Annotated in this window: 220 protein-coding genes, 1 tRNA gene, 1 pseudogene and 1 riboswitch (1 of these 223 running past the window's edge); of the genes and pseudogenes, 113 read left to right on the top strand and 109 right to left on the bottom strand. The window is 64.7% G+C overall.

Features of this window, described 5'->3' with window-relative positions; all coding sequences use genetic code 11:
- The 5 genes from rsmD to ABE093_RS07765 form a co-directional block, all read left to right on the top strand.
- Positions 1-236, top strand: partial view of a 16S rRNA (guanine(966)-N(2))-methyltransferase RsmD gene (rsmD, locus tag ABE093_RS07785; protein ID WP_430760317.1) — the 3' portion only. 352 nt of this gene lie to the left of the window's left edge; 236 of the gene's 588 nt are visible here — the last part of the coding sequence; its start codon lies beyond the left edge, outside the window; the stop codon is at positions 234-236.
- Positions 237-301: 65 nt separating this feature from the next.
- A complete protein-coding gene (gene coaD, locus ABE093_RS07780) occupies positions 302-814 on the top strand; it encodes a pantetheine-phosphate adenylyltransferase (RefSeq protein WP_430760316.1) in 513 nt (170 codons plus the stop codon).
- A gap of 7 nt (positions 815-821) precedes the next feature.
- Entirely contained in the window at positions 822-1,076 is a 255-nt protein-coding gene (locus ABE093_RS07775) for a YfhL family 4Fe-4S dicluster ferredoxin (protein WP_430760315.1), read from the top strand.
- Positions 1,073-2,827 carry a gamma-glutamyltransferase gene (gene ggt, locus ABE093_RS07770; RefSeq protein WP_430760314.1) on the top strand — a complete coding sequence of 585 codons (1,755 nt, stop codon included), beginning with the start codon at positions 1,073-1,075 and terminating at the stop codon, positions 2,825-2,827. The genes ABE093_RS07775 and ggt overlap by 4 nt, the downstream gene beginning before the upstream one ends.
- 15 nt (positions 2,828-2,842) lie before the next feature.
- Complete coding sequence (locus ABE093_RS07765; RefSeq protein ID WP_430760313.1) at positions 2,843-3,733, top strand: MBL fold metallo-hydrolase; 891 nt, start codon at positions 2,843-2,845, stop codon at positions 3,731-3,733.
- A gap of 17 nt (positions 3,734-3,750) precedes the next feature.
- On the opposite strand, the gene upp is transcribed toward ABE093_RS07765, so the two are convergent.
- Both upp and ABE093_RS07755 read right to left on the bottom strand, forming a co-directional pair.
- Positions 3,751-4,383, bottom strand: coding sequence for a uracil phosphoribosyltransferase (upp, locus tag ABE093_RS07760; protein ID WP_430760312.1), 633 nt, complete (start codon positions 4,381-4,383; stop codon positions 3,751-3,753).
- Between the two features lie 12 nt (positions 4,384-4,395).
- On the bottom strand, positions 4,396-5,886 hold the full coding sequence (locus ABE093_RS07755) for an aminotransferase class III-fold pyridoxal phosphate-dependent enzyme (RefSeq protein WP_430760311.1): 1,491 nt from the start codon (positions 5,884-5,886) through the stop codon (positions 4,396-4,398).
- A gap of 144 nt (positions 5,887-6,030) precedes the next feature.
- Here ABE093_RS07755 and ABE093_RS07750 point away from each other — a divergent pair, with 144 nt between their 5' ends.
- Complete coding sequence (locus tag ABE093_RS07750; RefSeq protein ID WP_430760310.1) at positions 6,031-6,462, top strand: Lrp/AsnC family transcriptional regulator; 432 nt, start codon at positions 6,031-6,033, stop codon at positions 6,460-6,462.
- Positions 6,463-6,829: 367 nt separating this feature from the next.
- Complete coding sequence (gene queA, locus ABE093_RS07745; RefSeq protein WP_430760309.1) at positions 6,830-7,894, top strand: tRNA preQ1(34) S-adenosylmethionine ribosyltransferase-isomerase QueA; 1,065 nt, start codon at positions 6,830-6,832, stop codon at positions 7,892-7,894.
- Here the strand turns inward: queA and ABE093_RS07740 are convergent.
- On the bottom strand, positions 7,881-8,924 hold the full coding sequence (locus ABE093_RS07740) for a lysozyme inhibitor LprI family protein (RefSeq protein WP_430760308.1): 1,044 nt from the start codon (positions 8,922-8,924) through the stop codon (positions 7,881-7,883). The genes queA and ABE093_RS07740 overlap by 14 nt on opposite strands.
- A 44-nt stretch (positions 8,925-8,968) precedes the next feature.
- Between ABE093_RS07740 and tgt the strand changes: the two genes are divergently transcribed.
- The 6 genes from tgt to ABE093_RS07710 all read left to right on the top strand — a co-directional run bounded on the left by tgt (position 8,969) and on the right by ABE093_RS07710 (position 16,684).
- Positions 8,969-10,111: a tRNA guanosine(34) transglycosylase Tgt gene (gene tgt / locus ABE093_RS07735; protein WP_430760307.1), complete on the top strand. Its 1,143-nt coding sequence runs from the start codon at positions 8,969-8,971 to the stop codon at positions 10,109-10,111.
- Between the two features lie 58 nt (positions 10,112-10,169).
- Entirely contained in the window at positions 10,170-10,514 is a 345-nt protein-coding gene (gene yajC, locus ABE093_RS07730; RefSeq protein WP_430760306.1) for a preprotein translocase subunit YajC, read from the top strand.
- Between the two features lie 50 nt (positions 10,515-10,564).
- Positions 10,565-12,445, top strand: coding sequence for a protein translocase subunit SecD (gene secD, locus ABE093_RS07725; protein ID WP_430760305.1), 1,881 nt, complete (start codon positions 10,565-10,567; stop codon positions 12,443-12,445).
- Positions 12,446-12,467: 22 nt separating this feature from the next.
- Positions 12,468-13,436: a protein translocase subunit SecF gene (gene secF / locus ABE093_RS07720; protein WP_430760304.1), complete on the top strand. Its 969-nt coding sequence runs from the start codon at positions 12,468-12,470 to the stop codon at positions 13,434-13,436.
- A 198-nt stretch (positions 13,437-13,634) separates the two neighbouring features.
- Positions 13,635-14,087: a hypothetical protein gene (locus ABE093_RS07715; RefSeq protein ID WP_430760303.1), complete on the top strand. Its 453-nt coding sequence runs from the start codon at positions 13,635-13,637 to the stop codon at positions 14,085-14,087.
- Positions 14,084-16,684 (top strand): hypothetical protein, encoded by a 2,601-nt coding sequence (locus ABE093_RS07710; RefSeq protein ID WP_430760302.1) that lies wholly within the window; start codon positions 14,084-14,086, stop codon positions 16,682-16,684. Before ABE093_RS07715 ends, ABE093_RS07710 begins: the two co-directional genes overlap by 4 nt.
- A 71-nt stretch (positions 16,685-16,755) precedes the next feature.
- Here the strand turns inward: ABE093_RS07710 and ABE093_RS07705 are convergent, their stop codons facing one another.
- Entirely contained in the window at positions 16,756-17,583 is an 828-nt protein-coding gene (locus ABE093_RS07705) for an inositol monophosphatase family protein (RefSeq protein ID WP_430760301.1), read from the bottom strand.
- Between the two features lie 75 nt (positions 17,584-17,658).
- Between ABE093_RS07705 and ABE093_RS07700 the strand changes: the two genes are divergently transcribed.
- Positions 17,659-18,453, top strand: a complete 795-nt coding sequence (locus ABE093_RS07700) for an RNA methyltransferase (protein WP_430760300.1) — start codon at positions 17,659-17,661, stop codon at positions 18,451-18,453.
- Here ABE093_RS07700 and ABE093_RS07695 read toward each other — a convergent pair.
- Both ABE093_RS07695 and ABE093_RS07690 read right to left on the bottom strand, forming a co-directional pair.
- Positions 18,442-19,098, bottom strand: coding sequence for an exopolysaccharide biosynthesis protein (locus ABE093_RS07695; protein WP_430760299.1), 657 nt, complete (start codon positions 19,096-19,098; stop codon positions 18,442-18,444). The two genes, ABE093_RS07700 and ABE093_RS07695, sit on opposite strands and share 12 nt — an antisense overlap.
- Positions 19,091-20,398, bottom strand: a complete 1,308-nt coding sequence (locus ABE093_RS07690; protein WP_430760298.1) for a hemolysin family protein — start codon at positions 20,396-20,398, stop codon at positions 19,091-19,093. The genes ABE093_RS07695 and ABE093_RS07690 overlap by 8 nt, the downstream gene beginning before the upstream one ends.
- Positions 20,399-20,463: 65 nt before the next feature.
- Here ABE093_RS07690 and ABE093_RS07685 point away from each other — a divergent pair, with 65 nt between their 5' ends.
- Entirely contained in the window at positions 20,464-20,790 is a 327-nt protein-coding gene (locus tag ABE093_RS07685) for an MGMT family protein (protein WP_430760297.1), read from the top strand.
- A gap of 6 nt (positions 20,791-20,796) precedes the next feature.
- On the opposite strand, the gene ABE093_RS07680 is transcribed toward ABE093_RS07685, so the two are convergent.
- Positions 20,797-21,375, bottom strand: a complete 579-nt coding sequence (locus ABE093_RS07680) for a 2OG-Fe(II) oxygenase (RefSeq protein WP_430760296.1) — start codon at positions 21,373-21,375, stop codon at positions 20,797-20,799.
- Positions 21,376-21,450: 75 nt separating this feature from the next.
- Here ABE093_RS07680 and ABE093_RS07675 point away from each other — a divergent pair, with 75 nt between their 5' ends.
- Complete coding sequence (locus ABE093_RS07675; RefSeq protein ID WP_430760295.1) at positions 21,451-22,089, top strand: rhomboid family intramembrane serine protease; 639 nt, start codon at positions 21,451-21,453, stop codon at positions 22,087-22,089.
- A gap of 3 nt (positions 22,090-22,092) precedes the next feature.
- Here ABE093_RS07675 and ABE093_RS07670 read toward each other — a convergent pair whose 3' ends face one another.
- Both ABE093_RS07670 and ABE093_RS07665 read right to left on the bottom strand, forming a co-directional pair.
- A complete protein-coding gene (locus ABE093_RS07670) occupies positions 22,093-24,102 on the bottom strand; it encodes a M13-type metalloendopeptidase (protein WP_430760294.1) in 2,010 nt (669 codons plus the stop codon).
- Between the two features lie 137 nt (positions 24,103-24,239).
- Entirely contained in the window at positions 24,240-26,270 is a 2,031-nt protein-coding gene (locus ABE093_RS07665) for a M13 family metallopeptidase (RefSeq protein ID WP_430760293.1), read from the bottom strand.
- A 167-nt stretch (positions 26,271-26,437) separates the two neighbouring features.
- Here ABE093_RS07665 and ABE093_RS07660 point away from each other — a divergent pair, with 167 nt between their 5' ends.
- Entirely contained in the window at positions 26,438-27,811 is a 1,374-nt protein-coding gene (locus tag ABE093_RS07660) for an MBL fold metallo-hydrolase RNA specificity domain-containing protein (protein WP_430760292.1), read from the top strand.
- 35 nt (positions 27,812-27,846) lie between these two features.
- On the opposite strand, the gene phoU is transcribed toward ABE093_RS07660, so the two are convergent.
- The 6 genes from phoU to pstS (ABE093_RS07630) all read right to left on the bottom strand — a co-directional run bounded on the left by phoU (position 27,847) and on the right by pstS (ABE093_RS07630) (position 33,533).
- Positions 27,847-28,560 carry a phosphate signaling complex protein PhoU gene (gene phoU / locus ABE093_RS07655; protein WP_430760291.1) on the bottom strand — a complete coding sequence of 238 codons (714 nt, stop codon included), beginning with the start codon at positions 28,558-28,560 and terminating at the stop codon, positions 27,847-27,849.
- A 16-nt stretch (positions 28,561-28,576) separates the two neighbouring features.
- Positions 28,577-29,395, bottom strand: coding sequence for a phosphate ABC transporter ATP-binding protein PstB (pstB, locus tag ABE093_RS07650; RefSeq protein WP_430760290.1), 819 nt, complete (start codon positions 29,393-29,395; stop codon positions 28,577-28,579).
- A 19-nt stretch (positions 29,396-29,414) separates the two neighbouring features.
- On the bottom strand, positions 29,415-30,302 hold the full coding sequence (gene pstA / locus ABE093_RS07645; RefSeq protein ID WP_430760289.1) for a phosphate ABC transporter permease PstA: 888 nt from the start codon (positions 30,300-30,302) through the stop codon (positions 29,415-29,417).
- Positions 30,302-31,285, bottom strand: a complete 984-nt coding sequence (gene pstC, locus ABE093_RS07640; RefSeq protein WP_430760288.1) for a phosphate ABC transporter permease subunit PstC — start codon at positions 31,283-31,285, stop codon at positions 30,302-30,304. The genes pstA and pstC overlap by 1 nt, the downstream gene beginning before the upstream one ends.
- 6 nt (positions 31,286-31,291) lie before the next feature.
- Complete coding sequence (gene pstS / locus ABE093_RS07635) at positions 31,292-32,368, bottom strand: phosphate ABC transporter substrate-binding protein PstS (protein WP_430760287.1); 1,077 nt, start codon at positions 32,366-32,368, stop codon at positions 31,292-31,294.
- Positions 32,369-32,516: 148 nt separating this feature from the next.
- Entirely contained in the window at positions 32,517-33,533 is a 1,017-nt protein-coding gene (gene pstS, locus ABE093_RS07630; RefSeq protein WP_430760286.1) for a phosphate ABC transporter substrate-binding protein PstS, read from the bottom strand.
- A 284-nt stretch (positions 33,534-33,817) separates the two neighbouring features.
- Between pstS (ABE093_RS07630) and ABE093_RS07625 the strand changes: the two genes are divergently transcribed.
- On the top strand, positions 33,818-35,197 hold the full coding sequence (locus ABE093_RS07625) for a porin (protein WP_430760285.1): 1,380 nt from the start codon (positions 33,818-33,820) through the stop codon (positions 35,195-35,197).
- Between the two features lie 61 nt (positions 35,198-35,258).
- On the opposite strand, the gene nth is transcribed toward ABE093_RS07625, so the two are convergent.
- From nth to ABE093_RS07610, 3 genes are read right to left on the bottom strand one after another with little or no spacing between them, the layout of a single operon-like run.
- Complete coding sequence (nth, locus tag ABE093_RS07620; protein WP_430760628.1) at positions 35,259-35,894, bottom strand: endonuclease III; 636 nt, start codon at positions 35,892-35,894, stop codon at positions 35,259-35,261.
- Positions 35,895-35,907: 13 nt separating this feature from the next.
- On the bottom strand, positions 35,908-36,252 hold the full coding sequence (locus tag ABE093_RS07615) for a hypothetical protein (RefSeq protein WP_430760284.1): 345 nt from the start codon (positions 36,250-36,252) through the stop codon (positions 35,908-35,910).
- Between the two features lie 4 nt (positions 36,253-36,256).
- Entirely contained in the window at positions 36,257-37,039 is a 783-nt protein-coding gene (locus ABE093_RS07610; protein WP_430760283.1) for an enoyl-CoA hydratase/isomerase family protein, read from the bottom strand.
- A gap of 146 nt (positions 37,040-37,185) precedes the next feature.
- On the opposite strand from ABE093_RS07610, the gene ABE093_RS07605 reads away from it, so the two are divergent.
- The 3 genes and pseudogenes from ABE093_RS07605 to ABE093_RS07595 all read left to right on the top strand — a co-directional run bounded on the left by ABE093_RS07605 (position 37,186) and on the right by ABE093_RS07595 (position 39,640).
- On the top strand, positions 37,186-37,893 hold the full coding sequence (locus ABE093_RS07605; protein ID WP_430760282.1) for an FKBP-type peptidyl-prolyl cis-trans isomerase N-terminal domain-containing protein: 708 nt from the start codon (positions 37,186-37,188) through the stop codon (positions 37,891-37,893).
- A gap of 78 nt (positions 37,894-37,971) precedes the next feature.
- Positions 37,972-38,786, top strand: a pseudogene (locus ABE093_RS07600) (NUDIX hydrolase).
- 5 nt (positions 38,787-38,791) lie between these two features.
- Positions 38,792-39,640: a sulfurtransferase gene (locus ABE093_RS07595; protein ID WP_430760627.1), complete on the top strand. Its 849-nt coding sequence runs from the start codon at positions 38,792-38,794 to the stop codon at positions 39,638-39,640.
- Between the two features lie 21 nt (positions 39,641-39,661).
- Here ABE093_RS07595 and ABE093_RS07590 read toward each other — a convergent pair whose 3' ends face one another.
- Positions 39,662-40,414 carry an enoyl-CoA hydratase/isomerase family protein gene (locus tag ABE093_RS07590; protein ID WP_430760281.1) on the bottom strand — a complete coding sequence of 251 codons (753 nt, stop codon included), beginning with the start codon at positions 40,412-40,414 and terminating at the stop codon, positions 39,662-39,664.
- A gap of 39 nt (positions 40,415-40,453) precedes the next feature.
- Between ABE093_RS07590 and ABE093_RS07585 the strand changes: the two genes are divergently transcribed.
- The gene (locus ABE093_RS07585) at positions 40,454-40,900 is read left to right on the top strand and encodes a copper chaperone PCu(A)C (RefSeq protein ID WP_430760280.1); all 447 of its coding nucleotides are present in this window, start codon (positions 40,454-40,456) and stop codon (positions 40,898-40,900) included.
- Between the two features lie 15 nt (positions 40,901-40,915).
- On the opposite strand, the gene ABE093_RS07580 is transcribed toward ABE093_RS07585, so the two are convergent.
- Entirely contained in the window at positions 40,916-41,305 is a 390-nt protein-coding gene (locus tag ABE093_RS07580; RefSeq protein ID WP_430760279.1) for a DUF3224 domain-containing protein, read from the bottom strand.
- Positions 41,306-41,378: 73 nt separating this feature from the next.
- Between ABE093_RS07580 and folC the strand changes: the two genes are divergently transcribed.
- From folC to ABE093_RS07560, 4 genes are read left to right on the top strand one after another with little or no spacing between them, the layout of a single operon-like run.
- A complete protein-coding gene (gene folC, locus ABE093_RS07575; RefSeq protein WP_430760278.1) occupies positions 41,379-42,674 on the top strand; it encodes a bifunctional tetrahydrofolate synthase/dihydrofolate synthase in 1,296 nt (431 codons plus the stop codon).
- A gap of 33 nt (positions 42,675-42,707) precedes the next feature.
- On the top strand, positions 42,708-43,829 hold the full coding sequence (locus tag ABE093_RS07570; RefSeq protein WP_430760277.1) for an SPOR domain-containing protein: 1,122 nt from the start codon (positions 42,708-42,710) through the stop codon (positions 43,827-43,829).
- 12 nt (positions 43,830-43,841) lie between these two features.
- The gene (gene purF / locus ABE093_RS07565; protein ID WP_430760276.1) at positions 43,842-45,308 is read left to right on the top strand and encodes an amidophosphoribosyltransferase; all 1,467 of its coding nucleotides are present in this window, start codon (positions 43,842-43,844) and stop codon (positions 45,306-45,308) included.
- A gap of 10 nt (positions 45,309-45,318) precedes the next feature.
- Positions 45,319-46,122: a ferritin-like domain-containing protein gene (locus tag ABE093_RS07560; protein WP_430760275.1), complete on the top strand. Its 804-nt coding sequence runs from the start codon at positions 45,319-45,321 to the stop codon at positions 46,120-46,122.
- A 3-nt stretch (positions 46,123-46,125) separates the two neighbouring features.
- Here the strand turns inward: ABE093_RS07560 and lpxH are convergent, their stop codons facing one another.
- The gene (gene lpxH, locus ABE093_RS07555) at positions 46,126-46,857 is read right to left on the bottom strand and encodes a UDP-2,3-diacylglucosamine diphosphatase (RefSeq protein ID WP_430760274.1); all 732 of its coding nucleotides are present in this window, start codon (positions 46,855-46,857) and stop codon (positions 46,126-46,128) included.
- Here lpxH and ABE093_RS07550 point away from each other — a divergent pair.
- From ABE093_RS07550 to ABE093_RS07525, 6 genes are read left to right on the top strand one after another with little or no spacing between them, the layout of a single operon-like run.
- On the top strand, positions 46,841-48,451 hold the full coding sequence (locus ABE093_RS07550) for a serine hydrolase domain-containing protein (protein WP_430760273.1): 1,611 nt from the start codon (positions 46,841-46,843) through the stop codon (positions 48,449-48,451). The two genes, lpxH and ABE093_RS07550, sit on opposite strands and share 17 nt — an antisense overlap.
- A gap of 57 nt (positions 48,452-48,508) precedes the next feature.
- Positions 48,509-48,880: a DUF6249 domain-containing protein gene (locus ABE093_RS07545; protein WP_430760272.1), complete on the top strand. Its 372-nt coding sequence runs from the start codon at positions 48,509-48,511 to the stop codon at positions 48,878-48,880.
- On the top strand, positions 48,873-49,448 hold the full coding sequence (locus ABE093_RS07540) for an RNA polymerase sigma factor (protein ID WP_430760271.1): 576 nt from the start codon (positions 48,873-48,875) through the stop codon (positions 49,446-49,448). The genes ABE093_RS07545 and ABE093_RS07540 overlap by 8 nt, the downstream gene beginning before the upstream one ends.
- Positions 49,445-49,798 (top strand): hypothetical protein, encoded by a 354-nt coding sequence (locus tag ABE093_RS07535; RefSeq protein WP_430760270.1) that lies wholly within the window; start codon positions 49,445-49,447, stop codon positions 49,796-49,798. The genes ABE093_RS07540 and ABE093_RS07535 overlap by 4 nt, the downstream gene beginning before the upstream one ends.
- Positions 49,799-49,828: 30 nt before the next feature.
- A complete protein-coding gene (gene gltX, locus ABE093_RS07530) occupies positions 49,829-51,232 on the top strand; it encodes a glutamate--tRNA ligase (protein ID WP_430760269.1) in 1,404 nt (467 codons plus the stop codon).
- A 46-nt stretch (positions 51,233-51,278) separates the two neighbouring features.
- Positions 51,279-51,776 (top strand): transcriptional repressor, encoded by a 498-nt coding sequence (locus ABE093_RS07525; RefSeq protein WP_430760268.1) that lies wholly within the window; start codon positions 51,279-51,281, stop codon positions 51,774-51,776.
- Here the strand turns inward: ABE093_RS07525 and ABE093_RS07520 are convergent.
- A complete protein-coding gene (locus tag ABE093_RS07520; protein WP_430760626.1) occupies positions 51,767-53,815 on the bottom strand; it encodes a TonB-dependent receptor in 2,049 nt (682 codons plus the stop codon). The two genes, ABE093_RS07525 and ABE093_RS07520, sit on opposite strands and share 10 nt — an antisense overlap.
- A 69-nt stretch (positions 53,816-53,884) precedes the next feature.
- Here ABE093_RS07520 and ABE093_RS07515 point away from each other — a divergent pair, with 69 nt between their 5' ends.
- Positions 53,885-54,322, top strand: coding sequence for a MerC domain-containing protein (locus ABE093_RS07515; RefSeq protein ID WP_430760267.1), 438 nt, complete (start codon positions 53,885-53,887; stop codon positions 54,320-54,322).
- 70 nt (positions 54,323-54,392) lie between these two features.
- Positions 54,393-54,560, top strand: coding sequence for a 30S ribosomal protein THX (locus ABE093_RS07510; RefSeq protein ID WP_430760266.1), 168 nt, complete (start codon positions 54,393-54,395; stop codon positions 54,558-54,560).
- Between the two features lie 336 nt (positions 54,561-54,896).
- Here the strand turns inward: ABE093_RS07510 and ABE093_RS07505 are convergent, their stop codons facing one another.
- Together ABE093_RS07505 and hutI are read right to left on the bottom strand one after the other, a co-directional pair.
- Positions 54,897-56,093 carry a dipeptidase gene (locus ABE093_RS07505; RefSeq protein WP_430760265.1) on the bottom strand — a complete coding sequence of 399 codons (1,197 nt, stop codon included), beginning with the start codon at positions 56,091-56,093 and terminating at the stop codon, positions 54,897-54,899.
- 36 nt (positions 56,094-56,129) lie between these two features.
- Positions 56,130-57,362 (bottom strand): imidazolonepropionase, encoded by a 1,233-nt coding sequence (gene hutI, locus ABE093_RS07500; RefSeq protein WP_430760264.1) that lies wholly within the window; start codon positions 57,360-57,362, stop codon positions 56,130-56,132.
- A 74-nt stretch (positions 57,363-57,436) separates the two neighbouring features.
- On the opposite strand from hutI, the gene ABE093_RS07495 reads away from it, so the two are divergent.
- The 7 genes from ABE093_RS07495 to argH all read left to right on the top strand — a co-directional run bounded on the left by ABE093_RS07495 (position 57,437) and on the right by argH (position 65,907).
- The gene (locus ABE093_RS07495) at positions 57,437-58,675 is read left to right on the top strand and encodes a formimidoylglutamate deiminase (protein WP_430760263.1); all 1,239 of its coding nucleotides are present in this window, start codon (positions 57,437-57,439) and stop codon (positions 58,673-58,675) included.
- A 250-nt stretch (positions 58,676-58,925) separates the two neighbouring features.
- Complete coding sequence (locus tag ABE093_RS07490) at positions 58,926-59,930, top strand: N-acetylornithine carbamoyltransferase (protein WP_430760262.1); 1,005 nt, start codon at positions 58,926-58,928, stop codon at positions 59,928-59,930.
- Positions 59,931-59,956: 26 nt separating this feature from the next.
- Complete coding sequence (locus ABE093_RS07485; protein WP_430760261.1) at positions 59,957-61,186, top strand: argininosuccinate synthase; 1,230 nt, start codon at positions 59,957-59,959, stop codon at positions 61,184-61,186.
- Positions 61,179-62,270 carry an acetylornithine deacetylase gene (locus ABE093_RS07480; protein WP_430760260.1) on the top strand — a complete coding sequence of 364 codons (1,092 nt, stop codon included), beginning with the start codon at positions 61,179-61,181 and terminating at the stop codon, positions 62,268-62,270. The genes ABE093_RS07485 and ABE093_RS07480 overlap by 8 nt, the downstream gene beginning before the upstream one ends.
- Positions 62,271-62,357: 87 nt before the next feature.
- The gene (locus tag ABE093_RS07475) at positions 62,358-63,671 is read left to right on the top strand and encodes an acetylglutamate kinase (protein WP_430760258.1); all 1,314 of its coding nucleotides are present in this window, start codon (positions 62,358-62,360) and stop codon (positions 63,669-63,671) included.
- Positions 63,668-64,621 (top strand): N-acetyl-gamma-glutamyl-phosphate reductase, encoded by a 954-nt coding sequence (argC, locus tag ABE093_RS07470; RefSeq protein ID WP_430760257.1) that lies wholly within the window; start codon positions 63,668-63,670, stop codon positions 64,619-64,621. Before ABE093_RS07475 ends, argC begins: the two co-directional genes overlap by 4 nt.
- On the top strand, positions 64,618-65,907 hold the full coding sequence (argH, locus tag ABE093_RS07465) for an argininosuccinate lyase (protein ID WP_430760256.1): 1,290 nt from the start codon (positions 64,618-64,620) through the stop codon (positions 65,905-65,907). The genes argC and argH overlap by 4 nt, the downstream gene beginning before the upstream one ends.
- Positions 65,908-65,917: 10 nt before the next feature.
- On the opposite strand, the gene ABE093_RS07460 is transcribed toward argH, so the two are convergent.
- Both ABE093_RS07460 and ABE093_RS07455 read right to left on the bottom strand, forming a co-directional pair.
- Complete coding sequence (locus tag ABE093_RS07460) at positions 65,918-66,424, bottom strand: methylated-DNA--[protein]-cysteine S-methyltransferase (RefSeq protein ID WP_430760255.1); 507 nt, start codon at positions 66,422-66,424, stop codon at positions 65,918-65,920.
- Entirely contained in the window at positions 66,421-67,677 is a 1,257-nt protein-coding gene (locus ABE093_RS07455) for an ectonucleotide pyrophosphatase/phosphodiesterase (RefSeq protein ID WP_430760254.1), read from the bottom strand. The genes ABE093_RS07460 and ABE093_RS07455 overlap by 4 nt, the downstream gene beginning before the upstream one ends.
- Before the next feature lie 52 nt (positions 67,678-67,729).
- Here ABE093_RS07455 and ABE093_RS07450 point away from each other — a divergent pair, with 52 nt between their 5' ends.
- Together ABE093_RS07450 and ABE093_RS07445 are read left to right on the top strand one after the other, a co-directional pair.
- Complete coding sequence (locus tag ABE093_RS07450) at positions 67,730-68,236, top strand: YybH family protein (RefSeq protein WP_430760253.1); 507 nt, start codon at positions 67,730-67,732, stop codon at positions 68,234-68,236.
- Between the two features lie 11 nt (positions 68,237-68,247).
- Positions 68,248-71,259: a glycoside hydrolase domain-containing protein gene (locus ABE093_RS07445; protein WP_430760252.1), complete on the top strand. Its 3,012-nt coding sequence runs from the start codon at positions 68,248-68,250 to the stop codon at positions 71,257-71,259.
- A gap of 49 nt (positions 71,260-71,308) precedes the next feature.
- On the opposite strand, the gene ABE093_RS07440 is transcribed toward ABE093_RS07445, so the two are convergent.
- Complete coding sequence (locus ABE093_RS07440) at positions 71,309-72,067, bottom strand: class I SAM-dependent methyltransferase (protein WP_430760251.1); 759 nt, start codon at positions 72,065-72,067, stop codon at positions 71,309-71,311.
- A 114-nt stretch (positions 72,068-72,181) separates the two neighbouring features.
- Between ABE093_RS07440 and hutU the strand changes: the two genes are divergently transcribed.
- From hutU to ABE093_RS07425, 3 genes are all read left to right on the top strand, one after another.
- Positions 72,182-73,894: a urocanate hydratase gene (hutU, locus tag ABE093_RS07435; RefSeq protein ID WP_430760250.1), complete on the top strand. Its 1,713-nt coding sequence runs from the start codon at positions 72,182-72,184 to the stop codon at positions 73,892-73,894.
- A gap of 66 nt (positions 73,895-73,960) precedes the next feature.
- The gene (locus tag ABE093_RS07430) at positions 73,961-74,836 is read left to right on the top strand and encodes a CPBP family intramembrane glutamic endopeptidase (protein ID WP_430760249.1); all 876 of its coding nucleotides are present in this window, start codon (positions 73,961-73,963) and stop codon (positions 74,834-74,836) included.
- 708 nt (positions 74,837-75,544) lie between these two features.
- The gene (locus ABE093_RS07425; protein WP_430760248.1) at positions 75,545-86,533 is read left to right on the top strand and encodes an autotransporter-associated beta strand repeat-containing protein; all 10,989 of its coding nucleotides are present in this window, start codon (positions 75,545-75,547) and stop codon (positions 86,531-86,533) included.
- A gap of 134 nt (positions 86,534-86,667) precedes the next feature.
- On the opposite strand, the gene ABE093_RS07420 is transcribed toward ABE093_RS07425, so the two are convergent.
- From ABE093_RS07420 to dbpA, 3 genes are read right to left on the bottom strand one after another with little or no spacing between them, the layout of a single operon-like run.
- Complete coding sequence (locus ABE093_RS07420) at positions 86,668-87,429, bottom strand: ABC transporter permease (RefSeq protein ID WP_430760247.1); 762 nt, start codon at positions 87,427-87,429, stop codon at positions 86,668-86,670.
- Positions 87,426-88,385 carry an ABC transporter ATP-binding protein gene (locus ABE093_RS07415; protein WP_430760625.1) on the bottom strand — a complete coding sequence of 320 codons (960 nt, stop codon included), beginning with the start codon at positions 88,383-88,385 and terminating at the stop codon, positions 87,426-87,428. Before ABE093_RS07415 ends, ABE093_RS07420 begins: the two co-directional genes overlap by 4 nt.
- Before the next feature lie 53 nt (positions 88,386-88,438).
- Positions 88,439-89,821, bottom strand: coding sequence for an ATP-dependent RNA helicase DbpA (gene dbpA / locus ABE093_RS07410; RefSeq protein ID WP_430760246.1), 1,383 nt, complete (start codon positions 89,819-89,821; stop codon positions 88,439-88,441).
- A gap of 92 nt (positions 89,822-89,913) precedes the next feature.
- Between dbpA and ABE093_RS07405 the strand changes: the two genes are divergently transcribed.
- Together ABE093_RS07405 and ABE093_RS07400 are read left to right on the top strand one after the other, a co-directional pair.
- Positions 89,914-91,344, top strand: a complete 1,431-nt coding sequence (locus ABE093_RS07405; protein WP_430760245.1) for an MATE family efflux transporter — start codon at positions 89,914-89,916, stop codon at positions 91,342-91,344.
- 20 nt (positions 91,345-91,364) lie between these two features.
- A complete protein-coding gene (locus ABE093_RS07400; protein WP_430760244.1) occupies positions 91,365-92,045 on the top strand; it encodes a GNAT family N-acetyltransferase in 681 nt (226 codons plus the stop codon).
- 13 nt (positions 92,046-92,058) lie between these two features.
- Here ABE093_RS07400 and ABE093_RS07395 read toward each other — a convergent pair whose 3' ends face one another.
- The 3 genes from ABE093_RS07395 to ABE093_RS07385 all read right to left on the bottom strand — a co-directional run bounded on the left by ABE093_RS07395 (position 92,059) and on the right by ABE093_RS07385 (position 94,155).
- A complete protein-coding gene (locus ABE093_RS07395; RefSeq protein ID WP_430760243.1) occupies positions 92,059-92,718 on the bottom strand; it encodes a hypothetical protein in 660 nt (219 codons plus the stop codon).
- 29 nt (positions 92,719-92,747) lie between these two features.
- Entirely contained in the window at positions 92,748-93,266 is a 519-nt protein-coding gene (locus ABE093_RS07390; RefSeq protein ID WP_430760242.1) for a sigma-70 family RNA polymerase sigma factor, read from the bottom strand.
- 70 nt (positions 93,267-93,336) lie between these two features.
- The gene (locus ABE093_RS07385; RefSeq protein ID WP_430760241.1) at positions 93,337-94,155 is read right to left on the bottom strand and encodes a DUF72 domain-containing protein; all 819 of its coding nucleotides are present in this window, start codon (positions 94,153-94,155) and stop codon (positions 93,337-93,339) included.
- Between the two features lie 102 nt (positions 94,156-94,257).
- Here ABE093_RS07385 and ABE093_RS07380 point away from each other — a divergent pair, with 102 nt between their 5' ends.
- From ABE093_RS07380 to ABE093_RS07365, 4 genes are all read left to right on the top strand, one after another.
- Complete coding sequence (locus ABE093_RS07380; protein WP_430760240.1) at positions 94,258-95,871, top strand: serine hydrolase; 1,614 nt, start codon at positions 94,258-94,260, stop codon at positions 95,869-95,871.
- An 18-nt stretch (positions 95,872-95,889) separates the two neighbouring features.
- Complete coding sequence (locus ABE093_RS07375; RefSeq protein ID WP_430760239.1) at positions 95,890-97,116, top strand: HD-GYP domain-containing protein; 1,227 nt, start codon at positions 95,890-95,892, stop codon at positions 97,114-97,116.
- Positions 97,113-98,351 (top strand): putative bifunctional diguanylate cyclase/phosphodiesterase, encoded by a 1,239-nt coding sequence (locus tag ABE093_RS07370; RefSeq protein ID WP_430760238.1) that lies wholly within the window; start codon positions 97,113-97,115, stop codon positions 98,349-98,351. The genes ABE093_RS07375 and ABE093_RS07370 overlap by 4 nt, the downstream gene beginning before the upstream one ends.
- A 301-nt stretch (positions 98,352-98,652) precedes the next feature.
- Positions 98,653-100,494, top strand: a complete 1,842-nt coding sequence (locus ABE093_RS07365; RefSeq protein WP_430760624.1) for an ABC transporter ATP-binding protein — start codon at positions 98,653-98,655, stop codon at positions 100,492-100,494.
- On the opposite strand, the gene ABE093_RS07360 is transcribed toward ABE093_RS07365, so the two are convergent.
- The 5 genes from ABE093_RS07360 to ABE093_RS07340 all read right to left on the bottom strand — a co-directional run bounded on the left by ABE093_RS07360 (position 100,491) and on the right by ABE093_RS07340 (position 105,639).
- Positions 100,491-101,048: a response regulator gene (locus tag ABE093_RS07360; RefSeq protein ID WP_430760237.1), complete on the bottom strand. Its 558-nt coding sequence runs from the start codon at positions 101,046-101,048 to the stop codon at positions 100,491-100,493. The two genes, ABE093_RS07365 and ABE093_RS07360, sit on opposite strands and share 4 nt — an antisense overlap.
- 68 nt (positions 101,049-101,116) lie before the next feature.
- Positions 101,117-101,983: a hypothetical protein gene (locus ABE093_RS07355; protein WP_430760236.1), complete on the bottom strand. Its 867-nt coding sequence runs from the start codon at positions 101,981-101,983 to the stop codon at positions 101,117-101,119.
- Positions 101,980-104,187: a M1 family metallopeptidase gene (locus tag ABE093_RS07350; RefSeq protein WP_430760235.1), complete on the bottom strand. Its 2,208-nt coding sequence runs from the start codon at positions 104,185-104,187 to the stop codon at positions 101,980-101,982. The genes ABE093_RS07355 and ABE093_RS07350 overlap by 4 nt, the downstream gene beginning before the upstream one ends.
- Before the next feature lie 168 nt (positions 104,188-104,355).
- Positions 104,356-104,652 carry a hypothetical protein gene (locus ABE093_RS07345; protein ID WP_430760234.1) on the bottom strand — a complete coding sequence of 99 codons (297 nt, stop codon included), beginning with the start codon at positions 104,650-104,652 and terminating at the stop codon, positions 104,356-104,358.
- Positions 104,653-104,715: 63 nt separating this feature from the next.
- Positions 104,716-105,639: a peptidylprolyl isomerase gene (locus ABE093_RS07340; protein ID WP_430760233.1), complete on the bottom strand. Its 924-nt coding sequence runs from the start codon at positions 105,637-105,639 to the stop codon at positions 104,716-104,718.
- 124 nt (positions 105,640-105,763) lie between these two features.
- Here ABE093_RS07340 and ABE093_RS07335 point away from each other — a divergent pair, with 124 nt between their 5' ends.
- The 5 genes from ABE093_RS07335 (at position 105,764) to copD (ending at position 109,286) form a co-directional block, all read left to right on the top strand.
- A complete protein-coding gene (locus ABE093_RS07335; protein WP_430760232.1) occupies positions 105,764-106,120 on the top strand; it encodes a PadR family transcriptional regulator in 357 nt (118 codons plus the stop codon).
- Positions 106,117-107,043: a sensor domain-containing protein gene (locus ABE093_RS07330; RefSeq protein WP_430760231.1), complete on the top strand. Its 927-nt coding sequence runs from the start codon at positions 106,117-106,119 to the stop codon at positions 107,041-107,043. The genes ABE093_RS07335 and ABE093_RS07330 overlap by 4 nt, the downstream gene beginning before the upstream one ends.
- A gap of 139 nt (positions 107,044-107,182) precedes the next feature.
- Positions 107,183-107,818, top strand: a complete 636-nt coding sequence (locus ABE093_RS07325) for an OmpA family protein (protein ID WP_430760623.1) — start codon at positions 107,183-107,185, stop codon at positions 107,816-107,818.
- 159 nt (positions 107,819-107,977) lie between these two features.
- A complete protein-coding gene (copC, locus tag ABE093_RS07320) occupies positions 107,978-108,355 on the top strand; it encodes a copper homeostasis periplasmic binding protein CopC (RefSeq protein WP_430760230.1) in 378 nt (125 codons plus the stop codon).
- 10 nt (positions 108,356-108,365) lie between these two features.
- Positions 108,366-109,286, top strand: coding sequence for a copper homeostasis membrane protein CopD (copD, locus tag ABE093_RS07315; protein WP_430760229.1), 921 nt, complete (start codon positions 108,366-108,368; stop codon positions 109,284-109,286).
- A gap of 30 nt (positions 109,287-109,316) precedes the next feature.
- Here copD and ABE093_RS07310 read toward each other — a convergent pair whose 3' ends face one another.
- The 8 genes from ABE093_RS07310 to ABE093_RS07275 form a co-directional block, all read right to left on the bottom strand.
- Positions 109,317-110,210 carry a cation diffusion facilitator family transporter gene (locus tag ABE093_RS07310; RefSeq protein ID WP_430760228.1) on the bottom strand — a complete coding sequence of 298 codons (894 nt, stop codon included), beginning with the start codon at positions 110,208-110,210 and terminating at the stop codon, positions 109,317-109,319.
- A 14-nt stretch (positions 110,211-110,224) separates the two neighbouring features.
- Entirely contained in the window at positions 110,225-110,545 is a 321-nt protein-coding gene (locus tag ABE093_RS07305) for a P-II family nitrogen regulator (RefSeq protein WP_430760227.1), read from the bottom strand.
- Positions 110,542-113,658: an efflux RND transporter permease subunit gene (locus ABE093_RS07300; RefSeq protein ID WP_430760226.1), complete on the bottom strand. Its 3,117-nt coding sequence runs from the start codon at positions 113,656-113,658 to the stop codon at positions 110,542-110,544. Before ABE093_RS07300 ends, ABE093_RS07305 begins: the two co-directional genes overlap by 4 nt.
- 37 nt (positions 113,659-113,695) lie before the next feature.
- Complete coding sequence (locus tag ABE093_RS07295) at positions 113,696-114,820, bottom strand: efflux RND transporter periplasmic adaptor subunit (protein ID WP_430760225.1); 1,125 nt, start codon at positions 114,818-114,820, stop codon at positions 113,696-113,698.
- Positions 114,821-114,831: 11 nt separating this feature from the next.
- A complete protein-coding gene (locus tag ABE093_RS07290; RefSeq protein WP_430760224.1) occupies positions 114,832-116,109 on the bottom strand; it encodes a TolC family protein in 1,278 nt (425 codons plus the stop codon).
- A gap of 65 nt (positions 116,110-116,174) precedes the next feature.
- Positions 116,175-116,573 carry a hypothetical protein gene (locus ABE093_RS07285; protein ID WP_430760223.1) on the bottom strand — a complete coding sequence of 133 codons (399 nt, stop codon included), beginning with the start codon at positions 116,571-116,573 and terminating at the stop codon, positions 116,175-116,177.
- Between the two features lie 38 nt (positions 116,574-116,611).
- Positions 116,612-117,907 (bottom strand): polyhydroxyalkanoate depolymerase, encoded by a 1,296-nt coding sequence (locus ABE093_RS07280; protein WP_430760222.1) that lies wholly within the window; start codon positions 117,905-117,907, stop codon positions 116,612-116,614.
- A 74-nt stretch (positions 117,908-117,981) separates the two neighbouring features.
- Positions 117,982-118,599: a class I SAM-dependent DNA methyltransferase gene (locus ABE093_RS07275; RefSeq protein ID WP_430760221.1), complete on the bottom strand. Its 618-nt coding sequence runs from the start codon at positions 118,597-118,599 to the stop codon at positions 117,982-117,984.
- 78 nt (positions 118,600-118,677) lie between these two features.
- On the opposite strand from ABE093_RS07275, the gene ABE093_RS07270 reads away from it, so the two are divergent.
- Positions 118,678-119,136 carry a CopD family protein gene (locus tag ABE093_RS07270; RefSeq protein WP_430760220.1) on the top strand — a complete coding sequence of 153 codons (459 nt, stop codon included), beginning with the start codon at positions 118,678-118,680 and terminating at the stop codon, positions 119,134-119,136.
- Between the two features lie 3 nt (positions 119,137-119,139).
- Here the strand turns inward: ABE093_RS07270 and ABE093_RS07265 are convergent, their stop codons facing one another.
- The 4 genes from ABE093_RS07265 to ABE093_RS07250 form a co-directional block, all read right to left on the bottom strand.
- Positions 119,140-120,336 carry a patatin-like phospholipase family protein gene (locus tag ABE093_RS07265; RefSeq protein WP_430760219.1) on the bottom strand — a complete coding sequence of 399 codons (1,197 nt, stop codon included), beginning with the start codon at positions 120,334-120,336 and terminating at the stop codon, positions 119,140-119,142.
- A 14-nt stretch (positions 120,337-120,350) separates the two neighbouring features.
- Positions 120,351-121,094, bottom strand: a complete 744-nt coding sequence (locus ABE093_RS07260) for an acetoacetate decarboxylase (RefSeq protein WP_430760218.1) — start codon at positions 121,092-121,094, stop codon at positions 120,351-120,353.
- A 9-nt stretch (positions 121,095-121,103) separates the two neighbouring features.
- Positions 121,104-121,892: a 3-hydroxybutyrate dehydrogenase gene (locus ABE093_RS07255; RefSeq protein ID WP_430760217.1), complete on the bottom strand. Its 789-nt coding sequence runs from the start codon at positions 121,890-121,892 to the stop codon at positions 121,104-121,106.
- Positions 121,893-121,973: 81 nt separating this feature from the next.
- Positions 121,974-123,671: an alkaline phosphatase gene (locus ABE093_RS07250; RefSeq protein WP_430760216.1), complete on the bottom strand. Its 1,698-nt coding sequence runs from the start codon at positions 123,669-123,671 to the stop codon at positions 121,974-121,976.
- A 131-nt stretch (positions 123,672-123,802) separates the two neighbouring features.
- Between ABE093_RS07250 and ABE093_RS07245 the strand changes: the two genes are divergently transcribed.
- The 4 genes from ABE093_RS07245 to ABE093_RS07230 are packed head-to-tail and all read left to right on the top strand — an operon-like array spanning position 123,803 to position 126,360.
- A complete protein-coding gene (locus ABE093_RS07245) occupies positions 123,803-125,119 on the top strand; it encodes a dicarboxylate/amino acid:cation symporter (protein ID WP_430760215.1) in 1,317 nt (438 codons plus the stop codon).
- 4 nt (positions 125,120-125,123) lie between these two features.
- Positions 125,124-125,561 (top strand): GNAT family N-acetyltransferase, encoded by a 438-nt coding sequence (locus ABE093_RS07240; RefSeq protein ID WP_430760214.1) that lies wholly within the window; start codon positions 125,124-125,126, stop codon positions 125,559-125,561.
- A 60-nt stretch (positions 125,562-125,621) separates the two neighbouring features.
- The gene (locus ABE093_RS07235; protein WP_430760213.1) at positions 125,622-126,092 is read left to right on the top strand and encodes a ferritin-like domain-containing protein; all 471 of its coding nucleotides are present in this window, start codon (positions 125,622-125,624) and stop codon (positions 126,090-126,092) included.
- 1 nt (position 126,093) lies between these two features.
- A complete protein-coding gene (locus ABE093_RS07230; RefSeq protein ID WP_430760212.1) occupies positions 126,094-126,360 on the top strand; it encodes a DksA/TraR family C4-type zinc finger protein in 267 nt (88 codons plus the stop codon).
- Between the two features lie 10 nt (positions 126,361-126,370).
- On the opposite strand, the gene ABE093_RS07225 is transcribed toward ABE093_RS07230, so the two are convergent.
- The gene (locus tag ABE093_RS07225) at positions 126,371-126,859 is read right to left on the bottom strand and encodes an NUDIX hydrolase (protein WP_430760211.1); all 489 of its coding nucleotides are present in this window, start codon (positions 126,857-126,859) and stop codon (positions 126,371-126,373) included.
- 29 nt (positions 126,860-126,888) lie between these two features.
- On the opposite strand from ABE093_RS07225, the gene ABE093_RS07220 reads away from it, so the two are divergent.
- The gene (locus tag ABE093_RS07220) at positions 126,889-127,425 is read left to right on the top strand and encodes an acyl-CoA thioesterase (RefSeq protein ID WP_430760210.1); all 537 of its coding nucleotides are present in this window, start codon (positions 126,889-126,891) and stop codon (positions 127,423-127,425) included.
- Between the two features lie 32 nt (positions 127,426-127,457).
- Here the strand turns inward: ABE093_RS07220 and ABE093_RS07215 are convergent, their stop codons facing one another.
- The gene (locus ABE093_RS07215) at positions 127,458-128,075 is read right to left on the bottom strand and encodes a C40 family peptidase (RefSeq protein ID WP_430760209.1); all 618 of its coding nucleotides are present in this window, start codon (positions 128,073-128,075) and stop codon (positions 127,458-127,460) included.
- A gap of 148 nt (positions 128,076-128,223) precedes the next feature.
- Positions 128,224-128,772: a C40 family peptidase gene (locus tag ABE093_RS07210; protein WP_430760208.1), complete on the bottom strand. Its 549-nt coding sequence runs from the start codon at positions 128,770-128,772 to the stop codon at positions 128,224-128,226.
- Between the two features lie 111 nt (positions 128,773-128,883).
- Here ABE093_RS07210 and ABE093_RS07205 point away from each other — a divergent pair, with 111 nt between their 5' ends.
- Genes ABE093_RS07205 through hutG form a run of 3 tightly spaced genes read left to right on the top strand, consistent with a single transcriptional unit; the run spans position 128,884 to position 131,425 of the window.
- On the top strand, positions 128,884-129,366 hold the full coding sequence (locus ABE093_RS07205; RefSeq protein WP_430760207.1) for an FKBP-type peptidyl-prolyl cis-trans isomerase: 483 nt from the start codon (positions 128,884-128,886) through the stop codon (positions 129,364-129,366).
- Positions 129,367-129,374: 8 nt separating this feature from the next.
- Positions 129,375-130,643: an NAD(P)/FAD-dependent oxidoreductase gene (locus ABE093_RS07200; protein ID WP_430760206.1), complete on the top strand. Its 1,269-nt coding sequence runs from the start codon at positions 129,375-129,377 to the stop codon at positions 130,641-130,643.
- Positions 130,640-131,425: an N-formylglutamate deformylase gene (hutG, locus tag ABE093_RS07195; protein WP_430760205.1), complete on the top strand. Its 786-nt coding sequence runs from the start codon at positions 130,640-130,642 to the stop codon at positions 131,423-131,425. The genes ABE093_RS07200 and hutG overlap by 4 nt, the downstream gene beginning before the upstream one ends.
- A gap of 3 nt (positions 131,426-131,428) precedes the next feature.
- On the opposite strand, the gene ABE093_RS07190 is transcribed toward hutG, so the two are convergent.
- The 3 genes from ABE093_RS07190 to parE all read right to left on the bottom strand — a co-directional run bounded on the left by ABE093_RS07190 (position 131,429) and on the right by parE (position 136,015).
- The gene (locus ABE093_RS07190; RefSeq protein ID WP_430760204.1) at positions 131,429-133,378 is read right to left on the bottom strand and encodes an alpha/beta hydrolase family protein; all 1,950 of its coding nucleotides are present in this window, start codon (positions 133,376-133,378) and stop codon (positions 131,429-131,431) included.
- Positions 133,379-133,454: 76 nt separating this feature from the next.
- Positions 133,455-134,126 carry a methyltransferase domain-containing protein gene (locus ABE093_RS07185; RefSeq protein ID WP_430760203.1) on the bottom strand — a complete coding sequence of 224 codons (672 nt, stop codon included), beginning with the start codon at positions 134,124-134,126 and terminating at the stop codon, positions 133,455-133,457.
- A complete protein-coding gene (gene parE, locus ABE093_RS07180) occupies positions 134,126-136,015 on the bottom strand; it encodes a DNA topoisomerase IV subunit B (protein WP_430760202.1) in 1,890 nt (629 codons plus the stop codon). The genes ABE093_RS07185 and parE overlap by 1 nt, the downstream gene beginning before the upstream one ends.
- 86 nt (positions 136,016-136,101) lie before the next feature.
- On the opposite strand from parE, the gene ABE093_RS07175 reads away from it, so the two are divergent.
- Positions 136,102-136,353 carry a hypothetical protein gene (locus ABE093_RS07175; RefSeq protein WP_430760201.1) on the top strand — a complete coding sequence of 84 codons (252 nt, stop codon included), beginning with the start codon at positions 136,102-136,104 and terminating at the stop codon, positions 136,351-136,353.
- A gap of 69 nt (positions 136,354-136,422) precedes the next feature.
- Here the strand turns inward: ABE093_RS07175 and ABE093_RS07170 are convergent, their stop codons facing one another.
- On the bottom strand, positions 136,423-136,674 hold the full coding sequence (locus tag ABE093_RS07170; RefSeq protein WP_430760200.1) for an NF038104 family lipoprotein: 252 nt from the start codon (positions 136,672-136,674) through the stop codon (positions 136,423-136,425).
- A gap of 191 nt (positions 136,675-136,865) precedes the next feature.
- Here ABE093_RS07170 and ABE093_RS07165 point away from each other — a divergent pair, with 191 nt between their 5' ends.
- From ABE093_RS07165 to truD, 8 genes are all read left to right on the top strand, one after another.
- Positions 136,866-137,381 (top strand): hypothetical protein, encoded by a 516-nt coding sequence (locus ABE093_RS07165; RefSeq protein ID WP_430760199.1) that lies wholly within the window; start codon positions 136,866-136,868, stop codon positions 137,379-137,381.
- 152 nt (positions 137,382-137,533) lie between these two features.
- A complete protein-coding gene (locus ABE093_RS07160; RefSeq protein WP_430760198.1) occupies positions 137,534-139,213 on the top strand; it encodes a CTP synthase in 1,680 nt (559 codons plus the stop codon).
- Positions 139,210-140,049 carry a 3-deoxy-8-phosphooctulonate synthase gene (kdsA, locus tag ABE093_RS07155; RefSeq protein ID WP_430760197.1) on the top strand — a complete coding sequence of 280 codons (840 nt, stop codon included), beginning with the start codon at positions 139,210-139,212 and terminating at the stop codon, positions 140,047-140,049. Before ABE093_RS07160 ends, kdsA begins: the two co-directional genes overlap by 4 nt.
- Before the next feature lie 28 nt (positions 140,050-140,077).
- Positions 140,078-141,382 (top strand): phosphopyruvate hydratase, encoded by a 1,305-nt coding sequence (gene eno, locus ABE093_RS07150; protein ID WP_430760196.1) that lies wholly within the window; start codon positions 140,078-140,080, stop codon positions 141,380-141,382.
- Between the two features lie 2 nt (positions 141,383-141,384).
- The gene (gene ftsB, locus ABE093_RS07145; protein ID WP_430760195.1) at positions 141,385-141,741 is read left to right on the top strand and encodes a cell division protein FtsB; all 357 of its coding nucleotides are present in this window, start codon (positions 141,385-141,387) and stop codon (positions 141,739-141,741) included.
- 2 nt (positions 141,742-141,743) lie between these two features.
- Entirely contained in the window at positions 141,744-142,439 is a 696-nt protein-coding gene (ispD, locus tag ABE093_RS07140) for a 2-C-methyl-D-erythritol 4-phosphate cytidylyltransferase (RefSeq protein WP_430760194.1), read from the top strand.
- Positions 142,436-142,915, top strand: a complete 480-nt coding sequence (ispF, locus tag ABE093_RS07135; RefSeq protein WP_430760193.1) for a 2-C-methyl-D-erythritol 2,4-cyclodiphosphate synthase — start codon at positions 142,436-142,438, stop codon at positions 142,913-142,915. The genes ispD and ispF overlap by 4 nt, the downstream gene beginning before the upstream one ends.
- Positions 142,912-143,940, top strand: coding sequence for a tRNA pseudouridine(13) synthase TruD (gene truD / locus ABE093_RS07130; protein ID WP_430760192.1), 1,029 nt, complete (start codon positions 142,912-142,914; stop codon positions 143,938-143,940). The genes ispF and truD overlap by 4 nt, the downstream gene beginning before the upstream one ends.
- A gap of 4 nt (positions 143,941-143,944) precedes the next feature.
- Here the strand turns inward: truD and ABE093_RS07125 are convergent, their stop codons facing one another.
- On the bottom strand, positions 143,945-144,469 hold the full coding sequence (locus ABE093_RS07125) for a Smr/MutS family protein (RefSeq protein ID WP_430760191.1): 525 nt from the start codon (positions 144,467-144,469) through the stop codon (positions 143,945-143,947).
- A gap of 75 nt (positions 144,470-144,544) precedes the next feature.
- On the opposite strand from ABE093_RS07125, the gene surE reads away from it, so the two are divergent.
- The 4 genes from surE to ABE093_RS07105 are packed head-to-tail and all read left to right on the top strand — an operon-like array spanning position 144,545 to position 147,475.
- Positions 144,545-145,333: a 5'/3'-nucleotidase SurE gene (surE, locus tag ABE093_RS07120; RefSeq protein ID WP_430760190.1), complete on the top strand. Its 789-nt coding sequence runs from the start codon at positions 144,545-144,547 to the stop codon at positions 145,331-145,333.
- Positions 145,330-146,004 (top strand): protein-L-isoaspartate(D-aspartate) O-methyltransferase, encoded by a 675-nt coding sequence (locus ABE093_RS07115; RefSeq protein ID WP_430760189.1) that lies wholly within the window; start codon positions 145,330-145,332, stop codon positions 146,002-146,004. Before surE ends, ABE093_RS07115 begins: the two co-directional genes overlap by 4 nt.
- Positions 146,005-146,006: 2 nt before the next feature.
- Positions 146,007-146,621 (top strand): YqaA family protein, encoded by a 615-nt coding sequence (locus ABE093_RS07110; RefSeq protein ID WP_430760622.1) that lies wholly within the window; start codon positions 146,007-146,009, stop codon positions 146,619-146,621.
- Complete coding sequence (locus ABE093_RS07105) at positions 146,621-147,475, top strand: peptidoglycan DD-metalloendopeptidase family protein (RefSeq protein WP_430760188.1); 855 nt, start codon at positions 146,621-146,623, stop codon at positions 147,473-147,475. Before ABE093_RS07110 ends, ABE093_RS07105 begins: the two co-directional genes overlap by 1 nt.
- Before the next feature lies 1 nt (position 147,476).
- On the opposite strand, the gene ABE093_RS07100 is transcribed toward ABE093_RS07105, so the two are convergent.
- Together ABE093_RS07100 and yhbY are read right to left on the bottom strand one after the other, a co-directional pair.
- Complete coding sequence (locus ABE093_RS07100) at positions 147,477-147,851, bottom strand: Mth938-like domain-containing protein (protein ID WP_430760187.1); 375 nt, start codon at positions 147,849-147,851, stop codon at positions 147,477-147,479.
- Between the two features lie 16 nt (positions 147,852-147,867).
- Positions 147,868-148,173, bottom strand: coding sequence for a ribosome assembly RNA-binding protein YhbY (gene yhbY / locus ABE093_RS07095; RefSeq protein ID WP_430760186.1), 306 nt, complete (start codon positions 148,171-148,173; stop codon positions 147,868-147,870).
- 79 nt (positions 148,174-148,252) lie between these two features.
- Between yhbY and rlmE the strand changes: the two genes are divergently transcribed.
- The 13 genes from rlmE to ABE093_RS07030 all read left to right on the top strand — a co-directional run bounded on the left by rlmE (position 148,253) and on the right by ABE093_RS07030 (position 166,724).
- Entirely contained in the window at positions 148,253-148,888 is a 636-nt protein-coding gene (gene rlmE / locus ABE093_RS07090) for a 23S rRNA (uridine(2552)-2'-O)-methyltransferase RlmE (RefSeq protein WP_430760185.1), read from the top strand.
- 44 nt (positions 148,889-148,932) lie between these two features.
- Complete coding sequence (gene ftsH, locus ABE093_RS07085) at positions 148,933-150,828, top strand: ATP-dependent zinc metalloprotease FtsH (RefSeq protein ID WP_430760184.1); 1,896 nt, start codon at positions 148,933-148,935, stop codon at positions 150,826-150,828.
- Between the two features lie 70 nt (positions 150,829-150,898).
- A complete protein-coding gene (gene folP / locus ABE093_RS07080) occupies positions 150,899-151,798 on the top strand; it encodes a dihydropteroate synthase (RefSeq protein WP_430760183.1) in 900 nt (299 codons plus the stop codon).
- Positions 151,799-151,878: 80 nt separating this feature from the next.
- On the top strand, positions 151,879-153,933 hold the full coding sequence (locus ABE093_RS07075; protein ID WP_430760182.1) for a tetratricopeptide repeat-containing sulfotransferase family protein: 2,055 nt from the start codon (positions 151,879-151,881) through the stop codon (positions 153,931-153,933).
- The gene (locus ABE093_RS07070; RefSeq protein ID WP_430760181.1) at positions 153,930-156,392 is read left to right on the top strand and encodes a TonB-dependent receptor; all 2,463 of its coding nucleotides are present in this window, start codon (positions 153,930-153,932) and stop codon (positions 156,390-156,392) included. Before ABE093_RS07075 ends, ABE093_RS07070 begins: the two co-directional genes overlap by 4 nt.
- Positions 156,393-156,500: 108 nt before the next feature.
- Positions 156,501-157,934, top strand: coding sequence for an amino acid permease (locus ABE093_RS07065; protein WP_430760180.1), 1,434 nt, complete (start codon positions 156,501-156,503; stop codon positions 157,932-157,934).
- A 20-nt stretch (positions 157,935-157,954) separates the two neighbouring features.
- Positions 157,955-158,944, top strand: coding sequence for a tRNA (adenosine(37)-N6)-dimethylallyltransferase MiaA (miaA, locus tag ABE093_RS07060; protein WP_430760179.1), 990 nt, complete (start codon positions 157,955-157,957; stop codon positions 158,942-158,944).
- Between the two features lie 61 nt (positions 158,945-159,005).
- Positions 159,006-159,371, top strand: a complete 366-nt coding sequence (gene hfq / locus ABE093_RS07055) for an RNA chaperone Hfq (protein WP_430760178.1) — start codon at positions 159,006-159,008, stop codon at positions 159,369-159,371.
- A gap of 11 nt (positions 159,372-159,382) precedes the next feature.
- Positions 159,383-160,684 (top strand): ribosome rescue GTPase HflX, encoded by a 1,302-nt coding sequence (hflX, locus tag ABE093_RS07050; protein WP_430760177.1) that lies wholly within the window; start codon positions 159,383-159,385, stop codon positions 160,682-160,684.
- 36 nt (positions 160,685-160,720) lie between these two features.
- A complete protein-coding gene (locus tag ABE093_RS07045) occupies positions 160,721-161,740 on the top strand; it encodes an SPFH domain-containing protein (protein ID WP_430760176.1) in 1,020 nt (339 codons plus the stop codon).
- Positions 161,737-162,582: an SPFH domain-containing protein gene (locus ABE093_RS07040; RefSeq protein ID WP_430760175.1), complete on the top strand. Its 846-nt coding sequence runs from the start codon at positions 161,737-161,739 to the stop codon at positions 162,580-162,582. Before ABE093_RS07045 ends, ABE093_RS07040 begins: the two co-directional genes overlap by 4 nt.
- Positions 162,583-162,672: 90 nt before the next feature.
- A complete protein-coding gene (locus tag ABE093_RS07035; RefSeq protein WP_430760174.1) occupies positions 162,673-163,965 on the top strand; it encodes an adenylosuccinate synthase in 1,293 nt (430 codons plus the stop codon).
- Between the two features lie 110 nt (positions 163,966-164,075).
- Positions 164,076-166,724, top strand: coding sequence for a M1 family metallopeptidase (locus ABE093_RS07030; RefSeq protein ID WP_430760173.1), 2,649 nt, complete (start codon positions 164,076-164,078; stop codon positions 166,722-166,724).
- Between the two features lie 65 nt (positions 166,725-166,789).
- Here the strand turns inward: ABE093_RS07030 and ABE093_RS07025 are convergent, their stop codons facing one another.
- From ABE093_RS07025 to bufA2, 4 genes are all read right to left on the bottom strand, one after another.
- Positions 166,790-167,293, bottom strand: a complete 504-nt coding sequence (locus ABE093_RS07025; protein WP_430760172.1) for a DoxX family protein — start codon at positions 167,291-167,293, stop codon at positions 166,790-166,792.
- 28 nt (positions 167,294-167,321) lie between these two features.
- Positions 167,322-168,092, bottom strand: a complete 771-nt coding sequence (locus tag ABE093_RS07020; protein ID WP_430760171.1) for a DNA-binding domain-containing protein — start codon at positions 168,090-168,092, stop codon at positions 167,322-167,324.
- A complete protein-coding gene (gene bufB, locus ABE093_RS07015) occupies positions 168,089-168,934 on the bottom strand; it encodes an MNIO family bufferin maturase (protein WP_430760170.1) in 846 nt (281 codons plus the stop codon). The genes ABE093_RS07020 and bufB overlap by 4 nt, the downstream gene beginning before the upstream one ends.
- Positions 168,935-169,005: 71 nt before the next feature.
- Positions 169,006-169,305 (bottom strand): BufA2 family periplasmic bufferin-type metallophore, encoded by a 300-nt coding sequence (gene bufA2, locus ABE093_RS07010; protein WP_430760169.1) that lies wholly within the window; start codon positions 169,303-169,305, stop codon positions 169,006-169,008.
- Between the two features lie 216 nt (positions 169,306-169,521).
- On the opposite strand from bufA2, the gene ABE093_RS07005 reads away from it, so the two are divergent.
- On the top strand, positions 169,522-170,433 hold the full coding sequence (locus tag ABE093_RS07005; protein ID WP_430760168.1) for an AraC family transcriptional regulator: 912 nt from the start codon (positions 169,522-169,524) through the stop codon (positions 170,431-170,433).
- Between the two features lie 60 nt (positions 170,434-170,493).
- Here ABE093_RS07005 and ABE093_RS07000 read toward each other — a convergent pair whose 3' ends face one another.
- A complete protein-coding gene (locus ABE093_RS07000; protein ID WP_430760167.1) occupies positions 170,494-173,379 on the bottom strand; it encodes a TonB-dependent receptor in 2,886 nt (961 codons plus the stop codon).
- Positions 173,380-173,570: 191 nt separating this feature from the next.
- On the opposite strand from ABE093_RS07000, the gene ABE093_RS06995 reads away from it, so the two are divergent.
- Positions 173,571-174,581 carry a sterol desaturase family protein gene (locus tag ABE093_RS06995; protein ID WP_430760166.1) on the top strand — a complete coding sequence of 337 codons (1,011 nt, stop codon included), beginning with the start codon at positions 173,571-173,573 and terminating at the stop codon, positions 174,579-174,581.
- Here the strand turns inward: ABE093_RS06995 and ABE093_RS06990 are convergent.
- Complete coding sequence (locus ABE093_RS06990) at positions 174,536-176,542, bottom strand: amidohydrolase family protein (RefSeq protein ID WP_430760165.1); 2,007 nt, start codon at positions 176,540-176,542, stop codon at positions 174,536-174,538. The genes ABE093_RS06995 and ABE093_RS06990 overlap by 46 nt on opposite strands.
- A 111-nt stretch (positions 176,543-176,653) precedes the next feature.
- Positions 176,654-179,605, bottom strand: coding sequence for an aminomethyl-transferring glycine dehydrogenase (gcvP, locus tag ABE093_RS06985; RefSeq protein WP_430760164.1), 2,952 nt, complete (start codon positions 179,603-179,605; stop codon positions 176,654-176,656).
- Positions 179,606-179,633: 28 nt separating this feature from the next.
- Positions 179,634-179,728: riboswitch (glycine riboswitch) on the bottom strand.
- A gap of 141 nt (positions 179,729-179,869) precedes the next feature.
- Here gcvP and ABE093_RS06980 point away from each other — a divergent pair.
- Together ABE093_RS06980 and ABE093_RS06975 are read left to right on the top strand one after the other, a co-directional pair.
- Positions 179,870-180,634 (top strand): hypothetical protein, encoded by a 765-nt coding sequence (locus ABE093_RS06980; protein WP_430760163.1) that lies wholly within the window; start codon positions 179,870-179,872, stop codon positions 180,632-180,634.
- A 2-nt stretch (positions 180,635-180,636) separates the two neighbouring features.
- Positions 180,637-181,893, top strand: coding sequence for a multidrug effflux MFS transporter (locus ABE093_RS06975; RefSeq protein ID WP_430760162.1), 1,257 nt, complete (start codon positions 180,637-180,639; stop codon positions 181,891-181,893).
- A gap of 31 nt (positions 181,894-181,924) precedes the next feature.
- Here the strand turns inward: ABE093_RS06975 and ABE093_RS06970 are convergent, their stop codons facing one another.
- From ABE093_RS06970 to ABE093_RS06935, 8 genes are all read right to left on the bottom strand, one after another.
- The gene (locus ABE093_RS06970) at positions 181,925-183,187 is read right to left on the bottom strand and encodes an amino acid permease (protein WP_430760161.1); all 1,263 of its coding nucleotides are present in this window, start codon (positions 183,185-183,187) and stop codon (positions 181,925-181,927) included.
- Entirely contained in the window at positions 183,184-184,248 is a 1,065-nt protein-coding gene (locus tag ABE093_RS06965; protein ID WP_430760160.1) for an aromatic ring-hydroxylating oxygenase subunit alpha, read from the bottom strand. Before ABE093_RS06965 ends, ABE093_RS06970 begins: the two co-directional genes overlap by 4 nt.
- Positions 184,249-184,457: 209 nt before the next feature.
- Positions 184,458-184,916, bottom strand: coding sequence for a hypothetical protein (locus tag ABE093_RS06960; RefSeq protein ID WP_430760621.1), 459 nt, complete (start codon positions 184,914-184,916; stop codon positions 184,458-184,460).
- A gap of 29 nt (positions 184,917-184,945) precedes the next feature.
- Positions 184,946-185,743, bottom strand: a complete 798-nt coding sequence (locus tag ABE093_RS06955; RefSeq protein WP_430760159.1) for a tetratricopeptide repeat protein — start codon at positions 185,741-185,743, stop codon at positions 184,946-184,948.
- 3 nt (positions 185,744-185,746) lie between these two features.
- The gene (minE, locus tag ABE093_RS06950) at positions 185,747-186,013 is read right to left on the bottom strand and encodes a cell division topological specificity factor MinE (RefSeq protein ID WP_430760158.1); all 267 of its coding nucleotides are present in this window, start codon (positions 186,011-186,013) and stop codon (positions 185,747-185,749) included.
- Positions 186,014-186,015: 2 nt separating this feature from the next.
- Positions 186,016-186,825 carry a septum site-determining protein MinD gene (gene minD / locus ABE093_RS06945; RefSeq protein ID WP_430760157.1) on the bottom strand — a complete coding sequence of 270 codons (810 nt, stop codon included), beginning with the start codon at positions 186,823-186,825 and terminating at the stop codon, positions 186,016-186,018.
- Between the two features lie 26 nt (positions 186,826-186,851).
- On the bottom strand, positions 186,852-187,628 hold the full coding sequence (gene minC / locus ABE093_RS06940) for a septum site-determining protein MinC (RefSeq protein WP_430760156.1): 777 nt from the start codon (positions 187,626-187,628) through the stop codon (positions 186,852-186,854).
- Entirely contained in the window at positions 187,625-188,224 is a 600-nt protein-coding gene (locus ABE093_RS06935; protein WP_430760155.1) for a GNAT family N-acetyltransferase, read from the bottom strand. The genes minC and ABE093_RS06935 overlap by 4 nt, the downstream gene beginning before the upstream one ends.
- A 156-nt stretch (positions 188,225-188,380) precedes the next feature.
- On the opposite strand from ABE093_RS06935, the gene ABE093_RS06930 reads away from it, so the two are divergent.
- The 5 genes from ABE093_RS06930 (at position 188,381) to ABE093_RS06910 (ending at position 192,481) form a co-directional block, all read left to right on the top strand.
- Complete coding sequence (locus ABE093_RS06930) at positions 188,381-189,574, top strand: sensor histidine kinase (RefSeq protein WP_430760154.1); 1,194 nt, start codon at positions 188,381-188,383, stop codon at positions 189,572-189,574.
- The gene (locus ABE093_RS06925; protein ID WP_430760153.1) at positions 189,571-190,218 is read left to right on the top strand and encodes a response regulator; all 648 of its coding nucleotides are present in this window, start codon (positions 189,571-189,573) and stop codon (positions 190,216-190,218) included. Before ABE093_RS06930 ends, ABE093_RS06925 begins: the two co-directional genes overlap by 4 nt.
- 89 nt (positions 190,219-190,307) lie before the next feature.
- A complete protein-coding gene (locus ABE093_RS06920; protein WP_430760152.1) occupies positions 190,308-191,378 on the top strand; it encodes an SRPBCC family protein in 1,071 nt (356 codons plus the stop codon).
- A gap of 65 nt (positions 191,379-191,443) precedes the next feature.
- Positions 191,444-191,806: a DUF423 domain-containing protein gene (locus ABE093_RS06915; protein ID WP_430760151.1), complete on the top strand. Its 363-nt coding sequence runs from the start codon at positions 191,444-191,446 to the stop codon at positions 191,804-191,806.
- 3 nt (positions 191,807-191,809) lie between these two features.
- Positions 191,810-192,481: a DNA-3-methyladenine glycosylase family protein gene (locus ABE093_RS06910; protein WP_430760150.1), complete on the top strand. Its 672-nt coding sequence runs from the start codon at positions 191,810-191,812 to the stop codon at positions 192,479-192,481.
- Between the two features lie 22 nt (positions 192,482-192,503).
- Here the strand turns inward: ABE093_RS06910 and ABE093_RS06905 are convergent, their stop codons facing one another.
- Genes ABE093_RS06905 through ABE093_RS06880 form a run of 6 tightly spaced genes read right to left on the bottom strand, consistent with a single transcriptional unit; the run spans position 192,504 to position 196,407 of the window.
- Positions 192,504-193,289 carry a M15 family metallopeptidase gene (locus ABE093_RS06905; RefSeq protein WP_430760149.1) on the bottom strand — a complete coding sequence of 262 codons (786 nt, stop codon included), beginning with the start codon at positions 193,287-193,289 and terminating at the stop codon, positions 192,504-192,506.
- 9 nt (positions 193,290-193,298) lie between these two features.
- A complete protein-coding gene (locus ABE093_RS06900) occupies positions 193,299-193,844 on the bottom strand; it encodes a PH domain-containing protein (RefSeq protein ID WP_430760148.1) in 546 nt (181 codons plus the stop codon).
- 1 nt (position 193,845) lies between these two features.
- Complete coding sequence (locus ABE093_RS06895) at positions 193,846-195,147, bottom strand: alpha/beta fold hydrolase (RefSeq protein WP_430760147.1); 1,302 nt, start codon at positions 195,145-195,147, stop codon at positions 193,846-193,848.
- 1 nt (position 195,148) lies between these two features.
- The gene (locus ABE093_RS06890; RefSeq protein WP_430760146.1) at positions 195,149-195,328 is read right to left on the bottom strand and encodes a DUF4177 domain-containing protein; all 180 of its coding nucleotides are present in this window, start codon (positions 195,326-195,328) and stop codon (positions 195,149-195,151) included.
- Complete coding sequence (locus ABE093_RS06885; RefSeq protein ID WP_430760145.1) at positions 195,325-195,513, bottom strand: Arc family DNA binding domain-containing protein; 189 nt, start codon at positions 195,511-195,513, stop codon at positions 195,325-195,327. Before ABE093_RS06885 ends, ABE093_RS06890 begins: the two co-directional genes overlap by 4 nt.
- A gap of 9 nt (positions 195,514-195,522) precedes the next feature.
- Positions 195,523-196,407, bottom strand: a complete 885-nt coding sequence (locus tag ABE093_RS06880; RefSeq protein ID WP_430760144.1) for an SPFH domain-containing protein — start codon at positions 196,405-196,407, stop codon at positions 195,523-195,525.
- A 103-nt stretch (positions 196,408-196,510) separates the two neighbouring features.
- Between ABE093_RS06880 and purT the strand changes: the two genes are divergently transcribed.
- On the top strand, positions 196,511-197,707 hold the full coding sequence (purT, locus tag ABE093_RS06875) for a formate-dependent phosphoribosylglycinamide formyltransferase (protein WP_430760143.1): 1,197 nt from the start codon (positions 196,511-196,513) through the stop codon (positions 197,705-197,707).
- A gap of 27 nt (positions 197,708-197,734) precedes the next feature.
- The gene (locus ABE093_RS06870; protein ID WP_430760142.1) at positions 197,735-198,037 is read left to right on the top strand and encodes a hypothetical protein; all 303 of its coding nucleotides are present in this window, start codon (positions 197,735-197,737) and stop codon (positions 198,035-198,037) included.
- Positions 198,038-198,040: 3 nt separating this feature from the next.
- Here ABE093_RS06870 and ABE093_RS06865 read toward each other — a convergent pair whose 3' ends face one another.
- Positions 198,041-198,763, bottom strand: a complete 723-nt coding sequence (locus ABE093_RS06865) for an arginyltransferase (RefSeq protein ID WP_430760141.1) — start codon at positions 198,761-198,763, stop codon at positions 198,041-198,043.
- Positions 198,764-198,863: 100 nt separating this feature from the next.
- On the opposite strand from ABE093_RS06865, the gene ABE093_RS06860 reads away from it, so the two are divergent.
- Entirely contained in the window at positions 198,864-199,451 is a 588-nt protein-coding gene (locus ABE093_RS06860) for an EF-hand domain-containing protein (protein WP_430760140.1), read from the top strand.
- Positions 199,452-199,499: 48 nt separating this feature from the next.
- Here the strand turns inward: ABE093_RS06860 and ABE093_RS06855 are convergent, their stop codons facing one another.
- The 3 genes from ABE093_RS06855 to ABE093_RS06845 are packed head-to-tail and all read right to left on the bottom strand — an operon-like array spanning position 199,500 to position 201,391.
- Positions 199,500-199,898, bottom strand: a complete 399-nt coding sequence (locus ABE093_RS06855; RefSeq protein ID WP_430760139.1) for a pathogenicity-like protein — start codon at positions 199,896-199,898, stop codon at positions 199,500-199,502.
- Between the two features lies 1 nt (position 199,899).
- Positions 199,900-200,775 (bottom strand): acyl-CoA thioesterase II, encoded by an 876-nt coding sequence (gene tesB / locus ABE093_RS06850; RefSeq protein ID WP_430760138.1) that lies wholly within the window; start codon positions 200,773-200,775, stop codon positions 199,900-199,902.
- Positions 200,776-200,803: 28 nt separating this feature from the next.
- Positions 200,804-201,391 (bottom strand): N-acetylmuramoyl-L-alanine amidase, encoded by a 588-nt coding sequence (locus ABE093_RS06845; RefSeq protein WP_430760137.1) that lies wholly within the window; start codon positions 201,389-201,391, stop codon positions 200,804-200,806.
- A 48-nt stretch (positions 201,392-201,439) separates the two neighbouring features.
- Between ABE093_RS06845 and ABE093_RS06840 the strand changes: the two genes are divergently transcribed.
- Both ABE093_RS06840 and rlmKL read left to right on the top strand, forming a co-directional pair.
- Complete coding sequence (locus ABE093_RS06840; RefSeq protein WP_430760136.1) at positions 201,440-201,961, top strand: hypothetical protein; 522 nt, start codon at positions 201,440-201,442, stop codon at positions 201,959-201,961.
- On the top strand, positions 201,958-204,087 hold the full coding sequence (rlmKL, locus tag ABE093_RS06835; protein ID WP_430760135.1) for a bifunctional 23S rRNA (guanine(2069)-N(7))-methyltransferase RlmK/23S rRNA (guanine(2445)-N(2))-methyltransferase RlmL: 2,130 nt from the start codon (positions 201,958-201,960) through the stop codon (positions 204,085-204,087). Before ABE093_RS06840 ends, rlmKL begins: the two co-directional genes overlap by 4 nt.
- 18 nt (positions 204,088-204,105) lie before the next feature.
- On the opposite strand, the gene ABE093_RS06830 is transcribed toward rlmKL, so the two are convergent.
- The 3 genes from ABE093_RS06830 to nfi form a co-directional block, all read right to left on the bottom strand.
- Positions 204,106-204,549 (bottom strand): hypothetical protein, encoded by a 444-nt coding sequence (locus ABE093_RS06830; RefSeq protein ID WP_430760134.1) that lies wholly within the window; start codon positions 204,547-204,549, stop codon positions 204,106-204,108.
- Between the two features lie 75 nt (positions 204,550-204,624).
- Positions 204,625-205,020 (bottom strand): hypothetical protein, encoded by a 396-nt coding sequence (locus ABE093_RS06825; RefSeq protein WP_430760133.1) that lies wholly within the window; start codon positions 205,018-205,020, stop codon positions 204,625-204,627.
- Between the two features lie 3 nt (positions 205,021-205,023).
- Positions 205,024-205,698 (bottom strand): deoxyribonuclease V, encoded by a 675-nt coding sequence (gene nfi, locus ABE093_RS06820; protein WP_430760132.1) that lies wholly within the window; start codon positions 205,696-205,698, stop codon positions 205,024-205,026.
- A 65-nt stretch (positions 205,699-205,763) separates the two neighbouring features.
- Between nfi and ABE093_RS06815 the strand changes: the two genes are divergently transcribed.
- The 6 genes from ABE093_RS06815 (at position 205,764) to ABE093_RS06790 (ending at position 212,326) form a co-directional block, all read left to right on the top strand.
- The gene (locus ABE093_RS06815; RefSeq protein ID WP_430760131.1) at positions 205,764-206,540 is read left to right on the top strand and encodes a L,D-transpeptidase family protein; all 777 of its coding nucleotides are present in this window, start codon (positions 205,764-205,766) and stop codon (positions 206,538-206,540) included.
- On the top strand, positions 206,537-207,781 hold the full coding sequence (locus ABE093_RS06810) for a dicarboxylate/amino acid:cation symporter (RefSeq protein ID WP_430760130.1): 1,245 nt from the start codon (positions 206,537-206,539) through the stop codon (positions 207,779-207,781). The genes ABE093_RS06815 and ABE093_RS06810 overlap by 4 nt, the downstream gene beginning before the upstream one ends.
- A gap of 45 nt (positions 207,782-207,826) precedes the next feature.
- A tRNA-Ala gene (locus tag ABE093_RS06805) sits at positions 207,827-207,902 on the top strand.
- Between the two features lie 186 nt (positions 207,903-208,088).
- Complete coding sequence (locus ABE093_RS06800) at positions 208,089-208,850, top strand: lysostaphin resistance A-like protein (RefSeq protein WP_430760129.1); 762 nt, start codon at positions 208,089-208,091, stop codon at positions 208,848-208,850.
- 118 nt (positions 208,851-208,968) lie between these two features.
- The gene (locus ABE093_RS06795; protein ID WP_430760128.1) at positions 208,969-210,651 is read left to right on the top strand and encodes a type IV secretory system conjugative DNA transfer family protein; all 1,683 of its coding nucleotides are present in this window, start codon (positions 208,969-208,971) and stop codon (positions 210,649-210,651) included.
- A 58-nt stretch (positions 210,652-210,709) separates the two neighbouring features.
- Positions 210,710-212,326 carry a serine hydrolase gene (locus tag ABE093_RS06790; RefSeq protein WP_430760620.1) on the top strand — a complete coding sequence of 539 codons (1,617 nt, stop codon included), beginning with the start codon at positions 210,710-210,712 and terminating at the stop codon, positions 212,324-212,326.
- Here ABE093_RS06790 and ABE093_RS06785 read toward each other — a convergent pair.
- The 3 genes from ABE093_RS06785 to ABE093_RS06775 form a co-directional block, all read right to left on the bottom strand.
- Entirely contained in the window at positions 212,293-213,351 is a 1,059-nt protein-coding gene (locus tag ABE093_RS06785; protein WP_430760619.1) for a DUF1615 domain-containing protein, read from the bottom strand. The genes ABE093_RS06790 and ABE093_RS06785 overlap by 34 nt on opposite strands.
- 184 nt (positions 213,352-213,535) lie before the next feature.
- On the bottom strand, positions 213,536-213,844 hold the full coding sequence (locus tag ABE093_RS06780) for an Mpo1-like protein (protein WP_430760127.1): 309 nt from the start codon (positions 213,842-213,844) through the stop codon (positions 213,536-213,538).
- A gap of 3 nt (positions 213,845-213,847) precedes the next feature.
- Positions 213,848-214,027, bottom strand: a complete 180-nt coding sequence (locus ABE093_RS06775; RefSeq protein WP_430760126.1) for a hypothetical protein — start codon at positions 214,025-214,027, stop codon at positions 213,848-213,850.
- On the opposite strand from ABE093_RS06775, the gene ABE093_RS06770 reads away from it, so the two are divergent.
- Positions 214,026-214,181, top strand: coding sequence for a hypothetical protein (locus ABE093_RS06770; RefSeq protein ID WP_430760125.1), 156 nt, complete (start codon positions 214,026-214,028; stop codon positions 214,179-214,181). The two genes, ABE093_RS06775 and ABE093_RS06770, sit on opposite strands and share 2 nt — an antisense overlap.
- A 48-nt stretch (positions 214,182-214,229) precedes the next feature.
- Here ABE093_RS06770 and ABE093_RS06765 read toward each other — a convergent pair whose 3' ends face one another.
- The 18 genes from ABE093_RS06765 to ABE093_RS06680 all read right to left on the bottom strand — a co-directional run bounded on the left by ABE093_RS06765 (position 214,230) and on the right by ABE093_RS06680 (position 225,197).
- Entirely contained in the window at positions 214,230-214,745 is a 516-nt protein-coding gene (locus ABE093_RS06765) for a DUF1993 domain-containing protein (RefSeq protein WP_430760124.1), read from the bottom strand.
- Between the two features lie 39 nt (positions 214,746-214,784).
- A complete protein-coding gene (locus ABE093_RS06760; protein ID WP_430760123.1) occupies positions 214,785-215,213 on the bottom strand; it encodes a hypothetical protein in 429 nt (142 codons plus the stop codon).
- Between the two features lie 32 nt (positions 215,214-215,245).
- Complete coding sequence (locus ABE093_RS06755) at positions 215,246-216,133, bottom strand: retropepsin-like aspartic protease (protein ID WP_430760122.1); 888 nt, start codon at positions 216,131-216,133, stop codon at positions 215,246-215,248.
- A gap of 90 nt (positions 216,134-216,223) precedes the next feature.
- A complete protein-coding gene (locus ABE093_RS06750) occupies positions 216,224-216,496 on the bottom strand; it encodes a DUF4242 domain-containing protein (protein ID WP_430760121.1) in 273 nt (90 codons plus the stop codon).
- Between the two features lie 146 nt (positions 216,497-216,642).
- Positions 216,643-217,023, bottom strand: coding sequence for a VOC family protein (locus ABE093_RS06745; protein WP_430760120.1), 381 nt, complete (start codon positions 217,021-217,023; stop codon positions 216,643-216,645).
- Between the two features lie 19 nt (positions 217,024-217,042).
- Entirely contained in the window at positions 217,043-217,504 is a 462-nt protein-coding gene (locus ABE093_RS06740; RefSeq protein WP_430760119.1) for a hypothetical protein, read from the bottom strand.
- Positions 217,505-217,509: 5 nt separating this feature from the next.
- The gene (locus ABE093_RS06735; protein ID WP_430760118.1) at positions 217,510-217,860 is read right to left on the bottom strand and encodes a cupin domain-containing protein; all 351 of its coding nucleotides are present in this window, start codon (positions 217,858-217,860) and stop codon (positions 217,510-217,512) included.
- A gap of 26 nt (positions 217,861-217,886) precedes the next feature.
- Positions 217,887-218,306, bottom strand: coding sequence for a hypothetical protein (locus ABE093_RS06730; protein ID WP_430760117.1), 420 nt, complete (start codon positions 218,304-218,306; stop codon positions 217,887-217,889).
- Between the two features lie 104 nt (positions 218,307-218,410).
- Complete coding sequence (locus tag ABE093_RS06725; protein WP_430760116.1) at positions 218,411-218,791, bottom strand: rhodanese-like domain-containing protein; 381 nt, start codon at positions 218,789-218,791, stop codon at positions 218,411-218,413.
- A 78-nt stretch (positions 218,792-218,869) separates the two neighbouring features.
- Positions 218,870-219,421 carry a GNAT family N-acetyltransferase gene (locus ABE093_RS06720; protein ID WP_430760115.1) on the bottom strand — a complete coding sequence of 184 codons (552 nt, stop codon included), beginning with the start codon at positions 219,419-219,421 and terminating at the stop codon, positions 218,870-218,872.
- Positions 219,422-219,438: 17 nt separating this feature from the next.
- Positions 219,439-219,840, bottom strand: a complete 402-nt coding sequence (locus ABE093_RS06715; protein WP_430760114.1) for an MAPEG family protein — start codon at positions 219,838-219,840, stop codon at positions 219,439-219,441.
- A gap of 74 nt (positions 219,841-219,914) precedes the next feature.
- Complete coding sequence (locus ABE093_RS06710; RefSeq protein ID WP_430760113.1) at positions 219,915-220,220, bottom strand: hypothetical protein; 306 nt, start codon at positions 220,218-220,220, stop codon at positions 219,915-219,917.
- A 152-nt stretch (positions 220,221-220,372) separates the two neighbouring features.
- Complete coding sequence (locus ABE093_RS06705) at positions 220,373-221,434, bottom strand: serine hydrolase domain-containing protein (protein WP_430760112.1); 1,062 nt, start codon at positions 221,432-221,434, stop codon at positions 220,373-220,375.
- 44 nt (positions 221,435-221,478) lie between these two features.
- Positions 221,479-221,925: a BLUF domain-containing protein gene (locus tag ABE093_RS06700; protein WP_430760111.1), complete on the bottom strand. Its 447-nt coding sequence runs from the start codon at positions 221,923-221,925 to the stop codon at positions 221,479-221,481.
- A 129-nt stretch (positions 221,926-222,054) separates the two neighbouring features.
- Positions 222,055-222,483 carry a pyrimidine dimer DNA glycosylase/endonuclease V gene (locus tag ABE093_RS06695; RefSeq protein WP_430760110.1) on the bottom strand — a complete coding sequence of 143 codons (429 nt, stop codon included), beginning with the start codon at positions 222,481-222,483 and terminating at the stop codon, positions 222,055-222,057.
- A gap of 141 nt (positions 222,484-222,624) precedes the next feature.
- The gene (locus ABE093_RS06690; RefSeq protein WP_430760109.1) at positions 222,625-223,110 is read right to left on the bottom strand and encodes a glutathione peroxidase; all 486 of its coding nucleotides are present in this window, start codon (positions 223,108-223,110) and stop codon (positions 222,625-222,627) included.
- Positions 223,111-223,244: 134 nt separating this feature from the next.
- Entirely contained in the window at positions 223,245-223,598 is a 354-nt protein-coding gene (locus tag ABE093_RS06685; protein WP_430760108.1) for a GNAT family N-acetyltransferase, read from the bottom strand.
- Positions 223,599-224,660: 1,062 nt separating this feature from the next.
- On the bottom strand, positions 224,661-225,197 hold the full coding sequence (locus ABE093_RS06680; RefSeq protein WP_430760107.1) for a hypothetical protein: 537 nt from the start codon (positions 225,195-225,197) through the stop codon (positions 224,661-224,663).
- Between the last annotated feature and the right edge of the window lie 60 nt (positions 225,198-225,257).

Genomic DNA, 225,257 nt, shown 5'->3' with positions numbered 1-225,257 from the left:
GGCTGAACGGAATGACGGAAGGACCGTTCGACATCGTCTTCGTCGATCCGCCCTTCGCCGATGACCTGTGGGCGCGAGTGATGGCCGGACTGGCGCCGCATGTCGCCGCGGACGCATGGCTGTACGTGGAGTCCGCGCATGGCGTTCAGGCGGATCCCGGGCCGGGTTGGGCCCTGCATCGCGAAGGCGCGACCCGCGAGGTGGATTACCGGCTGTATCGCCGCGATTCGACATGATTCACGGGCGGTCGCTGATACACTGATTCCCCATACAGGCGCGCTCCCGAAGCCTCCGATCCCGCATGGCCAGCCCCAATCCACGCATCGCGATCTACCCAGGCACCTTCGATCCCATCACCAATGGTCATGTCGACCTGGTGCATCGCGCCGCGCCGCTGTTCGAGCGGTTGGTGGTCGGTGTCGCAGTGAGTCCGGGCAAGGGGCCGGGGCTGGCGCACGAGCAGCGCATCGAGTTGGCGCGCGAAAGCCTGCGGGAACTGTCGAATGTCGAGGTGCGTGGTTTCGACACGCTGCTGGCGCATTTCGTCGATGAAGTCGGCGCCGGCGTGTTGCTGCGCGGTCTGCGCGCGGTCTCCGATTTCGAATACGAATTCCAGCTGGCGAGCATGAATCGCCACCTGATTCCCGGCGTCGAGACGCTGTTCCTGACGCCCGCCGAGAAATACAGCTTCATTTCCTCGACGCTGGTACGCGAGATCTCGCGCCTTGGTGGCGACGTCCGCAAGTTCGTGCCGCCGGTGGTGGACGCCGCGTTGCAGGAAGCATTCCGCCGCAACGGTGGCGCGAAGGCCTGAGCCGACGATGGCGCTGAAAATCCTCGATACCTGCATCAACTGCGACGTCTGCGAACCGGCTTGCCCGAACCAGGCGATCACGCAGGGTGCGGAGATCTACATCATCCACCCCGATCTCTGCACCGAATGCGTCGGCCATTTCGACGAGCCGCAATGCGTGGTGGTGTGCCCGGTGGAGTGCATCGAGAACGATCCGGAACACGTGGAATCCAACGATCAATTGCTCGCCAAGCTGGCGGGCCTGCAGGAGAAAGCCGCATGAAGACGTCCTGGCGTTCGCTGTTGCTCGCCGGTTTGTTGCTGTCGTTCGGAGGGGTGGATGCCGCTTCGGCACGCAACGCAGCGAAACCGGCGCATGCACATCCGCCAGGCGCCGCCATCGCCTCCGCGCACAAGCTCGCGACCGATGCCGGCTTCGAGATCATCGCCAAGGGCGGCAATGCCTTCGACGCGGCGGTGGCGGTTTCCGCGGCCTTGAGCGTGGTCGAGCCGGTGAGCTCGGGACTCGGCGGCGGTGGCATGTTCCTGCTGCACGACGCGAAGACTGGCAAGGATGTCTTCGTCGATGCGCGCGAGATGTCCCCGGCATCGGCGACGCCCGACAAGTTCCTTGATGCGAAGGGAAACCTCGATCCCGAGAAATCGCAGAACGGCCCGTGGTCGGCCGGTATTCCCGGCCTGCCTGCCGCGCTGGTGCACGTCTCGCAGAAATACGGCCGACTGCCGTTGAAGGTGTCGTTGCAACCGGCGATCCGCATCGCCCGCGAAGGCTTCCCGATGTACGGACGGCTGGTGCGTGCCTACGGCGAACGCCGCGAGGTGATGACGCGCTATCCCGGTACGCGCGCGACCTTCGAGCCGAATGGCGTGCCGCTGAAGGAAGGCGAACTGCTGAAGCAGCCCGATCTCGCGCGCACGCTGCAACTGCTCGCCGACAAGGGCTTCGACGGTTTCTACAAGGGCGACATCGCCCAGAAGATCCTGAAGGCGGTCGACGACAACGGCGGCCATTGGACCGCGCAGGAACTGGCGGCCTATCGGGTCAAGGAACGCGCGCCGATCACGCTCGACTGGCATGGCTGGAAAATCGTCACCGCGCCGCCGCCGTCCTCGGGCGGGATCGTTGTCGCCGAGATCCTGCAGATCCTGCAACTCTATGACCTGCGCAAGATGGATGAAGCCAAGCGCATCCACATGGTGGTCGAGGCAATGCGCCGCGCCTACCACGATCGCACCTTCTATCTGGGCGATCCCGATTTCGTCCACGTGCCGCAGAAGACGCTGCTCGATCCCGATTACGCCGCCGGCTTGCGCACCACCATCAACCCGGACAAGGCGACGCCGAGCGACCTGTTCCCGAATTCGCCGACGCCGCTGCGCGAGCACGACGAAACCACGCATTTCTCGATCATCGACGACCAGGGCAATCGCGTCGCGACCACGCAGACGGTGAACCTGCTGTACGGCTCGGGCCTGATCCCGGTGGGCGCCGGTTTCCTGCTCAACGACGAGATGGACGATTTCGCGCTCAAGCCGGGCACGCCGAACGCCTTCGGCGTGATGGGTTACGAGGCCAACGCGCCCAAGCCGGGCAAGCGCATGTTGAGCTCGATGACGCCGACCTTCATGGAATCGAAGGATCGCGTCGCGGTGCTCGGCACGCCGGGCGGCAGTCGCATCATCACCATGGTGCTGCTCGGCATCCTCGGCTACGACGATGGCTTGTCCGCGCAGCAGGTTGCCGCGTTGCCGCGCTACCACCATCAATGGCTGCCCGACGTGGTCGAAACCGAAAAGGGTTCGCTGTCGGCCGAGACCGTGCAGAAACTGCGTGCGATGGGCCACACGGTGATCGTGCCGGGCGAGGTGAAGGGCCAGCGCTCCAGCGATGCCTGGGGGAACCTGCAGACGGTCGAATGGAACAAGGCGACCGACACCATGGAAGGCGGCAGCGATCCGCGCAATCCGGTCGGCAAGGCCGAGGTTCGTCTCGACAAGGCCAGGGCGCACTAGGAGTAGGGTGGGCGCATGAAACTGTGGTCGATCCTCGGCAATTCCCAGAAACTCGACGGTGGCGCGATGTTCGGCAACGCGCCGCGCGCGATGTGGCAGCAATGGATCGCGCCCGACGAACTCAATCGCATTCCACTTGCTTGCCGGGCGTTGCTGGCTTCGCCGCTCAATGGCAAGACGGTGCTGTTCGAAACCGGCATCGGCGCGTTCTTCGAGCCCAAGTTGCGCGAACGCTACGGCATCCAGGAAGACCGGCACGTGCTGCTCGATTCATTGAAGCAGGCCGGTTTCAGTCATGAAGATATCGACGTGGTGGTGCTTTCGCATCTCCACTTCGACCATGCCGGCGGATTGCTCTCGGAATGGCAGGAAGGCGTTGCGCCTTCGTTGCTCTTCCCGAAGGCGACCTATCTTGTCAGCCGCGCTTGCTGGGAACGCGCGAAGGATCCGCATCCGCGCGATCGCGCCAGCTTCATTGCGGAGTTGCCGGGGTTGCTCGAGGCGAGTGGTCGCCTGGAGATCGTCGATGGCCTGCACTCGCGCGCGCTTGGCGATACCGTGCGCTTCCACTACAGCCAGGGCCATACGCCTGGCCTGATGCTCGCGGAAATCCTCGGACCGGAACGCATCGGCAATGAGGCGCATGGCGGCTTGCTGTTCTGCGCCGACCTGATTCCCGGGCGGCCGTGGGTGCACGTGCCGATCACCATGGGTTACGACCGCTGCGCCGAAGTACTGATCGACGAGAAGCAGGAATTGCTCACCGACCTGGTGGCGCGCAACGTCCATCTCTATTTCACGCACGATCCGGAATGTGCACTGGCGCAGATCACCCGCGATGCCAAGGGCCGCTTCGGCACCGCGCACGAAGTCGCGGAACTGCAGGCGCGTCCGCTCGCGGCTTGACTAGCAACTAGAGGGAGTCAGCCGACGCGCGTGCCGAAGATGCGGTCGCCGGCGTCGCCGAGGCCGGGCAGGATGTAGCCGTGTTCGTTGAGGCGTTCGTCGATCGCCGCGGTGTAGACCTGCATGTCGGGATGTGCGGCTTCCAGCGCCTTCAATCCTTCGGGGGCGGCGACCAGGAAGATGCCCTTGATGCGCTTGGCGCCGGCACGCTTGAGCATGTCGATGGTCGCGATCAGGGTGCCGCCGGTGGCCAGCATCGGATCGAGGATCAGCGCATCGCGTTCGTCGAGGCGCCCGGTCAGGCGTTCGAAGTAGGGCACCGGTTGCAGGGTTTCTTCGTCGCGCTGCAGGCCGACCACGCTGACCTTGGCGGCGGGGATCAGCGCCAGCACGCCGGGCAACATGCCGAGACCCGCGCGCAGGATCGGCACCAGGGTGATCTTGGCGCCGGCGATGCGTCGCACCTGCACTTCGCCGGCCCAGCCGGGTTGCGTCGACGGTTCGGTTTCGAGGTCAGCCGTCGCCTCGTAGGCGAGCAGGGTACCGAGCTCGGTGACGAGTTCGCGGAAACCCTTGGTGCTGAGTTCGGCGTCGCGCAGCAGGCCGATCTTGTGCTGCACCAGCGGGTGGCGGACTTCGACGATCTTCATGGTGCGACGATATCAGGCCGCCTTGTCCTGCGCCTCGCGCGGGCCTTCCAGCAGCGAACGCTTGACCATTGCGACGACGAGGTCGAGTTCGTCTTCCTGCATCGCGAAGCGCGGAGTGAAGCGCAACGAGTTGGCGCCGCCGTGGATCACGCCGATGCCCCGTTCGCGCAGCCACTCCTCGGTGGAACCGGTGCCGTAGCCCTTGAAGCCCGGCGCGAGTTCGCAGGAGAACAGCAGGCCGGTGCCCTGGACCTTGGTGATCAGCCCGGTTTCCTGCTTCACCGCTTCGAGTTTGGCCAGCGCCTGCTTGCCGCGTTCGCGGATGTTGGCGCGCAGCTCCGGGGTGAGGCTCTTCAACACCACGCAGGCGACGTCGAGCGCGCGCGGATTCGCGGTCATCGTGTTGCCGTAGAGGCCACGCTTGTAGGCGTTGGTCGCGCGTTCGCCGGCGGCGAGCACCGACAGCGGGAACTGGCCGGCATTGAGCGCCTTGGAATAGGTTTCCATGTCGGGCGCGTCGGCGTCTTCGAAGCCGGGATAGTCGACGATTGAGAGATAACCGGTGGCGCGCAGGCCGGCCTGGATCGAATCGATCAGCATCAGGCTGCCGTGGTCGCGGGTCAGCGTGCGCACGGCATCGTAGAACGCACGCGGCAGCGAGCGGCCGGGATCGCCTTCGCCCATCACCGGTTCGAGGTAGACCGCTTCGATGAACCAGCCGTTCTTTTCGGCGTCCGCAAAAACTTGCTTCAACGCGTTGACGTCATACGGTTCGATGGTGATGACGCTGTGTTCGCCGCGATAACTGGCGAGGTATTGCACATAGGTCTTGCGCGAGGAATCGGAATACAGCGCCGGCTTGTCGGTGCGGCCATGGAAGCTGCCCTTGACCACGACACGGCGGATTTCCTTGCCGGCGTGGCGCGCGCCCGGGTCGGTCATCGTTTTCGCATTGGCATCGACGATGCGCGAAGCCAGCGAGACCGATTCCGAACCGGAGTTGAGGCACATGAAGCTGGTGTAGGGACAGCCGCCACGAGTCTGCCCGATCTCCTTGCGCATCGCGATGTCGAAACGCAGCTGGGCGACGTTCGGCGTCATGATGTTGGCGAGCGCCTGCGGCTTGGCCATCGCGTCGAGCACGCCCTGCGGGGCATGGCCGAGGCCGAGCATGCCATAACCGCCACTGTCGTTCAGCACTGCGCCCTTGAGGGTGACGACCCACGGGCCGCGTGCGACCAGCGCCACGTACGGGTTCACCGCATCGGCGGCGTAGAAATTGAGGAAGCCGGACTGCACGTGCTGGATCTGCGCGTTTTCCTCGAGGTCGAGCAGCTCGGGGAAGTCGGCCTTGATGTCGAGGTAGGCCGACGCAGCGGCGGCGATCGCCTCGCCGAGTTCGGGGTGGCGCGAGGCGAAGTCGAGGATGGTGGCGTCGTCGAGGCCGGTGGTGCGCTGGCCGCCGTGTGAGCGGAGCAGGGCGAGGGTATCGATCAGGCTCATGTCGTGGTCTCCCGGTCTGGCGCCCGCATCCTTGGGCCGGATACGCGGCAATCTCCCATTATCGCGGGATTCGCGCCGATCGACAGGTGCATTTCGACCAAACGCCGGGTTATTCTGGTCGAAACGACTTATCAATCCGACGATATGAGTATTTCTGCCGCCGACGAATTGCTGCTGTCCGTACTCCGCGAGAACGCGCGTGCATCCACCGCCGAGATCGCTCGCAAGCTCGGGCTGTCGCGGACGACGGTGCAGAACCGCATTGCACGGCTGGAACAGTCCGGCGTGATCGGCGGTTACACGGTGCGGGTCGATGACGAATACGAGCGCAGCCGCATTCGCGCACACATCATGATCACGGTGCGGCCGAAGCAGATGGCGACGGTGGTGAAGGCGTTGCAGGCGATGCGCGAGGTGCGGGTGCTGTACTCGATCAGCGGCGGTTACGACCTGATCGCGCAGGCGACGACGGCGACGGTTGGCGAGATGGACGTGCTGACCGATCGCATCGGCGCAATCGATGGGGTGGAGCGCACGACGTCGTCGATCATTCTCTCCACCAAATTCGAGCGGTAGGCGGCAGAGCATCGCACGCGCTGGCTACGCGGGAGGCCAGCTCCGGTGCGTGGGCCGCCGCAAGTACGTCCATGTAGGCTCGTGCGCCGCATCCATGCGGCGCAACGCCCACGCTCCGGACTGGCGCACCCGCGGCCGCGCGCGTGTTGTTGCTTCCTGAGAGAGAAGCGAAAAGCCCGTCACCGGCAGCGCCTATGCGGTTCGTCCGTATGGCCGACCATTCCGCCGCATGGATGCGGCGGATGAGCCTACATGGACGTATTCACGGCGTGTCGGCCATATGGATAACCGCGATAGGCGCTCAGCCGGGCGATACGCTTCACGAGAACACGGCGCGCGTCTGCACTCCACAGCTAAAATAGGTGGCGTGAAAACCTCCGACTTCCGCTTCGACCTGCCACCCGAACTGATCGCCCAGCAACCGCTTGCCGAACGATCCGCCAGTCGCCTGCTGGTCGTGCCGCCGGGCGACGAGGCGTTTGCCGATCGCAGCATCCGCGATTTGCCGCAGCTGCTGTGCGCAGGCGACCTGCTGGTCTTCAACGATACCCGGGTGATTCCGGCGCGACTGTTCGGGCGCAAGGCCACCGGCGGGCACGTCGAGATCCTGATCGAACGCCTGCTTGGCGACGACGTGGTGAAGGCCCAGGTCGGCGCGAGCAAGACGCCGAAGCCGGGTTCATTGATCGAACTCGACGGCGGCGGCAACGCCGAAGTGATCGATCGCGACGAACGCGGATTCTTCACTTTGCGCTTCCACGTCGAAGGCGAGTTGACTGAATGGCTGCAGCGTGTCGGCCAGCTGCCGTTGCCGCCTTACATCGAGCGCACGCCGGACGCCGCCGACGCCGAGCGCTACCAGACGGTGTTCGCCGAACGTGCCGGTGCGGTGGCGGCGCCGACCGCTGGCCTGCACTTCGACGAAGCCTTGCTGCAGGCCTTGCGCGATCGCGGCGTCGACTATGCGCGGATCACCTTGCACGTTGGTGCAGGCACGTTCCAGCCGGTGCGCGTCGACAACCTCGACGACCATCGCATGCATTCGGAATGGATCGACGTGCCGCAGGCATTGGTCGACAAGGTGCGGGCGACGCGTGCCGCCGGCGGTCGCGTGATCGCGGTCGGCACCACGGTGCTGCGCGCACTGGAAAGCGCCTGGGTCAAGAGTCGTGCGATGACATCCGATGACCTGCAGCCGTTCTCGGGCGAGACCGACATCTTCATTTATCCCGGCATCCCGGTGCGCAGCGTCGATGGTCTTGTCACCAATTTCCACTTGCCGGAAAGCACGCTGCTGATGCTGGTCAGCGCCTTCGCCGGGCGCGAACGCATTCTCGCCGCCTACGAACACGCCGTGCGCGAGCGCTATCGTTTCTTCAGCTATGGCGACGCGATGTTGCTGTGGCCGCAGGACGACGTCAGTCGGAAATGATGTCGATCAGCGCGCCGTTGCGGTCGCGTGTCAGCCACGCGCGCCAGGCGTCGGCGGTGACAGCCGGATAGCGGGCGGCAGCGAATCGAACCCAGGCATCGCGATAGCCCAGCCACAGGCGCTGGGTCGTGCGCACGCCTTCCGCAGTCACCGTTCCGTATGGGCCGGAATCGGGGTTGGCGTTCAATCGCGCCAGCACTTTCTTGTAGGTCGCGTTCAAGCCGCGATCGGCGGCGATGAAATCCTGCGCGCGCATTTTCGGAAACTTGCCGCGTTCGAAATTCGCGACATCCGTGAGCAGGGCCTTGTCGAGGTTGTCGTAGGCGGCTTCGGCAATCGCGCCGCGTGCAGTGCCGCTCATGTCGTTTTCTTCGGTAGACACGCTCTCGAAGTAGGCTTCCGCGGCCTTGCGCAGTTCCGTGAGCGCGGTGCGTTGCGTCGGCGACCACGAAGATTGCAATGACGCCCACTGCGTTTCGCGTTGCGTCCGTGCGGAATCGCCATCGCGTGCCGCGCATTGGCCTTCCATCATGCCGCTGGTGATGTCGTCGCAGATGTCCAGGGGCTTGCGGTCCTTGCCGCTGGCGATGGCATCGAGATGCTCCAGCCGCCCGCTCACTTCCATCGGGGCGCCGTCGTATTCGCAGGCGAAACGCTTGGCGAGGGGAATGTTGCGGGCCACGCCTTCGCCATTGGCGTAGATCATCATCAACAGGCCGCTACCGCCGAAGACCGTCCCCTGATCCTGGATCGACTTGCCGTCGCCGCGTTCAAGGTAGGCGCATTGGCGTGCAGCCGCGACATCGCGCCCGGCGCCCTTGCCATCCTTGCCGTAATAGAGCGCCTGCGCATCGCATTGTTGCGGGGCATTGCCGATATCGCGTGTCGGAACCGGAATATCGGCCCACTTTCTGCATTCGGCCTGATAGGGCCACTCCGATTCTCCGGGCGCTGCCGCCAGCAGCGGACTCGACAGCAGCAGGCCGATGGCGACGATCGCGGAATGGCGCATGGAATTGGGTCGGGTCATGGCGAAAACGATGGATGGCGATGGCATCGCCCATAATAGACAGGATGTCCCGGATGAATTTCGAACTCCTCGCCACCGATGGCGCCGCCCGCCGTGGCCGCCTGACCTTCCCGCGCGGCACGGTGGAAACGCCGGCCTTCATGCCCGTCGGCACCTACGGTTCGGTCAAGGGCGTGCTTCCGCAGCAGGTCCGCGACCTCGGCGCGGAAATCATCCTCGGCAACACCTTCCATCTCTATCTGCGTCCCGGCCTCGATGTCATCGGCGCGCATGGCGGCCTGCATGGCTTCACTCGCTGGAACGGCCCGATCCTCACCGACTCCGGCGGCTTCCAGGTGTTCTCGCTGGCGCATCGCCGCAAGATCACCGAAGAGGGCGTGACCTTCGCCGCGCCGACTGACGGCAGCAAGGTCTTCCTCGGCCCCGAGGAATCGATGCACATCCAGAAGGTGCTGGATTCAGACATCGTGATGATCTTCGACGAGTGTCCGCCGGTGCATGTCGATGGCAAGCCGGTCGATCCGCGCATCGTCGAACGCTCGATGGAGCTGTCGCTGCGCTGGGCCGCGCGCAGCAAGCGCGCCCACGAAGGCAATGACGCCGCGTTGTTCGGTATCGTCCAGGGCGGCGTCCATCGCGACCTGCGCACCCGCTCGGCGGAAGGGCTGAAGGAGATCGGCTTCGACGGCTATGCGGTCGGCGGCCTCGCCGTCGGCGAAACCGAGGACGAGCGCAACGCCATGCTCGAACACACGGTGCCGCAGCTGCCGGTGGATCGTCCGCACTACCTGATGGGCGTCGGCCGTCCCGAGGACCTGGTCGAAGGCGTGGCGCGCGGCATCGACATGTTCGACTGCGTGATGCCGACCCGCAACGCCCGCAACGGCCACTTCTTCACCGCCACCGGCACCATCCGCATCCGCAATTCGAAATACGAGAAGGATCTGCGACCGATCGAGGAGGGCTGCGATTGCGAGGCCTGCGCCGGCGGCTACAGCCGCGCCTACCTGCGCCACCTCGACCGCTGCAACGAGATGCTGGCCCCGATGCTCGGCACCCTCCACAACCTGCGCTACTACCAGCGCCTGATGGCCCAGATGCGCGATGCGATCGCCATGGGCCGTTTCAGTGATTTCCGTCAGGCTTTCTACGCTGCCAGGGCAGGGAACCCGGCCGCCGAGGCTTGAAAGCCGGGCTGTGGGCCCGCATGGCATAATCTCCCGTTACGTTTTCGTGAGACTGCCGATGTCCCCGCTCGACTTCCTGATCGCGCCCGCCGCGGCCCAGACCGCCCAAGCCGCGCCGCCGCCGGGTGGTGGCCTGTCCATGCTCGTCATGGTGCCGGTGTTCATCCTGCTGATGTACTTCATGGTGATCCGCCCGCAGTCCAAGCGCGCCAAGGAACACAAGGCGTTGATGGACAAGCTGTCCAAGGGCGACGAAGTGCTGACCAACAGCGGCATCGCCGGCGTCGTCACCGATATCGGCGAGAACTTCGTCACCGTCGAAGTGGCCGACAACGTGCGCATGCGCGTCCAGCGCGGCGCCATCGCCAACGTGTTGCCGAAAGGCACGCTGAAGAACGCCTGACCTCCGATTGACCCTCGATGCGCCCGCGGATGCGGGCGCAGGTGCCGCCCATGCTTGAGTTCGCCCGCTGGAAATACCTCGTCATCGTCCTCGTGCTCGCTTTCTGCACGATCTATGCGATGCCCAATCTCTATCCGCAGGATCCTTCGGTGCAGGTCACCGCAGCCAATGGCGCGGTGGTCGATGCCGTGCTCAAGGGCAAGGTGAATGCCGCGCTGGCTTCGGCGAAGATCACGCCGAAGGCCGAGGAAACCGACGCCAAGGGGCGCCTGCTGATCCGCCTGAACAACCAGGGCGACCAGACCAAGGCCAGCGACGCGATCAAGCCGGTGTTGGGCGAGGGTGAAACCACCGCGCTCAACCTGTTGCCGACCGTGCCGAAGTGGCTGAGTTCGATGGGCGCCAAGCCGATGTCGCTCGGCCTCGACTTGCAGGGCGGCGTGCACTTCCTGATGCAGGTGGACGAGAAGGCCGCGCTCGAGAAGAAGCTCGAAGGCACCGCCGACACCGTGCGCGCGCTGTTGCGCGACAAGTCGGTGACCTTCGGATCGGTCGACCGCATGCCCGACCAGACCGTGGTCGCGACGCTGCCGGCGGCTGCCGATGCCGACAAGGCCAAGCAGGTGATCGATGCCGGCCTGCGCGCCAACGCTGCCGGCGGCACGAATCCCTACACCACTGCAGTGCGTGGCAACCAGGTGGTGTTGAGCCTGACGACGCAGGATTCCGCCAAGGTCGCGGTCGACGCGATCGACCAGAACCGCGCGGTGATCGCCGACCGCATCAGCGGACTTGGCGTGGCCGAGCCGGTGCTGCAGCGCCAGGGCAACGATCGCCTGGTGGTTGAACTGCCGGGCCTGCAGGACACCGCCGAAGCCAAGCGCCAGATCGGCGCGACCGCGACGCTGGAGTTCCGCGCCGTGACCGGTGACGAGCTGACCGCTGCGGAAGCGCAGCGCAGCGGCAACGTGCCGCCGGATTCCAAGCTCTACCACTTCGAGGACGGTCGCCCGATCCTGCTGTCCAAGCGCATCCTGGTCAGCGGTGACGAACTGTTGAACGCGCAAGCGGTCCCGGATCAAAAGACCGGCCTGCCGTCGGTGACGGTGACGCTGACCGCGGCTGCCGGCAAGCGCATGTTCGACCACACCGTCAACAACGTGCACAAGCGCCTGGCGACGGTTTACATCGATCGCATCCCGACCGTCACCAAGGATGCCGACGGCAAGGAAGTGCGCGGCTCGCGCGTGCAGGAACGCGTGATCGCCGCGCCGGACATCAATGAACCGTTCGGCGCCAACTTCCTCACCACCGGCCTCACCCAGCAGCAGGCGACCGACCTGGTCCGCCAGCTGAAGTCGGGTGCGCTGGCGGCGCCGATGGACTTCGTCGAGGAATACGTGATCGGCCCGAGCCTCGGCGCCGAGAACGTCAGCCGCGGCATCAGGGCCGTGGTGTTCTCGTTCCTGTTCACCCTCGGCTTCTTCACCATTTACTACCGCATGTTCGGCGTGATCACCTCGGTGGCGCTGCTGTTCAACCTGCTGATCGTGGTGGCGGTGATGTCGCTGTTCGGCGCGACGATGACGCTGCCCGGTTTCGCCGGCCTGGCGCTGTCGGTCGGTCTGTCGGTCGACGCCAACGTGCTGATCAACGAACGTATCCGCGAAGAGTTGCGACACGGCATGCCGCCCAAGGCGGCGATCGCGACCGGTTACGAGAAGGCCAGCCACACCATCTTCGACGCCAACCTGACCGGCCTGATCGTTGGCGTGGCGCTGTATGCCTTCGGCAGCGGACCGCTGAAGGGCTTCGCGTTGACGATGATCATCGGCATCTTCGCCTCGATGTTCACCGCGATCACGGTGTCGCGCGCACTGGCCACGCTGATCTACGGCCGTCGCAAGCACCTCAAGTCGATCGCCATCTGATCGGGCCACGGAAACGATATCCATGAAACTGTTCCCGCTCCATATCCTTCCCAACGACACCAAGATCGACTTCATGCGGCCGAGCCGGCCGATCCTGGTGTTGATGCTGCTGTTGTTGATCGGCTCGATCGCCGTCATCGGCCTCAAGGGCTTCAACTATGCGCTGGAATTCACCGGCGGCACCGTCGTGCGCGCGCACTTCGCCCAGCCGGTCGAGACCAACCACGTCCGCGACCAGCTCACCAAGGCCGGTTTCCACGACGCGCTGGTGCAGAACGCCGGCACCGGCAACGACGTGATCATCCGCCTACAGCCGCAGGGCGAGCACAACAACGCCGACGACGCATCGCGCAAGATCTCCGAGCAGGTGCGCCAGGCGGTCAATACCGACGCCAATCCGGTCGCCGTGCAGCCCGGCGAATTCGTCGGCCCGCAGGTCGGCAAGGACCTCGCCAAGAACGGTCTCTACGCGACCATCTTCATGTTGGTCGGCTTCCTGATCTACATCGCCTTCCGCTTCGAATTGAAGTTCGCGATCGTGGCCAGCATGACCGCGTTCTTCGACCTGATCCTGACCATCGCCTACATGTCGCTGCTCGGCCGCGAGTTCGACCTGACCGTGCTTGCCGGCCTGCTTTCGGTGATGGGCTTCGCGATCAACGACATCATCGTGGTCTTCGACCGTGTCCGCGAAAATTTCCGCACGCTGCGCGTCGATGCCAACGAAGTGCTGAACCGTTCGATCAACCAGACGCTGTCGCGCACGGTGATCACGGCGGTGATGTTCTTCCTGTCGGCGATGGCGCTGTACATGTACGGCGGCCGCACCATGGAAGGCCTGGCCGAAACGCACATGATCGGCGCCGTGATCGTGGTGATCTCCTCGGTGATCGTGGCGGTTCCGTTGCTGGCCATCGGCCCGTTCAAGGTGTCGCGCCAGGACCTGCTGCCGAAGGCCAAGGACGACGCGGCACTGGCTCGCCGTCCGTAAGCCGAGGCTCCATCAGCGCAACGCAAACGCCCGGTCATGCCGGGCGTTTTTGTTTTGAGGAAGCGGGCATGGATAATATGATGGCCGTCACAAATATTTGGTAGAGTGCGCTGGTTGGACAATGTCCACCCATGCAGAAATCGCTTCGACGACTGCCGATCATTTCGCGAGCCAGAACAAACAGGAAGGTGTTTCGCCATGAACAGTGATGCAGCGGGCTCGACTTTTTCTCCCTTTGATTGGGTGCAGTTCCCCCAAGGACGGGCGAGATTCGCCGGAACCTTCCGTTGCTGGGATGAGACAGGGCGCAAGACGTTTGCGCTGGAACTCCACGGAAGAGAATATTTCGGTGAGATCAAACGGTCGTATCTGGAAAACCAGAACGATTACAACATCGCGATCGATGCCTTTGGTTATGGCCGAGGCGAAGACGTCGGCATGCCAGGCGCGGACGCGCGCGGAGTTTTCACGGCGGACGACGAGGTCATTGCACACAACCTCGTGATCCAGCTCATCCAGGCTGGCCTGGAATACGCCGATCCTCCGACGGTCCTGGACCAGACGGAGACATCCCGGTTCATGGGGAAGGTCGAGTTCCAGGATGGATGGATTCTCGTCGCTGCGGAGGTTGGCGGGACGGTGATGCAATGACCGACTATTCCGGCCAGATCGAGCAGATCAAGAAAGCGAATTCGCTGGAGGAAATCCAGGAGGTCGCGCGAAAATTCTCCGCGAAGGCTTCCGGCGAAGGCGGCATTCTCTATAGCCGCCCTGTTGGCGGGGTAAATTCGGAGGCCATCGCGCTTGAGCTCTCGGAAAAAACCGGACTTCCGATCATCAACAAGACGCCGCGCGCGGAATTCCTGTCGGACAATGGCGTCAAACAGGCCATAGAAAGGTCTGCGCAGAGGATTTTCGAGAAACAGGGATACGCGGCAGAAGCAGCGGAAAAATTGGCCGCGAGCTTCCAGTATGGTGATTCCGAAGCGATAGCCCGCAGCGCGACCTCACTGGAAGGTTGCCTGTGGGGCGAGGCATCGCACGAATTCGCTGGTTCGCTTCGCGGCGATATCAAGTTGGTCGCCAGCGACGCCAACATCAAACGCGTCTTCGGCAAGGTGGAATTGCCCGAAGTACTGAACAATCCCAATGTCAGGACGCTTGGCGGGCAACCCGTTGGTGAACTCAAAGCGCTATATGCGCAGGGCGGTGCCGAAGCGGTGTTGCCGAAGGTGCAGGCGCAGTTCATCGAGGCCGCACCGAAAGGCATATTTGTCGCCCCCGACAATCCCGGGCCTGTCGTCACCAAGGTCACGATCTCGCGCGAAGCTGCTGCGACGCTCGGTACGGATGCGGCGAAATTCACGCCTGCTGCCGAACTGGCGAGTGCGGGCCTTGCCACTGCGCCAACCGGACTGGGCGCACCCATTGCATCCGTAGGCGAAGCAGCAATCAGCGGCGAAGTTGCCGGCGCGACAAAAGGCCTGCGCCCCGGCATGCTGTCGAAAGGCGCGACTGCGGTCGCGGTTGCCGCAGTCGCCTACGACTTCGTCACCACCGGACACCAGGTGCTGAAGCTGGAAGCGCAGGGCAATGCGACGGGCGCGGCATCGGCGAAAACGCATTTCATCGGCCGCAATGTCGGTGGCATCGGCGGCGGGATTGCAGTGGGCTTTCTCTCGGGCGCCGGTTATGGCCTGGTCGCGGGTTCCGAAACCGGGCCGGGGGCATTGGTGACCGGTGCGGTCGGTGGCGTGGTGGGCGGCGTTGGCGGCGCGTTTCTTGGCGAAAAATGGGCCAAGCAGAAGGACATCGAGCGGGTTTTCACCCAGAAGGACAAGGACGGCAACGAATGGCATCGCGATCCCGCCGATCCGAAAGGAACGTGGACGCGCACGGCGGAAACCCAGCAGGTCAAGGCCAACACGACGGTATCGGCGAAGGGCGTGACGCCGGTGTTCGGCAAGGTCCAATACGTCGCCGGCGATGTGCTCGCGAACGAGTTGAACTACAAATCCGCCAACGCATCCTATGAACTTGGATTGGCGAATCTCGCGACGCCGCAGGATCCTTATTCGATTCCGCCGGGAAAGGGCGACAGCAAGGGGATTTCCAGCGAGAACTGGACGCGCGATCCGCAGACGCATGCGTGGACGCGCACGGTCACCACCGAAGTTCTGGAACATGGCATCACGGTCAATCACGGTGAAACCGCCAGTCCGCAACGCGCGGCGGAACTGGAACAGGCATCGAGGTTGATCATCGCGCAGAATGCGGCCAACACGCCTGCCGCGGTCGCGGCGCGTTACCAGGTGGCCTACAACGAGTTTGGATGGAACCGCAACGGCGAAGTTCCGCCTGCGGTGAAGGACGCCGGGACGAAGACCGATATCCTGCAGGCATCCGATGGCAATACGTACACGCGTGGGGCCAATGGCGAGTGGACCACGCCCGGCATGATCTACGGCACCAACCAGGCCAGCGGCAATATTCGCGAGGAGTTGAACGCGACGCACCAGAGCCAGCAGTCCGGCTTGCAGGAATATTCCAGGCTCGCGGCGGAAGCGCTCGCCAATCCGACATTGCCCAAGCCGGCGACGATGCGCGGCATGGTTGCCGGCGCTTACGCCAGTGCCGGGGTTTCGCGTTCCGAAGCGGAGATCGATGCCGCGACTGCGGCCGTTGCCCGCACGCATGCGCGCGAGGGTATCGGTCAGGGTGGGCATCCGTATTCGCTGGTGTTGCAGCCGGACCCGAAAACCGGTCGTGCGGGACCGAACAGCGCCATCGTGACGTTGATGGACGATGGCCGCGACGGTTTCATGTCCGAAAGCAGGATGGTGCCCAAGGCCATCACCACCTCGGAAGAAATCAAGCAGTCGGCCAAGGAGCCGAAGCCCGAAACGCACGCGCAGTTGTCCCCGACCGATCAGGGCATGTTCGAAAAGATCAGGAACGGTTCGCCACCGCGGATCTCGGACGACCATGTTGGATTGGCCGTGCTGCTGGCCAAGAAGGACGGCATGACGGATTCCGGCAAGATCGGAATCGTGAAGACGTTCGATGACACTTTATATGTCATGGGCACGACACCGGGATTCCGCGTTTCGGTGAACGGCAAGGAACCTGCGCCGCCGTTGAAGGACACCGCGCAAGAAGCGCAGGCACTCGACCAGCAACAGCAACTTGCCCAGAACGCTGGGCAACGCAATCAGGAAGTGCCGGGGCGCAGTGGGCATCCTGCCTGAGAAGAATGCATGGAACGAAAAAACGCCCGGTCATCCCGGGCGTTTTTTGTTTGCAGCGATGAGGCGAAGGGTCAGCCGCGCAAGCTGGCGGCGTAGCCCGAACTCACCACGACCTTCTGCAGCGCATCGCTGAGCTTGAGGTTGCCGGCGATCACCATGCGCGGTGCGATGCCGCGCGAATCGAGCGGGCCGGTTGCCCCGCCATCGGCGGCGATCACGCGGCCACCGGCCTCGCGCACCAGCAGCACGCCGGCGGCGATGTCCCAAGGCTTCACGCCGGCTTCGAAGTAGCCGTCGACGCGACCGCAAGCCACGTAGGCGAGATCGAGCGCCGCTGAACCGGCGCGGCGGATGTCTTCGCCGCCATGTTCGGTCAGCAGCAAGTCGGTGCAACGCAGTTGCGCGCTGAGGCGTTCGCGCTCGCGCGGGGCGAAACCGGTGGCGAGCACCGAGCCCGTCAGGTCCTTGCGATCGGCGACACGGATGCGCACGCCGTTGAGCAACGCGCCGCTGCCCTTGCTGGCGGTGAACAGTTCGTTGCGGATCGGATCGTAGATCACCCCGTGGACCGGCTCGCCGTTCTCGACCATCGCGATCGAGACGCAGTAGTGGGGCAGGCCGCGGATGTAGTTGCTGGTGCCGTCGAGCGGATCGATCACCCAGGTGGTGCGGGTGTTGCCGGACTGGCCGGATTCCTCGCCGAGCACGCCGACGTCGGGCATGGCGCGGCGCAGTTCGCGCACGGCCGCGTCTTCGGCGTCGCGATCGACGTCGCTGGCATAGTCCTGGCGAGCCTTCTCGACCACATTGATCGATTCCAGCCGATTGAGATTGCGCAACAGGATGTTGCCGGCGGCACGCGCCGCCTTGACCATGATGGTGACCGCGGGTTTTTGCATCGCGGGAAAGCCTCGGCTGGAATTGGAAAGAACGGGACCGGCTCCGTGGCCGGTCGGGCAGTTTACCATTCGACGATGGAATCAGCAGAATTGCCCATCAAGGCGCCCGTCAAAGCCGGCCCCGCCGACCGCATTCGCATCGTCCTCGTCGGCACCCAGCACCCGGGCAATCTCGGGTCCGCGGCCCGCGCCATGCGCACCATGGGCTTGACCCGCATGGTGCTGGTCGCGCCGGAAAAGGCGCCGGACCGCGACACCCTGGCGATGGCCGCCGGCGCCGAGGCGCTGGTGCTGGATGCGCCGGTGCACGCCACCCTGGCCGAGGCCGTGGCCGATTGCAGCCTGGTGCTCGGCTGCACCGCGCGCAGCCGTCGCATCGCGCTGGAGGAGCTGGCGCCGCGCGAGGGCAGCGCACGCTTGGTGGATGCGGCCAAGGCAGGTGGGGAAGTCGCGCTGGTGTTCGGGCGCGAACGTACCGGCCTGACCAACGAGGAGCTGCAGCTCTGCCACGCTGCCGTGCACATTCCCTCCGACCCCGAGTTCAGCTCGCTCAACCTCGCAGCAGCGGTGCAGGTGCTCGCCTATGCCGTGCGCGAGACGCTGCTGGAAGGGACTCGCGTCGCATTGGGGGATGAAGACGGCGATCCGCGCGACCAACCGACCACGCACGCCGAGCTGGAAGGCTTCTTCGCGCAGCTGGACGAGACGCTGGAAGCGATCGACTTCCACAAGGGCCGTGCGCCGGAATCGGCATTGCGCAAGCTGCGACGGATCTTCCTGCGCGCCGACCTCAGCACGCGTGAAGTGCGATTGCTGCGCGGCGTGCTCGCCGATGCGCAGCGGATGGCGCGACTCGCGTCAGGAAAGTGATCGCGCGTTCCACCAGCTCTGCAGCGATTGCAGCCACTCGCCGACATTGGCGAGGAGATGGCCGGACAGCAGGCCGACCATGACCGCGACGACGATCGCGGCGATCCACGCGATCACCAGCAGCACGCCGTCCTGTTCCAGCAACGCCAGCGCGAACATCAGCAGCAAGCCGCCGAACAGGTAATTGGTCGCCGGAATCGGCAGCGCCAGCAGCCCACCGGTCACCACCAGCACCAGGCCGCTGATCGCCATCGTCAGCGGATGTTCGAACAACCAGCCGATGCGCGGGCGGATCAGGTGTTCGAGGCGCCCTAGCCAGGGAGAGATGCGCGCGACAAAGCGCGCGAACGCGTCGCGCTTCGGACCCCAGTCGGCGATGCGTCGCGGCAGCCAGACATCCTCGCGCCCGAACAGGAGTTGCGCGCCGAGGAACATCACCAGTGGTCCGCTGATGGCGCCGCCGACCGGAATCGGGATGAAGGCGGGCAGGGTGGCGATCAGCAGCAGGATGCCGAAGCCACGTTCGTCGAAGTCGTCGAGGATGCCGCGCAGCGTCAGGGTGTCACGCGAGGCATCGTTCGCTAGCGAATTCAGCAATGCGCGCGTGCCGCGTTCGTTCGTCGCGCCGCGCTGCGACTCAGGCATCCTGCGCATCCGTCGGCTCGGTCACGCGCTGCACCAGCAGTTTGTCGATGCGCGGGCCGTCAAGGTCCATGACTTCGAAACGCCAGCCGTTCCAGTCGAAATGTTCGCCGACGTGCGGGATGCGGCCGAAATGCGCGATCAGCATGCCGGCGGCGGTGTGGTAATCCAGCTCGTCTTCGTGCGGCAGGCGCATGCTGCCGGTGAGTTCGCGCAATTCGTCGACCGGCAGGCTGCCATCGACGAGCAGCGAGCCGTCCTCGCGCGTGACCACCAGCGGTTCGTCGTCGGCGTGTTCGGCCGATTGCAGGCGGCCGGTGATCGCGCCCATCACGTCGCTGATGGTGACCATGCCGGTGACGTCGCCGTATTCGTCGACCACCAGCGCCAGCGACTGCTGTTCCTCGCGGAAGATCTCCAGCAGCTTGATCGCGTGGGTCGATTCGCTGACGAACAGGCTTTCGCGCAATTCGTCGAATAGCGCCGGGGTCTCTTCGCCAAGGTTGTCGAGCAGCGATTTCACTTCGAGCGTGCCGAGCACGTCGGCGTCACTGCCGCGATAGACCGGGTAGCGCGAGAACGCTTCCTCGCGCATCACCGCGAGGTTCTCGACGACGCTGGCTTCGGCGTCGAGCCAGACGATGCGCGTGCGCGGCGTCATCAGGCTTTCGGCGGTGCGATCGCCGAGACGCATCACCCGCGTCATCATGTTGCGTTCGTCGTCGTCGATCACGCCCTGTTCGTGGCCTTCGCTGACGAGGATCTGGATTTCCTCTTCGGTGATCGCCTGGTCGCCGGCGTTCGACAGTCCGAGCATGCGGACGATGGCCCGGGTGCAGGCCGACAGCAGCCACACCAGCGGCATCGCGATGCGCGAGCAGATCACCATCGGCCATGCGACCACGGAGGCGATGCGTTCCGGTGCGATGGTGGCCACGCGTTTGGGCACCAGTTCGCCCAGCAGGCCGAACACGAACAAGGTGGCGATGAAGCCGAGTACGAAACCGATCCTGTCGGCGTAGGGCGCGAGCAATGGAAGGTCGTGCAGCGGCACTGCGATCTGCTGGCCGATCGATTCGCCACCGAAATAGCCGACCATCAGGCTCAACAGCGAGATCCACAGCTGGACGGCGGAGAGGAAGGAGTCGGGCGCTTCCGCGAGTTCGAGCGCCTTGGCCGCGCCGCTGTTGTGCACGGCCATCGTTTTCAGGCGGCTCTTGCGCGAAGTCACCACCGCGATCTCGGACATCGCGAAGAAGGCGTTGAACACGATCAGCACGGCGACGATGATGAAATTCAGCATTCAGGGATCTTAGCAGGGCGCCGTTGCGGGGCCGTGGCGGGCGTGGGTGCGGGTATCCTGTGGCCATGGACGATGCCCGCTCCGCCATTCTCGCCGCGATTCGCGCGATCCCGCGCGGCCAGGTGCGTGGCTATGGCGAAGTGGCGCGACTTGCGGGTCTTCCCGGACGCGCGCGACTGGTGGCGCGGATCCTGTCCGAGAATGATGACGCCGCGTTGCCGTGGCATCGGGTGCTGCGCAGCGACGGGCGCATCGCCTTTCCCGAGCGTTCGAAGGGGTATCTCGAGCAGAGTCGCCGCTTGAAGGCCGAAGGCGTGAAGGTGGAGTCCGGCCGGGTGCGCGGCGCGCGTGCGGTGCGCAGCGAGGACGAAGCCTTGTGGGGACCGCGCTGACGCGATTCAGTCGCGGCGGAACCAGGCGGCAATGCTGTAGCGATCGCGCCGTGCCGGCAGCACCTCGTGTTCGAGCTCGCTGAGAAAACACACCGACGTCCCGAACATCGGCAGGACATCCTCGCGCGACCCGTCATCGAAATGGATGCGCAGTTCACCGCCATCCTCCGCGCGCCAGTCGCGATTGAGATAACCGACCCACGACACCAGCCGCGAGCCGCTGTCGCGGAAACGGTCGCGATGGCGCGCATAGCTGGCCCCGACGGGGTAGTGCGCGTAATGCGCTTCCACCGATCGGATCGGCAGGCGCAGCGATTCGCGCAATCCGTCGGCAAGCGTGTCCAGGCGTTGCAGCAGGCGCGGGCCGGCGATGCAGGCGGGATCGTCCAGCCACAAGGTGCTGTCGCCGCGCACGGAGGCATCGCCCTGGCGGGATGCGCCACGACCGATGCGCGCGGACTGCAACGCGTCGCGTTGCTGGAGGCTTCGTGCTTCGGCTGCAAGGTCGTCCGCGAGATCGGCGAACAGTCCATCGATCACGCAGGCGCCGCCATTGCACAGCGCATCGGCGATGGCGTCGGCCATCGTATTGGAATGGGCGTTGACGGTCGACAGGCGGGGCACATCCGTATCATATCGGGGCACGCCCACGGAGCCGTCATGTTCAACAACCTGCCACCCGCCACCAAAGCACTTGCCATCGCCAACGTGGTGATTTTCCTGGGGCAATTGGCGCTCCCGCCCGCCGTGTTCGATGCCTTCGAACTGTGGCCGCTGGGTAGCGGCTTCATGCCATGGCAATTGCTGACCTATGGATTCATGCACGGCGGCTGGATGCACCTGTTCTTCAACATGCTGGCCCTGGTGATGTTCGGCGCGCCGCTGGAATACACCTGGCGTACCCGCCGTTTCACCTTCTTCTATCTCGCCTGCGTGATCGGCGCCGGATTGTGCCAGCTCGCGGTCGGTGCCTGGATGACGCACGAAGGCGTGCGCGGTTATCCGACCGTGGGTGCATCGGGCGGCGTGCTCGGCCTGATCCTCGCCTACGGCATGCTGTTCCCGAACCAGAAGCTGATGATCTTCCCGATTCCGTTCTTCATCCCCGCGCGCGTCGGCGTGTTCCTGATCGGCGCGCTCTCGCTGTTCTCGGGGATGACCGGATTCATGCCGGGCGTGGCGCATTTCGCGCACCTCGGCGGCATGCTCACCGGCTGGCTGATCTTGCGTTACTGGCGCGGCCAGCCGCCGTTCGGTCGCGGCGGACGCAAGCCGCCGCAACTCCGCCGGGTCATGTAGCAATCACTTCCAGGGCTGGACGATCGCAGCCGGCGTCAATGCCATCGGCTGTCCGGCCTTGCAGCGATACGTCTGCGCGAATTCCGGCATCGACGCCAGCATGCCGTTGACGCGCCACTTGCCGGGCGCGTAAGGACTGGATGCCTGGTCGATGGCCGCGGCCTGCGGGCCGGATTGCTGCGGCCACAGCCGCGCCCAACCGGCGAAGAACGCGGTGGCATCGGCGGCGGCGACCGCCTGGCCCTTGCCCAGCGCGCCCCAGGCGGCATCGAGTCCGGCGAGGTCGAGCAGCGACTGGTCGCGCACCAGCTGACCGTTCACCATCTTGCCGGTCAGGCCGGGATAGGCCCAGCCGTTGGCCTGGCTGCCCATGCGGGCGAGGCGATCGTTCCATGCGCTGGTGTCGGTCGGGGTCCACCAACTGCGCAGTGCGCCCTTGGCGTCGACCTGCTGGCCGTGGATGTCGATGGCGCGCGCCATTGCGCGCGCGGTGAGCGCACCAAAGCTGCCGTACAGCGCGCCATTGGGTTGCGACATGTCGAGCACCGGCGACTGCAGCATCGCCGCAGTGACGATGACGCGGTTCTGTGCCGGGTCGTAGCCCAGCGCTGGCGACTGCGGCAGCACGTTCCAGCGGCGGTCGGCATTGCCCTTTCCGATGCGCTTCATTTCCTGGCTGTGGCGCCATGTCGACGCGATCAGCATATTGCTGCCAAAGCTGCCGCGGCCCATCGGCTGGATGGTGTAGTCGAGATCGCGCGCAGGCGCGCCGATTTCGATCTTCAGCGCGGCGATCTTGGCGTGCGCTTCGGCCTTGGCGGTGGCGCTCATCCACGTCGATGCCTGCACGTCGGCGTCGAGCGCCTGGCGGATTTCCTGGGCGATGGCATCGGCGCGTTGCTTGCTCGCGGCGGGCAGGTAGCGCGCGGTGTATTCGTGGCCGAGCATCGGGCCTGCGGCAGTGTTGATCGCGTCCAGCACCTGTTGCCAGCGCGGCGGTGCGGCGGCTTCGTTGCGGAAGACCACGCCGCGGAATTGCTGTTCGGCGTCGCGGAAGCTGTGCGAAAGATATGGCGCCATCGCATTGCCAACCTGGTAGCGCAGGTAGGTCTTCCACTGGTTGGCCGGCACCGATTTCACCAGCGCGTCGAGCTGGGTGAAATAGTTGGGATCGGCCATCGAGACGCGGTCGTCGCTCACGCCCTGCGCCTTGAGGAAGTCCGCGAGTTGCAGGTTGCGGTACGCCGCCAGCGATGCCACCGGCACGGCGTTGAAATCGGCGCGCGGATCGGCATTGACCTTGAACGGACGCGACAGTTGCGCCAACCGTGTTTCCAGGCCGATCACCATGTCGAGGTCCTGCGCCAGCTTGTCGGGCTTGCTGCCGGTCAAGGTGAGGATGTTCTCGACGTACTTGCGGTAGCGGACCATGATCGCGTTGATGTCGGGATCCTGGCGCGTGTAGAACCCGGGATCGCCGAGGCCGAGTCCGCCCTGGCTGAAGTAGCCGATGTGGCGGTTGAGATCGTCGAGGTCGATGTCGGCGGCGAAGTTGAAGGCCACCGGGATGCCGACCTGGTGCAGCGCGGCGATCGATGCGGCGACATCGCCGGAACGGCGGATGCCGTCGATGCGCGCGAGCAGCGGCGCGATCGGCTTGGAGCCGTCGGCTTCCACCGCGGCTTCGTCGAGGCCGCTGGCCCAGAAATCGCCGAGCAGCTTCTGCACGTTGTTCTGCGGACCGCTCATCGCGGCGTCGAGCAGGTCGCGTTGCTGTTGCACCGCGCGCGCATCGAGCTGGGCGAAGGCGCTGGTGGCGCCATTGGCGGCCGGCGCCGGGTTGGTGGCCAGCCACGATTTGTTGACGTTGCCGTAGTAGTCCGCGCAATCCGCCGTGACGGCTTCGGCCTTGGTTGCCTTCTTCGGTGCCGCCTTCTTCTTGGCGGCCATGGCGCCGATGGGCGTGGTGGCGATGAGGGCGGCGAGGGCAAGGACGAGCGGGCGTCGGGTCATCGTGCGGGTTCCGAGGGACTATCCGCCAAGTCTAGCAACCGGAGCCGGACGGCTCCTGACAAAGAAGTGACCGGGCCCGGAAACGACAAGGCCCGGCGATGCCGGGCCTTGTCGCATTGCTTGGTTGCAGTGCGCGATTACCAGATCTGCACGCGCTTGTCGCCGGAACGCACCATCGCGTCGCCATCCTTGCACTGGAAGGCCTTGGCGAATGCCGGCATGTTGCTGGGCGCGGCGATCGCGCGGAACTGCGCCGGTGCGTGCGGATCCGAATTCAGCAGCACCAACGCCGCCTTGTCGCGGATGTTGCCGCGCCACACGCGCGCCCAGTTGAGGAAGAAGCGCTGGTCGCGAGTCAGGCCGTCGATCATCGGATCGGGCTTGCCGGCGGTGGCCGCCTGCAGTGCGTCGTAGGCGAAGTTGAGGCCGCCGAGGTCGCCGATGTTCTCGCCCATCGTCAGCTTGCCGTTGACGTGCTTGTCGGGCATCGAGGGAATCGGCGCATAGGCGTCGAACTGCGCGCCGAGCAGGGCGGTGCGTTCATCGAAGCGCTTGCGGTCTTCGGCGGTCCACCAGTTGGCATTGTTGCCCGCGCCGTCGAACTGGCTGCCCTGGTCGTCGAAGCCGTGGCCGGCTTCGTGGCCGATCACCGCGCCGATGCCGCCGTAGTTGATGGCGTCGTCGCCATTGGCATAGAAGAACGGCGGCTGCAGGATCGCGGCCGGGAAGTTGATGGTGTTGTCGGTGGGGTTGTAATAGGCGTTGACGGTCTGCGGCGTCATGCCCCATTCGAGGCGATCGGTCTTCTGGCCGATGTGGTCGAGTTCCCAGCGCTGGTTGAAGGCGCGGGCGGCACGCATGTTGGCGAAGAAGTCGTTCGGCTGGATCTTGAGGTCGTCCCAGCTGCGCCAGTGGTCGGGATAACCGATCTTGGGCAGGAAGGTCGACCACTTGGCGATCGCCTTGGCCTTGGTGGTATCGCTCATCCAGTCGAGGTGTTCGATGCGCGACTTGAGGGCATTGCGCACGTTGTCCACCAGCACCTGGGCGCGGGCCTTGGCATCCGGCGGGAAATAATCCTTGACGTAGAGCTGGCCGAGGCCTTCGCCCATCGCGCCGTTGACCGAGCCGACCACGCGCTTCCAGCGCACTTCCTGTTCCGGCTGGCCGTTGAGCGTCTTGCCGTAGAAGTCGAAGCGTTCGTTCTGGAAGGCTTCCGTCAGCGACGACGATGCACCGTCGATCACGTGCGCGGCGAGATAGTCGCGCCATTCCGCGGCCGGCACATCGGTCAGCATCTTGTCGAATTCGGCGAAGAACTTCGGCTGCGACAGCGAGAAGCCCTTGCCCGGCTTGACATCGATGGCCTTGAAGAACGCGTCCCACTTGAAGTGCGGCGTGATCTGGTTGGCTTCGGCGAGGGTGACGAAGTGGTACTGGTTCTTGGGATCGCGCAATTCGACGCGCGACAGCGACGCCTTGGCCAGGCGCGTTTCGAAGGCGAGCACGTTGTCGGCCTTGCGGGTCGCGTCGGCGGCCTTGGTGCCGGTCATCGTGAACAGCTTGGCCAGGTGGTCGCGATAGGCGGTGCGCAGCGAAGCGTACTCATCCTTGGTGTAGTAGTCGGGCGTGGGCAGGCCGAGGCCACCCTGTCCGGCGAAGGCGATCTGGTTGCTGGCGTCCTTGAAGTCGGCGCCGGAACCGAAGCGGAAGACCTGGCCGGCACCGCGTTCGGTGGCCTTGCCCAGCCATGCGGCGATATCGGCCGGGGTTTTCAGCTTGGCGATGGCGGCGAGCTCGGGCTTGATCGGGTTGTAGCCGGCCTTCTCGATGGCGGCCGAATCCATGCCGCTGCGGTACAGCCAGCCGATCTTCTGTTCCACCGAACCGGCCTTGGCCTGGTCGGCGCCGCCCGCGGCCTTGTTGAGGATGTCGTGCTGGGCGTTGAGGCTCTGTTCGCGCAATGCGTCGAAAGCGCCCCAGCGGGTCTTGTCGGACGGAATCGGATTCGCCTTGACCCACTTGCCGTTGGCGAAGGCATTGAAGTCCTGGCAGGCGGAGACGGAGCGGTCGAGATCGTTGACGTCGTAGACCGACGCCGTGGATTGCGCCAGGGCCAGCGACGGCAACAGGGCAAGGGCAAGCAGGGTGGGACGGATGCGCTTCATGTAGGGGCCGTCATTGGCAGTGGAGTCGACCGTCGACTATAGGCCGAACGTCATGGTCGGAAGGGTGTGGAAAGTCATGGTCGCCTGGTCGGGTCACGCGACTGCGACGCGCTGACCATGGCGGCCGTGCTAGCGTCAGCCAGCCCGATGACGACGCGAGGATGGGGATGAAAGTACGGTTCGAAGGCGCTGCCGACCGGGTGACCGGCTCCCTGCACGTGGTCGAGGCGGCCGGGCACCGGATCCTGCTCGACTGCGGGATGATCCAGGGCTCGGACGCGGAGGAGGCGCTCAACCTCGCGCCATTCGGCTTCGATGTCGCCGGCATCGAGGCGGTGGTGATCAGCCATGCCCACATCGATCACATCGGTCGCCTGCCCCTGCTGGTGGCGCGCGGATACAAGGGGCCGATCCATGCCCAGGCCGCGACCGCCGAACTGATGCCGATCATGCTGATGGACGCGGCGTCGCTGCAGGAAAGCGATGCCGAACGCGCCAATCGCCATCGCCGCGACGGCGAACCCGAAGTCGTGCCGCTGTACACCCGCGAGGACGTGCAGAAGACCCTGCCGCTGATCCGCACCCTCGACTACCACCAGCGCACCCAGATCCTGCCGGGCATCGAGATCAACCTGCTCGATGCCGGCCACATCCTCGGCTCGTGTATCGTCGAAGTGTTCGCGGACGGTCGCAAGCTGGTGTTCTCCGGAGACCTCGGCCCGAAGGGCACGCCGATCATCCGCGATGCGGAGAATCCGCAAACCGCCGATCTCCTGCTGATGGAAAGCACTTATGGCGATCGCGACCACAAGGATCGCGCCGAAACCATCCGCGAACTCGGCGACATCCTGGAAGCGGCGTGGAAGGACGGCGGCAACGTGCTGATCCCGGCGTTCGCGGTCGGGCGCAGCCAGGAATTGCTGTACTGGTTCGCGCGCCATTGGGACGATTGGCAGATGTCGCGCTGGCAGATCTTCCTTGACAGCCCGATGGCGGGGAAAGTCGTGCAGGTCTACGACCACCACCACGAACTCTTCGATGCCGACGCGCAGGACGTGTGGAAGGGCACGCCCAATCCGTTCCGACTGCCCAACCTGCACGTCACCGAATCCGTCGACGAATCGATGGCGATCAACCGCATTCGTAGTGGTGCCATCATCATCGCCGGCAACGGCATGGCCAGCGGCGGCCGCATCCTCCATCACCTCAAGCACGGACTCGACCGCCGCGAAGTGCATGTCGTCTTCGTCGGCTACCAGGCGCAGAACACGCTGGGGCGCAGGCTGGTGAACGGCGCGAAGTCGGTGCGGATCCACGGCGAGGAAATCCACGTCAACGCGCAGATGCACACCGTCGGCGGACTGTCTGCGCACGTCGATCGCAGCGGCCTGCTGGAATGGTATGGCGGTTTCCAGCCGCGGCCGAAGGCCTTGCTGGTCCATGGCGAGGACGATGCTCGGACTGCGCTGGCCGCGGAGATGCACCAGCGCTTCGGCACCGATGTCGAGCTGGCGCACCCCGGCGAGGTTGTCGAGGTGTAAAACGGAAGAGGCCGCGGTGCGCGGCCTCCCGGGTGTCAGCTGACGGTGTTGGAGTCGTCTTTCTTGACCCGCGGCGGCAGCGGGTTGTTCTGGCCCTGCTCGCTGTACCAGATGCCTTCGGCGATGTTGGTGGCGTGGTCGCCGATGCGCTCGAGGTTCTTGGCCATGAACAGCAGGTGCGTGCACGGCGTGATGTTGCGCGGATCTTCCATCATGTAGGTCAGGAGTTCGCGGAACACGCTGGTGTAGCGCAGGTCGAGCTCGGCGTCGTTCTCGCGCACCTGTTGCGCCAGCGCGAGATCGTTGTCGCGGTAGGCGCGCAGCACGTCGCGCATCTGGCGCACGGCCAGGCGCCCGAGCGAAGTGAGTCCGGTGACGTGGGCCAACGGCAGCGGCGGCGCCTTGTTGAGGGCGATCGAACGCTTGGCGAGGTTGGCGGCGTAGTCGCCGACGCGTTCGATGTCGGAGGCGGTGCGCAACGCGGTCAGGATGTAGCGCAGGTCGCGCGCCAGCGGGCCGCCGGTCGCGAGCTTCATCACGTCCTGGCTGATCTCGTTCTCGAGCGCGTCGATGGCTTCGTCGTTGGCGATGATGCGTTCGGCGGCGCGATCATCGCGGCGGTCGATCACGTCGAGCGCGGCCTCGAGCTGGGCTACCGCCATTTCGCCCATCTCCAGCAATTCGCCTTCCAGGCGGTGCTGTTCGACGTCGATGCTCTTCAGGATGTGGTGCTCGTGTTCGCTGGCCATTTCGGTTCTCCCGTAATCAGCCGAAGCGGCCGGTGATGTAATCCTCGGTCTGCTTCTGCGACGGCGCGCTGAAGATGTTCGAGGTGGTGTCGTGCTCGATCAGGTCGCCGAGGTACATGAAGGCGGTGTAGTCGGAAACGCGTGCCGCCTGCTGCATGTTGTGGGTCACGATCGCGATGGTGAAGTCCTGCTTCAATTCCTCGACGAGCTGCTCGATGCGGCTGGTCGAGATCGGGTCGAGGGCCGAGGTCGGCTCGTCGAGCAGCAGCACTTCCGGGCGCAGTGCGACTGCGCGCGCGATGCACAGGCGTTGTTGCTGGCCGCCGGAGAGGCCGAGCGCGTTCTGCGTCAGCTTGTCCTTCACTTCGTCCCACAGCGCGCCCTGGCGCAGCGCCAGTTCGACGCGGTCGTTCATCTCCGACTTCGACAGCTTCTCGTGGTGGCGGATGCCGTAGGCCACGTTGTCGTAGATCGTCATCGGGAACGGCACCGGCTTCTGGAACACCATGCCGACCTTGCTACGCAGGCGGTTCATCGAGTACTTCGGATCGAGGATGTTCTCGCCGTCGAGCAGCACTTCGCCCTTGGCTTCCAGGCCCGGGTACAGCGCATAGATGCGGTTGAAGATGCGCAGCAGGGTCGACTTGCCGCAACCGGAGGGACCGATCAGCGCGGTCACGCGCTTTTCCGGGATCTCCAGCGTGATGTTCTTCAGGGCGTGGAACTTGCTGTAGTAGAAATTGAGATCGCGCGCGGCCAGCTTCGGCGCGGCCGCCGGAGCGGCTTGCGTCGCGTTCGCCACGGCTGGCTTGATGGTGGATCGGGCGTCGTTCATGTCAGGAATCCGGCTCAAGTCAGTCATTGGGAACGTTCTTGCGGAACAGGAAGGTGCGCGCCGCGAGGCTGATCGCGAGCACGAACAGTGTCACCACCAGCGCACCCGCCCAGGCAAGGTGCTGCCAGTTGTCGTCCGGCGCGCCGGCGAACTTGTACATCACCTGCGGCACGCCCGACATCGGATGGAAGATGTCGAGGGTGAAGAAGTCGTTGCCGAGCGCGGTGAATAGCAGCGGCGCGGTTTCGCCGGAGATGCGCGCGATCGACAGCAGGATGCCGGTGACGATGCCGGCGCGGGCCGAGCGGTACAGCACCTGCATGATCACCTTCCACTGCGGCACGCCCAGCGATAGCGCGGCTTCGCGCATCTGCGTTGGCACCAGGCGCAGCATTTCGTCGGTGGTGCGCACCACCACCGGCAGCACGATGAAGGCGAGGGCGATCGCACCAGCGACCGCCGAGAACTGGCCGCCGGTCTGCAGTACGTACATCGCGTAGACGAACAGGCCGAGCACGATCGAGGGCGCCGACATTAGGATGTCGTTGACGAAGCGCACCGCGGTGCCGAGCTTGCTGCGATCGCCGTATTCGGCCAGCCAGGTGCCTGCGGCGATGCCGATCGGCGTGCCGATCAGCACGGCCAGGCCGCACATGATCAGGCTGCCGACGAAGGCGTTGCGCAAACCGCCGCTGGTTTCGCCCGGCGGTGGCTGGTCCTGGGTGAACAGGTGGAACGACAATCCGGGGATGCCGTTCTTGATCAGCGTCCACAGGATCCAGGCGAGGAAGATCAGTCCGAACACCGCGGTGGCGCAGGCCAGCGCGACCGAGATCACGTTGACGATGCTGCGGCGGCGATACAGCGATTGGCGGGCGCGATCCTGCGCGGTGAGAACGGCGGACATTACTTGCCCTCCCTGCGGGCCAGCTGCGCCAGCATCAGGCGCGCCAGCGCCAGCACGACGAAGGTGACGATGAACAGCACGAAGCCGAGCAGCAGCAGCGCGCCGCGTTCCTGTTCGCCGGCTTCGCCGAAGTTGTTGGCGATCAGCGCGGCGATCGTGGTCGACGGTTCCAGCAGCGACTTGGTGAAGTTCACGCTGTTGCCGATCACGAAGGCGACCGCCATGGTTTCGCCCAGCGCGCGACCGAGGCCGAGGAAGACGCCGCCGATCACCGCCGAACGGGTGTAGGGCAGGACGATGTCCCAGGTCACTTCCCACTTGGTCGAACCCAGCGCGTAGGCCGATTCCTTCAGGCGCTGCGGCACGGTGAGGAAGACGTCGCGCATCACCGATGCGATGAACGGAATCACCATGATCGACAGCACGAAGCCGGCCGTCAGCATGCCGGCGCCGATCGGCGGGCCCTGGAACAGGGCGCCGATGACCGGCCAGTTGCCCATGTGCTCGGTCATCCACGGGATGAAGGTGTCGCGCATCACCGGCATCAGCACGAAGAAGCCCCACATGCCGTAGATGATCGAGGGAATGCCGGCAAGCAGTTCGATGGCGAGGCCGATCGGCGTGCGCAATTTGCGCGGCGCGACTTCGGTGAGGAAGAAGGCGATGCCGAAACTCACCGGTACCGCGATCAGCATCGCGATGATGGCGGTGACGATCGTGCCGTAGATCGGCACCAGCGCGCCGAACTTGCCGGCCGGCGGATCCCATTCGGTGGTGGTGAAGAATTCGACGCCGTGCGATTGCAGCACCGCGCGGCCGCCCCACAGCATCGACAGCGCGGCGCCGGCCAGCGTCAGCAGCACGAACACCGCCATCGCGGTCAGCAGCCAGCGGAACAGTTTGTCATTGCGGGCGTCGATGACGTCCCGGCTGCCCGTCGTCGCCGGGCTGGCGGAAGATGCGCTCATTGCGGTCGAGTTCATTCGCGATTACTTGAAGTTCTCGGTCCAGTACGCTTCGATCTGCTGCACCAGTTCCGGCGGCAGCGGCACGTAGTCGAGCGCCTTCGCCTGGTCCTGGCCGTGCTCGAACGCCCACTTGAAGAAGTCGAGCGCCGCCTTGCGGTCGGCGGGATTCTTCGGCGCCTTCTGCATCAGGATGAAGTTGGTCGCGGTGATCGGCCATGCCTGCGCACCCGGCGCGTTGGTGATCACCAGGTTGAAGTCCTTGGCGTTCTTCCAGTCCGCGCTGGTCGCGGCGGCGGCGAAGGTTTCCGCGCTCGGCTGCACCCAGTTGCCGGCCGCGTTCTGCAGCTGCACGTGGGCCATCTTGTTCTGCAGCGCGTAGGACAGTTCGACGTAGCCGAGCGAACCCTTGAGCTGCTTCACGTAGGCCGACACGCCTTCGTTGCCCTTTCCGCCGATGCCACCCGTCCAGTTGACCGTGGTGCCTTCACCGATCTTGGCTTTCCACTCCGGATTGACCTTGGAGAGGTAGTTGGTGAAGTTGAAGGTGGTGCCGGAACCGTCGGAACGATGCACCAGGTTGATCTTGACGGCGGGCAACGCCACGCCTTCGTTGACCTTGGCGATCGCCGGATCGTTCCACATGGTGATCTTGCCGAGGAAGATGTCGCCCAGCAGTGCGCCGGTCAGCTTGAGCTTGCCGGCATCGACGCCGTCGAGATTGACCACCGGCACCACGCCGCCGATCGCATCGGGGAACTGGGCGAGGCCGGAAGCCGCGAGTTCTTCCGGCGGCAGCGGTTTGTCGGAAGAACCGAAGGCCACGGTGCCGGCCTTGATCTGGGCGATGCCGCCGCCGGAGCCGATCGACTGGTAGTTGATGCGGCCGCCGTTGGTCTTGGCGTAATCGGCGGCCCACTTCGACATCAGCGGATACACGAAGCTGGCGCCCGCGCCGGTGACGCCGGCCTGGACCTTGGCGGCCGAATCCGCGGCGTTGTTGCCCGGGGCGTTGGCGCCACTGGCCGGAGTATTCGGCTTGCAGGCGGTCACGGCCACGAGGGCGGCGGCGAGAAGGGTCAGGCGCAGGGCAGGGCGCATCGGAGACTCCGGTGGGGTCGAGTCCGGATATGAAACCGCCGGATTGTGACAATGCGGTGACTGCGGTCAGTCGACTGTCATGAAAGGCATGAAAAAGGCGCGGACCTTGCGGACCGCGCCTCGGGGTTCAAGCAGGCAATGGCGGGCCTTACTTGATGTTCTGCGCCCAGTAGGCCTCGATCTTCTTGGCCAGCGAATCCGGCAGCGGCACGTAGGCCAGCGACTCGGCCTGCGACTGGCCGTTCTCCAGCGCCCACTTGAAGAAATCGATCGCGGTCTTGGACTGCGCGGCGCGCTTCGGCTTCTTGTACATGATCACCCAGGTCGTCGCGGTGATCGGCCACGCTTCGCCGCCCTTGGCATTCGTCATGATGACGTTGAAGTCCGGGGCCGAGTTCCAGTCGGCGGTGTCGGCAGCGGCCGAGAAGGTCGAGGCGCGCGGCTGCACCCAGTTGCCGGCGGCGTTCTTCATGCGGGTGAAGGACAGCTTGTTCTGCAGCGCGTAGGCGTATTCGACGTAGCCGATGCCGCCGTTGACCTGCTTCACGTAGGCGGCGACGCCTTCGTTGCCCTTGCCGCCGATGCCGGTCGGCCAGTTGACGGTGGTGCCTTCGCCGATCTTGCCCTTCCAGTCGGCATCGACCTTGGACAGGTAGTTGGTGAAGTTGAACGAGGTGCCCGAACCGTCGGAACGGTGGACCACGGTGATCTTCATGTCGGGCAGCTCGAGGCCGCCGTTGAGGGCGACGATCGCCGGATCGTTCCACTTGGTGATCTTGCCCATGAAGATGTCGGCGAGCACGGCGCCGTCAAGCTTCATCGCGCCGGCCTTGACGCCCGGGATGTGCACGACCGGCACGATGCCGCCGACCACGACCGGGAACTGGACGAAACCGAACTGGCGCAGCTCGGCCGCGGTGAGCGGCTTGTCGGAGGCGCCGAAATCGACGGTGCCGGCCTTGATCTGGGCGATGCCGCCGCCGGAGCCGATCGACTGGTAGTTGATCTTGTTGTTGGTGGACTGCGCGTAGGCGGCCGACCACTTCGACAGGACCGGGTAGACGAAGCTGGAACCGGCGCCGGTGACGTCGGTGGCCTGCGCGGAGAAGGCGCAGGTGGCGATGGCCAGGCCAGCGGCCAGGCGGACTTGCGAGGTGAATTTCACGGAAGCTCCCTTGGGATTGGATCTGGATGAGTGCAGCCGAAGTTGCAGAGATCGGGCGAGACGATTCCATGTTGAAAAGATGACAGCCGCGCGTCGCGAATATTTCATTCGGATGACAGCGTGATGCCGCACGCAGGTTTTAAGCATGACGACATGAAAAAACATCCATTCCGTTTTTGACTCAAATTTGTCACAACAGTGACGGATTCTTAACACCGCTCGCCGAACCGGCGCATCGCCACGGCGCACGCCATTCGCCAATCTCCCCAATGAGGAAGCTGTCCATGCGTACCAACCTGCTCGCGGCGATGATCGCCGTCAGTCTCTTCGGCGCGGCCACCGCGGCCCATGCCGACCCCGATCCGCGCACGAAGCATTCGAGCAAGCGCCACGTGGTGAAGAAGAAGGCCGCCGCTCCGGTTGCCGCCGAAACCGTCGCGCCGGCAACCTCGTCCGACCGCGCCGAGATCGATGCGCTGAAGGCGCAGCTCGCCGCGGTGCAGGAAAAGCTTGCGAACCTGGAAGAGCGCACCGATGCGCAGTCCGAGGTCAACACGCAGCAGGCCAAGACCAACGAAGACGTCGCCAAGAGCACGGCCAAGACCGACAAGCTCGAGAAGCTGGTCAACGACACCAGCGTGACCGGCACCGTCTTCGCCGACCTGACCAGCCAGGCCATCAAGGACCACGGCGTCAAGAAGGCCGGCACGAATGGCTTCGGCTTCGACGTCAAGCGCGCCTACATCGGCATCAACCACAAGTTCAACGACACCTATTCGGCGAACCTGACCACCGACTTCCAGTACAGCAGCGCCGTCGGCGCGACCGAGCTGTACATCAAGAAGGCCTACGTGCAGGGCAAGTACAGCGATGCCTTCACCGTGCGCCTGGGCGCGGCCGAACTGCCGTGGGTGCCGTACGCCGAAAGCAACTATGGCTACCGCTATGTCGAGAACACCCTGGCCGACCGCCTGAAGACGGGCACCTCGTCGGATTGGGGCCTGCACGTGTTCGGTACCTTCAACAACAGCATGTTCAACTACGCCGTATCGGCGGTGAACGGTGGCGGTTACAAGAACCCGAGCCGCAGCAAGGGCGTCGATCTTGAAGCGCGCGTCGGCGTGACGCCGATCGAAGGCCTGAACATCGCCGTCGGCGGTTACCACGGCAAGCTCGGCAAGGAAGCGTATCCGTCCAGCACGCCGGCCGAACACAGCGCCAACCGCCTGGATGGCCTGGTGTCCTACGGCAACAGCCGCTTCCGCGTCGGTGGCGAATACTTCGCCGCTAACAACTGGAACCGCGTGCTGCTCGGCGCCGCCGTGCCGCCGGCGACGGTGGGTGGTTATGGCCTGCCGGTCTACAACCCGACCGTGCCGTCCAACCTCAAGACCTACGTTGGCGATCGCGCCCGCGGCTGGTCGCTGTGGGGCAACGTCAACTTCACCGACAAGGTGTCGGTGTTCGGCCGTTACGATCAGTCCGACGTCAGCCGCTGGCTGGATCCGGGCCTGAAGGACAAGTACTACAACTTCGGCGTCGACTACGTGCTGACCAAGGGCGTGAAGGTTGCCGCGGTCTACAAGCATGAAGACATCAAGGACGGCCAGAAGACCGATGCCAAGGCCGACGAGTTCGGCGTCTTCACCGAGATCAAGTGGTAATCGATCCGGGTTGATGCACGGGTAAGGAGAACGGCGGCCATGTGCCGCCGTTTTCTTTTGCTCAACCCGGTGTCTTGTCCTTGAACTTGCAGAGATCGCGGATCGCGCAGCCCGGGCATTTCGGCGTGCGTGCGACGCAGACATAGCGCCCGTGCAGGATCAGCCAGTGGTGCGCATGCGCCATGAACTCCTCCGGCACGCGCTTGAGCAATCCCAGCTCCACCGCAAGCGGCGTCTTGCCCGGCGCCATGCCGGTGCGATTGGCGACGCGGAAGATGTGCGTGTCCACCGCCATCGTCGGTTCGCCGAAGACGACGTTCATCACCACGTTGGCGGTCTTGCGGCCGACGCCCGGCAATGCCTCCAGCGCGTCGCGGTCCGCCGGCACCTCGCCATCGTGCTGTTCGATCAACAGCTGCGAGAGCGCGACCACGTTCGCGGCCTTGGCGTTGTACAGGCCGAGCGTGGCGATATGCGACTTCACCCCGTCCACGCCCAGCGCGACCATTTTCTTCGGCGTCGGCGCCGCCTTGAACAGCGTGCGTGTCGCGCGGTTGACGCCGGCATCGGTGCTCTGCGCCGACAGCACCACCGCCACCAGCAACTGGAACGAGGTCTGGTAGAGCAGTTCGGTCTTCGGCTCGGGGTCGAGTTGCCGCCAGCGTTCGAATGCTTCGCGGATCTCGGAACGCGTCATCTGCGCCATCGCTTCAATTTCCTTTTGCGCGGGCCAGCGCTTTCGCCAACGCATTCGCCGCGGCAGTGGGCAGAGCGGGTTTCACCGCGCCATCGCCGAGCGGCGCCTGGGCGCGCCGTGCTTCGCGCTTGCGTGCGCGTTCGTCCAATCGTTGCTGACGCGCGCGGTAACGTTCGCGCGCGTCCCAGGCGAAATGCAGTTTCGCCATGGTCGTGAGGATGCGTTCGCGATCATTGATCGATACACCAGCCTGATCGAGGTCGTTGCTGGTGAATTCCATCAACCCCGATTCCAGCGCGGCATCGACATCGCCCCGCTGCAACGCGGCGACCGCTTCATGCACGCGTGCGTGTTCCATGGGATCAGCGGCCCTTGAACTCCGCGGCGCGCTTTTCCAGGAAGGCCGACGTGCCTTCGCGCATGTCGGCGGTGGAGAACACCAGGCCGAATTGCGCCGACTCGTATTCGAGGCCTTCTTCCAGTCCGCAGTCCTGGCCGATGTTCACGCAGTCGAGCATGCCGCGTAGCGCCAGCGGCGCTGCCTTCGCCAATTGCTGCGCCAGCTTCATGGTCTCGGCTTCGAGTTCGGCCGCCGGCACCACGCGATTGACGATGCCGAGTTGCAACGCACGTTCGGCGGTGATCGGCGCGCCGGTCAGGCACAGTTCGAGCGTCGCCGCGCGACCGGCCAGTCGCAGCAGGCGCTGGCTGCCGCCGAAGCCGGGGATTAGGCCGAGGTTGATTTCCGGCTGCCCGACCTTGGCGCTGTCGGCGGCGATGCGCAGGTGGCAGCTCATCGCCAGTTCCAGGCCGCCACCCAGGGCAAAACCATTCACCATCGCGATGACCGGCTTGGGCGCGCGTTCGATCCGGCGCATCATCCGCGTCCCGCGCAGCGAGAAGTCGCGACCCTCGGTCGGGGTCAGGCCATTCATTTCGGAGATGTCGGCGCCGGCCACGAAGGCCTTGGCGCCCGATCCGGTCAACACGATCACCCGGACCGCGGAATCGGCAATCGCCTCGGCGAAAGCCGCGTCCAGCGCGGAAATCGTGGCGGAATTCAACGCGTTGAGCTTGTCTGGACGATCGATCCGGATCAGGCGAATCGAGTCCTGGTCGGCGATCAGGAGGGGGGAAGTGGTCATGGGGCGGGGTCTGCAGGACTGAATGGGAACTTTTCGGCGATTCGCGCTGTCCATCCACAGTCGCGGTTCAGGCCGTAGGCGATTATGCTACCCCGCGCTTCCTGACGTCCGTCGGGACGCCAGACCATCCAAGGAGTGTTGTTTCGATGAAGATGCGTACCCTGGCCGCCGTTCTTGCGGCCTTGACGATGACGGCCGGGGCAGCCAGCGCCCAGGACATGACCAGCGAAAAGGGCAAGCTCAGCTATATCTTCGGATATCAGCTCGGTGGCCAGCTGCAGCAGGTCCAGGAAGCTGGCGAGCAGATCGACATCAACTCGGCGATCAAGGGCGTCCAGGACGCTTACGCCAAGAAGGATCCCGCGCTGGCGGAAGCCCAGGCCAAGCCGGTGATGGAAGCCTTCCAGCGCCGCCAGCAGGCCCGTGCGCAGCAGGCCAAGGCCGAGTACGACAAGGCCGCCGCTGAAAATCTGAGCAAGGGCAACCAGTTCCTGGCCGCCAACAAGGCGAAGCCGGGCGTCAAGACGCTGCCGTCGGGCGTCCAGTACAAAGTCGTCACCGCCGGCACCGGCGCCCGCCCGGCATTGGGCAGCACCATCTCCGTCGCCTTCGCAGGGCCGTTCTTCCCGACCGTGGCCCCGCGTCCGGCCGACGCCAAGATGGAAGACGCGCCGCCGATGAAGCTGAGCGAAGTGCAGGTCGAAGGCCTGCGCGAGGCCATCACCCAGATGCCGGCCGGTTCGCAGTGGGAAATCACCCTGCCGCCGGGCAAGGCCTTCGGCGCCGATCCGCGCACCGGCATGCCGCCGAATGCCGTCGTGCAGTTCGACGTCAAGCTCAACAGCGTCAAGTAATCGACGTTGCAGCACCCTGGAAACGCCGGCCTCGCGCCGGCGTTTTCGTTTGCGGGGGCGGAATGGGAGAATGACGGGATGAATGCCGCGCTGCCCCTGCCGATCCTGTCGCCTTGCGTCAACGTCTGCGAAATGGGCGATGACGGGCTGTGCGAAGGCTGCCTGCGCACGCTCGACGAGATCGCGGCCTGGGGCGTGATGTCGCCGCAGCTCCGCCTGCACGTGATCGACGTGCTGATCCCGGCGCGCGCAGCGGACCGCGCATGAATTTCGATGCGGGCAGCGACGCATTGTTGCGACAGTTGCGTCGCGTGCTGCATCCGCTCGATGCCTTGCCGATGGGCGAGGGCGCGAATGCACCGCTGATGCGCACGTGGTTCGGAATCGAACGCTTTCGCGAAGCGGCGGTGTTGATCGGTCTGGTGCCGCGTGCAGACGATTGGAAAGTGCTGCTCACCCTGCGCAATGGCGGCTTGCGCCATCACGGCGGCCAAGTGGCGTTTCCCGGCGGCGCGCAGGATCCCGACGATGCCGATGCGATCGCGGTGGCCTTGCGCGAAACCCGCGAAGAGCTCGACATCCCGGCGGCGCTGGTCCATCCGCTGGGTACGCTCGATCCGCTGGCGACGGTCAGCGGATTCCGGGTCACGCCAATCGTTGCCTGGCTCGATCCCGCCTATGTCTCCCGCCCCGATCCGCGCGAGGTCGCCGACGCTTTCGAAGTGTCGTTGTCCGCACTGCGCGATCCGTCCAACCTCGGGCAGGTGGAAATGACGATGGGCGACGATGTCCGCCATGTCCTCGAATACCGACTGCCGCAATCGGTGTCGCCGCATCGCATCTGGGGTGCGAGCGCGATGATGCTGGACGACCTGCGGCAACGACTAGAGTGAAACCGATGTTCGCCACGCTGATCGATTGCGAAACCCTGCTGCAGCATCTCGATGATCCGTCGTGGGTCGTGCTCGATGCGCGCGTGAACCTGGCGGATCGCGCCGCCGGCGAAGCGATGTACCGACAGGGACACATTCCCGGTGCGCGTTACGCCAATCTCGAGCGCGACCTCTCCGACATGCGCGTGCAGGGCGAAGGCCGCCACCCGTGGCCGCGCGACGATGACTTCACGCACACGCTGGGCGCGTGGGGCATCACGCCGGACACGCAAGTGGTGGTTTACGACGCCGACCAGGGCATGTTCGCGGCGCGCGCGTGGTGGTTGCTGCGGACGCTGGGCCACCAGGGTGTCGCGGTGCTCGACGGCGGATTCGCGCGCTGGAATGCACTGGGCTTTCCGGTGACCACGGAATTTCCGGAGATCCGCACTGTCGCTTCGTATCCGGCGACGTTTGATCGTTCGTTGCTGTTCTCGCACGACGATGTCATCGCGCATCTCGCGCACGGCGGCTTGCTGGTGGATGCGCGCGCGGCCGAGCGTTTCCGCGGCGATGTCGAGCCGCTGGATCGCAAGGCGGGACACGTGCCCGGCGCTATGAATCGTCCGTTCGCGCGAAATCTCGCTGCCGATGGCCGATTCAAGTCGCCGCAGGAATTGTTCGCCGAGTTCGGCGAGCTGCTGTCGGGGCGCACGCCGTCCGACCTGGTGTCGATGTGCGGTTCCGGCGTCACCGCCGCCCACAACCTGCTGGCGATGGCGCATGCCGGGCTGGTCGGGGCCAAGCTCTATACCGGATCTTGGAGTGGCTGGATCAGCGACGATGCACGCCCGGTCGCAACCGGCGACGACTGACGGCGAAGCGTTACTCCCGCTTTACTTTCCGAGCTTCGCCATCAGCGCCTTGAGCGCGGTTTGCGCGTCCGGGTGTTCCCAGAGATCGAGCATCGCGTCGAGATCGACGTGTTGCGGCGACAACGCTTCGGCCAGGTCGGCGCGCGCGATCGCACGCGTGCGCAACATCGGCGTGCGCGGCAATCCTTGCAGGCTGGACAGCCAAGCGTGCGCGGCAGCGACGACTTCGCCGTGCGCCGCGAGTTCGTCCACCAGCCCGATCACCAATGCCGTCTCGGCATCCACCATCGCGCCACGCATCAGCAGTTGTTCCGCGCGATGGCGGCCGACGGCGCGGCGCATCAGGCGCTGGATGCCTTCCGGCACCGCGATCCCGACCTGGGTTTCGTTGAGGCCGATCTGGAACGGCCCGCGCGCCATGACGCGATGGTCGCAGCACAGCGCCAGCACGCAGCCTCCCGCCGGCGAATGGCCGGTGATGGCGGCGACAACCGGAATCGGGCATTCGGCGATCGCGCGCGCGGCGGCGAAGAACGATTCCCAGGCGGCGTGCAGGGCGACGCGATCCTTGCCGAGCGACATCAGGTGCGGCACGTCGAGTCCGGCCGAGAACACTTTCTCGCCACCGGCCAGCACGATTCCGTCGCAGCCATCGGCGACGGCCTGCACGAAGGCCGTGACCAGCGTTTCGCACAACTCCGGATTCAGCGCGTTGACCGGCGCACGCTTGAACGTGATGGTGCGGATGGTGGCGGTGTCGTGGTGCTCGAGCATGGAAGCGATCCGTACAGGTCAGGCACGTATCATAGGCGGATGAAGACCCGCCGCCTGATCCTTGCCGCCATCCTCGCCTGCGCCGCGCTGCCCGCGTTCGCGCGCGACAAGCCCGCTACCTGCATGCCGGTGGTGCGCGATGCCTGGATCCGCCTGGTGCCGGGCGGGATGCCGATGCATGCGGGCTTCGCCCGGATCGAGAACCCCTGTGATGCAGCAGTCACCGTGACTGGCGTCTCCAGCGACGCCTACGGCAGCGCCAGCCTCCACGAGAGTACGTTGGTGAACGGGATCAGCCGGATGCGCGAGTTGCCGCAGCTGGTGCTTCCGGCGCATGGCAGCGTCGAGCTGAAGCCCGGTGGCCTGCACCTGATGCTGATGGATCCGAAGAAACCGTTGAAGGCCGGCGACCGCGTCGCGCTGCGCTTCGACGCCGGCAAGAGCCGCAACGTCCGTGGCGATTTCGCGGTGCGCGCCGGCAACTGAGCCGGCGCCTGTGATTTACAGCGAATAATCCAGTTCGTAGTGGTGCACGCCGGCATCGATGCGGATCGTCATCTTGCCGCGAATGCCTTCGAGCCCGTCGCTGCCCGATCCCGGCACGATATCGACTTCCAGCGAAACAGCGCCGCCATCCATGATCCCGCGATGGCAGGTCATGAAGCTGCCGCTGCGGCCATCGAGCGCGCCGGCGATGCGTTCGATCGCGACGTAGGCGGCCGATCCGCTCGCCGGATTGCCGGCGGAAATCATCTGCACCACGCTGGTGGCTTCGAGCGCGCCGCTGAACTGCTTGTCGAAACGGAAGCTGCCGGTCTGCGCGCCGTCGCCGAGATCGAGTCCCGGTTCCATTTTCATCTGCAGGACGAAGGTTCCGGTGGCGATCGACATGGCGGGTTCCGCGGATGGGGGAAGGCGGACTATAGCGGCGAATTCGCTCACGACCCACCGCAGCCCCGATAATGTGCGCATGAGTGATTCCCTGCAGGACTGGCTGGCGCGCTTGCAGCGCCAGCATCCCACCGCCATCGAACTCGGCCTCGAACGCGTGCGCGCGGTTGCCGAGCGCATGCGATTGGCGAAACCGGCGGGTTGCGTGATCACCGTCGGTGGCACCAACGGCAAGGGATCGACCGTCGCCTTCATCGAGGCGATCGCGCGCGCCGCGGGCCTGCGTGTCGGCGCCTATACCTCGCCGCACCTGCTGCGCTACAACGAGCGCGTGCGCATCGACGGCGCGGATGCCGGCGATGATGATCTGGTCGCCGCATTCGAGGCGGTCGAGGCCGCGCGTGGCGACATCTCCCTGACCTATTTCGAAGCGGGCACGCTGGCGGCGCTGTGGCTGTTCGCGCGGGCGCAACTCGATCTCGCCATCCTTGAAGTCGGCCTCGGCGGGCGACTGGATGCGGTGAACATCGTCGATCCCGACGTCGCCGTCATCACCACCGTCGATCTCGACCACATGGAATGGCTGGGCGAGGACCGCGAGGACATCGGTGTCGAGAAGGCCGGCATCGCGCGTGCCTGGAAACCGCTGGTGCTGGGCGACGACGAGCCGCCATCCAGCGTGTTGCGGCGCGCCTATGCGATCGGTGCGTCGGCACTACGGATGGGTTGCGATTTCTTCGTCGATCGCGCCGCCGATGGCGAGGGCTGGCAATGGCGCGAACCCGGTTTCATACTCGACCTGCCGATGCCCGACCTGGTCGCGCCGGTGCAGTTGCGCAACGCCGCGGTCGCGATCACCGCGCTGCGGGGGTCGCCGTTGGAGATTCCCGAAAAGGCGTGGGCGGAAGGCATCGCTTCGGCGCGCGTGCCCGGTCGCCTGCAGCGACTGGATTGCGCGGGCGTCGAATATCGGCTCGATGTCGGCCACAACCCGCAGGCTGCGCAGGCGTTGGCCGAATGGTTGGAGAACCAACCGACGCGGGGGCGTGTCCATGCCGTCTATGCCGCGCTCGCCGACAAGGACGTGGAAGGCGTGACCAGGGCGCTTGCGCCGCTGATCGACCAGTGGCATCTGACGGGCCTGGATGTCGAAGGCCGCGCGCAGGATGCGGATGCGTTGGCCGCGCGGCTGAATCTGGCTGGCGCAACGCGCCATGCCGATGTCGCCGGGGCCTTGCGCCATGTGCAATCCATCGCCGTGCCGGGCGATCGGGTGCTGGTATTCGGCTCCTTCCACACCGTCGAAGCGGCCCTGCATGCGCTGCGTTCAGCGGGCTGCCGGGAAGTCGATGGTCCGGCACCGGTATAATTGGCGGAAACTCGCTGCGAGCCCGCGCGCCGAATGGATCGTCCCGTGAAACAGCGCCTCTGGGGCGCCGCCGTCCTGATCGCATTGGCGGTCATCTTCCTGCCCATGCTGGTCAAGGGACCCGCGCCCGACAGTGGCGTGTCCGACGTGCCGCTGGATTCGCCGAAAGCGCCCGACGCGACGGTCAAGACCCAGGAATTGCCGCTCGACGTGCCTGGCGCCGTTGGCGCCAATGGCGCGACCGGCATGCCGGCAGCGCAGGCCAATGCCGACACTCCGGCGAATGCGACCGCAGCCACCGCGACGCCGGCACCGAACGCCGCAACGGCGGCGACCGATGCCAAGCCGTCGCCAGCAACCGCGGCCGGCGATTACGCCGTCAGTTTCGGCAGCTATGGCAGCAGCAGCGATGCCGACCGCGTGGTGCAGGCGGTGACCGGAATCAAGCTGCATGGCTACAGCGAGAAGGTGTCGCTGGCGGGCCGTGATGCCTGGCGCGTGCGCATCGGGCCGTACCCGACCCGCGAGGCGGCGGAAGTCGCGCGGGTGCAGGCAGTGCAGTTGAATCCGCAGGTGAAGGCGCAGGTGATCGCGCTCGATGCCAATGCGGCGCAAGCGCCGGTACCGACCGCAACCGCGTCGACCTCGAACGTTGCGCCGACGCCGGCCATTGCCACCGCGCCGATCGCCAGCAGCAAACCGGCGGACAAGCCGGTTGAAGCGCCGAAGCCCGCACCGCCGGTTGCCAAGCCTGACAAGGCGATCACCGCGACGAAGCCGGCGAAGCCCGCGCAGTCGACGGAACCCAAGCCGGTCGTTGCCCAGCACCAGGACACGCCGACGGCGCCGAAGCCCGATACGGGCAAGCACGATCAGCCCAAGCCCGAGCCGAAACCCGCCGACAAGCCGGCAGCGTCCGGCACCGGATTCGCGGTGCAGCTCGGCGCCTTCGCCAATGCCGCCGAAGCCACCGCGTTGCGCGACAAGGCGCGTGCGGCCGGGTTCAGCGCCACCACCGATACCGTCAAGACCGACAAGGGCGTGCTGACGCGCGTGCGCCTCGGTCCCGTGGTCGGTCGCGATGCGGCCAACGCGTTGAAAACGCGTGCGCAGGCCACACTTGGTGTGAGCGGAATCGTCCGTCCCAGCCCCTGAGGAAAGAGAACAATGTGCGGAATCATGGGCATCGTCGGGACGCAGGACGTCGCGGCGCAACTGTATGACGGCCTCACGGTGCTGCAGCATCGCGGACAGGACGCGGCCGGCATCGCCACCAGCAATGGCAACGTGTTGCGGGTCGAGAAGGGCAAGGGCCTGGTCAGCGATGTCTTCGACGCCGCTTCGATGTCGCAGTTGCACGGTCGCATGGGCATCGCCCATTGCCGCTATCCGACCGCCGGCAGCGAAGGCAGCGACGAGGCGCAACCGTTCTACGTCAATGCGCCCTACGGCATCGCGCTGGCGCACAACGGCAACCTGATCAATACCGAAGCGCTGCGCCACGAAGTGATCGAACAGGATCGCCGCGGCCTCAACACCACCTCGGATTCCGAAGTGCTGCTCAACGTGTTCGCGCACGAGCTGGATGCACAGGACGAGTTGTCGCCGGAGTCCGCGCTGCGCGCCGTGGAAGGCGTGATGCGGCGCGCCAAGGGCGGCTACGCGGTGGTCTGCATGGTGATGGAGCTCGGACTCGTTGCGTTCCGGGATCCCAACGCCATTCGCCCGCTGGTGATCGGCAAGCGCGAATCCGCGACCGGCGCCGAGTACGCGGTGGCATCGGAATCGGTGGCGCTCGATCTTGCCGGTTTCGAACGCGTGCGCGATGTCGCGCCGGGCGAGGCGGTGGTGATCACCCAGGACGGCAAGCTGCATGCGCGCGTGGTGGCCAAGGACGTGCTGGCGCGCCCGTGCGTGTTCGAGTACGTGTATTTCGCGCGTCCCGATTCGATGATGGACAACATCTCGGTGCACAAGGCGCGCATGCGCATGGGCGTGTCGCTGGGCGAGAAGATTTTGCGCGTGCGCCCGGACCACGGCATCGACGTGGTGATCCCGATTCCCGATACCAGTCGCGACGCCGCGCTGGAAATCGCCCACGTGCTCGGCGTGAAGTACCGCGAAGGCTTCATCAAGAACCGTTACGTCGGCCGCACCTTCATCATGCCGGGGCAGGGCGAGCGCCAGAAGTCGGTGCGCCGCAAGCTCAACCCGATCCCGCTGGAATTCAAGGATCGCGTCGTCCTGCTGGTCGACGATTCCATCGTGCGCGGCACCACCTCGCAGCAGATCGTGCAGATGGCGCGCGATGCCGGCGCCAAGAAGGTCTACCTCGCTTCCGCCGCGCCGCCGGTGCGCTATCCGAACATCTACGGCATCGACATGCCGAATCCGGAAGAACTGATCGCGCACGGACGCAGCGAGAAGGAAGTCGAGGAACTGATCGGCTGCGACTGGCTGGTCTACCAGGATCTCGAGGATCTCGAGGCGGCGGTCGCCGGACCCAAGAATGCCGGCATGCACTTCGACACCTCGTGCTTCAGCGGCGAATACGTCACCGGCGTCGCCGATGGCTATTTCGAGGCCTTGCAGGCGCAGCGTTCCGACGAGGCCAAGGCCAAGCGCCGGGCCTGAGCCTCGCGCCATGGGCGATCTCCACGCCGCAGCGAAGGCAGTCCTTGACTGCGGCGACATCGTCGGCAAGCCGGCTGCCGCACGCGCGCTGGCGACGGCCTTCCGCGCTGGCGAACTTGCAGCGGACGAGACATCGCCGCCACCGCAGGCGATCACGATGCCGGGGCGTCCGGCCACGCCGAAGCTGGTGCATCCGCGTGATCTGCCACGGCGCGGTTTCGGATCGAGGGAAGGACGCGCTGCCTTCATCCACGCCGTCGCCCATATCGAATTCAACGCGATCGATCTCGCCTGCGATGCGATCCACCGTTTCCGCAGCATGCCTGCGGAGTATTACGCCGACTGGGTGATGGTCGCCGACGACGAGGCGCGCCACTTCATGATGCTGCGCGAACGCTTGCAGTCATTCGGCCACGACTACGGCGATTTCGACGCCCACAACGGGCTATGGGAAATGGCGGAGAAGACCGCGCACGATGGCCTGGCGCGGATGGCGCTGGTGCCGCGCGTGCTGGAAGCGCGTGGACTCGACGTGACGCCGGGCATGATCGTGAAGCTGCGTTCGCTTGGCGACAATGAAACCGCGGACATCCTCGAAGTCATCCTGCGGGAGGAAATCGCGCACGTCGCCGCGGGATCGCGCTGGTATCGCTGGCATTGCGAACGCGCGGGCGTCGAGCCGCAGGCGCGATTCCGCGAACTGCTGAAGGAATACGCCAGCGGTGTGCTGCACAAGCCGTTCAATATCGAAGCGCGGACGCAGGCCGGCTTTGACCCCGAGGAGCTCGAGAGTCTGCTTGCCGCCGCGGATTGATCGTCAAGCCAGCGGCAGCACGTCCAGGCGGATGCCGTCGCGATCGACCCGCAGTACCGAACCCTGTTCGTACCAGTCGCCGAGGACGATGCGACTGTTGCCACCACCTTCGTCGTGGATCGCCGGACGATGGGTGTGTCCGTGGATCATGCGGCGGATGCCGTAGCGCTTGAACCATTCCTGCACGGTCGCCGGAGAAACGTCGCCGATGGTTTCGGCCATGCCGCTTGAAACGAGTTCGCCATAGCGCGCCTTGCTCGCCGCGCGTGCCTGCGCCGCGAAGGCGAGGCGTGCCGGCAGCGGTTGCGCGAGGAATTGCGCCTGCCAGCGCGGATCGCGGGTCTGGGCGCGGAACTGCTGGTAGGCGTTGTCGTCGGTGCACAGCAGGTCGCCATGCAGCAGCAGCGTCGGTTCGCCATGGAGGTCGATCACCGCGGGATCGGACAGGATCGCCATGCCGGCGCGGCGTGCGTAATCGTCGCCGACGAGGAAGTCGCGATTGCCGCGGATGAAGGACACCGGAACTCCGCTGGCATGCAATTCCTGCAATTTGGTCGCGACGAACGCGCCGGCTGGCGAGGGATCGTCGTCGCCGACCCAGGCTTCGAAGAGGTCGCCGAGGATGTAGAGGGCATCGGCGCTGCGCGCCTCGCCATCGATGAATTCGCCGAACAGCGCGGTGATGTCGGGGCGCTCGGGATCGAGATGGAGGTCGGAGATGAACAGCGTGGTCATGGGGGGATTTTATTCCTCCCTGAATCCAAATCGGCTTTTTGCCGCATCCAAGTCCCCAAAGCCAATCCGAAAGGGGAAATCCATGTTTGATGCCGATCCAACTGCGGCCACGTGCCGAAAGTCGGTTCTTCCACGACTGCTTGCACAGGCATTGCTGTTTCTATCCGCCATCCCCGGGGTGGCGTCCGCCGGGAACGCGACGCTGCCGGACACTCCGGCAGGCAGGCTTGGCAGTCAGCTGATCCGGCACGTCAACAGCGACAACGCGGTCGGCATCCGGAAATGGGCGCCCACGATACTGTCAGCCGAAATCCCGTCCGCCGACCGCGAAGCGTTCATCTCGTTGTTGGCGTCATCGGCTCGCGACAGCGGCGGGTTGGACGTGGTCGATGCACGTTCCGACCCACGCCAGCCAGGCATGCTCCAGGTGGCAGTGAAGGCACGTCGCAATGCGCGACAGGGCCTGCTCGTGCTGACCGCCGATGCGGCGCACCCCGACCGCCTCGCGCAGGCCGATCTTGTGGCGATGGACGATCCCGGCCTCTATGCGCACTGGCCCAGGGAAGCGCCAACGCGCGAGGCATTGGCGCAGCTGATTCGCAACACGCTCGATCAACTGGTGCGCACCAACGATTTCTCCGGTTGCGTGACGGTGTCGGATGGCGCAAGGACGATCTTCGACGAGTGTCGCGGTCTCGCCGAACGCCGCTTCAATGTCCCAGTGGATCGCCAGACGAAATTCCACATCGGTTCGATGGACAAGATGTTCACTGCTGTCGCCATTGCGCAATTGGTGGAAACAGGAAAATTGTCGTGGGACGACACGCTGGCACTGCGGCTTCCGGAATATCCGGACCAGGCGGCGAAGAACATCACGGTGTGGCAACTCCTGCATCACACCTCCGGGCTGGGGGATTTTCTTGTTCCCGAACTCTTCGAGCACCGCGAGAAATTCGTCGATCCCGTGGACTACCTTGATCTGATCGCCCGCCAGCCCAAGGTGAGCGCGCCTGGTGGGCAGTGGAGCTACAGCAATGCGGGCTACATGCTGCTGGGCCGCATCATCGAGAATGTTTCCGGCCAGGCGTATTCCGACTACGTGCAGCGCCACGTATTCGCACCCGCGGGCATGGAGGCCAGCGGCTTCGACAGCCTGGACGATGTGGTGCCCAAACTTGCCGTTGGCTATTACCACGAAGGACCGTTTTCCGACGCCTGGAAAGCGGACTGGTTCAGGACCCTCTACCGTGGCGGCCCGGCAGGCGGCGGGTATTCCACCAACGCCGACCTGCTGCGATTTTCCGCCGCATTGCGCGCGGGCAAGCTGGTCAAGCCTGCAACACTCGCGAAAATGTTCGACGATGAAGTGCCCGCGGGTCCCGGAGGCTATGCCGCCGGATTCGGAGATCGCGCCTCCCGCGGACTCCACATTCGCGGCCATGCCGGCGGCATCGAGGGGACGGATACCAACTTGGCGATCGTCTGGGAAACCGGCGCGACTGTTGCCTTGACCAGCAACGAAGGACCGGGGCAGTCCTGGTTCTTCGCCGAACGCATCGCCGACCTGCTTGCTGCCCAGGGCGCGAAGCACTGATCGCGAAGGCCGGCAACAGGTCGAATATCGACAACCGAAACTGCAAGGAGAGAAACAATGGATCCGATCATGCTGATTCCCCTGATCGTGATGGGCGCCCCCGTCCTGATCGTCCTGGTCGTGTTGCGCTATCGCCATCAACAGACGCAGGCACGCTACCGCGCGCTGCTTGAACTCGCCGACAAGGGCGTGGAGCTGCCGACGCAACTCCTGATCGAGCCCGGCATCGGCTATTCCGAGCGCCGCCGCGCGCTGGTGCTCATCAGCGGCGGCCTCGGATTGATGCTGATGCTGTTCGCCCTGCCTGGCGAACTGGCCGATGGCCACAGCCTGCACAGCCTGTGGGGCCTGGGCCTGCTGCCGCTCATGACGGGTCTGGGCTATCTCGCCAGCTGGTGGTTGAACCGCCGCGACGAGACACATGGCTGATCGCGAAGCGGGGGCGTGCATCGACAAGGCCCTGGTCGCCAGGGTCTTGTTGGGCAACGACCAGCGCGCCTTCGAACAGTTGGTGCGCCGCCACCAGGGCATGGTGCGCGCGCAATTGCGCCGGCTGCTGCGTGGCGATGCCGCCGCAGCGGACGACCTGGCCCAGGAAACGTTCCTGCTGGCCTGGAAGAAACTGGGGCAATTCCGCGGTGATGCGCAGTTCTCCACCTGGCTCTATCGCATCGCCTATAGCTGTTTCCTGCAGGCACGCCGTCGATCGTCGTGGATCCAGAATCGAACGCAGGAAGATGCCGTGGACGAACTGCAGGCTCCGATGGACGCGACCGACCTGAAACTCGATCTTGCCCGTGCAATGCGCCATCTTTCCGATGCGGAACAGATGGTGCTCCTGCATTGCGTGCAGCTGGGGTTGAGCCACGAGGAAGCCGCCTACGTGCTGGACATGCCGTTGGGGACGGTGAAGACCCATGCCTTGCGCGGGAAAACGAAACTCAGGCAACGGATGACGGCGTGGCAGGGCACGAATCATCCAGGAGAAAGACCATGAATCACAAAAACGACGACGGCTTCGACAAACTGTTGCGCGACGCCTTCGACGGACCAGTTGCCGACGGCGGTTTCAGCGATCGCGTCATGCAGGCGCTTCCACCGCGCCGTCGTGCGTCGTCATGGATGCTGGTGGCCGCCATGAGCGCTGCGGGCGCGATTGCCTGTTGGCTGGCGCTTGGCACGGCGCCGGTGCTGCGTGCGGGCTGGCACGACTGGCTCCATCGCGACGCGTCATCTGCGGCCATCATCCTTTTCCTGGTCGTGGTGGTGATGTCCTTGCTGGGGCTGGGCTGGGGACTGGCCGAAGTCGAGGATCGGGAAGGGCAGGGGTTGGGTGCGCCGCGCTAAAATACTCGGGTTTAGTTAGTACTTACCCTCATGACCGTCCGTACCCGCTTCGCTCCCAGTCCCACCGGCTACCTCCACATCGGCGGCGCGCGCACCGCGCTGTATTGCTGGCTGGCCTCACGCCATTCCGATGGCCAGTTCGTCCTGCGCATCGAGGACACCGATCGCGAACGCAGCACCCAGGCCGCGATCGACGCCATCCTCGAGGCGATGGACTGGCTCGGACTGGGCTACGACGAAGGTCCCATCTACCAGACCGATCGCCTCGCGCGCTATCGCGAAGTGGCGGAGCAGATGGTCGCGGCCGGCACCGCTTATTACGCCTACGAAACCAAGGAAGAACTCGAAGCGATGCGCGAGGTGGCGATGGCCGCCGGCGAGAAGCCGCGCTACAGCGGTCGCTATCGCGACGAGAAGGTGGAATTCCGTGACGATCCCAACCGGGTGATCCGCTTCCGCAATCCGCGCGAGGGCAGCGTGGTGTTCGACGACCTGGTCAAGGGTCGCATCGAATGGCAGAACACCGAGCTGGACGATCTGGTGATCTTCCGCAGCGACGGCTATCCGACCTACAACTTCGCGGTGGTGGTCGACGATCTCGACATGGGCATCACCGACGTGGTGCGTGGCGACGACCACGTCAACAATACGCCGCGCCAGATCAACATCTATCGCGCGCTGGGCACGGAACCGCCGCGATTCGCCCACCTGCCGATGATCCTCGACGAGCAGGGCGCCAAGCTCAGCAAGCGCACCGGCGCCGCCGACGTGATGCAGTACCGCGATGCCGGCTACCTGCCGCATGCGTTGCTCAATTATCTCGCGCGCCTCGGCTGGTCGCATGGCGACCAGGAGATCTTCTCGATCGCCGAACTCATCGCCTTGTTCGAGCTCAAGGACGTCAACGCCAAGGCCGCGCGCCTCGACATGGCCAAGCTCGGCTGGCTCAACCAGCAATACCTGAAGAACGACGATCCCGACGCCGTTGCCAAACACCTTGTCTGGCATCTGCAGCAAGCGGGCTACGACCTTACGAAAGGACCGAAGCCGGCCGACATCGTGGTCGCGCTGCGCGAGCGCGTGCAGACGCTGAAGGAAATGGCGGAGAAATCGGGCGTGTGGTTCGGGCCGCTGGAACACTACGACGATGCAGCGGTCGCCAAGCACCTCAAGCCGGAAGCACGCCCGGCGCTGGAAGAAGCGCGCCGCCGTCTCGCGGAACTCACCGAATGGACGGCCACGTCCGTGGGCGAAGCGCTGCACCAGGTCGCCGAAGCCTGCGGCGTCGGCATGGGCAAGGTCGCGCAGCCGTTGCGCGTCGCAGTGACAGGGACCCAGGTCAGCCCCGACATCAGCCATACCGTCTATCTGTGCGGCCAGGCCGAGGCACTGACCCGCATCGACGCCGCGCTGGGGAAGATCCCGGCGGCTTGAGGAAGGCCGGCTTGAGGAAGGCTCAGTTCGGCCCCATCATTCCGCCATGGGCCGCCACGACCACCACGACTGCACCGATCCCTCGCATCACGTCGATGATGCCGGCAGCTTCATCGCTGCCGTGCAGCACGCCTGCGGCCAGCGCGGATTGCGGCTGACGCCGATCCGCGAGCGGGTGCTGGCGCTGATCGCCGACGCCGGCCAGCCGATCAAGGCCTACGACCTGCTCGACAAGGTTCGCGATGGCGACGGTCCCGGTGCCGCCGCGCCGCCGACCATCTACCGCGCGCTCGATTTCCTGCTCGCCAACGGCTTCATCCACAAGCTGGAGTCGGTGAACGCCTTCGTCGCCTGCCACCATCCGAATTCGGCGCAGCACTCGGTGCCGTTCCTGATCTGCAGTCGCTGCCACAGCGCGGTCGAACTGGAGGACCAGGCCATCGTCGAACTGCTCGACAGCAAGGCCCGCGAACTGGGCTTCAGTCCGCAGGCGCAAACGCTGGAAGTGCACGGCCTGTGCGCGGCCTGCAGCGGTCAGAAATAGGCGCGCACGCCGATACTGAAACTGCGGCCGGGCAACACCACTTCGTCCTTGAGGAACGAGGTGTGCACGCGCTGGACCTGGTTGGTCAGGTTGCGACCGTCGGCGAAGATCTCCCAGCTCAAACCGCCATCGTCGACGTGATAGGCGGCATGCGCGTCGACCGAGGTGTAGCCGGGTGTCGAGGTTTCGCCGGGCGCCACGCGATCCTGGCGATCCACCCGCACCGCACCGAGTGACGTGCGCCATGCGCCCTGTTCGAAGTGCAGTTGCGCGCCCAGGCGCGAAGGCGCGATGCGCGGCAGGTTGTCGCCGTTCGCCAGCGTTGCCCGCACCACGTCGGCGTACAGGCGCAGGTCCAAGCGATAGTCCTTGTCCGGGGTGAGATGCCAGGTGGCATCGGCTTCGGCGCCGCGGAAGCGCGCATTCGCCTGCGTCCACTGGCGCACCGGCAGGTCGCGGTCGCCGCCTTCCCAGAACCATGTTTCGCCGGTATCGGCGAGATAGATGAAGCCGTTGACGCGATTGGCGTAGATGTTTCCGGAGATGTCGAAACGCGACGAGAAATACTTCAGGCCGAGATCGATCTGATTGGAGGCTTCGCGTCGCAACAGGGGGTTGCCGCGCTCGAACGCCAGCGTCGCGATGTGCGGGCCGTTGGCGAACAGTTCTTCCTCTGCCGGCGCGCGTTCGGCGTGGTCGAGGTTGAGGTTGAGGCGCCAGCCCTGCGCGAATTTCCAGCTCGCGCCCATTGATGCGCTCAGCGGATGGAACTTCGCGGACAGGCCGTCACTGGTGCGCGAACGCACGTCGTCGCCGCGCACGCCCAGCTCGACATCGACCGGCTTCCAGCTGCGCTTGGCCACCGCGAACACGCCGAACGCATGCGTGGTGGTGGGGGAGATGAAGGCTTCCTCGCCGATCGCGCGGAAGCTGCTGTCGCTGGCCTGCACGCCGACCGCGCTCTTCCAACCAGCGAGATCGAACGATCCTTCGACGCGGCCTTCGTTGGCCTTCTTGAAGAAGGTCGTGCCCGGCGTGCCGTCTTCGAATTCGACGTGGTTGTAGTCGGTGTGCGCGAACGAGAACTTCAGGCCACCACCATTCCACAACTTCGGCAGGCCGCCGCGCAATTCGTAGCGCTCCTGGCGCATCTGCAGATGCACGCCGCTGCCCAGCACGCCGGGTTCGCCCGGCTCGCCGGGATTGCCGTAGTTGTCGAGGTAGCGCGAGGCGTTGATGCCGACGAAGCCCCAATCGCCGAGCCACGACGCGCCCAGCGATCCGGTGCCGGTGCGCACGTAGGAATTGGCCTGGGTGCCGTGTGGGATGGCGTAATCGCCGTCGTCGCGACGCACGCCATCGGCATGCAGCGCGAAATTCTTGTTGCCGCCGTCGAGGCGGAACATCCCGGTATTGCCATGGCTGCCGGTGTCGTAACGCAATTCGGTGCGACCCTGGATGCCGTTGTCGATCGGTGCTTCGGGAATGCGGCCATCGACCACGTTCACCGCGCCGCCGATCGCGCCTGAACCGAACAGCAGGGTGGACGGCCCCTTCAGCACTTCGATCTGGTCGGCGAGAAAGGGTTCCACCGCCGGCGAGTGGTCCTGGCTGACGGTCGAAACGTCCTGCGTCGCCATGCCGTTCGACATCACCGCCACGCGCGGGCCGTCCATGCCGCGGATCACCGGGCGGCCGACGCCGGCGCCGAAGTTGGAACTCTGCACGCCGGGAATGGTGCTGATGGTGTCGCCGAGGTTGCCGGCACGCGCCTCGTCCAGCTTTTCGCCGGCCAGCACCGAGACCGGCTTGGCCAGCGGATTGCCGATCGGGCTGGCGGTCACCTCGACCCGACCGAGGTCATCGGCGTGGGGATCGTTCTTGTCGTGATGGCGGGGATCGGCCGGGTTCTGGGGGTTGTTCTGGTCGGCAGGTCCCGGGTTCGCCGCCGGAGCGGCCTGCTGGGCCATCAGGAGCGGGCTGGCGAGGGCCAGGGACAGGGCGAGAACGAGATGGCGACGCAGCGGGAAACCGGGCATGGAGATACCATTCATGGGGACAATGAAATGTTATATAGTTTCAATAGCGAATGTTATATAGTTTCGTAAATGAACGCCACCACTGCCAGAAGTCATGACGCCAGCCGCGGCTGGATCGACCGCATCGGGGCGACCGGCTCGTTCCTGTGCGCGATCCATTGCCTGGCCGCGCCGCTGGTGCTGGCGTTGATCCCGACCCTGGGCGCAGCGGCCTGGTTCGGCGATCGCATCGAAATCGGCTTCGTCCTGTTCGTTTCGGTGGTGGGCCTGCTCAGCACGGTGTCGTCGTGGCGTCGCCATCGCCGGCACCACATCCCCGCGACCATGGCGCTGGGCATCGCCGTGCTCTGGACCGGAATCCTGGTCCCGCGCTTCCACCACCAGCTGATCTGGCACGTATTGGCGATGGGAGCGGGCGGCCTGCTGGTCGCCTCGGCGCACCTGGCCAACCTGCGCGCCAGCCGCCGCCACGACGCCGGTCTGTGCTGCGCGGCCGAAGCGCGCTAAAATCACCGGTCATTCCACACACGCCGCGGGCACGTCGAGTCTCCGGGCACCACAGAACGGGAGAAACACGATGGGCAAGGGCGACCGCAAGACCGCCAAGGGCAAGCGTTACAGCAGCAGCTACGGCAATGCCCGCAGCGCGAAGGCCGTCACCAAGGCAGCCGGCACCGCCGCCGCGCCGGTGAAGAAGGCTGCCGCCAAGAAGGTGGTCGCGAAGAAGGCAGCCAAGTCGGCCTGATTTCGCCGACACGTAGCAGATACAAGGCCCCGCGAAAGCGGGGCTTTTTTGTTGCATCAAAGCATCGCCCGGCTGAGCGCCTGCAGCGGTTATCCGTATCGCCGACACGCCGTGAATACGTCCATGTAGGCTCGACTCGGCATCCTGCCTCGTATGGTCGGCGATACGGACGAACCGCACAGGCGCCGCCGGTGGCGAGCTTTTCGCTCTTTCTCTTGAAAGCAACAACACGCGCGCTCAGTGGGTCGCCAGTCCGGTAAGCGGGCGTTGCGCGTCCATGGATGGATTCACGGCGTCCCGCGCACCGGACTGGCGACCCACTGAGACAGCGCGTGCTTATTGCGCGCCGTTCTCAACCGCCGTCCACACGCGCAGCAGGTTGCCGCCGAGGATCTTGCGGATGTCGCCTTCGCGCAGCCCGCGCGCCTGCAGTCCCGCGACCAGGTTCGGGTAGTCGGCGACGCTTTGCAGCTGCGTCGGCAAGTTGCCGTCGACGCCATCGAAATCGGAACCGATGCCGACATGGTCGATGCCGACCAGCTTGACCGCATAGACGACCTGGTCGATCACAGCGGAAATGTCGGTCTTGGGCGACGGATGCTCGCGCTCCCAACGCGCGGAGAATTCGGCTTCGTCCTCGATCGGCTTGCCTGCGGCCTTGGCGGCGAGATTGCGCAGGCGCAGGTCCTCGCGCGCGCGGAAGCTGCCCTGCATGTCGGCGGCGGCCTTGGGATTGACGAAACCGGTGCCGAAGGTGAGTTGCACCACGCCGCCCTTCGCCGCGATCGCCTTGGCGACGTCATCGCTGGCGTTGCGCTCGAAGCCTGGGGTGAAGTGGCGCATGCCGGAATGGCTGGCGATCACCGGCACGCGGCTCAGCTTGATCGCTTCCATCGCCGATTCGTCGGACAGGTGCGAGACATCGACCATGATGCCGAGGCGATTCATCTCCTTCACCACGTCGCGGCCGAACGGGCTCAGGCCATGCCATTTGCGTTCGATGCCATACGAGGAATCGGCGATGCGGTTGGCGGCGCTGTGGGCGAGGGTGATGTAGCGCACGCCACGATCATGGAAGAATTGCAGCCGCCGCAGGTCGCTGCCGATCGGCGCGCCGTTCTCCATGCCGAACGGCAGCAACACGACACCGGGCTTGCGACGGGCGACATCGCGCGGTGAGCGCAGCAATGCGAATTTGTCCGGATGGCGCTGCACCAGCGCCTCGATCGAATCGATCATCGCGTTGGCGACCTGGTAGGCCTTGTCCTCGGCGTCCTGCTTGGGCGAGGTATAGATCGACATGAAGGCGACCTTGAGCCCACCTTGCTGCGCCTTCGGCCAGTCGAATTCGCGATCGGTGCGTTGGCCGAGGTCGCGCCAGCCGTCCTGCAACATCTCGGGGCCGTCGATATGGGTGTCGACGATGATCGCGTCGTGCGCCAGCTTGCGCGCGGCGGGCGTCGCCTGCGCCAGGGCGAGTGACGGCAACGCGGCGAGCAGGGCGGTGGCGAGCAGGGAACGCAGGGGCTTCATGGCGCGATCTCCATCAATCAAGGTCGGAATGGGCGGTCAGGCGATGCGTTTGCCGCCGGCATACACGGAATGGGCAAGGCGTCCGCCCAACCAGTAGCAGAGTTCCGCCGGCTGCGCGACGTTCCACAGCACGAAGTCGGCGCGTTGTCCGATGCGCAATGTGCCGCGATCGTCCAGCGCGAGCGCGCGTGTCGCGTGCGTGGTCGCGCCGCGCAGGGCTTCCTCGGGTGTCAGGCGGAAATGCATGGTGGCGAGTTGCATCGCCTGGCGCAGCGAGCGCAGCGGCGAGGTGCCGGGATTGCAGTCGGTGGCGACCGCCATCGCCACGCCGTGCCGGCGCAGCAGGTCGAGCGGCGGCAACTTCGTTTCACGCAGGACGTGGAAGGCGCCGGGCAGCAATACCGCGACGGTTCCGGATTCCGCCATCGCGCGCACGCCGGCTTCGGACGTGTGCTCGATATGATCGGCGGAGAGGCCGGAGAATTCCGCAGCCAGCGCCGCGCCGCCGAGATCGCTCAACTGGTCGGCGTGCAATTTGACAGGCAATCCCAGTACGCGCGCGGCCTCGAACACGCGACGCGTCTGCGCGGGCGAGAAACCGATGCCTTCGCAGAAGGCATCGACGGCATCGACCAGTCCTTCCGCGTGCAGGCGCGGCAGCCATTCGATCACGGCAGTGATGTAGTCGTCGCTGCGCCCGGCGTATTCGGGCGGCAATGCGTGTGCGGCGAGATAGGTCGTGCGCACGGTGATGCCGGTGCGCTCGCCGATCGCGCGTGCGACCCGCAGCATCTTGCGTTCGTTGTCGAAGTCGAGGCCGTAGCCGGACTTGATCTCGAGCGTGGTCACGCCATCGGCGATCAGGTCGAGCACGCGCGGCAATGATTCTTCCAGCAACGCGTCCTCGCTGGCGGCGCGCACCGCACGCACGCTGGACACGATGCCGCCGCCGGCGCGGGCGATCTCCTCGTAACTCGCGCCCTGCAAGCGCAGTTCGAATTCGCCGGCACGATCGCCCGCGAACACGACATGGGTATGGCAATCGACCAGTCCCGGCGTGACCAATCCGCTTGCTTCGATCGGCGTGGCGATGGTGGAGAGTTCGGCGGGCAGTGCCGCGCGCGATCCGGCGTAGACGATGCGACCATCGCGCCAGGCGAGTGCGCCGTCTTCGATCAGGCCATAGCCGGTTCGTGCCTGATTGGAGCCGTCATCCAGCGTGGCCAGGGTCGGTCCGAGCAGGAGTCCGCTGTCGGCGCTGTCGCCCATCTCCAATCCTCTCCCGTATCTGCCGTATCCACGGATTCTCGCATGCGCGCGTGGGCATCCGGCACAATGACGGAATGGCGCACGCACCCCTCATGCAACGCATTCCCGCCGGTTGGCAGATGCCGGGCATCGCCAATCTCCATTCGCATGCCTTCCAGCGCGCGATGGCCGGACTGGGCGAGCGGCAAACCCATCCCGAGGATTCGTTCTGGACCTGGCGCGAGACGATGTATGCGCTGGCGTCGCGCTTCGATCCCGAATCGCTGCATGTGGTGGCGTCGCAGTTGTATGCGGAGATGCTGGAAGCCGGCTACACCACGGTCTGCGAATTCCACTATCTCCATCACCAACCCGATGGTCATCCCTACGCCGATGCTGCGGCGATGTCGCGGGCGCTGATCAAAGCGGCGCGCGACACCGGCATCCGCCTGACCTTGCTACCGGTGCTGTACATGACCGGCGGATTCGATGGCCGGCCGCTGTCGGAGCGCCAGCGCCGTTTCGGCCATGAAGTCGATGCCTACCTGCGCCTGATCGAAACCTTGCGCAAGGACGAGAACGAATCGCTGCGCGTCGGTTGCGCCTTGCACAGCTTGCGCGCGGTGCCCGAGGCGGCGATGCGGGAGACGATCGCCGGATTGCCGCACGACGCCCGCATCCACATCCATATCGCCGAACAGATGCCTGAAGTGGAGGAGTGCGTGGCCTTGCGTGGCGCGCGCCCGGTGCGTTGGCTGCTCGATCACGCCGACGTCGATGCGCGCTGGACGCTGGTGCATGCGACCCATCTCGATGCCGGCGAAGTGCGCGATCTCGCCACCTCCGGTGCGACCGCGGCGATCTGCACCACCACCGAAGCCAACCTCGGCGACGGCTTCTTCCCGTTCCGCGATTACCTCGACCACGGCGGGCGCTGGGGCATCGGTTCCGACTCGCATATCTCGGTCTCGCCGATCGAGGAGCTGCGCTGGCTGGAATACGGCCAGCGCCTGCAGCGCCAGCGCCGCAACATCGCCATCAGTTCGGTCTCGCCCAGTGTCGGCGAGACCCTGCTGGCCGGCGTCGCCGCGAGCGCCGCGCAATCGACCGGCTTCACCGGGCAGGACCGGGTGGTGCTGGACGCCGATGCCCCGATCCTGGCCGGGGCAGCCGACGCCGACGTGGCCGATCGCTGGGTCTTTTCCGGCAACCGGCCGGCGATCCGCACGGTCGAGGTGGCGGGGCGGGAGGTGGTCGCCGAGGGCCGGCACCTCGCCCGCGAGGCCATCGAAGCCCGTTACCGCCGGGCGATGAGCCAGTTGTTGCAGGCGTAACTGCTCTTGCGGTGCACAACGGGGGGTGCGAGAATCGCCGGATGCGCACTTGCACCGACGCCATCTACCTGTCTGCCGCCGCCATGGCCAGCGGCATGACGTCGCGCGCGCGCCGACCGTACGAGCACTGACTCCGGCCGGTTCGAATCGCTGCGCGCATGCAGCCAAGTGAAGCCCGGCCCCGCGCCGGGCTTTTTCGTTTTCTCCCTTCCCATTACTCCCTGTCATCTTCTTCCCGTTGAATGCCCCGATGAAACATTTCCTCAATACCCAGGACTGGACCCGCGCCGAACTCGACGCCGTGCTGGCAGATGCCGCCCGCTACAAGCGGCAGCGTTTCGGCGATGCGCTGAAAGGCAAGGGCGTCGCGCTGGTGTTCTTCAACTCATCGTTGCGCACCCGCACCAGTTTCGAGCTGGGTACGTTCCAGCTCGGCGGCCATGCGGTGGTGCTGCAGCCGGGCAAGGACGCCTGGCCGATCGAATTCGATCTCGGCACGGTGATGGACGGCGAGGCGGAAGAGCACATCGCCGAAGTGGCGAAGGTGCTGTCGCGCTATGTCGACCTGATTGGCGTGCGCGCCTTCCCCAAGTTCGTCGATTGGTCGATTGATCGCCAGGACCGCGTGCTCAACGGCTTCGCCAAGTATTCGACGGTGCCGGTGATCAACATGGAAACGATCACCCATCCCTGCCAGGAGTTGGCGCATGCGCTGGCGCTGCAGGAACACTTCGGCACGACCGACCTGCGCGGCAAGAAATACGTGCTGACCTGGACCTACCATCCGAAGGCGCTGAACACCGCGGTCGCCAATTCGGCGCTGACCATCGCCACGCGCATGGGCATGGACGTGACCCTGCTGTGCCCGACCGAGGAATACCTGCTGGACGAACGCTACACGGGCTGGGCGGCGCAGAACGTCGCCGAGAGCGGTGGCTCGCTGGCCATCAGCCATGACATCGACAGCGCCTATCGCGATGCCGACGTGGTCTATGCCAAGAGCTGGGGCGCGCTGCCGTACTTCGGCAACTGGGAGAAAGAGAAACCCATCCGCGACCAGTTCAAGCACTTCATCGTCGACGAACGCAAGATGGGCCTGACCAACAACGGCGTGTTCTCGCACTGCCTGCCGTTGCGCCGCAACGTCAAGGCCACCGACGGTGTGATGGATTCGCCCAACTGCATCGCCATCGATGAAGCCGAAAACCGCCTGCACGTGCAGAAGGCGGTGATGGCTGCGCTTGCGAAGCAATAACTCTTAATTTTTACGGATATTTCCAGATGACCGCTTCCCCCGCTTCAACCAATACGTCCAAAGACATCGTCCTCGCCTTTTCCGGTGGACTCGACACCAGCTTCTGCGTGCCCTATCTGAAGGAGCGCGGCTGGAACGTGCACACCGTGTTCGCCGATACCGGCGGTGTCGATGCGGAAGAGCGCGCCTTCATCGAAGCGCGCGCGGCGGAACTCGGCGTGGCCTCGCACGTCACCGTCGATGGCGGCCCGGCGATCTGGAACGGATTCGTCAAGCCGTTCGTGTGGGCGGGCGAGGGCTACCAAGGCCAGTATCCGCTGCTGGTGTCCGACCGCTACCTGATCGTCGACGCCGCATTGGCGCGCGCGCATGCGCTCGGCACCAATGCCATCGCCCACGGTTGCACCGGCATGGGCAACGACCAGGTGCGTTTCGACCTGGCGGTGAAGGCTAGCGGCGATTACCGCATCGTCGCGCCGATCCGCGAAATCCAGAAGGAACACACTCAGACCCGCGCCTACGAGCAGAAGTACCTGGAGGAGCGCGGTTTCGGCGTGCGCGCCAAGCAGCAGCAGTACACCATCAACGAAAACCTGCTGGGCGTGACGTTGTCCGGCGGCGAGATCGATGCCTGGAAGGCGCCGGGCGAAGGCGCGCGTGGCTGGTGCAAGCCGCGCAGCGAATGGCCTGCGCAGCCGCTGCGGGTTACGCTGAAGTTCATCGAAGGCGAAGCGGTGTCGATCGACGGCGAGGCGCTGCACGGTGCGCAACTGCTGGCCAAGCTCAACGCGCTGTTCGCGCCGTATGGCGTCGGCCGCGGCATGTACACCGGCGACACCACCATCGGTCTCAAGGGCCGCATCGTGTATGAAGCGCCGGGCCTCATTTCATTGCTCACGGCGCATCGCGCGCTGGAAGAAGCGGTGCTGTCCAAGCAGCAGAACCGCTTCAAGCCCGACATCGCGCGCAAGTGGGTCGAGCTGGTCTACGAAGGCTTCTATTCCGATCCGTTGAAGGCCGATCTCGAAGCCTTCCTCAAGTCGAGCCAGCGCAAGGTCAATGGCGAAGTGGTGCTGGAAACCTCCGGTGCGCGCGTCGACGCGGTGGAAGTGCGTTCGCCGCACATCCTCCACGCCAAGGGCGCGACCTATGCGCAGTCGGCCGACTGGGGCGTGGAAGAGGCCGAAGGCTTCATCAAGCTGTTCGGCATGAGCAGCACGCTGTGGGCGGAAGTGAATCACGACGGCAATGTCTGACCTGCTCGCCGCCACCCTGAAGCATCTCGCCGCGCTGGTGTCGTTCGACACGCGCAATCCGCCGCGCGCGATTGCCGAAGCCGACAGCATCTTCGGTTACCTGCGCGCGCAGTTGCCCGGCTTCGATGTCGAGGTGATCGATCACGGTGCCGGCGCGGTGTCGTTCTTCGCGGTGCGCGGCAAGCCGAAGTTCCTGTTCAACGTGCATCTCGATACCGTGCCGGATTCGCCGCACTGGAGCGCCGATCCGCACGTGCTGCGGGTGACGGACGATCGCGCGATCGGCCTCGGCGCCTGCGATATCAAGGGCGCTGCCGCGGGACTGGTGGCCGCAGCCAGCATGACGAACGGCGACGCCGCCTTCCTCTTCACCACGGATGAAGAGGCCAACGATCCGCGTTGCATCGCCGCGTTCCTGCAACGCGGCCATGGTTTCCGCGACGTCGTCGTGGCAGAACCGACCAAGGGTGCGGCGGTGCTGGCGCATCGCGGCATCAGTTCGGTGCGAATGCAGTTCCATGGCACGGCCGGACATGCGTCCGGGACGCAGGCGATGCAGGCGAACGCGCTGCACCAGGCAATCCGCTGGGGATCGCAGGCGCTCGATTTCGTGCAGTCGCACGACACACAGGAATTCGGCGGCCTGCACGGGCTGCGCTTCAACATCGGTCGCGTCGAAGGCGGCATCAAGGCCAACGTGATCGCGCCCGAGGCGGAACTGCGCTTCGGGTTCCGGCCGTTGCCTTCGCAGGACATGGACGCGCTGCACGCGCAATTCCGCGGCTTCGCCGCCGCCGGCGTCGATTACGAGGAAACCTTCCGCGGTCCGTCGCTGCCGGGTGGCGCGGCGGACGCGGCGGAAGCACGCCGCCATGCCGCGCAGGCATTCGCGGAATCGCTGCGGCTGCCGATCGGTCCCGCCGTCGATTTCTGGACCGAAGCCTCGCTGTTCTCGCAGGCGGGGCTGAATGCCGTCGTCTACGGTCCCGGCGATATCGCCCAGGCGCATACCGCCGACGAATGGGTGTCGCTGCAACAACTTTCCGATGTCGCATCCCGTTACCACCAACTGATGGAGCAATGAACATGAATGCCGTCGCCCTGCCTTCGACCGTCCTGCGTGGCGATCGGGGGACTCTTCCGGAAGCATGCTGATCTCGCCTTGCTCACCATGACCGATCTGCGCACCACTATCGTCCGCCTGTTGTCCAGCATGGGCAGCACCAAGGAAATCCAGCAGTACCTCAAGCGCTTCTCGCAACTCGACGCGGCGCGCTTCGCCGTGGTCAAGGTCGGCGGCGCGGTGCTGCGCGACGACCTCGAGGCGCTCACTTCGTCCCTGGCTTTCCTGCAGCAGGTCGGCCTGACGCCGATCGTCGTGCATGGCGCCGGTCCGCAGCTTGACAGCGAGATGCAGGCCGCCGGCATCGAGAAGGTCACCATCGACGGCCTGCGCTACACCGATGCGCCGGTGCTGACGGTCGTGCGTCGCGTCATGCGCCAGGAGAACCTCAAGCTGGTCGAGGCGCTGCAGGCCGAAGGCGTGCGCGCGACATCGATCCAGTCGGGTATCTTCGAGACGGAATTCCTCGATCAGGCGCGTTACGGGCTGGTCGGCAAGGTCACGCGCGTCGATACCGATGGCATCCTCGCCGCGATCAAGGTCGGTTCGATTCCGGTGATCGCCTCGCTGGGCGAAACCGGCGACGGCCAGATCGTCAACGTCAATGCCGACTGGGCCGCGAACGAACTGATCAAGACGCTGCAGCCGTACAAGATCGTGTTCCTCACCGGGACCGGCGGTTTGCTCGACGGCAACGATCGCGTCATCGATTCGATCAACCTGTCGACCGAGTATGAGCACTTGCTTGCTCAGCCCTGGATCCATGGCGGCATGCGGGTGAAGATCGAGCAGATCAAGGACCTGCTCGACGCGCTGCCGCTGTCGTCGTCGGTGTCGATCACGCGGCCGTCCGAACTGGCGAAGGAACTGTTCACCCACAAGGGATCGGGCACGCTGGTGCGTCGTGGCGAACGCGTGCTGCAGGCGAAGAGCTGGGACGAGCTCGACCTGCCGCGCCTGCGCGAACTGATCGATTCGGCCTTCGGACGCAAGCTGCTCCCGGATTATTTCGAGCGCACCAAGCTGCTGCGTGCCTACGTCAGCGAGAACTATCGTGCCGCGGTGATCCTCACCGATGAGGGTGGTCGACCCTATCTCGACAAGTTCGCGGTGCTCGATGATGCGCAGGGCGAGGGCCTCGGGCGCGCGGTATGGCAGCAGATGCGTGCGGAGACGCCGTCGCTGTACTGGCGCTCGCGCCGCCACAATCCGATCAATGCCTTCTACGATTCGGAAGCCGATGGCAGCCTGAAGAACGGGCTCTGGAAGTGCTATTGGTACGGCGTGGATGATTTCACCACCATCCGCGAGTGCGTGGAGCAGGCGATGGCGCGCCCGGCGACGCTGGAAGAACCGGCATGACGAAGAAGATCGGATTGGTCGGCGCGCGTGGCCATGTCGGCGAAGAGCTGATCCGGCTGGTGGCCGCGCATCCGCATTTCGAACTCGGGTTCGTGTCGTCGCGCGAGCGCGATGGCCAGCGCGTGGCCGATCATGTCGCCGGATTCGATGGCGATCTCCGTTACCGCAACCTCTCGCACGAAGCCTTGCCGGGCGAGGACGTCGATGCCTATGTGCTGGCGCTGCCGAACGGCAAGGCCGCGCAGTGCGTCGCCGAGATCGACAAGCGCGATGACGATCCGGTGGTCATCGATCTCTCCGCCGACTACCGTTTCGACGACGGCTGGTACTACGGCCTGCCGGAACTCACCCGCGACAGGTATGCAGGGCAGCGCCGCATCAGCAACCCCGGCTGTTACGCCACCGCGATGCAGCTGGCGATCGCGCCGCTGCGCGAACATCTGGTCGGCCCGGTGCAGTGCTTCGGCGTGTCCGGTTATTCCGGCGCCGGCACCACGCCCAGCGACAAGAACGATCCGGCCAAGCTGCACGACAACCTGATGCCGTATGCGCTGACCGGCCACCTGCACGAACGCGAAGTGACGCGCCACTGCGCGGCGGTCGAGTTCATGCCGCATGTGGCGCCGCATTTCCGCGGACTGACCATCACCAGCAACCTGCACCTGGATCGCGCCTTCACCCGCGATGAAGTCCTGGCGCTCTATCGCGACCGCTACGGCCACGAAGCGCTGGTCGACGTCTTCGACGAGGCGCCGTGGGTGAGCCGGATCGCGCATGCGCACGGCGTCCACGTCGGCGGGTTCACGCCTGCGGATGATGGCAGGCGTTGGGTGGTGGTATCGACGCTCGACAACCTGCTCAAGGGCGCGGCGACGCAGGCCCTGCAGAATCTCAATCTCGCCTTCGGGTTCGACGAACTCGAAGGCATCCCCCACGAGGTGCGGGCATGAGCGATCTCCTGTGGCAGAAATCGGGCGTCAAGGTCGATGCCGACATCCAGGGCTTCCTGGCCGGCGACGACGTGATCCTCGATCGCGAATTCATGCTCTACGACATCGAAGCCAGTCGCGCCCATGCGCAGGGGCTGCAGCGAATCGGGGTGCTGACGGCAGAGGAAACGAACGCGATCGATGCCGAGCTGCAGCAGCTCGCCAACGATTTTGCCGCCGGCGATTTCGTGCTCGACGAGCGCTACGAGGACATGCACTCGGCGATCGAGGCGCGCCTGATCGAACGCCTTGGCGAAGCCGGCAAGAAGATCCATACCGGCCGCAGCCGCAACGACCAGGTGCTGGTGGCGACGCGGCTGTGGCTGCGCGATCGCCTGCGCCAGGTGCATGCCTTGTGCATCGAAGTCGCGACCATCGCGCTGGACCGCGCGCGCACCGAGACGATTCCGCTGGCGGGTTACACCCACCTGCAACGCGCGATGGTGTCGTCGACCGCGATGTGGTGGAGCGCCTGGGCCGAAGGGTTCATCGACGATGCGCAACGCGCCGCCGATACGTATCGTCTGGTCGACACCAATCCGTTGGGCACCGCTGCCGGTTACGGCGTGAACCTCGCGCTGGATCGCGACCACGTCACCGAAGCGCTGCATTTCGGGCGCCTGCAGGTATCGCCGATCGGCGCGCAGCTGTCGCGCGGCAAGTTCGAACTGGCGGCGCTGGAAGCGCTGGGCAGCGCGATGCTCGACCTGCGCCGCCTGGCCTGGGATCTCAGCCTGTTCACCAGCGGCGAATTCGCTTTCGTCGCGCTGCCGTCGCAATACACCACCGGCAGTTCGCTGATGCCGAACAAGCGCAATCCCGACGTGATCGAGCTGATGCGCGCAAGCTATGCCAGCGTCGCCGCCGCCAAGAGCGAAATCGAGCACCTGCTGTCGCTGCCGTCCGGTTATCACCGCGATTTGCAGTTCAGCAAGGGCGCGTTGTTCCACGGTTTCGGCCGCGGGTTGAAGGCGCTGGCGTTGCTGCCGGATCTGCTGCGCGAGCTGCGCTGGAACGAGGCGAAGATGGCGCAGGCACTGGAGCCGTCGATGTATGCCACCGATCTCGCGATCGAACTGGCGCGCGATGGCCTGCCGTTCCGCGATGCCTATCGCGAGGCCGCGAATCCCGAACGCTGGGCGAAGCGCGATCCGCAGGCCAGCCTCGACGCGCGGGTGTCGCCGGGTGGACACGGCGATTTGCGCCTCGACACCTTGCAGGCGCGGTTGGACGCCTTGCGCGACTAGTCGCGCGCGATCAGAGCAGCGAAGCGGGAAGGGCGCCTTCGAGGCGCAACAGGAATTCCTTGGTCGGCAGTCCACCACCGAAGCCGGTCAGCATGCCGTCGCTGCCGATCACGCGGTGGCAGGGCACGATGATCGGAATCGGGTTGCGGCCGTTCGCGGCGCCGACCGCGCGTACCGCCGAGGGCTGGTCGATGTGGCGGGCGAGATCGCCGTAGGTCCAGGTATCGCCGAACGGAATTTCGAGCAAGGCATTCCAGACCGCCAACTGGAACGGCGTGCCGCGTGGCGCCAGCGGCAGATCGAACGTTTCGCGTTTCCCGGTGAAATAGTCGTCGAGCTGGCGCCGTGCTTCATCGATCAGCGGATGCGAGGCTTCGACCCATCCATCATCGCGCTTCACCGGATGGCGATTGCGCGGAAATTCGATCGCGCGCAGGCCGTCGTCGCCGGCGGCGACCAGCAACTGGCCGACCGGGCTGTCGACATGCATCCAGTGGACGGTCGTCTTCATCGTCATTTCGAGCCCGGCAGCAGCACGGAATCGAAGGTGCGCGGATTGCCGTCGTTGGCGCGTGGCTTCAGGTCGAGCAGATGCATCAACAACGGATAGACATCGACGTTGTCGAAGACCGGCAGCGTTGCGCCATGCGCGAATGCCGGGCCGCGCGCGACGAAGGTGGCACGCATCGACGGCAGTTCGGGATCGAAGCCGTGCGAGCCGCGATCGCCTTCGGTCGCGCGCTTGTCGGCGCCGGAGCGCGCGATCATGTCCCAGCCTTCGTCCATCTGGCAGACGATCGGTGGAATGCGCGGGTTGCTGCCGTAATGCCAGCGCGCCGGCAATGCTTCTTTCTTCCAGCACTCGAAATGATCGTGGCGGCCGAGCAGCTTGCGTTCGGAAACCGCCTCGAAGCCGGGGTTCGGCGCGAATTCGGGAACCTGCCCGAGCGAAACCGCCTTGGCTTCTTCCTTCGATACGACGTCCTCGACGATCACCACTTGTCCCTTCGGAACCTTGGCGAAGCCGTGGTCGGAAACCAGCACGATGTTGGTGCGGTCGAGTTGCCCGCGTGCGCGCAAGGTGTCGACGATGCGGCCGATCGCGGTGTCGACTTCATGCAGCGCGGCGATCGCCTCGGGCGAACCGGGGCCGTTGTCGTGTTCGGCTTCGTCCACCTCGTCGAAGTACACGGTGACGAAGTCCGGGCGCGTCGCCACCGGCGCGTCCAGCCATGCATTGACGGTGTCCGCGCGCGCGTTGGCGCTGAACGACTTGTCGTATGGACGCCACAGCGACGGACGCACGCCGGCGATTGCGGCCTGGCTGCCCGGCCAGAACATCGTTGCCGAATGCAGGTCGGCTTTCTCGACGCTCACCCACACCGGTTCGCCGCCCCACCAGCGTCCATTGCCGACCGCGGCTTCGTTCGACACCTTGAAGTCGCCGAGCACCGGATCGTGCATGGTGTTCTGGATGATGCCGTGGTGGTCCGGGCGCAGGCCGGTGACGATGGCGTAGTGATTGGGAAAAGTCAGGGACGGATACGACGGGCGCATGCCGTCGATCGCGCGCACGCCGTCGGCTGCAAGGCGCGACACGTTCGGCATCAATTCCGGGGTGACGTCGTGCGTTCGCAGGCCATCGACCGAAATCAGCAGCAATGGCGAACGTGGCTGCGGTGTGCTCGGGGCAGTGGCGCAACCTGCCAGCAACAGGCAGGCGAGCAAAAGAAAACGCAAGGAGTTCGGCAGGCGGACTTGCGGATGCATGGGGAAACCGGATTGCCCTAACATCGCCATTCTCGCATCCCGGAGTGTCTCGATGGTGTCGATTTTGTTGATGATGGCGTTGCAGGCGACCCCGGCGGTGCCGGCGGTCAGCGCGATCGCCTGTCCGGTGTGGGAGCGCGAGATGTCGTTCGCCGACAGCGTGCGCCGCCACGATGCCGCGGCCTTCGCCGAGCATGTCGATCCCGATGCGGTGTTCAGCGTGACGGGCAAGTCGCCGTTGCACGGGCGCGCCAGCATCGGCGAGCGTTGGGCGGGGCTCGTCTCCGGCAAGGCGGGGCGGCTCGATTGGTATCCCGATCACGTGGTCGCCGCCAATTCCGGAGACATCGCGTGGTCGAGCGGCCCGGCGTTGTTCGAGATGGCCGATGGCAAGGGTGGCAAGACAATCATGCTGAGCCGTTTCAGTTCGGTCTGGCGCAAGAACGCCGACGGCGAATGGCGGGTGGTCTTCGATTCCGGAAGCGATCCGGTCAAGGCAAGTGCCGAGCAGGTGCAGGCATTCCAGGCGCATCGCGCCCGTTCCTGCGACATGGACTGAGGAGAAGATCGATGAGTGATCGTTTGCAGCGGATGGTCGCATTCGCGGTGATGGCCATTGCAGCCATGTCGCCCGCCCGTGCGCTGGCGCAGGACGAGAAGATCGCGACGACGGTGGAGAAGTGGGATCGCTACGCCCTCGGCAATCATCGTTACGCGGTGGACGTCGCCACGGCTGCGCCGGCGGTGCAGGTGACGATCCCGTGGCGATTGCGCGATCGTGCGATTGGCGAGCACCGCATCATCGTCACCGATTCCGCCGGGCACCCCGTTTCCAACGTGCTGCGCCGCCACGTCGACCAGGTGTCGGCGACGCTGGTGTTTGAACCGGCGCAGGGCGCGGGTCGTTACTTCGTCTATTTCCAGCCGTTCCAGCAGACCGGCAGCCGCAATTATCCGAAGCTGTCCTATCCGGCCTGGCAAGGCAGTGCCGCACCGGCGTGGAGCGCGCGCATCGGCGCGGCATCGCCGACGAAGCTCGATGCATTGCCGCGGGCAAAGGTGGCCGGCTATGAAGCGGTCGATCCGTTCGATGCCTATACCGAGATGGAACGCGTCGCATCCCTAGCGGAAACCGCGCGGGTGTTGCATGGTGCGCAGCGGTCGCCGTTCCTGCTGTTCGGCGAGGATCGCGCGCATCCGGTGCGGATGTTCGACCAGCTGCCGCAGCGCTGGGCGATGCGTGGCGCCGGGAAGCCCTTGCATCTGTCGGCGTCACGCGGCGAATTCCTCAGCTTCCAGCTTGGGTTGTGGACGCCGAACCGCGCCCTGAACGATGTGCGCATCGCGCTCGATTCGCTGCAAGGCGCCAATGGCGCGCGCATCGATACCTCGAAGCTGCATCGCTTCGTGCTCGGCGGCACCGATTACACCGGACAACCGTTCGCGCAGCGCCATGATGTCGCGCAGGGCAGGATCGATCCGTTGTGGCTGGGACTCGATATTCCCGTCGACGCCAAGCCGGGCCGTTACAAGGGCGTGGCGACGGTCACCACCGATGCCGGCAGCCAGCGCCTGCCGATCGAGATCGAAGTCGCGTCCGAAAAAATCGTCGCACACGGCGATGACGCGCCGCAGAACCTCACGCGCCTGCGCTGGCTCGATTCAACGCTCTACCAGGACGACAGCGTGGTCGCGCCGTACACGCCGGTGCAGGTGCAGGGCGATGTGCTGGCCATCCTCGGGCGCCATGTCCGCATCGGCAGCGATGGCTTGCCGGCCGCGATCGACAGCGAGTTCACGCCGCGCATGACTTCGATCGGCAAGACGCCGCGGGCCTTGCTCGCCGCACCGATGCGTCTGGTGGTGGATGATGGCAAGACGAATGTCGCGACCGCCGCCTCGTCGCCCAAGGTCGAAACGATCGGTCCGGCGCGCGTGCGCTGGAACGCGCGCTCGAATGTCGGTGCGTTGCAGCAGGACGTGCAGGGCGAACTGGAAGCCGATGGCAGCCTGCATTACCGTATCGCGTTGAAGGCGACGCAGGCGACCTCGCTGCACGACATCCGTCTCGAGATCCCCTTCGCTGCCGACGCCGCACGCTACATGATCGGCCTCGGTCGCCCGGGCGACGAAACCGCCGATCGCTTCGACTGGAAGTGGGACGTGCAGAAGAACCAGGACGGGGCCTGGATCGGCGACGTCAACGCCGGCATGGAATTCCGCCTGCGCGACGAGCGCTACGAACGTCCGCTCAACACCAACTTCTACCACGACAAGCCGTTGAAGATGCCGCTGTCCTGGGACAACGGTGGCAAGGGTGGTATCCGCATGGCGCGCAGTGGCGATCGCTACGACGTGGTCGCCTTCAGCGGGCCGCGCACGATGCAGGCCGGCGACACCCTGCGCTACGACATCGAATTGCGGATCACGCCGTTCAAGACCATCGATCCGCCGCGCCACTTCTCGCAGCGCTATTTCCACAAATACGCGCCGCTGGATGAAATCACCGGCATCGGCGCCACCGTGGTCAACATCCATCACGCCACGCCGATCAATCCGTGGATCAACTATCCCTTCCTCGAGCCGGCGAAGATGAAGGGCTATATCGACGCGGCCTACGCACGCGGCGTCAAGGTCAAGATCTACAACACCATCCGCGAATTGTCCGACCACGCGCCGGAAGTGCCGGTGCTGGAAAGCCTCGGCCACGAGATCATCAGCCCCGGCAAGGGTGGTGGCTGGTCGTGGCTGCAGGAACACCTCGACGGCGACTACATCGCGGCCTGGCACGTGCCGGAAATCCGCGACGCCGCGATCATCAATTCTGGCGCCAGCCGCTGGAACAACTACTACATCGAAGGGATGGACTGGCTGGCGCGCAACGTCGGCATCGACGGCCTCTATCTCGACGACGTCGCCTTCGACCGCGTGACCATGAAGCGCGTGCGCAAGGCGCTGGCGGCGCATCGTCCCGATCCGTTGATCGACCTGCATTCCGCCAACCAGTACAACGAACGCGACGGCTGGAATTCCAGCGCGCTGCTCTACATGGAGCAGATGCCTTACCTCGATCGTCTGTGGTTCGGCGAGTATTTCGATTACCAGAAGACCGCGCCGGCGTACTGGCTGACCGAAATCTCCGGCATCCCGTACGGCCTGATGGGCGAGATGCTGCAGGATGGCGGGAATCCATGGCGGGGGATGGTGTTCGGCATGACCAATCGCATGCCGTGGACCGGCGGCGATCCGCGCAGGCTGTGGAAGGCCTGGGATGCGTTCGGCATCGAACAGTCGGAGATGATCGGCTGGTGGGCGCCCGACGTGCCGGTGAAAACGGGTCGCAAGGACGTGCTGGCCACGGTCTACCAGCGCCAGGGCAAGGCGATGGTCGCGATCGCTTCGTGGGCGCCGCAGACGGCATCGGTGCCGTTGCAGATCGACTGGAAGGCGTTGGGCATCGATCCGGCGAAGGCGACGATCACCGCGCAGGCGATCGATGGATTCCAGGCCGCGCGCACGTTCAAGCGCGATGAAGCGATTCCGCTGGAACCCGGCAAGGGCTGGTTGTTGATCGTGCAGTAATCGCCAACGAACGATCACGCCCGCGGGTACGGGCGTGATCGCAGGTTGATTACTTCATCGGCTTGCGGAACTTGTAGGCGAACTGGTCGGTGTGGCCGCGGATGCTCTTGTCGAACACGATCAGCGAGTGATCGTCGGCAGCGTTGCGCAGCACGGCGCTTTCGCCGACGAACTTGAATCCGGCGGCTTCCACTTGCTGCTTCACGATCGCCGGATCGATGCGATGCAGCGTCTCGGTCGCGCCGAGGCCGGAACCGGCAGTGGCGGCATGATCGATCACGATGAAGACGCCGCCCGGCTTGAGCGCGGCGAACGCCGCCTTGTCCAGCAACGCGGGATCCGTCGGGCCCATGAACTTGTCGGGATAGTCGTGATAGTTCTGCGAGGTGAAGATGATGTCGACCGGCTGCGGTGCGCTGAGCGCATCGGCAGGCTGGAACACCACTTCGACATTGCCGAGCGTCTCCGGCAACTTCGCCGTTTCGTTCGCGTATTTGCGCATCGGTTCCGGCACGACCGCATAGACATGTCCCTTGTCGCCGACCACCTTGCTGAAGATGCGGGTGAAGTAACCGCCGCCGGGTGCGATTTCCAGCACCTTGTCGCCGGGTTTGACGCCGGTGAATGCGGCGATCTCGGCACCGTGCCGGCGTTCGTCGTCCTTGGTGTCCCCGCTGCGCACGGGATCCGCGATGGCGGCCTTGACGTAGGCGGGCACCTTGTCGACGGGCGCGTTCCTGGCGGTCGCGATGCAGACGGTGGTGGCGAGGGCGAGGCCGGACAGCAACGGAAGCAGGGTCTTCTTCATGGCGGGGCTCCGGGTTGGGACCGACACCATACGCCGGACGCCCGCGGCGCTCCACTGCCACCAGTCACCCCGGGAGCACGGCCGACGGCAGTGCGATAATCGGAAATTCCCCGCATGCTGCACAGCAGGAGTTTCGCGATGGCCGATTCGACACCGCCGGCACGCTCGTCCCGACACGATCCCACCCGGCAGATCCGCGCGCCGCGCGGCGACCAGCTCAACTGCAGGTCGTGGTTGACCGAAGCGCCTTACCGCATGCTGCAGAACAACCTCGATGCCGAGGTCGCGGAACGTCCGCAGGATCTTGTCGTCTACGGCGGCATCGGCCGCGCCGCGCGCGACTGGGAGTGCTACGACAAGATCCTCGCGACGCTGAAGACGCTCGGCGACGACGAAACGCTGCTGGTGCAGTCGGGCAAGCCGGTTGGCGTGTTCCCGAGCCATCCCGACGCGCCGCGCGTGCTGATCGCCAACTCGAATCTCGTCCCGCATTGGGCGACCTGGGAACACTTCAACGAACTCGATCGCAAGGGCCTGATGATGTATGGCCAGATGACCGCGGGGTCGTGGATCTACATCGGCTCGCAGGGCATCGTGCAGGGCACCTACGAAACCTTCGTCGAGATGGGACGCCAGCACTACGGCGGCGATCTCACCGGCAAGTGGATCCTCACCGCGGGCCTGGGTGGAATGGGCGGCGCGCAGCCGTTGGCGGCGTCGCTTGCCGGTGCCTCCTCGCTCAACATCGAATGCCGCCAGTCGAGCATCGACTTCCGCCTGCGCACGCGCTACGTCGACGAACAGGCGACGGATATCGACGACGCGCTCGCGCGCATCGAGAAGTACACCAAGGCCGGCGTCGCGAAATCGATCGCGCTGCTGGGGAATGCCGCCGAGATCCTGCCGGAACTGGTGAAGCGCGGCGTGCGCCCCGATTGCGTCACCGACCAGACGTCGGCGCACGATCCGGTGCATGGCTACCTGCCGCTGGGCTGGACGGTGGAGCAGTGGGAAGCCGAACAGAAGGCGAATCCCGACAAGGTGCGCGACGCCGCGAAGAAATCGATGCGCACGCATGTCGAGGCGATGCTGGCCTTCCACGCGCAGGGCATCCCGACCGTCGACTACGGCAACAACATCCGCCAGATGGCCTTCGACGAAGGCCTGGAGAACGCCTTCGATTTCCCCGGATTCGTGCCGGCCTACGTGCGTCCGCTGTTCTGCCGCGGCGTCGGTCCGTTCCGCTGGGTCGCCCTGAGCGGCGACCCGGAAGACATCTACAAGACCGACGCCAAGGTGAAGGAGTTGATCCCGGACGATCCGCACCTGCACCGCTGGCTCGACATGGCGCGCGATCGCATCAGCTTCCAGGGCCTGCCGGCGCGCATCTGCTGGGTCGGGCTCGGCCTGCGCCACAAGCTCGGCCTCGCCTTCAACGAAATGGTCCGCAACGGCGAACTGAAGGCGCCGGTGGTGATCGGTCGCGACCATCTCGATTCCGGCAGCGTCGCGTCGCCCAATCGCGAAACCGAATCGATGAAGGATGGCAGCGATGCCGTCTCCGATTGGCCGCTGCTCAACGCCATGCTCAACGTCGCCGGTGGCGCGACCTGGGTGTCGCTGCACCACGGCGGTGGCGTCGGCATGGGCTACTCGCAGCATTCTGGCGTGGTGATCGTGTGCGATGGCAGCGAAGCCGCCGACAAGCGCATCGCCCGGGTGCTGTGGAACGATCCCGGCACCGGCGTGATGCGCCACGCCGATGCTGGCTACGAGATCGCCCAGCAATGCGCGAAGGAGCAGGGGCTGAAGTTGCCGATGGCGTGAGGACGGCTCGTGGCCCAGAGCGATCGCTCTGGGCCCATGAATTGTGAGTCTTGGAGGGAGCACGGGATGCTTGATGCGCGATTGTTCGCCTCGACCTGGCGTGGAGTTCCAGCGGCGCTGCTCGGTACATTGGTCTACGCGCTGCTCGTGATCGGTGGTGTTCTCCTCACTTCGTTCATTCTCCACGCCCTGCAAATCAGTCTCCACGGGCATGGGGATGTCGAAGGTCCTTCGAGCATCGCGTCGACTGCAATCACGTTGGCCATCGTCCTGGCCGCCACGGCGGTGGTGGCGAAAATCCAGCATCGCGGAGTGGCCGATTTTGGTTTGCGCGACGGCAGCTGGACGCGCAAGGCATTGCGCGGCGCGATGGTCGGTTTTGCGTTGTGTGCCGCGCTGATCGGCGTCCTCGCTTTGCTTGGAGCCATTCGCATCGAACCGTCGGGGCAGACGCTGGCTGGCGGGTTGTTGTACGCGGTCGTCTGGGCCGTCGGTTACTTGGCCGTCGGCTTGATGGAAGAAACCTTGTTCCGCGGTTACCCGTTGTTTCGCTTGACGAAAGGAATGGGATTTTTTCCTGCCGCCTTGATCACTTCGTCCGTGTTCGGCGTGCTTCATCTGGGCAACGACAAGGAGACAGCCATCGCCGGGGTCAATGCCGTGCTGTTCGCCTTGGTGCTTTGCTGGAGCGTACGCGCCACCGGCTCATTGTGGTGGGCGATTGGATTTCACTCGGCCTGGGACTGGGCCGAATCATTCCTGTTCGGCTGCCCCGATAGCGGCATCAAGGCGCAGGGACGCCTGTTCGACACCGTGTCGTCCGCTTCCGATTGGCTGAGTGGGGGAACGGCGGGACCCGAAGGCAGCGTGCTCACGATTGCAGTCATCGTGCTTGCGGGTTTGTGGCTTTACCGCGAGCAGCGCAGTCGTTTGGCCGACTGATCACGCAAGCGCCGCATCCAATTATCTGGATCGAGACCAGGGGGAATTTTTGCTCGAAGCCTTGGATCCAAAGCCCGGGAGTCATGATTTTATTTATTTGTATGAATGCGCGACTGTGCATCCGTACCTGTCAAAACTGTCAGTGCGGTCGCATTAATACCCTGAAAATCACATTCGTTTAACGATTCCAGTCATATACCTGACCGCAAGGACGGGAAAAGCAGGTCGTACCAGAGCGCTTGATCCAATCATCTGGAAAGATGAAGGCCTGCCGGAAGGATCCATTGGCGATCCGATAACACGAATTCAGAAGCAGTCGTTTCCGAAGGCACGAACAGAACCGGCTTTTTAATGCAGCAGGTCATGCCTGTGCCTCATGTTCAATCGACATGACGGGGGAAATATGCAGAACAAAGAGCAGATGCTCTGGTTGCCCAAGCCAGCGCCCGAGTAGGTCGCGCGGGTAATCCCTTTTCCTGACTTTCCATGACTGCCTCTCCTGACAGGGACGGGGCTTAGCCGGATTCGTCCAGGAAAAACCGCAATCAAGTTTCAGCTGTCGTTTCCATGAGCGGCACGGCTGGCCTGTCCTTTTGCCTGAAGAAAGGGGTGGCGTTCGTGCTTCGTGTGCCAGACATGCAGGGGGATGCTATGCGCAGCAATTACATTGGTCGTTTCCGTCGTTCACGCCGTAATCCGCATTGCCGATTGGCAAAAGCGATTCTGCTGGCGCTGAAAGCCGCGATCGCACTGCCGTTGGCAGGCGGTGTGGCCCATGCCGCATGCAATACCACGACATCCGGGGGCGCCACGACGATCGACTGTCCGGCGGCGTCGAGCACTACCAATGTTGCGAACGGCGCCAACAACGTCACGATGAACGTGGCAACAGGCGCGACAGTCACCTCGAATGCCTTCTTGGGCGGACCGTCGGTGAACCTGACTGGCAACGGGATCACGCTCAACAATTCCGGCGTGATCAGTCCCATTGCAGGTGGCGGCAGTTTCAGTTTTGCTGCCCAAGGTGCGTTGCTCGGCAATGCGTCCGCCAACACCATCACCGTGAACAACAACGCCGGCGCAACGCTCGCGGGCGTGACGCTCACGGGCACGGGCGGGCAAGCCCTCGCGATCACGAACGGAGCAGGCGGTACCAACAACATCACCAATGCCGGCGCCATCACCGCATATCGGTCGGTTTTCGGCATCCCGGCTGCGAGTGCGACGGACAGTGCGGTGACGACATCGGGCGGCGCCAATACCAACTTCACCAATGCCAGTACCGGCACCATTACGGGCTTGGTCGGCCTCGGCGCCGCAACCACGGGCGGCAACACCTTCCTCAATGCTGGCAGCATTACCGGCAGCGTCAACCTCGGCAATTCGGCCGGGGCCAACACCTTCACCGCGGTCTCCGGATCAAGCGTTTCGGGGACGGTCAGTGCCGGCAACTTCAGCAGCGGCCTGGTTTTGCAGAATTCGGAGAGCGGTCCCGGCGCGGGCACAGGCGGTGCGGTCACCACCATCAATTCGACCGTCTATACCGGATTCCAGGATTTGACGGTGCACAGCGGCACCTGGAATCTGCAGGGCAATGTGGTCAGTGGAAGCACGACACTCAATGACGGCTTGGTGAACTTCAATAGTGCCGGCGCCTTCGGAGCCGGCATTTTCAATGCCAATGGCGGCGCCATCGCCGCGAGCATTGGCGGTCTTTCGTTGGCGAACAATTTCAACCTCAACGGTCGCCTGACCTTGGGGGGAAGCAATGGGTTCACGCTCGGCGGCACGTTGTCGGGAGGATTGACGGGCGGACTCGACATCACGAACAGCGGCGTCGTCAGGTTGAACGGCGCGAATACCTTCGGTGGTGGCATCAACCTCAATGCAGGCGGATTGCTTCTCGGCAACGCGGCTGCGCTTGGCACAGGCAGTCTCAATGTCGGTGGCAACGCCACGCTAGATACGACCGGCGCATTTTCGTTGGGCAATGCCGTCAACCTGGGGTCCGGCTTCTCGCTGAACCTGCTGGGCGGCAATGCGTTGACGTGGAACGGCAACATCGGCGGACTGGGCAGCCTGACCAAGAGTGGCCTCGCGACATTGACGTTGGGCGGCGCCAACTCCTTCACCGGAGGCTTGAACATCAATGGCGGCACGCTGGCATTGGGCGCGAGCGGCAGCCTGGCGCCGACACTCGGCGTGACGCTGGGTGGCGCGGGCACGACATTCGATCTGTCGGCCGCATTGAATCCGAGCGTGGGTTCGCTGGCGGGCATTGGCGGCACCGTGAATATCGGCGCCAATTTCCTGACGCTGGGCGGTTCCGGCAATGCCAGCTTCGGCGGCAATATCACGGGCACAAGCGGTGGCCTGATCAAGACCGGCACCGGCGTGCAGACACTGGGCAGCGCGAACGTGTTCGGCGGCGGTGTCGCGTTGAATGGCGGTGGCCTGGTGCTGGGCAACGCCGGCGCACTCGGTTCGGGTGCGTTGAGCATCGGTGGAACGGCCACGCTGGATACGCTCGGTGCCTATAGCTTCACGAACAATCTGAGCCTGGGTGCGGGCGGTTCGTTGAACCTGCTCGGCAGCAATGCGCTGACCTTGAATGGCACGCTGTCCGGTAATGGCGGCCTGATCAAGAGCGGGAGTGGCCTGCTGACGCTCAATGGCGTGAACACCGGTTTCAGCGGTGGTTTTGCGCTGAACGGTGGCGGCCTGATGGTGGGCAATCTCAATGCACTCGGTACCGGTGTGCTGAGCGTCGGCGGTGCAGCGACGCTGGATACAGCCGGTGCCTTCAGCTTGGCCAACGACTGGAACCTTGGTGCCGGTGGCTCGCTGAATCTGCTCGGCACGAACGCGTTGACTTTGAACGGCACGCTGTCGGGTAGCGGTGGTCTGATCAAGAGCGGTAGCGCGCTGCTGACCTTGAACGGTGCAAACACCGGCTTCAGCGGCAGTCTCGGGTTGAATGGTGGCGGGCTGCTGCTCGGCAATGCCGGCGCGCTGGGCTCGGCGGGCCTGAACATCGGTGGCGCGGTCACTTTCGATACCTTGGGTGCGTACGCGCTCAACAACAACTGGAACCTCGGCGTCGGTGGCTCCCTCAATCTGCTCGGCAGCAACGATCTCACGCTCAATGGAGGCATTTCCGGCACCGGAAACCTGATCAAGGGCGGCTTGTCGACGCTCACACTTGGGGGGGCGAACACGCTCAACGGCAATCTGGCGATCAATGCCGGCACGGTGAGCCTGGTGGGTGGCGGGACGCTGTCGCCATCGCTGGGCTTGAGCCTGGCTTCGGGCGCGAGCTTCGATCTGTCGGGTGCTTTCGCCAATCAGACGATCGGCGCGTTGTCGGGCGCGGGCGGCAGCATCAACCTTGGCGCGAACTCGCTGAGCTTCGGTGACGCCACCAACCAGACCTTCGGCGGTTCGATTTTCGGGTCGGGCGGACTGACCAAGCTGGGTGCCGGTGTGCAGACGCTGATCGGTACCAACGCGTTCGGCGGCGGATTGAACATCAACGGCGGCACGTTGGCGATCGGCGCGGGCGGCAGCCTGTCGCCGAATGTGGCGGTGACGCTCGGTGGCGCCGGAACAGGTTTCGACATCAGCGCAGGCGGCAGTCTCGCGATCGGTTCGCTGGCCGGCGTCGCGGGCAACGTGAATCTAGGCGCCAACGCACTGACGCTCGGTGGTTCCGGCAATGCGAGCTTCGGCGGCGTCATTGGCGGCTTCGGTGGCAGCCTGGTCAAGTTGGGCGCCGGCGTGCAGACGTTGAGTGGTGCAAACACCTTCAGTGGTGGCGTTGCATTGAATGGCGGTGGCCTGGTGCTGGGCAATGCTGGTGCGCTGGGCTCGGGTGCGTTGAACATCGGTGGTGCGGTCACGCTGGATACGCTGGGAAGCTACAACCTCACGAACAATCTGAGCCTGGGTGCGGGCGCATCGCTGAACCTGCTGGGCGGCAATGCGCTGACGTGGAACGGCACGTTGTCGGGTACGGGTGACCTGATCAAGAGTGGCACCGCATCGCTGACCTTGAATGGTGCGAACGGCGGATTCGCCGGCAACTTCGGCTTGAATGGCGGTGGGCTGGTCCTCGGCAATGCGGCTGCACTGGGTTCTGCCGCCCTGAACATCGGTGGCGCGGCCACGCTGGATACGTTGGGCGCCTATAGCCTCACGAATAACCTGAATCTGGGTGCAGGCGCATCGCTGAACCTGCTGGGCAGCAATGCGCTGACCTTGAACGGCACGCTGTCGGGCAGTGGCGGCCTGGTCAAGAGCGGAAGCGCCTTGCTGACGCTCAATGGCGTGAACACCGGTTTCAGTGGAGGCTTTGCGCTGAATGGTGGCGGCTTGATGGTGGGCAACCTCAATGCGCTCGGCACTGGGATAGTAAGTGTCGGCGGTTCGGCGACACTCGATACCGCGGGCGCCTTCAGTCTCGCCAACGATTGGAATCTCGGTGCAGGCGGTTCGCTCAACTTGCTGGGTACGAATGCGCTGACCTTGAACGGCGCGTTGTCCGGAAGCGGCAGTCTGATCAAGAGTGGCGTCTCGCTGCTCACCTTGAATGGCGCGAATGCAGGCTTCACCGGCAGCCTGGGATTGAACGGTGGCGGCTTGTTCCTGGGCAATGCGAACGCGCTCGGCAATGCGGCCTTGAACGTGGGTGGCAACGTCACCCTGGACACCGCGGGCGCCTACACCCTGGGCGGCAACATCGTGCTTGGTGGCGGCGGATCCTTGAACCTGCTCGGCGGCAATGCGCTGACGCTCAACGGCGGAATCTCCGGTACCGGCAATCTCATCAAGAACGGTTCTGCAACATTGACCCTGGGTGGCGCGAATATGCTCAACGGCAATCTGGCGATCAATGCCGGCACGGTGAGCTTGGCGGGGAGCGGAAGCTTGTCGTCGTTGCTTGGCGTCAGCATGGCAACCGGCACGACGTTCGATCTGTCGGGCGCCTTCACCAATCAAACGATCGGTGCGTTGTCGGGTGCGGGTGGCAGCATCAATCTCGGCGCGAACTCGCTGAGCTTCGGTGACGTCACCAACCAGACCTTTGGCGGTTCGATTTTCGGCACGGGCGGACTGACCAAGCTGGGTGCCGGTGTGCAGACGCTGACCGGCGCCAATGCGTTCGACGGCGGATTGAACATCAACGGCGGCACGCTGGCGATCGGCGCGGGCGGCAGCCTGTCGCCCAATGTCGCGGTGACGCTGGGCGGCGCCGGAACCGGCTTCGACATCAGTGCCGGCGGCGATTTGACGATCGATTCCCTGGCCGGCACGGCTGGCAACGTGAATCTCGGCGCCAACGCACTGACGCTGGGCGGCAATGCAAGCACCAGTTTCGGCGGCACGCTCGCCGGCAGCGGCGGACTGATCAAGAACGGCAGCGGCACGCTGACATTGGGCGGCGCGAATGTCGGTTTCAGCGGCAACACTGCGCTCAATGCCGGCGGACTGATTGTCGGCAACAACGCTGCGCTCGGTAGCGGGAACCTCAACATCGGCGCCGGCAGCGCGGTCACGCTGGCCGCGACGAACGGCGCGATCAACCTCGGCAACAACATCAGCCTTGGCAGCGGTTCCGGAGTGACGGTGCAGGGCAGCGATGCCTTGACGCTGGGAGGTGCGATCAGCGGCGGCGGCAGTCTCACCATGAATGGTTCGAATCTGACGCTGACCGGCATCAATACCTATTCCGGCGGTACCAACATCCTGGGCGGCACGTTGGCAATCGGTGCGGGCGGCAGCCTGTCCGCGACCGGCAATGTCACCTTGGGCGGATCGGGCATCTTCGATCTCACCAATGCAGGCAACCAGACCATCGGTGCGTTGAACGGTGCATCCGGCACGGTGAATCTGGGTGCCGGCAATACGCTGAGCCTGAGCGGGCTTGGCAATGCCAGTTTCGGTGGAACCATCAACGGCGGCGCGACCGCCGGATTGGCCATCAATGGCGGCGTGCAGACACTGAGTGGCGCCAATACGTTCGGCGGTGGTGTCGCCCTCAATGGTGGTGGCCTGGTCGTCGGCAACAGCGGCGCGCTCGGCACCGGGGATCTCACGGTCAATGGGGCATCGACGCTCGACAGCACCGGTGCGCTCGCGCTCGCCAACAATGTCGTGCTCAACAGCGGCCTGACATTCATGGGCAACAACGCATTGACCTTGAACGGCTCGCTGTCCGGCGGCGGCAGTCTCACCAAGAATGGCTTGGCCACGCTGACGCTCAATGGCGCCAATACCCACAGTGGCGGCACCTTCATCAACACCGGCACGCTGGCGCTCGGCGCGGGCGCGAGCCTCAACGCGGGCGGCACGGTGAATCTTGCAACCGGCGCCACCTTCGATCTGTCGGCCGGCAACGGCACCCAGACCTTCGGCACGCTGGTGGGTGGCGGCACGGTCAACATGGGCGCCAACAATCTCGTTCTCGGTGATGCCACCAACGGAACGTTCAGCGGCTCGATCGCGGGCTCGGGCAGCATGACCAAGGTCGGTGCAGGCGTCGAGACGCTGACCGGCACCAACGGCTTCACCGGTGGCACCTTCATCAATGGCGGCACGCTGGCGATCGGTGCGGGTGGCAGCCTGTCGCCCACCGGCGCGGTCGCACTCGCATCCGGCACCACATTCGACATCACCGCGGGTGGCAACCAGACCATTGGCGGGCTCAACGGCGCGGCGATCAACAGCACGGTCGCGTTGGGTGGCAACACGCTGACGTTGGGTGGTCCCGGCAACTTCAGCTATGCAGGCACGATCACGGGGCCGGCCGGCTCGCTCGCCATCAATGGCGGCGTGCAGGCGTTGAGCGGCACCAATACCTTCGGCGGCGGAGTCACGCTCGGCAACAATGCCGGTCTTGTCGTTGGAAGCAATGGCGCGCTCGGCACCGGCGCACTGACGGTCAATGGCGCGGCAACCCTGGATTCCAGTGCAGCGGTCACCTTGGCCAATGCAGTCGATCTGTCCGGCAATGCCGGGTTGAATGTGCTGGGCGGGAATGCCTTGACGCTTGGCGGCGCGATCAATGGCACCGGCAGCCTGAGCAAGAACGGTGCGGCCACGCTGACGCTGACGGGTGCGAACGGCTACACCGGAGGCACCAACATCAATGCCGGAACGTTGGCGATCGGCGCGGGCGGAAGCCTGGCTTCGACCGGCAACGTCACCCTGGGTGGCACGGGCATCTTCGATCTCGCCAGCGCTGGCAACCAGACCATCGGTGCATTGAATGGCGCCACCGGCACCGTGAACCTGGGGAACACCACGCTCAGCTTGGGCGGACTCGGGAGCGCCAGCTTCGGAGGAACGATCAACGGTGGCGCGACGGGTGCGTTGGCCATCAACGGCGGCGTGCAGGCATTGAGCGGGACCAACACCTATGGTGGTGGAACCACGCTCGCCGCGGGCGCTGGGGTGATCGTCGGCAACAACGCCGCACTGGGTACGGGAGCGCTCAACGTCAATGGCGCCGCGACGCTCGACGGCACCGCGGGTGCAACCGCGCTTGCCAACAACATCAACCTGGCAAGCGGCGCGGGCCTCGATGTGCTGGGCAGCAATGCCTTGACACTGGGCGGCACGATCGGCGGCGCGGGAAGCCTGATCAAGGATGGTGCATCCACGCTGACGCTGACTGGCGCGAATGGATACACCGGCGGCACCACCATCAATACGGGAACCTTGGCGATCGGCGCGGGCGGCAGCCTGGCATCGACCGGTGCGGTGAACCTGGCGGGCAACGGCAGTGCGTTCGATATCACCGCTGGCGGCAACCAGGCCATCGGTCCATTGAACGGTGTCGCAGGCAGCACGGTGGCGCTCGGTGGCAACGCGCTGGGCTTGAATGGCACGGGCAGCTATGCGGGCACGATTGCAGGGCCGACCGGTGCGCTCGCAATCAACGGCGGCGTGCAGACGCTGAGCGGGACCAACACCTATGGCGGTGGAACCACGCTCGTCGCGGGTGCTGGCGTGGTCGCCGGCAACAACGCCGCACTGGGCACCGGGGCGCTCAACGTCAATGGCGCTGCAACGCTCGACAGCATTGCCGGTGCAACTGGGTTGGCCAACAACGTCAACCTGGCCAGTGGCGCAGGTCTCGATGTCCTGGGCAGCAATCCGTTGACATTGAGCGGCACCATCGGCGGCCTCGGCGGCCTGAGCAAGGATGGCAATTCGACGCTCACTTTGACTGGCGCGAACGGATATACCGGCGGCACCAACATCAATGCCGGCACGTTGGCGATTGGCGCGGGCGGCAGCCTGGCATCGACCGGTGCGGTGAACCTGGCAGGCAACGGCAGTGCGTTCGACATCACCGCCGCCGGCAACCAGGCCGTCGGTGGATTGAACGGTGTGGCAAGCAGCACGGTGGCGCTCGGTGGCAACACATTGGGTTTGAACGGCACGGGCAACTATGCCGGCAACATCACCGGCGCAACGGGCGCGTTGGCGATCAATGGCGGCGTGCAGACGCTGAGTGGCACGAACACCTTTGGCGGTGGTACCACGCTCGCGGCGGGCACCGGCGTGGTCGCAGGCAATAACGCCGCATTGGGCACCGGGGCACTGAATGTCAATGGCGCGGCAACGCTCGACAGCACTGCGGGCGCAACTGCGTTGTCCAACACCGTCAACCTGGCGAGTGGCGCGGGTCTCGATGTGCTGGGCAATAACCCGCTGACCCTGAGCGGCACGATTGACGGTCTTGGCAGTCTGAGCAAGGATGGCAACTCGACGCTGACACTCACGGGCGCCAACAGCTATACCGGCGGCACAAACATCAATGTAGGCACGCTGGCGATCGGTGCGGGCGGCAGCCTGGTGTCGACCGGCGCGGTGAACCTGGCGGGAAGCAGCAGTGCACTCGACATCACCGCAGCGGGCAACCAGGCCATCGGTGCATTGAATGGTGTGGCGGGCAGCACGGTGGCGCTCGGTGGCAACATGCTGGGCTTGAACGGAACGGGCAACTACGCAGGCACGATCAGTGGACCGACGGGCGCGCTTGCCATCAACGGCGGCGTGCAGACGCTGAGTGGCAACAACACTTACGGCGGCGGCACCACGCTGGGTTCCGGTGCGGGCGTGATTGTCGGGAGCAATGGCGCGCTTGGCACGGGCACGCTCAATGTCAGCGGTGGAACCTTGCAAGCCAGCGCGCCGGTCACGCTCGCCAACACGGTCGCGGTGGGCGCCGGCGGACTGCAGGTGACGGGGACGCAGAACCTGACGCTTGGCGGGGCCCTCGACGGTACCGGCCTGCTCGACAAGCAGGGCAGCGGCACGCTTGCCTTGAATGGACCGTTGACGGGCTTCAGTGGCGGCTTGGCGGTCAACGGCGGCGTGCTGAATGCCGCATCGCCCTATGCCGGTAACATCACGGTCGGGACGGGCGCTACCGCCAACCTCAATGGCAGCGGCAGCGCCGCGACGATCAACGGTCCGCTGGCCGGTACGCTCAATATCGGCAGCGGGAGCAGCGTCGGCGTGAGCTACGCAAACCTGGCTGGCGTGACCGGCAGCGTCAATGGATCGGGTGGCAATACCACGCTCAATATCACGGGGACGGGCGAGGCCACCTTGCCGACGGCATCCTTCAACAACCTCACCAATCTCGGCGTCGGTTCGGGAACATTGATCATCGGTAGCGGCAATACCGCGAACTTCAGCGGTGGCAGCAACATCGGCGGCAATCTTGTTGTGAATGGCGCGCTTGGCGGTCCCGCCACCATCAACGCGGGCGGTGCGCTGGTTGGTTCCGGCAGCATCAACGGGCCGGTCACCGTGAACGGGACGCTCGCTCCCGGTGGTGTCAGTGGTGCGACCGGCGCTGCGGCGGGCAGTGGCACGCCAGGGGCCATATTGACGCTCGGCGGCCTGACGCTTGGCGCGGGATCGACCACGCAGATCCATACGACTGCGGGGGGCACCAGTGACCAAATCCAGGTCAACGGCACGGCGGTCCTGGGCGGCCAATTGATTGCCCTGCCGACGGCCGGCGCATATGGACCAAGCACGACATTCACCATCCTCAATGCCAGCGGAGGCTTGAGCGGTGCGTACGCGAGCGTGATCCAGAACGTGTTGCCCTTCCTCAATGCCAGCGTGGCGACCAGCGGCAACAACGTCTTGCTGACGCTCGCACAGGGCTCCACCGGGCCGGGAGGCACCAACCTCGCATTCGACCAGTTCCCGGGCCTGGGTGGAAATCAGCAGTCGATGGCGTCCGCCTTGCAGACGATCTCGACGCAAACACCCGCGCGCATGACCACCTTGCTCGATGCGACACGCGGACTTGCATACGGTCAGGTGATTCCCGCCTTCGATTCGCTCACTGGTGAAACCTATGCATCGGCCACGCAGAACGAGTTGAAGGGCCAGGCCCGCGTGATGGACACGATGTTCAACCGGATGCAACTCGCGCGTGTCGAAGGCAGCACCGGGAAGGCGTTGTGGGTCGAACCGTACGCGGTCGACGCGCGCCAGGATGCCGTGCAGGGCGTGGTCGCGACCGACTATCGCAACCGTGGCGTGATCATGGGTGCAGATACCGCGGTGACGCCAAGCCTGCGGTTGGGCCTGAGCGCCAGCGCCGCCACTTCACGCACCAAGGCGGGGGTACGCACCGACACCGTGGACACCAAGCAATACTCCGTCGGTGCGTATGCCACGTTCGCGCCTGCGGGTAGTGGGTGGTGGGTGGATGGAACCGCGTCTTACGGCTGGCAACGCGCCAATAGCGATCGCCTGGTGCATGTCGGTTCGCAATTGATGCAGCGTACCGGCGCGCGCTACAGCGGAACCGCGGTCAACGCGGGCGTGGAAAGCGGCTATCGCTTCAATGCGGGCCAGCTGCACATCGAACCGTTCGCAGGCGCCTACTACACGAAGGTGAAATACGACGGGTTCCAGGAGATGGGTTCGGCCGATGCCAACCTCAACGTGGGAAGCAGCCATGCCAGCAATACGCAATATGGCGTCGGCGTGCGATTGAGTGGTGACTTCGGCGGCAATGCCTCGAGCGGACCGAGACTGCATCCGATGGTGATGACGCGTTACCTGCGTGGCAATGCGCGCAGCAACACCACGACCGCGATGGCATTTTCCGGAGCGCCCGAGGTGGGATTCGTGACCGGCAGCGCGCCCGCGGCACGCAATCGCTGGCAGGGCGGAGCGGGGCTGAGTTACGACATCACGCCGCAGGCCAATGCCTATTTCTACGTCACCACGGATCGTGCCTCGCACAACACCAGCAACTCCGCGAACGTCGGCTTCCGCTGGGACTTCGATCCGTCCTCGTCGTCGGCTGCAGTGCGTCCCGCCCCGGTCGTTCCGGCCGCCACGTCGGGTACGACGTCGGACGATACGCGCGGCGCGGGAGTTGTCGCTGCGGCGACTCCGGTTGCGACGACACCCGTGCTGCAGGATCCGGCAACCAAGGACACGCATTTCGGCAGGTGCAAGATACCCAAGGCTTCAGCGGATGCGAAATCCGCGAAAAAGGCCGTGGCGCGCGGGCACCATCGTCGTCCCTGGAGCGGGAAGGGCAAGTCGGTCGGTGTTGCTCCCAAGCACCGTGTGAAGTCGCGGATGCTGAGAAAGACGCCATCGACCGCGCCCAAGCCCGTGCCCGCCGAGGAATCGTGCGACGGTTGAGATGGGATGATCGAGAGTCGATCAACGACTGTATCGAGGATGTTCCGTCCAAGACCCTGGCGCCACGCCGGGGTCTTTCCATGCATCAGGCAGTACGACTGGAAATGCGAATGACTGCTTCCAGCCGAAAAGTCTCACGCCTTCAATTTGTACCCGGTCCGGAAAATCCACCACACCGCCAGCAGGCATAGCAGCAGGAAGCCCAGCGTCGCGGCCACGCTGATCGCCACGTTCACGTCGGACAGCCCGTAGAAACTCCAGCGGAATCCGCTGATCAGGTACACCACCGGATTGAACAGCGCGATTTTCTGCCAAAGCGGCGGCAGCATGCTGATCGAATAGAACGCGCCACCGAGGAAGGTCAGCGGGGTCACGATCATCAGCGGCACCACCTGCAGCTTCTGGAAGTCGTCCGCCCACAGACCGATGATGAAACCGAACAGGCTGAAGCTCACCGCGGTCAGCAGCAGGAAACACAACATCCATAGCGGATGCGCGATGTGGTACGGCACGAACAGCCGCGCGGTGACGAGGATCAGCACGCCGAGCATGATCGACTTGGTGGCCGCGGCGCCGACGTAACCGATCACGATTTCCAGCGGCGAGATCGGCGCGGACAGCAGCTCGTAGATGGTGCCTGCCCATTTCGGCATGTAGATGCCGAACGAGGCATTGGAAATGCTCTCGTTGAGCAGGGACAGCATCAGCAGGCCCGGGATGATGAAGGCGCCATAGCTGACGCCGTCGACCGCGCCCATGCGCGAGCCGATGGCCGCGCCGAACACCACGAAGTACAGCGAGGTGGACAGCACTGGCGAGGCGATGCTCTGGGTGATGGTGCGGAAGGTGCGCGCCATCTCGAAGCGGTAGATGGCCTTGATGCCGTGGATGTTCATGCGCGCACCTCCTCGTCGCGGGGATCGTCGTGCACGAGGCTGACGAAGATGTCCTCGAGCGAGCTTTCGCTGGAATGCAGGTCCTTGAAGCCGATGCCAAGGTCGCCCAGTCGGCGCAACAGGGTCGCGATGCCGCTGTGTTCGGCCTGGGCGTCGAAGGTGTAGACCAGCGCATTGCCGTCGTCTGCCAGCTCCAGCGGCTCGCCGGCCAGCTCTTCCGGAATGCCTTGCAGCGGCGCCTGCAATTGCAGGGTCAGCTGCTTCTTTCCGAGCTTGCGCATCAATACATGCTTGTCCTCGACGACCACCAGCTCGCCCTTGCGGATCACGCCGATGCGATCGGCCATTTCCTCGGCCTCTTCGATGTAGTGCGTGGTCAGGATGATCGTGACGCCGCTTTCGCGCAGTTCGCGCACCATCTGCCACATGTCGCGGCGCAATTCGACGTCGACGCCGGCGGTGGGCTCGTCGAGGAACAGGATGCGCGGTTCGTGCGACAGCGCCTTGGCGATCAGCACGCGCCGCTTCATGCCGCCGGACAGGGCCATGATCTTGCTGTCGCGCTTTTCCCATAGCGACAACGCGCGCAACACCTTTTCCAGATGCGCCGGATCCGGCGGACGGCCGAACAGGCCACGGCTGAAGCGCACCGTTGCCCACACGCTCTCGAAGGCATCGGTGGACAGTTCCTGCGGCACCAGCCCGATCTTCATGCGTGCCGCGCGCGATTCGCGCACGATGTCGTGACCGTCGGCGAGCACGGTTCCGGAGCTCGCATTGACGATGCCGCAGATGATGTTGATCAACGTGGTCTTGCCGGCGCCGTTCGGGCCGAGCAGGGCGAAGATCTCGCCGCGGCGGATATCCAGGCTCACATCCTTGAGCGCCTGGTAGCCGGAAGCGTAGGTCTTGCTGAGGTTGCGCACCGAAACGATGAGTGGCGTGTCGTTCGACATCATGCGAAACCCGGGCTCATGGCAGTAGGACGCATCGTACTGCCTTGCAGTCCCTACAGGGGATTCACCCTGAACTTGCGGCCCTTGATCTTGCCGGCGCGCAACTGTTCCAGCGCGTGCTTCGCCTTGTTGCGCGCGATGGCGACATAGCTACGGGTCGGGAAGACGTCGATCTTGCCGATCGCATCCTTTGACACGCCGGCATCGCCAGTCAACGCGCCGACGATGTCGCCCGGACGCAGCTTGTCGGTGCGACCGGCGTCGATGCGCAGCGTCGCCATCGTTGCCTGTGGCACTTCGCGCGGCTTGCCCGCGAGCGGTTCGACCTTCTCGTAGCGGATCGCCGTGCCCTGGCGTTCCTCGACCAGCGCGGCGCGCCCACGTTCCTGTGTCGATACGAGGCTCAAGGCCAATCCGGCCTTGCCGGCGCGACCGGTGCGGCCGATGCGATGCAGGTAGGTGTCGACATCGGTGGGCAGTTCGTAATTCACCACCGCGCCGATGTCGTCGATGTCGAGTCCGCGCGCGGCGACGTCGCTGGCGACCAGCACGTTGCAGCTGCGGTTGGCGAAGCGCAGCAGCACCTCGTCGCGATCGCGTTGTTCCATGTCGCCGTGGAGGGCGAGGGCGCTGAAACCGTAATGCGCCAGCGAACCGACCACTTCCTCGGTGTCGCGACGCATGTTGCAGAACACCACGGTGGATTCCGGGCGGAATTGCAGCAGCAATGCCGCCAGTTGCGGTGCGCGCCGCGCGGGTTCGGCCTCGAAGAAGTGCGTCTCGATGGAAGCCGGTTGCGCGCCGCCTTCGACGCTCACTTCCAGCGGATCGCGCAGCATCGCCTTGGCCAGCGTGCGGATCGTGTCCGGGAAGGTCGCCGAGAACAGCAGCGTCTGGCGTTCCTTCGGCGTGCGCTTCACCAACGCGCGGATCGGTTCGTCGAAGCCCATGTCGAGCATGCGGTCGGCTTCGTCGAGCACCAGCGTGCGCACGTTGCGCAGGTCCAGTGCGTCCTTCTGCACCAGTTCCAGCACGCGCCCGGGCGTACCCACCACCACGTGCGGCGCATGCGCCAGCGACGCCAATTGCGGGCCAAGCGGGATGCCGCCGCACAGCACCGACAGTTTCAGGTTGGCGATGCCGGTGGCGAGCTTGCGCAGGGCCTTGCCGACCTGGTCGGCGAGTTCGCGGGTCGGACACAGCACCAGCGCCTGGGTTTGCACGACGCCGGCATCGATGCCCTGCAACAGGCCCAACCCGAAGGCCGCGGTCTTGCCACTGCCTGTCGGTGCCTGCGCGATGAGGTCACGGCCGTCGAGGATGGCGGGAAGGGCTTGTGCCTGGATCGGCGTCAGTGCGGTGTAGTCGAGCGCATCGAGGCCCGGCCGCAGGGACGGGATGAGCGCGAGGTCGGCGAAGGAGACGGGGGTTGTCATCCTTCAATGATCGCAGGGCGGTGGCCGGGTTGCGAGCGCGAATGGGCGTATGTTATCGTTGATAACATAATCGGCAGGCCACGGAGTTCGCGGTGGATTCGCAAGACACGCAGGCCCTGCCATCTGGAACCGCTGCACCGCATTCGCTCTGGCGCGAACTGCGCGACGCCATCCGCGGTACCGAAGCCGATTACACCAAGATCCCGTTGCGCCGCGCGGTGCTGCTGCTGGCGGTGCCGATGGTGCTCGAACTGGTGCTGGAATCAACCTTCGCCGTCGTCGATATCTATTTCGTCGCGACGCTGGGGCCGTCGGCGGTGGCCACGGTCGGCCTGACCGAGAGCTATCTGTTCCTGCTCTACGCCGTGGCGATGGGTCTGGCGATGGCGGTGACGGCGGTGATCGCGCGCCGGATCGGCGAGGGCAAGAAGGAAGAAGCGGCAATCTCGGCGGTGCAGGCGATCTTCGTCGCGCTGCTGGTCGCGTTGCCGGTGGCGGTCGTCGGCATCGTCTATGCGAAAGACCTGCTGCGGTTGATGGGCGCCGACGCCTGGGCGCTCGCCCATGGCTATCGCTACACGCAATGGATGCTCGGGGGCAATCTCGTCATCCTGCTGCTGTTCGTCATCAATGCCGTGTTCCGCGGCGCCGGCGATGCCGCGATCTCGATGCGCGTGCTGTGGCTGGCGAACGGACTCAACATCCTGCTGTGCCCGTTGCTGATCCTCGGCTACGGACCGGTACCGGCGCTGGGCATCGAAGGCGCGGCGATGGCCACCAACATCGGGCGCGGCTGCGGCGTGCTGTTCCAGTTGTGGATGCTGCTGCGTGGGGGCAAGCACATCCGCGTGCTGGTCTCGCAGATCAGAGTGCATGGCGAGGTGTTGTGGAACATCGTGCGCACCTCGCTGGGAGGGATCGGCCAGATGATCGTGGCGATGAGCGCGTGGATCTTCCTGATGCGCATCCTCGCCGACATCGGCAGCGCGGCGGTGGCAGGCGCGACCATCGCGATCCGGTTGATGATGTTCACGATGACGCCGGCCTGGGGCATGTCGAACGCGGCGGCGACGCTGGTCGGGCAGAACCTCGGCGCCAACGAACCGGGACGCGCGGAAGCGGCGGTGTGGCACATCGGCTGGTACAACATGGGCTATCTGCTGGTGATTGCCGCCTGTTTCTTCCTGTTCCCGCAGCAACTCGTTGGCTTCTTCACCCACGATCCCGCGGTCATCAAGGTCGGCGCGGAATGGCTGCGCATCCTCTCGTATTCGCTCTACGTCTACGGCTGGTGGATGGTCAGCGTGCAGGCCTTCAACGGCGCCGGCGATACCGTCACCCCGACGCGCATCAACCTGGTGTTCTTCTGGCTGATCCAGATCCCGCTGGCGTGGTTGCTGGCGCTGCACTTCGGCTGGAAGGAAACCGGCGTGTTCTGGGCGGCATTCGTCTCGGAAACATCGGTCGGCCTGTTCACGCTGTGGCTGTTCAGCCGCGGTGGCTGGAAGACGGCGAAGGTCTAGGGCGCGGCTAAACTGGGCGCATGGCCGCGCATCCTCTCGACAATCCATTCTGGTCGTCGCTCGACAGCCTGCATGCAGCGCACGCGCTGCGATCGGGCGAAGTGGCGTGTTATCCGGCGGATATCGCGCCCTTCATCGGGGCGTCGCGCGCGGATGCATTCGAACCCGTGGCATTGTCGGCGTTGATGGCGCCGGGCGAAGCGCGGTTGCTCCTCGGCGTGTTCCCGGACACCGCGCCGGCCGGCTGGGAAATCGAACGCTTCCCGGACTTGTTGCAGATGGTCTGCGAGTCGCCACTGCCTGTGATCGACGGACCGGAGATCGTCGCGCTCGACGCCGACCAGCCGCAGGACGTGCTCGCGCTCACCGCACTGGTCTATCCCCACTATTTCCGGCCACGCACCATGGTGCTCGGCAGTTATTTCGGGTTGCGTCCACGGCAGTGGCTGGAAGCGATGGCCGGCGAGCGGCTGGGCATGCCGGGCTGGCGCGAGATGAGTGCGATCTGCACCCATCCCGATGCCGTCGGTCGCGGCCATGCACGCCGACTCACCACCTTCCTCACCAACCGGACGCACGCCCGTGGCGATGTTCCCTTCCTGCACGTGAGTCCGGACAACGTGCGCGCCGTGGAATTGTATCGACGCCTCGGCTATCGCCTCCGCCGCAGCCTGCCGTTCGCGGTGCTGCGGCGTCGGTAGGTCGGCGAACACTTCATTCCCGTTCGAACTTCCTGAGTTCGTCCAGCTGCGCCTGCGCCTTGCGGATGCTCGCCGTCGAGGCGACATCGTCCATCCACTTCGCCAACTTGATGCGCCGGGGATCGGCATGCGACCAGCGGTACACCCCCCAGGTCGCCAGCAGGCCGAATGCGCCGACCGCGAAATTGATCCACACCCACAGTGGCGTGCCGGCTTGCAGCGGATGTTCGGCAAGTCCGGCGAAGGCGATCACCACCACGATCCACATGATCCACCACGGCAGCCCGAGCAGGACGGCGCCAAGCAGCTGGAACTTGCGCAGCAGCGTCAAACGCTTCTGGATGGCCAGCACCGGGGCGGCGTGGTCGATGCTGCCGATCAATCCCATGGTGATGCCGCCGTGGACGACGTTGGCGATGCCGAAGGCGTGGAGCACGATGCCGGCCAGCAGATAGCCCGCGGTGTGGAGATTGTTTTTCCAGCAGGCGATGCCGAGCAGCGCCAGCGCTACGCCCAGCAGGATCTGCAGCAACTGCCCCCAGAACAGTGGTCGCAGGCTGGCATGCAGTCGATCGCGTTTGCGCTCGGTCAACAATTGCAGGTTGACTGCGTCCTGGTGGTCGAGGCGCTGGTTCAGCGATTGCCAGGCGGTCTTGAAGTCGTCGAGTTCCATGATGATGGGTATCCCGTTGTCGAATGTCGTCAGAGTTCGTTGCGGATGCGCTGTTTCAGGCGTCCGATCTTGGTGGAGACGTTGGCTTCGCTGACGCCGAGGATGTCGGCGATCTCGCGCTGCGGTCGTTCGTCGAGGTAGAGGATCAGCAGGGCGCGATCGAGCGGCTTCTGCGCACGGATGAAGCGCTGCAGCAGTTCGACCTGCTGTTCGGTTTCGTGGTCGGCCGCGTTGTGGTCGGCGATGTCGTGCGTGTCGTCGAGCGGCACGAGATGGCGTCGGCGGCGACCGTCGCCGCGACCGAAGCTGATCGCGACATTCAACGCGATCCGGTACATCCAGGTCGAGAAGCTGCGCGCCGGATCGTATTGCGGCCACGCGCGCCACAGCTGCATGGCGATTTCCTGGACCAGGTCGGCGCGGTCCTCGGGCAGGCGCGACCAGGAATTGGCGACCTTGAACAGGATGCCGCGATGGCGCTCCAGCAGGGCGCCGAACGCCTCGCGCGTTTCCAGGTCGATCGCCGTCGGTTGCATCGCTTCGTCCATTCCTCTGCCACGGTTGCGGGGCCGTGGTGGGCGCCCGTTATCGTAGTGATTCGCGGCGAAGGGCGGTTTCTCACATCCCCGGCGTATCGATCCCCAATCGGGACAGAAGGGCCATCGCGCTGGCCGGATTGCGTTCCTTGGCCGCGCTGATGAAGTAGAGGAAGACCTCGCGCGGCTGCACCGGTGCAGCGATCGGGGATACGTGCGGCAACTCGGCGGGATCCTCGCCGCTGGCCCAGCGTTGCGCCAGCGCCGCCCATGCGGCGAGCTCCTCGTCGGGGTAGCCGGTTTCGATCCAGGTGCGGCTGCGCATCAGCCGCGCGTAGACGAAATCGCCGCTGATGTCGGCGATCTGCGGCAGGTCGGGCGAATCGGTGTGGACGATGGCCATGCCGCGCGCGCGGGCGATGGCGACATAGTCGGCATTGACGAAGGCGGCATCGCGCACGTCGAGGACATGACGCAGGCGGCGGCCATCCAGCGTGTCCGGGATCAGGTCGAGGAAGGTGGTGAAATCATCGCGGTCGACCTGGGCGTTGCGATCGAGCTGCCAGACCACAGGTCCCAGGCGGTTGCGCAGGTGCGCGAGGTCGCCGAGGAAGGCATCGACCTGGCCGCCGGTGGACGCCAGCCGTCGCGATTGCGTGATCCGCTTCGGCGCCTTGGCGCTGAAGACGAAATCGTCGGGCACCGCATCGCGCCAGCGCGCATAGGTCTCGGGCTTCTGCGCCGCGTAGTAGGTGCTGTTGATTTCGATGCTGGTGACATGGCGGCTGGCATACTCCAGCTCCCGCCGTTGCTGCCATCCCTTGGGATAGAAGCGGCCGCGCCACGGCTCGTATACCCAGCCGCCGATGCCAATCCTTATGGCTTCTTTGGTCCTGTCCATGGGCCGGATTGGATGCGCATCCGCGCGCTTGTGCAAGTGCCGATTGCGCGAACTGTGGGATCGGCTACGCTTGTGCCAACGGACTGGAACAGGGTTCCCACTATGCATCTGATTTTCCGCCGCTTTCTGGCCGTGACGCTGGTCGCGGTGTGCGCCATCGCCAACGCCGCGCCCCAGTCCGCGAACACCCCCGCAAGCACGTCGACGGCGATCGATCCGTCGCGTCTTGCAGCCTTCGACGCCTATGTCGACGCCGTGCGCAAGCAGTTCGACGTGCCGGGCATCGCGGTGGCGATCGTGCAGGACGGCAGGGTGGTGATGGAGAAGGGTTACGGCCTGCGCAACATCGACGACGGCAAGCCGGTCGATGCCCACACCATGTTCGCCATCGCCTCGAACACCAAGGCGTTCACCGCGGCCTCGCTGCAGATGCTGGCCGAGGACGGCAAGCTCGACATGAACGACAAGGTGATCGATCACCTGCCGTGGTTCCGCATGTCCGATCCCTACATCACCAACGACATGCGCATCCGCGACCTGCTCGCGCATCGCAGCGGCTTGAGCCTCGGTGCCGGCGACCTCCTGTACTGGCCGACGTCCAGCTACACCACGCGCGAAGTCGCCGAGCGCCTGCGCAACGTGCCGATCACCGGCCAGTTCCGCGCCCAGTACGCCTACGACAACATCCTGTTCGCGGTCGCCCAGCTGGTGATCGAGGACGCCAGCGGCATGTCGTACAAGCAGTTCCTGCAGACGCGTTTCTTCAACCCGCTGGGCATGACGGAAACGCGCTACAACAGCGACGACCTCAAGTCCGGCGACAACGTCGCCACCGGACACGCCAAGTTCAATTTCAAGGAACTGAAGACCGTGGGCACCACGACCTGGCGCAACGCCTCGGGCGCCGGCGGCCTGTATTCCAGCGTGCATGACCTGACGCAGTGGATGAACGCCCAGCTCGCCGGCGGCCAGATTCCCGGCAGCGACAAGCGACTCTTCAACGAGAAGAGCCAGCGCCAGATGTGGTCGGTGCTGACGCCGATTCCGGTCGGCAAGCCGTCGGTGCCGGAACTGCAGCCGATGGTGCCGAACTTCAGCGGCTACGGCGAAGGCTGGTTCCTCAGCGATTACGCCGGCAATCGCCTGGTCTGGCATACCGGCGGTTGGCCGGGCATGGTCTCGCGTGTGACGCTGGTGCCGGATCGCAAGCTCGGCGTCGTGGTGCTGACCAATCAGGAAGTGGGCGCCGCCTTCCAGGCCGTGACCTACAAGGCACTGGACATCCTGCTCGGCCGCGTCGATTACGACTGGCTGGGCGCGTACGCCAAGGCGGTGGCCAAGGCATCGGGCGATTCCGACGACAGCTGGAAGAAGCACCAGGCAGCACGCGATGCCAAGTCCAAGCCTTCGTTGCCGCTGTCCGGCTACGCCGGCATCTTCCGCGATCCGTGGTACGGCGACGTGGTGGTGAAGCAGGGCGCGAAGGGACTGGAGATGCGGTTCGCGAAGACCGCGGAACTGGTCGGTGACATGGAGCCGTGGCAGCACGACACCTTCATCGTCCACTGGCGCGAGCGCGCGTTGAACGCCGATGCCTTCGTCAGCTATGCGCTGGATGCCGACGGCAAGGTGCGCGAGGTGCGGATGGAGCCGGTATCGCCGCTCACCGATTTCAGTTTCGATTTCCAGGACCTGCGCCTGACCCCCGCCAAATAACCGGACGCAAGCCGAGGCATGAGGATCGAGGAACGCCGGATCGACGTCGACCAGTTGCAGCCGGGCATGTACGTGTGCCGGCTCGACCGGCCGTGGGACGGCACGCCGTTCCCGTTGCAGGGCTTCCTGGTGCGCAACGACGACGACGTGCGCGAAATCGAACGCTGGAGCAGCGTGGTCTTCATCGACGTCGAGCTGTGCGAACCGGCGCAGCGTCGTCGCCTGCTGACGCTGACGCCACGCGCGGATCGCATCGTCACCCGCGCCGAGCGCGAGCAGGACGAGCAGGCGTTCCAGCAGCGTTTCGAACGCGAGGTGCGCATCGCCGACAAGGCGTTCACCACGTTCACCGAGCAGGCCTCGGTCTTGCTGGATGCGTTGCGCAGTCGCGACACCCTCGACCAGCAGAGCGTGGATGCCGCCGTCACCCCGGTGGTCGCCGCGGTCACGCGCAACCAGGATGCCTATTTCTGGCTGATGGCGTTGAAGCGCCATTCCGACTACGCCTATCGCCACGCCACCAATTGCTGCGCGCTGGCGATCGCCTTCGGGCGCGCGCTGTCCTATCCGGAAAGCGGATTGCTGTCGCTGGCGCGCGGCGGGCTGCTGATGGATATCGGCATGGCCAGCGTGCCGGCCAACGTGGTCGATCGCCCCGGCATGCTGCACGCTTCGCAGGCGATGGAAATGCGCAACCACGTCGAAGAAGGTTGCCGCCGCTTCGACGCCGCCGGTTTCAACGACTCCGAGGCGCGCGACATGCTCGCCTGCCACCACGAATTCTTCGACGGCAGCGGGTATCCGCGACGGCTCGCCGGAACCGGAATCCCACTCAGTGGACGCATCGCCTCGATCGTCGATGCCTTCGACGCCATGTCCAGCGATCGTCCCTATCGTGCGGCGATGACGCGCGATGCCGCCTTGCGCGAGCTGTACCGCGGACGCGACCGCCAGTTCCAGAGCGAGCTGGTGGAGGAATTCGTGCGCTGCCTCGGCGTCTATCCGGTCGGCACCCTGGTGGAATTGAGCAGCGGCGAAATCGGGATCGTCGTCGCGCAGAACAATGCGCACCGGCTGCGTCCGCGCCTGATGCTGCTGACCATGCCGGACAAGACCCTGCGCGATCCCTTTGTTCCGTTCAACCTGCTCGGCAACGAAGTGGACGAGAATGGCGAGCGCCTCGGCATCGTGCGCAGCGTCCACGGCAACACTTACGGGCTGGATCCGACGGAGTTGTTCCTGTGAGCGGCTATCGCCGCGTGCTCGCCGAGATGGTCACCCTCATGCGGCAAGACGATCCGTTCGCGTTGCTGGTGGTGCGCCTGCGGCGCCTGCGCGAAACCGAGCTCTCGTTTGGCCATGCGATCGGCGAGCAATTGCAGCGCGAAACAGAACTGCTGATCCGCGACGCACTGCGTCCCGGCGACATGCTGTTCCACATCGGCGAAAGCGATTTCGCGATCCTGCTGCCGGCAGTGCGTGGCGAACCGCATGCCGAACTCGCCGCGGCCAAGATCGCGCGACTATTCGATCATCCGATCCAGCTCGATCGCCACTCGGTGCTGGCGCGCGTCACGGTTGGCGGCGTGGTGTCGTCGCCGCAGGAACGCACGCCGGAAGAAATGCTGATGGCGGCCGATCACGCCTGCGCGTGGGCGATCCATTCCCGGCACGGTTACGAGATGGCGCGCGGCCAGGAATTGCGTCCGCCGGTCGGCCACAGCGTGCTGGCCGAAGCGTTGCGGATGAACGCCTTGCAACTCCACCTGCAGCCGATCCAGGAAATCGCCACGGGCAGGACCGTCGCCTACGAAGCGCTGGCGCGCTGGACGCTGGCGGATGGCCGTTCGGTGTCGCCGGCGGATTTCGTGCCGATGGCGGAGCAGAGCGGTTTGATCGGCGAACTGACGGTATGGAGCCTGCACGCAGCCATGCGCCACCTCGCGACGTGGAGCAAGGTCGCCCCCGATGTGGTGTGCGCGGTGAACGTGTCGCCGCTGTTCGCGGCCGATGCCGGATTCCGCAGCCTGGTCGAGCGCGCGTTGTCGATCTGGAGCGTCCGCCCCGAGCAACTGATGCTGGAAATCACCGAAACCGCGTTCGCCAACAACATCGAGGCGGTGATCGATTCGATGATCGGGCTGAAGGACAAGGGCATCGGCATCGGCATCGACGATTTCGGCAGTGGCTACGCCACCTTCTCCTACCTGAAGGACTTCCCGGTCTCCGAGCTCAAGATCGACCGCATGTTCATCACCGATCTCGCGCGCGACACGCGCCTGCGCCAGTTGGTGGCGTCGATGATCGACATGTCGCATCGCCTCGACATCCATTGCGTGGCCGAAGGGGTGGAGGATCAGGCGACCCTCGACGTGTTGACCGAGCTCGGTTGCGACCAGGTGCAGGGCTATGTCATCGGTCGCCCGGCGCCCGCCGAGGACGTGGTGGCGGCGATGGTGGACGGCCGCGACGTGGCCTGAACACTTCGTTCGCACATTCCCGGCACAATTAGGGCCTGCTAACGCCATCGGGGCACGTCATGTTGCCTTGTGCGGTTGTCAGGTGGTCGCGCGTGGCGCTGCAGCAGGCTGGCTGCCTGTTCAAGCCGCGCACGGCCGCATGGCGACCGCACAAGGCAACCCGATGGGCCGTGCCAAGGCACGCACGCTGCATCGTCGTCACTCGCTCATTTATCGACATAAACTCGCTCGTTCTTCCTTGCATCGCACGCGCCTTGGCACGGCATGACGTGCCCCGATGGCGTTAACAGGCCCTGACATGATCTTCCGCTGGTTCGAATCCCTCGTCGACCCCTTCGCTCCCGGCCACGACGGCACGCCGCCGTCGTCGATCTGGCGTTTCTATTGGCATTACCTGCGCCAGGTGCGCGGCGTGCTGGCCGCGATCTGCGTGGTGGGCTTCTTCGTCGCGCTGGTCGAAGTCTCGCTGTTCGACTTTGTCGGCAAGCTGGTCGACATGGCCGGCAAGATGGCGGCGCCGGATTTCTTCCGCGTCCACGGCGGCGAGTTGCTGTGGATGGCCTTCGTCACCGTCGTCGCGAGGCCGTTGCTGCTCGGCATCCACGACATGCTGGTGAACCAGTCGCTGGTGCCGTCGTTCACCGCGCGCATCCGCTGGCAGCAGCATCGCTACGTCAATCGCCAGAGCATGGCGTTCTTCCACAACGATTTCGCCGGCCGCATCGCCAACCGCATCATGCAGACCGGTGCGTCGCTGCGCGAATCGGCGGCGCAGATCGTCGACGCGCTGTGGTACGTCATCATCTACACGCTCACCGCGCTCTACCTGTTCGCCAAGGCCGATCCCCGGCTCACCGTGCCGCTGGTGTTGTGGCTGTTCGGCTACATCGCATTGCTGTGGTACTTCGTGCCCAAGACCAAGGTGCGTTCGCTGGCGGCATCCACCGCGAAGTCGAAGTTCATGGGCCGCGTGGTCGACGGTTACACCAATGCCGCGACGCTCAAGCTGTTCCCGCACGCGGGGCTGGAAGACGAATACGTCCGCGAGTCGGTGCAGGAGAACGTCGACAAGGTGCGCGCGATGACGCGCCTGACCACCGCGATGGACGTGGCGATCACCACCCTCAACGGCCTGATGATCGCCGGCACCGGCGCGCTCGGGCTGTGGCTGTGGTCGCAGGGCAGGGTCAGTGCGGGCGCGATCGCGCTGTCGACGGGCCTGGCGATCCGCATCAGCAACATGTCGGGCTGGATCATGTGGGTGGTCAACGGCATCTTCGAAGCCATCGGCACCGTGCAGGATGGCATGCTCACCGTCGCGCAGCCGCTGACGGTGGTCGATGCGCCGGAAGCCAAGCCGCTGGTGGTGACGCGCGGCGAAGTGCACTTCGACAACGTGCATTTCCACTACGGCAAGGCCGGCGGCGTGATGGCGGGATTGAACCTGCACATCGCGCCGGGAGAGAAGGTCGGCCTGGTTGGTCCGTCCGGCGCCGGCAAGACCACGCTGGTGAACCTGCTGCTGCGCCTCTACGACCTCGAATCCGGCCACATCCTGATCGACGGCCAGGATATCGCCCACGTCACCCAGGCCAGCTTGCGCGGGCAGATCGGCATGGTGACGCAGGACACTTCGCTGCTGCATCGCTCGATCCGCGACAACCTGCTGTACGGGCGTCCGGCGGCGACGCCGGAGCAACTGGCGGCGGCCGTGCATGGTGCGCGCGCCGACCAGTTCATCCCGGAACTGGTCGACAGCGACGGCCGCATCGGTTACGACGCCCACGTCGGCGAGCGCGGCGTCAAGCTTTCGGGCGGCCAGCGCCAACGCATCGCGATCGCGCGCGTGCTGCTGAAGGACGCGCCGATCCTGGTGCTGGACGAAGCGACATCCGCGCTCGATTCCGATGTCGAGGCGGCGATCCAGGACAGCCTCGATGATTTGATGCAGGGCAAGACGGTCATCGCGATCGCGCACCGGCTGTCGACGATCGCGCGGATGGATCGATTGGTGGTGATGGACAAGGGGCGCATCGTCGAATCCGGCACCCACGCCGAACTGATCGCGCAGGGCGGGCTGTATGCGCGGTTGTGGCAGCGCCAGACTGGCGGCTTCGTCGCGCTGGACGACGACAACGATTAAACGACCTGCGCTGCCTGGTTGCCGTGCGGGCGCGCGGGACGACCCTGCCAATCGAGCAGGCGTTCGAGGTGCGAGAACACGTCACCACGCCCGAACGGCTTGCGCAGGAAGGCGTCGGCGCCGATGCGCTGCGCGTAGTACTGCTCGGTCGCCTGCTCGTTGCCCGACATCATGATCACCGGGATGTCGCGCGTGCCGGGATCGCGGCGCAGGGTGCGCAATACGCTGAAGCCATCCATGCCCGGCATCACGATGTCGAGCAGGATCGCGTCGGGGCGTTGTGCATGGATGCTGGTCATCGCGTCTTCGCCGGAAGCGGCGGTCGTGACCTGCACGCCAGCCTGCTTCAGCATTCGTCCGAGCACCGAGAGCACGGTGCCGGAATCGTCGACGATCAGCAGCCGCGTGCCATGGCAGGGATTGCGTCGTGGATGGCGGCGGCGTTCCTCGCCAGCGTAACCATTGGTTGGAAGATCGGTTGCGACGACAGGTGCGGTGGCTTCCCCCGGCACCTTCGTCGGTACCGGCCAACGCAGAAAATCGATCCAGCCCATGAATCCCCCAGCTCAGCGTCCGATGCCGAAAAGTCGATTGTACTGGGGGATCCGGGCTTGTGCTCGATTCAGCGCGCCGTAGCCGCGGACAACCGCGCCAGGCCGATCAGTCGTGCCGCGCGCAGGCCGCCAAGCACCAGCGTGCCCAGCTGCAGCACCAGCATCGCCATCGCGACATTGCCCTTGATCAGGTCGAGCACGATCAGGGGCGACACCAGCGCCGCCAGCCCCATCGTCACCACATAGACCAGTCCCACCGAGAACGGGCGGCGCAGCATCAGGCCGATGCCGCGCAGTGCCGCGCGCCACGCCGCACGCAGTTGGCCATCGGCGGCGAATTGCGCGCGCGTCGCATCCAGCGCGCATTGGGCGATGGCGAATGCCACCACCATCACGGCCGTTCCCACGTACTGCAGGTGTTTGGCCTGGCTGGTCAGGATGGCGGCATCGGCGGATTTTCCGATCACGCCGAACACGACGCTGGCGAGACCGAGCAGTGCGCCGAGCGGAATCGCCAGGACCAGCCAGACGCGGAACTGGCGCCAGTATTCGCGCAGGCCGCCGTGCAGCAACTCGCCGAAACCGAGCGGACGTCCTTCGCGCAGGCTCGCCACCAGCATGCCGGAGAGCAGCGGCGACAGCAGCAGGGCAAACACGAAGGTCACGCCGATATGCAGGCCGAGTGCCTGGCCGCCACCGTGGCCGAGCATCGAGAAGATGCCGTCGGCCAGCAGCGGCACGTTGTTGCCGGCATCGATGTCCGCTGCCTGCGGGCTGTGCCCGAAGGTGTTGGCGATCATCGCGCGCAGCGGCACGCTGGCGGCGATCGCCGGAATCAGCGCGGCCAGCAGCCACAGGATCAACATGCGCCAGTGGCGCGGAGCGCTCGTCAGTCCGCCGATCAGGGCGCGGAACCCGTTGACGCGGCCGCTCACAGCAGCTGCCCCTGGGCGATCGCCAGCTGCAGCCAGCCCATCGCGCGCGTCGCCAGCGACATCCGGTGCGGTTCGACGGTGCGACCGTTGTCGATCTGCGACACGTCCAGTCCATGCAGGCCCTGCGGATCAAGCTCGGCCTTCACGACCTTGGCCGGACCACTCCATTGGTAGCGGAACCAGCGCTGGTCCCCGTCGAGGTTCACCATCTTGACGCTCCCGTCGTCGAACGTGACTTTCAGTTGTTGCGGCACCGCCGCACCGTCGCGGCGCACGACCACGGTGGATTCGAACGGATACGGGCCGCCGCTCTTGGCGTCCGGATGCTGTTTCTTCCATGCGGCGCGCGCATCGTCGATCGACTTGTCGACCTCGGCCTGCGTCATCACCGTGCGCTTGCCGTCGACCAGGCGATAGCCGTTGCCCGGCGTTTCCTCGCGCACGTCGATGCTGGCGACGCGGTCGTCGACCTTGCGGGCGTTGAACACCGCGATGTCGAACGAGCGATTGACCACGTCGGGACGACCGCTGCCTTCGGCCAGCGCATCGCGGAAATCGGTCAGCGTCGGATGGCGGAACTTCCAGCGTTCGTAGTAGAACTTCATCGCGCGGCCCATCGCCTCGTGGCCGATCTGCGCCTCGATGTCATTGAGCATCGTCGCGGTGCGCGAATACACCGTGTTGTAGCTGCCGGGCAGGCGATCCCAGGAATTCTCGCCGACCGGATCCTTCGGATCGTCCAGTCCGGCGCTGAGGCGTTCGAGCGCGCGCAGCGGCATCACCGTCCCCAGGCCGAAGCGCTTGCTGAAGCTCGATGCCAGCGACAGTGCCTGGTGGCGATCGCTGAGCATGCGGTCGTCCCAGTACTGGTTGACGCCTTCGTCGAGCGCCGGTTCCTCGAATTCGTTGGAAGCGAGGATGCCGTAGAAATAACCGTGGCCGAATTCGTGGATGGTGACGAAATCGATCAGGTACTGGCCGGTCGTGCCCGGCGAGAAATCCTTGGCGTGATCGGCGGTGAAGAAGGTCGGGTATTCCATGCCGCCGGCTTCGTCGGCGTTGTGCGGCGGCACCACCGCGGTCACCGTGCGATAGGGATACGGGCCCAGCGTGTCGGAGAAATAGGTCAGCGAATCGAGCGTCGCCTTCAACACCGGTTGGGCGTCCATCGCGTATTCGCGCGGCACCAGCACGCGGACCTTCACCGACGGGCTGCCCGGGTGCGTCCACGTCGCTTCCAGCGGCGTCGCCGTCTTGTTGTCGGCGGTCCAGGCGAAGTCGTGGACGTCGTCCTGCGTGTAGCGATACGACACCAGGTTGCCGGATTCGGTGGGCGTGCCCTGGAGTTCGCCGGTGGCGCCGACGGTATAGCCCTTCGGGACATGCAGGGTGACGTCGAAGCTGCCGAAATCGGCGTAGAACTCGCTGTTCATGTGGAACTCGTGGGCGTTCCAGCGCGGCGCGGTCGCGCCACGTTCGCCCGGGAGTTCCAGTACGCCGATCTTCGGGAACCACTGCCCGACCAGGTGGAAGGTGTCGAAGTAGCCGGTGCGTGCGACGACGCGCGGCAACTGGTCGAAGAAGGCGATGTCGAAGGTGCTGCTGGCGCCGGCGGCGACCGGTTGCGGCAGGTCGACGCGGACCACGGTGTGGTCGGTCTCGGGGCCGTTGTCGGGATGCACGTAACTCCAGCGCGCGACCTGTTCGCCCTGCTTGATCGAATCGAGGCGGATGTAGCCCCAGTCGTTGTCGCCGGTGGCGACTTCGCTGCGGAACTTGAAGCCGCGGTTGCGTTCGCTGAAGAAGGTGCTGCCGTTGCTTTCGAAGCCGTTGAGATAAAGGTGCAGGTAGATGCTGCACACCGGCTGGTTGCTGCGGTTGCGCCAGGTCAGCTGTTGGCGACCGGTGACGGTGTGCTTGACCGGATCGAGCGTTGCGTCGATGGCGTACTTCACCACGCGATCCGACAGCGTCGCGGCATCGGCCTTGCGCGGACCACCCCAGGCGTCGGGCGAGCTTGCAGTGGTTGGTGCCGCGGCATCGGCGGCGGCCAGCGGAATGGCCGGGCAGGATGCGGCAGGTGCCGCTGCGGCTTCAGTTGCGGGTGGCGCCGGTGTCGGCGACGAGGGCGTGATGCGTGCTGCCAGTGGCAGGACGATCGCGAGGCAAGCGAGCGGGACGAGACTTGAACGCCAGGTGCGCATGAGAGGATCCCCGATGGATCCGCCAAGAGTGGGCCAGCAGGCTAGGGCCTGCAAGGGTGACCGATGGCAGGGGTGAGGGATCACCGCTTACGCGGCATGCCGCGTGGTGATTCCGAACGCCCCGAGCCCTGCGAGGGGCCGGAATGTACTACAGGATCGCGATAGATCCTAAGTCTCGTCGTCGCCGCTGATTTCCACCAGCATGTCGAGATCGAACGCCAGCGACTCCATCTCGCGCTGCACGCGTCCGGCGGTGGCGTTGTTGGCGAGATCGAGTTCGATCTCGTGCACTTTCGGTCCGACCAGATCGCTCAAGCCCGCCGAACTCGAATCCCAATCATCGAGATGGGGCATCAGGTCGTCCACTTCCTCGATCGAATGGATGCCGTCCATGCTGTCGATCAGGTTCAGCATGGTGCGAACCTGGTCGTCGCTGCCGGTCATCCTCGCGCGCATCATCGGCATGGCACGGTCTCCTCGGGAGCCATGCCCAGCATAGACCTGTTGTGCGCGTGATGCGTGAAAAAATCAGCGCTGCGGAATGCCGCGCACCACGGGCCCGATGTTGCAGATGTCGATGTGGCCGGCCTTGTGCACGTACCAGCCGTCCTGGCGATTGCGGCGCGCTTCGATCATCTCGGCGAATTGCGGGCTGTCGCTGCGCAGCACCTCGATCGCCTCGCGTTGTTCCGGCGGCACCTCACTGGCGAGATGAATGGCGGTGATCGGGACGCGCATTTCGGGCTTGTCGAACATGCCCATCGGATCGGGGCCGCGATGGATCGCGCTCAGGTACTGCATGCCTTTCAACACGCGACCGACAGTGGTGATGTTGAGATCGAGCTGGCGTGGCGCCTGTCCGGTCACGACATACAGCTCGGCGCCATTGCTGCTGTCGGGGGCGTTGCTGCGACCGGCACCCAGCGTGCCGTAGCAATGCGTCATCCACGCGCGTCCCGTCTTCGGATCGCGCGCGGCGGGGAAGTCGCCGGAGAAGCCGACTTCCGGCGCCCAGCCGTCTCGGTCGGGCAGTGCGGTAAATGCGAGCCCCTTGGACGGTCGATCGAATTCGGCTGGGAGATGTTGCTGTGCAGGCGCCGGGTAGGGCTTGGCCTTGCCGGCTTCGTCGGCATCGGGGTCGCCGAACTGGACGACGAAGTTGTCCTGCGACCGGTACACCGACAGTCCGTCCCAGAACTTGCCGCGGGCGAGGGCCTGGATGTTGGCGACATGCGCCGGCGCGAACTGCGGCGCCAGCTCGATCACCACGCGCCCGCCGTTGACATCCATGTAAAGGATGTTCTGCGGATCGGGGCGATACCAGGCGCCGGCCGGCGCACTGTCGATGATCTCCTTGCTGCTGCGCTGCTTGGGCGGCTTGGAGGCAGCCGCGCCGGCGGTGAACGCGATGGCGCACAACAACGGGACGAGCAAGGCAGCGGTCTTGGGCATATCGATCCTCCGGAAGGTGCCCGGAGGATAGCGCGGAGGGGATATCGGCCACCCATGACTACCAGCACATTCGCTATATCGAAATCAACACTAGTATTCACTCCAACATAGAGGGGCAAAGGCAATGGACGACAGCCTGCGCAAATTCCATAAAGAACTGAGTGCCGGGACGGTGGCGCTGGCCTTGCTCGCGGTGGTCGAATCGGCGACCGAACCGATGCACGGCTACCTGATCGCCAAACAGCTCGAACGCGAGGGCGGCGGCGTGCTGGCCGGCAAGCAGAGTGCGCTGTACCCGGTCCTGCGCAACCTCGAAGGCGCCGGGCTGCTGTCCAGCTCCATCGAACCTTCCAGCAGTGGCCCGCCGCGTCGCTGCTACCAGATCACCGCAGCGGGCCGCACCGCATTGCGCGCATGGGCGGAAGCCTGGCGCGAAACCCGCGATTCCGTCGATTCCGTCCTCAAAGGGACCAGGGCATGAACATGACAGCACTGCCGACCAGCATTCCCGACTATCTCGAACACCTGCGCCGTTCGCTGGCAGGCGCCGATCCCGCGATGATCCAGGACGCGTTGTACGACGCCGAGGAATACCTGCGATCCGAGATGGCCGAAAATCCCGGCAAGTCCGAGGCCGAGGTGATCGCCGCGGTGGCATCGAGCTACGGTGCCCCGGATGAAGTCGCCGACATCTATCGCGACACCGAAGTGAAGGTGCAGGAAGCCTTGCGTCCGCCGCGTCCGCAAGTACGCGCCGACATCCACAAGACATCGTGGCTGCGCAGCGTGTTCGGTGTCTTCAGCGATCCCTACACCTATGGCGCGCTGTTCTACATGTTGCTGTCGCTGGCCACCGGCATCTTCTATTTCACCTGGACGGTGACCGGCGTCAGCCTGTCGTTCGGCCTGATGGCGTTGATCATCGGCGTGCCGTTGCTGCTGCTGTTCATCGGCGCGACCCGCATCCTGTCGCTGGTGGAAGGACGCATCGTCGAAACGATGCTGGGCGAACGCATGCCGCGCCGCACCGTCTATCACGATCGCGATCTCCCGATCCTGGATCGCATCAAGGACATGCTGGTCGATCCGCGCACCTGGTCGACCTTCCTCTATTTCCTGTTGATGCTGCCGATCGGCATCGTCTACTTCACCATCGCCGTCACCGGCATGACCACCGCGTTGGCGCTGATCGCATCGCCGCTGGCCGACTGGTTCGGCGACTTCAACGGCTACCACGTGTGGATCGGCGATGTCATGTTGTCGGATTCCGGGTCCGCCTTCTGGTTGTGGCCGATCGTGGTGCTGGCCGGCGTGGTGTTGCTGGTGCTGACCCTGCACCTGGTGCGTGCGATCGGACGCGTCCATGGCCGCATCGCCAAGCACCTGCTGGTCAAGCTCGATTGAAGGCGGGGCGCTGCGATCCGCAGCGCCGTCCACGCGGCGTTAATGATCCATCCGGATAGTCTGTGCCTCCCTCGATGCTTGGAGAATCCGGATGAATCTTTCGATCAAGGCAGGCGTGGTCGCTGCCATCGTGGTCAGCATGCTGGCCGGTTGCGCCAGTTACACCGGACAGACCAACGATCCCAATGATCCCAACCGCACCGGTCGCGGCGCGCTGATCGGTGCCGGCATCGGTGCTGCGGTCGGCTTGTTGGCCGGCACCAGCGCCAAGAATCGTCGCGAGAAGGCCATGCTCGGCGCCGGTATCGGTGCGCTGGCGGGCGGCGGTATCGGCGCCTACCAGGATCGCCAGGAAGCCGAATTGCGCCGGCAGACCGCGGGCACCGGCGTGCAGGTGCAGCGCGATGGCGACGTCATCAAGCTCAATCTGCCGGACGGCGTGACCTTCGATTTCAACAAGACCGATGTCAAGCCGCAGTTCTATCCGGCGCTGAACAACATCGCGCACACCATCGCGCAGTACAACCAGACCATCGTCGAAATCAACGGCCACACCGACAACGTCGGCACCGTCGCGGTGAACCAGCGCATTTCCGAACAGCGCGCGCAATCGGTCGCGGGCTATCTGTCGGCGCAGGGCGTGCAGGGCGTGCGCATGGAAACGCACGGCTACAACTTCCAGTATCCGATCGCCGACAACACCACCGATGCCGGACGCGCGGCCAATCGCCGTGTCGAGATCCGCCTGGTGCCGCTGACCGGCAATGGGACCTGATCCCGACCGAACCCTCGCCCCACTGGTCGTACTCCGGAAAACCCCCTGTCCATCAGGGGGTTTTCCATGACCGGCAAGCGAAAACCGCTTGACTCCGGACTGGACTCCAGGGGCGAGAATCCATTCAATTGACCCATCCCGTTCAACAGGAGTCCGCCCATGTCTTCCCGCATCCATCTCCGCCACTGGATTGCCGCGCTCGCGCTTTCCGCAAGCGCCACCGCGTTCGCGCATCCCAAGCTCGTTTCCACCACGCCGGCCAATCACGCCACGGTGGCCGCACCCGCCAGCATCAGCGTTACCTTTTCGGAAAAACTGCTGCCGGTGTCCGGCGCCGAACTGGTCATGACCAAGATGCCCGGCATGACGATGCCGCCGATGAAGATCGCGGCCAAGGCCGCAGTGTCGGCGGATGGAAAGTCGCTGGTGCTCACTCCGGCCAAGTCGTTGTCGACGGGGACGTATCGCGTCGATTGGCACGTGGTATCCACCGACACGCACGCGGTCAAGGATTCCTTCGAATTCACCGTGAAGTAAGCCGCATCCGATGCTCGATGGCTGGCTGGTCTCGGCGCGCCTGGCCCAGTACCTGGGCCTGATGGCGGGCTTCGGCCTGGCGTTGTTCGCGTGGCATGCGCTGTTGCGCGAGCACGCCGATGCAGCGATCACGCGACGCCTGTTGCGGTTGGCCGGCATCGCTTCGATGCTCGTCGTGCTCGCTTCCGTCTTCGGCTTGTGGGCGATGGCGCATGCGATGGGCGGCGGCGATGCGAGCGACACCTGGGCCACCGCGCGGATCCTGTTGACGCAAACGGCGGCAGGAATGGCGTGGATCGTCCGTGTCGTCTTGCTGGCACTGGTGGCGTGCCTCGCGGCATCGTCGCGATTGCGGGTCGGCATGCGCGTCGTCGGAATGACCGTGCTCGGCGCCGGCGCGCTGTCGACGCTGGCCTGGGCCGGTCACGGCGCGATGAGCGAAGGCGAGGGCGCATGGCTGCACCTGGTTGCCGACATCGCCCATCTGCTTGTTGCAGGCGCATGGTTCGGTGCGCTGGTGGCGCTGGTTCTCGTTGCAAGGCAAGCCTCGGGGGAGGCCGATGCGGCTTCCGTTCGCCTGCTTGCAGATGTTTCCCGCGGATTCGCGCGCCTGGGCAGCATCATTGTCGTCGTGCTGTTCGCCAGCGGCGTCGCCAATTACATTTTCGTTGTCGGTCCCGATGTGTCGGGAGTATTCGCGAGCGCGTATGGCCGCCTGTTGCTGGCCAAGCTGGGCGCGTTCGCCGGCATGCTAGCGCTGGCCGCCGCGAACCGGTTCCGCTTCGCACCGGCATTGGCGCGTGCCCTGCAGGAAGGCGATGCCGCATCGGCGGTTTCCATGCTGCGACGCAGCCTGCAAACAGAAACCGCCCTGGCCGTCGTCGTTCTCGTCCTCGTCGCCTTGCTGGGCACCTTGAACCCGGCCGGATGACTGCGGAAATCCGGCGTTGGTCCGTGGCGGCTATCCATGCCCCGATTCCGCACCGCAACGTTCGCGTTCGACCTGCAACGTGCTCTCATGCACATCGAAGCGATTTTCCAGCAATGCAGTCAATGATTTCCGCACCTGCTCGGGATCGGCTTCGTCATCCACCACCACATGGGCAGTCAGCACGGGTTCTTTTGACCCCAACGCCCATGCATGCAAATCATGGACTTCGACGATCCCCGGATGGCCAACGATGGCCGCGCGTATCGCATCGACATCGAGTCCCTCCGGGATGCCTTGCATCAACACATGGCCGGCTGCCCGCAGCAATGTCCATGTCCGTGGCAACACCCACAGGCCGATCAGCACCGCGATGATCGGGTCGACATAAGTCCAGCCGGTATAGCGGATGACGATCGCGGCGAGGATCACGCCGACCGAACCCAGCATGTCGCTCCAGACTTCCAGATAGGCGCCTTTCACGTTGAGGCTGCTGCCGCTGCCTGCCTGCAACAGTCGCATCGAGACCAGGTTCACCACCAGGCCGATCACCGCGATCACCAGCATCCCGGTCGATGCCACTTCAGGCGGTTGGCGGAAACGACCCACGGCCTCCCACAGGATGTAGATCGCGACGATGAACAGCAGGCCGCCATTGACCAGCGCGCCGATCGCTTCCATGCGCGCATAGCCGTAGGTGCGCTTGGCATCGGGTGGCCTGCGGCTCAAGCGCACCGCGATCAGCGAGATCGCCAGCGCGATGACGTCGGTCATCATGTGCGCGGCGTCGGAGAGCAGGGCGAGGCTGTTGGTGATCAGGCCGCCAATGACCTCGACTACCAGAAAGGCAGCGGTCAGGCCGAACGCCCACCACAACGGGCGTTCGTGCCGGATTTCGCCGCCACCATGATCGTGGGTATTCCCCATCTCGTTATCCTCCTTCAGGCCGTGCCATCGATCGGCAACGCTTGCTCGACCGCGCTGATGTAGAGCCATCCACCATCGCGATGCCCGGTGCGACCGGTTTGGCGGATCAGCTCGGTGGCGCGTGCGACTTCGTCATCCTCGCAGAACACTTCGATCTGCACTTCGCTGATCACCTTGTCGCCAAGTTCGACCGAATATTCCTGTTCGCGCGCGCTCAGCACGCGGAGCAGGGCTTTCACGTCGAACAGGCTGACGCGGCGGAACCCCGCCGCGTCCAGGACATGCACCAGATCGGCGACACGGTTGCGATGCACGAATGCCTTGAGTTGCTTCATGGCGATGCCTCCTTGGAAGCGTTGCGTTCGGCCCGGAGTTCGAGCCATTCGTAAAGCACCGGCAGCAGGATCAGCGTCAGCAATGTCGAGCTGATCAATCCGCCGACCACGACGGTCGCAAGCGGTCGCTGCGTTTCCGCGCCAACGCCGGTCGAGAGCAGCATCGGCACCAGTCCCAGGATCGCCACGCTCGCCGTCATCAGCACCGGGCGCAGGCGCAGTGCGGTGCCTTGCACCACGGCCTCGCGCACCGACAATCCCTTGTCGCGCAGTTCGTTGAGGAAGCTCACCAGCACGATGCCGTTGAGCATTGCCACGCCGAACACCGCGATGAAGCCGATCGCCGAGGGTACCGACAGGTACTGCCCGGTGACGAACAGCGCGAGCAGGCCGCCGATGGTGGCGAAAGGCACGTTGGCGATGATCAGGGCGGCGTACTTCACCGAGTTGAACGCGGTGTAGAGCAGCACGAAGATGAAGAAGATCGTCACCGGCACGATCACCGCCAGTTTGGCCAGGGCGCGTTGCTGGTTCTCGAAGGCGCCGCCCCATTCGATCCAGTAGCCGGGCGGCAGCTTGACCTGCTGGCTGATGGTGGCGTTGGCGTCCTTCACGAAGCCGTCGACGTCACGGCCACGCACGTCCATCTGGATCACCGCGTAACGCTGCAACTGCTCGCGACGCACGAAGGAGTAGCCTTCGCCGACACTGACGGTGGCCGCTTCCGACAACGGCACGACCGCGCCAGTCGTCGTGCGTAGCGGAATGCGCCGCAAGGCTTCGACGGAATCGCGAGTGGAGTCATCAAGGCGTACCGCGATATCGAAACGCTTGACGCCATCGAGCAACACGCTCACCGGTTCCCCGCCCAGTCCGTTGCGGACGATGGTCAACACATCCTCGGCATTCATGCCGTATCGGGCCAGGGCATCGCGATTCACCGCGATGCGGATCTGAGGCTTGCCGATGTTGGCTTCCAGCGACAGGTCGGCCACGCCGGGGACACGCCCCAAGGCCGTCTTGATCTGACCGCTGAGCTTGTCGAGTTGTTGCAGGTCCTGGCCGTAGAGTTTCAAGGCCAGGGTGGCCCGGACCCCCGAGATCAACTCTTCGACGCGCATCTGGATCGGCTGGGTGTAACCGGGCACGACGTTCGGCACGACCTTTTCCAGCGTTTCCTGCATCGCGCGCTCAAGCCCCTTGATGTCGCGGCCGGTGGTCCATTCCTTCTCAGGCTTCAGCGCCGTGTAGATCTCCATGTAGTTGACGTCGGCGGTCTCGCCTTTTTCCGCACGGCCGATCATCGCCAGCGTGGTGTCGACTTCCGGAAACTTCTTGAAAGCCTCGGCGATCACGTTGCTGGTGCGGATCGATTCGTCCAGCGAGGTCGAGGGAATCCCGGTGACGCGCCACATGATCGAGCCTTCCTGCAGCTGCGGCATGAATTCCTTGCCGAGGAAGGGGAAGATGGCGAGGCTGGCGACCAATGCCGTCACGGCGCCGATCACCACTGCCTTCTTCTTCGCCAGCGCCTTGTCGAGCAATGGCCGATAGACGCGCTTGATGCGGGCCACCAGCCAGGTGTCGCGCTCTTCCTTCGGCTTGAGGATGAGCGCGGCCAGCACCGGGATCAGGGTCAGGCTGAGGATCAGCGAGCCGGCCATCGCGAAGGCGATGTTGAAGGCCATCGGCTTGAACATCTTGCCTTCCAGTCCCTCGAGCGAGAACAGCGGCAGGAAGACCACGATGATGATGGTGATGGCGAAGGCGATCGGGTTGGCGACTTCCTTCGCGGCCGCCAGCACGGCCGACGTGCGATCGACCTTTTCGCCGCGCTCGTGACGCTCGGCCATGATGCGGAAGGCGTTTTCCACCATCACCACAGCGCCATCGACCATCATGCCGATGCCGATCGCCAGGCCCGCCAGCGACATCAAGTTGGCCGAGAGTCCCGCCTGGCCCATGCCGATGAAGGCGATCAGCATCGCCAGGGGCAGGGTGACGATGACGACGACCGCGGAGCGCACTTCGCCCAGGAACAGGAACAGGATCACCGCGACCAGCAGCGAGCCTTCCACCAGTGCGCGCACGGCGGTGCCAACCGCCTTGTTGACGAGATCCGTGCGTTCGTAGATCGGCCGCAGCACCATGGTCTTCGGCAATGCGGCGCGCACGACGTCGAGCTTGCCCTTGACCGCTTCAACCACGTCCTTGGCGTTTTCGCCGATGCGGGCGAGCGCTTGGCCCATCACGACTTCCTGGCCATCGCGGGTGACGGCGCCGAAACGCGGCGCCGCTGCCTCGACGACGGTCGCGACATCACGCAGGTAGACCGGCGAGCCCGCGTCGCTCTTCAACACGATGGCGCCGATATCACCGGTGGTCTTGAGCAATCCGAGGCCGCGCACCAGGAATTGCTCGCGACCGACATCCATCACGTTGCCGCCGACCTGTCCGTTGTTGGCGGGAATCGCATTGATCACGTCGGCGAAGCCGAGCCCGCGCGCATAGAGCCGTTCGGGATCGATCCGTACCTGGAACTGGCGTTCGCCACCGCCCCAGGAACTGACATCGTCGACACCCGGCGCGGTGCGCAGGATCAGCCGCACCGTCCATTCCTGCCAGGTGCGCAGGTCCATGTCGCTGACCTGTTGCTTGCCCACGCCGGGCGCGCGCTCGACCGTGTACCAGTACACCTGTCCGAGCCCCGAGGTGTTCGGGCCCATCGCGGGTTTTCCGTAACCCTGCGGCAGGCGATCGCCGATCTCCTGCAGACGCTCGCCAACGAGTTGCCGCGCGAAGTAGATGTCCATGTCGTCGGCGAAATACACCGAGACATAGGACAGGCCGAACAGGCTGACCGATCGGATTTCCTTCACCTTGGGCAGGCCTGCGAGCGCGGATTCCACGGGCGTGGTCAGCAGCTGTTCGACATCCTCGGCAGCGAGTCCCGGCGACTCGGTATAGATGTTGACCTGCACCGGGGTGACGTCGGGGAAGGCATCGATCGGCACGTTGCGTATCGCGCGCACGCCGAGGAAGGCGACCACGGCGAAGACGATCAGGACCAGGAACTTGTAACGGAGGGAGACCTCGACGAGACGATTCAGCATGATCTCGTCCTCCGCGGATGATTGACGGGAAGAGTTTTCATTCGGCTTCCCCCAGCTGCGACTTCAGCATCTGCGCCTTCAGCTTGAAGGCGCCATCGACGACGACGGTGTCGCCGGCCTTCAGCCCTTCGCGGATTACCGTGCGCTCGCCCAGCGTTTCCCCGGTGCGCACGGGAACGGGTTCGATCGCACCCTTGGCATCGCGACGAAACACCACGGTTTCGCCCTGCAGTTGCACGATCGCCGCGACGGGCACCGACAATGCGTTCGCGGAACGATGGGTCGTTGCATCTTCGCCATCGGCTTTCAGGATGACTTCGACGAAATCCCCCGCGTGCAGGATGTCCTCGCGGTTCGGGACCTCGACGCGCACGCTGGCGTTGCGAGTGGCGTCCGAAGTGCGATGGGCGCTGCGCAACACCTTGCCGGCCAGCTGCTTGCCGTTGAACACGATGGTTGCATCGTGACCAGGTTCGATCCGCGGCGCCGTGCCCGGGGCGAGGCGCGCATCCACCCACACTGCCGATTCGTTGACCAGGCGATAAAGCGCCTTGCCGGGTTCGATGCGTTCCCCGATCACGAAATCGTCCTGGGTAATGCGGCCGGCGTGCGGCGCGAACAGGGTGAACTGGCCATCGACGGTTCCGCTGGCGCTGCCGGGCAATCCATAGGCCTGCGCTTTCGCACGGGCGCGGTCGAGGGCGACGCGCGCTTCGGTGATGCGACGTCCCGCCACGGCCTCCGGGCCCAACGCCGCGACCCGGCGATATTCCTGTTCGGCGACGCGCAGGTCGGCTTGCGCATCGGAGACTTGCACGCTCGCCAATGTCACCAGGGGCGCGCCGGCACGCACTTCATCGCCAAGCTTGGCGTGGCGACGGACCACCAGCGATTCGACGCGCGGCGTGATCAGCGTGGTGCCATAGGCGCTGTCGAGCACTTCGCCCGGAACGCGAATCGACCCGCTGACTTGCGATGCCTGCACGGCTTCGACCCGGATGCCGGCAGCTCTCAACGCCGCATCGTCCATGCGCAGTCCTTCAGCGGGCGTTGCCGCCGTTTCCGTTGCGGCGGGCGGCGCGGGCGGCGTCGAACGACCACACGCCGACAAGCCAAGCGCGATCAACGCTCCGGGAATGGCATTCAAGGGAAATGATTTCATCGAAACAGGCCTCATGGCGTGGCCACCAGTCCGGCCCAGCGTTCGAGCTGGCCGGTGGCGGCAAGGGAGTCGGTCCAGCTGCGCCACACCCGCGCTTCGAGCGCGGCGCCGGCGAGCTGGGTGTCCAGGGTCTGGCGCAGTTGCAGCAGGAAATCGGAGGGCGAGATGTCGCCTCCGCGCAGCAGTTTTTCCAGCAACGCGCCGCGGCGATCGCCATCGGTGCCGCGGCTGGAGGACCATTGCGTCCATGCGCTGCGCGCGGCGGCATAACCGGCGATTGCGCTGCGCTGGTCGGCCTCGAGTTGCAGGCGAAGCCGCGCGACTTCCGCGTCGGCGACCGCGGCATCCGCTTCCGCGGCGCTCACCTCCGCGCGATACGAATTGCGCACGTGCAGCGGAAAGCTGACCGAAATGCCGGCGACGCGATCGCGGCGGCGGCCGTCGTACTGGATCGTGCCGGCGCGGATGCCGACGGTCGGATCGGCGATGCGGTTCTTCTTCGCGACCGCGATCTCGCGTTGCACGGCAAGTGCTTCCGCTTGCGCTGCCTGCAGGTCGGGAAGTCGCGCGATGTCCGTCGTCGCCGGCACGCGGTCCGGCAATTGCGTGGTCGGCAATGCGGCAAGCATCGTCGAGTCCGGATCGCCGCCGACCGCGCGGAAACGCGCCTGCGCATCCGCCTGTTCGGAGACCAGCGTCGATTGCTCGGCCAAGGCCTCATCCAGCGCCAGTTGCGCCAGATCGCGTTCCAGCCCGGAAATGTCCTGCGCGGCGAACTGCTTTTTCGCGATATCGGCGAAACGGCGCACGGCATCCAGGCGGCGCTCGCCGATCCGCAGGCGTTCGCGACTGCTCAGCACGTCGGCGAGCGATGCGAGCCAGCGACGCGCAAAATCGCGCCGCACGATCCGCGCCTGCATTTCCGACAAGTTCAATCGCGCGGATGCCGCGTCCCGTCGCGCGCCACGCTTGCCGCCGAGATCGAGCGTCAGCTTGATGCCGCCGGTCAGCGTGCGGTCCGGGCCGTTGTCGTCAGCCGCGAACTCCGCTTCGGGGTTGTAGATGGGGCGACCCGCAGCGGTCAATCGTGCGCGTGCGGCGACGATCCTGGCATCGATCGCGGTCGAGTCCGGATGCCGGCGCCACGCTTCGGCGAGTGCGGATTGCAGGGAGGCAGGTGCGCGCGAATCGATGTTCGCGGCAACAGGTTGGAATGGGGTTGCCTGCACGGCCATCGGGCCATACAGGACGGTGACCCCGACGGCGCAAGCCGCGAGTCTTTGCAACATGGAATTTCACTCCAATCGAATCGGTCAGTGACGGACAACGGGAGCGCGCAGGCGCTCCGGGTGCGTCAGGCCGCGATCGGAGGTCGGAACGGCGTCGGCCAGCGGCTGCTGGCGAGGATGGTTTGCAGATGCCATGCCGGTCGTGTCACCGGGGGCGGATTGAAGGCGTGCAAATGGAATTCGGCCGGCGTGGCGGCCGCCTGTCCGCAGCAATGGGCGAAATGCAGGAGCGCGTGCAGCGGGGCGGCGCCGTCGCCTTCCTGGCCGGGTTGCACGATGTCCGCCGATGCGACCGTCATTGGCACATCGCCAATTTCGACGTGCTGTCCCGCAGGTGCGTGGGCGATTTCGTGCAACTCACCCAGCGACGAAGCGACCGGGCGCAACGCCATCGACAACGCCAGGACCGCCAACGCGATCAGGCGCAATGCAGCGGTCCAGCGGCGGCGGAATCGGAGCTTCACCTGGCGAGGATAGCCGGGCCGCCGGAGCGGACACTATTTCATTTGGCCTGGCGACGCGCTGCCGGCTTGCGCGCGGTCTTCTTCGCCGGCGCCACGTCGTTCGCGGCGATGAAATCGCGCACCTGCGGATAGACCTGGGTCCGCCAGCGCTTGCCGCTGAAGATGCCGTAATGGCCGGCGCCTTCCACCGTCAGGTGCGTCTGCCTGGCCTGCGGAACGCCACTGCACAGCTTGTGCGCCGCGCGGGTCTGGCCTTCGCCGGAAATGTCGTCGAGTTCGCCTTCGATCGTCATGATCGCGGTATCGCGGATCTTCGACGGATCGACGCGCTCGCCGCGCACGTCCCACAATCCGCGCGGCAGCAGGTGTTCCTGGAAGACGACGCGGATGCAGTCGAGGTAATACTCGGCGGGCATGTCGAGCACGGCGTTGTACTCGTCGTAGAAACGACGATGCGCGGCAGTGGTGTCCTGATCGCCCTTGACCAGGTCGCGATAGAAATCCCAGTGCGACATGGCGTGGCGTTCGGGATTCATCGCGATGAAGCCGAGGTATTGCAGGAAACCGGGATAGACGCGGCGACCGGCGCCGGCCAGGTTGCCGGGCACGACCTGGATGACGTTCTGTTCGAACCATTCCAGCGAATTGCGCGTTGCCAGGCTGTTGACCGCGGTCGGCGACTGCCGGGTATCGATCGGGCCGCCCATCATCACCATCGAACGCGGCGTCGCTTCGCCGCGCGCCGCCATCAGCGACACCGCGGCCAATGCCGGAACGGTCGGCTGGCACACGCTGATGACGTGCAGGTGTTCGGTGCCGATGAAGCGGATGAATTCCTGCAGGTAGGCGACGTAATCGTCGAGGGTGAAGGCGCCGGCATCTTTCGGCACCACCCGCGCGTCGGTCCAGTCGGTCAGGTAGACCTTGTGGTCGTGCAGCAGGCTCTTGACGGTATCGCGCAACAGCGTGGAGTGATGGCCGGAGAGCGGCGCCACCACCAGCACGGTCGGCGAATCGTGCAAATGCTCGACGACATTGGCGTCATCGGAGAAACGCTTGAAGCGGAGCAGGCGGCAGAACGGCTTTTCAAGTGCGACCTTTTCCAGCACCGCGCATTCCGCGCCCTTGACCTCGATGCTGTGGATGCCGAATTGCGGCTTCTCGTAATCCTTGCCGAGGCGGTGGAACAGCTCGGCGCCCGCGGCCAGTTCCTGCGAACCGGGAACCTGCGACAACCAGCTGCCCGGCGCCGAATACATCTGGGAGACCGCTTCGGCCCAATAGGACCAGGGTTCAAGCAGGGCGCGATTGATTTCGTGGAGCTGGTAGAGCATGGAACCTCCGTTGCCGCACCGCAGCATACGCCATCGGACGCTTGGAGGCATGCCTGCCCATTCAGGATCGGTGTTCAGCCTGCAATTGGACGTTCCAGCGCGGTCAGGCCGGAGGCATCGAGGCGCGGGGACAACCAGCAGTGGCCACCAAGCGGGGTGAATCCGAGGCCGGTGAGCCGTTTGCGATAGAACGCCGCCGGGCGGGCGATGTAGCCGTCATGGTCGCCTTCGATCTCGTCCTCGCGGCAGAAGGCTTCGAGGAAGGCGACGCCGCCGCAGAGATCGGCGAGGCCGGGCAGGCCGGCATCGAGTTCGCGCGTCGGGACGTAGTGCATCACGTCGCTGCACACGAGCAGGTCGGCGGGACCGGAAGGGCGCAACGTCGCGAAATCGGCGAAGGTCGCGTAATGGACGTTGCGGCTGCGGCCATAGCGTCGCACCGCGTATTCGCTGCTGTCGAAACCGAGATAGCTCGCCTTCGGACGCAACGCGAGCAACGGGGCGCGCCACGCGCCTTCGCCACAACCGATGTCGAGCACGGTGCGGACCGGGCGCTCGAGGATCGACTCCGCCATTGCCACCGCCAGCGCGACCTTGCGTTTCAGGCGCTGCGCGCCGCCGATGCTGCCGTCGCGATACCAGCGATCGAAATAGTTGCGGTCGTATTGCTTCACGGGAGCAGGCTTGCTCATGCACCGGGCTCGCTGATGTATCCGGGAACGGACGTCTTCTTCGTGTCATGCTAACGGTTCGTCGCCGAGGAGAACACGATGAGCCCCGCGTTCTATCTGTGGATCAAGACTTTCCACATCGTTTTCGTGATCGCGTGGATGGCCTGCGTGTTCTACCTGCCGCGCATCCTCGTCAACATCGCCGAAGCCGGCGACGACGCGGCCGTGCGCGCGCGGCTGATGCTGATGGGACGCCGTCTCTACAAGTTCGGCCACAACATGTTCGGCATGGCCTTCATTTTCGGATTAACGTTGTGGCAGGGCTGGCGGGTGCTGCCGTCGCGCCTGCCGAACGTGGTCGCTGGCATGCACTGGATCGACGCCAAGCTGACGCTGGTCGCGTTGATGCTGGTCTACTTCATCGTTTGCGGGCGCTTGCTGAAGGGCGTCGAGAAGGGCCGCGCGTTGCCGTCGGCGAAGACGCTGCGGATCTTCAACGAATTGCCGGTGCTGGTGCTGGTCGCGATCGTCTGGCTGGTGCTGGCGCGACCGTTCTGACGATCAGGAATCCGCGGGTTCGTTCTTCTGCACGCGGCGATGGACGTCGTGCAGGGCGAACCCCTTGCGGCGATCCGGCAGGTCGAAGAACTCCGGATGCTGCAACGTGCGTGAGGTGTCGGCGAGTCCGGCGTCCCAGTGCTCGCGCATCATCCGTGTGCCGAACGCGTAATCCTTAAACTGTTCCTCGCAGGGATTCGCCTGGTAGATCAGGTGGACGATGTTGAACACGCGATCGTCCAGCCACGGCGCCAAGACGTCCTTCAATTCGTCCGGAACCTTGCCTTCGGGAAGATGCCCGATCAGCTTGGTCAGCGCGGTGCGCAATTCCTGCGTGCGCGCCACCATGTCGGTGCCGTGGCGGGTGCGGCTGGAATACTGGATGTCCTTGGCGCGTTCCAGCACGTCCATCAAGGTCTTCGGACGCTCGCCGCGTGCGCTCCACAGGTCGACCTGGATGGCGAGGGTGTCCTCGCGCGGCCATTCGTCGAGTACGTGTTCCAGCGGCGTGTTCGAAACCAGTCCGCCGTCCCAGTAATCGCGGCCATCGATGCGCACGGCCGGGAATGCCGGCGGCAGCGCGCCGGAAGCCATGACGTGCTGTGGGCCGATGCGCTCGTGGAGGCTGTCGAAGTAGCGGAAGTTGCCGGATTCGACGTCGGTCGCGCCGACTGTCAGGCGCATGCCGTCCTTGGCGTTGATGCGATCGAAATCGACGCGGCGTTCCAGCGATGCTCGCAATGCCGAGGTGTCGTAGAAGCTGGTTGCCTGCGGACTGCCATCCGAAAGCGCGAATGGTGGAATGATGCGCGGGGTGAAAAACCCTTGCTGGCCCTGCCACAGCGCCGCGTATGCGCTGGCCGAGGCCGCCCACGCTTCCAGTCCCGGCGTCGTCGGGATTCCTTCGAGCATCGCGCGCACCCACAGCGCCGGCAACGAGGCATTGCCGGCGGGCTGGCAGATGTCGTCCCAGAATCCTTGCAGCGCGTCGAGGCGATGCTCGGGCGGATTGCCGGCGATCAGTGCGGCATTGATCGCGCCGATCGAGATGCCGGCGATCCAGTTGGGTTCGATGCCGGCTTCGTGCAGCGCCTGGTAGACGCCGCATTGGTAGGCGCCAAGCGCGCCGCCGCCTTGCAGCACCAGGGCGACGGTGGGATAGCGCGCGACGCGTTCCGGGAGGGTGTTGCCGTGTGGCATGGGTGTCGCTCGCTTCAGTCCTGCGCCAGATAGTCGTGGACGACGGTGCCGAGATCGAGGGTCAGGTCGGCGACGAAATGCAGCGCCGATTCGACCTTCAGCACGGGCAGGTCGGCGACCGGCGCCAGGGCATGCGGATGCAGCTCCAGCGATGCCGGACCGGTCCATGCGCCCTTCAGCGTCACGTTCGTCGTGAAGTAGCGCACCAGTTCCAGGATCCGCGGCGTGCCATCCACGTGCGGAATGATCTTGAGCAGGAAGTTGGGCGCGGCGAGCGCCTTCAGCACCGTGGCTTCGTCCACCGGACGATGCTTGTAGCCCATCGTGCCGGTCGCCACCCGCACCGGACCGTAGTCGAGCGTGCCGACTAGGGTGTCGCTGTGCGTCTTCAGTTTCGGGCTGGCCAATTCCTTGGGGAATCCCCACAGTTCGCGCCCACCGGCGATCGGCGGGTGATCGTCCAGGTACATGGCGTGGACGTAACCGCCTTGCTGGCCCTGGAAGCTCACCGGGATCACCTGTCCGGACTCGGTGTAATCGCCGAATCCGGTCGAGTCCGGCATGCGGATGAATTCGTACTTCACCAGCGGCTCGCCGATTTCCAGCGGCTCCGGCACCACTGCACGCAAGGCATCGGGATCGGTGCGATAGGTGATGATCATGAATTCGCGATTGACGAACCGATACGGCCCGCGCGGATACGCGGGACTGGTGAGCGGCATCGCGAAGGCGGTCTTGCGGACGTCGTCGATGTTCATGGCGAGCCCTTACAGCATCGTCCACCCGTGCGAGACCACGATCGATTGCCCGGTCAACGCATTGGTTTCGAATGCCGCAAGGAACAGCGCGAGGTTGGCGACATCGTCGACGGTGGTGAATTCGCCGTCCACCGTGTCCTTCAGCATCACCTTCTTGATGACATCCTCTTCGCTGATGCCGAGTTCCTTGGCCTGTTCGGGAATCTGCTTCTCCACCAGCGGCGTGCGCACGAAACCCGGGCAGATCACGTTGGCGCGGATGCCGAATTCGGCGCCTTCCTTCGCCACCGTGCGCGCCAGGCCGAGCAAGCCGTGCTTGGCGGTGACGTAGGCCGACTTCAGCTTCGACGCCTCGTGCGAGTGCACCGAACCCATGTAGATGATCGCGCCCGGCGCCTTGCGCTTCTCCATGTCACGCATGCATTCGCGCGTCGTCAGGAAGGCGCCGTCGCAATGGATGGCGAGCATCTTCTTCCAGTCGTCGAGCTTGAAATCGGTGATCTTGTTGATGATCTGGATGCCGGCGTTGGAGACCAGCACGTCGACCTGGCCGAACTGCGCGACCACCTTGGCGATGCCGTCGATCACCTGCTGTTCGTTGGTGACGTCCATCGCGACCGCCATGGCCTGGCCGCCGGCATCGCGCAATTCCTTGGCGGTGGCTTCCGCGGCGTCCAGGTTGAGGTCGGCGATGGCGACGCGGCCGCCGGCTTGCGCGTAAACCTCGGCGATGCGCTTGCCGATGCCGCTGGCGGCGCCGGTCACGACGCAAACTTTGCCGTCAAGAGTCGTTTTCATGTGTGCTCCGGATTGTGCGATGCAGCGAAGGGTGCAGGGTCGGACGCTAGCACAGCGTGAATCGAAACTTTCAGCAACCTGTCAGCGCTTGTCGGCAGGTGCCGCGAACACGGCGGGATCCGGCAGTTCAACCGGGATGCCCTGGGTGTCGCAGTCCTTGCGGGTGCACAGCGCGGTGCGCAGGCGCGGGGTGGCCTGCAGCATGACGTGGAACAGGGAGTTCTCTTCCAACGCACCACGGAAGGCGGTCGCGCCCGGGCCACGCGCCCACACGCCGACGTCTTCGCCGCCGTGGGTTTCCGCCGACATCGGGATCAAGGCTTCCTGCATGTAGTCGGGATCTTCGGTATTGACGTCGGTCAGGTTGGGACGGCCGTTCTCGATGTTCTGGAAGCTGCTGCCGAGATGGGGATAGTGCTTCGGGCCTTCGGGCTGCTGGTCGGTGGCGCCGACGTTGCCTGGGCCGTTGGCATAGCCAAGGGTGGTGTAGGGCAGGCCGGAAGCGTCGCGGGCGTATTCCTTGGGATCGCCGCCTTCGCCGCTGCCGCCCTTGACCTTGCCGAGGATCGGATTGCCGCGGGTCGGATATCCGGCGAAGGTCATCGTGTGCGCGTGGTCGGCGGTGACGACGATCAGCGTGTCGTCGGCCGATGTCATCTCGGAGGCCGCGCGCACCGCGTCGGAGAAGGCGATGGTGTCGGTGAGCGCGCGATAGGCATTGCCGGCGTGGTGGGCATGATCGATGCGACCGCCTTCGACCAGCAGCACGAAACCGTTGCGGTTCTTCTGCAGGCGCTGGATCGCCGCGCGTGTCATTTCGGCCAGCGACGGTTCGCCGGCGGCGTCCCTCGGTCGGTCATGCTCGTATTGCATGTGATCGGGCTCGAACAACGCGAGCAGTGCGCCGTTCGGCGATGCGTCCGCGAGTTGCTTCGCGTTCCACACATAGCTGCCGCCGGGGTGGCGCGATTTCCATTCCGCGATCAGGTCGCGATCGTCGAGGCGCTGGCCGACCTTGTCGTCGTATTCGGGATCACGCTGCGAAGCAGGCATGAAGTATTCGCGGCCACCGCCCATCAGTACGTCGGGACCGGTGCCGTAGCGCGATTCCACCATCTGCCGTGCGATATCGATGCAGCCGGCCTGTTTCGCCGATTCCGGCATCTCGGTGTCGCCTTCCCAGTTGCGATCGGCCGAATGCGAGAAGGTCGCTGCGGGCGTGGCGTGGGTGACGCGGGTGGTGGTGACGACGCCGGTCGCCATGCCGTTCGCGGCCGCCAGTTCCCACAGGGTCAGCGTTGGCGACTTCAGCGCGCCGGCGCAGTCGCCGCGCTTGGCATCCTGGCCGATGCTCAACACGCCGATGCGGGTCTTCACGCCGGTGGCGATCGCCGACATCGTGCCGGCCGAATCCGGTGTCTGCGAATCGGTGTTGTAGGTGCGGCTGAAGGCGGTGCCGGGGAAGTCCTCGAACGACAAATGGTTCTCCTCGCCCGACTGGCCCTTGCGTTGGCCTTCGAGGATGCGGGCGGCCGCGACCGTGGTGATGCTCATGCCGTCGCCGAGGAAGACGATCACGTTCTTGGCCTTGCCCTGCATGGCGCCGCGGCTGGCCGCTTCGGCGGCGCCGTTGCGGAACCACCACGCCGGCGTTTCGCCATCGGGGTGCTGGATCCGCGGCACCTCGACCTTGGCGGCGGTGACGGTTTTGGTGGGGGTGGCGGCGCAGGCGAGGCCGCTGGTCAGGGTCAAGAGAAGGGCGGGGATGGCGTGGCGCATGGCGGTCGCTGGCGGTTCGCAGACGGAATTGGACCGATGATTATGTTTGGAATGAATGGCAGCCAGATTGCAATGAGGGCAGGACGGCTGCCTGCGGTATCGTGTGCGTTTCGATCCCCTGGAACGCGTTCATGGCCTGGTGGTTCCGCATCAAATTCTGGAAGCGCGTGGTGCTTGGCTTCGTGCTGGGGGCCCTGGCGGGCTGGGCGTTCGGGAAGGAAGCCGAGACGTGGTTCGGTCCGCTCGGCGACCTCTACGTCACCCTGATCAAGATGATCGCGGTACCGCTGGTGTTCTTCGCCGTGATCAACGCTGTGGCGTCGCTGGCCGGGCAGAAATCGATCGCCGCATTGGCCGGTCGCACTTTCCTGTGGTTCGCCATCACCGCGGTGCTCGCGGTCGGCGTTGGCCTGGCGGCGGGCTATGTGTTCCAACCGGGCGTCGGCGTCGGTGTGCTCCAGGTCGCGTCCGACTACAAACCGAAAGAAGTCCCCGGCGTGCTCGACATGTTGTTGAACATCGTGCCGTCCAATCCGTTCGCGGCGCTGGCCGGCGCCGCCACCGGCAAGACCGGCGATGGAATGAGCGTGATGGTTCCGCGCAACGGCACCGTGCTGCAGGTGATCTTCTTCGCCGGTCTGGTCGGCTTCGCCCTGGTCAAGCTTGGCGAGCGCACCCTGCGCCTGCGCGAACTGGTGCGCGAGGCCAGCGACACCATGATCCAGGTGACGCGCTTCGTGCTCGAGTTCACCCCGATCGGCACCTTCGGCCTCATCGCCGCGCTGGTCGGTGGCTACGGCTTCGCCCAGCTCAAGCCGCTGTTCCAGTTCGTGGTGGCGCTGTACGCCGCCTGCGCCTTCCACATCGTCGTGGTCTACACGCTGTTGCTGGTCGTCCACCGCCTCAATCCGTGGAAATTCTTCCGCGGCGCCTTCCCGGGCATGCAGGTCGGTTTCGTCGCATCGTCCAGTTTCGCGGCGATGCCGGTGGCGCTGCGTTCGGTGCAGCACAACCTCGGCGTCAACAAGGATTACGCCAGCTTTGCAGTGCCGCTCGGCGCGACCATCAAGATGGACGGCTGCGGCGCGATCTACCCGGCGCTGGCTGCGGTCTTCATCGCCCAGTACACCGGTTTTCATCTCACCACCACCCAGTACGTGACGATTGCGATCGCCTCGGTGCTGGGCAGCTTCGGCACCGCCGGCGTGCCGGGGACCGCGGTGATCATGGCAACGGTGGTGCTGTCGGCCGCGGGTTTGCCGCTGCAGGTGATCGGCTATCTCTATGCCATCGACCGCATTCTCGACATGATGCGCACGATGACGAATGTGACCGGCCAGATGCTGGTGCCGGTGCTGGTGGCCAAGGAAACCGGTTTGCTCGACCAGAAGATCTACGATGCCGCCGACACCAATGTCGGCATCGTCGATGCGGAAATGCAGAGCTGACGCCATGAGTGCGGTGGAGGCCGTCGCCGATGTCGTGCTGGTCGAACGCTTCCCCGGCGTCGACGACTACCGGCGGCTGCGCAGCATCACCGGCCTGTCGCCCAAAGGCGAGGAAGCCGCGCGTCGGGCGCTGGCGAGCACGCTGCATGGCGTCAGCCTGCTGCGTGGAGACGAAGTCGTTGGCATGGGGCGCATCATCGGCGACGACGGCTGTTTCTATTTCGTGGTCGATATCGCCGTGGTCCCGGAACTGCAGGGGCAGGGTCTCGGCCATCGCATCATGGCGGCGCTGGATGCGTGGGTGCGCGAACGGGCCCCGGCGACGGCGCATGTGTCACTGTTCGCCGACGGCAACGCCAAGTACCTGTATGAGAAATACGGCTTCGAGCAACTGACCAAATCGGTGGCGATGGCCTATGTTGTCCCGTCCGCGGCGACTTGAACCGGCTTCTGCCGACCCCATCCATTCCTTAACTTGTTTGCGAAGATGAAGGAGCGAACCATGCAGGACGATCTCAAGCAGCAGGCCATCGATACCCTCAACCGCATCATGGAGATGGAACTGGCCGGCGTGGTGCGTTACACGCATTACGGGCTGATGGTCTACGGCTATGGACGCATCCCGATCGTGTCGTGGATGAAATCGAACGCCGATGAGTCGTTGGCGCATGCCAGCAAGGCCGGCGAACTGGTGACGCTGCTCGGCGGGCATCCCTCGCTGCGGATCGGGCCGCTGCTGGAAACCCACCAGCACGACATCGGCGACATCCTGCGCGAGAGCCTGGCGCACGAGAAAGCCTCGCTCGAGATCTATTACGAGTTGCTGCGGCTGAGCGAAGGCAAGTCGGTGCTGTTGGAGGAATACGCCCGCGACATGATCGTCGCCGAGGAAATGCATCTCGACGAGGTCAACAAGATGCTGCGCCGTCCCGGCGATGTCGAGAGCTTCCACGACCACGGCGGGGACCACTGACATGGCCACCGGCTGGGCCGGCGATGGCGCGGTGCAGGACCAGATCGACGCCACCGTGAAGGACGCGATCAAGCGTGCCCGCAGCCAGTTGCCGCAGGGTCCGAGCCTCGAGCGTTGCGAGGAATGCGATGCGCCGATCCCCGAAGCGCGCCGCAAGGCGCTGCCGGGCGTGCGCCTGTGCGTGCCCTGCCAGCAGGCGCGCGACGAGGAAGAAGCGCAGTACAGCGGTTACAACCGCCGTGGCAGCAAGGATTCGCAGCTGCGTTGAAGCCGCGCGATCAGATCCTGCTGTAGTTCCAGCCGATCGGTCGGCCATCCTTGTACGGCATCACCCCGTGGAAGGCGCGCGGATCGTCGTCGAACACCAGCGGCAGGAAGTGGCGATCGCCTTCCCACATCGGCAACTCGTAGATCCGCTCGATATCCACCCACTCCAGCGTGCCTTCCTCGTTGCGGTCGGGCGCGGTGCCGGTGAACCTGGTGATCAGGAAGACGAAGCCGAGCCAGTCCTCGCCATTCTTGCCGAAGCCCGGCCAGCTGATGGTGCCGCGCAGTTGCAACGCGTCGCAGGCCAGTCCCGCTTCCTCCTCGATCTCGCGGCGCATGCCCGCGACCACGTCTTCGTCCGCTTCCAGCTTGCCGCCGAGGCCGTTGTACTTGCCGAGGTGCTCGTCGCCGGGACGCGCATTGCGATGGACCAGCAATACCTTGCGACGGTCGGGCGAGAGGATGTAGCCGAGCGTGCCGACGATGGGTGTATAAGGCATGGATCGATATCGTGGGGTGTGTGCATAGCATGACCGAAAACACGCCGGCGCCGCCGGAACATCCGCGCGAACTGACCATGCGCTTCCTCGCCGAACCCGGCGACGTCAATTACGGCGGCAAGGTCCACGGCGGCATCGTGATGAAGTGGATCGACCAGGCCGGCTACGCCGTCGCGGTCGGCTGGTGCGGGCGCTATGCGGTGACGGTGGCGGTGGGCGGCATCCGCTTCGTCGCCCCGATCGGCATCAGCGACCTCGTCTCCATCAACGCCAAGCTGGTCTATACCGGCAGCACCTCGATGCACATCGCGGTCGACGTCAGCGCGCGCGATCCGCGCGGTGGGACCGATCGCCTGTGCACCCACTGCGTGATCGTCTTCGTCGCCGTGGACCAGCAAGGCGGGCGACCGGTGCCGGTGCCGCAGCTCACCCAGGAAAGCGACGAGGATCGCCGCCTCGCCGAATACGCGCTCAAGGTCATGGACCTGAGCAAGGACATCGAGCACACCATCGCCCGCTATCGTGATGCGGAAACGGATGCCAGAAACAGTGAAGCCGCCCAGTAGGCGGCTTCTGCTGATTCGATGATCGTGAGGCTTCAGCCCGAGATGCGGCGGGCCGTGATCAGGTGCTGCGACCAGTAGCCGTCCAGCTTGGAGACGGTGACGTCGCGGCCGGTGCGCGGGGCGTGCAGGAACTTGCCCTCGCCGATGTAGATGCCGACGTGGTCGATGCCGCGGCCGCGACCGAAGAACACCAGATCGCCTTCGGCCAGGTCATCGGCCTGGACCTTGGTGCCCTGGTGGGCGATTTCGCGGGAAACGCGCGGCAGGTTGATGCCGAGCGCGGTGCGAAAGACGTAACCGACCAGTCCGCTGCAATCAAAACCATTCGTGGTGGTGCCGCCCCAGCGGTAGGGGATGCCCAGCAGGGTCATGGCGCGGGCCAGCACTTTCTGGATGCGACCCTGGTCGGCGCTGCTGATCGCGCTGCCCACCGGCATGGCCGAGGGGTCGAGCTGGCTGAGGGTCTGGTTGAGCGGGTTGCCATCGACCTGGTCGATGACGCTGCCGCCAATGGCATCGAGACGATCGGCGCCGGTCTCGGTTTCGTGTGCAAATGCCGGCGCCGTGAAGGCAGTACCAGCAACTAGCATCAATGTAATGGCGGCCTTCTTCCTGAGGCGGCCGAGGCGTTGGGAGCGCGTCTCGGTCATCGTCACTGGTTCTTCATTCGGCTAAACGAGCCGAGAGTGTGCCCGACCAGACGACAGAGTTTGTTTAAGAAATCGTAAAAAAGGGTTAAAAAATGGAACTGAATGCACAAAATTTGGCATCAGTCGTCATTTTCCCCTCACGCGGTCTTCACGGGTCGATCACGCGCCGGGCACCTGAATAGCGGGCCAACCAATAAGGTGTGTCGATCTTTTCCAGCCGGACCACGGTCCCGGTGCGGGGGGCGTGGATGAAACGGCCTTCGCCGACATAGATGCCGACGTGGCTGATCTGGCCATCGGCGCCGAAGAAAATCAGGTCGCCGGTCTGCAGGGCATCAAGGGCGATCCGCGGTCCCTCGACCTCGGCCAGTTCGCGCGAAGTCCGCGGCAGGCGCATGTCCAGCATGTCCCGGAAGACGTAGTTGACCAGGCCGCTGCAGTCGAAGCCGCCACCCGGGCTGGTGCCGCCCCAGACATAAGGCGTGCCGACCAGGCTGATCGCCCGCATCAGGACGGCATTGGCGGCGTCGGTGCCGTGCAACGGGGTTACGTTCCAGCGCCCGGCAGCCGCAGGGGGCGGTGGCAAGGTGGTGTTGTCGGGGTTGCCGGCCATGGCCAGGCCGGGGCAGGCGAGGGCGAGCAGGGCCAAGCCCATGCCGGCCCGGGCGCGGATCGATGCAGTTCGCACTGGCGACATGGAGCCCCTCCCCGGATAATGTCCAACGGCGCATGGCCGACCGGACGTGATCGGTGGCTGAAGTCTGCCCGCATCCGATACCAAATTTCAATACCTTACAAGCAGATATTCATGAAAATTGAGAAAGACAAGGTCGTGCGCTTTCATTATTCGGTCGGCCCGGTCGGTCAGCCGTCCGAGGAAAGCTCGAAAGAGCGCGGCGAACCGCTCGCCATCCTGGCCGGCCACGGCAACATCATCCCGGGCCTCGAAAAGGCGATGGAAGGCCGTGAAACCGGCGACACCTTCGAAGTCGACGTGCCGGCGGTCGATGCCTATGGCGAGCGCCGCGAAGGCCTGAGCCAGCGCATCCCCAAGAAGCATTTCGGCACAGTCAAGCTGGAGCCGGGCATGCAGGTCGTGCTCAACACCAACTTCGGCCCGCGCGCGGTGACGATCGAGAAGGTCGGCATGACGGCGGTCGACGTCGACCTCAACCATCCGATGGCCGGCAAGGACCTCCATTTCGACATCGAGATCGTCGAAGTGCGCGATGCCACCCCGGAGGAGCTTGAGCACGGCCACGTGCACGGCGATGGTGGGCACCACCATTAAGGGGCGGTGTGGCCAACACTGATCTGCCAGCCACCGATGTCCTGATCGTCGGTGGCGGCGTGGCCGGATTGGCATCGGCGCTGGCATTGCTGCGCGCCGGCCGTTCGGTTCGCCTGATCGAGGCGCGCACGCTCGGCAGCGGCGCGTCGCACGGCAATTGCGGCACCCTGACACCGAGCCACGCACCGCCGCTGGCGGCGCCGGGCACGGTGTCGAAGGCATTGAAGTGGATGCTGACGCCGGATGCGCCGCTTTACGTGCATCCCGGTTTCGATCCGGCGCTGTGGCGCTGGCTGATGCGTTTCGCGCTGCGCTGCAACCTGCGCGACTGGGAACGCAGCGCGCGCGCCAAGCACGCCATCCTCGAACACTCGTTGCAACGCATCCGCGCCTGGGTCGACGAGCTCGCGCTCGATTGCGGATTCCACGATTCGGGCGAGGACTATGTGTTCCGCACCCAGCGCCTGTTCGAACACGACCAGGAAGAATTTCCGCTGTTGCGCGAGCTTGGCGTCCAGGTCGAGGCGATCGACGGGCGCACCTACGAATCGATGGAGCCGGCGCTGAAGCCGGGCATCGCCGGCGCGATCCGTTTCAGCGGCGATTCGATGCTGCGCCCCGATCGCTATGTCGACGAGCTGGCGCGCAATGTCCGCGTGCTGGGCGGGCAGATCCACGAATCCTGCGCGCTGTCGGGATTGCAGCAAGGCAGCCTCGGCTGGGAGATCGAAGCCGGTGGCGTGCGGTTCGCCGCGCGCAATGTCGTGGTCGCGGCCGGTTCGTGGTCACCGTTGCTGGCGCGCGCGCTCGGCGCCGGCTGGTTGCGCGGCCTGATCCAGCCCGGCAAGGGCTATTCGATCACCTATTCGCGCCCTGCATTGACGCCGCAGCGGCCGGTGATCCTGCGCGAACGCTCGGTCTGCGTGACCACCTGGGGCGATGGCTATCGCCTCGGCAGCACGATGGAATTCTCCGGCTACGACGACAGCCTCAATCCGCGCCGGCTCGCCGCGCTGGAGCGGGGCGCCCGCGAATATCTCCACGATCCGGTCGGCACCGAAGTGCAGGAACGCTGGTGCGGCTGGCGACCAATGTGCGTCGATGACGTGCCGCTGATCGGTGCCGTGCCCGGGCGCCCCGGACTGTGGCTGGCGACAGGCCACGGCATGATGGGCGTGGGAATGAGCGCCGCGACCGGCGAACTGATCGCCGATCTCGTCTGCGGGCGGGCGACGCATCTCGACCCCGCTGCCTATGCGCCCGCGAGGTTCGCATGACGAATACGCCGATTTTTTCGCTGCACCGGGGCAGCGCGCCGCTGCTGGTCAGCCTGCCGCACGATGGCAGCGAAATTCCGGACGACATCGCGCAACGACTGGCGCCGGATGCGCGCAAGGCGCCGGATACCGATTGGTGGGTTTCGCGGCTGTACGCATTCGCCAAGGAACTCGGCGCATCGATCCTGGTGCCGCGCCATTCGCGTTATGTCGTCGATCTCAACCGTCCACCCGACGACACTTCGCTGTATCCCGGCCAGAACACGACGGGCCTGTGCCCGATCGTGCAGTTCAGCGGTGCGCCGGTGTATCTCGAAGGCGGCGAACCCGATGTCGCCGAAATCGCGCGGCGCGTGGATGTGTATTGGCGGCCCTACCACCAGGCGCTGCAGGATGAATTGAAGCGCATCCGCGACCTGCACGGGCGTGCAGTGCTGTGGGAAGGCCATTCCATCCGTGGCGAGTTGCCGTTCCTGTTCGAAGGCCGCTTGCCCGATTTCAATCTCGGCACCGTTGGCGGCGCGAGTTGCCGGCCGGAGCTGCAGCGACGGCTCGAAGCCGTGCTGGAAGCGCAAACCGATCACACGCATGTGGTCAACGGGCGCTTCAAGGGCGGTTACATCACCCGCCACTACGCCGATCCGGCCAGCGGCATCGATGCGGTGCAGCTGGAACTGGCGCAGCGCACCTACATGGACGAACAGCGCGTCGAATGGGACGACCACAAAGCACAACGCCTGCAACAGGTGTTGCAGGCGTTGCTGGAAACCGCGCTGGACTGAAGATCAGTTGCTGGCTTTCGGTGCGCCTTCGCCGATGTATTTCTTCAGGAAGGCATCCATGCGCTCATAGAGCTGGGTGACGTTGTCCACGCCATAAAAGCCGTGGCCTTCGCCATCGGCAACCATGGTTTCGACCTTGGCGCCATTTCCTTCCAGCGCATGCTTGAGAGTATTGAACTGGTCCATGGGCACGCGCTGGTCGATGGAGCCATGGGCGAGAAACACCGGAACCTTGATCTTGTCGACATTGCGGGCGGGGGAGTTGGCCGCGAGCACGGCCTGATCCTTGCCGAGCACGCGATCGAGATAGCGCATGCCTGACTTGCTTTCCTGGATATCGCCGACCTTGCGCATCAAGGCGAGGTCATACACGCCGGCGTAGCCGATCGCGCATTTGTACAACTCGGGGTAGCGGATGACCTGCATCAACGCGGCATAACCGCCATAGCTGGCGCCGAAGGTGCAGATGCGGTTGGGGTCGGCGCCCTTGTGGTCGATCACCCATTTCACGCCATCGGCGATGTCGTCCTGCATCTTGCCGCCCCATTCGCGATAGCCGAGGGCGACGAAGTCGTGGCCGCGACCTCCGGAACCGCGATAGTTCACCTGCAACACCGCGTAGCCACGGCTGGCGAGGAATTGCGCCTCCGGATCGAAGCCCCAGGTGTCGTTGACGCCATGCGGACCTCCGTGCGGGAGGACCACCATCGGCCCGGGACCGTTGTGGTTGGTCGTCAGGAAGCCGTTGATCGTCTCACCATCGCGCGCCTTGTATTCGATCGGGATGACTGTTGCCATCTGTTCGGGCTTCAGCCACGAATACGACTCGGCAACGCGCTGCATCGAGTTGTCCTTGCGATCGAGCAAGTACCAGGCGCCGGGATCATGGTCGGAAATGGCGTAGAACAGCAGCTTGCCGTTGTCGCGAGTGAAGCCGCTGAAGTAGATCAGGTGTCCCGGGAAGGCCTTCATCAGCCCGGCATGAAGCTGCGCATATTCCGATTGCGGATCGAAATACTGGACGGAGGGCTTGGCGAGATTGGAGACCAGGGCGAAGGGAGGACCGTTGCGCCCGGCACGGAGGATGCTGTCGATATCGGTGCCGGCCTTGCTGGGCAGCTTGGTGCGCGTACCGGCCTTGAGGTCGAGTTTGTAGAACGAAGACGCCTCGCCCTGGTCACTGATCTCGGCATAAGCGGTATTGTCGTCCGCGTCGAAGGCGACGGTGCCGAAGGTGTAACCAGCCAGTGCAACTGGAACCGGCGTCCATTCCGATGCCGGTGTCGGGCGATAGAACAGATGGGGCTCGTCGTTGTCGTCCTTGCGCATGAAGATGCGCGCGCGGCCATGCGTGTCCACCCACAGGCCGGACGCATCGTGGATGTGTTCGAGCTGCTGGCGATCGCCGGTGCGGGTATCGACCTTGTACAGCACGGAATCCGGTTTTTCGCCGCAATCCCAGCACTGGAAGTCGATCAGAACCTTGCCGGGTTCGTCATCCAATACCCGGATGAGATCGGCAAAGCCATCGTCCTTGCGGCGCCCGGTCTGGACGTCATGGTCCGCGAAATAACCGAACAGGGTCTGTTGCTTCTTGCCGGTGGTGTCGGTCGAGAACAACTGGCCGCGGCTGTAGGGGCGCGGTTCAAGCGGCAGGTTGGTCGCGCGTGCAACGGTGACCGTGTTGTCGGCCGTCCAGATGATGTTGGAAACGTGTTCCATCTTGCCGAAGCGCAGGGTTTGCACCTTGCCGACGCCATCCAGCGGCACGATCTGCAGCTGGGTCTCGCGGTTGTTGTCGGCTGGCACCGCCATCGCGATGAATTTGCCGTCGGGCGACAAGGCCACTTCGTTCACTTCGCTCCAACGAGCGAAGTCGCGAGCGGTCGGTTGTTGTGCGGATGCAACACACGGCAACAGCAGCGCCAGGAGCGCGGCGGCGGTCGTCTTCATGGATTCCCCTTCCATTGACTAATCCCCGGAGATTACTGCAAGGGACGCGCCGTGCGGAAGTGGGCGGCGGCGGGTTTCAGCCGGTGACTTTCACTGCGCGCAACTCCCAACGCAGCCAGTGGCGCTGCGGTGGATCGCGTTCCTCGGGCTTGCCACGCATGCGCCGCGACCAGTGGCGGAAACGCTGCGCCAATCGCTTGCCACCGGTTTCGTACTGCCTGGCCGGGCGAATCGGGTTGTCCGCGCTGTCGGCATCGGCATTGCGCGCTTCGTCGGGGTGCACCCAGTCCTGGCGGACCAGTTCGAAGTGGCCACGGAATCCGTAGATCCGCCCGATCGGCGCATCGCCGGTGAAATACGCCAGCGTGTCTTCGGTGATGAAGTTGACGTGGGTCGGATCGACAAAGGCTTCCGGGTATGGCCACGCGGGCGTCACCGCATAGAAGCGGCCGCCATCGGCGAGCACGCGCCAGATCTCGTTCATCAGTTCGATGAAGGGCAGGCGGGTTCCACCGTTGCCATCGGCGAGCAGGCGCGGCACGTGCTCGATGAAGTCGAATGCCGAGATCGAATCGAAATAATCGTCGGGATAGGGGATCGCCTCGATCACCACGTTGGCACGACGATAGGTGAAGCCGGCATCCCCCGCGTCGAGCGGGCGCATGTCGACGCCGTGCAGTTCCGCTCGATCGTAGGGGTTGCGCGGGAACTTGCCGCAGCCGAGATCGAGGTGGCGATTGCCGGCCATCAGACGTCCAGGGTGGCGAGGTCGCCCTTCTGTTCCAGCCAGGCCTTGCGATCGCTGGCGCGCTTCTTGGCCAGCAGCATGTCCATCAGGCCGCGGGTTGCGCTCTCGTCGTCGTTGGTCAGCTGCACCAGTCGGCGGGTATCGGGGTGGATCGTCGATTCGCGCAATTGCTGCGGATTCATCTCGCCCAGGCCCTTGAAGCGGGTGATCGTCACCGCGCCCTTCATCTTCTCGCGCTCGATGCGTTCGAGCATCAGGCGCTTCTCTTCCTCGTCCAGCGCGTAGAACACTTGCTTGCCGACGTCGACACGGAACAGCGGCGGCATGGCGACGAAGACGTGGCCGGCGTCGACCAGCGCCGGGAAGTGGCGCAGGAACAGCGCGCTCAACAGCGTGGCGATGTGCAGGCCATCCGAATCGGCGTCGGCGAGGATGACGACCTTGCCGTAGCGCAGGCCGGAAATATCGTTCTTGCCGGGATCGCAGCCGATGGCGACGGCGAGGTCGTGCACTTCGGTCGAGGCCAGCACCTGTCCCGATCCGACTTCCCAGGTGTTGAGGATCTTGCCGCGCAACGGCAGGATCGCCTGGAAATCCTTGTCGCGTGCCTGTTTGGCGCTGCCGCCGGCGGAGTCGCCTTCGACCAGGAACAGTTCGGTGCGCGAAAGATCCTGGCTGATGCAGTCGGCGAGCTTGCCGGGCAGGGCCGGACCTTGCGTCACTTTCTTGCGGACGATTTGCTTCTCGGTCTTCAATCGCGCCGATGCGCGTTCGATCGCGAGTTGCGCGATCTTCTCGCCGAATTCGATGTGCGCGTTCAACCACAGCGAAAACGCATCGTGGCTGGCCGATTCGATGAAAGCCGCGGCCTGGCGCGAGCTCAACCGTTCCTTGGTCTGGCCGGAGAACTGCGGCTCCTGCATCTTCAGCGACAGCACGAAGGCGACGCGATCCCACACGTCTTCGGGCGCCAGCTTGACGCCGCGCGGCAGCAGGTTGCGGAAGTCGCAGAACTCGCGCAGCGCGCCGGTGAGCCCGGAACGCAGGCCGTTGACGTGGGTACCGTGTTGCGCGGTCGGGATCAGGTTGACGTAGCTTTCCTGCACCAGCTCGCCTTCCGGCAGCCACGCGACCGCCCAGTCGACGATCTCGGTGTCCTTCTTCATCTGGCCGACGAAGAGATCGGGCGGCAACGATTCGCTGTTGGCGAGCTCGCCCTTCAGGTAATCGCGCAGGCCGTCCTCGTACAGCCACTCATTCTTCTCGCCAGTGGCTTCGTCGAACAGGGTGACGGCGAGGCCCGGGCACAGCACGGCCTTCGCGCGCAGCAGGTGGCGCAAGGCGCGCGCGCTGAACTTCGGCGTATCGAAATACTTCGGGTCCGGCCAGAAGTGCAGGCGGGTGCCGGTGTTCTTCTTGCCGACGCTGCCGACAATCTCCAGCTTCGACACGCGATCGCCGTTGGCGAAACCCATGTGGTACTCGTTGCCCTCGCGCTTGATGTAGACGTCGACGCGGGTCGACAGCGCGTTCACCACGCTCACGCCGACGCCATGCAGGCCGCCGCTGAAGGTGTAGTTGCGATTGTTGAACTTGCCGCCCGCATGGAGGCGGGTGAGGATCAGTTCGATGCCGGGAATCTTCTCTTCCGGGTGGATGTCCACCGGCATGCCGCGACCGTCGTCGGCGACTTCGCAGCTGCCATCGGCATGGAGGGTGACGTCGATGCGGCTGGCATGGCCGGCCAGCGCCTCGTCGACGGCGTTGTCGATCACTTCCTGCGCCAGGTGGTTCGGGCGGGTGGTGTCGGTATACATGCCCGGGCGGCGCTTGACCGGATCCAGGCCGGAGAGGACTTCGATGTCCGCGGCGTTGTAACGGGTATTCATGCGGATAGTGTACGGGCAGCGGGCATTCAGATTGTCCGGTGCAAGATGGCGCCGATCCGGGAATCTCCCGGTGGAAGGAGGTTGCAATGAAACTGCGTCATATCGCCGTATTCGCCGTCGCTGCACTGGTTGCCATGCCGCTGATGGCGCAACAGGCCAGCCAGAAGGCCGATGCGTCCACCAAGCCGGCGGACAAGGCTGCCCAGAAGGACGATGCCAAGGCGAAAAAGGACGACCACGAGCACGCGGCCGCCAAGAAGGACACGGCCAATGCCCGCGCCGCCGCGCGCGAGGCCAAGAAGGGCAAAGAGCTGGAAGAGGAAACGCATCCGCTCTGATGGCCCTGTAACGGATATACGACGCCCCGCAATGCGGGGCGTTTTTGTTTCGGCGGAATCAGCCAGGCGTCAGGGCGTGGTTTGCGGCTGCTCGGGCTGCTGTTCCTTGCGGTCGGAGTCGGACTGCTTGTCCTCTTTCTTCTTGTCGTCGCCATCGGGGACGACCGCGCGCACGGCGGCGGCAGTGCCCTTGACCGCGAGTTTGCCGGCGCCGTAGACGACCTTGACCGGGGCCGTCACCACCGAAGTGAGGCAGCCCTGCAGGCTCATCGCCATCAGCATGATCGCCAGGATCATCAGTGTGCGTTGGATGTTCTTCATGGTCTTGATGATACGTGCTCCCTGCGAATGAACCTGCCACGCACCTGAACAAGATGTCATCGCAGCATGAACGGATCGCCTCGCGGTTCAGTGGAGGTTGCGCGCGTCGAAGCACTGTGCGGGTGCTGCCGCTGAGCAGTGGTCCAACTTCTTTTCTCCCCTCCCGAACAGAAGAAACCGAGGTGAATCCAATGAATGCGAACAAGATCCGGATTGCGACGATTGCAGTGGGCGCCGTGTTGATGGCGCCGGCGGCATTTGCACAGGTCAGCGTGGGCGGCGCGGTACGCGGTGGCGTGCAAGCCGGCCCGGTCGGTGCTGGCGTCGGTGCACAAGGTGGTGCTTCCGCCAACGGGGTCGCCAATGGAATTGGCCATGCCGTCGGTGGCGTCGGCCAGGCTGCGGGACAGACCGTAAGCGGCGTGGCGCATGGCGTGCACGACACTGCGCAGGGCGCGGTGAACACGGCTGGCCAGGCCGCAAACCAGATGGGCGCCGCGGCGTCCGGGACCGCTTCCGGTGCGGCGCAGGCCGTGCAGTCGACCGATGCTTCAGCGTCGGGTGGCGCGAAGATCGATGCCGGGCTTGGCAATGGCGGTGTCAACGCCAGTGCCGAGGGCAAGGGCGAGGCCAAGGTGAAGGCGAACGGTCGTCATCGCGGCCACCACGCCCATCCGACGCAGGCACAGAGCTCGAAGACGCAGTAACCAGGCGCAACGGACCGGCCACGGCGCAGTGGCCGGTTCCTGCCGCGAGGCCCCGCTTCGGCGGGGCTTCGTTTTGCGGGGTTTCCGCCCGGTGATTCGCGTCAACCCGGGCTTGCCAGTAGAATGTGGCTTTCCAGCGAGACGACTCCGTCATGACAGCCCCCGCTGCTGCCCCTACGCCCCTGATTTTCGTCACCGGAGGCGTGGTCTCTTCGCTCGGCAAGGGCATTGCCGCCGCCTCGCTCGCAGCGATCCTCGAAGCCCGCGGCCTCAGCGTCACCATGATGAAGCTCGATCCCTACATCAACGTGGATCCGGGCACGATGTCGCCGTTCCAGCATGGCGAGGTCTACGTCACCGACGACGGCGCCGAAACCGACCTCGATCTCGGCCATTACGAGCGCTTCGTCAACACGCGCCTGTCGGGCAAGAACTCGATCACCACGGGCAAGATCTACGACAGCGTGATCCGCAAGGAACGCCGCGGCGACTATCTCGGCGGCACCGTGCAGGTGATCCCGCACATCACCGACGAGATCAAGGCGCGCATCGACGAGGCGACCGCCGGTTACGACGTGGCGCTGGTGGAAATCGGCGGCACCGTCGGCGACATCGAATCGTTGCCCTTCCTCGAGGCGATCCGCCAGATCCGCATCGAGCGCGGCGCCCACAACGCGATGTTCATCCACCTGACGCTGGTGCCGTACATCGCCGCGGCCGGTGAGCTCAAGACCAAGCCGACCCAGCATTCGGTGAAGGACCTGCGCACCATCGGCATCCAGCCCGATGTCCTGATCTGCCGCAGCGAACAGCCGTTGCCGGACGGCGAGCGCCGCAAGATCGCGCTGTTCACCAACGTGCCCGAGCACGCGGTGATCTCGGCGATCGATCTCGACAACATCCACAAGATTCCGGCATGGCTGCACAATCAGGATCTCGACCAGATCGTGGTCGACCAGATGCGCCTGGGCTCGAAGGCGAAAGCGGCCGATCTCTCGGCGTGGAACGCGGTGGTGGATGCCAGCGAACATCCGATCGACGAAGTCACTATCGGCATCGTCGGCAAGTACGTCGACCACAAGGACGCCTACAAGTCGGTGGGCGAGGCGCTCAAGCACGGCGGCATCCGCCAGCGCACCAAGGTCAACCTGAAGTGGCTGGAATCCGAAGATGTTGAGCGCGACGGCGCCGACAAGGCGCTCGCCGGCCTCGACGGCATCCTGGTACCGGGCGGGTTTGGTGATCGCGGTTTCGAAGGCAAGGTGCTCTCGGCCAAGCACGCGCGCGAACACGGCATTCCGTATTTCGGCATCTGCTACGGCATGCAGGCCGCGGTGGTCGACGCCGCGCGTCACCTCGCCGGGCTTGAAGGCGCCAACAGCACCGAGAACGACAGGACTTCAAAGCATCCGGTGATTGGCCTGATCACCGAATGGCGCACGTCCTCCGGCGATGTCGAGCGTCGCAACGAAGAGAGCGACCTTGGCGGCACCATGCGCCTGGGCTTGCAGGATCAGCGGATCAAGCCGGGCACGCGCGCGCACGCGCTGTACGGCAAGGACGTGGTTGGCGAGCGTCATCGCCATCGTTACGAATTCAACAATCACTATCGTGCGCCGCTGGAAGACGTCGGCCTGGTGTTCTCGGCGAAATCCGCGGACGACACCCTGGTCGAGATGATCGAATGGCCGAACCATCCGTGGTTCGTCGCCTGCCAGGCGCACCCGGAATTCCTGTCGACGCCACGCAGCGGCCATCCGCTGTTCGTCGGATTCATTCGTGCCGCGCGCGAACAGCGCCACGGCGGCAAGTTGTTGGAGGAAGCAGCATGAAGTTGTGTGGTTTCGAAGTCGGCCTCGACCAGCCGTTGTTCCTGATCGCCGGGCCGTGCGTGGTCGAATCGATGCAGCTGCAGGTCGACACAGCCGGTAAGCTCAAGGAAATCACCGGCGAACTCGGCATCCCCTTCATCTTCAAGTCGAGCTTCGACAAGGCCAACCGCACCTCGCTGCACAGCTTCCGCGGTCCGGGCATGGAAGAGGGCCTGAAGGTGCTGGCGGAAGTGAAGCGCCAGCTCGGCGTGCCGGTGCTGACCGACGTCCACGAATACACACCGATGGACGAAGTGGCGTCGGTGGTCGACGTACTGCAGACGCCGGCGTTCCTGGTCCGCCAGACCGATTTCATCCGCAAGGTCTGCGAAGCCGGCAAGCCGGTCAACATCAAGAAGGGCCAGTTCCTGTCGCCGTGGGACATGAAGCCGGTGGTCGAGAAGGCCAAGGCGACCGGCAACCAGCAGATCATGGTCTGCGAGCGCGGCGCGTCGTTCGGCTACAACAATCTCGTCTCCGACATGCGTTCGCTGGCGGTGATGCGCAATACCGATTGCCCGGTGGTGTTCGACGCGACGCACTCGGTGCAGTTGCCGGGTGGGCAGGGCAGCAGCTCCGGCGGCCAGCGCGAATTCGTGCCGGTGCTGGCGCGTGCGGCGGTGTCGGTCGGCGTTGCCGGCGTCTTCATGGAAACCCATCCCGACCCGTCGAAGGCGCTCAGCGATGGCCCGAATGCGTGGCCGCTCGACAAGATGCGCGCGTTGCTGGAAACGATGAAAGAGCTCGATGCGATCACCAAGCGCAACGGTTTCCTCGAAGCCAGCGTCACCGAATAATTCCTACTTACTTCCTACTCGAATCGACATGACCACGATTGCTTCCGTCCACGCCCGCGAAATCCTCGACAGTCGCGGCAATCCCACCCTTGAAGCCGACGTCACGCTCTCCGACGGCAGTTTCGGTCGCGCGGCGGTGCCGTCCGGCGCCTCGACCGGCACCAAGGAAGCGGTCGAACTGCGCGATGGCGACAAGGCGCGCTATCTCGGCAAGGGCGTGCGCAAGGCGGTCGACAACGTCAACGGCACGATCGCCGATGCGCTGAAGGGCATGGACTCCGGCGACCAGCGCGCGATCGACCAGCGCCTGATCGATCTTGACGGTACCGAGAACAAGGGCCGCCTCGGCGCCAACGCCCTGCTTGGCGTGTCGATGGCGGTCGCGCACGCGGTGGCGGCATCGCAACGCAAGCCGCTGTGGCAGCACATCGCCGACATCAGCGAACATCCGGCCGGCTGGCAGCCGACGCTGCCGGTGCCGATGATGAACATCATCAATGGCGGCGCCCATGCCGACAACAACGTCGACCTGCAGGAATTCATGATCCTGCCGGTGGGCATGGACAGCTTCTCGGAGGCATTGCGCGCCGGTACCGAAGTGTTCCATGCGCTGAAGTCGGTGCTGAAGGGCAAGGGCCTGTCGACCGCGGTCGGCGACGAAGGCGGTTTCGCGCCGGACCTGCGCAGCAACGTCGAAGCGCTCGACGTCATCCTCGAGGCGATCGGCAAGGCCGGTTACGGCGCCGGCGACGACATCCTGCTCGGCCTCGATGTCGCCAGCAGCGAGTTCCACAAGGACGGCAAGTACAACCTGACCGGCGAGGGCAAGCGCCTGACCTCGGAACAGTTCACCGATTTCCTCGCAGGCTGGTGCGCGGAGTATCCGATCATCACCATCGAGGACGGCATGGCCGAGGACGACTGGGATGGCTGGAAGCTCCTGACCGATCGCCTCGGCAAGAAGATCCAGTTGGTTGGCGACGATCTCTTCGTCACCAATCCGCGCATCTTCAAGCAGGGCATCGAGCGGCAGGTCGCCAACGCGATCCTGATCAAGGTCAACCAGATCGGCACGCTGTCGGAAACGCTGGAAGCGATCGCCATGGCCGATCATGCGAAGTACGCCGCGATCGTCTCGCATCGCTCGGGTGAAACCGAAGACACCACGATCGCCGACATCGCCGTCGCGACCACGGCCACGCAGATCAAGACCGGCTCGCTGTGCCGCTCCGATCGCGTCGCCAAGTACAACCAGCTGCTGCGCATCGAAGAGCAGCTCGGCAAGGCCGCACGCTACGCCGGCCGCGACGCCTTCGTCTCGCTGAAGCGTTGAGGATGAACGACCGCCGCGCCGTTTTCATCGCAGTGGTGCTGTTGCTGGGCCTGCTGGCCTGGCTGCAGTACCGCTGGTGGTTCGGGCGCGGCGGCCATCGCGACGTGGTGGTGCTCGAGCATCGCGTCGAGGCACAGGTCAGCGACAACGCCACCCGCCAGCAGCGCAACGATGCGCTGGCCGCGGAAGTGCACGACCTCAAGGATCCGGCATCGGGTGGCGCGGCGATCGAAGAGCGCGCGCGCAACGAGCTCGGCATGGTCAAGCCGGGCGAAACCTTCTATCGCGTGGTGAACGATCCCAACGCCGCGCAGGCAAAGAAACAGGACCAGGCAAAACAACCACAAGGCCAGCAATGAACATGGAGCGTCATTGGTGCGTGGTGCCCGCTGCGGGTACCGGACAGCGTTTCGGCGGTGTCGTGCCGAAGCAGTATCTGGAAGTCGGCGGCCGCAGCATCCTGCGCCATACACTGGATGCGTTGCTCGGTCATCCGCTGATCGCCGGCGTGGTGGTGGTGCTCGCGGCGGGCGATCCGCACTGGCCGGGCGCCAACGATGCACATGGAAAGCCGATTCTCACCGCGGTCGGCGGCGACAGCCGCGCGGCTTCGGTGCTGTCCGGGCTCGAGCGTTTGCCCGCCGATGTCGGCGCGGATGACCTGGTGCTGGTCCACGATGCGGCGCGTCCCAATCTCGCGCCGTCCGATCTCGACGTGCTGATCGCGGCAGTACGCGCGCATCCGCGACAGGGCGGCATCCTCGGCGCACCGGTGCGCGATACCCTGAAGCGTGCGGGCGAGGGGCGTTCGATCGCCGCGACCGAACCACGCGAAGGCCTGTGGCGTGCGTTCACGCCGCAGATGTTCGCGCGCGGCGCGTTGTCGTCGGCGTTGCGCGCAGTGCGCGATGCCGGCGAGGCGATTACCGACGAGGCCATGGCGATGGAGATGCAAGGCGTACATCCGTTGCTGGTCGAGGGACGCGAGGACAACCTCAAGATCACCACGCCGGCCGATCTCGCGCGTTTCGAATTCCTGTTGGGACGGCGTGGATGAGCATTCGCATCGGCCACGGTTTCGATGTCCACGCCTTCGGCGACGGCGACCACGTGATGCTCGGTGGCGTGCGGGTTCCGCACGTGCGCGGCGTCGTCGCGCACAGCGATGGCGACGTGGTGCTGCACGCCTTGTGCGATGCCATTCTCGGCGCGCTGGCGCTGGGCGACATCGGCAGGCATTTCCCGCCGTTGGACGCGCGCTGGAAGGACGCCGACAGCCTGCGTTTCCTCGAAGCCTGCATCGCCATGGCCGTCGAGCGTGGCTGGAAACTCGGCAATGCCGATATCACCCTGCTGTGCGAGCGTCCCAAGGTCGGGCCGCATGCGCAGGCGATGCGCGAAACCGTCGCCGCGGCGTGCAAGGTCGATGTCGACGCGATCAGCATCAAGGCCACCACCACCGAGAAACTGGGCTTCACCGGTCGCGAGGAAGGCATCGCGGCGGAAGCGGTGTGCCTGCTGGTGCGGGAATGACGGAACTGCTGCGCGCGCACGGCGAGTCCGTGCTGTCGGCGCGCACGCGCATCGCCCCGGAAGATTTTCGCGTCGACGAGATCGATGCCTTCGAAGCCAGTGGCGCGGGGGAACACCTGCTGCTGACCATCGAGAAACGCGGCCTCACCACTGCCGAAGCGGTGCGGCGAATCGCGGCATGGGCAGGCGTGCCGGAATCGGCGATCGGCCATGCCGGCCTGAAGGATCGCCACGCGGTGACGCGGCAGCGCCTGAGCGTATGGCTGCCGGGGCGTGAGGATCCCGATCCATCGACACTGGGCAGCGAAGCCCTGCGCGTGATCGAGGCGCATCGCCATTCGCGCAAATTGCCGCGCGGCGCACTCGCCGGAAACCGTTTCCGCCTGGTGTTGCGTGAAATCGTCGGCGATCGCGCCGCGGTCGAGGAACGCCTGGGCGCGATCGCCGCGCGAGGCGTCCCCAACTATTTCGGCGAACAGCGTTTCGGTCGCTTCGGTGACAACGTGGCGCAGGCGCTGGCGATGTTCGCGGGGCGTCGGGTGAAGCGCGAGGAACGCTCGATGCTGTTGTCGGCGGCGCGTTCCGAACTGTTCAATCGCGTGCTGGCGCAGCGCGTGCGTGACGGCAACTGGAATGCCGCGCTGGAAGGCGATGTCTTCATGCTCGCCGGCAGCCACAGCGTGTTCGGGCCGGAACCGCTGGACGACCGCATTCGCGAACGTGTCGCCACGTTCGACATCGACCCGACCGGACCGATGTGGGGTCGCGGTGCACTGCGCACCAGCGAAGCCGTGCTCGCACTGGAAACCGAAGCGCTGGTTGGTGACGATGCCCAGGCCCTGCGCGATGGTCTCGAGCGCGCCGCGATGAAGCAGGAACGTCGCGCCCTGCGCCTGCGGGCGACGAACCTGCAATGGCAGTGGTTGCACGACGATGCACTGGAGTTCGCGTTCGAACTACCGCCGGGCAGTTATGCCACTTCCGTGTTGGCCGAACTGGGCGATATCACCGACGCAATGCGTTGATGCATCAACGGTGTTTCAGCAGCACCAACACCGCACCGGTACCGCCTTGCGCGGGCGGGGCAGAGTGGAAGGCGAGGACGTCGGCGCGATGGCGCAACATGCGGTCGACCAGGTTCTTGATCACCGGAAGACCTTCGGAATTGCGACCCTTGCCGTGGATGATGCGCACGCAGCCGGTGCCGGCGGCGATGGCGTCGCGCAGGAATTCGCGCAGCAGCGACTCGGCCACCGCGACGGTGAGGCCGTGGAGATCGAGCTCATCGCGCGCGGCATATTCGCCATTCTTCAGGCGCGCCAGCACGCGCGGCGGCACTTCGTCGCGGCGATAGCTGGAGACGTCACCGGGATCGAGCAAGGGATCGTGCATGGCGTGGCGGAATTCCGACCAGGCCGCGCGTTCGTCGGCCTCGCGCATGCCGGCCCGCGCCGGTGGCGCCGGCTTGCGGGGCGCTTCCGGCTTCGCGGCGATCTGCCGCACCGGGCCGATCGCGGATCGGAACAGCTCGGAATCGTCGTCTGGTTCGGCCATGCCACAAGAGTACGGCAGAGTCGGGCGAAGATTCGTGGATGATTCGTTATCATGGCGCTTTAGAACGGAAGACGCATGCGGATCCTGGTCAGCAACGACGATGGTGTGGACGCGCCGGGCATCGCAGCCCTGGCGGCGGCGTTGCGCGGGGCCGGGCACGAGGTGATGGTGGTGGCGCCCGATCGCGACCGCAGCGGCGCCAGCAATTCGCTGACCCTGGACATGCCGATCCGCGTCGTCCAGCTGGATGAGCGCACCTGGCGCGTGCATGGCACACCGACCGATTGCGTGCATCTCGCCCTCACCGGGATGTTCGCCGGCCAGCGCGAGCCCGACATCGTCGTGTCCGGCATCAACAATGCCGCCAATCTCGGCGACGACGTCATCTATTCCGGCACCGTTTCCGCGGCGATGGAAGGGCGCTTCCTCGGCTTGCCGGCCGTCGCGGTATCCTGCGTCGCCCGCGACCATGCGCCGAAGCATTTCGACACCGCCGCACGCGCCGCGGTGGAGATCGTTGCGCGGCTCGCGCACGATCCGTTGCCGGCCGACACCATCCTCAACGTCAACGTACCCGACCTGCCGTGGTCGGAACTGCGTGGTTTCGAGGCGACGCGCCTCGGCAACCGCCATCGCGCCGAAAGCTGCATCCCCGCGCCGGATCCGCGCGGTCGCGAGTTCTGGTGGATCGGGCCCGCCGGCAGCGAACAGGACGCCGGCCCCGGCACCGATTTCGACGCCATCCATCGCGGCGCGGCGTCGATCACGCCGATCCATGTCGATCTCACCCGTTACAGCGCGCTCGAGCAGGTCGCGCAATGGGTGACCCGATTGGACCAGCACGGGGAGCAACCGGCGGCATGATCGCGCGACTGCGCCTCGATCCCGGTACCGCCGGCATTGGCATGACCTCGCAACGCGTGCGCGATCGCCTGATCGAGCGCCTGCGCGAGCAGGGCATCCGCAACGAACAGGTGCTGGCCGCGATCCGCAACGTGCCGCGCCATGTCTTCATGGACGAAGCGCTGGCGCAACGCGCCTACGAGGACAGCGCATTCCCAATCGGTCACGGCCAGACCATCTCGCAGCCGTGGGTGGTGGCGCGCATGACCGAGCTGGTCCTCGATACACCGACACCGCCAAAGAAAGTGCTGGAGATCGGCACCGGCTCGGGTTACCAGGCCGCGATCCTCGCTTCGTTGGGATTGCAGGTGCATACGGTCGAGCGCATCGGTGCGCTGTTGCGCGGTGCGCGCAAAGTGCTGCGCGGCCTCGGCTACAACGTGCGCAGCAAGCACGACGACGGTCGCGCTGGTTGGGCCGAGCATGGTCCGTTCGACGCCATCGTGGTGACGGCTGGCGCGGCTGCGCTGGAGCCGGCCTTGCTGGATCAGCTCGCCGTCGGTGGAACCCTGGTCGCGCCGGTGGGGCAAACCCTGTTGCGCGTGCGCCGTGAAGAAGACGGTCAGTTGCGGCAGGACATGCTGGAACCGGTGGTATTCGTGCCGCTGCTGGCCGGAGTGATCGACGGATGAAGTTGAAATTGTTCGCACCGCTCTACGAGCGCGCGATCCGCTGGGCCGGCAGTCCGCATGCGCCGTGGTTGTTGTTCGTGCTGAGCGTCGCCGAGGCGGTGTTCTTCCCGATCATGCCCGAGATCATGCTGGCGCCGATGATGCTGGCGAAGCCGCAGCGCGCATTCCGCTACGCCACGCTCAGCCTGGCGGGATCGATGATCGGCGCGGTGATCGGCTACTGGCTCGGTCACCACGCCTGGGAACTGGTGAAGCCGCTGCTCGCCGAATTGCACATGGTCGACAAGATCGACGCCGGCATCGCCACCATCCACGCCAAGATGGCGGAATCCCCTTGGGGTGTGTTCTGGTTCCTGGTGCTGGGCGGTTTCATGCCGATCCCGATGAAGGTCTTCACCTGGGCCTCGGGAATCGTCGGGGTGCCATGGCTGCAATACCTGCTGGCGATGTTCGTCGGTCGTGGCAAGCGCGTGTTCCTGCTCGCGGCGGCGATCCGTATCGGTGGTGAGCGCGCCGAGCGCGCGCTGCATCGCTGGATCGAACCGATCGGCTGGATCGCGACGGCAATGCTGGCGATCCTGATCGCCTATCTCTATTTCAAATCGCGAGGCGCCTGATGACCAAGCCGCGACTTTCCATGATGTCCACGCGCCTGCTGGCCGCTGCGGCCGCGACTGCGGCACTGGCTGCCTGCACCACCGCACGCGTGGTCGAATACCCCTCGAATCGCGCGCCGACGCCGGCACGCACGACGGGTTCGCCGATGCCGCCGGCATCGCAGGCATCCACAACGACGCAGAAAGTCTCGACGCCGAAATACGGCGCGACCTACGAAGTGCAGAAGGGCGACACCGTCTATCACATCGCCACCACCAACGGCATCACGCCGCTGGACCTCGCGCTGTGGAACGACATCCCGCCGCCGTACACCATCCATCCCGGCCAGCGTGTGCGCCTGTATCCGCGCAACGGCAAGGCACCGCCACCGCCGCCGAGCACCACTGCCGTGGTCGTTCCGGCGCCGCGCCCGTCTGCGCCTTCGCCGTCGTCATCCACCCCGACGCCGCCACCGGCCGTGACCACGCGCCCAACCGCAGGCAACCTGGCGTGGCGCTGGCCCGCCGATGGACAGGTCATCAGCACCTATCAGGCGGGTGAACCAACGCGACAGGGCCTCGACATCGCGGGCAGCGCCGGGCAGTCGGTGCGTGCCGCGTCCGATGGCGTGGTGGTGTATTCCGGCGCCGGACTGGTCGGTTACGGCGAACTGATCATCATCAAGCACAACAACGAATGGCTGTCGGCTTACGGACACAACCGCAAGCGCATGGTCACCGAGGGCCAGCGCGTGAGCGCCGGCCAGCAGATCGCCGAGATGGGGCGTACCGCCGCGCCGCGCGACATGCTGCATTTCGAGATCCGATTCGACGGCAAGCCGGTCGATCCGCAGCTGTACCTGCCGAAGAAGTAATTCAGCCGGGAAGCACGAACGCCGCGACCACCTTGCGGCCTTCGCCGGCCAGCACGTTGTAGGTGCGCGCGCAGGCGGCGTTCGCCATCGGTTCCAGGCCGATGCCACGCTGCAGCACCGTGGCCATGACGCGTGCTGGCGGAAACGCCTGGCGTTCGCCGGTGCCGAGCAGGATCACGTCGGGCTGGAGATCGAAGAGGGCGGCGAGTGCCGCGTCGTCGAGCTCGGCCACGGTCGTGACCGGCCAATCGGTGACGAGCGCGTTCGGGGCGACGATGCAGCTGGAGGTCAGCGCAAGCGCGTTCACCAGCACGCGGCCGCCATCGGCGCCGCGCAACACGTATTCGAAATCGGGACGTTCCTGGACGAGTTCCATCAGGAGCTCAGCCCAGTCAGGCGCGGGGCAGGACGATCCGGCGCTTGTCCTGCGAGGGGCGATAGAGGATCGCCACGTGGCCAATCCGCTGCACCAGGGTGCTGTCGGTGCCGGCGACCAGTTCGGCGATCACCGCGTCGCGCGCTTCGCGGTCTTCGCCGCCGACCTTCACCTTCACCAGTTCGTGCTGTTCCAGTCCGGCGGACAGTTCGGTCACGAAGGCCGGGGTCAGCCCCTTCGCGCCCAGTTGCAGCAAGGGTTTCAGGTCATGGGCCTGGCCGCGCAGGAAACGGATCTGGGCCGGGGTGAGGGCGGGTGACATGCAGTCGCGAACGGTCTTGGGGAACCGACACGGTATCATGACGGCTGGACCGGCCCGGCCACACAGCTCGACTTCTGACATGGCCACGCGCAGCAAAAGCAGCCAACGCTGGCTGAAAGAACATTTTTCCGATCCCTACGTCAAACGCGCGCAGGCCGAGGGCCTGCGTTCGCGCGCGGCGTTCAAGCTCGAGGAACTGGTCGAGCGCGACCGCCTGCTCAGGCCGGGCATGGTCGTGGTCGATCTCGGCGCGGCGCCGGGCGGCTGGTCGCAGTGGGCCCGCCAGGCCCTGGGCGACAGCGGCCGGGTGATCGCCACCGACATCCTCGACATGCCGGGACTGGCCGGGGTCGAGTTCCTTCATGGCGATTTCAGGGAAGACAGCGTCTTATCCCAACTGGTGACCATGCTGAACGGTGCCGAGGTCGACCTTGTCCTGTCCGACATGGCCCCCAATATGAGTGGTGTGGATGCGGTGGACCAGGCGCGGGCCATGCATCTGGCGGAGCTGGCGATGGAATTCGCGGACGCCCACCTGCGGGTCGGTGGCGATTTCCTGATCAAGCTGTTCCAGGGCGTGGGCTTCGACGAGTACGTACGCGATGTGCGCAAGCGTTACGACAAGGTGTCCATCCGCAAGCCGGCGGCCTCGCGTCGCCGTTCCAATGAAGTGTATGCCCTGGCGCAAGGACGGCGCGCGCAAGCCAGGGTGTAGAGTGCCAAAACGGCGCGGGTGACCGCGCGGAGAATCGGATCCGAATGAACAACCTGGTCAAAAACCTCCTGCTGTGGGCCGCAGTGCTGATCGTCGTCATGGTCCTGTTCCAGGGCTTCAGCTCGAAGTTCGGCGATACCGCGCGCCCGCTCACCTACGACCAGTTCGTGCAGCAGGTGCAGGCGGACAAGATCGCCAAGGTCGCGATCAGCGATGACGGTTCCACCATCACCGCCGAGGGCAAGGACTCCACCAAGTTCACGACCCAGAAGCCGGAAGACAAGGACCTGATCAACGACCTCCTGAACCACAAGGTCGAGATCAAGCAGGAAGCGCCGTCGAACGGCCGTGGCCTGCTGATCGCGTTGCTGGTGAACGTGCTGCCGCTGGCGCTGTTCGTCGGCATCTGGTTCTACCTGATGAAGCAGATGCAGCAGGGCGGCAAGGGCGCCATGTCGTTCGGCAAGTCGCGCGCACGCCTGCTCAACGAGGACCAGACCAAGGTCACCTTCGCCGATGTCGCCGGTTGCGACGAGGCCAAGGAGGAAGTGTCCGAACTGGTCGAATTCCTGCGCGATCCCTCCAGGTTCCAGAAGCTGGGCGGCAAGATCCCGCGTGGCGTGTTGATGGTCGGTCCCCCGGGGACCGGCAAGACGCTGCTGGCCAAGGCCATCGCCGGCGAGGCGCGCGTGCCGTTCTTCAGCATTTCCGGTTCCGACTTCGTCGAGATGTTCGTCGGCGTCGGCGCCAGCCGCGTGCGCGACATGTTCGAGCAGGCGAAGAAGAGCGCGCCGTGCATCATCTTCATCGACGAAATCGACGCCGTCGGCCGCCATCGCGGTTCCGGCATGGGCGGTGGCCACGACGAGCGCGAACAGACGCTCAACCAGATGCTGGTCGAGATGGACGGTTTCGAGGGCGGCGAAGGCGTGATCGTGATCGCCGCGACCAACCGCCCCGACGTGCTCGACAAGGCGCTGCTGCGTCCGGGTCGCTTCGACCGCCAGGTGATGGTTGGCCTGCCCGACATCAAGGGCCGCGAGCAGATCCTGCGCGTGCACATGCGCAAGGTGCCGCTGGGCAATGACGTGCGCCCGGAAGTGCTGGCGCGCGGTACGCCCGGGTTCTCCGGTGCCGATCTCGCCAACCTGGTCAACGAAGCCGCGCTGTTCGCCGCCCGCCGCAACAAGCAGCAGGTGGAGATGCAGGATTTCGAGGACGCCAAGGACAAGATCTACATGGGTCCGGAACGTCGCAGCATGGTGATGCGCGACGACGAACGCCGCGCCACGGCGTTCCACGAGTCGGGCCATGCGGTGGTGGCGATGTCGCTGCCCAAGGCCGACCCGGTGCACAAGGTGACGATCATGCCGCGCGGCTGGGCGCTGGGCGTGACTTGGCAGCTGCCGGAACACGACCAGATCAGCCATTACAAGGACAAGATGCTGGAGGAGATCTCGATCCTGTTCGGTGGCCGCATCGCCGAGGAGATCTTCGTCGGCCAGATGTCGACCGGCGCGTCCAACGACTTCGAACGCGCGACCAAGCTGGCGCGCGGGATGGTGACGAAGTACGGCATGTCCGACGCGCTCGGCACCATGGTCTACGCCGACGACGATGCCGGCTTCGGTGTCCACAACAAGACGATTTCCGAGGCAACGCAGCAGAAGGTCGATGCCGAGATCCGTCGCATCCTCGACGAGCAATACGGCGTCGCGCGCAGGATCCTGGAAGAGAAGCGCGACCGCGTCGAGGCGATGACGGCCGCGCTGATGGAATGGGAAACCATCGATTCGGAACAGGTCAAGGCGATCATGGAAGGCCGCACCCCGAACCCGCCGGCGGGCTGGGTCGACAAGGGCGGTCGCATCGATGGCGGCAAGGGCGGCGATTCGACCAAGCCGGCGTCGGCGATCGGCGGTCCCGCGGAACAGACCTGATTCCGCGCATTGCCAGCAGATGATCGAAAGGCCAGACTCGCGTCTGGCCTTTTCTTTTTTGTCGACCGGAATGTTCGATACCACGCCCCAGCTCGACTGCGCCGGACGCATCCTGAAACTCGATCGCGCGCGCGTGATGGGCATTGTCAACGTCACGCCCGATTCGTTTTCCGATGGCGGTCGCCACGACACTGCCGATGCCGCCATCGCCCACGGACTGAAACTGGCGGAAGAGGGCGCGGACATCCTCGATATCGGCGGCGAATCGACGCGTCCGGGTGCCGAGGATGTCCCGGTTGAAGAGGAGTTGCGGCGCGTGGTCCCGGTGATCGCGGCGCTGGCGAAACAGGTCGCGATCCCGATCAGCATCGATACGTCGAAACCGGAGGTGATGCGCGCGGCGGTCGCCGCCGGCGCCGGGATGATCAACGACGTCTATGCGCTGCGTCGCCAAGGCGCGCTCGATGCCGCGGCGGAACTTGGCGTGCCCGTGGTGTTGATGCACATGCTGGGCGAGCCGCGTTCGATGCAGGACGATCCGCGCTACGACGACGTGGTCGCCGATGTCCATCGTTTCCTCGCCGAACGCATTTTCGTTGCGGAAATGGCGGGGATCTCCAGGAAGAACATCGTCGTCGACGTCGGTTTCGGCTTCGGCAAGACGCTCGAGCACAACCTGCAATTGCTGGCGCAACTGCAGCGCTTCACCGAACTCGGCGTTCCGGTGCTGGCCGGCATCTCGCGCAAGAAAAGCATCGGCGCCCTGACCGGGCGCGATGCCCCGGACGATCGGGTGGCCGGCTCGGTCGCCGCGCACCTGGTCGCGGCACAGCGCGGCGCCAGGATCGTCCGCGTCCACGACGTGGCCATGACCGTCGACGCACTGAAGGTATGGGAAGCCGTCGCCGCAGTACCGATGCCGCGTGCCGCGGCGCAGAAGCCGGAAATCGTCTGGCCGGACGACGCCTGATCCCGGGGTCCTGACCCGCTTGTCGGGGCTTTAACAAAAGCGTAACGTCGGGTGCTGGCACTTGGGGAACCGCTGTTTCGATGCAGGCCAGCACCGAATCGTCCGGGACACTGGAAGTCGCGCTCGCGCATGCGGCACGACTGCTCGCGGAGTCGCCGCCGCTTGCCGAACGGCAGGCCCGGGAGATCATCGCGGCGGTCGGAGCGCATCCGGCCGCCGAGCACATCCTGGCAAGGGCGCTCGCAGGGCAGGGACAGTGGCAGGAGGCCGAGGGGCATCTGCGTGCCTTGCATGGCCGCTATCCGCAAATCCTCCAGATCCAGTTCGACCATGCCCAGGCATTGATGGCGCTCGGCCAGCATGGAGACGCGGCGACGCAGCTGCGCAAGATGGCGGCGACGCGAACGCCGCCGGCCGCCATGTGGCTGATGCTCGCCGATGCATTGGCCGCACAGGGCGATCCCGGCGCGGCCGCCGCCTACCTCGAACACGTTCGCCATTCGGGCAAGGAACCTGCCTTGTTGCAGGCCGCCGATGCGCTGGCGCGCGACGAGATCCCGACGGCGGAAGCGCTGCTGCGTGGACGATTGAAGGAGGCCCCGACCGATGTCGCGGCGATCCGCATGCTGGCCGAAGTCGCCGCGCGCCTGGGCGAATACGGCGATGCCGAAGCGTTGCTGCGTCGCTGCCTCGAACTCGCGCCGGGATTCCAGGAAGCACGCCAGAACCTGGTGCAGGTCCTGCATCGCGCCAACCAGACCGAAGCCACCATGGTCGAAGTCGAACGGTTGATGGCGGACGATCCGCGCAGCCCGGCCAATCGCAACCTCAAGGCGGTGATGCTGTCGCGCCTGGGCGACTACCCGGAAGCGATCGCCCTCTATCGCGACATCGTGGCGGAATTCCCGACCCAGACGAAAATCTGGTTGAGCTATGGCCATGCGCTGAAGACGGCGGGACAGCAATCGGAAGCGGTGGAGGCCTATCGGCGCAGCGCGACGTTGCAACCCACTTTTGGCGAAGCGTGGTGGAGCCTGGCCAACCTCAAGACGTTCCGGTTCGAGGCGGCGGATCTCGCCGAGATCGACGCGCGCCTCGCTGATGCATCCCTGGGCGATGAAGACCGCCTGCATTTCGAATTCGCCGCTGGCAAGGCGCGCGAAGACGCCCGCGAATACGAGGCATCGTTCGGCCACTACGCGCGCGGCAATGCCTTGCGCAAGCGCATGATTCCCTACGATGCCGGCGAGGTCAGCACGCGGGTGGAGTTGGCGAAACGGGTGTTCACCCGTGAGTTCTTCCGGGAACGCGAAGGCTGGGGTGCGCCCGATCCCGATCCGGTCTTCATCGTCGGCTTGCCGCGTTCCGGTTCGACGCTGATCGAACAGATCCTCTCCAGCCACAGCCAGGTGGAAGGCACGATGGAGTTGCCGGAAGTGCTGGCGCTGACGCACCAGTTGCGCAAGCGCAGCGATCCCGATGGCCAGACGCCGTACCACGCCTTGCTGGCCTCGCTGGACCGCGATGGCGTCGCCGAGCTCGGGCATCAGTACCTCGAACGCACGCGCGTGCAGCGCAAGGACGGCGCGCCGTTCTTCATCGACAAGATGCCCAACAACTGGCTGCACGTCGGCCTGATCCACCTGATGCTGCCGAACGCGCGCATCATCGACGCGCGCCGTCATCCGCTGGCCTGCGGATTTTCCGGCTTCAAGCAGCAGTTCGCGCGCGGTCAGTCCTTTACCTACAGTCTCGATGACGTCGGTCGCTATTACCGCGACTACGTCGAGTTGATGGCGCATTTCGATGATGTCCTGCCCGGACGCGTGCATCGCGTGTTCTACGAGGACATGGTCGACGACACCGAGGCGCAGGTGCGCGCGCTACTTGCTTATTGCGGCCTGCCGTTCGAGGAGGGTTGCCTGCGCTTCTTCGAGAATCGCCGCGCGGTGCGCACCGCCAGTTCGGAACAGGTGCGCCAGCCGATCTATCGCGACGGCGTCGACCACTGGCGTCATTACGAACCCTGGCTCGGCCCGCTCAAGGCCGCGCTGGGGGATGTGCTTTCGATGTACCCCGACGTGCCGGCGTTTTCCGGCGGCTCCAGCATCGCCCACCAAGGAAAGACTGCATGAAATCCACAAGTCGTGAGCGTCGTGCCCGTTACCAGCCTGTCAGGTTGCCATTGGCGGTGGCCATTGCCCTGGCCTGTCTCCCGGCGGCCCATGCACAGCAGGCAGAGCAGAGCACGCAGCCATCCACCAGCAGCGAAAAGAAGAAGAGCGATTCGCCGTCACTGGGCGAAGTGGTGGTGACCGCGCAGAAGCGCCGCGAGAACATGCAGAAGGTGCCGATCAGCATCCAGGTGCTGGGCCAGCAGAAACTGGAAGAGCTGCACGTCAACAAGTTCGAGGATTACGCCAAGCTGATCCCGTCGATATCGTTCCAGAACGATGGGCCCGGCTTCAATAAGCCATACATGCGCGGCGTGGTCAGCGGTGACAACGCCAACCATTCCGGCTCGCTGCCCAGCGTCGGCATCTATCTCGACGAAGAGCCGATCACCACCATCACCGGCCCGCTCGACATCCACATCTACGACGTCGCCCGCGTCGAGGCGCTGTCGGGACCGCAGGGCACCTTGTACGGCGCCAGTTCGGAATCGGGTACGTTGCGCATCATCACCAACAAGCCCGACCCGAACGGTTTCGAAGCGGGTTACGGGCTGGAAGTGAACTCCGTTTCGCATGGTGGAATGGGCCACGTGGCGGAAGGCTTCATCAACATCCCGCTGGGCAAGCGCGCGGCGATCCGCCTGGTGGGCTGGGACAAGACCGATGCCGGATACATCGACAACGTCCACCAGACCCGGACCTATCCGTCTTCCGGAACCACCAGCGACAACTCTGCACTGGTGCGCAAGAACTACAACGATTCGCGCAGCACCGGTGCCCGCGCCGCGCTGAAGATCGATCTCGATGGCGGCTGGAGCGTCACCCCGACGCTGATGGGACAGCGCCAGAAGACCAACGGGATCTTTGCATTCGATCCGGCGATCGGCGATTTGAAGGTCGGGCACTTCAAGCCGGAATGGTCGGACGACCGCTGGTGGCAGGCTGCGCTGACGGTGCAGGGCAAGATCGGCAATTTCGACCTCACCTATGCCTATGCGCACCTCAAGCGCACGGTCGAATCCGCATCCGACTACAACGATTACAGCTTCTGGTACGACACGCTGCACGCCTATGGCGCCTACTGGTATGCCAACGACGGTTCCCTGGTGAATCCGTCGCAGTACATCCAGGCGCGCGACGGCTACGGCAAGACCAGCCATGAATTGCGCATCGCCTCGCCGGAGGAAAACCGCTTCCGCGTGGTCGGTGGCCTGTTCCTGCAGACGCAGACGCACGACATCCTGCAGCGCTATCGCATCGACGGCATCGCCGACAGCATCTCGGTGGCGGGTTGGCCCGGCACCATCTGGCTGACGCGGCAGGATCGCCGCGATCACGACGAAGCGGTGTTCGGCGAAGCGTCTTTTGATATCACCAGCAGCCTGACTGCCACCGCCGGCATTCGTCATTACCGGGCCCACAACGGCTTGCAGGGCTTCTTCGGCTACGCACTCGGCTATTCCGGCAATCCGGAAAAGGGCGAGGCCAAGTGCCAGGCGCTGTACGGGACGGACCGCAGCAAATGGCCGGGTTACAAGGGTGCGCCCTGCAGCGATTTCAACAAGAGCGTGCGCGAAAGCGGCAACCTCGGGCGTGCCAACCTGACCTACCACTTCGACAAGGACAAGATGATCTATGCCACCTGGTCGCAGGGGTATCGTCCGGGCGGGGTCAATCGCCGCGCGGTGAGCGACAAGAACGCGTTCTATCTCGCCGACACGCTGACCAACTACGAGCTGGGCTGGAAGACGTCGTGGATGAACAATCGACTGCGTTTCAATGGCGCGGTCTTCTCGCAACGCTGGAAGGACTTCCAGTTCTCCTTCCTCGGCTTGAACGGCCTGACGGAAATCCGCAACGCCAACCAGGCGCAGATCGACGGCACCGAAATGGAGCTGACGTGGGCGGCGACGAACCGGTTCACGCTCTCCGGTTCGATCGGGGCCTACAAGCCGCGCCTGACCCAGAACTATTGCAGGCTGGCCGCGGATGGCAGCGTGGTGTCGAGTTGTTCGGGGGTCGATCTGCTGGCGCCCAAGGGCTCGACGCTGCCGTTCGCGCCGAAGTTCAAGGGCAACCTGGTTGGCCGTTACGCATTCGAGGTTGGCAAATACAACGCCTATGTCCAGGGCGTGGTCGCGCATGTCGGCGAACGCAATTCCGATTTGCGAACGAGCGAGGAAGACACCAAGGGCAAGATGAAGGCCTACACGACCTTCGACCTGTCCGCCGGCCTCGGTGGCGACAAGTGGAACATCGAAGCCTATATCGCCAACCTCACCGATTCGCGCGGCATCACCAAGCGCGGCCTGGAATGCCTCGAGTCGGTGTGCGGCGCTGATCCGTCGGTCCCCGGTTCGATCTATTCCACGCCGATTCGCCCGCGCACGATGGGCATCCGCTTCTCGCAGAAGTTCTGACGGGCAATGCGCAAGCCGGCCGGCCAATGCGTCGGCCGGCTTTTTCGTGGGGTTTCGACTAAGCTTCCGTCATTCGCGCCATGTGCGCGCACGACCGGACGCTACCGCATGCAAAGCCTGCTTCGTCGCAAGGACATCAACCGCATCACCGAGCACGAGGAAGGCCGCAAGCTGGTCCCGACCCTGTCGTGGCCACATCTGGTCGCGCTCGGGATCGGCGCCATCGTCGGCACCGGCATCTACACATTGATCGGCGTCGGCGCCGACAAGGCGGGCCCGGCGGTGTTGCTGTCGTTCCTGATCGCCGGCGTGGTCTGCGCCTGCGCGGCGCTTGCGTATGCCGAACTGTCGACGATGATGCCGGCGGCCGGCAGTGCCTACACCTACAGTTACGCGGCGCTGGGCGAGGGCCTGGCATGGATCATCGGCTGGAGCCTGATCCTCGAATATTCGCTGGTGGTCAGCACGGTCGCGGTCGGCTGGTCGGGCTACTTCGTCGGCTTCCTCGACTGGCTGCACACCAATATGGGCTGGAGCGTGGCCTTGCCCAAGGCGCTTGCCGCAGGTCCGCACGCGGGTGGCCTGATCAACCTGCCGGCGGTGCTGATCGTCTTCGTGGTCGCCGGCGCGCTGATGGCCGGTACCCGCGAGAGCGCGACGGTCAATGCGTTCCTCGTGGTGTTCAAGCTGATCGCGCTGGCGATCTTCGTCGCGGTGGCGTTGCCGGCGTTCAACGCCGATAACCTGCACCCGTTCATGCCTTATGGCTTCCCGAAATCGATGGGCGCCGATGGCGTCGAGCGCGGGGTGATGGCGGCGGCGGCGATCATCTTCTTCGCCTTCTACGGTTTCGATGCCATTTCCACCGCGGCGGAAGAGACCAAGAATCCCGGGCGCGATCTCTCGATCGGCATCGTCGGTTCGATGATCGGCTGCACCGTGATCTACATGCTGGTGGCGCTGGCCGCGATCGGCGCGATGAACTTCGGTGTGTTCGGCAAGAGCGCCGAACCGCTGGCGTTGATCATGCGCGAGCTCGGCCATGGCACCGTCGCCTTCCTGATCGGCGTCGTCGCGATCATCGCGTTGCCGACGGTGCTGCTGGCGTTCTTCTACGGCCAGAGCCGCATCTTCTTCGTGATGTCGCGCGATGGTCTGTTGCCGCGCGGACTGTCGAAGGTCAACGCGCGCACCGGCACGCCGGTCGCGATCACCGCCTTCACCGCCGTGCTGGTGGCCGCACTCGCGGGCGTGGCGCGTCTCGATGAAATCGCGGCGCTGGCCAACGCCGGAACGCTGGCCGCCTTCATCGCCGTCGGCGCCTGCCTGCTGGTGCTGCGCAAGCGCGAGCCGAACCGGCCGCGCAGCTTCCGCACGCCGCTGGCGTGGCTGGTCGGACCGCTCGCCATCCTCGGTTGTCTCTATCTGTTCTGGAGCCTGCCGCAGAAGACGCAACTGTGGTTCCTGACCTGGAACGCGATCGGCGTCGTGGTGTATTTCGTCTATGCGCGCAGCCACAGCATGCTGGCGCGCAAGGACTGAGCGATGGTGCCGGCGCGACGATGAGCGCTGACCCGCGCCCGATCGCGATCGCATTGCTGGGACCGACCGGATCGGGCAAGACCGATCTGGCGCTGGACCTGGCCGAGCGCGTCGACGGGGAAATCGTCAGCATTGATTCCGCGCTGGTCTATCGCGGACTCGATATCGGTTCGGCCAAGCCGAGCAGGGAAGAACAGCAACGCGTTCGTCATCACCTGATCGACATCCGCGATCCCTGGCAGCCGTATTCGGTCGCGGAATTTGTCGATGACGCGAAATCCGCCGTGACCGCCATCGTCGAACGTGGCGCGTTGCCGATCCTGGCCGGCGGCACCAGTCTCTATGCGCACGCGCTGTTTTCCGGACTGGCGCCGATGCCCGGCGCCGATGCCGACATGCGCGCGGCGATCGCTGCCGAAGCGGAGCAGCGCGGCTGGCCGGCGCTGCACGCCGAACTCGCTCAGGTCGATCCCGAAGCCGCGGCGCGCATCCACGCCACCGATCCGCAACGCATCCAGCGCGCGCTGGAAGTGTTCCGTCTCAGCGGCAAGCCGATCACGCAATGGCAGGCCGAACACCTGCACGCGCCGCGCTGGCCGGTGCGGGTGCTGAAGCTGGCGCTGGTACCGGAATCGCGCGAGGAATTGCATGCGCGCATCGAGCGTCGCTTCGACCTGATGCTGGAACGCGGCTTTCTCGACGAGGTGCGGGCTTTGCGCACATTGCCACGGCTTGCCGAGCACCCGGCGCCGCTCGATCTCCCCGCCATCCGCGCGGTCGGGTATCGCCAGGCCTGGGAATATCTCGATGGCGAGGGCGATGCCGCCCAATTCCGCGACCGCGCCATCTTCGCCACCCGCCAGCTCGCCAAGCGCCAGATGACGTGGTTGCGCGGGCAACTGGACGTGCGCCGTTTCGATGCGCAACGCCAGCGCGGGCCGCTCGTTGACGCATTGGCCCTGTTCCTGCGCGGAACACCGTTGGGCGGGCGTTTTGCCGGCTTCCGGTAAACTATCTGAACCGCGCCGAAGACGCGGGCCGAAAACGACTTTTCCCCAAGAGATTTCCCCCATGCAGCAGCAGCGCAATTTCCAGGCCTCGCGGCCGCAATCCCTGCAAGATCCCTTCCTCAACGTCCTGCGGCGTGAACGCGTGCCGGTGTCGATCTACCTGGTCAACGGCATCAAGCTCCAGGGCACGATCGAGTCGTTCGACCAGTTCGTGGTCCTGCTGCGCGGAACCACCAGCCAGATGGTCTACAAGCACGCGATCTCCACCGTGGTGCCGGCGCGCGCCGTGCGCGTGGGACCGACGGGCGCCTACGTCCAGCAGGATTCGCCATCGCGTGGCATGGGTCCGGACGACCATGACGAAGACGACGAGGATGGCGACTACGAGGACGATGACGAAGACGACCAGCCGCCGCATCACGGCTGACGGGAGCGGCATTGTTCGAACGTTCGGAAAAGGGTGAACACGCGCTGCTGGTGCAACCGCACCGTGGCAGCCGGCTCGAAGAGGATGTGCTGGAGGAGTTCGTCGAGCTGGCGCGCTCCGCCGGCGCCACCGTCGTCGCCAGCGCGAATGCGCGCATCGATCGCCCGAATGCGGCGACGCTGATCGGCGAGGGCAAGGTCGAGGAATTGAAGGCGATCGCGGATGCCAGCGGCGCCGACCTCGTCCTCGTCAACCACGCGCTGTCGCCGGTGCAGGAACGCAATCTCGAGCGCGCGCTGCAACGGCGCGTGATCGATCGCACCGGCCTGATCCTCGACATCTTCGCCCAGCGCGCGCAATCGCACGAAGGCAAGTTGCAGGTCGAGCTGGCGCAGTTGAAGCACCTGGCGACGCGCCTGGTCCGCGGCTGGACCCACCTGGAGCGTCAGCGCGGCGGTTCGATCGGCCTGCGTGGCCCCGGTGAAACCCAGCTGGAAACCGACCGCCGCCTGCTGCAGACGCGGCTGGAGCAATTGCAGCGCAAGCTCGACAAGGTCGAGGTGCAGCGCACCCAGATGCGCCGCGCGCGTACCCGCAGCGAGCTGCCGCGCGTCGCCCTGGTCGGCTACACCAATGCCGGCAAGTCGACGCTGTTCAACGCGCTGACCGGCGCCGATGCCTACGCCGCCGACCAGTTGTTCGCGACGCTCGATCCCACCGTGCGCCGCATCGATATTTCAGGCGGCCAGGCGATCCTCGCCGATACCGTCGGTTTCGTGCGCGACCTGCCGCACGATCTGGTGGCCGCGTTCCGTTCGACCCTGAGCGAAGCGCGCGAGGCCGACCTGCTGCTGCACGTGATCGACGCCGCCGATCCGCATCGCGACGATCGCATCGCCCAGGTCGATGCCGTGCTCGCCGAGATCGGGGCAGGGGACCTGCCGCAGATCCTCGTCTTCAACAAGATCGATCGCATCGAAGGCGCGGTCGCGCGCCGCGACGTGCCGACCGATGCGCGCCCGCGGGTGTGGCTGTCGGCGCGCGATCGCATCGGCCTCGATCATCTGCGCGATGCCCTGGGCGATGTCTTCGCGATGCGCCGGGTGATCGGCGAATTGCACCTGCCGGCCGAATCGGGTCGCCTGCGCGCGCGCCTGCATGCGCTCGATGCGGTCCGTTCGGAGACGCACGACGAGACCGGTTGGCGCATCGCCATCGATTTGCCGGAGACCGAAGCGTTGCGCCTGATGGCCGCCGGTGGCGCCGAGGTGCTGCGGCCGCTCTTGCCCGAGCCCGAACCCGACCCCATCTGAGACACTAGCGACCTGCAAGGCGCCCCGACGAACCCGATGGCCTGGAATCCTCCCGGAAAACACAGCGACCCCGCCGACGCGCCACCACCGTCGCGGCTCGACCTGCGCGATTGGCTGCCGGGATCCGCGGCCTTGCTGTGGACCGGCGTCGTGCTGGGGGCGTGGCTGGCATTGTCCAGCGTGGTGGTGGTCGGCGATGGCCGCCAGGCGGTGATCTCGCGCCTGGGACAGCCGCTGCGCGTGCTTCAGCCCGGCGTGCACCTCAAGCTGCCATGGCCGCTGGAGCGTGCGACCGGCATCGAGATCGGTGCGCGCAAGACGATCGAAGATTCGTTGTCGGTGATGGTGGGGGATCCCGCCATGTTCGACCTGCCGTTGCAGATCGGCTACATCATCGACGATCCGATCCGCTACATCGCCAACAGCCGCGACGTGCCGCAGGATGCCCTGCGGCGAATGACGCGCGATGCCGTGTCGATGCAGGTGGCGGCGGGGTCGCTGGCGACGCTTGGCGGTCGCGATGGACAATTGGAACCACAGGCGTTGGCGGCATTGCAGGCGCGGGCGCAGCGCGCCGGGCTGGGAATCCGGCCGCTGTCGGTGACGTGGTCGGCGCCGGTGTTGCCGAGTGCGGTGAACGACGCCGGCACCGCGCTCAAGACCATCAAGGACGAACAGGAACGCGCGATCGCCGACGCCAAGGCGGAAGCGACGAAACAAATCCCGATGGCGCAGGCCGAGGCGGATGCGATGCTCGCCACTGCCGAACGCGATCGCCAGGCCCGCATCCTCGATGCCCAGGGCGATGTCGCGCATTTCCGCGGTTTGGCCGCGCAATACAAGGCGTCGCCGACCGTCACCCGCGACGTGGTGTTGCAGGCTGCCGTGCGCGACAGCACCGCCGATCCCGTCCCCGCGGCTGCCACGACCGCAGCCGCAACGCCGGTTCCCGCCGCGGCGACACCTGCGGATGGCACGCGACCGGTGCGCGACGCCTCGCGTGAAGTCGACCGCAGCGTGAATCGCAGTGGCCGCAATGGGGAGGCGCGACCATGAAATCGCTGGCTGCGAGCTTCCTGTTGTTCCTGCTGGCATTGACCGTGTTCGATGCCGGTTTCCGTGTCGATCCCGGCCAGTTGGCCGTGGTGTCGTCACCGATCACCGGCACGCGCAACAACATCGGTCCCGGCATCCACCTGAAGTGGCCGCTGCTCGACCGCGTCCAGCGTGTTCCGTTGCGCGTGTTGCTGCAGCCGGAGCTGCGCTATTCCAGCCGCGATGGCCGCGAGCTGGTGCAATCGCCGTGGGTGCTGGCCCGTGTCAGCGACGCCGCGCGCTACGCCAATGCATCGGGCACGAATCCCGGCGTGCCGCGCGATCGTCTCGCCACCGCCTTGCAGTCCAGCGCGGTGCCGGCACTGCGCGAGCAGACGTTCGCGCAGACGCTGGCCGATCGTGGCCAGACGGTCTGGGCGAACACCGCGGTGGCGGATGCGGCGGCGCGCGAGGTCGGCCTGGTGATCGAGGATCGCGGCGTCGCCAGCGTCGGCATGCCCGCCGACAGCGCGAGCGCCAAGACGATCCAGTCCGGCATGCGCGCAATCCAGGACGAGGTGGTCGCGCGAGCACGCGTCGACGCCCAGGCGCAGCTCAAGGCCGCGACCGCGCAGACTGACAGTGAGCGCATCGAACTGCTGGCGACGGCGCGCAAGAGCGCGGACGCCCGTCGCGCCGAAGGCGATCTCGAAGCCGCGCGCATCTATGCCGAAGTCGCTGCCGAGGATCCGTCGGCGGCGGCCTTCGACCGCGCGGCAATGGCCTACCGGCGCGCACGGCTGGCCGGCAAGCCGGTCTCGCTCGACGATCCGGCGTTCCAGGCGCTGCGCTACCAGCACTGACCGGTCGCGCTGGCCGCTTCGAGCCGACAGGCGTACAATATCGAAAAGTCGGGGCTCGCCTCGGCTTTTTTCACGTCTGGAGCTAGAGAAATGGGTCAGTCGGTCGTCGTTTTGGGTGCCCAGTGGGGCGATGAGGGCAAGGGCAAGATCGTCGATCTGCTCACCCAGGACATCGGCGCCGTGGTGCGCTTCCAGGGCGGCCACAACGCCGGCCATACCCTGGTGATCGGCGGCAAGAAGACCGTTCTCCACCTGATTCCGTCCGGCATCCTGCGCGACGACGCGCTCTGCCTGATCGGCAATGGCGTGGTCCTGCATCCGGGCGCGCTGCAGAAGGAAATCGCCGAGCTCGAGGCCAACGGCGTACACGTGCGCAACCGCCTGAAGATTTCCCCGGCGACGCCGCTGATCATGCCGTACCACATCGCGCTGGACCAGGCGCGCGAGAAGGCCGCTGGCAAGTCGGCGATCGGCACCACCGGTCGCGGCATCGGCCCGGCCTACGAAGACAAGGTCGCGCGTCGCGGTATCCGCATCGCCGATCTCCACTATCCGGACGAACTGGCCGAGAAGCTGCGCACCGCGCTCGACTACCACAACTTCGTGCTGACGAAGTACCTCGGCGTCGAGGCCGTCGATTTCCAGAAGACGCTGGACGAAGCACTGGCCTTCGGCGAATACGTCGAGCCGATGAAGGCCGACGTCGCCGGCATCCTCCATGACCTGCGCAAGGCCGGGAAGAAGGTGCTGTTCGAAGGCGCGCAGGGTTCGCTGCTCGACATCGACCACGGCACCTATCCCTACGTCACCTCGAGCAACACCACGGTGGGCGGCGCCTATGCTGGCACCGGCGTGGGTGCGGGTGCGATCGACTACGTGCTCGGCATCGCCAAGGCCTATGCCACCCGCGTCGGCGGCGGCCCGTTCCCGACCGAACTCCACGACGACATCGGCCAGGGCATCCGCGATCGCGGCCAGGAATACGGCGCGACCACCGGCCGTCCGCGCCGCTGCGGCTGGATGGACATCGTCGCGCTCAAGCGCGCGGTCGAGATCAACGGCATTACCGGCCTGTGCATCACCAAGCTCGACATTCTCGACGGAATGGAGACGCTGAAGATGTGCATCGCCTACGAATACCGCGGCAAGCGCAGCGAGTACGCGCCGCTCGACGCCAAGGGCTGGGAAGAGTGCACGCCGGTGTACCTGGAGTTCCCGGGCTGGCAGGAATCGACCGCCGGCATCACCGAATGGGACAAGCTGCCGCCGGCCGCCCGCGCCTACCTGCGCGCGCTGGAAGAGCTGGCCGGCTGCCCGCTGGCGATCGTGTCGACCGGCCCCGACCGCGACGCCAACATCATCCTGCAGGATCCGTTCGCCTGAATGGGATAGTCAACGGCGCTCCATCGCCGTTGACATGACTTCTGGCGGGGGCGGTTGAACGACGTTCGCCCCAGACTCTCCGTTTTCCAACCCACGGAACCGGAGCGTTCATGTCCCGCATCCTCAGCCTTGCCATCGCCGCCGCGCTTGCGGGGCAGGCCCACGCCGCCACCAAGCCAGCAGCAGCGTCCGCGCTGCCGCGCATCGACACCACCACGACCACCCAGCTGCCGCGCAACGTGGTGCCGCAGCACTACACGGTGGAAGTGACCCCGCACGCGCAGGACATGAATTTCGACGGCGTGGTCTCGATCGACATCGCCGTGGTCCAGGCGACCAAGTCGATCACCCTCAACGCGATCGACATGACCTTCTCGCAGACCAGCCTGAAGGGTGCAGGCGGCACGCAGACGCCGCAGGTGAGCATCGATGCGGCCAACCAGACCGCGACCTTCACCTTCGACAAGGAACTGAAGCCGGGCCGCTACGTGCTGTCCACGAACTACACCGGCAAGATCGGCACCCAGGCCGTCGGCATCTTCGCGCTCGACTACGACACCAAGGCCGGCAAGAAGCGCGCGCTGTACACGCAGTTCGAGAACTCGGACGCCCGCCGCTTCATCCCGAGCTGGGACGAGCCGAACTACAAGGCCGTGTTCGACCTCACCGCCGTGGTGCCGAAGGACCAGATGGCCGTCAGCAACATGCCGGTCAAGTCCAGCAAGGACACCGGCAACGGCATGAAGCGCGTGACCTTCGGAACCTCGCCGAAGATGTCGACCTATCTGCTGTTCTTCGGCCTCGGCGATTTCGACCGCCGCACGACCAAGGCCGCCGGCGGCACCGAGATCGGCGTGATCGCGCAGAAGGGCATGGTGTCGCAGGCCGACTTCGCGCTGGAATCGGGCGCCAAGATCATCGACGAATACAACGACTACTTCGGCGTGAAGTACCCGCTACCGAAGCTCGACAACATCGCCGCGCCGGGCCAGAGCCAGTTCTTCAGCGCGATGGAAAACTGGGGCGCGATCTTCACCTTCGAATACGCGCTGCTGTTCGATCCCAAGGTCTCGACCGAAGGCAACAAGATCGGCATCTTCTCCACCGATGCGCATGAAATGGCGCACCAGTGGTTCGGCGACCTGGTGACGATGCGCTGGTGGGACGACCTGTGGTTGAACGAAGGCTTCGCCTCGTGGATGGAAGGCCGCACCACCGCCAAGCTGCACCCGGAATGGGAAACCGCGATCAACATGGTCGGCGTGCGCGAGGGCGCGATGCGCCGCGACGCGATTTCGACCACCCATCCGATCGTCCAGCACGTGGCGACGGTGGAGCAGGCCAGCCAGGCCTTCGACACCATCACCTATTCCAAGGGCGAGTCGGTGATCCACATGCTGGAGAACTATCTCGGCGAGAACGCGTGGCGCGCGGGCGTGCGCCGCTACATCAAGAAGCACGCCTACTCGAACACCGTGTCCGACGATTTCTGGAACGCGATGGACGAAGGCAGCAAGATGCCGATCAAGGACATCGCGCATGACTTCACCCTGCAGCCGGGCATCCCGCAGATCGATGTCGGCGCCGTCACCTGCAGCAACGGCAAGACCACGGTGCAGCTGACCCAGGGCGAATTCACCCGCGACCGTCCCGGCAAGACCCCGCTGAGCTGGCGCGTGCCGGTGGTGGCGGAAGTGGTCGGCAATGCGCAGTCGCGCACGCTGGTGCGCGACGGCAAGGGCAGCATCACCCTGCAGGGTTGCGGCCCGGTGCTGGTGAATGCCGGCCAGGCCGGTTACTACCGCACGCATTATTCCGCCGACCAGTTCGCCGCGATCAGCAAGGCGTTTGCGCAGCTGAAGCCGATCGACCAGCTCGGCCTGATGAGCGACACCTGGACGCTTGGCACCGTCGGCACCCAGCCGATCGCCGATTACCTCGAGCTGACCCGCAACATCGGTCCGGATTCCAAGGCCCAGGTGCAGCAGAGCTACGTCGGTTCGCTCGGCACGATCAACGCCTACAAGAAGGGCGATGCCAACCTCCCCGCATTCCAGGCGTATGCCATGAAGCGCCTGCGTCCGATGCTGGACAAGCTGGGCTGGGAACAGAAGGCCAGCGATTCCGCCGCGACCAAGTCGCTGCGCATGAGCCTGATCGGCACGCTGGGCGACATGGGCGATGCGGCAACCCTGGCCGAAGTGCGCAAGCGTTTCGCCACCCTGCAGTCCGGCGGCTCGATGGCGCCGGAAATGCGTCGCATCGTGCTCGGCCTCGTCGCCAACAAGGCGACGCCGGCGGAGTGGGACCAGTTGCATGCGATGGCCAAGTCGGCGCCGACGCCGCTGGTGAAGTCCGAGCTGTATTCGCTGCTGGCCTCGGCGGAAGACGCCACGCTGGCGCAGAAGGCGCTTGACCTGGTGCTGAGCGGCGAACCGGGCGAGACGCTGGGTGCGTCGATGATCCGCAATGCCGCGGGCGAGCATCCCGACATGGTGTTCGACTGGGCGCTGGCCCATCGCGAGCAGGTCGACAAGCTGGTCGATGCCTCGTCGCTGAGCCGCTACTACGCCGGTCTCGGCGCGGGCTCGTCCGATCCGGCGATGATCGGCAAGATCCGCGCCTATGCCGAGAAGTACCTGGCGCCGACCTCGCGTCGCGAGGCCGACACCGCGATTGCCGGCATCGAATACCGGATCAAGCTGCACAAGGAGCAGATCCCGGCCATTGATGCATGGCTGGCGAAGAACGGCGGCTGATCGATCCGTCGGTTTTGCAAGAGATGTCGCGACACGGGAAACCCGCCGCAAGGCGGGTTTCTTTTTTACGCGGTGAAACGGCGCGCGATCAGATGATCGAGGCTGGCGCGTCCCGGTCCGGCCATGAACAGCCAGAACAGCACGAGGATGTACAGCACTTCGTTGAGTTCGACGAAATCGTCGAGCGCCGACACGCCCGGCAGCACCACCAATGCCAGTGCGACGATCATGTTGAAGATCATCGGCAGCGTGGCGAGTCGCGTCATCAGTCCCAGCATCAGCAGCACGCCACCAATCAGGTCGGTCGCGCCGCTGAGGTAGGCGCTCAAGCCGGGGAAGGGGATGCCCCAGTTGACGAAACGTTCGGTGAAACCGTCGTGGTTCATCAGCTTGGCCCAACCGGTTTCCGCCCAGAAATAGCCGAAGACGAGTCGCAGCAGCAACGGCGCAAGCCAGTCATAGCGGCGGGTGTAGAAAAGGAAAGCGTGGCGGAAGCGCACCGGCAGGGACGCCTGGGCGATGGCCGGATCGATCGGCGGTTTCTTCATGAAGGTGGCGCAGCGTTGCATAGCGGATTCCTCGGGAGATCGTGTTTGGTCACGGGTTCGCCGCGATCACCAGTCCATCGGTGATCCAGCGCTTGAGCAGTCCGATGGCGCGCAGCGCGGCTTCGGATTCGGGAAGGGATGTAGCGAGCCGGCTGCACAGTTCCGCGAATGTCGCGCCGTCACCGGTCATGCCGAGCAGTGCCGCTTCGTCGGCATCAAGCCGCCGCCAATGCACGCGAAAATCGTCGCGCCATAACAGCCAATGCAGTTGGTCGCCGCCATTTGTTGGTGGCAGCGGACGACCCGCGTGATGCGCCTCGACGATCGCGGGGATGCAGTCAGCAGCATGCAGGTGACGGATCGCGGGATGCAGTTCCAGTCGCAAGCCGGGCCAGGCATCGGCGGGCAGCGCGGCGACATCCTCCATCGAGATCGCGGTGGCATCGGCAGCGTCGAAGACTTCGCCCTGCATCCATTCGAAATGGGCGAGCGCCACCCATGTCGAAGGATGTTCGTGGCGACCCAGCCAAGTCGCGAAGTCGCGCCCGAAATGGCGAACGGAGGGATGCCGCGAGGGATGCGCGCGCAGATAGCCGCTCGCAAGCGCGTCGAACATCGTTTCGCCGACAAGCGCACGCAGCACCGGGAAGTCGTTGGCGAGGACGTCGATCAGGCGCAGCTGGTAGGCATCGGCATAGACCCGCAGGCGTTCGTCGCGGCGGTCGCCATCGATCAAGCCGGACAGCGCCGCATTGCCGCGCATCAGCCAGTCCTGCAGTGCGGCTTGCTGTTCGAAGAGTGCAAGCGAAGGCAGGTTCATGCCGCCTCCCTTCGCGGCGTTGCTGTCGCAGCGATATCGCGTGCCTGCGCGAGTTCGGCAAGCAATTCGGCGAACGGCGGATAGTTGTCGTCGCGTTCGATCATCGCCGGCACGTCGCCGAAGCGACGGACGGCATGCGCATAGAGCGCCCAGACGTCGTCGCAAACGGGTTGATCGTGGGTATCGATCAGCAAGCCGCTGCCGAGGGCATCGACCGAATGCCCGGCAAGATGGATTTGCCCGACCGCATCAACCGGTAGCGCATCGAGCATCGCGTAGGGATCGAAGCGGTGGTTGTGTCCGTTCACCCAGGCGTTGTTGACGTCGAGCAGCAGGCCGCAGCCCGATTCCGCGACGATCGCCGAGAGGAATTGCGCTTCGTCCAGCGCATCGCCGGAGAAGCGCAGGTAACTGGAGACGTTTTCCAGCAGGATCTGCTGGCCCAGCGCGTCCTGCACATCGCGCACGCGTGCCGCGACATGGCGGACAGCTTCGTCGGTCTGCGGCAATGGCAGCAGGTCGTGCAATTGGATGCCATCGCCACCGGTCCAGCACAGGTGATCGGAGATCACCCGCGGGCGCACGCGCCGCGCGAGTGCCGCGAGTTGGCGCAGATAGTCGCGATCCAGCGGATCGCGACCGCCGATCGACAGCGACACGCCATGCATCGCCAGTGGATAGCGTTCGGCAATCCGGTCCAGCGTGTACAGCGGACGCCCGCCGGCGATCATGTAGTTCTCGCTGACGATCTCGAACCAGTCCACCGGACACTGTGGCGCCAGGGCGTCTTCGTAATAACCGGGTCTCAGGCCGAGGCCAAAACCTTGCAGTGGGCGTGTCATCGCGTGTCCTCGGCGAATGCGTGGATGGGAAGGCCCTGTCCCTTCGCATGGAAAGGACAGGGCGGAGGACTTCAGGACTTGCTGGCCGGCTTCGCCGCGGCGCCCTTGGCACTTTCGAACTTGCCACCCGCGACCTTGCAATCCTGCTTGGTGGTCTCGGTGAAGCCCTGGCCCTTGCAGGCGTTCTGACCCTTGCAGGCGTTGTGCGTGGTCTTGCAGGCGCCCTGGCCCTTGCAGGCGTTCGCGCCCATACAGTGGCCCATCGCCGCGCTGCCGGAGCCGGCGGCTTGTGCCATCGGCGCGACGAGGAAGAGCGATGCGGCAGCCAGTGCGACGGACAGGCCGGAGAGATTCTTGATCTGGGTGTTCATGGGTTGCCTCGAATGGTTGGGATGGGATGTGCCGTCATCGTCCGGCGGCCTGCACATTCCACCCGCGGCGGGCGTCGCCGGATATTCCCGGGCGTCCCCGCGCCATGCCCGAGCGTCCGCGCGTCAACGCCGGTTCAGGCAATCCGGACGCAAGGGCATGGATCAGGATGCGGCCGGACATGGCCGCGTCCCGGGGGATTGGCCTACGATGCCGACATGCAGCAGCCCAACACGCCATCGCCGGCAACCGAAAGCATCGACAGCGTGCTCGAGACCGTCCTGGGCGCGTATCGCATTCGCGTGGAGATCACCGCCAACGTGCGCTATTGCGGCAGCGAATGGTTCGAACAGGAACCGGCGACGCCGCACGGCCAATTCCATCTGGTGACCGAAGGCGGTTGCTGGATCAGCGGAGAGACCTTGCAACAACCGTTGCACCTCGAAAAAGGCGACCTGATAGTCTTTCCGGGCGGGCATCGCCATCTGCTGTCGGCCGGCCCCGATCCGCACGTGCCGCAGGTCGTGGAGGAAACGACCACCTGCATGCTGTGCGGGGACCTGGATTTCTTCGGCGGCACCGGCAATCCCATCTTCACGGCATTGCCCGCCTATTTCGTGATCCGCTCGGCCGAAAGCGGCGAACAGTTCCGCCAATTGGCCGAGCTGCTCGCCAGCAACAGTCGCGATTCGCGCTGGGGGCGGCAAGTGGTGCAGAACAAGCTCGCGGATTCGCTGTTCACGATGGCCGTGTGCGAATACGTGCGTCGTACCGAACAGCCGCGCGGCCTGCTTGCGGCGCTGGTGGATGCGCGCTTGTCGAAGGCGTTGGCCGCGGTGCATGCACGACCCGGCGAAGACTGGACGATCCAGGGCATGGCGCACGTGGCGGGGATGTCGCGCACGACGTTCGCCGAACTGTTCTCGCAGGTGGTCGGCGTGCCGCCGATCCAGTATCTCGCGCAATGGCGCGCCATCGAGGCGAAACGCCTGTTGCGGAATCGCCGTTTTTCGGTGGCTGCGGTCGCCGAGATGATGGGGTATCGCAGCGAGGCGGCATTCCGCCGTTTCTTCAAGCGCCTTGAAGGCGTCGGACCGGGCCGCGTGCGCGGCGATGGCGACGATGGGTGACGAAAAGGAAAAGGCGCACCGGGTGCGCCTTTTCCATGCAACGCGTGGCGGGTTTTCCCGTTACAGGAAGTTGTATTCCACCTGCATGTTGAAGGCGCGCCCGCGCGGATCGGCAACGCGCGCTTCCCATGCCGCGCCGTCGCCATCGTCGAGATAGCGCAGGGTGAACGGCGGATTGGTATTGAGCAGGTTGCGGATGCCAAAGGTCAGCTTCAGATCCTTGGCAGCGTTCCAGGTGGCGCTGTAGTTGTAGGTGATGTACGCCTTCACCTTCGGGTTGTAATCCGGCGGGCGATAGCCATTGGCGATGCCCGGCGGCTGCCAGTCCTTGTATCCACCGCGATAGACCTGGGTCAACGTGTGCGACCAGGCGCCCTTGTTCCAGCTGAAGCCGAGCGTGTGCTTCCACTTGATCGGCAGGTTGTAATAGCGCTCGTATTCGCCGACCAGGTTGTCGCTGTAGGGCAGGCTGTCGAAGGTCTTGGTGCGGAAGGTCTGCAGGTAGTTGCCATTGAGGTGGACGTTCCAGTGGCCACCGTAGAGCTTGCCGCCGACATTGGCGTCGAGTTCGATGCCGCGGGTCAGGGTGCCGCCGGTGTTGATGTAGCGCTGGTCGATGGCGACGATCTGACCGCTGGAATCGCGGATGAAATTGTCCGCGTACAACGGATAGTTCGCGGTCATCGTGGTCAGGCTGAAACCGCTGCGGATCGTGTTGATGCGCTCGATTTCCCACCAGTCCACGGTGAGGTTGCTGTTGCGCGTGGGCGCGAGGACGAAGCCGATGCTCTTCTGCTTGGCTTTTTCCGGCTCCAGCTTGGGATTGCCGCCGCTGATGATGTCGGGACGGATCTGCACGCTACAGTTCGGCACGTTCGGGTTGAACTGGCCCTTCGGGCAGATCGCCGGATCGGCGAGGTCGAGGCCGGTGTACTGGCTTTCGGTGATGCCGCGGAACAGCTTGGCGAAGTCCGGCACCTTGAACCCGGTGCTGTAGGAACCGCGGAACGCTAGCCAGTCGACCGGCTGCCACTTGAACGAATATTTCGGATTGGTGGTGCCGCCGAAACCGTCATAGCGGTCGTGGCGCACGGCCAGGTCCAGCGACAGGCTGTCAAACACCGGCACGTTGAATTCGGCGAAGATCGCCTTGACGTTGCGGGTCTTCTTCGGCATGTAATTGGCCGAATCGCCGGGCGCGCCGAAGATGAAGGCATTGCCCAACGCCCATTGCGATGGACCACTGAACTCGTATTCCTCGCGACGCACATCGATGCCCACCGCAGCCTGCACCTTCTCCTTGGCCCACAGATGGAAGCCGAGGCTGCCGCTGAAGCTGGCATCGAAGGTGGTCATGGTGGTGGTGCCGTCATACAGCTCCAATCCGGTGGCGTCCGCCGCCGCCAATCCGGCCACCGCCGCCGTCGATTGGCTCTGGCTCGGCATCAGGAACGGATTGAGCACGCCATTCTTCAGCAGCGCTTTCAGCTGCGGCGTGTAGTAGTAGCCGCCGGCGAGCGTGGACTGGGCCTTGCTCTGCGCGCGCGACAGACCGACGTTGTAATCCCAGGTGCCGAGCGTGCCCTGCAAGCCGAGCAGGATGCGATAGGACTTGGTCGTGGTCTCAAGCTGGCGCGGACCGCAGACTTCGCAGCGCCAGCGATAGTTGATCGGCCGGCCATAGACCAGGTTGGCCTGCGGCCCGAAGTAATTCAGCAGCTGGTTGTAGATCGCGTCGTAGGTCGCCTTGGTGTTCGCGTTCAACTCGTAGGCGTCGAGCTGGGTCGCGGTGGCGTTGATGCTGCTCGAGATCTGCTGCGCTTCGAATTGCCGCTTCGAGGTGACCTTCGATGCCATGAATTCGGCGAAGAATTCGTGCTGCGCGCCGAGCTTGAAGGTTGCGCGGCCGATCGCCTGCAAGGTCTTCACCGGCTGCTGGATGGTGCGCGCGCGGCCGTAGTCCCAGGCGCAGGCGTAGCTCGCGGCAGGGCTGGCCCAGATCTGGTCGCCGTAGTCGCCCATCATGTCGCCGCCGTTGACGCAGCCGGCGCCGCCGGGCAGGCGCAGCGTGTTGATCGAGGTCTTGGTGAGGGTGGTGGCGGGGTCCTTCAGGCCGCTGCCGATCAAGCTGCCGGTGCCGCTGACGACGTTGGCGAACGGTGTACCGCGGGTATCCGGCGACAGGCCGCGGTTCGCCTGGAAGCTGTTGGCGAAATCGCGCTGGTAGCCGCGCAGGGCATCGTTCTTTTTCGCGTTGACCGCGAACCACACGTTCCAGCGATCGCGTTCGAGATCGCCGTGCCCGCCGAGCAGGCTGGCGTGGTAGATGTTGCCGCCGCCTTCCTGGGTGATGTCGACGCCGGACGTCAGCGACAGTCCCTGGTAGTCGGTGCGGGTGATGAAGTTGATGACGCCGCCGATGGCGTCGGTGCCGTACACGGCCGATGCGCCATCGCGCAGCACTTCCACGCGGTCGATGGCGGCGAACGGGATCGAGTTCAGGTCCACCACCTGTCCGGCCAGGCCATGCGTCGCGACGCGGCGACCGTTGAGCAACACCAGGGTGGCGTCCGCGCCTTGTCCGCGCAGGTTGGCGCCGGAGACGCCATTGTTGCCGCGCGTGCCGGGCGGCGCGATGCCGCTGTTGGCGGCAAGGCCATCGGGGCCGTTGCTGGCGATGTTCAGTTGCTGCATCAGCTGTTCCGCCGAGGTGATGCCCTGCGCCACGATCTCGGCCTTCTGGATGATCGTCACGGGCATTGCCGCTTCGACGTCGGTGCGCTTGATGCGCGAACCGGTCACCGTCACCGACCCAAGATCTTTCTTGTTCTCCGCCTGCGATGCAGGCGTCTTGTCGGTTTGTTGCGCCATCACCGGCATGGAAACCAGTGCGGCGGCGAGGGCGAGAGTGAGGCGGCGAATGGCGGGCGTGGTGTGATTTGGCATGAATCCCTCATGGCGATGGATACGGCGCGAACGCTTCGCGCTGGCACGATTTGCCGATGCGTTGACATCGCGTCATGCAACGGTCACGTACGATTCACAATCTAGACGATTTTTCGATGCCGTGCGCTGTTGCGTTGCCGCACGAATGGCGTCGAAAGCCCGGCGAAGGGTGGGGCGACCATCCTGTGGCGATGCCCGATTCGCCGCTGACGCACGAGATCGTCGAATATTTCCTGCTCACCATCGTCCAGGTGGCGATGATCGCGCTGGTGTTCCGGCCGATGGAACGCTTGTGGCCGGTCGAAGACTGGCCGGATCGCCGCATCACCGCGATCGATCGCAGCTACACGCTCATCAAGTTGTTCGGCGTGCTGCCCTTGTTCACGTACCTGATTCTGGCGCCGCTCGGAAATCTGTTCGGTGGTGGCAGCGATGATCCCGCCGGCATCGTCAGCGTGCAGGGGCTGGTGCCCTGGTTGGGCCATCATCCCGTGTTGCTGTTCCTGGTCTATTACGCGATCCAGGACTTCATCTACTACCTGATCCATCGCCTGCAGCACGCCATCCCGTGGTGGTGGGCGCTGCACAGCCTGCACCACAGCCAGCGCCAGGTGAGTTGCTGGACCAACGACCGCGACCACTATCTCGACGACTTGCTGGAAGCCTTGATCGTCGCCGGCGTCGCGGTGGCGATCGGCGTGCCGCCGGTGGAATACGCGCTGCTGGTGCTGTCGGGCGAATTGCTGCAGAACCTCAGCCACGCCAACGTGCGGCTGCGCTTCGGTCCCGTGCTCGACAAGCTGGTGGTCGATCCGCGCTTCCATCGCCTGCATCACATGCGCGTCGATCCCGAACGGCCGACGCTGCACGCCTGCAACTACGCGCTGGTGTTCCCGCTATGGGACATCCTGTTCGGCACCGCCTTGTATGGCGAAAAAGTGCGGCCCACCGGAGTCGGCGATCCGATGGTGGATGCCGACAACCGTCGCGGCATCATTGCGCAGCAGTTGTACGTGCTGAAACGCTTCCGCGCCGCGGTCCTCAGTCGCGCCGGCTGGCGCCCGGGCGACGTTGCCTTCAATGCGCGTTACGAGCCGGTATCGGTCCGCGATTTCGACCTGCACGCGCTGGAGGAAAGCCAGGTTCCGCTGGTCGCTCAGGGCTTGAAATCGACCGAACGCCACAACGGCGCGGGATCGTAGACGCTGCCGCCGCTGATGGTCTTGCTGATGCGGCGGGTGTTGTGGATGTCCTGCAGCGGATCGGCGTCGATCAGCACCATGTCGGCGCGCTTGCCCACTTCCACGGTGCCGAGTTCGCGGTCGAGCTTCATTACGCGGGCGGGGACGATGGTCGCGGCCTGCAACGCTTCCATCGGCGTGAAGCCGGCCTGCACGTAGATCTCCATTTCACGGTGCAGCGAGTAGCCGGGGATGGCCTGGTCGGTGCCGGCGACGATGGGCAGGCCGCGCCTGTGCGCTTCGCTGAGGGCCGCAAGCATCAAGGCATAGACGTCGTGCATGCGCTTGGCCTGTTCCGGCGGGGCGCCGGGGCTGTCGAGCGCGGCGACCAGCGGTGCCGCGACGTGGTCGATGCCCGGTTCGAACGTGCGCAACGGCGTGTCGCCAGCCTGGAGCTGGGATTCGTAGAGCGCCACGGTGTCGTCGATGACGGTGTGGTGGTGTTGCAACAGGTCGAAGAATTTTTCGGCCTGCGGCGAATGCAGGTCCCACGGCGGGACCGGCTTGCCGCGCTCGAGCTTGACCACTTCGCTGGCGAGGTATTGCAGGTGGTTGATGCCGTCGTATCCGGCGGCGACAGCCTGGCTGGCGGTCATTCCGATCGGAACGTGGCCGGTGACCGTCATGCCGAGGCGATGCGCTTCCTCGGTGATCACCGGCACCAGTGCCGGCTTCATGCTCGAATAGATCTTGATCTGCAGCGCGCCCGCTTTCTTGTAGCGACGCACCACTTCGCGCGCTTGTTCCGGCGTATCGGCGATGACCGCGCCCAGCGTGGCCGGACCGGTACCGTCGACGATGCCGGCCACGAGCAGGCGCGGACCGATCCCGCGATCCGATTGCAGCGCATCGCGCACGGCGAGGATGTAGTCGAATTCGTTGCCGCAATCGCGCACGGTGGTGACGCCGGCGGCGAGGTAGATCGGGCCCCATTCCACCTGTTCGTAATGCGCGTGCATGTCCCACAGGCCGGGGATCAGGAACTTGCCGCGGCCATCGATCACCACCAGTCCGGAAGTCGATGCAGGCAGCGTGTTCTGGGGATCGATGCGCGCGATTTTCCCGTTCTCGACGAAAACGGTGACGTCCCGTCGGGTTGCCGCGCCCGTGCCGTCGATCAGGTCGACATGGGTGATGGCGAGTTTCTTCGCGACCGGTTGCTTCGCCGAAGCGGCGAGCTTGCCCAGCGCCTGCAGGTTGTTGAGCACGGCCTGGCGCGTGAACACGGCCAGCGACGCCTCGGACGCGATTTCCTCGCGGACGGCTTCGAAATGGTCGAATTCGGCGTCGTTCGACACCAGCGCGACGAGTTGTTGGGCATCGTCGAGCCACAGCGATTCGCTGCCCCAGACCAGGCCCGACACGGTATAGCCGTGCAGCGTTTTCGCGTTCAGGGCGAGATCGCCGGCCGGCTCGATATGGACCGCGCCGAGCGCCGGAACATCGATGGATGCCGGCTTTCCGCTGGCCAGCCAGTAACGCATCAATTGCTGCTGCATCGCGACCGGCGAATAGCCGTCGATCAGGAAGGTATGCGGACCTGCCGGGTATTCGCTGGTCTTGCCATCGCGCACCAACGCCACCTTGCCGCGTTGCGCGTCGAAGGTGAAGTTGTCCTTGAGCTTGGAGAAGCGCGATGAATTTCCATCGACCTCGAGCGACAGCGGCTGGGTGATGCTTGCGAACGTGTAGGTCGCCTTCAACGGCACCGGGGTGTTGCGATCGGTGAACTTGAAATCCGAGCGCAGGATGCCCTTGCCCGATTCCACTTTGATGGACCAGGTTTCCTTGCCGATGGCGCGGGCGAACTTGTAGAGGGTGAACGTTCCCTGTTCGCCTGCGGGCTTGTCCTGCGCGTGGGCGAGGCAGGGGCCGATCGCGAGGAACAGCGCGAGCCCGAAGCGATACGGTTGCAACTGCATGATCCCCTCCCAGGGCCATCGGCGTGCGATGAGTGTCGCGAAAGAATACCGACCCGGCATGTGCCAAAAGAAAGCCCCGCAGTGCGGGGCTTTCTCGTTAACGGGTCGGAATCAGACCGCCAGCGGTTCGCTGAAGGCTTCCGGTTCGTGGTCCTTGAACTCGCCGACCGGGATGCAGCTGCAGAACACGTTCTTGTCGCCGTACACGTTGTCGACGCGTGCCACGGGCGGCCAGTACTTCTGCTGCTTCAGCGAAGCCAGCGGGAACACCGCCAGCTCGCGGCTGTAGCGGTGGTTCCAATCGTTGGCGGCAGCCTGCATCGCGGTATGCGGTGCGTGCTTGAGCGGATTGTCCTCGCGGTCGAGCTTGCCGTTCTCGATCATGCGGATCTCGTCGCGGATCTGGATCATCGCGTCGATGAAGCGATCGAGTTCGTACTGAGATTCGCTCTCGGTCGGTTCGACCATCAGCGTGCCGGCGACCGGGAAACTCAGCGTCGGCGCGTGGAAGCCGAAGTCGATCAGGCGCTTCGCCACGTCTTCGGCGCTGATGCCGGTCTCGTCCTTGATCGGACGCAGGTCGAGGATGCACTCGTGCGCGACAAGACCATTTCGGCCGGTATAGAGCGTCTTGTAGTGCGGTGCGAGGCGCTTGGCGATGTAGTTGGCGTTGAGCAGTGCGACCTGCGTGGCCTTCTTCAGGCCTTCGTTGCCCATCATCGCGATGTACATCCAGCTGATCGGCAGGATCGACGCCGAGCCATAGCTGGCCGCGCTGACCATGCCGCCCTTGCCGATGCCGTCGGTGGTGATCGCATCGTCCTGCGCGGCCTTGGGCAGGAACGGCGCGAGGTGCGACTTCACCGCGCACGGTCCGACGCCGGGGCCGCCGCCGCCGTGCGGGATGCAGAAGGTCTTGTGCAGGTTGAGGTGCGAGACGTCCGAGCCCCACTTGCCGGGCTTGGCGACACCGACCAGTGCGTTCATGTTGGCGCCGTCGGTGTACACCTGGCCGCCGTTGGCGTGGATGATCTCGCAGATCTCGACGATCGCTTCCTCGAACACGCCGTGGGTCGAGGGATAGGTGACCATCAGCGCGGCGAGGCGATCCTTGTACTTCTCGGCGTTCTTGCGGATGTCCTCGACATCGACGTTGCCGTTCGAATCGCACTTGGTCACGACTACGTTCATGCCGCACAGCTGCGCCGATGCCGGGTTGGTGCCGTGCGCCGATTCCGGGATCAGGCAGATGTCGCGATGCGCTTCGCCGCGCGAGGCGTGGTAGGCGCGGATTGCCAGCAGGCCGGCGTATTCGCCTTGCGCGCCGGAATTCGGCTGCAGGCTGACCGCGTCGTAGCCGGTGCATTCCACCAGCATCGCCTCGAGGCCGTCGATCAGCGCCTTGTAGCCCTGCGTTTGCGCGGCCGGCGCGAGTGGATGGATGTTGCCGAACTCGGGCCAGGTCACCGGGATCATCTCGGCGGTGGCGTTGAGCTTCATCGTGCAGGAACCGAGCGGGATCATCGTGCGATCCATCGCCAGGTCCTTGTCGGCCAGCGAACGCATGTAGCGCAGCAATTCGTGTTCGCTGTGGTGGGTGTTGAACACCGGGTGGGTCAGGAACTCCGACTTGCGCTGCAGTTCCGCCGGGATCAGCGACGGCGCGCTGGCGTCGAGCGCTTCGATGTCGGGAAGCTTGGCGCCATCGTCGGCGAAGACCTTCCACAGCAGTTCGATGTCGGCGCGGGTGGTGGTTTCATCCAGCGCAATGCAGATGTAGTCGTTCCACGCCTTGCGCAGGTTCACGCCGTTGGCCTGCGCGCGCGCGATCAGCGCGTCGGTCTTGCCATCGGTCTTGAGGCTGATGGTGTCGAAGGCGCTGCCGTGGTGCGACTGCGTGTAGCCCAATTGCTGCAGGCCGGCCATCAGGATCGCGGCCAGGCGCGACACGCGGCCGGCGATGCGCTTGAGGCCATCGGGGCCGTGGTAGACGGCGTACATCGAGGCCATCACCGCCAGCAGCACCTGCGCGGTGCAGATGTTCGACGTCGCCTTCTCGCGGCGGATGTGCTGCTCGCGGGTCTGCAGGGTCAGGCGGTAGGCCTTGTTGCCTTCGGTATCGACCGACACGCCGATCAGGCGGCCCGGCATGTTGCGCTTGTAGGCGTCGCGGCAGGCCATGTAGGCGGCGTGCGGGCCACCAAAACCGAACGGCACGCCGAAGCGCTGCGAGTTGCCGACCACGATGTCGGCGCCCATTTCGCCCGGCGTCTTCAGCAGGGTCAGTGCGAGCAGGTCGGTGGCGAAGATCGCCAGTGCGTTGTTGGTATGGATCTTTGCGACTTCCTCGCTCCAGTCCATCAGCCAGCCGCTCGAGGCCGGGTACTGGATCAGCACGCCGAAGTAGTCGCCCTTGGCGATCGCGGCGTCCCACTCTTCGGCGCTGTTGGCGAGTGCGATGGAGATGCCCAGCGGTTCGGCGCGGGTGCGCAGCACTTCGATGGTCTGCGGATGGCTGTCGCCGCTGACGAGGAAGGTATTGGACTTCGATTTGGCCGAACGCTTGGCCAGCGTCATCGCTTCGGCGGCGGCGGTGCCTTCGTCGAGCAAGGACGCGTTGGCGATTTCCATCCCGGTGAGGTCGGCGACCATGGTCTGGAAGTTGATCAGCGCTTCCATGCGGCCCTGCGAGATTTCCGCCTGGTACGGCGTGTAGGCGGTGTACCACGCCGGATTCTCGAGGATGTTGCGGAGGATGACGTTCGGGGTGTGGGTGCCGTAATAGCCCTGGCCGATGAAGCTCTTGAACACCTTGTTCTGGTCGGCGAGCGCGCGGATCTTCGCCAGCGCCTCGACTTCGGTCAGTGCGCCCGGCAATGCCAGCGGCGCCTGGCTGCGGATCTTGGCGGGGACGATGGCGTCGGTCAGCGCATCCAAGGATGCATGGCCGAGCGTTTTCAGCATCGACGCGATTTCGTCTTCGCCGGGACCGATGTGGCGGGCGATGAAGGCGTCGTGGTCTTCCAGCTGGCGCAGGGTGGGGGAGTTCGACATGGCAGGCATCCGGATTGCGCGCGGTGCGCGATGATGGGGATGCCCCTCTGTCCTTTTGCCTGAGAGTTTGAACGGCGAACCGTCTTGCCCCTTCGGCGCCGGCGCGTGGCCGATCTCTCCAGAGTTGTGTTGCCGCGGTGGTACGGAGCCTGAGCGATTTCGGGCGATTGCGCCTTCGGCAGCAGGACGGTCCTGAAAGGGATGCCTGCTTCTCCCACCGGTTGCCGCGATTATACGATGCGGTCCCGCGCAAGGGCCGGTTACCATGCCTGAATGGAACCGCAGACGACCGAAACCTTGCCGCCCGCCCCGCAGGACACGCCCTTGCTCCGTTCGAGCTGGATGAACTGGCTGCTGGGCGTGCTCCGCCACGAACCCGCGCATGCCCTGACCCTGTTCTACATCGGGACGTCGGCCCTGGGCCTGTGGGCCAGCTTCTGGTTCTTCCGCAGCTTCGGCATCCCGGTGATGGACTACATGGATCCGAGCGACTACATCACCGCCGGCCTGCGCGACCCGATGTATTTCCTGACGGTCATCGCCGCGCTGGTGCTCACCTTCCTGCTGAACTTCAAGGAATACGCGCGCAGGAAGGGGCAGGCGTACTACGAAGAGACCCGCACCGCGCACTGGTGGGGGCGCGTGCTGATGCCGTTCCCGTATCGTCCGGCGCGCGGCAACTGGGTAGGCCGCCTGTTGGGCTGGGGCGCATTTTCCATGCCGACCGCCGCCACCTTCGGCGTGATCTGGGCAACGATGTGGATGACCTTCGGCTATGTCCAGAACAAGGCCGAAAACATCCGTGCCGGCGGCGGCCATGTCGTGCGCATCACCCTCGCGCATGCGCACGATCCGCAGCCGGGCACCGCGCGCCTGCTCGGCACCATCGGCGATTTCGTCTTCCTCTACTGGCCGGACCAGAAGCGTGCGGAAGCGATCGCGGTGGAAGAGGTCGGTCGCATCGAATCGCTGATCAGCGCGGATGACGCAGCGGCGAAGACGTCGGTAGCCCCCTCAGCATCGACCCCGGCGCATTGATCGTGGCCCGTTCGACCGCACTCTCGGCATCGCGACTGGCGCCGGTGCTGGGCGCGCTGGCGATGCTCGGGCCGTTCTCGATCGACACGATTTTTCCGGCGTTCCCGCATATCGGCGCGCAGTTCGGCGCCGACAAGCTGGCGATGCAGCAGACCATCAGCGCCTATCTGCTCGCCTATGCCCTGATGAGCGTGGCGCATGGTCCGCTGTCGGATGCGCTCGGGCGCCGGCGCGTGATCCTCGCCGGATTGGCGGTGTTCGGCATCGCCTCCGCCGGTTGTGCATTGGCGACCAGCCTGCCGATGCTGCTGGCGTTCCGCGTATTGCAGGGCTTGTCGGCAGGCGTCGGCCTGATCGTCGGGCGTGCGGTCATCCGCGATGTCCTGCATGGCGACGATGCCCAGCGCCTGATGAGCCATGTCTCGATGATCTTCGGCATCGCCCCGGCGATCGCGCCGCTGGTGGGAGCGTGGTTGCTCGGCTGGTCGCGCTGGCCGGCGATCTTCTGGTTCCTGGTGATCCTCTCCGCGGCGATGATCGTTGCGGTCGTCGGCCTGCTGCCGGAAACGCATCCACGCGAGGCGCGACAACCGCTGCGCGTTGCCGCGATGGCGCGCGGCTACTGGGCGATGCTGAGCGATTCCCGCTTCATGCGCCTGGCGCTTGCCGGCAGCCTCAACTTCGCGGCGCTGTTCCTCTACATTTCGTCGGCGCCGGCACTGGTGCTCGACCATCTCCATCTCGGCCAGAACGGTTTCGGCTGGTTCTTCATCCCGATGATCGGCGGAATGATGCTCGGCGCCTTCGTCTCGGGACGACTGGCCGGACGCGTCGGTGGCATCGCGCAGATCCGCATCGGTTTCGCCTGCTGCATCGTTGCTGCATTGATCAATGCGATCTACCACTACGTCGTCGCGCAGCCCACGGTCTTGCCGACGGTGCTGCCGGTTGCGTTGAACTCCTTCGGCATTGCTCTGGTATTCCCGATCCTGACCCTTGCGATACTCGACATGTTCCCGGCCACGCGTGGGGCGGCATCATCGATGCAGGCCTTCATCGGCCTGCTGGCGAACGCGCTGATGGCGGGACTGGTGTCGCCGTGGCTGAGCGCCAACCTGTTCCAGCTCGCGCTGGCGGCGGGGATCCTCAGCGTGTTGGCGTGGGTGTTCTGGCGCTGGGAATATCAGCGCAGCAAACGTCCGCCGCGGTCACCGCATGATGCCGACGAAGCGGTGTCGCTGGAACCGACGAATCCGTAGTTCTGAACTGCACGCGCCAAGCTGGCGCGTGCTAGGGCTGTCGGCGCATCCACCAGTACACCGGCAGTCCTGCCGCCAGCAGTGCCGCGCCCCACAGCATGGCCTCGCGACCGATCCCGGTGAGCGCATAGATCGAGAAGACGAGACCGATGGTCGCGGCGATGCGTCCGCGCTTGTCGCCACGACGCAGCCACGCAGCGGCGCCGGCGAGATAGGGCAGCAGCGTCGCCGCGGTCGACAGCAGGATCGAGAAGGTGAACAGCTGCACCAGCGAACGCGTGTAATTGGCGACGATCAGCAATGTCGCCAGCAGGCCGCTCACCAACAATCCGATGCGCGGCGTGCCGTTGGCGTCCAGTCGCGCGAGCGGCGCGGGCAGGAAGCCGTCCTGTGCAGCGGCCATCGGCACCTGCGCGGATAGCAGGACCCAGCCGTTGAGCGCGCCAAGACAGGCGACCGCCATCAAGGCCGCGATGGCGACGCCGGCGCCGTTGCCCCACAACTGTCGGGCGGCGTCCGCCATCGGCGCCGACGATTTGGCGAGCACGCCTGGCGCGACGATTCCGGTGACCGCGGTGCAGGCGAGCACCGTCACCACGCCGGCCAGCAACGCGCCGAAGACGGTGGCGCGCGGGATGGTGCGTTCGGGATTCTCGGTGTCTCCGGCCGGAACCGTGGCCGATTCGAAGCCGAGCATCGCCCACAGCGTGAGCGCGGCAGTGGCGTTGATCGCCGACGGAAACGTCGTTCCGGCAGGATGGGTCAGCGCGAGGTTGTGGCGATCGATGAACCAGATCGCGACCAGCGCGAACAGCAGCAACGGAATGATCTTCATCGCGGTCAGCACGATTTGCGCGCGCCCGGCTTCGCGGATGCCGGCGAGGTTGATGCCGAGGCAGAGCCACAACGCGGTCAGCGCACAGGCCGCGGAATACACCGGCGTCGCGGCGATCGTCGGGAACAGCGCGCCCATGCTGCCGGCGAATGCCACCGCGATCGCGGCGATCGCGCTCCAGATCGATACCCAGTAGCTCCACGCGATCAGGAATCCGGCGGCGTCGCCGAAACCGGCGCGCGCGAATGCATAGGGACCGCCGGTGTGCGGCCATTTCATCGCCAGTCGGGCGAAGGTCGCGGCCAGCGCCAGCGTGCCGACCAGGGTGATCGTCCAGCCGATCAGCGCGGTCGCGCCGTAGGGCGCCAGCGATGCCGGCAACAGGAACACGCCGCTGCCGACCATGTTGCCGACCACGAGGGCGGTGGCCGACCAGATGCCGAGTGCGCGACGGTTCATCCGCGATAGGCCTCGCGCAGCAGTTCGTGGAAATGGTGGACGCCGGATTCGCGCAGCGGGTTCAAGCGTCCCGCGATATACGATCCCGATGTCAGGCCGCGTTGCACGTCGACGCAGATGCCGATGTCCTCGTGCTGCACTTCGTCGCTGAAATCGATGTCGGCCTGGCGGCGCGCGTCGTCGCCGATGTCCGGTGCGTACCAAGTATCGAATTCGACGCGGCAGCGATCCGGGCCCAAGGGCAGCACGCGATTCACCTGCAGGCGGCCGGGCAGGATGTTGAGCATGGTCGCCGGCCAGAGCCAGTAGTACAGCGCATCGCCGTTGCCGTAGAGCGTGTCGCTGCTTTCCAGCGGACTCCATTGCAGCGAATGCCAGCGCGACAGTTCGGTGCGGTAGCTGCGATAGTCGAGCAGGCGATTCAATTCGGGGTGCACGTGGGGGACGTGGTAACCCTCGAGATAGTTGTCGACGTAGACCTTCCAGTTGCAGTCGATGTCGTAGCCGACGCGATGGTGGTGGCCGTAATGTTCCAGTCCGCGGTCGCTGCCGATGCGGGTGTCGATGCCGGCGATGAAGGCATCGAAGTCCGGCGCCAGCGCTTCGTCCACCGCCACGAACACCAGCCCCTGCCAGACGCGCACGGCAAGTCGCGGCAAGCGGATTTCGCTGATGTCGAACGCCTGCGCGTCCTTCATTTCCGGGGCGGAACGCAACTGGCCTTCCAGCGTGTAGGTCCAGCCGTGGTAGCGGCAGCGCAAGGCCTTCGCACCCGTGCCATCGCATTGCGCCAGCGGGCCGGCACGATGGCGGCAGACGTTGTGGAAGGCGCGGATTTCGCCATCGTCGCCACGCACCGTGATCACCGGCAGGTTTCCGATGCGACCCACGACGTGGTCGCCGGTTCCGGCGAGCTGGCTGACGTGGGCGACGAATTGCCAGCTGCGGGCGAAGACCCGGCGCAGGTCGCGGTCGAGGCTTTCCACGCCGACGTAGTAGCCGGCGGGCAGGGCAAGGGCGATGTCGAGGGACTGCGGGGCGAGATCGGAATGGGAACTCATGTCACGAGTATGACGCGGAATCGCGGAATCGATACCGACGACTGGAAATACAGTGATCGCTGGTGCAGTTCGCGAAAGTGATGGTGGAATTTCACGTCGCCGTTCCATTCGCGGGGAGCAGGATTTCCCCAACCGGCAACGCTGGCGCTCGGGATGCACAAGATGTCGAGGTACCAGCGAGGCCACAGGGAGGGTGGCCTGCCGGTGCACTACGCAAGCCGACGATCCGGGCCAATCAATCCGCGGTGTTGCAACCACGCCCACGCATCCTCGGCATCCTGTTCGACGTAGGCCCGCGCACTGCCGAGGCGGAAGGTATATCCCCAGGCATCCATGTCGGCGAACAGGCGATCGCGCCCATAGCCGGGCACTCGATCGGCCAGCAGCGACTGCAGCACGCAGACTGCGTTTTCCTCGTCGATGGAATCGGTGGCGTCGGTGTGGACGTCGCCGCGTCGCTCCGGCGGCAGCACGATCAGGTGGCCGGCTTCGTGCAGCAGCGAATGCACGGGCGTGTCGTCACGCGCGTAAACCGCGTGCCCGATGATGCCGGCCTCGGTTTCGCCCCAGAAGCTGCCGGGAATCGTCTCGCCGTCGTCGACGCGGATCAGTTCAAGCCCGTAGCGGGCGAGCAGGGTGGTGCAGCCAGTCCACTCGACGTCGCGCAATCGGGTGACGTTGTCCGCTCGCTCCCCGCTCAATGCTTGGCTCTTTGCTGACGGATGTATTCGAGTTCGTCCTTCGACTTTTTGTCATCGGGATCAAGCTTGATCGCTGCCTTGTACGCGGCTTCGGCTTCGTCGAGCTTGCCGAGTTCCACCAGAGCATAGCCTTGGCCGCGCAGGGCGCGGGTTTTGTCGAAAATCCGCGTTTCCTCGGGAGAATATTCGGTCGCGGCTTCGGCGCGCTTGAACATTTCCAGGGCGCCGACGTTATCGCCGGTCATCTGGATGTGGTATCCGAGCTCACCGATAAACAACGAATTCATCGGTGCCAATTCAACGGCTTTCCTCAACAGCGCTTCGGCTTCGATCTGATGTTTCAGTTCGGTCTGTGCGTATGAGCTGAGATAATAGGCATAACCATAGGCATAGCCTGCGTCGATGGCGTCACGGCCAACTCCGCTCTGGTCGTGTGCAGTGGCGGCCAGCAGCATGTAGTAGAGGGCTTCTTTGGGAGATCGAGCGGAATACAGCCGCGGGTCGCCTTTGCGCGGCATGTTTTCGTATTCGCGAATGACGGGCGTGAGCTTCTCGTCCAGGGCGCGCTGGTAATCGTGGGCGTCGAATATCAGCGCGTTAGCTGCAACCACCATTTCATTGCGGCGCGTTTCGGCAGGATCTTTGGAAGTTCGCAGCGCACCTGCAGGCCCCAGGCTCGTCGTCTGCCGCGCCAATGCGAGCGGCGCGATCAACGCGCCGGCAAGAATGAGTCCGATGATCCGCATGGCATTCCCCCGATGCAGATTGCAGATGCGGGCGGCAGTGCCGCCCATGGTTCAGGCATCGACGCCCGCGCGCGAATCCGGCAGTTCCACCGAGATGTCGAGCACGTCGTAATCGCCGTGCTTTTCCTTGGCGACCTTGATCGAGTCTTCCGGCACGTGCACGTATTTGCGGATCACCTCGATCAACTCCTGGCGCAGGCGCGGCAGGAAGTCGGGGGCGCCGGCTTCGCTGCGCTGCTCGGCGATGATCACCTGCAGGCGGTTCTTGGCGGTGTTCGCGGATTGCTGACGCGGCTTCAGGAAATCGAAGATGCCCATGCTCAGCCTCCGAAGATCTTGCTGAAGAAGCCCTTCTTCTCGGCGGTGAGGAATCGCATCGGGCGGTCCTCGCCAAGCAAGCGGGCAATCGCGTCGTCGTAGGCGGCGGCGGCGTCGGAATCGGCTTCCAGGATCACCGGTTCGCCCTTGTTCGACGCGCTCAGCACGTCGCCGGATTCCGGGATCACGCCGACGGCCTTCAGGCCCAGCACTTCCTCGACGTCCTTGACGCTCAGCATTTCGCCCTTCTCGACGCGCGCCGGGCTGTAGCGGGTGAGCAGCAGCGATTCCTGCACGCGGCCGCCTTCTTCCGCCTTCTTGGTCTTGGAAGCGAGCAGGCCGAGGATGCGGTCGGAGTCGCGCACCGACGACACTTCCGGGTTCACCACGACGATCGCGCGATCGGCGAAATACATCGCCAGGAACGCGCCTTTCTCGATGCCCGCCGGCGAATCGCAGACGATGTAGTCGAAGCCGTCGCCGTCGAGTTCCTTCAGCACCTTCTCGACGCCTTCCTTGGTCAGTGCGTCCTTGTCGCGGGTCTGCGACGCGGCCAGCACGAACAGGTTCTCGAAGCGCTTGTCCTTGATCAGCGACTGCTTCAGCGTGGCTTCGCCCTGGACGACGTTGACGAAGTCGTAGACCACGCGGCGTTCGCAGCCCATGATCAGGTCGAGGTTGCGCAGACCGACGTCGAAGTCGATCACCGCCACTTTCTTGCCGCGCCTCGCGAGTCCGGTTGCGATGCTGGCGCTGGTGGTGGTCTTGCCAACGCCACCTTTGCCTGAAGTGACGACGATGATCTCGGCCAAGGGCTATTCCTCCGTAATGATTGCGCTCAGTCGAGCGCTGCGATCCTGAGTGTTTCATGGTCCAGCCACACCTGCACCGGCTTGCCGATCAGGTGGGCGGGGGCTTCGTCGGCCACGATGTAGTGTCCGGCGACGGCCACGAGCTCCGCGTGGAACTCCTGGCAGAAGATACGCGCCTGGGTGTTGCCCTGGGCGCCGGCCAGCGCGCGTCCGCGCAGCGAGCCATAGATGTGGACCGAGCCGTCGGCCATCACCTCGGCTCCGGCACCGACGGTGCCGACCACGGTGAGGTCGCGCTGCTCGGCATAGACCTGCTGGCCGGAACGCACCGGCGCAGCCAGCACCAGCCCGGGCTCGGCGGCGGAAGCCGCAACGACCGGCGCGGGTGCGGGAGCCGCACGCGATTCCGGAGCCGCCGCAGCGACCGGTACGGGAGCCGGGGCGGCGGCTTCACCGCCGGCGCGCTCGTACTGGGCGCGGAATTTGGCGAGGGTGGGCAGATCCAGCGCCTCGGCCAGCTTGTCGTTCTCGCTGGTGCCATAGGCAAGGGCGACCGGGATCACCCCGGCGTCGCGCAGGGCGGCGAGCAGGGCGCGGGCGTCCACGACCGACGGAAGGCTGGTCAGCCCGCCGAAATCGACGATCACCGCGGCGCGGCGGAACAGCGCCGGCGCGCGCTGCACGCGTTCGCGCATCTCGTCGCCCAGGCGCGCGATATCGAGGGTGCGGATGCGCAGGTTGGCGATGCCGACCTGGCCGATCTTGAGATCGCCGGCCTGTTCGTAATTCGGCGCCGCGCTCATGCGTGCGTCCCGGTGTTGCGCGGGACGGGCAGGGGCGTGCGCGGACGACCGACCCATGGCGCATCCGGCAACTGGGTGCCATAGGTCTGGTGAATCCATTCGTAACTGCAGAGATCGCGGATCAGCATGGATGCCATGGTGCCATCGTCTTGGCGTCGCTGGCCGATTTCCTGGAAACCGAGGGCGCCATGGAACAGCAGGACCGGGTCGGTGCCGTCGCGGACGAAGACTTCGCAGGCCAGCTGCGGGTAACGCTGCTCGGCGTAACTCTGGACGTCGGCGTAGAAGGCGCGGCCGACACCGCCGCCGCGGCGCTGGCTGGCCACCACGATCCGGTCGGTATAGAGGAAGGGCTTGCTGGCGTTCTTGCGGAACCAGTGGAAATTGCCGCTGTCGTGGTCGGCATCGTGGCCGAAGGCGACCAGGAAGCCGGCCAGCTGGCCATTGCGCTCGGCAACCCGGAAATATTCGGCGTCGCGATGGAAACGCGCGAGCCGGGCCGCGTCGATGGGAAGGATGCCGGGACCCGCCGCGTTGTTCATCGCCAACACTTGTTCAAGCTCGTGCTCTTGCACGTCGCGGATCAACAGCGACATTCCCAACGCTCCGGAAGACAGAAACAACATGGGCGCCGTGGCGCCCCGCAGCATTATCGCACGCCCAAGGGGGCGTGCTTGAATGGCCCAAGAATCAGCGCGTTGGCATGACTTCCGGGCTGCGCGGCGGCGGCGATCGCCTCATAAGATGAAGCCATGCTGCAACGCCTCAACCATATCCGCCTGCTGCGCTTCGTCGGCATGTTCACCTGGGCCATGGTGGGCAGCTGGCTGCTCAACATCTGGCTCGACCCGGAATATCTCCAGCAGCGCGGCGACGATGCCATGCTCGCGCTGGTGCTGCCCTGGCTGGTCTGCTTCCTGGCCTTCGGTGCCGGCTACTGGTGGCTGACCCGCGAAGCCGGCGTGCGCCAGCCGCGGCTGGGCGACCACGCCCTGCTGTTCGTGATCACCCTGTGCGCGATCGGCGTCAGCTATTACTCCGATACCTCGCTCGGCAGCGTATTGCTGATGGTGCTGGCCGGCCTGCTGCCGTGGCTGCTGCCGATCCCGGTCGGCCTGGCGTGGATGCTGCTGGGCAATCTCGCCTTCATTCCGCTGTTCATCGGCGTGCTCAACATGCCGCCGATCCTCGCGATCGTGCAGGCGCTGCTCTACCTCGGCTTCTCCAGCCTGGTGTTCACCACCGCCTACGTCGCCAAGGAACAGGCCAATGCCCGCGAGGAGCAGCGACGGATCAATGCCGAATTGCGTGGCACCCGCGCGCTGCTGGCGGAAAGCGCACGCGTCAACGAACGCACCCGCATCGCCCGCGACCTTCACGACCTGCTCGGCCACCATCTCACCGCGCTCAGCATGAATCTCGAAGTGGCCGGTCATCTTGCTGAAGGTCCGGCCCAGCAACACGTCCGCCAGGCCCACCAGCTGGCGCGCCTGTTGCTGACCGATGTCCGCGAAGCCGTCAGCCACCTGCGCGAGGGCGGGGCGATCGAGCTGGAACCGGCGCTGCGCCCGCTGACCGAGAATGTCCCCGGGATGGCGGTCGAACTCGACATGGAGCCGGGCTTGCGCACCGACGATCCGGAATGCGCGCACGTGCTGCTGAGGTCGACCCAGGAAATCATCACCAATGCCGTTCGCCATTCCGGTGGCGATCGCCTGCACCTGCATGTCCACCGCAGCGTCGAGGGCATCCGCATCGATGCCGAGGACAACGGCCGCGGCGCCGATGGCCTGGTCGCCGGCAACGGCCTCAACGGCATGCGGGAACGGGTGGCCGCGCATGGCGGCACAATGCGGGTGGAGACAGCCCCCGGTCGGGGATTCCGCCTGCAGCTCGATCTTCCCTTGAAACCCCTGCCTCCCTCCACAGTGAGAGACACCGCATGATCCGTATCCTCCTCGTCGACGACCAGACCCTGGTCCGCCAGGGCATCCGCTCGCTGCTGTCGCTGCCGGAGGCCGACGGGCTGGAAGTGGTCGCCGAAGCCAGCGACGGCCAACAGGCGGTCGCAATGGTCCCCGAGATCAATCCGGACGTGGTCCTGATGGACATGCGGATGCCGGTGATGTCCGGCCTCGAGGCCCTGCAGACGCTGACGCGGCTGGGCCAGCTGCCGCCGACCATCATCCTCACCACCTTCGACGACGACCAATTGGTACTGGCCGGGATCAAGGCCGGTGCACGTGGCTACCTGCTCAAGGATGTCTCGCTGGAACAGCTGGTCGGCGCCATCCGCACGGTCGCCGGCGGCGGCTCGCTGGTACAGCCGGCAGTCACCCAGAAACTGCTGTCCGGCCTCGAGCACATGCAGACCGAATTCGCCAGCCTCGATCGCCCCGATCCGCTGACCGAGCGCGAAACCGAGATCCTGCGGCTGATGGCCGGCGGCTATTCCAACAAGGAAATCGCCAACACCCTGGGCGTGGCCGAGGGGACGATCAAGAACCACGTCTCCAACATCCTCAGCAAGCTGGGCGTTCGCGACCGGACCCGAGCGGTATTGAAGGCATTGGAAGCCAAACTGGTCTGAGTGCGGCAAAAGACTCCCCGCGGGGCGGCCGGTTTGCTACGATTGGCGGCTCGTATTGGCTTGACGGACGCGCTCCGGAGACCTCCTGAATGAAGCTGCTTAAAGAGTTGTTGATTTCCGTGGCCATCGTGGCCGTGTTCTTCCTGCTGGTCGGCATCGTGCTGCCATCGCATCGCCACCTGTCGGAGACCATCGACACCAACCGCAAGGCGACCCTGGTGTACGACACCGTCAACAGCTTCGGGCGCTGGAAGGATTGGAACGCCGTGACCGCGCATGATCCGCGCACGCAGCTCAAGATCAGCGGCCCGGTCTCGGGCGTCGGCGCCCAGATCGACTACGACGGCGACAACGGCGTCGGCAAGGGCAGCTGGAAGATCACCGGTGCCCAGACCAATGAAAAGGTCGATTTCGCCATCACCAATGGCGACATGGGCAGCAACAAGAAGTCGACCATCACCGTCAAGCCCGACAAGAGCGAGAAGAACACCACCATCGTCCAGACCTACGACGTCGACTACGGCTTCAACCTGCTGGGTCGTTACGCCGGTCTGTACGCGGGCAGCTATGCCGGCGAGGACATGAAGGTCAACCTGCGTCGCCTGACCGGCCTGCTGGCGGAAGTGCCCAACCTGGCCTATGACCAGCTGACCCCGCCGCTCACCGGCACCAAGTTCATCGAACTGCCGGCCAGCGACGTCATCACCATCAACTCCGGTACGGTGATCAACGACTTCGCGCATGTCTACGACAGCGTCAAGAACAACTACCAGTGGCTGAAGCGCGTGATGGACGCCAACGGCCTTGAACCGGCCGGTCCGTTCTACCTGGTCACCGAAGACGTCAACATCGCCAACTACGGTTACAACCTGGTGCAGCCGGTGAAGAAGAAGGGCGCCACCGCGACCACCGGCCTGACTGGCGTTGCCCTGCAGGGCACGGTCAAGTTCGCGACCATCCCGGCACGCAAGGCCGTGACGACGTCGATCGCTTCGGCCGACTACAACACGCTGCAGCTGACCCGCGACGCGCTGCGCGCCTGGGCGCTGGTGCACGGCTACCAGATCGCCGACAAGTCGTTCGAGGTCTACAAGGACGGCGTGGACAAGTCGTTCACCGCAGGCGCCGCCAGCTTCGACGTCTACTGGCCGGTCAAGTAATCGCGACCGCCAGACAGTCACCGAACGCCGCGCCAGTCGCGGCGTTCGCGTTTTCGGAATCCGTCATGCCCGTGTCGAACGCCTTCCAGCGCATTCCGTCCGCCATCGCCGCGCTGATGGCGGCAGCCGGCATCGCGCTCTCGGCGTATGCCGCGCATGCGACGCTCGATGCCGAAGGTGCGCGACGCATCGGCAACGCGGCACTGTTCCTGCTGGTGCAGGGCGCGGCGGGATCGGCGATGCTGCCGCAAGCTGCCGGCAAGGGTGAGCGTGGCGCGATCCTGCTGCAGATCGCGGGCTGCCTGCTGTTCTCGCTCAGCCTGGTGGCGAAGCAGTGGCTGGGTTGGCCGTCGACGCTGGCGCCGGCAGGCGGAATGGCGATGATCGCGGGCTGGCTGTGGCTGGCCGCACAACGGTTGTGGAGGTGAAGAATGGCGATGCGTTACACGCGTGGATTCGATATCGAAGCGGCGAACAAGCATCTGCGCAAGGTCGACAAGCCGCTGGCGGCGTGGATGCGCCGGATCGGGCCATTGCCGGAGCCGACCGATTGGCGGAAATCGTTCGATCCGGTCAACGCATTGGCACGCGCAATCCTCTACCAGCAACTGCACGGCAAGGCCGCGGCGACGATCACCGGACGCCTTGAAGTCGCGGCGGGCAGTCGTCGCCTCAATGCCGATTCATTGGGGCGCGTCAGCGATGCCGATGTGCGCGCCTGTGGCGTGTCCGGCAACAAGTTGCTGGCCTTGCGCGATCTCTGCGAGCGCGAACTTGGTTGCGAGATCCCGGGCGTGCGCAAGATGGCGACGATGGACGAGGACGCGATCATCAAGGCGCTGGTGCCGGTGCGCGGCATCGGTCGCTGGACGGTCGAGATGATGCTGATGTTCAAACTCGGCCGGCCGGACGTGCTGCCGGTCGATGACTTCGGCATTCGCAAGGGGCACCAGATCCTCGATGGCCTCGACGAAATGCCGTCGCCAAAGGAAACGTTGGCGCGCGGCGAAGCCTGGGGTCCATACCGCACCTGGGCCAGCATTTATCTCTGGAAGATTTCCGATTTTGGCAAGGGGCCGATCCCGCGCTCGCAAGGGAAATAAGGGCGAACGCAGCAGGGGCGGATCAGCCGTGCCAGCGCCAATGCCACGGCTCGTAGACGATGCCGTGGGGATTGTCGCGCGGATAACTCAGGTTGAAACCGAAATCGCCGGCGTGACCGGATAGCCAGCGGAACGCCGCGGTGCGTTCGAAGGATTCTTCCGCCGGAGCCTCGCCGTCGGTACCGATGTCGAGTGCATCGCCGGAATGATGTTCGGAAAAACCGGGCGCGGCATTGACTGCGAGGATGTCGTCGACACTCAGTCCGCGAGCGCGCTTGCGCGCGAAAATGCCCATCTGGTAGGCATGGCTGCGATAGCCGGAAATGGCATCCAGCGCGACGCCATCACTCGCCGCAGCCGTGCGCATGCGATTCCAGGCGCGACCTGCGCCTTCGCCCAGCCACAACGGACGCCGATAGCGATCGAACCCGGCCAGCGCCAAGCGTGCGGGTTCGGGAACCTGCATCAGCCCGCTGCGTTGCGCGTAATCGTCGGCATCGAGGCCAAGTTCGAGCAGGCGACGTTCCAGTCCATGCATCGGCAATGCATGGACGGGGGCTTGCGGGCTGGCGCCATCGAGGGCGAGGGCGCGCCATGCATCGGCATTGCGCGAGGACTGCAAGGGCGGCAATGGATGGATGTTGCGCGTTGCATCGATGGTGGCGAGATAGCCGCCATCGCGGCTGCGCACCACCCAGGTGGCGGTGGCCAACGCGCGCGCATCGGCATTGCGTCGTGCCCGCAGCAGCCACGCCGGCCACAATTCGGCGTGGGCGCTGTTGATCAGGTGGCGCGGGTGGGCTTGCATCCGGACAGCTTAGCGACGCGCTGTTGTCGAGGCCAGTTCGTTCAGTGCGGACAACAGCATTTGCGGCTTTTCGGGGCTGAGCACGAGGAACTTGCCATCGTGGCGTGGCAGGACGAGGACGCGATCGCGCGTGGTGAGCAGGCAGAACGCCCGGGCGCGATTGCGCAGGAGATACCCGCCGGCGCGGAAGCCGGGGAGATCGTATCCCCCGAGTTTGATCATGGGCGCGAACTCGGTGTGTTCGGCAAGATCGACGCTGCGCGCGCTGGCAAGATCCAGCGCATTGATATTGATGCGTTGCGTAAAGAATGCCGCGGCCACCACGAGATCGCGGCCTTCGATGGTGATGCGACGGCGTCGCATCGCCAACCCGACGCCCAGGATCACCGCCGCGGTCACGGTGGACAGCAGCAATCGCGCCGGCAGCGGCAATTCCTGATGGGGAATCAGCAGGGTGATCGCGATCGTGACGGCCACGATCGCGACCAGGGTCAACCACGACTTCTGCTGCAACGGGGCAAGCGGGAAATCGCGAACGGAACCAGTCGTCGCCATGTCAGTGCGCCTTGATCCATGCCGCGGCGTCGTTGATCAACCGCGCATCGACATGCCCGGGTTGCGCGTACTCCGCCATCGACGGCGTGCCGCTGCCGGCGATGCCCAGGTGGTTGAGCGAGGGATAGAGCTTCATGGTGAAGCGCTTGTTGCCGGAGAACGCCTGTTGCAGCGCCGTCCAGTCTTCCATCGGCACCTGGAAGTCGCGGTCGCCGTGCAGCAGCAGCGCCGGTACACGCAGCGCCTTGTTGTCTGCGATGGGATCGATCGCGTCCACGCTGCGCCAGTAATCCACACGCATTCCCAGCGCGGTGTCGTCGGGCTTGGCGTTGCCGCGGATCGCGGCGATGTCGCTTTCGGCCTTGGCGATCCCGGCAAGGGCCTGCGGATCGTCGGACTTGCCCTGCAGCTTGGCCATGTAGCGTTGCTGGTAGGGGATGATGTCGATCAGCTTGCGCGAAGGGCCGGACAACTCGATCACGCCGATCACATCTTGACCGGCACGCTGCGCAATGCGTGGCGCCACCATCGCGCCGAGGCTGTGCCCGAACACGAAGACGCGCTTCGGGTCGATGCCGGGCGTCGTCGCCAATGCCTTCACCGCGGCGACGGCGTCATCGGTGGTCTCGCTGTCGATGGTGACGATGCCGTCCTTGTAATCCTGCGGTCGCGCCCTGGTGCGCTTCTCGTAGCGCAGCACGGCGATGCCTTGCGCAGCGAGCCCGCGCGCGATGTCGGTGAAGACATGATTGGGGCCGATGGTTTCCTCGCGGTCGTTGGGGCCGGATCCGTGCACCAGCACCACGGCAGGGAAGGGTCCCTTTCCCTTGGGCATCGCCAGCGTGCCGCCGAGTGGATGGCCTTCGGCGCCGACGCTGACCTCGCGTTCGCTGTAACCGGCATCGGCTGGAACCGCGGGAATCGGTGCAGCGTTTTGCTGTGGCTGCACGAACATGCCGCTGACCTTGCCCTGCGCGTCGACCGCGACCGTGAATGTCCATGCCGTCGCGCCGCGATGCAATGTCTGCCTGATGACCTGCATGCCGTCCTTTTGCGACAGCTCCGCCGCGTCGCGCTTGCCGGCGGGCGGCAACGACTGCCACACGGCTTTCAGCTTGTCGGTGGGCACGTGCTGCTGCATCTGTGCGTTGAACATCGCTTCGGCCTGGTCGTACTGGCCGGCATCGAGGCGATCGAGCAGTCGTGCTGCGATGGCCTGGGGCGTGTCGGTGGCTGCCGATGCGGGCAGCACCAGGGCGCAGACGAGGGCGATGGCGGAAATGGAATTTCGCGTGCGTTTCATGTCATGCCTCACGCTTGAGCACGGCAAGCAAATGATTGAGCGGCATTGTCGGGGCGACGTTGACCAGTTCCCATCCCTGTGCGCCCAGCTTGTCGAGTTCGGCCTGCCATTCCTCGGGCTTGAGCCCGCCCATCAGTGCAGGCTTGAATTCGACGACCTTGTATTGCCAACGACCGCTCATGATTCCTCTCCCTCTTCATCTGGTTGTTGTGTGGACGATTTCAGCCGTCCCGCCTTGCGCAGGGCCTCGCGCAGCACGTATTCGATCTGCGCATTGAGGCTCCGCAACTCGTCATCGGCCCAGCGTTGCGTCGCCGAGAGGATCTCGGCGTTGATGCGCAACGGATAGGCTTTCTTCTCTGCCATCGCGGCGGATCAGTACAGCGTGCCGGCGTTGACGATCGGCTGCGTCGCGCGCTCGCCGCAGAGCACCACCAGCAGGTTGCTGACCATTTGTGCCTTGCGTTCCTCGTCGAGCTGGACCACGCCGTTCTTCTGCAGTTCTTCCAGCGCCATCTCGACCATGCCGACGGCGCCGGCAACGATGCGGGTGCGCGCGGCGATGATCGCGTTGGCCTGCTGGCGCTGCAGCATCGCCTGGGCGATTTCCGGCGCGTAGGCGAGATGGCTGATGCGTGCATCCAGCACTTCAACGCCGGCGTCGGCGAGGCGCGCCTGCAATTCGTCCTTCAGGTGCTGGCCGACCTCGTTGGCGTGGCTGCGCAGGGCGAGCTGGCCTTCCTCATGCTGGTCGTAGGGATAGCTGGTGGCCATCGCGCGCAGCGCCGATTCCGACTGGATGTGCACGAAGCTTTCGTAGTCGTCGACGTTGTAGACCGCCTCGGCGCAATCGACCACGCGCCAGACGATCACGGCCGCAATCTCGATCGGGCTGCCATCGAGCTCGTTCACTTTCAGGCGCCCGCTCTCGAAGTTGCGCACACGCTCGCTCACCTTGCGCTTGCCGTAGAACGGGTTGTTCCAGCGCAGGCCGTTTTCCTTGACCGTGCCGATGTATTTGCCGAACAGGCTGAGCACCGCCCCCTGGTTGGGTTCGAGCTTGTACAGGCCGGTCAGCGATAGGAAGGCGACGATGCCGAGCAGGATCGCGGCAACGATCAGCGAGCCGGAGGCCACGCCTTCGCCCTTGGGGTCGGGGCCGATACCGGTCAGGAACAGCCAGATGGCGACCACGCCTGCCAGCAGCACCATGACCAGGACCGGGATGCCCGGCAGCGACTTGAGAATGCGTTCTTTCATGGGGAATCTCCGTTGTGCGGAGAAGATGATATCAATTTGATATCACTTTGTATGAATGCGGGTGGTGCCCTAGACTGGCCGCCTTTCCGACCGACCTCGACGCATGACGACACTGGGAACGCCGCTGACCGCCAAGGCCACACGGGTATTGCTGTTGGGATCGGGAGAGTTGGGCAAGGAAGTGGCGATCGAGCTGCAGCGGCTGGGCATCGAGGTGATCGCTGCCGATCGCTATGCCGATGCGCCGGCGATGCAGGTCGCGCATCGCAGCCACGTGCTCGACATGCTGGATGGCGAGGCCTTGCGCGCGCTGATCGCACGGGAGCGGCCGCACATCGTGGTGCCCGAGATCGAGGCCATCCATACGCCGACGCTGGTCGAGCTCGAGCGCGACGGCGAGGTGCGGGTGATCCCGACCGCGCGTGCCGCCTGGTTGACCATGGATCGCGAAGGCATCCGTCGGCTTGCCGCGGAAACCCTGGGCCTGCCGACCTCGCCATTCCGTTTCGTCGACACGCATGCCGACTATCGCGCCGCCGTCGCGGAGTTGGGACTGCCATGCGTGATCAAGCCGGTGATGTCGTCGTCGGGCAAGGGTCAGTCGCTGGTGCGCAGCGAAGCCGACATCGACGCCGCCTGGGATTATGCGCAGACCGGTGGTCGTGCCGGCGCCGGTCGCGTCATCGTCGAAGGCTTCATCGATTTCGATTACGAGATCACCCTGCTCACCGTTCGCCACGCTGGCGGCACCGTGTTCTGCGCGCCGATCGGCCATCTCCAGCGCGACGGCGATTACGTCGAAAGCTGGCAACCGCAGCCGATGTCGCCACTGGCCCTGCAACGCGCCAAGGACATTGCGACTGCGGTGTCCGGCAATCTCGGCGGTTGGGGCGTGTTCGGCATGGAGTTTTTCGTCAAGGGCGACCAGGTGTGGTTCTCGGAAGTGTCGCCGCGTCCGCACGACACCGGGCTGGTCACGCTGGTCTCGCAGGAATTGAGCGAGTTCGCACTGCATGCGCGGGCGATCCTCGGCCTGCCGGTGGGCGCCGACGGCGATGCGATCGCCAATCGTGGTCCGTCGGCGTCGTGCGCGTTGCTGGCGGAGGGCGAGGGCGTACCGTGCTTCGCGAACATCGAGGCCGCACTGCAGGCGCCCGACAGCGCATTGCGGTTGTTCGGAAAGCCGCGGGTCTCGGGCAAGCGTCGCGTCGGCGTGACGCTGGCGCGCGCGGCTTCCTGCGATGATGCGCGGGCACGGGCGCGCGAAGCCGCTGCCTCCATCCACATCACCTTCGACTGACAGATCATCGATTAATTAGGAGCGGCCATGACCGACACCACGGGTTACGACGTCTATCTCTTCCCCAATGCCATCGAAGCACTGGGCGACGCCGGCAAGCCCTATCTCAAGGACGGTCCGGCCGGTACGCACTTCAGCTGCAAGGACGTCGATACCTCCGGCATGCTCACCGAGATGACGCTGGATACCGGCGATGGCAAGGAAGTGGAAGTGATGATTCCGACCAACATGGTGCGGATGATCGTTTCGAACTCCAACGCGGCAGGCGAATTCGGTTTCGGACGCCGCGGCGCGACCGTCGAGCCGGGCATTCCGCCGGCGAAAAGCTGATTTTCAGTCGAACGGCTGCCAGGCGCGGCCGTCGTAGCGTTCCAGCGGCTGGAAGCGGCGCTTGTAGTCCATCTTGGGATGGCCGTCGATCCAGTAACCCAGGTACAGGTGCTTGCGGCCTTCGCGGCGCGCCCATTCGACCTGCTGCAACACGCCGAAGGTGCCGAGGCTGCGTTGCGCCTCCAGCGGGTCGTAGAAGGTATAGACCGCCGACAGCGCATCGTCGAGCACGTCCGTGACGGCGACCGCGAGCAGGCGTCCCGGTGCGTGGTCGCCGTGGGCGCGGAATTCGAGGAAGCGCCCCTGCGACCAGCGTCCGATCAGGAAGCCGTCGAAATCGGCTTCGCTGTGGTCGTCCATGCCGCCGCCGGGATGGCGGCTGTGCAGGTAGCGGCGATAGAGCGCGAAGTGCTCTTCGGTGCGTTCGGCGGGCACCACCCGCACTTGCAGGTCGGCGTTGCGGGCCAGGCAGCGGCGCTGGCTGCGGTCGGGCAGGAAGTCGTCCACCCGGATGCGCACGGCGACGCAGGCATTGCAGGCCACGCAATCGGGACGGTAGATGACTTCGCCGGAGCGACGGAATCCCCATTCCAGGGACAGCGGATAGACGTCGGCGATGCGCGGATCGCGCGGGTCGATCAGGAGATCGCGCGCGAAGCGGTCCGGCCAGTAGCCGCAGGGATGGAACCCGGTGCGGTAGATGCGGAGATCGTCGGACACGCTCATGAAGCCGAGTCTAGCCCGTCGGTGAATGCCGCCGTGGCGAGGTCAACCGCGGGGCGGGGCGCAGCGTTCCCTGCGCATACACCCGCACAGGAAGATGCAGATGAAGAGTTCGACCCCGCTCGTGCTGGCCCTGGCATGCGCACTTGGTGCCGCCGCCGTGACCGCCATCGCCCAGCAGATGCCCTCCGATCCGCCGGCGCCCGGCGAGCCCGGCGCTCCGCCGCCGAAAGGCCATGGCCGGATGATGGGCGGTTTCATGCGCCTCGACGCTGACCATGACGGCAAGATCAGCCGCGACGAGGCCGCCAAGGATCCCAAGCTGGCCGCGAAGTTCGACCAGCTTGACGCCAACCACGATGGCTTCCTCGACCGCTCGGATTTCGAGGCGATGCGCAAGGAGCATGGGCAGAAGCGTTTCGCCGAAATGGACACCAACCATGACGGCAAGGTCAGCAAGGAAGAGATGCTGGCCGCGATGGCGAAGCACGACGCCGAACGCGCCAAGAAGCGCGGCGAGTTCGTCGATGCGATGTTCAAGCGCCTCGACACCAACGGTGATGGCGCGCTGAGCCAGGATGAATTGGCGAAGGCGCATGGCCCCGGTGGCGACCGTGGTCCGGGTGCGTGGGGCGACCGCAAGGGCCAGCGCCAGCACATGGACATGAAGCCGGCGACCCCGGCGCAGTAACTGTTGGCGTAGTCGCGGTGCGCGCTCAGCGAACGCGTGCCGCGACGATCAATGCCGGAAGAAGAACGTCCACGCCGCGACCGCGGCGCAGACGATCAGCAACACGATGCGCAGGCGATTCGCGCGCTGCGCCGACGATTTCCCCGGCACCGGCGCGGCGTTGCGCGAGTTGAACGTCAGCGGCACGTTTTCCGGGCTGTTGGAGCGATCGAGCAGGCCGGCTTCATGCAACAGCTTGCGTGCCTGCGGCAACTGGTCGGTGCGGACCACCCACACTTCCGGCTGCGGTTCCTTGCTGCGCGCGTTTTCGCGATAGCTGAACGCGTGGCGATGGGTGCCCTTGTACGAGCGTCCGTTCATGATGCGGACTTCGATGCCGGCGTCTTCCAGCAACTTGGCCACGCCTTCGGCATTCTCGAGCCGGCGACTGGTGAAGACCTGGCGCATGTCAGCTTGCCTTCCCGACGCGGATCATGCCTTCCTGCGCGGTGCTCGCGACCAGCTTGCCGTGGCGGTCGAAAATCTGGCCGCGCGCCAATCCGCGCGCTTCCTGCACGCTCGGGCTGTCGATCGAATACAGCAGCCAGTCGTCGGCGCGGAACGGACGATGGAACCACATCGCGTGATCGAGCGACGCCATCGCCACGTTCGGCTGGTAATAGCTGATGCCGTGCGGGAAGGTCGCGGTGCCGAGCAGGTGGAAATCGGAGGCGTAGGCGAGCAGGGCACGATGCAGCTCGGGATCGTCGCCGACCTTGTCGGCCAGGCGAAACCACACCTGCTGGTAAGGCGGGCGCTTGGGCGGATTGAGTTCGTCGCGCGGATAGACGTGGCGGAACTCGAACGGTCCGGAACGATCCAGCCAGCGTTGTACCTTGATCGGCAATTTCGCCAGTTCTTCCGGCGACAGCGGCGGGGCCGGTTCGATGTCTTCCGGTCGCGGCACTTCCGGCATCGACAACTGGTGCTCGCTACCCGGTTCGGGCGTGTGGAACGACGCCGCGCAGAAGAAGATCACCTTGCCATGCTGGATGGCGGTGACACGACGCACGGAGAAACTGCCTCCATCGCGGGTACGGTCGACCTGGTAGACGATCGGCGCTTCGATGTCGCCGGCGCGCAGGAAATACGCGTGCAACGAATGGGCGTTGCGGTCGCTGGTCTCGCTGTCGACCGTCGCCTGCGCCGCCGACAGCGCCTGGCCCAGCACCTGGCCGCCGAAGACGTACTTGGTGCCGATGTCGCGGCTCTGGCCGCGGAAGAGATCGTCTTCCAGGCGTTCCAGCTTCAGGAGTTCAACGAGTTCGAGGACGGGAGGCGTCATGCGTGCGGCAGCTGTTGCGATGCCGCAATTATAGGGAATCAGGACTGGTTCCCACCGGAATGCGCTGCAAGGCGAGCGCCGCTTCGACGCGCTGCCACGGGAAATGCGGTCCGGGGTCGCGTTTGCGGGGGACCCGCTTGTCGGGATCGTCGCTGGCCGGGACCATGTCGATATCGAGGTCTTCGTGTCCGGCGATCCAGCGCAGGCCCGGCAGCTGCTTCTGCAGGCGGCGCAGGAGATCGATCAGGGCTTCGATTTGCGCATCCGTGTAGGGCTCGTCCATCGCCTGGTGGCGGGAGTCCAGCCAGTCCGGCCAGCGCCCGAGATTCACCAGTTCGATGCCGATGCTGCGCGGGTTCCAGCCACGCGTGTGGTGGGCGACACGGGCGTCGTCGACCCACTGGTGCACGGTGCCCGTCCGGTGGATGTAGTAGTGGCCGCTGTTGCCGGTGCCGCTGTCGGGATAACGGACGATTTCGCCGTATTCGCGCGCAGTGGCGAGGTCGGGCAGCTCCGTGCAATGGATCACCACGGTGTCGATGTCCGCCAGCGCGCGTTCGGCCAGCAATGCCTCGTAGGGCAGTGGTTCGTGGCGCATGGCAGGCGGTCGGGACATCGCGAAATGCTAGCATCGCAGCCACAGACGACAAGCGGATTTGCGTGAATGAAAGGCCATTGCATCCTCTCCCACGGCTTCGAAAGCGGGCCGGATGCGACCAAGGTCACCGCCCTGGCGGAAGCCGCCGAAGCATTGGGCTGGAGCCATGAACGTCCGGATTACACCGATCTCGACGCCCGTCGCGAGGTGAGCGAACTTGGCGACGTGCCCGCGCGCATGCAGCGGTTGTTGTCGCGCATCGATGCGGCGCCTGCCGGTCCGGTGGTGCTGGCCGGATCGAGCCTGGGCGCCTACATCTCCGGATTCGCCAGCCTGCAGCGCCCAGTGCGCGCGCTGTTCCTGATGGCGCCGCCGATCCAGATGGGCCCGGCGCCGCGACTCGACGCCGCCGCTGTCCCTTTGTCGATCCTGCATGGCTGGGACGACGAATTGATTCCCGCTGCCGAAGTGGTGGCGTGGGCGCAGCCGCGTCGCGCACGCCTGCTGCTGGTCGATGATTCGCATCGCCTCAGCGCGCATGTCGAGGCATCGCGCAATGCCTTCGCCGACCTGTTGCGCGCGCTGTGAGCGAGTCGCGTTTCTTCGTCAGCTGCGCCCGCGGCCTGGAATATCTTCTCGCCGACGAATTGATCGCGGCAGGCGCAAAGGCAACCGCCGCGACCGCCGGTGTCAACGTGCGCGGAACCCTGCGCGATGCGCAGCATGCGGTGCTGTGGTCGCGCCTGGCCAGCCGCGTGTTGTGGCCGATCGCGGAATTCGATTGCACGGATGAAGCCGCGTTGTATTCCGGCGCGCTCGAAACCGATTGGACCTTGCACCTGTATGCCAACCAGACCTTCGCGGTCGATGCCCACGTGTCCGGCGAGGGCATCCGTCATGGCGGATTCGCGGCATTGCGCCTCAAGGATGCGATCGTCGATCGCTACCGGCAGGAACGCGGGGAGCGCCCCGATGTCGATACCGAATCACCCGACGTGCGCTTCAACCTGGTGGTGCGCAAGGGACGCGCGATCGTCTCGATTGACCTCGGCGGCGCGTTGCATCGTCGTGGCTGGCGTGGCGAGCAGGGCGCGGCGCCACTGAAGGAACCGTTGGCTGCCGCCGTGTTGTTGCGCGGTCGCTGGCCGCAGGTGCACGGCGGCGGTGGTGGATTGTTCGATCCGATGTGCGGCAGCGGCACCTTGCTGATCGAAGGGGCGCTGATGGCCGCCGATGTCGCGCCTGGATTGCGCCGATACGGAGATACGCTGCCGACGGCCTGGCCCGGTTTCGAAGTGGCCACGTGGCGGGAATTGCGCAACGAAGCCGAACAGCGCGCGGAGACCGGACTGGCTGCACTGAAACCCGTCTTCCATGGGCGTGACATCGATTCGGGCGTGATCCGCAATGCACGTGCAAACGCGATGTCCGCCGGTGTTGCCGAACTGATCGATTTCCAGGCGGCCGACGTCCGCGACGGATTCCAGCCGCCGGAAGCGAGCGGTCTGGTCGTCTGCAATCCGCCCTATGACGTGCGCCTCGCCACCGGCAGCGATCTCTACCAGGCGCTGGGCGATGCGCTCAAGCGCACAGTGCCGGCATGGAGCGCGAGCCTGTTATGCGGCGACACCACGCTGGCGCGCGCGACCGGGCTGCGCGGGCGCAAGCTCTATACGCTTTACAACGGCGCGCTCGAATGCGCGCTGCTGGTCTGCGATCGCATTGCGCCGGAGGTGCGCGAGGAAGCGCCGGCGCTGAACGAAGGCGCGCAGATGGTGGCCAATCGCCTGCGCAAGACGCTGAAGCAATCGAAGGCCTGGCGCGAGCGTGATGGCATTTCCTGCTGGCGCGCCTACGACGCCGATATTCCGGAATACGCCGCCGCCATCGATGCCTATACCGACGCCGACACCGGCGAACGTTGGCTGCATGTGCAGGAATATGCCGCGCCCGCGGATATCCCGGAAGCATTGGCACGCCGCCGTCTTGGCGACCTGCTGGCGGCGGCGCGCGAAGTCTTCGAATTGCCGCGCGAACGCGTCGTGCTGAAAACACGGCGGATCGGCAAGGGCGGCAGCAAGTACGGCCAGTTCGACCAGCGCGGCGAACGCCTCGTCGTGCGCGAAGGACGGGCGCGCGTGCTGGTGAACCTGTTCGACTATCTCGATACCGGCCTGTTCCTCGACCATCGGCCACTGCGCATGCGGTTGAATGCCGAAGCGCGCAAGCTGCGTTTCCTCAACCTGTTCTGTTACACGGGTGTCGCCACGGTGCAGGCGGCGTTGGGCGATGCGACTGCCACGACCAGCGTCGATCTCTCGGCGACCTATCTCGGCTGGCTGGCCGACAACCTGCGCGAGAACGAGGTCGGCGGGCCGGGGCACCAGCTGGTGCAGGCCGACGTGATGGAGTGGTTGCGGAGCGAGCGCAGCCAGTACGACCTGATTTTCTGCGATCCACCGACCTTCTCCAATTCCAAGCGCGCGCAGGACTTCGATGTGCAGCGCGAACACGTGGAATTGCTGCGATTGGCGATGGCGCGGTTGGCGCCGGACGGCGTGCTCTATTTCTCCAACAACGCGCGCCGCTTCAAGCTCGATGCCGAGGCCGTTGCTGAGTTCGCGGTTGTCGAGGACATCACCGCGGCAACGATTCCGCCCGATTACGCCCGCGATCCGCGCATCCATCGCGCATGGCGATTGCGTCCACGGTGATAACTGGTTTGGCTGTCGTCAGCGGATCGCGACAGCGGAAATCTTGAGCGCCGAGATTTCGCCGAATGCGCGTTGCAGGCCGGCATCGTCGTCCGAGCGCACGACCATTTGCAGGGTGGTGCCGTCATTCAGCCGCACCAGTGCTTCGCGCACCTTCAAGTCGGGGTTGCCCGCCAACGTCGAGCGATACCACTGCAACGACTGGCCATCGAAGGTGCTGACGTCGGCGGTATTGCGGCGATCGGGCTCGAAGGTCGGCTTGCGGGTGAAGGTCAGCGCGAAAGCGTCGCTGCCATCACTGCGCACCGCACGGCAGAACAGCAGGGTGTCGCTCTGGATTTCCTGCCACGCCAAGCCGCTGTTTGCCGGCAGATCGGGGCACTTGCTGGCCGATTGCGCCGATGCGATTCCCGGCGACGCCAGCAACAACGCCAGGACAGCGGATGGAAACAGGATGCGCATGACACTCCCCTCGAATCACTGTTTCCCCAGTTATCAAGGATTTGCATGCGTGTCAATGATGAAAACCCCTGAATTTCAAGGGTTCAGGCGAACTGTGGCATCCGGGCCGGAACCGCGCGTGACCGCATCCAGGAAAATAATGTGACCATCGGTGTGAAATGACTTCGGCTCGGTTCCGGTGTGCAAATGGAACTGCTTCGGCGCGTTGCCGGTTTTGGCCAACTCGAACAGGAGGTCGGCATCGCCGGCCCAGATGCATTGCACCTTCTCCGGACAGCGTGAATCGGCTGCGATAGCGACATAGCGAAGCGTACTCCCATCGGGCAGGGTGGCGCGCTCACCTGGTTTCAGGGTGACGCTGGCACCAGCGCCCAGTGCCTTGTGCGATGCAGTCGATCGGGTGGCGCAGGAGGCGAGTAGCGGAAGCAGCATCGCGACGAATGCGAAGTGATGGAGTTTGCGTGCGTGCATGGTTCAGTTCCTCTTTTCGTCGCGGCGTGATGCCAGGCGATCGGCAAGGCGTGTGGGTTCAGGCAGGCGATAGCGGGTGACGAAGCGCATCACCAGTTCGGGTGCGGCGGCCATCGACACGCGATGCCCTGGCGAGACGATCAATGGCAGGCAACGCTCCTTGCTGCGCAACATCCAGCCGATCTGCTCGCCGCCATCGCGCAACGGTGCATGCGCGCCACGCATCTCGTGGAGCGGTTTCGATGTGCCGACCAGCACCGACTTGGCGACGCCGACGGTGGGCAATCCGGTGATGACGCCGGCATGCGCGGCAATGCCGAGACGACGCGGATGGGCGATGCCGTGGCCATCGACGAAGACCATGTCAGGCACTTGCGACAGTGCTTCCAGTGCAGGCACCAGCGCCGGCAATTCGCGGAACGACAGCAGTCCGGGGATGTAGGGCATCCGCGTCGGAACCTTGACGATCTGCTGGTCGAGAACAGCAAGCGTTTCCGCATCGAGCAGTACTGCCGCCGCGCGAGTGATCGCACCGCCATCCTCGAAGCCGACATCGAGTCCCGCCACCGTGCGCAGGGGGCGCGGATAGTCGTCGCGCGTCACCACGCGTCCGGCCAGTTCGCGCTGCAATTCGCGCGCGGCCTTCACGTCGCCATTCCATTCGGGGATCGCAGTCATCCGGGCCACGGAAGCGGAAAGGATCAGGTTGCCACAGCGCGGAGCGTGGCGGGTATGCTGCGGTCATGAACAGATCGATTCTGCTTGCTGTTGGCCTCGTCGTTTCGGGGCTGTTCACCGGATGCGCGACTTCGCCGAATGCCACGATGCCCGCGACGCAGGCATGGCAGGACGCGCGCCAGATGATCGTGGTGGTGACGCCCGACTGGGATGCCACCCAGGCGACGCTGCGCAGGTATCGTCGCGATGCCGCCGATGGTGCATGGATCGCGGTCGGCGATGCCTCGCCAGTCGTGCTCGGGCGTTCCGGCAGCGCCTGGGGCCGGGGGCTGAGTCCTGCGCAGACGGACGGGCCGCAGAAGCGCGAGGGCGACGGCAGAAATCCGGCGGGAGTTTTCGCGGTCGGTCCCGCGTTCGGTGCGGCGCCATCGTTGGCGACCGGCCTGCAATACCTGCCCATGGTCGCCAGCAGCTGGTGCGTCGATGTTTCGGGATCGCCGCTCTACAACAAGATCGTCGATGCCCGACAAGTCGGCGCCGATGCGGTGAAGGGCGCCAGCGAACACATGCGCCTCGACCTGCTGAAGGCCGATGACCATCGCTACAAGGAAGGCTTCGTGATCGAACACAATGCCGATGGCGTGGCCAACGGCGGCAGTTGCATCTTCGCCCATCTGTGGGGACGTCCCGACCAGACGACATCCGGCTGCACGGCAATGGCCGAAGCAACAATGGACACGCTGCTCGGCTGGCTGAAGCAGGAAGATCATCCGGTGTTCGTGTTGCTGCCGAAAGCCGAATATGCCCGACTCCAACGCGACTGGAAGCTGCCGACGCCATGATCCCGACTTCTTCGACCGCGCGCGTTTTGATCGCGCTGGTGCTGGCTGCCGTGAGCGGCCTGGTCTTCGCGGAGTTCGCCCCGCAACGGGCGGCGGCCGTCGCAGACGTGTTGCAGCCGTTCGGCAAGCTGTGGATCAACGCGCTGCAGATGACCGTGGTGCCGCTGGTCGGTGCGCTCGTGACCCTTGGCGTCGGCACCGCGCGTGACGCCGCGGCATCGGGGCGGTTGGCGCGTCGCGCCTTGATCGTCTTCCTGCTCTTGCTGACGTTCGCGGCGGCGATCGCCGCGTTGATCGCGCCCGCCGTGTTCAACATGTTCCCGCGCAACCCGGAACTGGTGCAGGCGCTGGCGTCGTCGTCCACCGAAGTGCCGAAGACCCCGGCCGTGGCCGATTGGCTGGGCAGCATCATTCCGAGCAATGCGGTGAATGCCGCGGCGCAGGGCGCAATGCTGCCGCTGGTGGTGTTCTCGCTGTTCTTCGGGTTCGCGTTGACCAGGATCGACCATGATCGCGCCCAGCGCGTCTTCGAACTGCTGCACGGCATCGCCGATGCGATGACGCAGATCGTGCGTTGGGTGCTGGTGGTCGCGCCGCTGGGCGTGTTCGCCCTAGTGTTTTCGGTCACAGCACGCGCCGGCATCCACACGCTGACCGCATTGGCGGTCTATCTGCTCACGGCGATCGGCCTCTATCTGCTGGTGGCGGTTGCGATGTACGTCGTGGTCGTGCTTGCCGGTCGCGATTCGCTTCCGCGTTTCATCCGCGCCGCCGTGCCGGCGCAGGCAGTGGCGATGAGCACGCAATCATCGCTGGCGTCGTTGCCGGCGATGCTCGACACCACGCTCGGAACGCTCGGCCATCCGCGGCGGGTGCCGTCGCTGGTGTTGCCGATGGCGGTCTCGCTGTTCCGGCTCACCAGCCCGGTGCAGTACATGGTGGTCGCCGCGTTCATCGCCTGGGCGCACGGCACCGACGTTCCGATGCTGCATTGGGCGGTCGGCGTCGCACTGGCGGTGGTCGTCAGCCTGGGTTCCATCGGACTGCCGGGGCAGGCCAGCTTCATGATCACCAACCTGCCGATCACCCAGTCGCTGGGACTGCCGGTGGAACCGCTGGGCGTGTTGATGGCGCTCGATACCATTCCCGACGTCTTCGCCACCTTGGGCAACGTCACCGGCGATCTGGCTGCCGAGAACGTCGCGGCGCGCGGTGAGGTGGACGATCCTGCCGATGCGTGAGGGCTGGCGGCAGGAAGAACGCCGCGTTATCCTAGATATCCCCATGGGGCCATAGCTCAGCTGGGAGAGCGCGTCGTTCGCAATGACGAGGTCGGGAGTTCGATCCTCCCTGGCTCCACCATTTCCAAATAACCCCGGGCAATCCGGGGTTATTTGTTTGCGTCCGGTGGTTTCCAGCCCGGCCGGGTCGTTGCAACCTGTCCCAGGCGAGGGCATTGTTGGGGCATATGCATGCCATAGCCTGCCGACAAACCGATGCGGTGCAACGAAGGCAGCCTGTAACGCGCGCTCCGGAGTCGTGCTCCGCATGATCGGTCCGTTGCTGCTGGTCATCACCTGGATCCTCCTTCGATTCGAGGGTCGAGGACTGGGTGCCATCGGGCTCAATCGATGGAAGCGCCGCACAGTGGAATTCGCCGTTGGCCTCGTGCTCATGGCAGGCGCCGCAACGCTCCAGCAGCTGTGTGCAGCCCTGTCCGCCGATGATCGTTTCGTCTTCAACACGGCATTGACCCTCGGACGCCTCGGGGACGGGGTCCGTTTCGTCGTCAATTCCGTGCTCTACGAAGAATTGCTGTTTCGGGGCTATTTGCTGTTTCAAGCCATCCGCTGGCTGGGCCCCGGCCGCGCCGTGGCGTTGGATGCGGTCGTGTTCGGCGCATACCACTGGTTTAGCTACGGTGTGCTGGGCAATCCCGTGGCGATGGCCTATGTTTTTGCATTGACGGGCGCTTTCGGCTTCATGCTGGCGCGCTCATTCGTCGCCACCGGGTCAGTGGCTGCGCCCGTGGGGTTGCACCTCGGATGGAACGCCGCCGTGCAACTGCTGTTCTCGACGGGTCCGCTTGGCGCCATGGTGCTCATCCCTTCAAGCGGGGCTGCGAAGATGCACGCCAGCGGCGCCTGGTCCCTGGTGATCTCCCTCCTGTTCCCCTTGGCTGTCGTGGCCATGGTTGTGCTCTTGTGCAGAAGGTACGAACGAACGCGCAGCATCCCCGCGGATGCGCTGGGACAGCGAGCCCAGGATCCGGCGCGGCTGGATCGATCGAGCTCCATCGGCGAAATTTGAACGATTCACAAAGAAATCCCGCGACTCGGCTTTTGTCCCGGTGTCGGTTCGAGGCTGCGAAAAAAAGTGACTGCTGGCACACTATGCCAATGGGTCGGAGCCGTGACAGGGGAGCTGGATGAAGGCGGGGAAAATCGTATTCGTATTGGGCTGTCTGGTGCTGGCAGCTGTTGCCGGGCTGTGGCTGTCGGGGATGTTCACGACCATGTTGCTCGGGGTCGGGAGCGGCAAGGCTTTCGTCTGGCTGGAGTATCTGAGGCATCTCCACGAACCGCGGTTCCAGCCGTATGCCATGAAGATCAAGATCAGCGGCATCCTCGGCTTCGGGATTCCGCTGCTGGCATGGATCGTGCTGTTGTTCCTGGCCTTGAAGCCGCAGCGCAAGGCATTGCATGGCGACGCCCGTTTCGCCAATGGCGGCGATGTCGGCGCGAAGGGCCTGTTCGACGACAAGCCGAACGGCGTCGTGGTCGGCAAGTTCAAGGGCAAGCTGATGAAGCTGGCCGGCCAGCAGTTCGTGATCCTTGCGGCGCCGACGCGTTCGGGCAAGGGCGTTGGCGTGGTGATCCCGAACCTGCTCGAGTACCAGGAGTCCATCGTGGTGCTCGACATCAAGCAGGAGAACTACGAGCTCACGTCCGGTTGGCGCAAGTCGCAGGGGCAGGAGGTCTTCCTGTTCAATCCGTTCGCGGAAGATCGTCGCACCCATCGCTGGAATCCGCTGAGCTATGTCTCGCAGGATTCGGCGTTCCGCATCTCCGACCTCCAGAGCATCGCGGCGATGCTCTATCCCGACACCAGCGACGAGCAGAAGTTCTGGGTGAGCCAGGCGCGCAATGCCTTCATGGCGTTCTCGCTGTATCTGTTCGACAACTTCGACGACCAGCTGGCGCAGGGCATTCCCGCGGAACTGGTGCAGTTCCCGACGCTGGGCGCCGTGTATCGCCTGTCGTCCGGCGACGGTAGCGACCTGCGCACCTATCTGCAGGGCATTTCCGGGCGTTCCTTCGTGCGGCCGAACACGCGCACCGCGTTCAACAACCTGTTGTCGCAGGCCAATGAAACCTTTGCCTCGATCCTCGGCACCTTCAAGGAGCCGCTGAATCCGTGGATCAATCCGGTGCTCGACGCCGCCACCAGCGGCAACGATTTCTGGCTGACCGACGTCCGCCGCAAGCGCATGACGATCTACATCGGCATCCAGCCCAACAAGCTGGCCGAGGCGCGGCTGATCGTCAACCTGTTCTTCAGCCAGCTGATCAATGTCAACACCAAGGAATTGCCGCAGAACAATCCGGCGCTGAAGCACCAGTGCCTGCTGCTGATGGACGAATTCACCAGCATCGGCAAGGTCGAGATCATCGCCAGCGCGGTGAGCTACATGGCGGGTTACAACATCCGCCTGTTGCCGATCATCCAGAGCATGGCGCAGCTCGATGCCACCTATGGCAAGGACATCTCGCGCACCATCATCACCAACCACGCCCTGCAAATCGTCTACGCGCCCCGCGAACAGCAGGACGCCAACGATTATTCCGAGATGCTGGGCTACACCACCATCCGCAAGCGCAACCGCAGCACCTCGCACGGCCAGCAGGGCAGCGTCAGTTACAGCGAGGTGGAGGAGAAGCGCGCGCTGATGTTGCCGCAGGAACTCAAGGCGATGGGCGACAAGAAGGAAATCGTGTTCTACGAAGGCCTGCCCAACCCGGTGATGGCGGAGAAGATCCGTTATTACGAGGACAGCCACTTCAAGGAACGTTTGTTGCCCAAGGCCGACGTCCCTGTGCTGCAGGTCTGACCTGCCGGCCCGCCGTGATGCCGCTAGACTCCGGGAATCCCCGGAGACTGGCATGGCGATGAAACCCCTTGTTCCGCCCATGATGTTGGGCGTTCTGATGGCCGTGCTGGTGCCCGCTCTGGCGCGTGCAGCGGATGATGGGGATCGCAAGTTCTTCGATGCCGCGTTCGATGCCACGGTGGCGCGCTATCACCTGCCGGGACTGGCGCTGGGCGTGGTCGAGGACGGCAAGGTGGTCTATGCCCGCGCCGAAGGCGAACGCCTCGCCGGCAGCGGCCAGCGCATCGATGCGCAAACCCTGTTCAAGATCGCCTCGAACAGCAAGGCGATGACCTCGGCGCTGCTGGCGCGGCTGGTCGACCAGGGCAAGTTGAAGTGGGACGACCCGGTGACGAAATATCTCCCGGATTTCCGTATGCACGATCCGTGGGTGACGCAGAACATGCAGGTGCGCGACCTGCTGGTCCACAACAGCGGGCTGCCTGCCGGGGCGGGCGACCTGATGCTGTGGCCGGACCCCAACCTGTTCACACGCGCCGACGTGATCCACGGCCTGCGTTATCTCAAGCCGGCCTACAGCTTCCGTTCGCGCTATGCCTACGACAACACGCTCTACATCGTTGCCGGCGAAGTTGCGGCGAAGGCGGGTGGGGCATCGTACGAAACCCTGCTGAAGCGCGAAGTGTTCGGGCCGCTTGGATTGCAGCGCTGCCAGATCGGTGCATGGAATCGCGATGCGGTCGGCAATGTCGCGCAGCCGCATGCGCGCAGCGATGGCCGCAATGTACCCGTGCGCCAGGACGAAGCCGAGATCCCCGATGTACCGATGGCCGCTGCCGGCGGCGTGCGCTGCAGCCTCGACGACATGCTGAAGTGGACGTCGATGTGGCTGGATCCGCAGCACCAGGGATTGGTGGATGGCAAGCCATGGCTGTCGGATGCGCAGCGGCGTGCCGTGTGGGCGCCGCAGACGATCATGCCGGTGTCCTCGCTGATGCGCGAATGGGACAACAGCCACATGTTCGCCTATGGCTACGGCTGGCGCATGACCGACGTCGATGGCGTCTGGAAGGTTTCGCATACCGGGACGCTGGCCGGCATGTATTCGGCGCTGACGCTGTTGCCGGATCGGCACGTCGGCTTCGTGATCATGATCAATGGCGATGCCGACGATGCCCGCACCGTGCTCAACCAGTCGCTGGTGAAGCACTACACCGCGCCGCAGCTTGGCAAGACGGTGACGGAGTATGCCGATGCCCTGGACGCGTTGGCGGCAAAGGCGGCCGCTTCGGCGAAACCGGCGAAGGTGGAGCCGCAACATCGGCTGGCGACCCGCGGCGATCGAGCCATCATCCCCGGGCGTTATCGCGATCCGTGGCTGGGTGATGCAACGATATGCCCGGACGGCAACAGCCTACGCTTCACCGCACTGAAGTCGCCGAAGATGAGCGGCCTGCTGCACATGGCCGGCGCACGCGCGATGGTGCATTGGGACGACCCCACGCTCGATGTCGATGCCTGGCTCGATTTCGCCACGGTGAAAGGCGCGACGACCTTGAAGATGTCGAAGCTCGACCCGCACGGAGATTTCAGTTCGGACTACGAAGATCTCGCTTTCACCCGCGTGTCCGCGTGCCCGGCTCAGCCGCCGGTGCGCGCCATGCAGGAGCGGTAACGCGATTCGACGCGATCGGCGTACCACTCGGTAGTGAGCTTGCGGCTGATCTTCGGTCCGACCAGGTTGATCTGGGGAATCATCGCGCGCGGCAACGGGTGCCTGGCGCGTTGTTCGGCAAGCGTGAACATCTGCTTGTAGAGCGTGGTGTCCTCGAAGCTGACGCTGTCCTCGCGCTGCAATGCGGCGTGGATCGCGGCATCGTCCATGCCCAATGGACCACGCAGCGAGCGCACCACGGTCTCCGTCGCGCTGGTGGTGTCCGGCGTGACCAGGTCGCCGTCCAGTGCCAGTTTCACGCCGGACGCGATGCTCGCCGCATTCTGGAACGCCGCATTGCGGCTGGCGTACTGGCCGGCATTGAAATCGGCGAAACGGTAGATGTGGCGCGAATAGTGGTTGGGATAGGCGAACAGGTGCGCGATCCCGTAATAGGTGCCGCCGCGCCGGGTGAACAGTTCATGGCGAACGGTATCGGCGTTGGCGTAGGGATAGGCGTGGCTGGCGGAGAAGCGTTCGGCGAAGTCGATGCTGACCTGCATCGGGCCGGCGGTATGCACGGGGTTCGCGCGCGCCAGCAGGCGATGACCCATCGGCACGCGTTCGACCAGGTCTTCGTAGGTGCGGCTGAGTTCGCCTTCGGTACGCGCGTTGTCGATGCGATCGGCGTAGCTGCGGCCATCGGACGACTTCACCAGCAGCGCGCCACTGACGACCAGGCTGGGGATGCCGAGCTTGCCTGCGCGACGGTCGATTTCCTCGCGGGCGATCTTGCCGAGACCGGGCACCGGTGGATCGACCTTGTAACCGGATTCCTGCTCGATCACCGCCAGCGACGCGCACAGGTTGTCGTTGCTCGGGGGCACGCCCAGCACCTGGTAGGCGGCCTGGATATCGGCGGCCCAGTCGGCGCGATCCTTCACGGACGACGGGATCAGTCGCTTCAGCGTGGCGCGGACATCCTCGGGCGTGCGTTCGCGACGCACTGGCGTCTCCGACGAGCACGCCGTGATGGCGACGGCCATTGCCACCAATGCGACGAGGTGCAGCCAGCGGGACAGCGGAGCGGAATGGTCGGGCTCGGTGGACACGGGGGTGAAGACCGGGAGTTCGCGCGAGTGTATCCGGCTGCGATCGGGGGGACGGAAGTGCCGGAGGGGGCTACCGGTATTCGCGTTCAGGTGGCGTCGGGGATCGGGGGCATGGCCGTCACCAGCGCACGCGGCCGGTCAGCATGTCCAGCCACAGTTTCCAGTCGCCCATGAAGCTCAGCAGCGGATAGGTGAAGGTGGCGGGGCGGTTGTGTTCGAAGAAGAAGTGGCCGACCCAGGCCCAGGCGTATCCCTGTACCAGGGCCAGCAGCAGGAATCCGTAGCGACCGCTGGCCAGCGCGTAGAGGATCAACGCGATGGCGATCGACGTCCCGAAGAAATGCAAGCGACGGCACGTGTGGTTCTGGTGCTGCGACAGGTAGAACGGATAGAACTCCTGCAGCGTGCGGTAGCGGCGGGTGCTCACGGATCACCTCGGCGTCGGAATCGTCTTCGGCAGTATGCACGCCTTGACGATCGCCACGAGCAGCAGGAACGCCACGCAGCAGCCGATCGGCAGCAGATTCTCCCGCAGCGTCGGCGGGAAGATCAGGACATAGCCCTTGCCCTTGATCAACGAGGAGAAGCTCGACACGCAGAACGGCATCATGAACAGCCGCAAGGTCTGCCAGCGATCCGGTTTCCCGGAGACGCTCAGCAACAGGGCGATGCCGATGATCGCGCTGATGCCGAGCGAGCTCAGCCAGATCGCCGGCGACGGATCGAAATGCGTCGCGACCGTCGCCAGATACCACGCCAGGTAGCACCACAGCGCGATTTTCCCAGCGGGCAGGCGTGCGAAATAGTTGATGTCAGCCTTCCGTCCGGATGTGCGGGCCGAGGTACCACATGAAGTCGGTCTTGCTGAGCGGCACGCCGAGGTGGCGAAGGATGTCGTAGGCGGTGGTGATGTGGAAGTACAGGTTCGGCATCAGGTAATCGCTGACATAGCGATGTCCCGGCAGCTCGCAGTAGCGACCCGGACCGAGGCCGATGCGCTTGATCTCGTCGAGCTTGGCGTCATTGGCTTGGATGCCGGCGACAAGCGCCTTGGTGTCGCGGATATGCCCGCGCGCGGCTTCGATGGTGTCGACTTCGCGGCCCAGGTTGTCGATCGGCAGGCCGGCGCACCATTGCGAGAATCCTCGTGGCTGGTTGCAGACGATGGCGATCTGCGTGCCCAGCGGGAACATGTCGGGGGCCAGGCGTTCCTGCAATGCCGCATTGATGTCGGGGAGGTGCTCGCTGCCGACATCGAGGATGCGCTCAAGGGCTTCGAGGCGTTCGGTGAAAGTGCGCTTCAGATCTTCGATTGCCGGGTTGGACATGGCGATTCCTGCTGGTTGTCGGGTGTGGATGCGTCGGCGTCAATTCGCGCCGTAGTTGTCTTCCTGGATCACGGTGTCCTTGCGGTCGGTGACCAGGTCGCCGAACAGGGCTTGCTCATAGGCCAGCGTCGGATTGGATTTCTGGTCGCCACGCGCGGAGGCATCCCGGGTGAACGCGTCCCAGCTGCTCCACTTGATCCTGACGCGGAACGCCCACTGGTCGTTGCCGGTATGGATCAGCGGCGCCGCCGTGCTGAAGGAGAGGATCTGATGATCGCCGAGCAAGGCCTTCAGGCGCGGCAACTGGGTGCGGTCGAACAGGGTCGCGAACTGTTTTTCCTTGCCGGCCTTCACCCAGAAGGTGCGTTCGACTACGATGCCCGAAGGCTTGGCGGCCTCCTGCGCGATGCCGCGACTGGACAGCAGCAGGAACGGAATGGCCAGGCAGGATGCGAAGAGTTTGTTCATGCCGGCATTCTAGCGGCATCCGGTCGAACGGCTCACTGGCAAAGCGCGATCGATTTCGAGCGCTGGTCGATCATCACCGTCATGTTGCGCAGGGTGTGGGCGCCAACGTAGATCTCGCCGATGCGGTCGGACACGCGAACGCGCTGATCCTGCAGATGGATGTTCCCGAGCCGGAACGGCCCGTGGACGACCGATTCCCCGGTCGTGATGACCGTATTCGCAAGCGTGCCGTTGCCGGCGCTTTCGAGTGGCTTGTCGCCGACCTGGAGGAACGTCGCCTTCGGCAACATGAATGTCACGTTCGCGCCGGTGTCGAGGTTGCCTTCGGTTTGCAGGCTGCCGATGGACATCGGGATCCGGAACGGACGTTCGTAGCGGAGGACATCGCGATCCGCCGGATCCAGCGCCAGCGATCGGGAGAAATAGAGCGTCTTGCGCGGATAGTCGATGACGAGCAATCCGTCGTTGAAGAAATCCCTGGCGAGAATGCCCTGGAATCTTTCCGCGGCGGCCTTCTTCCCGCCGTAGTCGCGGGTCGCAACCTCGAGATCGCGGCGCGCCAGTCCGCCGATTTCGATTGAATCGAGCATGACGGTTTCCACCTTTGCCGTCTTCACGCCATCGGAGTTGTCGGCTTGGGCGTGGGGCTTGAGCCCGAGGGTGGACACCAGGCTCGAGTCCGCGCGCGCCATGCCGCTGGCGCCGGTATCGACGGCGAACCGGAACGACTCCTTGCGGTTCACCTTGGCCTGCACGTAGATGCGCCCATCGATGACCTCGAATGGCATGCGTACCAGCCACGCCGACGCAGGGCTTGCGGCGAGCGAGCAGGCGCCTGCGTTCGGCTTGCCATCTTTGGCGTGGCAGGTGATGGCAGCTGACGTCAACGCGCAAGCGAGGAGTGCATGGCGGAAGTCCACTTCGATATCCGGATGACGATGAGATGTTGCGTCACCATCGCCCGTTGGGCGCGCGACCCGCATGTGCCTGTAGTCACGCGCCCGGTGACGCTACTCGGAAGTGGTCGGATCGATGATCTGCGTGACTTCCGAAACCCGGTTTGCCGGGAATCCACCTTGCGCGGCGTGTTCCCTGACCATGTCTTCATTCGGCGCGATGTACACGCAATACACCTTGTCGCCGGTCACGTAGCTTTGTTGCCACTGGATCGTGGGGCCCATCTTGTTCAGGACGCTGCACGACTTCTGGGAAATGGCCTTGAGCTCCTCTTGGGAGAGGTTGCCCGCTCCCGGGATTTCCCGTTCGATGAGGTATTTCGGCATTGGTATCTCCACTGACGTTCCAAAGGTTGTCGGATGAAGATGGGCTGGCTGTGGATGGTGTCGGGCAGTCGCCGCGTCTCCTGCTGATCCGGTCCGGATAGCGAGGCGACTATACGCCGAATCCGGCGATCGGGACTTGCCGTGATTCACTGGCCTGCGGGAGGCTCCCACAGCTCGACCTTGTTGCCTTCCGGATCGATCACCCAGCCGAATTTGCCCTGTTCCGAGCTTTCGGTCTTGTCGACGACGTCGCAGCCTTCCGCCTTGAGTGCCGAGATCAGGGCATCGAGGTCGGCGACGCGAAAATTGATCATGAACGACGAAGTGCTTGGCGCCATGTAGGTCGTGTCGGCGGCAAACGGACTCCAGATGGTCATTCCCGGTTCGCTGCCGTCACCGCCCCAGTTGAAGATGACCCCGTTCCATTCCGTCACATCGAGGCCCAGGTGATCCCGATACCAGGCACTGAGTGCGCCCGGGTCTTTCGCCTTGAAAAAGATGCCGCCGATGCCAGTGACTCGCTTCATGTGTTGCCTCCATTCGAATTCAACGTTTGCTCGCTTTTTCCTGCAAGGAATAGACGACCTTGTAGACGCAATTCCCGAACTTGCGATCACTCGGATAGCCAAGCGCCTGGCACTTGAGCAGCTCGGTCCGGGTGAAATCCTGGTACGGCTTGAAATCCTGGAGCAGTGTGCCTTCAAGGCATCTGGCGCTGCGGTAGGCGAACAGTGTATTGCGCGTGAGCGACTTGTCGAGATAGACGTCCTCGACGCGGCCGATGTTGATGTACCGGCTGCCATCGTTTTCCGGGAGCGAGTTCGATCGCTCGATCATCGTTTCGACCGGTACGCCTTCGTTCCTCTGGCTGACCAGATAGGACACGAGTTGCTGTTCCGTGTTGTTGCACGCAACCCTGCTGCGCACGGAGTCGCCGATGTCCTGCGCAGGGCAGGCAAGCGGTGCAATGAGAAAGAGAATGACAATCGGCAGCGATGCTTTTGCCATTAGGTTCATGCGCCTGCCTGTTTCACGATGTCGACCGAGATTTCGACCGCAGGAATCGTTCCCCGGTTCTCCAGCCAGTGCAAGGTATTGCGGTCTTCGGGCCAGCCGACGCCCGGGCCGTAGTCCGTGGCGATGCCGTTGCGATGATCGGTGATGGTTCCCTGCAGGATGTAGACGGTACCAGGCCTGCCGATGTGGTCGTGCAGGGGGCCGAAGACCCCGCCGGGTGCGATGGTCACCATGCGCATGCGCAGTTGTCGTCCTTCCAAGCCTTCGATTTCAGGACCGAGATCGATCGTCTCCAGAAGCTCGACAGTCACGCCCTGTGTCTCGGGTACCGCCTGTTCGCTGCCCATCGTGACCTCCATGTTGTCCCTTGACGTTACGGCCTGAACTTCATCTGCGCGAGAACTTCTTCGGCGTGCCTGGAATCGGTTTCGTTGTCCGCCGAAATCCAGACATGCATCAGGATTTTCTTGTCGACGTGCAGCAGGGTCTGCTTGGAGAACTGATCGACATGTTCGCCGGACGCGGGATACCACTGGATCTTCTGGCCAGCGACGACCCCGTCGCCGACGGGCGTCGAATTTCCCGGATTGAAGCTTGGCGTGAATCCGGTATAGACGCCGAAGAGATCCTTTTTCGTGGATGCGTCTATTGCGTAGCACAAATCGAAATCCGGGCCTTCCTGATAGGACCATTCGACCCCGGAGTTCTCGGGAAGGATCGGGCAGCGATCCGCCTCCTGGGCAAGTCCCAGCGACGGGAGGATCAACAAAAGTGCTGCGATGATCTTGTGCATGTGCGCGCCAATCCCGGACTGCGGGCTAGCGTAGCCCAAGCGCAAGACCAGTGCCATGCAGCGGCGCCCGCTCGAGCACGTGCTCTGGCCGGCGGTTCGCGTGCTCAGCCGTCGACGGGTTTTCCCGCTGCCTGCCAGGCCTTGAATCCGCCATCCAGATGGGCAATGTTCCCGTAGCCCAATGCCTTGAGGGCATTGGCAGCGAGCGCGGAGCGTCCACCCGATGCGCAGTGCAGGATGATGCGGTCGCCAGGGTCGAGCTCGGCCTTGTGGTATGGACTGCTCGGATCGGCGTAGAACTCCAGCATTCCCCGGGAAGCATGAATGGAGCCGGGGATCGTGCCTGCCATCAGTTCGGGAGCATCGCGCACATCGACGAGCTTTGCCTTCCCTGATGAAAGTTCCGCTTCAACCTGGTCAGGCGTCAGGTTTTCGATGCTGCCTTTCGCTTCCTGGACGAGTTGCGCAGCTGTTTTCACGGTCATGGGCCACCTCCTGTGGGGAGCAACGGGACTGCGATGGCCATAGCGTGACGGACTTGGAGGCGAAGTTCAAATCGGCGCTCAAGGCACCAGCCGTTTCGACATGCGTGCAAGCGGAGCCTTGATGTTCCCGGGCAGGGTAATTTCGAACTCCTCGACAATCTCGAACCCTGCGGCTCGATACAACGGCACTCCTGGCATGGTCGAACCCAGCTCCATCGCGCTGAAGCCAGCCTTCAGCGCTGCTTCCTGGCAAGCCGCGATCAGCTTCATCCCCAAACCGCGGCGTGCGAAGTCGGGCGAGACGAAAAAGGCTCGGATCCTGGCGGGCTGGGTTGCAGGATCGAGCAATGGATCTTCGCCGGATTTGGCCTGGTCGCCGCCATAAAGCGTGTTGCGTCTGCTCCAGCCGCCACAGGCAGCAATTCGATTTCCAGCTTCCACAAGGTAATAGGTTCGATCATCGACAAGAGCCGTGTCGACACCGAAAACATGTTCCGTCAATGCCTGTGCTTGTTCGGGGCTATAAAAGCCCTGGCTCAGTTCGACTCCTGACTTCCGAATGAGGGCATTCAATCGGTCGATGTCGCCGTGCTCTGCGGTTCTCAGGATGAAATCATCGTGGAATGGCATCTGGAGATTCGCCCGTCTTACAGGTTGCTGGCGATGACGACCCACAAGCCAAGAACCGCCAGGAAATTGATCGTGAAAACGACGCCGCGCAGCCGGATGTTCCTGGTGAAGATCTGGACGAAACTGTGAACCACGCGCCCAAGGATGAATATCCACGCCAGCAACAAGACGGACTTTCCTTCGAGTGACTGCTGGATCAGCAAGATGCACGCCGCGTAAAAGAGAACAGGCCACTCGAACTGGTTCGACAGGTTTGCGCTGATTCGCGGCTCGATCGCGGCCCACGGGTTGGTGCCATCCGGGGCCTTGCCGATACCCCAAATGCTCGGGGCGCGAACCACGGTCAACACTGTATAGAGAATGGTAGCCCAAAGGACATGGGCGAGCATCGGGATCAACAGCGGATGATGCAGGGCCATCGATTGCTTCCTTGGGATCGTCGGAGGTCTATTTTCAAAAAATCCAAATGAGAGACTTAGTGAGTTGGCAGGTTTCAATTCCAGATGCAGCCGGCGTTTCCATCGGGTTGTGCATCCAGATCCTCGATGAACTCGACATGGGTTGAGCCATCCGCTCGGGTATACGTGAACCCGTAGGTTTTTGCGCCTTGGGTGGTTACAACATACTTCCCTGCGGGTCTTCCATTGACGATTTCCAGCCAGGTCGATTCGTATTCGAAGGGACGATCCGGCGCCATCTCGGTTGATTTCACCGAGAGCTCGACGATGGAAATCGGTTTTTTGACGCCTTTGTATCGGATATATCCGCCATTCCAACGGCTATTGCTGAAAATGGCCATTTCCAGGTGGATTGGCTTTTGCGTTCCGGTACTCACATAGCACCGATACGAAGTTTCTGACGCCTCGGGAGATTGCGAGAGTCCAGCCAGTAGTAGAAGCAGCGGAATCGTAGTCATCGAGATTGAACGCCGGGCGTGCAGCGAGAGTACACCTAGTGGGCTTTGAGAAGACTGCGCATGGTGCTTCTGGCGGTTTCGGCCAAGGCATCAGGGCTTATGCCAGTGTTATTCAGCAGAATCACGCAGGCGCCGGAATTTGGCTCATACGCCACGAGTGTTCGATAGCTGCTGGTTTCTCCGGGCTCCCAAAGAAGCTTGTATGTAGTCCCCGGGAGATCGACTACCCGTCCACCGAGGGCATATCCTTCTTTTTCGAAGTTGACCTTCAGCAATTCTTCCCTTGAGGACGCCTTCAAATAATCCTTGCTGAAGACTGCATCAAGAATCTTCCTGAGGTCCGAAGCGGAGCTGTATATCGTTCCGGCGGCTGCGGCATAGGTAGGGACTTTGTTTTGCTTGGTCTTGAGTGGTTGGATTGAAGAGTAATTCTGGGCAAAGGACGGGCCTTCCGGAAAAGCGGGGCCTGGAATTCCGGTGTCATGGAGGTCCAGAGGGGCAATCAACTGATCCCGGAGGTTTGTTTCAAATGATTTCCCGGTAGCGCTCTCGATTATGGCGCGGACAATGACCCAATTCGTAAGCGAGTAATCGAAATCAGTCCCGGGCTTGAATAGGAGTTTCCCGGTCCCCCACAACTTCGATGCTTCGAGTGCGGAAATTTCCTTCGACGTAAAGACGGGATCTTTCTTGTAAGAAGACATGACGCCATTGGGAATGCCGCTGGTATTGCTCATGAGCTGGCGGAGGGTTACCTGGCCGTTTTCGGATTTATCCAAAAAAGGGAGCCAAGCATGAATCGGCTTGTCCAGGCTCAGTTGGCCGCGTTCCACGAGGCGGATCACGACCAGGGAAGTCAAAAATTTGGAAGCTGAGCCAATCTGGCTTTTTGTCGATGAGTCGAATTTCGATCCAATTTCCTGGTTTGCGAATCCGTATGATTCAGAAAATGATTCTGAATTTCGGTCGCGAGCGATGAGGATTACGCCATTAAAATCCTTCGGCGCAGGAATTGAGCCGAAATTTTTCTGATTATGAACGCAACCAATAAGCAAGAAACACAACAGCGAGACTACAACAGGCAACGACAGCTTCATACGATCCTCCCGTTAAATGCCCAAAGCGATGTCGGTTCCAACGATTAGTTGTGTGTGGAGGCCGTCTCAGCAAGCCACTTGTTCCAATAAAGCAACACCAGGCCAAGACCTTTTGGTTTCTGGTGACTGGTCCGGGTGATTGGAAAAGAGTCAATCCACGACGATTGCGAAAGTTCCTGAATTGCGGATTCCGGGGCTTCAATGAAGCCCATATACCAGGATGAAAAGCTGCGCTCCAGGGTAGGCGATTCATGCAGGATTTCGATATTCCAATGTGATTTGGCAAGCTTCAAGCGTTCAAAGACTTGCAGAACAGATTCTTTAGGCCCTTCAAGGAGCTGAAAGAACCGGTTGGGTCCGTAGAACAACACTCCAGTTACGTCGCATGAAGCATTGAATGCTCTGGCATCGATCAGGATCCCATCGATTTCAACAGGCAGCAAATCTCGAGTAGATTCGCTGATGTAAATCAGGTTGTACAAATCCGCCATTTAGCAAGCCCCGCAGCCTAATGCCTGAGTCAAGTCACGCCGAGAGTAAGGTCTTTAGCCGGCGTAGTTCAATTCCGACGTCGATGCCACGAAATGGCGGCGACTTGAACAGGCAGTTAGATGCCGATCTTAAGGCTTTTCCCAGTCCGCAATGGGGCCAGCGGTTATTAAAAACAACGGATTGGCCCGCGCCCGAAAATTTCTGATTCTGGAATATTCGTCTGGCGACCGGCTTTTCAGCTTGTGGAGCAGGTGACCCCATTCGTATTCGAGCTGGCCAGTTGTCGCGACTATTGGTGCCAAGGATGCCAAGGTAGGGCCGATCTTCGATTTGTCGAAGTTATAGCCACGCCGCAGGGATTCTGCATGAACTTGGGCCAGAAACCCGTTGATGGCGTAACGAGGGGAGTGATGCTCATAAAACCGGATCAACTGTGGATGATGCTTATATCCTTTTGTCTGACCGCGGATCACAGCCTGGGCAAGCAGGGATTCACGCCAGAGAGCGATCAGGCCCTTGGTGTCCAAGAATTCGGGATGTATGGTCCAGAGGCGCATAGTTGCAACTGGTCAACGTCTAATGCCTGAGTTAAGGCGCGCAGCGAGTGGCGATGTCTGGCTAGGGTATCCGAAGCCCAAAGCCGATGTTATCAAGTGGTGGCGATTTGAACGAGTAATTGGGAGTTTTCAGCTGCAGATTTATTTTGCCAATACGGCTTCAATATCAGCCTTCAGGGCTTCGGGCTTTGTTGTTGGGGCGTAACGATTAACGACCTTTCCACTGCGATCGATCAGGAATTTGGTGAAATTCCACTTGATCGCTTTTATTCCCAAGAGTCCTGGGGATTGGTCTTTGAGGATTTGGAATAAGGGGCTGGTGTTCGAACCATTAACGTCAATTTTCGAAAACATCGGAAAAGTAACGTCATAAGTCAAAGAACAAAATGATTTGATCTCATCCTCGTTACCAGGCTCTTGATTCCCAAACTGGTCGCAGGGAAATCCGAGAACGGCGAACCCTTGGTCTTTATAGATATTGTAGAGATCTTCCAGTCCAGCGTACTGAGGAGTGAACCCGCACTTACTAGCGGTATTCACGATCAACAATGCATTCCCTGCGAATTGATTAAGCTGGACCTGCTTGCCATCAATATCAATAACCGCAAGGTCGTAGATAGACTTCATGGCGCTGATTCTTCCTCCGGCAATTCCTACACCTCAGTCAAGCCGCCAAGCTGGGTGGCGGCGGAGATCGGCAGACTAACAAAAGTCGTAGGCTGACGCTGCGAAGCGGTGCCAGCTTGAGCAAATAGGTGGGCCTAGGGTGGGGTCAGTACGAACGCACAAGCTTCCGCCGAGCCATCCGTTGGAGTGGCTTTTAACGATTCGTATAAGCGGATCGCACGAATATTGCTTCTTTGAACGTCAGAAAAAATGAAGCTGGAGCAGCTTTGGTTCCGGGCCTCTTCTCGAAGTTCTTGGATAATAGACGTACCGTAGCCGCGTGATCGATGCCTCTGATCTAGCTCAATTTTCTGGAGAACAAACAGAGAATTCGGCGAAAACCAGCCATGAGCTCTGCCAATAACTCGGTTGCGATGCATGGCTTTGACTAGGTAGTGACGCCGATTTCCGGAAATGGCGTAGTTCCAATCAGCTTTTAGGGTAAGCAACTGTAGCTCTTGCTAGGAAAACTGCTCAATTATAACCCAGTGAGTCTAGCGCCTGAGTTAAGCCGCACCGAGAGTGGTGCGGTTTTGGGCTAGCGTAGCGTAGAGCCCAAAGCCCAAAGTCGTGCCATGAAGCGGCGTCGGCTTGAACGATTAGTTAGGGCCCACTACCCAATACTTTCAAAACCCGAGCTCGAGCAATTAATCTTGTACCTTCTTGAATACGCCACTCACGTCCTGTGTTAAGCAGTTCTCTTAGCCTAGAGCTACTAAGGAAATGGATTGAAAATTGGCCGCTTTCACCTGGAACAATTTCGGATCCTTGGATTATCTCGATTTGTCCGATGTAAAACAGAAGATTTTCAGGCGTACCAAAGTTGTGATTTGGACGATACGGGGCGCGAATTGGGTGCTTCTTCCCGCCCTCTGCGGTGGAGAGGAATCTGACATCGGCAACGATGTCAATTGGCGGGCCACCATCCATAAGGTCAACAAACTTTCCCGGGTTCATGTGGGCCCTAACACCTGAGTTAAGCCGCCCCGTGAGTGGCCGCGGACGCGTGCTAGCGTAGCGCAGGCACGCGGACGATGCCACGAAGCGGGGTCGGCTTGAACGATTAGTTAGGCGCGTTTGAGGACCGAAACGTAAACATAACCGCTTTTCAAGGTCGCCGAACAGAATTGCTAGCTGGAGCCAGCCTTTGCCTTTGCTCCTAACCTACGGCTCTGGCTCTTACTCAGCCACCTCGTCTGGCGTCAAATAGGGAACAGAATCATCAAGGCGTTGTTGTAGGCATGAGCCATGGGCGCTCAATGTTTGCATAGCGTCTCCCGCCAGTAGGAGAACGATCGGTTGTAGATTGCTTTCAATCCAGTCCCCGCAAAAACAGCAGCGGTAGTCGCCACTAGTGAGCTTTGACCACGTCTGGTGAATTGTTGGGACTGACATGGCGCCTAACACCTGAGTTAAGCCGCCACGCGTAGCGGTGGCAGACGTGTGCTAGCGTAGCGCATGCACGCGAACGCTGCCACGAAGCGGGGTCGGCTTGAACGATTAGTTAGACCTCAGTGCGGGCAGTTATGCTCGGTAGCGATTGCCTGGTAGTCTGCAGCTTCTGCAGCCCAGTCTGCTCCTGAGTAGTAAGAAGCTGCTTTTAGTCCTTTTGTTGAATCTTTTTCAGGAAGTCTATCGATTTGAGTTTTTTTCAGTTTGTAAGCTCCAAATTTCGCATGGTAATAGGAATCGAGAGCTGGGCATGAAATAAACGTATATGACACGGCCGTATCCTCTCTATTCGGACCACTGCCTGGACATTTCATCGCGTAGCCAATTATTGTCCACAGAACTTCATCATTAGCGAGTTGTGCTTCTGCGGATTCGGCCCATGCCAAATTTTGTTCGGTGGGATTTGATTGAGAAAATTTTCTTATTTCAACTGCGCGAGATCGATCGCTATTTGTAATGGGGACAAAAATTCGATTAATTTGCTCGCATGAACTAAAAGATGGAACGCTTAACTCGGTGTTGGCTGTTTGAGCATTAATTTCGGAGGACACAAGAAGAACAATTGTCACTATTAGTGCTTTTGCTTGTGATGGCATGAAAATTTCCTCTGAGGTCTAACACCTGAGTTAAGCCGCACCGAGAGTGGTGCGGTTTTG

The sequence above is a fragment of the Solilutibacter silvestris genome (genome assembly GCF_050574925.1).
Taxonomy (GTDB): domain Bacteria; phylum Pseudomonadota; class Gammaproteobacteria; order Xanthomonadales; family Xanthomonadaceae; genus Solilutibacter; species Solilutibacter silvestris_A.
The sequence above is the reverse complement of the archived record's forward strand: the minus strand, read 5'-3'. Positions and strand labels throughout refer to the sequence as shown.

Coding starts and splice junctions, on each gene's coding strand:
- coaD (WP_430760316.1), top strand. CDS start 302: ATGGCCAGCCCCAATCCACGCATCGCGATCTACCCAGGCACCTTCGAT.
- ABE093_RS07775 (WP_430760315.1), top strand. CDS start 822: ATGGCGCTGAAAATCCTCGATACCTGCATCAACTGCGACGTCTGCGAA.
- ggt (WP_430760314.1), top strand. CDS start 1,073: ATGAAGACGTCCTGGCGTTCGCTGTTGCTCGCCGGTTTGTTGCTGTCG.
- ABE093_RS07765 (WP_430760313.1), top strand. CDS start 2,843: ATGAAACTGTGGTCGATCCTCGGCAATTCCCAGAAACTCGACGGTGGC.
- upp (WP_430760312.1), bottom strand. CDS start 4,383: ATGAAGATCGTCGAAGTCCGCCACCCGCTGGTGCAGCACAAGATCGGC.
- ABE093_RS07755 (WP_430760311.1), bottom strand. CDS start 5,886: ATGAGCCTGATCGATACCCTCGCCCTGCTCCGCTCACACGGCGGCCAG.
- ABE093_RS07750 (WP_430760310.1), top strand. CDS start 6,031: ATGAGTATTTCTGCCGCCGACGAATTGCTGCTGTCCGTACTCCGCGAG.
- ABE093_RS07740 (WP_430760308.1), bottom strand. CDS start 8,924: ATGACCCGACCCAATTCCATGCGCCATTCCGCGATCGTCGCCATCGGC.
- tgt (WP_430760307.1), top strand. CDS start 8,969: ATGTCCCGGATGAATTTCGAACTCCTCGCCACCGATGGCGCCGCCCGC.
- yajC (WP_430760306.1), top strand. CDS start 10,170: ATGTCCCCGCTCGACTTCCTGATCGCGCCCGCCGCGGCCCAGACCGCC.
- secD (WP_430760305.1), top strand. CDS start 10,565: ATGCTTGAGTTCGCCCGCTGGAAATACCTCGTCATCGTCCTCGTGCTC.
- secF (WP_430760304.1), top strand. CDS start 12,468: ATGAAACTGTTCCCGCTCCATATCCTTCCCAACGACACCAAGATCGAC.
- ABE093_RS07715 (WP_430760303.1), top strand. CDS start 13,635: ATGAACAGTGATGCAGCGGGCTCGACTTTTTCTCCCTTTGATTGGGTG.
- ABE093_RS07710 (WP_430760302.1), top strand. CDS start 14,084: ATGACCGACTATTCCGGCCAGATCGAGCAGATCAAGAAAGCGAATTCG.
- ABE093_RS07705 (WP_430760301.1), bottom strand. CDS start 17,583: ATGCAAAAACCCGCGGTCACCATCATGGTCAAGGCGGCGCGTGCCGCC.
- ABE093_RS07700 (WP_430760300.1), top strand. CDS start 17,659: ATGGAATCAGCAGAATTGCCCATCAAGGCGCCCGTCAAAGCCGGCCCC.
- ABE093_RS07695 (WP_430760299.1), bottom strand. CDS start 19,098: ATGCCTGAGTCGCAGCGCGGCGCGACGAACGAACGCGGCACGCGCGCA.
- ABE093_RS07690 (WP_430760298.1), bottom strand. CDS start 20,398: ATGCTGAATTTCATCATCGTCGCCGTGCTGATCGTGTTCAACGCCTTC.
- ABE093_RS07685 (WP_430760297.1), top strand. CDS start 20,464: ATGGACGATGCCCGCTCCGCCATTCTCGCCGCGATTCGCGCGATCCCG.
- ABE093_RS07680 (WP_430760296.1), bottom strand. CDS start 21,375: ATGGCCGACGCCATCGCCGATGCGCTGTGCAATGGCGGCGCCTGCGTG.
- ABE093_RS07675 (WP_430760295.1), top strand. CDS start 21,451: ATGTTCAACAACCTGCCACCCGCCACCAAAGCACTTGCCATCGCCAAC.
- ABE093_RS07670 (WP_430760294.1), bottom strand. CDS start 24,102: ATGACCCGACGCCCGCTCGTCCTTGCCCTCGCCGCCCTCATCGCCACC.
- ABE093_RS07665 (WP_430760293.1), bottom strand. CDS start 26,270: ATGAAGCGCATCCGTCCCACCCTGCTTGCCCTTGCCCTGTTGCCGTCG.
- ABE093_RS07660 (WP_430760292.1), top strand. CDS start 26,438: ATGAAAGTACGGTTCGAAGGCGCTGCCGACCGGGTGACCGGCTCCCTG.
- phoU (WP_430760291.1), bottom strand. CDS start 28,560: ATGGCCAGCGAACACGAGCACCACATCCTGAAGAGCATCGACGTCGAA.
- pstB (WP_430760290.1), bottom strand. CDS start 29,395: ATGAACGACGCCCGATCCACCATCAAGCCAGCCGTGGCGAACGCGACG.
- pstA (WP_430760289.1), bottom strand. CDS start 30,302: ATGTCCGCCGTTCTCACCGCGCAGGATCGCGCCCGCCAATCGCTGTAT.
- pstC (WP_430760288.1), bottom strand. CDS start 31,285: ATGAACTCGACCGCAATGAGCGCATCTTCCGCCAGCCCGGCGACGACG.
- pstS (WP_430760287.1), bottom strand. CDS start 32,368: ATGCGCCCTGCCCTGCGCCTGACCCTTCTCGCCGCCGCCCTCGTGGCC.
- ABE093_RS07625 (WP_430760285.1), top strand. CDS start 33,818: ATGCGTACCAACCTGCTCGCGGCGATGATCGCCGTCAGTCTCTTCGGC.
- nth (WP_430760628.1), bottom strand. CDS start 35,894: ATGACGCGTTCCGAGATCCGCGAAGCATTCGAACGCTGGCGGCAACTC.
- ABE093_RS07615 (WP_430760284.1), bottom strand. CDS start 36,252: ATGGAACACGCACGCGTGCATGAAGCGGTCGCCGCGTTGCAGCGGGGC.
- ABE093_RS07610 (WP_430760283.1), bottom strand. CDS start 37,039: ATGACCACTTCCCCCCTCCTGATCGCCGACCAGGACTCGATTCGCCTG.
- ABE093_RS07605 (WP_430760282.1), top strand. CDS start 37,186: ATGAAGATGCGTACCCTGGCCGCCGTTCTTGCGGCCTTGACGATGACG.
- ABE093_RS07595 (WP_430760627.1), top strand. CDS start 38,792: ATGTTCGCCACGCTGATCGATTGCGAAACCCTGCTGCAGCATCTCGAT.
- ABE093_RS07590 (WP_430760281.1), bottom strand. CDS start 40,414: ATGCTCGAGCACCACGACACCGCCACCATCCGCACCATCACGTTCAAG.
- ABE093_RS07585 (WP_430760280.1), top strand. CDS start 40,454: ATGAAGACCCGCCGCCTGATCCTTGCCGCCATCCTCGCCTGCGCCGCG.
- ABE093_RS07580 (WP_430760279.1), bottom strand. CDS start 41,305: ATGTCGATCGCCACCGGAACCTTCGTCCTGCAGATGAAAATGGAACCG.
- ABE093_RS07570 (WP_430760277.1), top strand. CDS start 42,708: ATGGATCGTCCCGTGAAACAGCGCCTCTGGGGCGCCGCCGTCCTGATC.
- purF (WP_430760276.1), top strand. CDS start 43,842: ATGTGCGGAATCATGGGCATCGTCGGGACGCAGGACGTCGCGGCGCAA.
- ABE093_RS07560 (WP_430760275.1), top strand. CDS start 45,319: ATGGGCGATCTCCACGCCGCAGCGAAGGCAGTCCTTGACTGCGGCGAC.
- ABE093_RS07550 (WP_430760273.1), top strand. CDS start 46,841: ATGAACAGCGTGGTCATGGGGGGATTTTATTCCTCCCTGAATCCAAAT.
- lpxH (WP_430760274.1), bottom strand. CDS start 46,857: ATGACCACGCTGTTCATCTCCGACCTCCATCTCGATCCCGAGCGCCCC.
- ABE093_RS07545 (WP_430760272.1), top strand. CDS start 48,509: ATGGATCCGATCATGCTGATTCCCCTGATCGTGATGGGCGCCCCCGTC.
- ABE093_RS07540 (WP_430760271.1), top strand. CDS start 48,873: ATGGCTGATCGCGAAGCGGGGGCGTGCATCGACAAGGCCCTGGTCGCC.
- ABE093_RS07535 (WP_430760270.1), top strand. CDS start 49,445: ATGAATCACAAAAACGACGACGGCTTCGACAAACTGTTGCGCGACGCC.
- gltX (WP_430760269.1), top strand. CDS start 49,829: ATGACCGTCCGTACCCGCTTCGCTCCCAGTCCCACCGGCTACCTCCAC.
- ABE093_RS07525 (WP_430760268.1), top strand. CDS start 51,279: ATGGGCCGCCACGACCACCACGACTGCACCGATCCCTCGCATCACGTC.
- ABE093_RS07520 (WP_430760626.1), bottom strand. CDS start 53,815: ATGCCCGGTTTCCCGCTGCGTCGCCATCTCGTTCTCGCCCTGTCCCTG.
- ABE093_RS07515 (WP_430760267.1), top strand. CDS start 53,885: ATGAACGCCACCACTGCCAGAAGTCATGACGCCAGCCGCGGCTGGATC.
- ABE093_RS07510 (WP_430760266.1), top strand. CDS start 54,393: ATGGGCAAGGGCGACCGCAAGACCGCCAAGGGCAAGCGTTACAGCAGC.
- ABE093_RS07505 (WP_430760265.1), bottom strand. CDS start 56,093: ATGAAGCCCCTGCGTTCCCTGCTCGCCACCGCCCTGCTCGCCGCGTTG.
- hutI (WP_430760264.1), bottom strand. CDS start 57,362: ATGGGCGACAGCGCCGACAGCGGACTCCTGCTCGGACCGACCCTGGCC.
- ABE093_RS07495 (WP_430760263.1), top strand. CDS start 57,437: ATGGCGCACGCACCCCTCATGCAACGCATTCCCGCCGGTTGGCAGATG.
- ABE093_RS07490 (WP_430760262.1), top strand. CDS start 58,926: ATGAAACATTTCCTCAATACCCAGGACTGGACCCGCGCCGAACTCGAC.
- ABE093_RS07485 (WP_430760261.1), top strand. CDS start 59,957: ATGACCGCTTCCCCCGCTTCAACCAATACGTCCAAAGACATCGTCCTC.
- ABE093_RS07480 (WP_430760260.1), top strand. CDS start 61,179: ATGTCTGACCTGCTCGCCGCCACCCTGAAGCATCTCGCCGCGCTGGTG.
- ABE093_RS07475 (WP_430760258.1), top strand. CDS start 62,358: ATGACCGATCTGCGCACCACTATCGTCCGCCTGTTGTCCAGCATGGGC.
- argC (WP_430760257.1), top strand. CDS start 63,668: ATGACGAAGAAGATCGGATTGGTCGGCGCGCGTGGCCATGTCGGCGAA.
- argH (WP_430760256.1), top strand. CDS start 64,618: ATGAGCGATCTCCTGTGGCAGAAATCGGGCGTCAAGGTCGATGCCGAC.
- ABE093_RS07460 (WP_430760255.1), bottom strand. CDS start 66,424: ATGACGATGAAGACGACCGTCCACTGGATGCATGTCGACAGCCCGGTC.
- ABE093_RS07455 (WP_430760254.1), bottom strand. CDS start 67,677: ATGCATCCGCAAGTCCGCCTGCCGAACTCCTTGCGTTTTCTTTTGCTC.
- ABE093_RS07450 (WP_430760253.1), top strand. CDS start 67,730: ATGGTGTCGATTTTGTTGATGATGGCGTTGCAGGCGACCCCGGCGGTG.
- ABE093_RS07445 (WP_430760252.1), top strand. CDS start 68,248: ATGAGTGATCGTTTGCAGCGGATGGTCGCATTCGCGGTGATGGCCATT.
- ABE093_RS07440 (WP_430760251.1), bottom strand. CDS start 72,067: ATGAAGAAGACCCTGCTTCCGTTGCTGTCCGGCCTCGCCCTCGCCACC.
- hutU (WP_430760250.1), top strand. CDS start 72,182: ATGCTGCACAGCAGGAGTTTCGCGATGGCCGATTCGACACCGCCGGCA.
- ABE093_RS07430 (WP_430760249.1), top strand. CDS start 73,961: ATGCTTGATGCGCGATTGTTCGCCTCGACCTGGCGTGGAGTTCCAGCG.
- ABE093_RS07420 (WP_430760247.1), bottom strand. CDS start 87,429: ATGAACATCCACGGCATCAAGGCCATCTACCGCTTCGAGATGGCGCGC.
- ABE093_RS07415 (WP_430760625.1), bottom strand. CDS start 88,385: ATGTCGAACGACACGCCACTCATCGTTTCGGTGCGCAACCTCAGCAAG.
- dbpA (WP_430760246.1), bottom strand. CDS start 89,821: ATGACAACCCCCGTCTCCTTCGCCGACCTCGCGCTCATCCCGTCCCTG.
- ABE093_RS07400 (WP_430760244.1), top strand. CDS start 91,365: ATGGCCGCGCATCCTCTCGACAATCCATTCTGGTCGTCGCTCGACAGC.
- ABE093_RS07395 (WP_430760243.1), bottom strand. CDS start 92,718: ATGGAACTCGACGACTTCAAGACCGCCTGGCAATCGCTGAACCAGCGC.
- ABE093_RS07390 (WP_430760242.1), bottom strand. CDS start 93,266: ATGGACGAAGCGATGCAACCGACGGCGATCGACCTGGAAACGCGCGAG.
- ABE093_RS07385 (WP_430760241.1), bottom strand. CDS start 94,155: ATGGACAGGACCAAAGAAGCCATAAGGATTGGCATCGGCGGCTGGGTA.
- ABE093_RS07380 (WP_430760240.1), top strand. CDS start 94,258: ATGCATCTGATTTTCCGCCGCTTTCTGGCCGTGACGCTGGTCGCGGTG.
- ABE093_RS07375 (WP_430760239.1), top strand. CDS start 95,890: ATGAGGATCGAGGAACGCCGGATCGACGTCGACCAGTTGCAGCCGGGC.
- ABE093_RS07360 (WP_430760237.1), bottom strand. CDS start 101,048: ATGGGCTGGATCGATTTTCTGCGTTGGCCGGTACCGACGAAGGTGCCG.
- ABE093_RS07350 (WP_430760235.1), bottom strand. CDS start 104,187: ATGCGCACCTGGCGTTCAAGTCTCGTCCCGCTCGCTTGCCTCGCGATC.
- ABE093_RS07345 (WP_430760234.1), bottom strand. CDS start 104,652: ATGCCGATGATGCGCGCGAGGATGACCGGCAGCGACGACCAGGTTCGC.
- ABE093_RS07340 (WP_430760233.1), bottom strand. CDS start 105,639: ATGCCCAAGACCGCTGCCTTGCTCGTCCCGTTGTTGTGCGCCATCGCG.
- ABE093_RS07335 (WP_430760232.1), top strand. CDS start 105,764: ATGGACGACAGCCTGCGCAAATTCCATAAAGAACTGAGTGCCGGGACG.
- ABE093_RS07330 (WP_430760231.1), top strand. CDS start 106,117: ATGAACATGACAGCACTGCCGACCAGCATTCCCGACTATCTCGAACAC.
- ABE093_RS07325 (WP_430760623.1), top strand. CDS start 107,183: ATGCTGGCCGGTTGCGCCAGTTACACCGGACAGACCAACGATCCCAAT.
- copC (WP_430760230.1), top strand. CDS start 107,978: ATGTCTTCCCGCATCCATCTCCGCCACTGGATTGCCGCGCTCGCGCTT.
- copD (WP_430760229.1), top strand. CDS start 108,366: ATGCTCGATGGCTGGCTGGTCTCGGCGCGCCTGGCCCAGTACCTGGGC.
- ABE093_RS07310 (WP_430760228.1), bottom strand. CDS start 110,210: ATGGGGAATACCCACGATCATGGTGGCGGCGAAATCCGGCACGAACGC.
- ABE093_RS07305 (WP_430760227.1), bottom strand. CDS start 110,545: ATGAAGCAACTCAAGGCATTCGTGCATCGCAACCGTGTCGCCGATCTG.
- ABE093_RS07300 (WP_430760226.1), bottom strand. CDS start 113,658: ATGCTGAATCGTCTCGTCGAGGTCTCCCTCCGTTACAAGTTCCTGGTC.
- ABE093_RS07295 (WP_430760225.1), bottom strand. CDS start 114,820: ATGAAATCATTTCCCTTGAATGCCATTCCCGGAGCGTTGATCGCGCTT.
- ABE093_RS07290 (WP_430760224.1), bottom strand. CDS start 116,109: ATGTTGCAAAGACTCGCGGCTTGCGCCGTCGGGGTCACCGTCCTGTAT.
- ABE093_RS07280 (WP_430760222.1), bottom strand. CDS start 117,907: ATGCTCTACCAGCTCCACGAAATCAATCGCGCCCTGCTTGAACCCTGG.
- ABE093_RS07275 (WP_430760221.1), bottom strand. CDS start 118,599: ATGAGCAAGCCTGCTCCCGTGAAGCAATACGACCGCAACTATTTCGAT.
- ABE093_RS07270 (WP_430760220.1), top strand. CDS start 118,678: ATGAGCCCCGCGTTCTATCTGTGGATCAAGACTTTCCACATCGTTTTC.
- ABE093_RS07265 (WP_430760219.1), bottom strand. CDS start 120,336: ATGCCACACGGCAACACCCTCCCGGAACGCGTCGCGCGCTATCCCACC.
- ABE093_RS07260 (WP_430760218.1), bottom strand. CDS start 121,094: ATGAACATCGACGACGTCCGCAAGACCGCCTTCGCGATGCCGCTCACC.
- ABE093_RS07255 (WP_430760217.1), bottom strand. CDS start 121,892: ATGAAAACGACTCTTGACGGCAAAGTTTGCGTCGTGACCGGCGCCGCC.
- ABE093_RS07250 (WP_430760216.1), bottom strand. CDS start 123,671: ATGCGCCACGCCATCCCCGCCCTTCTCTTGACCCTGACCAGCGGCCTC.
- ABE093_RS07245 (WP_430760215.1), top strand. CDS start 123,803: ATGGCCTGGTGGTTCCGCATCAAATTCTGGAAGCGCGTGGTGCTTGGC.
- ABE093_RS07240 (WP_430760214.1), top strand. CDS start 125,124: ATGAGTGCGGTGGAGGCCGTCGCCGATGTCGTGCTGGTCGAACGCTTC.
- ABE093_RS07235 (WP_430760213.1), top strand. CDS start 125,622: ATGCAGGACGATCTCAAGCAGCAGGCCATCGATACCCTCAACCGCATC.
- ABE093_RS07230 (WP_430760212.1), top strand. CDS start 126,094: ATGGCCACCGGCTGGGCCGGCGATGGCGCGGTGCAGGACCAGATCGAC.
- ABE093_RS07225 (WP_430760211.1), bottom strand. CDS start 126,859: ATGCCTTATACACCCATCGTCGGCACGCTCGGCTACATCCTCTCGCCC.
- ABE093_RS07220 (WP_430760210.1), top strand. CDS start 126,889: ATGACCGAAAACACGCCGGCGCCGCCGGAACATCCGCGCGAACTGACC.
- ABE093_RS07215 (WP_430760209.1), bottom strand. CDS start 128,075: ATGACCGAGACGCGCTCCCAACGCCTCGGCCGCCTCAGGAAGAAGGCC.
- ABE093_RS07210 (WP_430760208.1), bottom strand. CDS start 128,772: ATGTCGCCAGTGCGAACTGCATCGATCCGCGCCCGGGCCGGCATGGGC.
- ABE093_RS07205 (WP_430760207.1), top strand. CDS start 128,884: ATGAAAATTGAGAAAGACAAGGTCGTGCGCTTTCATTATTCGGTCGGC.
- hutG (WP_430760205.1), top strand. CDS start 130,640: ATGACGAATACGCCGATTTTTTCGCTGCACCGGGGCAGCGCGCCGCTG.
- ABE093_RS07190 (WP_430760204.1), bottom strand. CDS start 133,378: ATGAAGACGACCGCCGCCGCGCTCCTGGCGCTGCTGTTGCCGTGTGTT.
- ABE093_RS07185 (WP_430760203.1), bottom strand. CDS start 134,126: ATGGCCGGCAATCGCCACCTCGATCTCGGCTGCGGCAAGTTCCCGCGC.
- parE (WP_430760202.1), bottom strand. CDS start 136,015: ATGAATACCCGTTACAACGCCGCGGACATCGAAGTCCTCTCCGGCCTG.
- ABE093_RS07175 (WP_430760201.1), top strand. CDS start 136,102: ATGAAACTGCGTCATATCGCCGTATTCGCCGTCGCTGCACTGGTTGCC.
- ABE093_RS07170 (WP_430760200.1), bottom strand. CDS start 136,674: ATGAAGAACATCCAACGCACACTGATGATCCTGGCGATCATGCTGATG.
- ABE093_RS07165 (WP_430760199.1), top strand. CDS start 136,866: ATGAATGCGAACAAGATCCGGATTGCGACGATTGCAGTGGGCGCCGTG.
- ABE093_RS07160 (WP_430760198.1), top strand. CDS start 137,534: ATGACAGCCCCCGCTGCTGCCCCTACGCCCCTGATTTTCGTCACCGGA.
- kdsA (WP_430760197.1), top strand. CDS start 139,210: ATGAAGTTGTGTGGTTTCGAAGTCGGCCTCGACCAGCCGTTGTTCCTG.
- eno (WP_430760196.1), top strand. CDS start 140,078: ATGACCACGATTGCTTCCGTCCACGCCCGCGAAATCCTCGACAGTCGC.
- ftsB (WP_430760195.1), top strand. CDS start 141,385: ATGAACGACCGCCGCGCCGTTTTCATCGCAGTGGTGCTGTTGCTGGGC.
- ispD (WP_430760194.1), top strand. CDS start 141,744: ATGGAGCGTCATTGGTGCGTGGTGCCCGCTGCGGGTACCGGACAGCGT.
- ispF (WP_430760193.1), top strand. CDS start 142,436: ATGAGCATTCGCATCGGCCACGGTTTCGATGTCCACGCCTTCGGCGAC.
- truD (WP_430760192.1), top strand. CDS start 142,912: ATGACGGAACTGCTGCGCGCGCACGGCGAGTCCGTGCTGTCGGCGCGC.
- ABE093_RS07125 (WP_430760191.1), bottom strand. CDS start 144,469: ATGGCCGAACCAGACGACGATTCCGAGCTGTTCCGATCCGCGATCGGC.
- surE (WP_430760190.1), top strand. CDS start 144,545: ATGCGGATCCTGGTCAGCAACGACGATGGTGTGGACGCGCCGGGCATC.
- ABE093_RS07115 (WP_430760189.1), top strand. CDS start 145,330: ATGATCGCGCGACTGCGCCTCGATCCCGGTACCGCCGGCATTGGCATG.
- ABE093_RS07105 (WP_430760188.1), top strand. CDS start 146,621: ATGACCAAGCCGCGACTTTCCATGATGTCCACGCGCCTGCTGGCCGCT.
- ABE093_RS07100 (WP_430760187.1), bottom strand. CDS start 147,851: ATGGAACTCGTCCAGGAACGTCCCGATTTCGAATACGTGTTGCGCGGC.
- yhbY (WP_430760186.1), bottom strand. CDS start 148,173: ATGTCACCCGCCCTCACCCCGGCCCAGATCCGTTTCCTGCGCGGCCAG.
- rlmE (WP_430760185.1), top strand. CDS start 148,253: ATGGCCACGCGCAGCAAAAGCAGCCAACGCTGGCTGAAAGAACATTTT.
- ftsH (WP_430760184.1), top strand. CDS start 148,933: ATGAACAACCTGGTCAAAAACCTCCTGCTGTGGGCCGCAGTGCTGATC.
- folP (WP_430760183.1), top strand. CDS start 150,899: ATGTTCGATACCACGCCCCAGCTCGACTGCGCCGGACGCATCCTGAAA.
- ABE093_RS07075 (WP_430760182.1), top strand. CDS start 151,879: ATGCAGGCCAGCACCGAATCGTCCGGGACACTGGAAGTCGCGCTCGCG.
- ABE093_RS07070 (WP_430760181.1), top strand. CDS start 153,930: ATGAAATCCACAAGTCGTGAGCGTCGTGCCCGTTACCAGCCTGTCAGG.
- ABE093_RS07065 (WP_430760180.1), top strand. CDS start 156,501: ATGCAAAGCCTGCTTCGTCGCAAGGACATCAACCGCATCACCGAGCAC.
- miaA (WP_430760179.1), top strand. CDS start 157,955: ATGAGCGCTGACCCGCGCCCGATCGCGATCGCATTGCTGGGACCGACC.
- hfq (WP_430760178.1), top strand. CDS start 159,006: ATGCAGCAGCAGCGCAATTTCCAGGCCTCGCGGCCGCAATCCCTGCAA.
- ABE093_RS07045 (WP_430760176.1), top strand. CDS start 160,721: ATGGCCTGGAATCCTCCCGGAAAACACAGCGACCCCGCCGACGCGCCA.
- ABE093_RS07040 (WP_430760175.1), top strand. CDS start 161,737: ATGAAATCGCTGGCTGCGAGCTTCCTGTTGTTCCTGCTGGCATTGACC.
- ABE093_RS07035 (WP_430760174.1), top strand. CDS start 162,673: ATGGGTCAGTCGGTCGTCGTTTTGGGTGCCCAGTGGGGCGATGAGGGC.
- ABE093_RS07030 (WP_430760173.1), top strand. CDS start 164,076: ATGTCCCGCATCCTCAGCCTTGCCATCGCCGCCGCGCTTGCGGGGCAG.
- ABE093_RS07025 (WP_430760172.1), bottom strand. CDS start 167,293: ATGCAACGCTGCGCCACCTTCATGAAGAAACCGCCGATCGATCCGGCC.
- ABE093_RS07020 (WP_430760171.1), bottom strand. CDS start 168,092: ATGAACCTGCCTTCGCTTGCACTCTTCGAACAGCAAGCCGCACTGCAG.
- bufB (WP_430760170.1), bottom strand. CDS start 168,934: ATGACACGCCCACTGCAAGGTTTTGGCCTCGGCCTGAGACCCGGTTAT.
- bufA2 (WP_430760169.1), bottom strand. CDS start 169,305: ATGAACACCCAGATCAAGAATCTCTCCGGCCTGTCCGTCGCACTGGCT.
- ABE093_RS07005 (WP_430760168.1), top strand. CDS start 169,522: ATGCAGCAGCCCAACACGCCATCGCCGGCAACCGAAAGCATCGACAGC.
- ABE093_RS07000 (WP_430760167.1), bottom strand. CDS start 173,379: ATGCCAAATCACACCACGCCCGCCATTCGCCGCCTCACTCTCGCCCTC.
- ABE093_RS06995 (WP_430760166.1), top strand. CDS start 173,571: ATGCCCGATTCGCCGCTGACGCACGAGATCGTCGAATATTTCCTGCTC.
- ABE093_RS06990 (WP_430760165.1), bottom strand. CDS start 176,542: ATGCAGTTGCAACCGTATCGCTTCGGGCTCGCGCTGTTCCTCGCGATC.
- gcvP (WP_430760164.1), bottom strand. CDS start 179,605: ATGCCTGCCATGTCGAACTCCCCCACCCTGCGCCAGCTGGAAGACCAC.
- ABE093_RS06980 (WP_430760163.1), top strand. CDS start 179,870: ATGGAACCGCAGACGACCGAAACCTTGCCGCCCGCCCCGCAGGACACG.
- ABE093_RS06970 (WP_430760161.1), bottom strand. CDS start 183,187: ATGAACCGTCGCGCACTCGGCATCTGGTCGGCCACCGCCCTCGTGGTC.
- ABE093_RS06965 (WP_430760160.1), bottom strand. CDS start 184,248: ATGAGTTCCCATTCCGATCTCGCCCCGCAGTCCCTCGACATCGCCCTT.
- ABE093_RS06955 (WP_430760159.1), bottom strand. CDS start 185,743: ATGGGCGGCACTGCCGCCCGCATCTGCAATCTGCATCGGGGGAATGCC.
- minE (WP_430760158.1), bottom strand. CDS start 186,013: ATGGGCATCTTCGATTTCCTGAAGCCGCGTCAGCAATCCGCGAACACC.
- minC (WP_430760156.1), bottom strand. CDS start 187,628: ATGAGCGCGGCGCCGAATTACGAACAGGCCGGCGATCTCAAGATCGGC.
- ABE093_RS06935 (WP_430760155.1), bottom strand. CDS start 188,224: ATGTCGCTGTTGATCCGCGACGTGCAAGAGCACGAGCTTGAACAAGTG.
- ABE093_RS06930 (WP_430760154.1), top strand. CDS start 188,381: ATGCTGCAACGCCTCAACCATATCCGCCTGCTGCGCTTCGTCGGCATG.
- ABE093_RS06925 (WP_430760153.1), top strand. CDS start 189,571: ATGATCCGTATCCTCCTCGTCGACGACCAGACCCTGGTCCGCCAGGGC.
- ABE093_RS06920 (WP_430760152.1), top strand. CDS start 190,308: ATGAAGCTGCTTAAAGAGTTGTTGATTTCCGTGGCCATCGTGGCCGTG.
- ABE093_RS06915 (WP_430760151.1), top strand. CDS start 191,444: ATGCCCGTGTCGAACGCCTTCCAGCGCATTCCGTCCGCCATCGCCGCG.
- ABE093_RS06910 (WP_430760150.1), top strand. CDS start 191,810: ATGGCGATGCGTTACACGCGTGGATTCGATATCGAAGCGGCGAACAAG.
- ABE093_RS06905 (WP_430760149.1), bottom strand. CDS start 193,289: ATGCAAGCCCACCCGCGCCACCTGATCAACAGCGCCCACGCCGAATTG.
- ABE093_RS06900 (WP_430760148.1), bottom strand. CDS start 193,844: ATGGCGACGACTGGTTCCGTTCGCGATTTCCCGCTTGCCCCGTTGCAG.
- ABE093_RS06895 (WP_430760147.1), bottom strand. CDS start 195,147: ATGAAACGCACGCGAAATTCCATTTCCGCCATCGCCCTCGTCTGCGCC.
- ABE093_RS06890 (WP_430760146.1), bottom strand. CDS start 195,328: ATGAGCGGTCGTTGGCAATACAAGGTCGTCGAATTCAAGCCTGCACTG.
- ABE093_RS06885 (WP_430760145.1), bottom strand. CDS start 195,513: ATGGCAGAGAAGAAAGCCTATCCGTTGCGCATCAACGCCGAGATCCTC.
- ABE093_RS06880 (WP_430760144.1), bottom strand. CDS start 196,407: ATGAAAGAACGCATTCTCAAGTCGCTGCCGGGCATCCCGGTCCTGGTC.
- purT (WP_430760143.1), top strand. CDS start 196,511: ATGACGACACTGGGAACGCCGCTGACCGCCAAGGCCACACGGGTATTG.
- ABE093_RS06870 (WP_430760142.1), top strand. CDS start 197,735: ATGACCGACACCACGGGTTACGACGTCTATCTCTTCCCCAATGCCATC.
- ABE093_RS06865 (WP_430760141.1), bottom strand. CDS start 198,763: ATGAGCGTGTCCGACGATCTCCGCATCTACCGCACCGGGTTCCATCCC.
- ABE093_RS06860 (WP_430760140.1), top strand. CDS start 198,864: ATGAAGAGTTCGACCCCGCTCGTGCTGGCCCTGGCATGCGCACTTGGT.
- ABE093_RS06855 (WP_430760139.1), bottom strand. CDS start 199,898: ATGCGCCAGGTCTTCACCAGTCGCCGGCTCGAGAATGCCGAAGGCGTG.
- tesB (WP_430760138.1), bottom strand. CDS start 200,775: ATGACGCCTCCCGTCCTCGAACTCGTTGAACTCCTGAAGCTGGAACGC.
- ABE093_RS06845 (WP_430760137.1), bottom strand. CDS start 201,391: ATGTCCCGACCGCCTGCCATGCGCCACGAACCACTGCCCTACGAGGCA.
- ABE093_RS06840 (WP_430760136.1), top strand. CDS start 201,440: ATGAAAGGCCATTGCATCCTCTCCCACGGCTTCGAAAGCGGGCCGGAT.
- ABE093_RS06830 (WP_430760134.1), bottom strand. CDS start 204,549: ATGCGCATCCTGTTTCCATCCGCTGTCCTGGCGTTGTTGCTGGCGTCG.
- ABE093_RS06825 (WP_430760133.1), bottom strand. CDS start 205,020: ATGCACGCACGCAAACTCCATCACTTCGCATTCGTCGCGATGCTGCTT.
- nfi (WP_430760132.1), bottom strand. CDS start 205,698: ATGACTGCGATCCCCGAATGGAATGGCGACGTGAAGGCCGCGCGCGAA.
- ABE093_RS06815 (WP_430760131.1), top strand. CDS start 205,764: ATGAACAGATCGATTCTGCTTGCTGTTGGCCTCGTCGTTTCGGGGCTG.
- ABE093_RS06810 (WP_430760130.1), top strand. CDS start 206,537: ATGATCCCGACTTCTTCGACCGCGCGCGTTTTGATCGCGCTGGTGCTG.
- ABE093_RS06800 (WP_430760129.1), top strand. CDS start 208,089: ATGATCGGTCCGTTGCTGCTGGTCATCACCTGGATCCTCCTTCGATTC.
- ABE093_RS06795 (WP_430760128.1), top strand. CDS start 208,969: ATGAAGGCGGGGAAAATCGTATTCGTATTGGGCTGTCTGGTGCTGGCA.
- ABE093_RS06790 (WP_430760620.1), top strand. CDS start 210,710: ATGAAACCCCTTGTTCCGCCCATGATGTTGGGCGTTCTGATGGCCGTG.
- ABE093_RS06785 (WP_430760619.1), bottom strand. CDS start 213,351: ATGGCCGTCGCCATCACGGCGTGCTCGTCGGAGACGCCAGTGCGTCGC.
- ABE093_RS06770 (WP_430760125.1), top strand. CDS start 214,026: ATGAACAGCCGCAAGGTCTGCCAGCGATCCGGTTTCCCGGAGACGCTC.
- ABE093_RS06775 (WP_430760126.1), bottom strand. CDS start 214,027: ATGATGCCGTTCTGCGTGTCGAGCTTCTCCTCGTTGATCAAGGGCAAG.
- ABE093_RS06765 (WP_430760124.1), bottom strand. CDS start 214,745: ATGTCCAACCCGGCAATCGAAGATCTGAAGCGCACTTTCACCGAACGC.
- ABE093_RS06760 (WP_430760123.1), bottom strand. CDS start 215,213: ATGAACAAACTCTTCGCATCCTGCCTGGCCATTCCGTTCCTGCTGCTG.
- ABE093_RS06750 (WP_430760121.1), bottom strand. CDS start 216,496: ATGCCGAAATACCTCATCGAACGGGAAATCCCGGGAGCGGGCAACCTC.
- ABE093_RS06745 (WP_430760120.1), bottom strand. CDS start 217,023: ATGAAGCGAGTCACTGGCATCGGCGGCATCTTTTTCAAGGCGAAAGAC.
- ABE093_RS06740 (WP_430760119.1), bottom strand. CDS start 217,504: ATGGCAAAAGCATCGCTGCCGATTGTCATTCTCTTTCTCATTGCACCG.
- ABE093_RS06735 (WP_430760118.1), bottom strand. CDS start 217,860: ATGGGCAGCGAACAGGCGGTACCCGAGACACAGGGCGTGACTGTCGAG.
- ABE093_RS06730 (WP_430760117.1), bottom strand. CDS start 218,306: ATGCACAAGATCATCGCAGCACTTTTGTTGATCCTCCCGTCGCTGGGA.
- ABE093_RS06725 (WP_430760116.1), bottom strand. CDS start 218,791: ATGACCGTGAAAACAGCTGCGCAACTCGTCCAGGAAGCGAAAGGCAGC.
- ABE093_RS06720 (WP_430760115.1), bottom strand. CDS start 219,421: ATGCCATTCCACGATGATTTCATCCTGAGAACCGCAGAGCACGGCGAC.
- ABE093_RS06715 (WP_430760114.1), bottom strand. CDS start 219,840: ATGGCCCTGCATCATCCGCTGTTGATCCCGATGCTCGCCCATGTCCTT.
- ABE093_RS06710 (WP_430760113.1), bottom strand. CDS start 220,220: ATGGCCATTTTCAGCAATAGCCGTTGGAATGGCGGATATATCCGATAC.
- ABE093_RS06705 (WP_430760112.1), bottom strand. CDS start 221,434: ATGAAGCTGTCGTTGCCTGTTGTAGTCTCGCTGTTGTGTTTCTTGCTT.
- ABE093_RS06700 (WP_430760111.1), bottom strand. CDS start 221,925: ATGGCGGATTTGTACAACCTGATTTACATCAGCGAATCTACTCGAGAT.
- ABE093_RS06695 (WP_430760110.1), bottom strand. CDS start 222,483: ATGCGCCTCTGGACCATACATCCCGAATTCTTGGACACCAAGGGCCTG.
- ABE093_RS06690 (WP_430760109.1), bottom strand. CDS start 223,110: ATGAAGTCTATCTACGACCTTGCGGTTATTGATATTGATGGCAAGCAG.
- ABE093_RS06680 (WP_430760107.1), bottom strand. CDS start 225,197: ATGCCATCACAAGCAAAAGCACTAATAGTGACAATTGTTCTTCTTGTG.